The organism is Frigoribacterium sp. CFBP9030, from assembly GCF_034045195.1.
GTDB lineage: Bacteria > Actinomycetota > Actinomycetes > Actinomycetales > Microbacteriaceae > Frigoribacterium.
In genome coordinates this window covers 1-227,289 of record NZ_JAXCWG010000001.1, presented here as the reverse complement: position 1 = coordinate 227,289, position 227,289 = coordinate 1, and the positions used below count along the sequence as shown (strand labels likewise).

Sequence of the window (227,289 nt, the reverse complement as noted above, 5' to 3'; positions counted from 1 at the left end):
TCGAAGTCCTTCTGGTCGTCGACCCCGCGCCACCCGAGCTCGGGGAGTTCGGCCGCGTCGCCGCGGAACTCGTACGGCAGCTCTCCGAAGCCGAGCCAGCCCACGCCCGCACGCGACGTGCCGGGGAACTCGCCCTCGACGAGGCGCGGCACTCCGACGACGTCCCATTCGAGGCCCTTGGAACCGTGCACGGTCAGAAGCTGCACGGTGCCGCGTTCGCCCGCCTCCGTTCGCGGGCCCATGTCGTCGCGGCGCTCTGCCGCCGTCAGCCAGGCGAGGAAGCCACCGAGCGAGGCGCCGTCGTCGGTGGCGACGTAGCCCGAGAGCTCGTCGTCGAACGCCTGCAGCCAGGCACCGCCCGACCCTGCACCCGTGGCCGCGGCCACCTCGACGTCGAGGAGCATCTCCTGCTGCACGACCGTGACGAGGTCGACGAGATCGAGACCCGTCCGACCGCGGAGGAACGCCAGCTGGGCGCCGAGACGGCGCAGCCTGTCGAGACCCGCGGGGCTGAACGCCTCGAGCTGCCGGTGCGCGAGAGGCGCGGTCGCGACGAAGTCGAGGGCGTCGACGATGGAGCCGTGCTCACCGACCGCGACCGACGCACGGAACCCGGCGGTGACCTCGTCGGAGAGCGCCTGCTGGGCGTGGTCGTGCGAGAAGAGCCACGACGACACCCCCCGGAGCGCGGCGATGTCGTGGACGCCCACCCGCCATCGGGCACCCGCCATCAGGCGGATGAGCTCGGACCCCGCCGCAGGGTCGTGCAGAACCCGCAGGCACGCCACGAGGTCGACGACTTCGGGCCGCTGCAGCAGACCGCCGACTCCCAGCACGTGGTACGGCACGCCCCGGGCGGCCAGCGCCTCGACGAAGACCGGCATCGTCTTCTTCGACCGGAACAGCAATGCGGCGGTGCGTCGTGCCGGTCGCCCGTCGACCACGGTCGGGATCGCGAGCCGGCCGGCGAACCACTCGGCGACCCGGGCGGCCTCCTCGGGCAGGGTCTGCTCGTAGGCGACCTCGACCGCACCGCGCGGGGCCGACGGACGGGGCCGCAGCGTCCCCACGAGGTCGTCGCCGGAGGTCGCCAGGTCGGCCACCACCCGGTTGGCCGCGTCGAGGACGGTCGAGGCGTTCCGCCAGCTCGTCGACAGGCTGTAGCGGGTGCCCTCGGCCGCGTCGAAGTCGACGGGGAACCGCCCGAGGTTCGCGGCGCTCGCCCCCCGGAACCCGTAGATCGACTGATGCGGGTCGCCGACCGCCATCACCCCCGTGCCCCGGAAGAGCCTCGAGAGCAGGCGCGTCTGCACGACGCTGGTGTCTTGATACTCGTCGAGCAGCACGACCCGGAACCGGTCGCGCAGCTCCGAGACGACATCGGGTGCCGTCTCGCAGACCTCGAGAGCGAGGGCCACCTGGTCGGAGTACTCGACGAATCCCCGTCGGGCCTTCTCGTCGGCGAAGGCGTCGGCGAGCTCGAGCAGGGGCGGGAGCGCCGACACGGCCCCGACGGCATCGGTGACGGACTTGTAGGCGCTGCCCTTCGTCGAGGGCAGACCGGCGAGGTCGAGGAACCGCTCGGCGAGGGCGGCGACCGGCTCCGCCGACGTGACGTTCTCGCTGAGCGCGTGACTGAGTCGCAGCACGGCCTCCGTGAGGGAGTCGACGCTGCGACCGAGACCCGCCAGCCGGTCGTCTCTGCTCGCGACGACGAGTGATCTGGCGAGCTGCCAGGCCGAGGCGTCGCCGAGCACCTGCGACTCGCTCTCCCGGCCGACGCGGAGGGCGTTGTCGCGGAAGATCCCGTTCGCGAAGGCGTTGTAGGTCGAGACCGTGGGCAGGTCGAACGGATCGAGAGCATCGCCGAGAAGCCCGGCCGCGTCGAGCTGCGAGATCCGCCGCTCGATCCGCTCGCCCAGCTCGCCGGCGGCCTTCCGGGTGAAGGTGAGCCCGAGCACCTCGGACACGCGGACGTGCCCGTTCGCCAGCAGCCAGACGACCCGGTTGGCCATGGTCTCGGTCTTGCCGCTGCCGGCTCCCGCGACGACCAGCGCGGGCGTCAGCGGCGCCTCGATGACGGCCTGCTGCTCGGGCGTCGGCGGGGGCAGTTCGAGCATGTGCGCCAGTTCGAGTGCGGACATCGGCGCCGCAGCCGAGGAGGCGCTGGTCGTCAGGCTCATCCGCTGACCTCTCCGACGATGTGGATGGTGCACGAGCCGCCGTGGCGCCCGGTGCAGTGGTCGTCGAGTCGCGCCAGGAAGACCGGCCCCACCATCTGCTCTGCGGCCGTACGCACCCGATCGCGGAACAGCTGGAGGGTCTCGTCGTCGAAGGGGGCCTGCGACGGCTCGCGATAGAGCTTGCCGCGGACGCCGGACGACACGATGACGAGCTTCGCACCGCCGGGCGGTGTGCCGTCCGGGACCGCCTCGATCGCCCCGTCGGCCAGTGCCACCTGGTAACTGCCCAGCTGCGGGTGCTCGGCCACCGCGGCAGCCGAGGTGGGGGCCGATCGACCGGTCTTGAGGTCGACGATGACCGCGGCCCCGTCGCGGGTCCGCTCGACGCGGTCGATCGCACCCCGGAGTCTCGCCGCCCCGATGTCGAGCTCGAAGGTCGACTCCGCGCCGATCAGCTCGGCGCCGCTCGCCTCGAAGTCGCGGAGGTACGACGCGAGACTCTCGGTCATCGTGCGCGCACGTCTCTTCTCGGCCTCGTCGATCCATGGCGCCTCGAACTGCAGCTCGCTCCAGCGGGCCTCGACCGCCGCCCAGAGCGATTCGACGTCGCTGTCGACGGCGTGCTCCATGACGTCGTGCAGCACCGTGCCGAGACCCATGGCGGAGTTCGGGGCCGACCCTCCGAAGCGGTCGACGAACCAATGCAGAGGGCACTCCTCGAAGGCGCCGAGCTGCGACGGCGATACGGGGACGCGTACCTCGGGGTCGTCGAGATCGGCGAGCGGGGCCGTGGTGGTCGCGGCCGCCAGTCCGTACCACTGGGCCGGGTCGGCACCGGCCACCTCCGCCTCCGCCAGTCGGGCGAGACCGACGGCGGCGGCCTCGGCCCGGGCGCCCCTGGGCGAGTCGACGAGGGCGTGCCGCAGATGCCCGACGAGCCCCCGGAGCGACAGCGGATGCCCGGCGGGTGCCGTGGGGGTGCCGTCGGGCAGCAGCCGATGGAAGACCGATGGCCCCTCGTCGTCGTTCTCGGTGCTCGAGAGCACGACCTGACGGGTCGCCCGGGACACGGTGAGCGCGAACATGCGGAGTTCGTCGGAGAGGACCGCCGCCCGATCGTCGACGGCCGACGTCGGCGCCGACTCGCCGCGCGACGCGTCGACGAGATCGTCGGGCCCGAGCAGTGCCCCGCGGAGTCGGAGGTTGGGCCACACCCCGTCTTGCAGGCGGGCGGCCACGACGACGTCGACCTCGAGACCGACGGCGCCCGACGGAGAGCAGACCAGCACGGACTCGACGGAGGTCTGGGGCGACAGGGTGTCGTCAGGGACCTCCGCGTCGAGCAGCGAGTCGAGGAATCCGATCGCGTCGGCCTCCGGGGTCCGCTCGACGAACCGCTTGGCCGCTGTGAAGAGCGCCACGACGCCGTCGAGATGGCGGTCGGCCTCGGCGGACACGATGCCGCGCCCCGCGGACTGCGCCGACCACTGGGCCGCGAGGCCGCTGCGCTCCCACAGGCCCCAGAACACCTCCTCGATGCTGGCGCCGCCTGCCGCGGCCCGCCGCGCCGCGTCGAGGCTGGCGGCGAAGCGACCGGCGCGCGCGGCGAAGCGAGAGTCGATCGTCACGAAGCGCCCCGGCCCGTCGAGAGCCTCGACGAGCAGCGCATCGGCGGAGCGCGTGCCGCCGGCGGACAGCTCGTCGGCACGGAGCGCCAATCGGAGGCGGCGCACCGCGAGCGCGTCGAGCCCGGCCAACGGCCCGGTCAGGAGGTCGGTGGCGATCTCCGGGGTGAGCCGGTCTCGACCCACGGCGACGGACGCGGCCGCGATGAGGTGGCGGGCGGCGTGCTCGTCGCGGACGGCGCGACCGGCGATGGAGGTGCGGGTCGGCACCTCGGCTGCCTGCAGGCCCCGGGCGACGGAGGCGACCTGGCCACCGCTCCGCACGATCACCATCATCCGCGACCAGGGCACGCCCCTCACCAGGTGGTGCTCGCGCAGCAGACGCGCGACCGACGAGATCTCGTGGGCTGGGCTGTCGGCCCGCACGGTCACGATCGGCGGGACGTCACCGGCGGGGTCGCCGACGCCGGCGGCTCTCTCGGAACCCGCCACTGCGGCGTGCTGGCGCCCCGCACCCGCCGTGCCGATGCGCCCGGTCACCCGGGACACGAGGTCGCGAAGCACGGGGTCGTGCCGGTGGGCCGTCGACAGGAAGATGGTCTCGACGACCTCGACGCCGAGCCGTGGGCCGAGCCGACCCAGGATGTCGGGGCTGCCGCCACGGAAGGCGTTCGTCGACAGGTCGGGGTCGCCGAACGCGATGACGGCGACGCCCCGTCGGACGAGTGCCCGGAGGAGCGAGACGGTCGACTCGGTCGCCTCGTGGGCGTCTTCGACGAGCACCAGCTCGAGCCCCTCGACCACGGGCGCGGTCTCGCCGCGGTCGAGGGCGGCCACCGCGTAGGCGACGAGCTCGGCGGAGTCGAGATGCCGACCGGAGAGACCGTCGACCACCCGGTGGTACTCGTCGAGCAGGTCCGCCACCGACGCCCACTCGGGCCGAGGGCGGCGAGACGCCAGGGTACGGAGGTCGTCGGGCGACAGGCCCTGCTCGGTGGCGCGCATGAACATCTCGCGGAGCTCGGTGCGGAAGCCGCGCAGCCGCCGGACCTGCGGGCCGAGGTGCTCGGGCCACCGCGGGCCGGTGCCGTCGGCCTCGTGCCCTTCGAGCAGCTCGCGGACGATGGAGTCCTGATCGCCGCCGGTGAGCAGGGTGGGCGGCTCGGCGCCGGCGAGGAGCGCCGAGTGGCCGACCACGTCGAATGCCAGCGACGAGATCGTCCGTGCCATCGGCCCCGGTGTCGGGACGCCGAGTCGGGCGGCGATGACGTCGCGGAGGCGCGTGGCCGTCGATCGCGCCGGTGTCAGCACCAGCACCGACCGGGGACCGTGCCCGCGGCCCTCGACCCGATCGACGAGCGTCTCGATCAGCGTGGTGGTCTTGCCCGTGCCGGGGGCCCCGATGACCGCGGCGGACACGCCGTCGGGCAGACCGACCACGCGGGCCTGGGACTCGTCGAGACGCAGCGGCGAGGAGGCGCGGCGCTGCTCGACGGGGAGGCGGAAGCCGGTGGTCACCATGTCGTCGACGCTACTGGCTGCCGCCGACACTCGGGTCGAGCGCTTGCGCCGACAGTGAACGCGCCGCCGACGGTCGACGCCGTCGGATATCGTGACGTCGTGGACATCAGAATCGGCATCACCAACAGCCCCCGTGAGATCAGCTTCGAGACGTCGCAGAGCGCGGCCGAGGTCGAGAAGGTCGTCGCCGACGCTCTCGACGGCGGCAAGTCGTACGTGACGCTCGCCGACGCGAAGGGCAAGACCTACCTCGTCCCGACGGCGTCGCTCGCCTACGTCGAGGTCGGCTCGGAGGAGAGCCGCCGGGTCGGCTTCGTCGGCTGACGATGGAGCTCCTCTTCGTCGTGCTCGGCGGGGTCATCGTCGGCCTCCTCGCGCACTTCGTCCTCCCCGGGCGCGACACGCGCGGCGTCGCACTGGCTCCGGCCATGGGCGCCGCCGTCGCGGCCGTCGTCTGGGAGGGCCTGACCTGGCTCGGCTGGCCCGCCGACGGCGGATGGATCTGGGTCGTGTCGCTCGTGGCCCCCGCCGTGGTCTCGGCGGTCGTCTGCCGGGTCACCACCCGCTCGCGGCGGGCGCACGACGACGCTCTCGTGGCGCGCCTCGTCGGCTGACCCCGCCGACGCACGGCGGCCCGAGGCTGTCAGCGGGTCGGGCCGTCAGCCGAACAGGCTGTCAGGCTGTCAGGCCGTCAGGCCCAGAGCGTCCATCCGGCGCGTGTGAGCTGCGATGAGCTCCGTGAAGACGGGTTCGAGACGCTCGTCGTCCGCCGATTCGTGCGACGCCGAGATCGCGGCCCGAGCCACGAGCAGGGTGTCGCCGACCAGACGACGACCCCAGAGCGCCAGGCGGGATGCCAGTCGCGGGTCGGTCTCGATCGACGCCGACAGGACGTCCGCCACGGTCTCCGCGTCGTCGCCGGCCTCGAGCACGGCGACGATACGATCCCGCTGATCGTTCGAGAGACCCGCCGCGAGACGGACGAAGACGTCGTCGAGCAGACCGGCGCAGACGTAGTGCGCCAGCATGGTCTCGAACCACGTCGACCCGGTCGTGCGACGGCGGAACTCGTCGATGGCCGCGACGTGGGGCTCCATCGAGCCGGCGGGGTCGCTGCCGATGCGCTCGATCTCGGCGACGAGACCGCGGTGTCGGTCGAGCGTCGCCCCGGCGACGCGGGCGGTGACGGCCTGAGCGCCGACCGACGGTGCCGAGCCGGCGGCACGGCCGAGGGCCTCGGAGAGCGCGAGCTGCAGGTAGGCGGCCTGCCCGAGGTAGACCTCGAGATCGGGGGTGAAAGCGCCGAGCTCGACCCGGTTGATGGGGAGCTGCTTCGCAGAGGGTCGGGGCCACTGCAGCGTGGGAACCACGCGCTTCGACCCTCGGCCCATCCATGACACCACGCCGACAGCTTACGGGGTCCGGAGGCCCGCTCGGAGCGACGGGCTAAACTCGCTGCATCCGCCTATATGAGACAGGGCAACAACAGTGACTTTCACAGACCTCTCGATCGACCAGGACATGGTCGACGCACTGGCCGCGAAGGGGATCGTCGAACCGTTCCCCATCCAGACCCAGACGATCCCGCTCGCACTCGCCGGCCAGGACATCATCGGCCAGGCCAAGACCGGCACCGGCAAGACCCTCGGCTTCGGCCTCCCGATCGCCCAGCGCATCGGACTCGACCCCACCCCCGGCGTCAAGGTGCTCGTCGTCGTCCCCACCCGCGAGCTGTGCGTCCAGGTCGCCGAAGACCTCGAGGTCGCCACCTCGAACCGCTCGACGAAGGTCGTCAGCATCTACGGCGGCAAGGCCTACGAGGGCCAGGTCGAGCAGCTGAAGGCCGGGGCGCAGATCGTGGTCGGCACCCCCGGGCGCCTCCTCGACCTGGCCAGCCAGCGCCTCCTCGATCTCAAGGGCGTCCAGGAGGTCGTCCTCGACGAGGCCGACAAGATGCTCGACCTCGGGTTCCTGAGCGACATCGAGAAGATCTTCCAGCAGGTCCCCGAGACGCGGCACACGATGCTGTTCTCGGCCACCATGCCCGGCCCGATCGTGGCGCTGGCCCGCCGGTTCATGAACCGCCCGATCCACATCCGCGCGACGGACCCCGACGAGGGCCTGACGCAGGCGAACATCAAGCACGTCGTCTACCGCGCGCACTCGCTCGACAAGGACGAGGTCATCGCGCGCATCCTGCAGTCCGAGGGCCGCGGCAAGACCGTCGTCTTCACCCGCACCAAGCGTGCGGCCGCCAAGCTCGTCGAAGAGCTCAACGACCGCGGCTTCAACGCCGCCGCCGTGCACGGCGACCTGAACCAGGAGCAGCGCGAGCGGGCCATGGCCGCCTTCAAGGCGGGCAAGAAGGACATCCTCATCGCGACCGACGTCGCGGCCCGCGGCATCGACGTCAACGACGTCACGCATGTGATCAACCACACCGTGCCCGACGACCACGACACCTACCTGCACCGCGCCGGTCGCACCGGCCGCGCCGGCAAGACGGGCATCGCCGTCACGTTCGTCGACTGGGACGACCTGCACAAGTGGGCGCTCATCAACCGCGCACTCGACATGGGGCAGCCCGAGCCCGTCGAGACCTACTCGTCGAGCCCCCACCTGTTCACCGACCTCGACATCCCCGCTGGCACCAAGGGCCGCCTGCGCAGCGCACCCAAGGCCGCCGTCGAGGGCGGGGCCTCCGCCCCCCGCGAACGCAACCCCGGGTCGCGAGGCCGTTCGCGTGGTCGTGACGACGATGCCGGTCGCTCGTCGGGGCGTCAGGGCTCGGGTCGCGGGGCCACCACTCCGCCCACGAGCGCGTCGGTCGGATCCGCCTCGTCCGAGAACTCCGGCGAGGGCGGCGAGCCCCGCCGTCGCAGTCGCCGCCGTCGTCCCAGCGGCGACGCACCCGCCCAGGGCTGAGCCCTACGGCCGACGCCGCACCCGACACGACCCCCTCGCCCACCAGGGCCAGGGGGTCGTCTCACGTGACGCCCCTCGACCCCCACCCACCAGTCCCACCGCTGTGCAAATCGCGACCAGAAGGCCGCGGGCCCTTTCAGCGACCCGGCGAACGGCGTGTCGCGGCCGATCGGTCGGGTTCGGCACGCCCAGCTCCCGCAGCCCGGTCGGGTCCGGCACGCCCAGCTCCCGCAGCCCGCTCGGGTCCGGCACACCGGACTCCCGCAGCCCGGTCGGGTTCGGCACGTCACCAGACCAGACCCGACCCGCGCCTCCTCAGCCGACGATCGGCGTCCAGCCCGTGGCCGCCGCGACGATCCGTTCGAACTGCCGGGGGTCGGTGCTGTTCTCGCCCAGCCGGTTCGGCTTGCCCTCGCCGTGGTAGTCGCTCGAGCCGGTGACGATCAGGTCGTGCTGCGCGGCCAGCTCGCGGAGACGAGCAGCGCCGGCGGGGGTGTTCTCGCGATGGTCGATCTCGACGCCCATCAGGCCCGCGTCGACGAGCGCCGCGAAGCCCTTCTCCGAGACGTTGGGCTCGCGACCGTGCGTCGCCGGGTGCGCGATCACGGGGACGCCGCCCGCATCGCGGATCAACCGCACTCCGACGAGCGGGCTGGGGGCCTCGTGCGGCTCGTAGTAGCCGGAGCGCCAGTGCAGGATGCCGGCGAACGCCGCGCTGCGATCGGGGGCGAAGCCCCGGGCGACGAGGGCGTCGGCGATGTGCGGACGGCCGAGCGTGGCACCGTTCGTCGACTGGTCGAGGACGTCCTGCCAGCTGATGTCGTAGTCGGCCGAGATCCTCTCGACGATCCGCTCGGCCCGGTGCAGGCGGCTGTCGCGCAGTCGAGCGGTCTCGGCGACGAGGGCCGGGTCGGTCGGGTCGAAGAGGTAGCCCAGCATGTGCACGCTGTTCAGCCCGAAGCGCGTGCTGAGCTCCATGCCGGGGACGAGCGTGACGCCCGTGCCCGCGACCGCCCGAGTCGCCTCGGCCCAGCCGGCCGTCGAGTCGTGGTCGGTGAGGGCGATGGTGCCGAGCCCCGCCGCCGATGCAGCCCGCACGAGCTCTGCGGGGGTCTCCGTCCCGTCGGAGACGCTGCTGTGCGTGTGCAGGTCGATCGGTCGTGACGGCATCCCCTCATCGTAGGCGTCGTCGCCTATGCTCGGTCGGGCCATGATCCGTCGTCTCGTCGCCCTCGTCCTCGTGCTCGCCGCCGCTGCAGCGCTGCTGCTCGCCATCTGGCCTCAGGCCCTCGACCTGCAGAGGAGCTGGCCGGCGACGCAGGTCGTGTCGTTCCGCATCGTGGCGGCGGGCGTCGCCCTCGTCGCGGCCGTCGTCCTGCTCGTGGTCGGGCTCTTCGCCCGTCGCATCCGCTCGGTGACCGCCTCCATCGCCGTGCTCGCGCTCGTCGCCGGCGCAGTCTCGACCGGTGTGCTCGCCTCGCGCGGCATCGGTCGCGACGACTTCACCGACGCCCTCGAATCCGACGTGACCGTCCTGTCGTGGAACACCCTCGGCGGTGCGCCCGGCGCCGACGCGATCGCCGCTCTGGCCGTCGAGGTCGGCGCCGACGTCGTCACCCTGCCCGAGACCGACGCCGAGACCGCGAAGGCCGTCGCCGACGCCATGAACGCGGCGGGTCTCCCGATGGCCGGCTTCACCTCCAGCTACGACGACGTGGCGACCGCGAAGCCGACGTCTCTGCTCGTGTCGACCGCCCTGGGCGAGTACACCGTCGCCACGGCCGACGACGGCACGTCGATCACCACGACGCCCGGCATGCCCAGCATCGTCGCGACCCCGGTCGACGAGGCCTCGCCCGTCATCGTCGCGGCCCACCCCGTCGCCCCGCTCCGCGACACGATGGACACGTGGCGCGACGGGCTCGACGTGCTCGCCGACGCGTGCGCCTCGGGCAACGTGATCATGGCCGGCGACTTCAACGCGACCGTCGACCACATGAGCGGGCTGGGCCGTGAAGGAGGCGCGCTCGGCACGTGCCGCGACGCTGCGGTGGGCACGGCGAACGGTGGCGTCGGCACCTGGCCTACCGATCTCAGCCCGCTGCTCGGCACCCCGATCGACCACGTGATGGCCACCCGACACTGGCTCGCCACCGGGTTCCGGGTGGTGACCGACCTCGATGAGGCCGGCAGCGACCACCGCCCGGTCGTCGCGCAGCTCAGCCGCACCGGGGCCTGAGCACCCGGCGGGACGTCGCGCAGGCCGATCCGGATCGCGAGAGAATGGGTGCCATGGCTGAACAGAAGGCACCCCGCGCGACCACGAACCGCTCCACGACCCCCGGCTCCGACACCTTCAAGGACTACATCTCGTCGAACTGGGCCGAGAGGCCGAGCGATCTCCCCGAGCCGCGTGAGCAGGCGCCGTTCGCGGCCGCTCGCCGCGAGGCCCTGTCGGCGAAGCACCCCGGCAAGCGGCTCGTCGTGCCCGCCGGGCGCGCCAAGGTCCGCTCCAACGACTGCGACTACCCGTTCCGTGCGCACTCGGGCTTCTCTCACCTGACCGGGTGGGGTTCCGACACGGTGCCGGGGTCGGTGCTCGTGCTCGAACCCGTCGACGGCGGGCACGATGCGACGCTGTACTTCCGGGCGAGCGCGGGCCGCGACTCCGACGAGTTCTACGCGAACCCCGAGATCGGCGAGTTCTGGATCGGGCCTCGCCCGTCGCTCTCGCAGGTCGGCGCCGACCTCGGACTCGAGACCCGCGACCTGGCCGAGTTCGACGCGGTGCTCAGCGTCGTCGACGGTGACACTCTGCTGCTGCGCGAGGCCGACCCCGAGCTGACGGGACGTGTCGACGAGATCGACGCCGCACGCCGCTCCGACTCCCCCGCCGCCGCCGAGGCCGAGGCCGAGCCCTCGGCAGCCGACGACATCCGCGACCTCGCACGCGACCTCAGCGAGCTGCGACTGGTCAAGGACGCCTACGAGATCGCCCAGATGCGCGAAGCCGTCGACGTCACCGGTCGCGGGTTCACGGACGTCGTGAGCGACTTCGACGAGATCCTCGCGCATCCTCGGGGCGAACGTCTGGTCGAGGGCACCTTCAACCGCAGGGCACGCGCCGACGGCAACACGGTCGGCTACGACACCATCGCGGCCTCGGGCGATCACGCCTGCGTCCTGCACTGGACCCGCAACGACGGGGCCGTCCGCGACGGCGACCTCATCCTCATCGACGCCGGCATCGAGCTCGACAGCCTCTACACGGCCGACATCACACGCACCCTGCCGGTGTCGGGTCGCTTCACCGACGTGCAGCGCCTGGTCTACGAAGCCGTGCTCGAGGCGGCCGACGCCGCCTTCGCGATCGTTCGCCCCGGCATCCGGTTCCGAGAGATCCACGCCGAGGCCATGCGGGTCATCGCCGAGCGCACCGCCGAGTGGGGGTTCCTGCCCGTCAGCGCGGCCGAGTCGCTCGAGCCCGACCACCAGTACCACCGCCGGTACATGGTGCACGGCACCAGCCACCACCTGGGCATCGACGTGCACGACTGCGCGGCCGCGCGCCGCGACCTGTACCTCGAGGGGGTGCTCGAGCCGGGCATGGTGTTCACCATCGAACCCGGTCTCTACTTCCAGCCCGACGACCTGAGCGTGCCCGAGGAGTTCCGCGGCATCGGAGTCCGCATCGAGGACGACATCGTCGTCACGGCCGACGGCGCCGAGAACCTCTCGGTGGGCATCCCCCGCACCGTCGCCGACGTCGAAGCCTGGGTCGCCCGAGGCTGACCCGTCCGACGAGGGGCCCGCGCGATCCGCATCAGCGGTCGCCCGGGCCCTTCGTCGTGTGAGCGGCTCGTCGCGTGAGCGGCTCGTCGCGTGAGCGGCTCGTCGTACGGCCGGCCGGTCGCCCGACCGGGACTACGACCGCGGCGTCGAGCGCCCGTCCGCCGGGCCGTCGGCCTCGCCGTCGCCGTCGGGGCCCTCGTCGCCTCCCTCGTCCGAACCGGATCGACGTCGACTCGTCGCGAGGACGACGACGACCGCGACCAGGGCGAGGACGACGATCCCGACACCGAGTCCGATCGCCAGGCCGAGCCCGTCGCCGTCGTCGGCCACGTCGGACGACTGGTCGGTCGCCTCGGCGGCGGAGCCCGTCTCAGGAGCGACGGTCGCGTCGGCGCCCGCCGCCGGGTCGGTCGTGGCCGCCGCATCCGGTTCGTCGCCGTCGGGCCCGCTGACGGCCGGGTCGTCGGTCGGGTCGCTCGTCGACGGGTCGCAGACGGGCCGCTCGGCGGCGCCCGCGGAGGCTTCGACCCCGGCCGGCGGCTGGTAGCTGAACGACCGCGAGTCCGACACCGTGTGCCCGTCTGCCGAGACCGCCTGGTAGGTCATCGTGTACTCGCCTGCGGCGCCGAGTGCGACGCCGGTGCTGAGGACGGGCCCGGCGGTCGTCGAGCAGCCGTCCTCGAAGTGCCGTCCGGAGGCGTCGGTCACCTCGAGCACGTTGGACGACCCCGTCCCCGAGAGATCGAGCACGACGTCGCTGAAGGTGACCGACGCCTCCCCGAGCTCCGTGGTGACCACGGCCCCCTGCTCCGGGCTGCTCGAGAGCACGTAGTCGTGCGCCGAGGCCCCCGTCGCCGGCACGAGCACGGCCAGTCCGACGAGACCGACGAGGCCGACGAGGCCGCCGGATGCGCCGGCGCCGCCGGCGAGACGGGAGCGCCCTGTGGCGACGACGCTGCGCGAGCGGCCCGTCACGAGGTCGACCCGCCCGAGCTGCGCCCGCCCCGGCCGCCCGCTGCGGGGCGACGAGTCAGCGCGACGACGCTGACGACGAGGGCGACGGCCCCGAACGCGAGCCCGCCGATGCCGAAGGCGACGCCCGCGGTCGACGACGCGTCGGAGTCGCCGGACGCGCTGACGGCCGCGTCGTCGGACGAGGCGTCGGCCCCCTCGCCGACCGCGTGGCTGTCGGAGTGCCCCTCGTCGGGCGGCGTGTCGTTCACATACAGGGTCGGTGCCGGGTGCTCGGGCTCCTCACCGGAGGCGGGCGTGGGCTCGTCCCAGTCGACGACGCTGCCGTCGCTGTACTCCTGGTGCGACGGGAGCAGGATCGAGCCGGTGTCGGGCACGGCCCCGGCGGAGATCACGAACTGCTGGAACTGCCCGGGGGCGATCTGAGCACCCTCGTCGGCCGTCCACGTCACCGTCACCGGAGCCGTCGTGACGGTCGCCCCGTCGATGTCGACCGGCTCGGGCAGAGCACCCGTGGCGACCTCGGTCGACCACCCGGGGACGGGCTCGTACGAGACGGAGGTGAAGGGGGTGTCGGTGGGCAGGTCGACGACGAACCGGACGGTGCCCGCGTCGGCGGACTCGTTCGGCACCTTGAAGGTGAGCGTCGAGTACGAACCGGCTTCGGCCTGTCCGGGCTCGACGTGGACGTGGGCGGAGGCGGCGAGCGGCGCCGCGAGGGAGAGGAGCGCGGCGGCGCCCAGCACGCCGCCGGCCCGGAGGGCGAGAGTGGTCTTCTTCACGAGTGGTGGTCCCTTGTTCTCGGCTGCGCGGAGCACGGCCGGTGTCTGATGATCGGCGTCGGCCGAGGGCACGGCGCCGTCCCGTCGCCGGGTTCGGCGACGGTCGGAGTCAGACGGGACGAGGCGGACCCCGGTGCGGACTCGCGGTGAGGAAGCGCGGGGGCCGGCCCCGTCGGAGAGGCGGGACGACGGCGTTCAGGAGGCGCGCCTCCGGAACGGGGACGACCCCGTCTCCGAGGACCCGCCCGGCGGCGACGGCCCGACGCGAGGCCGCCCGCAGCGCCGTCCGCATCGCCCGGTGACCGCGGACCATGGCCGCCACCGTGACGACGGCGGCCAGCGCATGCGCGAGCCACATCGCCGACGTGCTCATCGCGGCCTCGGGCGCCGCCGTCGCACCCGCTGCCGCGCGGACGGTCAGGATCAGGGGCGAGTGGTGCCCGCCCGACGCGCCGAGCCCCGTGGTCGCGGTCGAGCCGAGGGAGAAGAGGACGTGGAACGCGAACTGGCTGAGCACCACGGATGCGGCGAGGCGGGGCGTGGAGACCCGCCGACCGGCGAGCGCCACGCAGACCGGCAGCGCGAAGGCGAGAGCGAGGCCGACCCCGAGGAGGCCCGGCTCGGCACCGCCGCCGGCCACGTGCGAGAAGGCGGCGACGACGACGGAGAGACCGGCGGTCAGCCAGCCGCGGTGGAACCGCATCCGTCGTGCGTCCATCAGCGCTTCTGGTCGGGGCGTGCGAGGACCTCATGGGCGCGCGACGACACCTCGGGGTCGACGACGATCTGGTAGCTCGTGGCGAGCACCTGGTGGGTCGAGGTGAAGTCGCGGCGACGACGGCTGATGGCGAAGCTCGCGATGCCGTAGAGCATGCCGAAGCCCGCGCCGATCAGGGCGGCGGCGACGACGGTGGTGATCGTCACGGTCGTCGGCGAGAAGACGAGCATCACGAGACCGAAGAAGACCCCCAGCCACAGACCGGTCACCGCGCCGGCCAGGGCCGCCCGGCCGTAGGTCAGCCGGCCGGTGACCCGCTCGACCGTGGTGAGGTCGTTGCCGATGATGGCGAGCTGCTTGATCGGGAAGTCGGCGTGCGACAGGCGCTCGACGACGGCCTGCGCCTCGGGGTAGCTGGCGTACGTGCCGAGGACGTCGCCCCGCGGGACCGTGGGCACCGGACGGGTGCGTCGGCCCAGGGGGCTCTGATTCGTCATGGCCCCATTAAACACGGGGCGCCTGTCTCGACGGACTAAATTGGTCGTGTGAGCGCCAACAGAGTCTTCATCGCCCGTCTCGCCGGGTGCTCCGTCTTCGACCCCGCCGGCGACAAGGTCGGCAAGGTCCGCGACGTCCTGGTCGTCTACCGTCGCGACGAGCCCCCTCGGGTGGTCGGACTGATCGTCGAGGTGCCCGGCAAACGCCGCGTCTTCGTCGGCATCGGCCGGGTCACGAGCATCGGCTCGGGTCAGATCATCACGAACGGACTCATCACCCTGCGCCGCTTCGAGCAGCGCGGCGGCGAGACCCGGGTCATCGCCGAGATGCTCGGTCGCAAGGTGACCCTGCGTCGCGACGGCGGCCGGGCCACCATCGAGGACGTCGCGATGGACGAGGTATCCGAGGGCGACTGGGAGATCGGCCAGCTGTTCCTCCGCAAGCCGAAGTCGACGCCGTCGCCGTTCGGCAAGGGGCCCACGACCTTCGCCTCCTGGCAGGACGTCCGAGAGGAGAACGCCGACGGCGAGGCGCAGAGCGCCGAGCACCTGATCGCCGCGTACTCCGACCTGGTGCCCGCCGACCTCGCGAACACCCTGCTCGAGCTCACCCCCGAGCGCCGGCACGAGGTCGCGGCCGAGCTCTCCGACGACCGCCTCGCCGACGTGCTCGAAGAGCTGCCCGAGACCGAGCAGATCGACATCTTCGGTCAGCTCGACGACCACCGCGCGGCGGGCGTGCTCGACCAGATGCAGCCCGACGACGCGGCCGACCTCATCGCGCAGCTCAGCGAAGAGCGCAAAGAGCAACTGCTGGGCCTCATGGAGCCCGACGAGGCCGACGACGTCCGGATGCTGCTGAGCTACGACGCCGACACGGCGGGCGGTCTGATGACCACCGAGCCGGTGATCGTCTCCGCCGACGCCACCGTCGCCGAGGGGCTCGCCCTGATCCGTCGGCACGAGCTCGCGCCGGCCCTCGGCGCCGCGGTGTGCGTCACGCTGCCGCCCTACGAGCCGCCCACCGGCAGGTTCCTCGGCATGGTGCACTTCCAGCGGATGCTGCGCTACCCGCCGAACGAACGGCTCGGCACGCTGCTCGACCAGCAGCTCGAACCCGTGCGCGTCGATGCCACGGCCCTCGAGGTCACGCGGGTCATGGCGACCTACAACCTCGTCTCGGTGCCGGTCGTCGACGCCGCCCACCGCCTGGTCGGGGTGGTGACCATCGACGACGTCCTCGACCATGTGCTCCCCGACGACTGGCGCAGCCAGGATCCGGGTCAGCCCCTGAACCGCAACCGGCCGCGCCCGCGGCGCGCACCCGTCAACACGCCCGCGAGGAGGACCCCCGGTGGCACGCGATAACCGCAGCACGGTCCGGCTCGACGCGCCGAAGGGGCTCCGCACCCGGGTGCTCCCGGGTCGTCGCGGCCCGGGTCGCGACCGGTTCGGTCGCGCGACCGAGTCCGTCGCGCGCGGGATGGGCACGCCGTACTTCCTGATCGCGCTGACGCTGTTCTGCGTCGCGTGGATGATCTTCAACACCATCGCCCCCGAGGCCTGGCGCTTCGACAGCGCCGCCATCGGCTTCACGGCCCTGACGCTCATCCTCTCGCTGCAGGCCTCGTACGCGGCGCCGCTCATCCTGCTCGCGCAGAACCGTCAGGACGACCGCGACCGGGTGCAGTTCGAACAGGACCGTCAGCGCGCCGAGCGCAACCTCGCCGACACCGAGTACCTGGCCCGCGAGGTCGTCGCGCTCCGCATCGCCATGCGCGACATGGCGAGCAAGGACTTCATCCGCGCCGAGCTCCGTTCGATGCTCGACGAGCTCGACCGACGCGACGCGGACGAGTCCGACACGACCCGCGCCTCCTCGGCCCCGGCTCGTCGCGAGCAGCGGCACGACACGAGACACGACGGGCACCGTGGCTGACGACGACACGACGTCCGGTCCGCTGGTCGAGGGCGTCCGACGCGCGCTGGGTCGCGTGCTCGACCCCGAGATCCGCAAGCCCGTCACCGAGCTCGACATGATCGGAGACGTCTCCGTCGACCGAGGAGGCGCGGCGCGGGTGACCGTGAAGCTCACCATCGTCGGCTGCCCCGCCGCCGACACCATCGAACGCGACGTGCGCGCCGCCACCGCGTCCGTGGCCGGCGTCACGGCGGTCGACGTCGACGTGACGGTCATGACCCGCGACGAGCGGCGCGCCCTGACCGAGAAGCTGCGCGCCGGCCGGGCCGCGAGGGGCATGCAGTTCGGGCCCGAGACGCTCACCCGCGTCTACGCCGTGACCAGCGGCAAGGGCGGGGTCGGCAAGTCGACGGTCACCGCGAACCTCGCGGTGTCGCTGGCCGCCCGGGGGCTCGCCGTCGGCATCGTCGACGCCGACGTCTACGGATTCAGCATCCCCGGCCTCCTGGGTCTCGTCGGCGACGACGGAGCATCGGTCAAGCCGACGCAGGTCGACGACATGATCCTGCCGCCTGTCGCCCATGGGGTGAAGGTGATCTCGATCGGCATGTTCGTCGACGACGCGTCGACCGCCGTGGCGTGGCGCGGGCCCATGCTGCACCGGACGATCCAGCAGTTCCTCACCGACGTCTACTTCGGGGATCTCGACGTGCTGCTGCTCGACCTGCCCCCGGGCACCGGCGACGTCGCGATCTCGGTCGGGCAGCTGCTGCCCCACGCCGAGGTGCTCGTGGTGACGACACCGCAGCCCGCGGCGGCCGACGTGGCCGAGCGCAGCGGTGTGGTCGCGCGCCAGACCGGCCAGCGCCTCCTCGGCGTCGTCGAGAACATGGCCGGTCTCCCCCAGGCCGACGGTTCCGTGCTCGAGCTGTTCGGCTCGGGCGGCGGCGCCGAGACGGCCCGCCGGCTGTCGACCGGGCAGGACGAGCCGGTGACAGTCCTCGCGAGCGTGCCGCTGAGTCTGGCCCTGCGCGAGGGCGGCGACGCGGGCACGCCCGTCGTGCTCGCTGCCCCCTCCGACCCCGCGGCACGGGCCATCGAGGCCCTCGCCGACCGGCTCGCGGTGCGCGAACGCGGACTCGCCGGGCGGAAGCTCGGCCTCAGCGTCGGCTGAGCCGCCCTCGCCCCGGGCGACCCCGGGCATGCGAGAGGGGCGCCTCGCGATGCGAGACGCCCCTCGGCGGTGGCCGTCGCGAGTGGCGACGGCGGCGGACCTAGCTCCAGCGGGTGTAGGTCTTGGTGGGGATCGCGTGGAAGCCGTCGCGAGCGACGGAGACGATCGACCCGGTGATGCCGACGACGGCGGCGATGGCGAGGACGATGATTCCGGTCAACATGGTGTTTCTCTTTCTTGGCGCGATGCGTCGCGCGGTCTGGTGGTGCGGACACGACGCGGTTCGACGTCGTGCGTGATGGGTGGAGCCGCCGTGCATCCGACGGACACCCGAGCCTCGGGACCAGGTCGACCGAGGGGCCGGAGCGCATGGGGTCGCTCCGAGGACTCTTCTATTCTGCGCCTTGCAAAGGCGTAGAACAATCTCACGTTGCTACCGGAACACCGTAGATTGTCTACATGGATGTCAAGAGACTCGAACTGCTCCGGGAGCTGGCAGAGCGGGGCAGCATCGCCGCCGTGGCGCGGGCCACGCACCGCACCCCGTCAGCGGTGTCACAGCAGCTGAAGATCCTCGAGAAGGAGGCCGGCGTGGCGCTCACCGAGCGCATCGGGCGCGGCGTCGTCCTGACCGGCTCGGGGCGCGTGCTGGCCCAGACCGCCACCGACGTCGCCGTCGCGCTCGAGCGGGCCCAGGCGGTCTGGGCCGACTTCATCGCGACCCCCCAAGGAGAGGTCACCCTCGCGACCTTCCCCACGGGAGGCCAGATGCTGCTGCCCGGCCTGCTGCGGACCGTCGCCGAGACGCCGGGTCTCGTCGTCGTGGCCACGGACCACGACCCGTCCATCCGCGAGTTCGCCGACCTGGCGGGCGACCACGACGTCGTCGTCGCACACGCGTCCGAGAGCCGCTCCTGGCGGGGGCGCGGCCTCGTCAACGTCCCCCTGCTCACCGAGCCGCTCGACATCGCCCTCCCCGCCGACCACCGCCTGGCGGGCCGGGCCTCGCTCTCCCCCTCCGATCTGGAGGGCGAGAGCTGGATCGGGGTGCCGAGCGGCTTCCCGTTCGAGTGGGTCTACACCGAGATCGAGCGCGTCACCGGCAGCCCCGTGCGCATCTCGCAGCGCTTCAGCGACACGAAGGTCACCGAGTCGCTGGTGGGTGCGGGTCTCGGCATCGCCGTGCTGCCCCGATTCACCGCGAAGGAGGCGCGGGACGACATGGTCCTGCTGCCTCTGGAGAACATCCGGGCCGTCCGCTACGTCTCGGCGCTGATGCGCCGCGACCGGGCCGAGAGGCCGAGCGTCCGTCGCGTGGTCGACGCGCTCCGCGCCGAGGCGACACGGGTAGCCGGCCTGCACGGGGGTGTCTGAGCGCAGGCGCCGAGACGAGCGGCCTAGGTGGCCTCGGAGTCGTAGGGCGCGACCTCGCCGGCGGCGAGCGGCACGGAGCGCGGCGCCGGGCCGCGGGAGGGCAGACCCGCGGCGACCGCCCCGGCCGTCGCCATGGCTGCGGGGGTCACGGCCGTGGCGCCCCCGCTCGGCGGATCGAGGAGCGCATCGCGGATGATGCGGCGGGGGTCGTACTGCCGAGGGTCGAGCTTCTGCCACTCGACCTCGTCGAATTCGGGGCCCATCTCGCTGCGCATGCGCTCTTTGGCGCCGTTGGCCATGTTCTTGACCGACTTGACGAGCTGAGCGAGCTTCGACGCGTAGACGGGCAGACGATCGGGCCCGAGCAGGAAGACGGCCAGCACACCCACGATGAGCAGCTTGTCGAACGTCAGACCGGAGAGGGACACGCAAGCAGACTAACCGGTGCCGCCGGGGGCCACCCCCTAGAGTTGGCCTTTCGAGGAGTGGGTGTGTCGCAAATAGAGTCAAGCTGGAAATTCGCCGAAGAGCTCGTCACCGAGAGCGGTCCGCTCGCAGAGGCTCGTCAGCACTCGCTCGAGGTCGGGGTCGAACCGGTCTCCCCCGCCGTCGGCGCGCAGCTCGCGGTCGTCGCGGCCGCATCGGGTGCGAAGAACATCATCGAGATCGGAACCGGCGTCGGCGTCAGCGGTCTCTGGCTGCTGCACGGCGCACCCCGGGCGACCCTCACGTCGATCGACCGCGAGGTCGACCACCAGCAGGCCGCCCGCGACGCTTACCTCGGCGCCGGCGTGCCGGTGAACAGGTTCCGTCTCATCACCGGCCGCGCCTCCGAGGTGCTGCCGCGGATGAACGAGAACTCGTACGACATCGTCTTCGTCGACGCCGATCCTGGCTCCGTCATCGAGTACGTCGAGCACGGTCTGCGCCTCGCCCGCCCGGGCGGACTCGTGCTGGTCGCCCACGCGCTCTGGCACGGCTCGGTCGCGAACCCCGCCCGACGGGATGCCACGACGACGCAGTTCCGCACGCTGCTGACCGAGGTCTCGACCTCCCCCGCGGTGATCAGCTCGCTGTCGACGGCCGGCGACGGACTCCTGCAGCTCGTCAAGCTCTGAACGACGGAGCAGCCCCGCCGATCGGTGATCGGCGGGGCTGCTCGCGATGGTGCTGGGAAGGTGGCCGACTAAGCGCCGACGACGCTCGCGAGGGCGTCGTGGAGCTCTCTGGCTTCGTCGTCGTTGACCGACACCACGAGGCGTCCCCCACCCTCGAGCGGAACACGCACGATGATGAGACGACCCTCCTTCACGGCTTCCATAGGTCCGTCGCCGGTCCTCGGCTTCATGGCTGCCATCAGATAGTCCCCTTTCGCAAAGATGCTCGTCCTATTATCCGTGATTTGTACGCCCGCACCTAAACGCCCTTCGGTCGTCGGCCGATCACGGCGGCGTCCAGTCGTAGCCGTCGACCCACCAGCTGTAGTACAGCCAGGCGAACTGCCCGGCGACGAAGACCAGCAGCAGCCCCACGCGCCAGACGCGCGAACGGGGCACCGCGAGGATGCCCAGCAGCGGGAAGAGCGGCATCAGCAGTCGCCAGGTGCTCGACTGCGGGAAGAACACGGCGAGCAGATAGAGCGCGTAGGCGACTCCCCAGAGGCGCAGGTCGACTCCGATCCGGCGCCCCCACGGCCCCAGCAGGAGCACGGCGAGACCCAGCACGGCGAGCACGAACAGCGCCCCGACGGGGAACCCGCCGCTCATCCGCGACCAGAAGGCGGCCCCCTCGAACCAGGCGGAGAAGGGCACCAGCGGCCCGTACCCCACGTAGGGCGCCCGCCATGCCAGCTCGGTGGCCGTGTAGGCGTCCGGCCGCCCCGTGACGACGCCCGCCACGATCAGCCAGCCGACGCCGAGCACCGCGGTGGTCACCGCCGACACCGAGACGGCGATCATCTCGCGGCGCGGGAACGGGTCGCGGGCGCGCGTGGACCATCGGTGGACGGCGTGCAGTCCGATCGCGAGGGCGAGAGCGAGGGCGCCCGGTCGCGTGAACGACAGCGCGGCCACGAGGGGCAGCATCGGCAGGTACTGACGACGCACCAGCAGGAGGAGGCAGGCGCAGAGCAGCAGCAGGAACATCGACTCGGCGTAGGCCACCTGCAGCAGCGGCGAGAGGGGCGAGAAGCAGAACAGCGCGACCGTGAAGAGCGCCGTGCCCTCGGGCAGCACGTGCCGCATCAGTCGGTGCAGCAGCAGGGCCGTGCCGGCGGCGCAGAGGACCGAGACGAACACGGCGAGCGGTGCGAACGGCACCCCGGTCAGCTCGGTCAGGGCACGGACCGTGAACGGGTACACCGGCATGAAGGCCCACGCGCTCTCGCCGACGTTCCCGGTCGAGGTGATCGGCAGGGTCGTCGGGTAGCCGACCGCCGAGATGATGTAGTACCAGTGGCCGTCCCAGATGGTGGCGAAGCTCGCGTAGTCCGGGCTCGGCAGCGTCCACGCGTTGGGCCCCTGCACCCGCGCGAAGCCGAGCAGGAGAGCGGTGCTGACGACGCGGGAGGCGACGAACACGACGAGCACCCGCGCCCACCAGGGGGTGAGACGGTAGCGGACGACCAGCGCGCGACGAGCTCGGCGACGACCCGCGCCTCCTTCGCCCGCCGAGGAGGCGCGGGTCGCGTCTCCGACGGTCAGGCCGTCAGCCACGCCCGCAGTCCGCGTTCGTTGTCGACGATCTGCTCGAGCGGCACCCGCTCGTCGTCGTGGTGGGCGAGGAGCGGGTCGCCGGGGCCGTAGTTCACGGCGGGCACGCCGAGGGCGGAGAAGCGCGCGACGTCCGTCCAGCCGTACTTCGGCTTCGCCTCACCGCCGACCGCGGCCAGGAACTGCGCGGCCAACGGGGCGTCGAGCCCGGGTCGAGCCCCTTCGGCGAGGTCGACGACCACGACGTCGAAGCCGGCGAACAGCTCGCGCACATGGGCGACGGCCTCGTCGCCGGAGCGGCTGGGGGCGAAGCGGTAGTTGACGGTGACGACGCACTCGTCGGGGATGACGTTGCCGGCGACACCGCCCGCGATGCCGACGGCGTTCAGCCCCTCGCGGTAGACGAGGCCGTCGACCTCGACCTCGCGGGCCTCGTAGGCGGCGAGCAGGTCGAGGATGGGGGCGGCGCGGTGGATGGCGTTGTCGCCGATCCACGAGCGGGCGCTGTGCGACCGGCGACCCGTGGTGCGGATCTCCGCCCGGAGGTTGCCGTTGCAGCCGCCCTCGATCTCGCTGCGCGTGGGCTCGCCGAGGATGGCGAAGTCGGCCTGGAGCAGCTCGGGGCGGGTGCGGACGAGGCGGCCCAGGCCGTTGAGGGAGTCGGAGACCTCCTCGTGGTCGTACCAGACCCAGGTCACGTCGACGTTGGGCTCGGTCAGCTCGACGGCCAGCCGCAGGTGCACGGCGCAGCCGGCCTTCATGTCGACGGTGCCGCGGCCCCAGAGGAACTCGACGCCGTCTTCGGTCTCGTAGCGGGTCGGGAGGTTGTCGTTCAGGGGCACGGTGTCGATGTGCCCCGCCACCACGACGCGCTGCGCCCGACCCAGGCTCGTGCGGGCGACGATCGCGTCGCCGTCGCGCACCACCTCGAGATGGTCGTGCCCCGCCAGGGTCTCGGCGATCGTGTCGGCGATGCGACCCTCGTCGCCGGAGACGGACTCGATGTCGCAGAGCTGGCGGGTGACGTCGACGGCGGACACGCTGAGGTCGATCTTCGGCATGGCCCCGAGTGTACGGGGGCCGAGGGAGCGCCTGCTGCGGTCGTCGCACCCCGTGACCGCACGGAGTCGGGCCGATACGGTTGACCTCATGACTTCCGACGACACCGCCGCCACCCACGCCTACGGTGACGGGCTGGCGACCGTCTCCGCCGACGGCACGACGCTCGACACCTGGTTCCCCTCCCCCTCGCTCGGCCGCCTGCCCGCCGACCGCGACCCCGCACTCGTCCCGGCCGAGATCGCCGACGCCGCCGGGCCCGACGCCCGCCGCGCCGTCGATCTCGTGCCGGTGACCGTCGAGATCGAGCTGAGCGCGCCTCCTGCGTCCACCTCCGACGCCTACCTGCGCCTGCACCTGCTCAGCCACCTGCTGGTCAAGCCGAACACGGTCAACCTCGACGGCGTCTTCGGGCACCTGCCGATCGTCACGTGGACGAACGCCGGCCCGGTGCACCCCGACGACTTCGCCCGCCTCCGCCCCGCCCTGCAGCGCGCCGGCATCGCGACCACCGGCATCGACAAGTTCCCCCGCATGCTCGACTACGTCTCGCCCGAGAGGGTCCGCATCGCCGACGCCTCGCGCGTCCGCCTCGGCGCGTACCTCGCCCCCGGCACGACCGTCATGCACGAGGGCTTCGTCAACTTCAACGCCGGCACCCTCGGCACGTCGATGGTCGAGGGCCGCATCTCGCAGGGCGTCGTCGTCGGCGACGGATCCGACATCGGCGGCGGCGCCTCCATCATGGGCACCCTGTCGGGAGGAGGCGCGCAGCGCGTCACGATCGGCGAGCGCGCGCTGCTCGGCGCGAACAGCGGCATCGGCATCTCGATCGGCGACGACACCGTGGTCGAGGCGGGGCTCTACGTCACCGCCGGCACCAAGGTGGTCGTCGTCGGCGGCACGACGTCGTCGGACGGCTCGACCCAGACCGTCAAGGCCGTCGAGCTCTCGGGGCGGCCCGGTCTGCTGTTCCGCCGCAACTCGCTGACGGGCGCCGTCGAGGTGCTGCCGCGCAAGGGCCACGGCATCACGCTGAACTCGCAGCTGCACGCCTAGCGGCTGCTGCTGCTGCGACGGCGATCGCTACCGCTGCGGCTGCGGCTGCTGTCGCTGTCGCTGCTGCGGCTGCTGACAGCACGACGCCCCGGCTTCGACGCGACACCCACGAGATGCGGGTGCGGCGCCGACGCCGGGGCGTCGTGTTCGCGGCGACCGATGCGCGGTCAGCGCTGGGGCCAGTCGCGCTGGGTCTCGCCCAGGTACAGCTGCTGCGGGCGGCCGATCTTGGTCGTGGCGTCGGCGTTCATCTCGCGCCAGTGGGCGATCCAGCCCGGCAGACGCCCGATCGCGAAGAGCACCGTGAACATGCGGGGCGGGAACCCCATGGCCTTGTAGATGACCCCGGTGTAGAAGTCGACGTTCGGGTAGAGCCTGCGCTCGGCGAAGTAGTCGTCGGCGAGGGCGATGCCCTCCAGCTCCATCGCGATGTCGAGCAGGTCGTCTTTGACGCCGAGGGCGGCGAGGACCTCGTTCGCGCTCTCTTTGACGAGCTTCGCGCGCGGGTCGTAGTTCTTGTAGACCCGGTGGCCGAAGCCCATGAGCTTGACGCCCTCTTCTTTGTTCTTCACCCGCTCGACGAAGCGCTCGACGCCCTGGCCGCTGGCCTTGATGTCGGCCAGCATCGACAGCACGGCCTCGTTCGCCCCGCCGTGCAAGGGGCCGTAGAGGGCGCTGATGCCGGCGGAGATCGACGAGAACATGTTCGCCTGCGTCGAGCCGACGAGTCGAACGGTCGACGTCGACGCGTTCTGCTCGTGGTCTTCGTGCAGGATGAGGAGGCGCTCGAGCGCCTTCGAGAGGACGGGGTTCACCTCGTACGGCTCGGCCATCGTGCCGAAGTTCAGCTTGAGGAAGTTGTCGACGAAGCTGAGCGAGTTGTCGGGGTAGAGGAACGCCTGACCGAGGCTCTTCTTGTGCGCGTACGCGGCGATCACCGGCAGCTTCGCCAGCAGACGGATCGTCTGCAGCTCGACCTGCTCGGGGTCGGAGGTGCTCATCGAGCCCTCGTAGAACGTGCCGAGCGCACCGACGGCGCTCGAGAGCACGGACATCGGGTGAGCCGAATGCGGCAGTGCGTCGAAGAACCGACGGAGGTCTTCGTGCAGCAGGGTATGGCGGCGGATGCGGGCGTCGAAGCCCGCCAGCTCGTCGGGGGTGGGCAGTTCGCCGTAGATGAGCAGCCAGGCGGTCTCGAGGTAGGTCGAGTTCGCGGCGATCTGCTCGATCGGATAGCCCCGGTAGCGCAGGATGCCCTGATCACCGTCGATGTAGGTGATCTTGCTGCGGGCGGTCGAGGTGTTCACGAACCCGTTGTCGAGGGTGGTGAAACCGGTCTGCTTGGTGAACGTCGAGATGTCGATCGACGAGGCACCTTCGGTGCTCGGGACGATCGGGAACTCGGCTGTTCCCCCCGGGAACTGCAGCGTGGCCTTCTGGGCGTCGTTGGCAGTGTCAGTCACTCCGCCAGCCTAGCGGTCAGTGCTCGAGGCGCTCCACGGCGGCGGCGATGCGCTCGTCGGTCGTCGTCAGGGCCACGCGGACGTGCCGCCCGCCCTCGGCGCCGTAGAACGATCCGGGCGCCACGAGGATGCCCCGCTCGGCCAGCCAGGCGGCGCTCTGCCAGGCGTCTTCGTCGCGGGTGACCCAGAGGTAGAGACCCGCCTCGCTGTGGTCGATGCGGAAACCGGCGCCCTCGAGGGCCGGCGCCAGGGCTGCGCGTCGCGCGCGGTACAGCGCCTTCTGCTCGGCCACGTGCGCCTCGTCGCCGAGTGCCACGCGCATGGCCTCCTGGACGGGAGCCGGCGGCATGAGACCCGCGTGCTTGCGGACGGCGAGCAGCTGGCCGATGACGGCCGGGTCGCCGGCCACGAAGCCCGCCCGGTACCCCGCCAGGTTCGACTGCTTGCTCAGCGAGTAGACGCTGACGACCCCGTCGAGCCGGTCACCGACCACACGGGGGTCGAGGATGCACGGCGTGGGTCGCGTGGCCCACTCGCCCTCCCAGCCGAGCTCGGCGTAGCATTCGTCGCCGGCGATCACGGCGCCGAGTTCGCGGGCACGGGCCACCGCGGCGGCGAGCCGCTCGACGTCGAGCACGGAGCCGTCGGGGTTGCCGGGGCTGTTGAGCCAGACGAGACAGGTCGACTCGGGCCATGACGCCGGATCGTCGGAGGCGACGGCGTCGGCGCCCACGAGCGCGGCGCCGAGCGCGTAGGTCGGGTAGGCGTTCGCCGGATGCACGATCGTGTCGCCGGGGCCCAGGCCGAGCCAGAGGGCCATGCCGGCGATCAGCTCTTTCGACCCGATCGTCGGGAGCACGGCGTCGGTGTCGAGACCCGTGACTCCGCGTCGCCGGGCGTACCACTCGACGATCGCCTCACGCAGGGCGGGTGTGCCCGCGACCTGCGGATAGGAGTGCGCGTCGGTGGCGGCCGTCAGAGCGTCGCGGACGACGACCGGGGTCGGATCGACCGGCGACCCGACCGAGAGGTCGACGATCGAACCGGGGTGCGCCCGTGCCGTCGTCGCGAGCTCGGAGAGGGAGTCCCATGGGAAGTCGGGGAGATCGAGCGCCACGACGGACTCGCTAGCCCTGGGGCGGGAGGACGGCGATGACGGGGTGGTCTTTCGCGATGACGCCGACCTTGGCCGCGCCGCCGGGCGAGCCGATCTCGTCGAAGAACTCGACGTTGGCCTTGTAGTAGTCGGCCCACTTGTCGGGGAGGTCGTCTTCGTAGTAGATGGCCTCGACGGGGCAGACGGGCTCGCACGCACCGCAGTCGACGCATTCGTCGGGGTGGATGTAGAGCGAACGCTCGCCCTCGTAGATGCAGTCGACGGGGCATTCGTCGATGCAGGCTCGGTCTTTGACATCCACACAGGGAAGTGCGATCACATACGTCACGTCTCGGGTGTTCCCTTCGCGTCGGGCAAGGCGTTCATCTTATCGCGGCCTCGCTGCACGTTGGCTCCCCCGTCGAGGAAGGGCCACGCGAGCACGACCGTGGCGATCAGCACGGGGCCGAACGTCCAGAGGTAGCCGGCGGGATTCGCGGGGACGAGCGCCGAGCCGCCGGCACCGGGCTGGGAGAGCAGCGCGGTGACCCCGAGCAGTCCGAGCGCGACGGCCGCCACGACGGTGCGCGACCGGAAGACCTGGCGGAAGCCGACGAGCAGGGCGAGCGCCATGATCAGCGAGAGCACGAGACCGGTGGGCACCACCGCGCCGCCGATCGACGTCGTGCCCTGATGCGCGACCGTGCCGATAGCGCCGAAGACGGCGCCCGCCGCGACGGACAGCAGATACGTGCCGATCTTGCCTCCGAGACTCATGTCGCTCAGCTCGGAGGTGTTCGCCGGGAGCGGCGCGAGCTCGTCGGGGTCCGCCACGAAGCGGAACGACTCGGTCGACGCCAGGCGGTCGACCCGGCCGTGCGGGTAGCGGATGCCCGCTCCGCCGCCGGGCAGGTCTACGACCTCGAGCTGCGTGCGGTACCCACGGAGCGCGGCCACGACCCGGGGCGCCACGGGTCGGACGTCCATCGTCACGACCGAGGGGTCGTCGCGCAGGGCCTCGGCCTCGACGCCGGTCGCCTCGTCGGCGCCCGCGACGATGGCGAAGTAGGGCACACCCGCCAGGCGGGCGGCTCGGACGGCGGCCCGGTTCGCACGGACGTGGTCGGGGTGGTGGTAGCCGCCGTCGTCGTCGTACGAGACGACGACCGTGGGCCGGACGGCGTCGACGACGGCGGAGAGATCGGACACGATCTCACCGAACTCGGCCGCGCAGAAGGCGGCCGGGTGGAGGTCGTCGGTCGGACCGGCGACGCCGTCGGAGCGCCACACCATGCCGCTGTCGCGGTAGACGCGGGGCTCGAGACCGGGCGTCCGCGCGCCGACGTCGCCGAGGAACCGGTGGTCGCGCACGCCGAGCTCGCGGAGCGCCGCGGCGATCTCGCCCTCTCGGTGGACCGCCAGCGCGGCCTCGTCGTCGCGCAGTCGTGCGAGGTCGTCGGGGATCACCTCTCCGAGCTCTCCGCGCGTGCAGGACACGACGGTGACGCTCGCACCCGCGTCGACCAGGGTCGCGAGGGTGCCCCCCGTCGTGATCGTCTCGTCGTCGGGGTGGGCGTGCACGACGAGCACCCGTTCGACCCGGGGGGCCGCTGAGCCGGTGCCGTCGCCACCAGGCGTGCCGAAGTAAGTCATCACTGGACAGGATAGGCCGCCCGGCACTATGGTCGGTCCTCGTCAGCCGACCCTTAGCAAGGTTAGCCTAACCAAACCACCCCGTGCGGTCGAGTCCCGACCGCCCCAGGCGCCGCCGATGCCGCCCGTACGCCGCCGACCCGAAGGTCCCATCAGTGCTCGCCAACTACCTCATCGGACTCCGAGAGGGCCTCGAGGCCTCGCTCGTCGTCGGCATCCTCGTCGCCTACGTCGTCAAGGTCGATCGCCGGGACGTCCTCCCCCGGCTGTGGCTCGGCGTCACGGCCGCCGTCGTGCTGTCGCTCGGCGTCGGCGCCGTCCTCACCTTCGGCGCCTACGGCCTGACCTTCCAGGCGCAGGAGATCATCGGCGGCGGGCTCTCGCTCGTCGCCGTCGGCTTCGTCACCTGGATGGTCTTCTGGATGGCCCGCACGGCGCGGAGCATGAAGCACGAGCTGCAGTCGGGTCTCGACCGGGCGCTCGAGGGCGGCGCCTGGGCGATCGTCGCACTCGGCTTCCTGTCGGTCGGTCGCGAGGGCATCGAGACGGCCCTCTTCGTCTGGGCCGCGGTGCAGTCGACCGGCGGGGGGCCCGTGCCCCTGCTCGGCGCCCTGCTCGGGATCCTCAGCGCGGTCGCGATCGGCGTCGCCATCCACCGCGGTGTGATGACCATCGACCTCCGGCGGTTCTTCACCGTGACCGGGTACTTCCTGGTGGTGGTCGCGGCCGGGGTGCTCGCCTACGGGATCGGAGACCTGCAAGAGGCCGGCGTGCTGCCGGGCCGCACCTCCACGGCGTTCGACGTCAGTTCGGCCGTGCCGCCGACGAGCCCCCAGGGCGTGCTGCTGCAGGGTCTCGTGAACTTCACCCCGACCCCGAGCTGGCTGCAGCTCGGCGGCTGGCTCGTCTACCTCGCCGTCGTCGTCCCGCTCGTCGCACGCGCCACGAGGAGGCGCGGGCCGACCCGTCCCGCCGCCTCCGGATCCGAGTCCACCACTCTCACCCCCCGCACCGCAGGAGCCCACGAATGACCGCTCGCCCCGCCCGCCTCGTCCACCCCCTCGGCGTCGCTTCCGGCCTCGCCGTGGTCGTGCTGGCCCTCACCGGCTGCGTCGCGAACACGCCGGCCGGCTCGTCCGCGGCCACCGCCGTGACCGTCGACGGGTCCGACGACGGCTGCGTGCTGTCGACGACCTCGGTGCCGAGCGGCCCCGTCACGTTCACGATGACGAACACGGGAAGCGACAACAGCGAGTTCGAGCTGCTCGCCGACGACGGCCTGCGGATCATCAGCGAGAAGGAGAACATCGGGCCGGGGACATCCGGCTCGATGACCGTGTCGGTGCCCGCGGGCGACTACTACACCGCGTGCGTCCCGGGCCTCGTCGGCGAGGGCGTCCGCGCGACGTTCACCGTCACCGACTCGGGCAGCGCCGTCGAGCCGACCGGCTCGGAGAAGGAGCGCATCGACGCGGCGGCCGCCGCCTACGTCGGCTACGTGAAGGACCAGACCGGGCAGCTCGTCGCGGCGACGGACGAGTTCCTGGCCGCGTACACCTCCGGTGACGACGACCGGGCGCGCGCTCTCTACCCGACCGCCCGGGCGCACTACGAGCGCATCGAGCCGGTCGCCGAGTCGTTCGGCGACCTGGACCCGAAGATCGACTTCCGAGAGGCCGACGTCGAGCCCGGCACCGAGTGGACCGGCTGGCACCGCATCGAGAAGGACCTCTGGCAGCCGTCGGCCGACGCGAACGGCGGCGCGGCGTACGTCGCCCTGACACCCGCCGAGCGCCAGCGGTTCGCCGACCTGCTGACCGGCGACACCGCCGACCTCTACGACGAGGTGACGGCCGACGACTTCTCGGTCGGCATCGACACGATCGCGAACGGGGCGGTCGGCCTGATGGACGAGGTCGCCACCGGCAAGATCACCGGCGAGGAGGAGATCTGGTCGCACACCGACCTCTACGACTTCCAGGGCAACCTCGAGGGGGCCCGTGTCGCCTTCGACGGCGTCCGCGACATCGTCGACGAGGAGGACCCGGAGCTCGCGACCTCGATCGACGACGAGATGACCTCGGTCGAGACCCTGCTCGCCGGCTACGGGAGCCTCGACTCGGGCTACCCGGCCTACACCGAGCTGACCGACGCCGACAAGAAGAAGCTGTCGGACGCCGTCAACGCGCTCAGCGAGCCGCTCAGCCGGCTGACCGCGGCCCTGGTCTCCTGACGGTGGCCCGCAGCGTGGGCGGGACTGACGGCGCCCGAGAGACGGGCGGCGCCGCCGAGCGACCGGGGCTGTCGCGACGGGGCCTGCTCGGACTCGTCGGCACGGGCGTCGGCGCCGGCGTGCTCGGTCTCGGCGTCGGGATCGGAGCCGACCGCGCGGTCGTCGCGCACACCGCGGGCGGCTCGGGCGCGGCGGCGACGTACCCGTTCTTCGGACCGCATCAGTCGGGCGTCACCACCGCCGCGCAGGACCGCCTGCACTTCGCGGCGTTCGACGTCTCGGACGGCACCACGCGCGCCGAGCTGGTCGAGCTGCTGAAGGACTGGAGCTACGCCGCGTCGAGACTGACCGCCGGGTTGGACGTGAGTCCGACGGGGGCGACGGGCGGGTCGCTCGCCGCGCCTCCTGACGACACCGGCGAGGCCCTCGGCCTGCCCGCGGCCGGGCTCACCGTGACCATCGGCTTCGGCCCGACGCTCTTCACCACCGCCACGGGCGTCGACCGCTTCGGGCTGGCCTCGCGACGCCCTGCCGCGCTGATCGACCTGCCGCACTTCTCGGGCGATCAGCTGATCGAGGCGGCCAGCGGCGGCGACCTCTGCGTGCAGGCGTGCAGCGACGACCCCCAGGTGGCCGTGCACGCGATCCGCAACCTGTCGCGGATCGCCTTCGGCCGCGCCTCCCTCCGCTGGTCGCAGCTCGGCTTCGGCCGCACCTCGTCGACGACCCGCGGGCAGACCACTCCGCGCAACCTGTTCGGCTTCAAGGACGGCACCGCGAACGTCAAGGCCGAGGACACCGGGGCCGTCGCCGACGGCGTCTGGGCGACCGAGGGCGACGGCGCCGCCTGGATGGCGGGCGGGTCGTACCTCGTCGCCCGGAAGATCCGGATGACGATCGAGACCTGGGACCGCGCCTCCCTCGCCGAGCAGCAGACCGTCGTCGGCCGTGACAAGGGCGAGGGGGCCCCGCTGTCGGGCGGATCGGAGTTCACCGCACCCGACTTCGCCGCCGCGGCCTCGACCGGCGGGCCGGCCATCGCGCCCGACTCGCACGTCGCGCTCGCCCACCCGCAGAACAACGACGGGGCCACCCTGCTGCGGCGCGGCTACAACTTCGTCGACGGCAACGACGAGCTCGGACGCCTCGACGCGGGGCTGTTCTTCATCTGCTTCAACCGCGACAGCCGGAGGCAGTTCGTGCCGATCCAGCAGTCGCTCGCCCGCAGCGATCGCATGAACGAGTACGTCAAGCACGTCGGCTCGGCGATCTTCGCGGTGCCGCCGGGCGCGTCGGAGAACGGCTGGGTCGGCGAGACGCTCTTCGCCTGACGACGCCGGGTCGGGGCGGCCGGCGCGGCGCGGACGCCCGCGAGTGCGGAGGTCAGACGGGGGTGACGACGTAGGTCGCCGTCGAGACCCCGTCGGTGTCGGTCGACACGGTGAGCACGACGCGGTACGCCGGGCCCGTGAATGTGCCGAAGCCGCTGTCCGCGTCGGAGTCCACCCCGCTGGCCGTGTAGCCGGCCTGCTCGAGCTGCTGCTGCGCGACGGTGAAGCGGTCGGCGCCCGAGACGGTGATCTGAGCCACCCAGCCGGACCCCTCGGGCCCGGCGCCGCCCCCACGCACGGTGCCCTCGACGAGCGGGACCTCGGCGGGGAACGACTCGGGGAGCGTGCCGTCCGTCGTGATGCCGGCTCCGCCGAGCGCCTCGCCCGCGGCGTCTTCGACGGCCTGCTGCACGGTGCCGGTGAGGCCCTCGACGCTGCTGTCGATCGCGCCGCCGACGATGTTGTCGATCGGCGAGCCCGAACCGCACGCGGTGAGGCCGGCGCCGAGACCGACGACGAGGGTCAGAGCGGCGACGGGGCGGATGAGGGACTTCGAACGGATCGGCACCCGGAGAGGGTAGCGGCCGTCTCTGGACGTGGGCGTGGAACGTGCGGGGCACGCAGCGAGGGGCGGCGAAGCGCAGCGGGGTGGATACGCGAGAGGCGGCCCGCACTGCTGCGGGCCGCCTCTCGGTCTGGCGGTGATTCGGTGGTGCTACGCGTTCTGCTTCTTGAGACGAGCGGTGCTGCGCTGGCGAGCCGACGCGTCGAGCTCGACCTTGCGGATGCGGATGGCGTCGGGGGTGACCTCGACGCACTCGTCGTCACCGGCGAACTCGAGCGACTCCTCGAGCGAGAGGACGCGCGAGGGCGTCATCGACTCGAAGTTGTCGGCCGTCGACTGACGCATGTTGGTCAGCTTCTTCTCTTTGGTGATGTTGACGTCCATGTCGTCGGCGCGCGAGTTCTCGCCCACGACCATGCCCTCGTAGACCTCTTCGGTCGGCTGCACGAAGAAGGTCATGCGCTCTTGCAGGTTCTGGATCGCGAACGGCGTGACGACACCCGAGCGGTCGGCGATGATCGAGCCGTTGGTACGGGTCGAGATCTCGCCGGCCCAGGGGCCGTAGCCGTGGCTGATGCCGTTGGCGATGCCGGTGCCGCGCGTGTCGGTGAGGAACTGCGTACGGAAGCCGATCAGGCCACGCGACGGGACGATGAACTCCATGCGGACCCAGCCCGAACCGTGGTTCGCCATGTTCTCCATGCGGCCCTTGCGGGCGGCCATCAGCTGGGTGATCGCACCGAGGTACTCGTCGGGCACGTCGACGGTCATGTGCTCGAACGGCTCCTGGAGCTTGCCGTTCTCGTCGCGACGGGTGACCACCTGCGGCTTGCCGACGGTGAGCTCGAAGCCCTCGCGTCGCATCTGCTCGACGAGGATGGCGAGTGCGAGCTCTCCTCGACCCTGGACCTCCCACGCGTCGGGGCGTCCGATGTCGACGACCTTGAGGCTGACGTTACCGATCAGCTCTCGGTCGAGACGGTCTTTGACCATGCGCGCGGTCAGCTTGTGACCCTTGACCTTGCCGATCAGCGGCGACGTGTTCGTGCCGATGGTCATCGAGATCGCGGGGTCGTCGACCGTGATGGTCGGCAGCGGCCGGACGTCGTCGGGGTCGGAGAGGGTCTCGCCGATGGTGATGGTGTCGAAGCCGGCGACGGCGACGATGTCGCCGGGGCCCGCGGACTCGGCGGGGTAGCGCTGCAGGGCCTTGGTGATGAGCAGCTCGGTGATGCGGGCGTTGACCGTGGTGCCGTCTTGCTTGACCCAGGCGACGGTCTGGCCCTTCTTCAGGGTGCCGTGGAACACGCGGAGGAGCGCGAGACGACCGAGGAACGGCGACGCGTCGAGGTTGGTCACGTGCGCCTGCAGGGGGTGCTCGTCGTCGTAGGTCGGCGCCGGCACGTGCGTGAGGATGGCGTCGAACAGCGGCTCGAGGTCGGCGTTGTCGGGCAGCGAGCCGTCGGCCGGCTTGTTGATCGACGCTGCGCCGTTACGACCCGAGGCGTAGACCACGGGCACGTTGAGGATCGCGTCGAGGTCGAGGTCTTCGACCTCTTCGCTCAGGTCGCTGGCGAGACCGAGGAGGAGGTCCTGCGACTCGGCCACGACCTCGTCGATGCGGGCGTCGGGGCGGTCGGTCTTGTTGACCAGCAGGATGACGGGGAGCTTGGCCGCGAGGGCCTTGCGGAGCACGAAGCGGGTCTGGGGCAGGGGCCCCTCGGACGCGTCGACGAGCAGCACGACGCCGTCGACCATCGAGAGGCCGCGCTCGACCTCACCGCCGAAGTCGGCGTGGCCGGGGGTGTCGATCACGTTGATGGTGATCGGGCCGTCGGCCGCGTGAGCACCGTTGTAGAGCACCGCGGTGTTCTTCGCGAGGATCGTGATGCCCTTCTCGCGCTCGAGCTCGTTCGAGTCCATCATTCGGTCTTCGGTGTCGAAGTGGGCGTCGAACGAGTTGGTCTGCTTGAGCATGGCGTCGACGAGAGTCGTCTTGCCGTGGTCGACGTGGGCCACGATCGCCACGTTGCGCAGGTCGCTGCGGATGGCAGTCGCCATGGATGAATTCCTTACGAGAAGCGGAGGGGGAGGTGCACGGGACAGAGCCCGGCGACGACAGTCTACGGCACGTGGTAAAGGGCCCCTCCCCCGCCCCTGTCGGAACGGTGGAGAGGCCCCTGACGAGGAGGCGCGGGTCGACTACCGGCCGAACTCGAAGTTCGCGCCGGGGATCGCCTCGAGCAGCTCGCGGGTGTACTGCTGCGCCGGGTTCGCGAAGATCTCGTCGGTGGTGCCGGCCTCGACGATGCGTCCCTTCTGCATGACGCAGACGTTGTCCGCGATGAGGCGGACCACGGCCAGGTCGTGCGTGATGAAGAGGTAGGTGAGCCCCAGCTCCGTCTGCAGGTCGGTGAGCAGGTCGAGCACCTGGCCCTGCACCAGCACGTCGAGCGCGGAGACGGCCTCGTCGAGCACGATCACGTCGGGCTTGAGCGCGAGCGCCCGGGCGACGGCGATGCGCTGACGCTGACCGCCCGAGAGCTCGCCCGGGTAGCGGTTGACCATCGAGACGGGCAGCGACACCTGGTCGAGCAGCTCGTGCACACGCTGCTGGCGGCTCTTGCGGTCGCCGATGCCGTGGGTGACGAGCGGTTCGGCGATCGTGTTGCCGACGCTGTACATCGGGTCGAGCGAGCCGTAGGGGTCTTGGAAGACGGGCTGCACCCGACGACGGAAGTCGAAGAGCTCCTTGCCCTTCAGAGCCCCGACGCTCTTCCCGTCGATGGCGACGGTGCCCGAGGTGATGGACTCGAGCTGGAGGACCAGCTTGGCCACGGTGGACTTGCCCGAGCCGGACTCGCCCACCAGCGCCATCGTCGTGCCGCGCGGGATCGAGAACGAGACGTCGTCGACGGCCCGCAGCTCGGTCGTCTTGAAGCCGCCCTGACGGATCTTGTACAGCTTGGTGAGGTTCTCGACCTGGATGTACGACGCGTTCCGCTTGCCGAGCTCTTCGCGCTGGTGCGCGCGCTTCATCAGCTCGGCGTCGTCGGCGCCCTCGTCGGAGATCTCGACGTCGTTGGTGTGCGTCGGCGCGATGCTCGACTGGATGCGCTGGCTGGCGAGGCTCGGAGCCGCGGCCACGAGACGCTGCGTGTACGGGTGCTGCGGGTTCGCCAGGATCTCCTTCGACGGCCCCGACTCGACGACCTGGCCCTTGTACATGACGACGAGCTTCTCGGCGCGCTCGGCCGCGAGACCGAGGTCGTGCGTGATGAAGAGCACCGAGGTGCCGTAGTCGCGCGTCAGGGTCTCGAGGTGGTCGAGGATCCGCCGCTGCACGGTGACGTCGAGCGCGGACGTCGGCTCGTCGGCGATCAGCAGCTTCGGGCGCGACGAGAGGCCGATCCCGATCAGCACACGCTGGCGCATGCCGCCCGAGAACTGGTGAGGGAACTGCTTCAGACGCTGGTCGGCGTCGCCGAGCCCCGCCTCCTTCAGCACCTCGATCGCGCGATCGCGCACCGCCTGCTTGCCGGTGGCCACGCCGTTGGCGCGGATGGCCTCCTCGACCTGGAAGCCGATGCTCCAGACCGGGTTGAGGTTCGACATCGGGTCCTGTGGCACGTAGCCGATGTCGCGACCGCGGATGGCCTGCATCTCGGCGGGCGTCGCCTTCGTGAGGTCCTTGCCCTCGAAGAGGATCTGCCCACCGGTGACCTCGCCGGCGCCCGGCAGCAGGTCGATGATCGACGTGGCCGTGGTCGACTTGCCCGAGCCGGACTCGCCGACGATCGCGAGACGTTCGCCCGGCATCATCGTGAAGTCCACGCCGCGGACGGCGTCGACGTAGCCCGACTGGGTCTTGAACCCGATCTTCAGGCCCTTGATCTCAAGCAGAGGGGTCGCCGAGGAGGCGGTGCTCGCCGACTCGGGACGGGTGGAGGTGGAGGTCATCGACGGGCCCTCGCCTTCGGGTCGAGGGCGTCGCGCACGACGTCGCCCATCATGAGGAACGACAGCACGGTCACCGAGAGGGCGGCCGCCGGCCAGATCAGGGGCATCGGGGCGACCCGCAGGGAGGCGCGGGCGGCGTTGATGTCGTTGCCCCACGACATCACGGTGCCGGGCAGGCCGATGCCGAGGAACGACAGGGTGGCCTCGGCGACGATGAACGTGCCGAGCGAGACCGTCGCCACGACGATCACGGGAGTGATCGCGTTGGGGATGACGTGACGCACCAGGATGCGGAAGCGCGAGACGCCGAGCGCGGCCGAGGCCATGACGTAGTCGCTGCTCTTGGCGCCGAGCACCGAGCCGCGCATGATGCGGGCGATCTGCGGCCAGGCGAAGAGCGACAGCACGAGGGCGACCGTCAGCGGGGTGCGCGAGGGCAGGACCGACATGAGCACGATGGCGCCGAGCACGGTGGGGATGGCGAAGAAGATGTCGCCGAGTCGCGAGACGAGCGCGTCGAGCCAGCCGCCGTAGTAGCCGGCGAGCGATCCGATGACGATGCCCACGAGGGTCACGAGGACCGTGGCCAGCAGGCCCACGGTCAACGAGGCCCGGGTCCCGTAGACGACACGGGCGTAGACGTCGAGCCCCTGCAGCGTGAAGCCCATCGGGTGCCCGGACTCGGCCGGTCCGTTGCTGTCGGGGAGGCTGGCGCCGGAGGTCGGCGAGGTGCTCGTGAAGAGCTGCGGGAACAGCGCCACGACGATCACGAACAGGATCAGCACCGCGGAGATCCAGAACAGGGGGCGCGTCTTCATGGCGTCCCACGCGTCGTTCCAGCTGGAGCGGGGCTTCTCGGTCTCGTCGACGGCGTCGACGGCCTTCAGCGGGGTCTCGTCGAGCGGGGCGACGTAGTGGTCGGGCGACAGGCCCGGTGTCGTGTTACTTGGCATAGCGGATCCTCGGGTCGAGAACGGCGTAGAGCAGGTCGACGAGCAGGTTGGCCAGCATGAAGATGATGACCATCACCGCGACGAACGACACGACGGTCGGCCCCTCGCCGAGCTGGATGGCCCGGTAGACGGTGCCACCGACGCCCTGGATGTTGAAGATTCCCTCGGTGACGATCGCACCGACCATCAGCGATCCGATGTCGACGCCGAGGTAGGTGATGACGGGCACGAGCGAGTTGCGGAGGATGTGCACCCCGACGACCCGTCGACGGGTGAGGCCCTTCGCCGTCGCCGTGCGCACGAAGTCTGCGCTCATGTTCTCGGCGACGGAGGCGCGGGTGAGTCGGACGATGTACGCGAACGACACCGAGGCGAGCACGATCGCGGGCAGCACCAGCTCGCTCCACGGAGCCTGCGAGCTGACGGTGGTCCGGAAGAGGGCCAGCTGGATGCCGAAGACGTACTGCAGGACGAAACCGATGACGAACGTCGGCACGGAGATGAGCAGCAGCGAGACCACGAGGGCGCTGTTGTCGAAGATCTTGCCCTTGCGGAGGCCGGCGTAGAGGCCGACGACGATCCCGGCGATCGATTCGAACAGGAGAGCGAGCATGGCGAGACGGAACGTGATCGGGAACGCCCGGACGAGCTCGTCGATGACGGGGCGACCGGAGAACGTCGTGCCCAGGTCACCCGTGAACAGACCGCCGATGTAGAGCAGGTACTGCACGATGAACGGCTTGTCGAGGTTGTACTGCGCCCGGATGGCCTCGATGACGGCGGGACTCGGCTGCTTCTCGCCGAACAGGGCGGCGATCGGGTCGCCCGGGAGGGCGAACACCATGAAGTAGATGAGGAAGGTCGCCCCGAAGAAGACGGGAATCAGCTGGAGGAGGCGCCGGCCGGTGTACCAGAGCATCAGGCCGCCTCGATTTTCTGCGCGTGCATGGATGTCGCAATCATGGAGAGAGAGTGGTGGACGCCCACCGAGGGGCCCGGAGCAGGATAACCCGCCCGGACCCCTCGGCAGTTCTGAACGAGGCCGGAGCCTCTATCGGATGCGTTCCTTACTGCTTGGTGACCTCGTAGAACAGCGGGACGGAGTTCCAGCCGAACTGGACGTTCTCGACCGTGTCGGCCCACACGCCGGTCACGTTCGAGTACCACAGCGGGATGACGGGGAGGTCGGTGAGCAGGACCTCCTGCGCCTCCTGGAACTTCGCGTTGGCGTCGTCGACGGAGGTCGAGGCGGCGCCCTCGCTCAGGAGACCGTCGAACTCGTCGCTCGTGTAACGGCCGTAGTTCGAACCGGCACCGGTCTGGTACAGCGGCGCGAGGAAGTTGAACAGCGACGGGTAGTCGGCCTGCCATCCGGAACGGAAGGCGCCGGTCATGGCGTCGTTGTCCTCCTGGTCGAGGAGCTCGGCGAACGTGGGCTTCGGCTCTCCGGCCGCCTTGATGCCCAGCGTGTCGGCGATGCTGTTCGTCGCGGCGTCGACCCAGTTCTGGTGTCCGCCGTCGGAGTTGTAGGCGATGGTGAAGGTGGTGTCGCCGTAGGGGGCGATCTCTTCGGCCTGAGCCCAGAGCTCCTTGGCGCGGTCGGCGTCGTAGTCGAGCACGTCCGAGCCGTCGAGGTCTTCGGAGTAGCCGTCGATGACGGGCGACGTGAAGTCCTTGGCGGGGGTGCGGGTGCCCTGGAAGATGACGTCGGTGATGTCGCCGCGGTTGATCGCGAGCGAGATCGCCGCACGACGCAGCTTGCCCTCTTCGGTCGTGCCGTCGAAGTGCTCGAGGTACTGCGGGATGGTGATCGACTGGAAGATCGCGGCCGGCTGGTTCGCGAAGCGCTCCGGGAAGTCGCTCTCGTACGAGGCGAACTGGGTGTCCGGCACCTGGTCGAGGATGTCGAGGTTGCCCGAGAGCACGTCGGAGTACGCGGCGTCCTGCGTCGTGTAGAACGTGATGGTGAGGCCGCCGTTGACGGGCGTGCGCGGACCGTCGTAGTCCTCGTTGGTGACGAGCTTGATGTCCTGGTTGTGGGTCCAGGCGTCGGCGCTCTCGAGCTTGTAGGGGCCGTTGCCGACGGGGCTCTCGCCGAAGGCGTCGACGTCGTCGTAGAACGACTCGGGCAGCGGCGAGAACGCCGAGTAGCCGAGACGCAGGGGCCAGTCGGCCTCGGGGGCGTTCAGCATGACCGTGAACTCGGTGTCGCTGACGACCTCGAGCGAGAGGTCGCTGTCGGCCTCGGCGTCGTAGCCCTCGATGTTGTCGAAGAAGTACGAGGCGCTCTGCGCGTTGCTGATCTGCGCGGCCCAGTTCCAGGCCTTCGTGAAGGACTCGGAGGTGACGGGGGTGCCGTCGGTGAAGGTCTGCCCCTCCTTGAGCTTGACGGTCCAGAGCTGGTTGTCGTCGGACTCGATGGACTCGGCGACGTCCATCTCGGTGGCGCCCTCGGCGTCGTACGAGACGAGGCCGGCGAAGATCGAGTCGATGATCTTCCCGCCACCGGTCTCGGTGGTGTTCGACGGGACCAGCGGGTTCTGCGGCTCGCTGCCGTTCGTGGTGATGATGGCGTCGGCGTTGCCCGAGGGAGCGGCGTCGCCCGAGTCACCGCCGTTCGAGCAGCCGGTGAGGACGAGTGCTGCCGCCCCCACGACGGCGACGGACCCGAGGCCCATGCGCGTCTTCTTCAATGTTCCTCCTGATGCAAGAAAGGACGCAGCACGACTCCCCATGAGTCGTGCCACGTTGGATGAAGACGACCCTAGGCACCTCTTTCAGGCTTCTCCAAACCTCAGGGCGAACGGTTACACGACGGAAACCAATTCGATGGATCGTTGCGCCGACGCACAGATCGTTGCGTCAAGCCCCTCATCTGCGCAGGTTTCCGTTGCGAGAAATCAGACACGTGGCAGGTATTATCCGGCCATGCCTCTCGAACCGGCGGTCGACCTGCCCAGCCGCTCGCGCCTCCGGGTCGAGATCGCGATCGTGCTCGGGCTGTCGCTCGGTGCCTCCGCCGTGTACTCGCTCGTGTCGATCGTCAACCGCCTCACCCAGCCCACGACCCTGTCGCAGCAGACCGCGACCCTCAACTCGTCGCTCAGCGATCGCGCCGTGTTCGACCTCGTCTACCAGGTGCTCGCCGTGGTCGTCGACCTCGTGCCCGTCGCGCTGGTCGCCTACCTGCTCTGGCAGGGCCGCCGCCCTCACCTGGCGCGCCTCGGCGTCGACTTCTCGCGCAGCGGACGCGATGTGCTCGGCGGCCTGGGGCTCGCCCTCGCGATCGGGATCCCCGGCATCGGCCTGTACCTGGTCGGCAAGGCTCTCGACCTGACGGTGACGGTCGTGCCCACGGACTTCGGCGAGCACTGGTGGACCGTCCCGGTGCTGGTGCTCTCCGCGCTCCGGGCGGGACTCACGGAGGAGGTCATCGTCGTGGCCTACCTCTTCGCGCGCCTGACCGATCTCCGCTGGCGCCCGTGGACGATCATCGTCGCGGCCGCCCTGCTGCGCGGCACGTACCACCTCTATCAGGGGTTCGGCGCGTTCGTCGGCAACGTGGTGATGGGCCTGGTGTTCGGATGGCTGTACGCCCGGTTCGGGCGCATCCTGCCGCTCGTGGTGGCACACGTCGTGATGGACTCGGCGGTCTTCATCGGCTACCCGTGGGCGGCGGCGACGTTCCCCGCGTTCTTCGGACTTCCCTCCTGACGGCCGACGCCCGGGTCCGAGCGGCGAGCTCGGACCCGGGCGCAGGTCGGTCGGATCAGGCGAAGGCCTCGACCGGCGGGCAGGCGCAGAACAGGTTGCGATCGCCCCACGCCTGGTCGATGCGCCGGACCGGCGGCCAGTACTTCGCGCGCTTGAGCGAGTCGACCGGGTAGACGGCCTCGTCGCGGCCGTAACCGGCCGTCCACTCGCCCGAGATGACGGACTCGGCCGTGTGGGGGGCGGCCCGCAGCGGGCTGTCCTCGACGGCGTGCCGACCCGACGAGATCTCGTCGGCCTCGTGCTTGATCGCGATCATGGCGTCGACGAACCGGTCGATCTCGGCGAGGTCCTCGCTCTCGGTGGGTTCGACCATCAGCGTGCCCGCCACGGGGAACGACATCGTCGGCGAGTGGAACCCGTAGTCGACGAGTCGCTTGGCGACGTCGTCGACGGTCACGCCGGTCGCGTCGCGGAGCGGGCGGAGGTCGAGGATGCACTCGTGCGCGACGAGCCCGCCCTCACCCGAGTACAGCACCGGGTAGTGCTCACGCAGTCGCACGGCGACGTAGTTCGCCGCGAGCACCGCCGCGCCGGTGGCCTGCACGAGCCCCTCGTCGCCCATCATGCGGATGTAGGCCCAGCTGATCGGCAGGATGCTCGGCGAACCGTACGGGGCGCTCGACACCGGGACGCCGGCATGGGCCGGTCGCTCCCCCGGGGCCGCCGCGGCCGCCCCGGTGCGTCGGTCGGCCTGCTGCGCCATCGGGTGGCCGGGCAGGAACGGCGCGAGGTGCGCCTTGGCCGCGACCGGTCCGACACCGGGCCCGCCGCCGCCGTGCGGGATGCAGAACGTCTTGTGCAGGTTCAGGTGCGAGACGTCGCCGCCGAACTCGCCGAACTTGGCGAACCCGAGCAGGGCGTTGAGGTTCGCGCCGTCGACGTAGACCTGGCCGCCCGCCTCGTGGACGGCGTCGGTGATGTCGCGGATGTCGTGCTCGTACACGCCGTGGGTCGACGGGTAGGTGATCATCAGCGCCGCGAGATCGTCGGCGTGGGCCGCGACCTGCTTCCGCAGATCGTCGAGGTCGACGTTGCCCCGGTCGTCGCAGGCGACGACGACGACCCTCATGCCGGCGAGCACCGCACTCGCCGCGTTGGTGCCGTGGGCGCTCTGCGGGATGAGGCACACCGTGCGCGCGGCGTCGCCGTTCGCGAGGTGGTACCCGCGGATCGCCAGCAGACCCGCGAGCTCGCCCTGGCTGCCCGCGTTGGGCTGCAGCGACACCGTGTCGTAACCGGTCAGATCGGCCAGCCAACCCTCGAGCTGACCGACGAGGTCGAGGTAGCCCTCGACGTCCTCCGCCGGCGCGAACGGGTGCACCGAGGCGAACTCGGGCCAGGTCACGGCCGCCATCTCGGTGGCCGCGTTGAGCTTCATGGTGCAGCTGCCGAGCGGGATCATTCCGCGGTCGAGGGCGTAGTCCTTGTCGGCGAGGTGCTTGAGGTACCGCATCATGCTGGTCTCGCTGCGGTGGGTGCGGAAGACCGGGTGGGTGAGGTAGTCGCTCGTCCGCAGCAGCGCCTCCGGGAGTCCGGACGGGCCGTCGCCGCCCTTTCCCGGAGGCATCTCGACGCCCAGCACCTCGGCGACCGCGACGACGTCGTCGCGCGTGGTCGTCTCGTCGAACGACAGCCTGATGCAGTCGGCGTCGACCGAGTGCACGAGGTAGCCGCGCTCGCGGGCCGCGGCCACGAGCTCGGCGGACCGGCCCGGCACGAAGACCTGCAGCGTGTCGAAGAACGTGTCGTTCTCGAGCTCGAGGTCGGAGGCGGCGATGGCCTCGGCGAGGTCGGCCGCGTGAGCGTGCACCCGCGACGCGATGTGCCGCAGCCCCCAGGGGCCGTGGTAGACGGCGTACATCGAGGCCATCACGGCCAGCAGCACCTGGGCGGTGCAGATGTTCGACGTGGCCTTCTCGCGACGGATGTGCTGCTCTCGGGTCTGCAGGCTCAGCCGGTAGGCCGGCCGCCCGTCGACGTCTTGCGACACCCCGACCAGGCGCCCGGGCAGCTGCCTCTCGAGACCGGTGCGGACCGCCATGTAGCCCGCGTGCGGACCACCGAAGCCCATGGGCACGCCGAAGCGCTGACTCGTCCCGACGGCGACGTCGGCCCCGAACTCGCCGGGAGGGGTGAGGAGGGTGAGCGCGAGCAGATCGGCCGCGACGACGACGAGACCGCCGTGGGCGTGACTGGCCTCGCTGATCGCCGCGAGGTCGTGGACGGCGCCGGTCGCCGCGGGGTACTGCACGAACAGCCCGAACGACTCGGGCACCTCGGCCGCATCGGCGCCCGTCAGATCGAGCTCGACCAGCTCGATGCCGACGGCCGCGGCACGACCGGCGAGCAGCGCCTTGGTCTGCGGGAACGCGTCGGCATCGACGACGAACACGTCGCTCTTCGCCTTCGAGGCGCGGCGGGCGAGCAGCATGCCCTCGACCACGGCCGTGCCCTCGTCGAGCATGGAGGCGTTGGCGGTGGTCAGACCGGTGAGCTCGGAGACCATCGTCTGGAAGTTGATCAGCGCCTCGAGCCGCCCCTGCGAGATCTCGGGCTGGTAGGGCGTGTAGGCCGTGTACCAGCTCGGGTTCTCGAGGACGTTGCGCTGGATCACCGCGGGTGTGACGGTGTCGTAGTAACCGAGCCCCAGGAGCGTGCGGGAGGGGCGGTTGCGGTCGGCGAGTCGTCTCAGCTCGGCCAGCGCCTCCGTCTCGCCCACCGGTGCGGGCAGCGTGCCGCCCGCGTCGGCCGACGTGTGGATGCTGTCGGGAACAGCGGCCCGGACGAGCGATTCGACGCTGTCGTGCCCGACGACGGCGAGCATCGCGGCCTGATCGGACGGCGTCGTGCCGATGTGGCGGTCGACGAATCCGCCGGCCGCACGACCGGCCCAGTCTCCGAACACCGACCCGGAGGTCGTCCCGCCGGTCATTCGGCCGTGAGGGCGACGTACTCGTCGCGCGAGAGGAGGCCGACGCGGTCGGTCGACGCCAGGGTGATCTTGATGAGCCAGCCGTCGCCGAACGGGTCGCTGTTGACCAGATCGGGGCTGTCGACGACGGCGTCGTTGATCTCGAGCACCGTGCCGAGCGCGGGGGCGAAGAGCTCGCCCACGGACTTCGTCGACTCGATCTCGCCGACGACGGTGCCGGACTCGACCTCGGTGCCCGCGGACGGCAGGTCGACGTAGACGACGTCGCCGAGCTTCTCGGCCGCGTAGTCGGTGATGCCCACGGTGGCGGTGTCGCCGTCGATGAGCAGCCATTCGTGCTCGGCGGTGTAGTGCAGCGAGGTGAGGTCGGTCATGCCGAGGCCTTTCGAGAGGGGGTGAGGTGCGGGGCGCGCGGGCAGTCGGCCCGCGGGAGGGTCAGGAGCGCTTGTAGAAGGGCAGGGGCACGACGGTCGCCGGGATCGGCGTCCCCCGCACGTCGACGGCGAGGGCCGGGCCGCGGTCGACCACGTCGGGGTCGACGAAGGCCATGGCGACGGGGTGGCCCAGGGTCGGCGAGAGCGCGCCGCTCGTGATCTCGCCCACGACGGTGCCGTCGTCGGTGACCACGGGGTAGCCCGCTCGGGCCGCTCGACGACCCGGCAGGGTCAGACCCACCAGCACACGGGCGCCGGGCGCCGGGTCGACACCGGAGCGGCCGACGAAGTCCTTCGAGGTGTCGACCACGCGGCCGAGACCCGCCTGGGCGGGGCGCACGTCGCGACCGAGCTCGTGGCCGTAGAGCGGCATGCCCGCCTCGAGTCGCAGCGTGTCGCGGCTGGCGAGACCGGCGGGGACGACGCCCCGGGGTGCTCCCGCCTCGGCGAGCGCCGTCCAGAGGTCGGCGGCGGACTCGGGCGCGAGGTACAGCTCGAAGCCGTCTTCGCCGGTGTAGCCGGTGCGGGCGATCAGGACGGGGGCGTCGTCGAAGGTGCCCTGCAGCACCCGGTAGTACCGGAGCGTCGAGAGCGGCGCGTCGGGCTGGAGACGGTCGCCGCTGATGAGCGCGTCGAGGACGCCCTCCGCCTCGGGACCCTGGATCGCGACGAGAGCGGTGTCGTCGCTCTCGTCGTCGACCGTGACGTCGAAGCCGGAGGCGCGGGTCGCGAGAGCGCCGAACGCGGCCTCCCGGTTGCCCGCGTTGGCCACGACGAGGTAGTCGTGCTCATCGAGCCGGTAGACGACGAGATCGTCGACGATCCCGCCGTCGTCGGCGAGGAGCAGCGAGTACTTCGCCCGACCGACGGCGATCGTCGAGAGGGTGCCCGCCAGCGCCTGGTCGAGGAACACGCCGGCGTCGGGTCCGACCACGGCGATCTCGGCCATGTGCGAGAGGTCGAAGAGACCCGCCGCGGTGCGGACGGCGTGGTGCTCGGCGAGATCCGAGCTGTAGCGCACGGGCATCTGCCACCCGGCGAAGTCGGTGAACGAGGCGCCCGCGGCGACGTGGATCTCGTGGAGCGGGCTGAAGCGCTCGTCGTCGACGTCGGCCGGGTCGGCGTCGACGAGGTCGGCGTCCGCCAGCTCGGCATCGACGAGGTCGGCGTCGGTGGGGCCCGGGGCGGCGGGCAGGTTCGAGGCTGCGTCGGACATCTGACTCCTGAGGACGGCCCGGCCTCGAGCTGTCTCGACCGGGAGCATGCCGTGCAGCGCCTGCACGACGGGGGTGGGCCCCGCCCGACCGGAGTCGTGCGGGGCTCCCCCTCTGTCATGGGCCTGAGAGCTTCGCCGACGCGGGTCGACTTTCACCGTGGGCGAGGAGTCGCCGAGAGGCGCTCCTGCTTTTCAGAGTGGCCAGTCCGTCGCGGTACGCGTACCTGAGAGATTGGCGGGGAGCTTGCTCCTTCGGTGCCCGGTCGGCGCATGTGATGCGCACCGGAGCTCTCCCGCGACGTGTTCGTGGCCCGATGTTCGGTTGTGGCGCTCAGCCTACAGCCGGCGTGTGACGAGCAGGTTTCGGGGTCGAGACGCTCAGGCGCCGGCGGGCCGATCGGTCGCCGCGGTCTCGTCGGCCTGGTGCGCGGCCACGAGCTCGCGGACGTCGTCGGCGAGCTGCGCGACGCCCTCGGGCAGCATCTCGAAGCCCTCGGGGTTGCCGGGGTTCACGACCAGTCCCGTCTGCGGCGGGATGGCCTGGACGAGCTCGGCGGCGTGGATCGTCGCGGAGTGCGCCGCCACCTCTCTCACCTGGTCGCCGATCATGTCGGCGTGCGTGAAGGCGGCGAGCATGGGCGTGCCCTCGCGATCGAAGAGCACGGGCTGCAGCTCGTTCAACGACTCCTCCGCCTGGACGGCGGTGGGGACGACGATCTCGGCGTTCACGAACTCGGCGAGCACGGAGTTCATGTCGCCCTCGCCCGCCTGGCCCTTGGCGATGGCCTGCTCGAGTGCGGTCGGTTCACGGTTCTCTGAAGCGGTCATCGGTCCACCTTGCCCGAAAAACCTCCGTAACGACTCCGTGACGGTATCCTGACCCTCGAAGCCTGCCACCGTGGCGGCCCGTCATCCCTCGAGGAGCCCTCGTGCCCCGTATGGCCGCCCCCCTGCTCGTCAGCAGCATCGCTCTCGTCCTCGCCCTCGCCGGGTGCGCCACTCCGACGTCCGAGCCCGGCGCCGCCGAGACCTCCGGGCTCGCCACGACGGGGGCCGACGCGTCGAGCACGCCGATCCCGACGACCACTCCCCCCGCCCCGGCCACGGCGCCGACGCGAGAGGCCCCGCCGGCCTGGGACGCCTGCGTCGACGCCGTCGCGGCCGAGTACCCCGACGTCCCCTTCCTCGACGACGTGTGGAGCTACGAGGACGACGACGTCCGCGACTCGGCCACCGGCGCGGTCGTCGAGGTGCGCTACGGCCACACCGCCGACGGGCGCATCGAGGCCGCCTTCAGCTGCGAGGTGTCGGGCACCCCGGAGTCCCCCGTCGTCGAGGGCGTCTACCCGGTCGACATCTGACCCGCTGACGGCATCGTCCGACCGCCGGCGGCATCCGACTGCGGTCGCACCCCCACGACGACCGTCGTCTCGTGCTCGACGTCGTACTCGCTGTGCGCGTCGAGACCGCCTGCGGTCAGGAGGTCCACGGCGGCGGCGGCCTGAGCCGCGCTCGTCTCGATCAGCAGCGACCCCGCGGGGCGGAGCCAGACCCGCGCCTCCTGGGCGATCCGACGGTGCAGATCGAGACCGTCGTGTCCGCCGTCGAGTGCGGTGACCCGCTCGTGGAGGCGCGCCTCGGGCGGCAGGGTCGGGAGCGCTCCGGTCGGCACGTACGGCGCATTGGCCGTCAGGACGTCGACGGCACCTCGGAGCCGGGCGGGCACGGCGTCGAAGAGATCGCCGACGACCACGTCGCAGCCCGGCGGGAGGTTCGCGCGGGCGCATCCGACGGCCACTGAATCGAGGTCGGACGCGACGAGCGAGAGACCGGGATGGTCGCGCAGGAGGACGGCGGCCACGGCCCCCACCCCGCAGCAGAGGTCGAGCGCGACGGCCGGTCGCCCCCGGGGCACCAGGGCCGACGCCCGGCGGGCCAGCGCGGTCGTCCGCCGGCGGGGCACGAAGACACCGGGCGCGACGGCGAGCCGCAGGCCATCGAACTCGGCCCAGCCGACGACCTGTTCGAGGGGTTCGCCGGCGACGCGTCGGCGCACGAGCCCCTCGAGGGTGCCGGGTTCGACCGGGCGGGCTCGGTCGGCGGGGTCGACGGGGTCGACAGGGTCGGCAGGGTCGGCGGCCGCCTCGGTCAGCAGCGCCGCCTCCTCCTCGGCGAAGACGCAGCCGGCGTCCCGGAGGCGCGCCACCAGCAGGCGCATCGCCTCGGCCTCGGTCATGGCCCCAGGCTACGACCGTGCGACCGCGGGGCCCGTGTCACGGCGGTGTCGGGGGCGCCGCGTAGGGTGGCGGGACCGAGGCACCCAGGCACTGAGGAGACCATGAAGCCGCTGACCGAGTCCGACATCCGCGAGTCGTTCGTCAACGCCCAGCCCGGCGACCTGGACCGCCTGCCGATCCCGGGGCTGCACGAGATGCTGTGGTCCGAACGGGAGTTCCTGGGGTGGCGCGACCCGCAGGCCCATCACCGCGGCTACATCGTCCACTGGATGGCCGACCGCCCCGTCGGGCTCGTCGTCCGTTCGTCGACCTCGTCGCTGCGCCCCGGCATCGCCGCGATGTGCTCGCTCTGCCACTCGCCGCAGCCGGCGACGCAGGTGCGGCTCTTCACCGCACCGAAGGCCGGCGAGGCGGGCCTGAACGGCAGCACGCTCGGCACCTACATCTGCGAGGACCTCGCCTGCTCGCTGCTCATCCGCGTCGCACCGCCGCACCTGAACCCGCCCGAGCAGATCGAGCGTCGCGCCGCCGGGCTGAGCGACCGCGTGCAGGGCTTCACCGCCACCGTGATGAAGACCGCCTGAGGCGGCGCCTCCGGCCGTCCCGCCCTCATCCCCGACCCATCCCCCACGAAAGCGAGCAGTCATGTCCGTCGTCAAGATCAACGCCATCCACGTCCCCGAGGGGTCCGGCTCCGAGCTCGAGTCGCGTTTCGCCGCGCGCAAGCACTCGGTCGACCGCGCCGAGGGCTTCGAGGGCTTCCAGCTGCTGCGCCCGGTCAAGGGCGACGACCGCTACTTCGTCGTGACCACCTGGCGCAGCGAAGACGACTTCCTGGCCTGGGCGGCGAACGGCGCCAAGGCCGCGCACGCTCGCCCCGAGGGGTCGGGCGACGCCCCGCGGGGTCCCGTCGCGACCGGTGCCGACCTGCTCGAGTTCGAGGTCGTCGAGCTGTAAGGGAGTTGGGCGACACCGGTGTCGGCACCGGGCGAGCCGGACGTCGGCACGACCGTCGACGCCCGCCTCGGCCTCGTCCCCGGATGGCCTGTCTCGACGTCGAACCACCGGTGTCGCGTCTGCCAGTCATCTCCAGGGTTCACGCGTAGCCTGCCGCCCAGTCGTCGACCCGCCCGCGGTCCGATGCGAGAGGCCCGATCGTCATGAAGAAGTCAGCACGCTGGATCCCCGCCACCGCGATCCCCGTGGCCGTCATCGCCGCCGGCATCGTCGTCCCTTCGATGGCGGCCAGCGCCGACGTCGATCTGCCCGACAAGACCCCTCAGCAGGTGCTGGCACTCGCGGCGGGCAGCTCGGGCGTGGCCTTCTCGGGCACGGTCGAGCAGACGTCCGACCTCGGGCTGCCCGACATCCCCTCGTCCCTGCAGGGCGGCTCGTCGAGCGGCGAGTCGACCTCCGATGCGCTCGAGATGCTGACCGGCAGCCACACCGCCCAGGTCTTCGTCGACGGTGAGGCGCGACAGCGCGTGCAGGTGGTCGACGACCTCTCCGAGCGCGACGTCATCCGGGATGGCCGCGACCTGTGGTCGTACGACTCGACCTCGAAAGACGCCACGCACACCACGCTGCCCGACACGTCGTCCCGCGACCTGCCCGACACCCTGGCCGACGGCACGGCCGTGCCGCAGACACCGTCCGAGCTCGCCGACGCCGTCCTCGACGCCGTGGGCGACACCACGACGGTCACCAGCTCCGACGACGTGTCCGTCGCCGGTCGCGACGCGTACCGGGTCGTCCTGACCCCCGACGACGCCGACACGCTCGTCGCCCGGGCGACCCTCACCGTCGACGCCGAGACGGGTGTGCCGCTGGCCGTGACCGTCGACGCGCGGGGGCAGGACGACCCGGCCATCTCGGTGGCCCTGACCTCCGTGTCGTTCGAGACCCCCGCCTCCTCGGTCTTCGAGTTCACTCCCCCGGCCGACGCGACCGTGACCGAGGTCGCCGCGCCCGCCGAGGGCCGGGAGGCGCACGGCGGCGAGCACGCCGAGCCCGTGGTGATCGGCTCGGGCTGGTCGACCGTGGTGGGTCTCGACGGCGCGACGTCGGTCGCCGGGTCCGCCCCCGCCGACGGGTCGGCCTCGGGCGGCGACCAGGGCGACCGGTCGGCCCTGCTCGACCAGGTGATGACCCGGGTCGACGGCGGCCGGGTGCTGCAGACCTCCCTCGTCTCGATCTACCTCGGCGATGACGGGCGCGCCTTCGTGGGCGCCGTCGACACCGAGACCCTGCAGGCGGCGGTCGCGTCGGCACCCGCCGAGTGACGCCGCTCGCGTGACCCCCGCACCCCCACCGGCCGCATCGGCGGCGCCGCTGGCCATCGAGACGTCGTCGCTGACGAAGTCGTTCGGTCGGCAGCAGGCCGTCGCCGACGTCGATCTCGCCGTGCCGGCGGGCAGCGTCTACGGTTTCCTGGGGCCGAACGGCTCGGGCAAGACCAGCACGATCCGGATGCTCCTCGGGCTGACGTCGGCGACGAGCGGCGACATCAGGGTGCTCGGCGGTGCGATGCCCGACCGTGCCCGCGACGTGCTGCCCCGGGTGGGCGCCCTGGTCGAGGGACCGGCCTTCTATCCGTTCCTCTCGGGGCGGGCGAACCTGCACCGGCTCGACTCGGCCGACCGCACGGCGCCCGCGGCGACCCGCACCGCCCGGGTCGACGCAGCGCTCGATCGGGTGGGCCTCGGGCACGCCGCGTCGAAGAAGGCGCACGCGTACTCGCTCGGCATGAAGCAGCGCCTCGGCATCGCCAACGCCCTGCTCATGCCCCGTGATCTGCTGGTGCTCGACGAGCCGAGCAACGGGCTCGACCCGCAGGGCACCCGCGAGGTCCGCACCCTGATCCGCTCGCTGGCCGACGAGGGGACGACCGTCTTCGTGTCGAGCCACCTGCTGGCCGAGGTCGAGCAGATGTGCACCCACATCGGGGTCATGAGCGCGGGTCGGCTGCTCACCCAGGGCACCCTCGACGATCTCCGCGCGCTCGGCACGCACCGGGTGAGGCTGCTCACCCCCGATCCCGACGATGCGCGCGTCGTGCTCCGTCGACTCGGACTCGCCCCGGAGGCGCGGGTGCGGCCGACCGATCGGCCCGAGTCGACGGCCGCCGAGCTGATCGAGGCCGACCTCGTCGGCGACGGGCCGTCGCCGGAGGCCGTCGTGGCAGCGCTCGTCGCCGCCGACGTGCGGGTGCGCGGCTTCGAGGTCACGGGCGCCAGCCTGGAGGAGCGCTTCGTCGATCTGACCGGGGAGGGCTTCGATGTCGCCGGCTGAACCCGTGCCCGCCCCGCCGGCGGACGGCCTCCGCCGCCGCGGGACGGGGCTGTCCCTGCTCCGCAGCGAGGTCGTCGTGCTCTTCGGACGGGTGCGGACGATCGCCCTGCTCGGCGCCCTGGCGCTCATCCCCGTCCTCCTGGCGATCGCCGTGCGGGTGACGACCGAGGACGCGTCCGGCGGCTCCTCCGGAGGCCCGGCGTTCCTCGGCGACATCACGCGCAACGGCCTCTTCGTGTCGTTGACCGCCCTGACCGTGGCGATCCCGCTGTTCCTCCCCCTGACCGTCGGCGTCGTCGCGGGCGACACGATCGCGGGCGAGGCGGGTCTCGGCACCCTGCGGTACCTGCTGGTGTCGCCGGTGGGCCGGGTGCGCCTCCTGCTCGTCAAGTTCGCCGGAGCCGCGCTCTTCTGCCTGGCCGGCACCCTCGTGCTCGTGGTGTTCGGGGCCATCGCGGGCGCCGCGCTGTTCCCGGTCGGACCGGTGACCCTGCTCTCGGGCCAGACGATCGGCTACGGCGACTACGCGCTGCGGATGCTGATGATGGCGCTGTACGTCACCCTCTCGCTGCTCGGGCTGAGCGCCGTCGGGCTCTTCATCTCGACGCTCACGAGCGTGCCGGTGGGTGCCATGGCCGCCACCATCGTGCTCTCGACGGTGGCGCAGATCGTCGACGCGCTGCCGCAGCTGGACTTCCTCGACCCGTGGCTGTTCACGCACTACTGGCTGGGCTTCGCGGACCTCCTGCGCTACCCGGTGTCGTGGGCGAACTTCGCCGACAACGCCCTGCTGCAGGGCGGCTACATCCTCGTCTTCGGCGCCCTGGCCTTCGGCAGGTTCACCACGAAGGACATCCTGAGCTGAGCCGACCCGGGGGCGCTGAGGTCAGACGCCGAGGGCTCCGGTCGGCAGCAGCGCGTGGACTCCCCACGTCTGATTCGCGACCTGGGTCACCCGCAGGTCGACGACGGCGCTCGAGAGGGCCAGGGCGGTCGCCCGGTCGACGTCGAGCAGGGTCGCCAGCCACGTGACCATGGCATCGAGGGCATCACCGGTGGCGACGTCGAGATCGGCGTCGAAGCCGAACGTGATGCGCCCCGCGGGGGTCTCGGCGTGGATCGACGGGACGGGGCGGTCATCGACCAGGTCCAGCCGCACCTCCGTCGTCATCGGGCACTCGATCGCCGTGCCCCCGACCTCGCCGTCGCCCTGGGCGGCGTGCCCGTCGCCGAGGTAGACGAGGGCGTCGGCGACCTGCACGGGCAGGTAGAGCGTCGAACCCGCGACGAGCTCACGGCAGTCGATGTTGCCGCCGGCCGCAGCCCGAGGCGGGGTCGTCGAGTGCTCCCCCGGCTCCGCCGGTGCGACGCCGGTCACTCCGAGGAACGGCGCGAGAGGCACCTGCCAGCCCCGGCTCTCGACCGCGACGCCCGCGTCGGCGTCGATCTCCCAGAGCAGCCACGCCGGCGCGACGTCGGAGAGACCGAGACGGGTGGTGACAGGAGTCTCGCGACCGCCGGCGACCGTCCAGCCCCACTCGCCGGGCCGCACGTCGTCGAAGTGCACGGCGAGCGTCTGGCCGGGCCGCGCACCGCGGACGGCGATCGGACCCGTGAGAGCGTGCCCCCGCGCCTCGGCGAAGAGCCGCGGTCGCGCCTCGCCCGGCACGGTCTGCCGTTCGAGGTGCCCCGACGCGTCGAGCGACCCGACCACCACCGTGTCTCCGGCGTCGACGGCGAGGACGGGGCGGTGGTCGCGCGAGTAGACGTCGTTCGTGGTCTCGGACGTCGGGTCGAGCCGATGCCGGGTCACGACGCGCCCCCGTCGGTCGGCGCGAGGCCCGCGCCTGCGACGCCCGCGCCCGCGACGCCCACGCCCGCGGCGGCCGGCGTGTCGACGACGGGCGGGTTCGAGGCCGCGGCCGACGCGACGACCGGCGGCGTGGCCCGCAGCTCGTCCACGACCGACGCCGGCACGGTGCGACTGAGGTACCCGATGCGCGATTCGCGCACGTGCCACCCCATCCGCTCGGCCGCCCGGTCGGGGTCGCCGGCGTCGATGGCCGACAGGATGACGCGGTGGTCGGGCCAGAGCCGTTTGCCCCGCGAGAACGTGTCGAGGGCGTAGAGCCACTCGATCTTGCGCGACAGCTGACGCAGCAGGGTGGCGAGCGTGCTGCTGCCGCTCAGCTCGGCCACGCCGAAGTGGAACCGCTCGTTGAGCCCGACCAGCCGGTCGAGATCGTCGTCGGCGACCGCCTGGTCGCCGTCGGCCAGGATGCGCTCGAGCGACCGGCGGGTGCGCCACCAGTCCTCCGGCGGCGCATCGAGGGTGAACAGCCCCCGCGCCCGCGTGGCGGCCCGGCGGGCGGTGGCGATCTCGAGCGCCTCGCGCACGGCGAAGAGGTCGTCGGCCTCGTCGACGGGGATCTCCGCGACCCGCGATCCGACGTTGGGCGTCGACTCGACGAAGCCCTCGGCCTCGAGACCCCGGAGGGCCTCGCGCACCGGCACCCGCGAGACCCCGTGACGATCGGCCAGCGAGGCCTCGGTGATGCGGGTGCCCGGCTGCAGCGCCCCGGTCACGATCTCGCGTCGCACGGCGTCGAGCAGACTCACCGGCGGCGACGCGGGCTCGACCGTCGGTGACGCGGGCTCGACCGTCGCATCGGGACGCGGAGCCGAGGAGGCGCGGGTCGTCTCGTCAGGACGATCGGGTCGGTCAGACGGCCAGGCTGGCACCGGGTATCGCTCCTAGCAGTTCGTGGGTGTACTCGTCGCGGGGCGAGAGGAACACGTCGTCGACGCTGCCGCGCTCGACGATGCCGCCCCGGCGCATCACGACCACACTATGGGCGATCTGCCGCACGACGGCGAGGTCGTGCGTGATGAACAGGTAGCTGAGCCCCAGCCGGGTCTGCAGATCGGCGAGCAGATCGAGGATCTGCTCCTGCACGAGCACGTCGAGAGCCGAGACGGCCTCGTCGCAGATCAGCAGCTCGGGCTCGAGGGCGAGGGCCCGGGCGATCGCGACCCGCTGACGCTGACCGCCGGACAGCTCGTTGGGTCGGCTCTGGGCGACCGACCTCGGCAGGGCGACCTGGTCGAGCAGCTCGGCCACGCGCCTCCTGCGGGTCGACCGGTCGCCGACCCCGAAGATACGGAGCGGCTCGTCGATCAGCCGCTCGACCGGGTAGGTGGGGTCGAGCGAGCCGTACGGGTCCTGGAAGACGGGCTGCACCCGGCGTCGCAGGGCGCGACGGGCCGCCCCGCGACTGGCGGTGATGCTCTCGCCGTCGACGAGGGCCGTCCCGCTGGTCGCGGGCTCGATGCCGAGCACCATGCGGGCCAGCGTCGTCTTGCCCGACCCCGACTCGCCGACCACGGCGGTGGTCGTGCCTCGCGGCACCGCGAACGAGATGCCGTCGACGGCCCGCACGGTCTCGCCGCGGCGACCGCGCAGGCGGTACTCCTTGACCAGGTCGGTGACGGTGAGGATGTCGTCCGCGGCGGTCGGAGCGTCGTCTCCGATGGGCTCGTCCGCCCTGAGCGCGGCGGCCGCGGCGACCGTCGGGGCGGCCGCGACCAGTCGCTTCGTGTACTCGTGCTGCGGGTCGAGCAGGATCTGCCGCGGCGTCCCGGTCTCGACGACGCGGCCCTCGAGCATCACGACGATGCGGTCGGTGCGATCGGCCGCGACCCCGAGGTCGTGCGTGATGAACAGCAGCGACGTGCCGTGGGCGTCGACGAGCGTCTGCAGATGGTCGAGGATGGTGCGCTGCACCGTGACGTCGAGGGCCGAGGTCGGCTCGTCGGCGATCAGCAGCTCGGGGCGACGGGCGAGCGCGACGGCGATCAGCACGCGCTGCCGCATCCCACCCGAGAACTCGTGCGGGTACTGACCCGACCGGCGGGCCGCGTCGGGGATGCCGGCTTCGGTCATCAGCTCGACGACGCGATCGGCCACGGCCGCCCGCCCCCGGGCCCCGCCCGCCCGCAGCCCGTCGGCGATCTGGGCCCCGACGGTCATCGAGGGGTTCAGGTTGGTCGAGGGATCCTGCGGCACGAGACCGATCCGGGCGCCGCGCACCGACCGCATCCGCGCCTCCCCGGCGGTCGTCAGCTCGTCGTCGCCCAGGCGGATCGTGCCGCCCGTGATCCGCCCTGCACCCGGCAGCAGGCGCAGCACGGCCGCGACGACGGTCGACTTGCCCGAGCCCGACTGCCCGACGATGGCGACGCGCTCGCCGCGGGCCACGTCGAGATCGACGCCGTGCACGACGGGCCGGTCGCCGAACGACACCTGCAGATCGCGGACGCTCAGGAGGGGCGCGCCGGCGGACGCGTCGGTGGTCGTCGTCGAGACGGTGCGGTCAGCGTCCTGCGGCATAGGCCTGTGCTCCTCGGGGGTTGGCGGCGGCGGACAGCACGCCCGTCGCGGGGTCTCGGGTGACGCTCGACAGGCGGCCGAGCGACCAGTCGCCGGCCCGGGTGACGCGGTGTCCGCGCGACTCGAGGTCGGCGATCACGTCGTCGCCGAGGCGGTCCTCGACGACCACGCCGCCCGGTGTCCAGGTGCGCGGCCAGAACGAGCCGGGGAACGACGTGGTGTGCAGCGCGGGGGCGTCGATGGCCTGCTGGGGCGTGTACCCGCCGACGATCGTGCGCAGCAGGTAGAGCAGCTGCCACTGGTCCTGCTGGTCGCCGCCGGGCGAGCCGAGCGCGACGACCGGCCGACCGTCGCGCAGCACGAGGGTCGGGGTGAGGGTGGTGCGCGGTCGGCGACCGGGTTCGAGCGTCGACGCGGTGCCCTCGTCGAGCCAGGCCATCTGCAGACGGCTGCCGAGGCAGAAGCCGAGGGCGGGGATCGTCGGAGACGACTGCAGCCAGCCGCCCGACGGCGTCGCCGAGACGATGTTGCCCCACCGGTCGACGACGTCGATGTGGCAGGTGTCGCCGCGGGTCGCCCCCGTGGCGTCGACGACGGGCTCGGCGGAGGCCGCGGCGACGGGGTCGTCGTCGGCGGGCGTCTCGGCGAACGACCCGACGGTCGGCTCGCCGACGCCGGCGACGGCCCCGGCCGCCTCGTCGTCGGTCCGGAGCGCTGCGAGCGGCCGAGCGCCCGCGACGAGGTCGCCCGGTCGCAGCTCGAGCGACGCCCGCGCGCCGATGAGCGCACGCCGCGCCCCCGCGTACTCCGACGAGAGCAGGGCGTCGAGGGGCACGTCGTGGTCGCCGTAGTAGGCCTCGCGATCGGCCATGGCGAGCTTCTGCGCCTCGACGATCGTGTGCGCGCCGTCGGCGGTCGACGGGTCGAGCAGCTCGTCGGGAAGCGGGTCGAGCAGTGCGAGCACCTGGAGCAGCGCCGGGCCCTGCCCCCAGGCGCCGGTCTTGGCGACGGTGTGCCCGCGGAACTCCACGGTCGCCGCCGGCTCGAACCCGGCGCGGAACCCCGAGAGGTCCGAGGCGCGGATCACCCCGGCGTGATCGGTGCCCGACGAGTGACGGTGCGGGCGGCGGACGAACTCGTCGATCGAGCGGGCGACGAGCCCCTCGGCCCACTCCGTCCGGGCCGCCTCGATGCGGTCCGCGCGATCCCGGCGGGCGTCGTCGGCGACCGGCGCCGCGCCTCCTCGGCTCGTGTCGACCGCCGCGTCGGCGGACCCGCCGGCGGCGATCAGCCCCTCGAGGACGGCGGCGTAGGCCGGGTTCGTGACGAGGTCGCCGGGCTCGGGCGGGCGCCCGTCGACGAGCCAGCGGTCGGCCGAGGTGGGCCAGTGCTCGGTGAAGAGCTCGCCGACCGCGCCGATCGTCTCCGTGACGCGGGCGGTGATCGGGTGACCGTCGCGGGCGTAGCCGATGGCGTAGGCGAGCACGTCGCCGAGCTCCCATGTGCCGTGGTCGCGCAGCAGCAGCAGCCACGCGTCGACCGCACCGGGCACCGCCGCGGCGAGCGCCCCCGCTCCCGGCACGAGGTCGAGGCCCTCGGCGCGGTAGTGCTCGACGGTGGCCGCGGCCGGTGCGGGCCCCTGACCCATCAGCACGGTCGGGGCGCCCGGGGCGTCGGCGGTGGCGAAGACGGCCGTCAGGTCGCCGCCCGGTCCGTTGAGGTGGGGTTCGACGACGTGCAGCACGAAGGCGCCGGCGACGGCGGCGTCGAACGCGTTGCCGCCGCGTTCGAGCACGGCCTGGGCCGAGGCGGTCGCGAGCCAGTGGGTGCTGGCCGTCATGCCGAAGGTGCCGACCAGATCGGGGCGGGTGGTGAACGCCGGAGGCGCGGTGTAGGTCACTGGGGTCAGTTCCGTTCGCTGGAGGTCGGGTCGAGCGCATCGCGCAGCGCGTCGCCGAAGAGGTTGAAGCCGAGGCAGATCGCGGCGATCGCGAGACCGGGCACCACGGCGGCGGTGGGCGCCCGCCCGAGGTACTGCTGCGCGTCGCTGAGCATGATGCCCAGACTGGCCGTCGGCGGCTGGATGCCGAGTCCGAGGAACGACAGCAGCGCCTCGCCGATGACCGCGACCGGCATGATGACCGTGGCCTGCACGATGATCGCCGAGACGCAGTTCGGCAGCACGTGGGTGAAGATCACCCGGAGGCCGGTGGCGTCCATCGTGCGGGCGCCGAGCACGAAGTCGGTCGACGCGATGCGCATCGTCTCGCCGCGCACCACGCGGATCATCGTCGGGATCTGCGCGATGCCGAGGGCGACGATCGCGTTGCCGAGACTCGGTCCGCTGATCGCGGCGAGCGCCACCGCGATGATCAGGAACGGGAACGCGAGCATGACGTCGGTCAGGCGCCCGATGACGCCGTCGAGCCAGCGCCAGTATCCGGCGAGCAGCCCGAGGGGCGTGCCGACGACCACGGCGAGCAGCACGCTGAGGACGCCGACGACGAGCGAGACCCGGATGCCGTAGAGCATGCGCGAGAGGATGTCGCGGCCGAGGTCGTCGGTGCCGAGCAGGTAGCCGACCGTGCCGGGCTGCTGGAACGGCGCGGCGAAGTTGACCTCGGTGGGGCCGTGCGGGGCGATCAGCGGCGCGAGGACGCCGAGGAGGAGCACCACGAGCAGCATGACGCCGCCGGCGACGCCGAGACGGTTGCGTCTCAGCTGGCCCCAGACGCGGCCTCGGGCGGAGCCCAGCTCGGCCTGGATCGGGATGACGGTCATCAGGAGGCTCCTCCGACTCGGATGCGCGGGTTCAGGACGCTGTACAGCACGTCGACGACGAGGTTGATCACGATGTAGCCGAGGGTGATGACGAGCACGACGGCCTGGACGACGGGGTAGTCGCGGGTGAAGACCGAGTCGAGGGTGAGCTTGCCGAAGCCCGGCAGCGCGAAGATGCGCTCGGTGACGACGGCCCCCGAGATGAGACCGCCGAGCTGCAGTCCGACGATGGTGACCACCACGATCATCGAGTTGCGGAGGCCGTAACGCATCAGCACGCGCCCCCGGCCGAGGCCCTTGGCGCGGGCGGTGCGGACGTAGTCGGTCTTCATCGTCTCGATCATCGAGGCCCGGGTCTGCCGCATGATCACCGCGGCGAGCGACGTGCCGAGGATGAGGGCCGGCAGGGTCAGATGGATGAGGGCCTGGAACGGATCGACCGACACGGGCACGTAGCCGGAGGCCGGGAACAGCCCCAGCCCGACCGCGAGCCAGAGGATGGCGAGGATGCCGAGCCAGAAGTTCGGCACGCTGAGACCGACCAGGGCGGCCGCGTTGGCCATCCACTCGGGCCAGCGGCCGCGGTACCGCTCGGCGATCACGCCGAGCGCCACCCCGACGATCACGGCGACGACGATCGCGTAGAGCGAGAGCCAGAGCGTGACCGGCAGGGTCGTGGCGATCAGCTCGGTCACCGGCGTGCCGGTGCGGGTCGACTCGCCGAAGTCGCCGGTGAGGAAGTTGCCGGCGAATCGGAGGTACTGGACCACGAGCGAGTCGTCGAGTCCGAGGTCGGTGCGGATGGCCGCGACGCGCTCGGGCGACGCCTCCTCACCCGCCAGGGCGAGGGCCGGGTCGCCCGGCAGCTGCCGGACGCCGACGAACACGACGATCGAGGCGAGCACCAGGGTCAGCACGGACTGCCACAGGCGGGTGAGGAGGTAGCGGGCCATCGGGTCAGTCCGCCTCGACGAAGGCGGCGTTGCTGAGGCGGACCACGCCGTCGGCGAAGGTGGAGACGCCGGCGATCTCGTTCGACAGCGCGGTCAGGCTGCGGACCCGGTAGAGGTAGATGATCGGGTCGTCCTCCTGCACCTGGGCGACGGCCTGACCGTAGAGGTCGGCGCGCTCGTCGACGTCGTTGGTCGCGGCGGCACGGGTCAGCAGGTCGTCGACCTCCTCCGAGCTGTAGCCGCTGTAGTTGTTGCCGCCGCCCGTCGAGAGGAAGTTGTACGTGTTGCCGTGCGGGTCGACGCGGCCCGACCAGCCGAGCTGCAGCGCCTCGAAGTCGCCTCGGGTCTGCACGTCGAGCAGGGTGGAGTACTCGACCGGCGTGATCGTCAGCTCGAAGCCGCCCTCGGCCACCTGGGCCTGCAGCGCCTGGGCGAACCGCACGGTGTCGGCGTTGTTGCTCACCTGCATGTCGATCGCGTACGGCGTCTCGACGCCGGCGTCCTCCAGCATCTGACGGGCGGCCTCCGGGTCGTACTCGGGGCAGGCGTCGCTGGCGTCGGTGGCGAACGGGCTGTCGGGCGAGATCGGCGAGCAGGCGGGGTCGTACAGACCGCCGAAGATCGACGAGACGAGCGACTCGCGGTCGATCGACATCGACAGGGCCTGCCGCACCGTCGCGTCGGAGGCGAGCGGGGTGTCGATCTGCACGGGGTCGGTGCCGACGCCGTCCTGGTTGCCGATGTTAACCGTCAGGCCCTGGTAGCCCAGCGAGCCGACCTCGAGCACGGTGAGCGCGTCGTCCGCCTTGAGCGACTCGACGTCCTGGGTCGACATCGAGTCGGCGACCTGCACATCGCCCGACTGCAGGTTCGCCGCGCGGATGCTCGCGTCGGTGATGATGCGGTAGGTGATGGAGTCGAAGTGGACGTTCTCGGCGTCGTAGTAGAGCGGGTCGCGCTCGACCGTGATCGAGGTCTGCGGCACCCGGTCGGCGAACTTGAACGGACCGACGCAGACCGGGGCGTCGCCGAAGTCGTCGCCCTGCGCCTCGAGGGCCGTGGGCGACATGATCATGCCGGCGCGGTCGGCCAGCGCGGCCGTCAGGGGCGCGAAGGGCTCCGAGTACTCGATCTCGACCTCGTCGTCGCCAGTGGCCGTGATGCCCGTGATCGGCCCGAGCTCGCTGCGGCGCGACGAGTCCTCCTTGTCGAGGGCGCGCTGCAGCGTCGTCACGACGGCGTCGGCGTCGAGGGGCGTGCCGTCGGCGAAGACGGCGTCGGTGCGGACGGGGAAGCTCACCGTCAGTCCGTCGTCGGAGACCGTGGGCAGCTCGGTGGCGAGCATCGGCACGATCTGACCCTCGGCGTCGATGTCGTAGAGCTTCTGGCACATCGTCTCCATGACGTACCGGGTGTAGAGGGACGACGAGGTCGTCGGGTCGAGCCGGTCGGGCTCGGCCGAGAGGGCCATCACGAGGTCGCCGCCCTCGACGATCGTCTGGTCGCCGATGGCCGCGGTCGAGACGTCGTCGCGGGTCTCGTCGGAGGTGTCGGTGGTCTGGACGGCCTGGCAGCCGGTCACGGCGAGGGCCAGACCGAGGGCGGCCGCGGGCAGCGCGAGCACCCGGCGGCGGGAGTACGGGGAGCGGGACATGCGTGATCCAATGCTCGGGGTCGGGGCGAAGTGGATTGAATACAATCAGCCCCGATGACGCCCCTTCGTATACATCTTGTTACGACCGTGTAAAACGTCGCGGACCCGAGGAGGCGCGGGTCGACACCTCGAGACCCGCCAAACTGGGATCGATAACAGGCCCACAACCCGTCGCATCCGCTTGCATTAAAGGCGCGTGGTCTTCCCCGAACCAGACAGGTCGTGCTAGAACTGGGAGCGCACACAGTCATGTGCGCTCATCGTCAAGGAGGACGACCGATGTCTCGATCCCATCGACCCACCCATCCGCTCCCGATCTCGCGGAGGCGGCTCGGCGTCGCCACCGGGGCGTTCGTGCTGACGGCGGCGCTCTGCGGAGGGCTCGCGCCGGCCGTCCCGGCATCGGCGGCATCGGCGGACGACTCGACCCGCGCCTCCCGGGTCGCGGTCGCGAACCCCGGCTTCGAGTCCGGCCTGTCGGGCTGGGTCTCGAAGGGGAAGGGCACGGCCGCGCTCGAGACCGGCGGCCACGACTCCCCCACGCGCCTGACCCACCACCTGCCCTCGGCCGGTCAGGCGACGACGACCCAGAAGGTCAAGAAGGTCGCCCCCGGCTGGTGGACGTTCTCGGCCTGGGTCAAGAGCGGTGGCACGACCGGGTCGAGCACGCTCTCGCTGACCGGCTGCGGCCAGGGCTCGAGCAAGGACGCCGCGGGCACGACGGTCGTCCCCTCGACCGAATCCGACGACGGCTGGCTGCACCTCTCGGTGTCGGCCGAGGTCACCCACAGCCAGTGCACGCTGACCCTCACGACGGCGGGCGACGCCGGCTCGTGGGCGAGCATCGACGACGTCACGTTCACGCCGGGCCGGGTCACGCGGGAGATCCGCGGAGCCGACCTGTCGGGTCTGCCCCGCAACGAGGACAAGGGCGCGGTCTACCTCGACGTGCAGGGCCGACCGACCGACGCCGTCGAGCAGATCTCGGCGGCCGGGGCCAACATGGCGCGGCTGAAGGTCTGGGTCGACCCGACCGACGGCTACAACGACCAGGACGACGTGGTCGCCATGGCGAAGCGCATCGAGGCCTCGGGCATGGAGCTGCTCGTCGACTTCCACTACTCGGACCGCTGGACGGATCCGGGTGCGCAGACGATGCCGAAGGCCTGGGTCGGGCTGTCCGCACCCGAGGTCGCGACGCGGATCCACGACCACACGCGCAGCGTGCTCGACGCGCTGGCGGTCGAGGGCATCACGGCCGACGCCGTGCAGGTCGGCAACGAGATCAACCCCGGCATGGTGTGGCCGCTCGGCCAGACCTGGGACGTCGACCCGAGCGACGGGGTGAGCGGGGCCCAGTGGGACAACCTCGCGATGTTCCTCTCCGCAGGGTCCGCCGCCGTGCGCGAGGTGTCGCCCGACACCGACGTCGTGCTGCACCTCACGAACATCAACAACGGCATCGACGGGCTGACCTGGTGGTTCGACCAGGCCACCGCGCGCGGCGTCGACTTCGACGTGATCGGCCTGTCGTACTACTCGTACTGGCACGGCAGCCTCAGCGACCTGCAGCAGGCCGTGACGGTGCTGACCGCGCGGTACGACCGCGACGCCCTCGTCGTCGAGACCTCGTACCCCTGGACCCTCGCCGACGACCCCGACCACACCTGGGAGAACGTCGTCGCGCAGGCCTCGATGCTGACGGCCGGCTACCCCGCGACCCCCGCCGGTCAGGCCGCGAACTTCCGTGCCGTGCAGGACGTCGTGGCCTCCGCCCCCGGCGGGCGCGGCACCGGCGTCGTCGCGTGGGAGCCCGCGTGGACGGCCGTCGACGGCGCCGGCTGGGACCCGGACGACCCGACCTCGGGCAACGCCTGGGAGAACCAGGCCATGTGGGACTTCGACGGACGCCCGCTGCCGGCCCTCGACGAGTACGCCGCCGACTGACGTCGGCCGCCGACGGCCCCGAGGAGGCGCGGTGCGCGATCGCGTGCACCGCGCCTCCTCGGCCGCTCCCGGCGGCGACCCTCTCGGGCGGTCGTCGTCCGCTTCGCGAGAGCCCGGGTCGCCCGCCCCGTGGCTGACAGCGTCCCCGGCGTGCGTGGGGCATGATCGAGAGACCCTGAGACTCGATTGGACCAGTTGTGACCACCAGCGACGAAGTCGACCTGATCATCGACGCGTGGGCGCGGGTGCGACCCGACATCGACTTCGCCCCGCTCGACGTGTTCTCGCGACTGCGGCGCATCTCGCGGCGACTCGACCGTCTGCGCGCCGAGGCGTTCCGGCACGCCGACCTCGAGATCTGGGAGTTCGACGTGCTGTCCACGCTGCGACGAGCGGGCGATCCGTTCCAGCTGTCGCCGAAGGACCTCGTCGCGGCGACGATGGTCACGAGCGGCACGATGACGAACCGGCTCGACCGCCTGATGGAGCGAGAGCTCGTCGAGCGGCACTCCGACCCGCGCGACGGCCGCGCCGCGCTGATCCGCATCACACCCGCCGGCGTCGAGCGCGTCGACGCGGCGATGAGCCTGCTGGTCCAGGTCGAGCGGGCCCCGCTGGACTCCCTCTCGGCGCATCAGCAGGCCGAGCTCGCCGAGCTGCTGCGCGTGCTCGGGGCCGAGTTCGCCTGAGGCGCTCAGGCGCGTCTCCCGGGTGCGCGGCGCTACGGCACCGCGTTGCGTGCATCGCACCGCGTCACGCCGAGGTGCGATGCTCACGGCGCGGTGCGGCGTGGCGCCGTGCGGCGAGGTCAGTCGCGGGCGGGCGTGAACGCCGAGCTGGGGAGGTCCTTCTCGCCGTCGACGATGGCACGGACGATGCGCGCGGCGACGTCGTCGGGGTCGAGCGCCGCGCCGAAGGCGGGCGCGGTGCCCTCGACGGCGCGGGTCGCGAGCCCCGTGTCGGTGTGACCGGGTCGCGCATCGAGCACGCGGACGCCCCGGCGGCGGTACTCGCGGGAGGCGGCGGAGACGAACGCCGCCAGCCCCGCCTTCGAGGCGGAGTACGCGGCCATGCCGGCCGTCGGCGACTCGCTGACCACGCCACTGATCGTGACGACGAAGGGCTCGCGCCCGGCGGCGGCCGACTCGGCGAGCGCCTGCGACGCGTCGCGCAGCGCTCGAATCGGGCCGAGCGTGTTCGTCTCCACGAGCTCGGCGAGCGTGTCGTCGGACACCTCGTCGGCCGGCCCGAAGGCGACGACGCCGGCTGCGACGACGACGCCGTCGAGACGACCGTGCGCCTGGAGCGCGGCGGCGACCAGCGACGCGGCGCCCTGCTCGGTGCGGAGATCGGCGAGGTAGGCGTCCGGGCCCGACAGCGAGTCGGGGCGGCGTGCGGCGCGAACCACGCGCGCTCCCTCGTCCTCCAGCATGGCGGCGATCCGCGAGCCGAGCCCGCCGGAGGCGCCGAGGACGAGCACGACGGCGTCGTTCAGATCGGTCATGGCCGGAGCCTACGCCGGGGTGACACCATGGAGGCGCGGGTCGACACCGGCCCGACCGTCGCCGCCGAGAGGAGCCCCGTGACGAACGATCCGACGCGGATGCGCGACCAGCCCGCGCTCCGCACCTCGACCGGCACCGAGTGGCTCGTGATCGGGCTCGTGCTCGCCGGCATCAGCGTCGCCGTCCTGCTCTTCCAGGATCATGCGACGTCCGACGTGGTGGCCGCCGTCGTCGTCGCGCTCTACGTGGCCATGCTGGTCGTCCGCGTCACCGTGAGGCCGCGGCGCCCGCGCGTCACCGCGCTCGCCGTGCTGCTCGCGCTCATCCCTGTCGTCACCATCGCCGAGCTGCTGGCCCTGATCGTGCTCTGATCCGGTCTCTCCCGGTGCTGCGGCGGGTTCCCGTCCTCCGCGGCGGGTCATCGCCGACCCGCCGTCGATGACGGGAACCCGCCGAAGCAGTAGCGGAGGCTCGAGCGTCACGCCGGGCGGGTCCGCCGCAGCAGCAGCGAGGGCCCGAGCGGCACGCCGGGCGGGTACGTAGCATCGAGTGATGACCCCCGCAGCGCATCACGAGAACCAGTTCATCGCCGTCCTGCAGGGCGGCCCCTTCGACGGTCAGGAGCACGAGATCGACGTGGTCGACGGATCGATCCAGGACACCCTCTCGCTGCCGCAGACCGACACCGAGGTGCTGGCGAACTACAGCCGGGAGGACTCCCGGGTCGACGACGACGGTGTGCAGCGCATCGACTTCCGGTTCATCGAGGACACCTACAGCTGAGCCGAGCCCGCCGCGGGTCGCGTGGCCCTCAGACGGCGCTGAGCGCGAGCTCTCCGCGGCTCGCACCTTCGGCGCCGAAGACGAGTCGGCGGTTCGCGACCTTCTCGCTGAAGAACCGGTCGTGACTGACGACGACCACCGCCCCCGGGAAGTGGACGAGCGCGCGCTCCATCACCTGGGTGCTCGCCATGTCGAGGTGGTTGGTCGGCTCGTCGAGCAGCAGCACGGACGCCCCCGACAGCAGGCACTGGGCCATGGCCACGCGGGCCCGCTGGCCGCCCGACAGCGCGCCGATGCGCTGTTGCAGGTCGGCGTCCGAGAACTGGAACATCGCGAGGAACCGACCCACCGACTTCTTGGTGGCTCGCAGGGCCAGGCTGTCGGGCATCGCGTTCACCGAGTGGGTGACCGTGTCGGCGTCGTCGAGGTCGGCGAGCACCTGGTTGTAGGACACGACCTTCGCGCCGCCGGCCCAGTCGATGCGCCCGTGGTCGGCCTTCTCCTCGCCGGTCAGCACGCGCAGCAGCGTGCTCTTCCCGCTGCCGTTCGCGCCCACGACGACGAGGCGATGCCCGCGGCGGATCTCGAGATCGAGATCGTCGAACAGGACCTTGTCTCCGTAGGACTTCCCGAGACCGTCGATGCGGCAGAGGACGTCCTTGACGTGCAGACCGCCGTAGATCTCGGTGATGATCTGGTCGACGGGGCGCGGGGTGCGCTGCTTCTTGATCTTCGCCAGGTCTTTCGTGAGCCCGCCCGCGCCTCCGGACTTGGCGTTCTTCGCCGCCTTCGCGGCCTCGCGGCGGTCGCTGATGCCCTCCGACTCGAACGCGAGCAGCTCGGACTCGTGCGCGAACTGCTGCTCGAGGTTCTTCAAGCGGAACTGCTTCTGCACCACGTACTCGCCGAAGTCGCCGGGGTACTCGTGCAGGTGGAAGTTCTCGACCTCGACGATGCGGGTGACCACCTGGTCGAGGAACCGACGATCGTGCGACACGACGATCGCGGCCCCGCGGAAGTCGCGGAACCACTGCTCGAGCCACTCGACGCCCGCGACGTCGAGGAAGTTCGTGGGCTCGTCGAGCAGCAGCACGTCGGGCTGCTGCAGCAGGATCTTGGCGAGGGCCGCCCGGTTGCGCCAGCCGCCGCTCAACGAGTCGATCGGCGTGGTGCGGTGAGCGGGGTCGAAGCCGAGCACCGTGAGCGCGGTGTCGATGCGCCGGGGGTACTCCCACCCGTCGAGGCGGTCCATCTCGGCGAAGAGCTCGGACTGCCGATCGATCAGCCGGGTCAGCTCGTCACCCTGCGCAGGGTCCATCGCGGCGACGGCGATGGCCGAGTCGATGTCGGCCAGCTCGGTCTCCATCGCGCGGATCTCGTCGAAGAGCCCCTCGAGCACCTCGGTGACCGTCGCGGTGCCGTCGAGCTCGCTGAACTGCGAGAAGTAGCCGAGCCTGGTGCCGTCGTCGACGACGACGGTGCCCTCGTCGGGCTGCACCTGATCGAGCACGAGCTTCAGCAGCGTCGACTTGCCCGACCCGTTGCGCCCGATCAGCCCCACCCGGTCGCCCATCTCGAGACGGAAGAACGCCTCGCGCAGCACGGGTCGGTTCTCGAAGCGGACGGTGACGTCGTTCAGACGGATCAAGCTCATGCCCACCAGTCTCGCAGCCGCCGTCGGAACACCCGCGCCCCGACCGGTGTTGACCCCTCTGGAGTCACGCCCACCTCACCTGTGGAGGGACGGCTCCGAACAGGAGGCATGATGTCGAACGACTACCGGAAAGACCCCGACGCCCTCGCCCGGCTCACCCCGACGCAGCGTCGCGTCACGCAGGACGGCGGCACCGAGCCCGCGTTCCGCAACGAGTTCTGGGACTCCACCGACGCGGGCATCTACGTCGATCTCGTCTCGGGCGAACCCCTCTTCGCCTCGGTCGACAAGTTCGACAGCCGGAGCGGCTGGCCGAGCTTCACCCGCCCGATCGACGCCGAGAACGTCGTCGAGAAGCGCGAGGGGATGTTCTTCCTGCGGCGCACCGAGGTACGGTCGGCAGCGGGCGACAGCCACCTCGGTCACGTCTTCGCCGACGGCCCCACGGCGACCGGCGGCCTCCGTTACTGCATCAACTCGGCCGCTCTCCGCTTCGTCCCATACAGCTCTCTCGAAACCGAAGGATACGGTGCCTACATGACGCTCTTCTCCCCCGAATCCACTCCCGCGCCCAGCGGCACCACCGAGACGGCGATCCTCGCCGGCGGCTGCTTCTGGGGCGCCCAGCAGCTCCTCCGCCGTCGGCCCGGCATCGTGTCGACCCGCGTCGGCTACTCGGGCGGCAGCGTGAAGAACGCGACGTACCGCAACCACGCCGGTCACGCCGAGGCCGTCGAGATCGTCTTCGACCCGGGTCTGACCTCGTACCGCGAGATCCTCGAGTTCTTCTTCCAGATCCACGACCCGTCGACGAAGGACCGTCAGGGCAACGACGTGGGCGACAGCTACCGTTCGGCGATCTTCTTCACGACCGACGAGCAGCGCGCCACGGCCCTCGACACCATCGCCGACGTCGACGCCTCGGGCATCTGGCCCGGCAAGGTCGTCACCGAGGTCGCCCCGGCCGGCGACTTCTGGGAGGCCGAGGAAGAGCACCAGGACTACCTCGAGAAGGACCCGTTCGGCTACACCTGCCACTTCATCCGTCCGGGCTGGGTGCTGCCGAAGCGCGACCAGGCGGTCGCCGCGGGCTGACCCGTGACCTGCAGGAGGCGCGGTGCCGGTCGACCCGGCACCGCGCCTCCTGCCTGTCCGCCCGCTCTCAGCCCCAGATGCGCGTGACGATCGAGCCCATCAGATCGTCGGTCGGCACGTTCGCCTGGACGACCGTGACGACGACGCCGTCGCGGACCAGCACGGTATCGCTCATCTCGACGCCGTACATCTCGTCCTCCGTCGTGTACTGGCAGAACGACCCGCCGTAGCCGTCGGAGCAGTCGTAGGCGACGCCGTCGAGCCAGAACACCGTGCTGGGCTCGCGGAACTCCGCCAACCACGCCGGGTAGGCCTCGGCGGTCGCGGCGTCGACGACCGACACGGTGACGCGCAGACCGGTGATGTCGGCCCGAGGGTCGCGCCATCCGCAGCGGAGCACGCCGGCGGCGTCGACCTTCTCGCGGAGATCGGCATCGGCAGCCGGCGTCGTGGGGGTCACCTGACCCATCGGGCCCTGGTACTGCACCGGGTCGTTCAGGGGCGCGTCGCCCATCGTGGCGGCGTAGGTCTCGGCGTCGACCACGTCGGTGCAGTCGGTCGGGATCGAAGCGGATGCCGGCTCGACCGCATCGGTCGGAGCCGGGCTCGCAGGGGGCGTGGCGGTCGGCGCCGTCGCGACCTCCGTCGCGACCGGCGACGGCGACGACGACGTCGTCGCGTCCATCGACGGGTCGGGGTCGACGGGCGACGAGGTGCAGCCCGCCAGCAGTGCCGCGCCTGCAGTGGCGACCGCCAGGCCCGTCAGGATGCGCTTCATGTTCTACCTCCGTGGTGCCGCAGACCGGCGGTGTCGGGACGACCCCCGGCCGCTGCCCCGAGACTATTGGCGGAGCGGGTCGTCGCTCCTCGCCCGTCAGGATGACACGTGTCGTCCGGAAGGCTCGACGTCGGAGCCCGCTGGCACGGCCCCGTCGTGGCCGCGCCCGGTCTCCACCGCGCAGGATGGTCGCATGCTCCCCGCCTTCGACGCCGTCCTGCTCGCCGGCGGGCGCGCCTCCCGCGTGGGCGGGGTCGACAAGACGGCGTTCACGACCCGGGGCGTGACCCTGTTGTCGGAGGCCGTGGAGGCCGCATCGGGTGCGGCGACCCTGGTGGTCGTCGGCGCCCGCGACGGGGCCGTCCTCCCCGCCGACGCGATATCGACCCGCGAGGATCCACCGTGGTCGGGCCCGGTGGCCGCCCTCGCCGCCGGGCTCGGCGCCGTGGACGATCCGTCGCCGACGACCCTCGTGCTGGCCTGCGATCTGCCCCGCGCCTCCGCCGCCGTCCACGCCCTCCGACAGGGGCGGAGCGTGTCGTACGACACCGGCGACGGCCTGATCGCCCTCGACGGCGACGGACGTCGGCAGCCGCTGCTCGCGCTCTACCGCACGGCCGCCCTGCACGATCGGCTCGACGCGCTCCTCGCCGACGAGCCGCTGGCCGGACTCTCGATGCGACGACTGCTCGACGGACTCGACCTCGACGAGGTCGCGCTCGACGACGCGCTCTGCGCCGACGTCGACACGCCCGCCGACGCCGAACGGCTGGGCGTGCGACCCGCGTCGACCCCGATGTCACCGGCTGCTGGTTGAGTGTGCACATGACCGACACCCCCTCCGAACTCGACGACTGGGCCGCTCGACTGACGACCGCCCTGGGTCTGCCCGCCGACACCGTGATCGACGTCGCGACCGTGCTCGATCTGGCCCGAGACGCCGCGCACAACGTGGCCCGACCGGCCGCACCCCTCACCACGTACCTGGTCGGCTACGCCGCGGGTCTGGCCGGCGGCACCGAAGCCGACGTCGCGCGGGCCGTGGCGATCGCCACCGAGCTCGCGACCGGGGCGACCGCGGGCGACCCGAACCCGGGCGATCCGACCGCGTGACGCTCGTCCGCGCCGACTGGCAGGCCGCTCGCACCGCCGCGCACGAGGCCGGTCTCTCCCTCCGCGGTGACGCCGAGCGGGTCGGTCTCGATCAGGCGGTCGACCGCACCCTCGCCGAAGACCTCCGTGCGCTGGCGTCCGTGCCCGGCTTCGACGCCTCCGCGATGGACGGCTGGGCGGTCCGCGGCGGTGGGCCCTGGCGGCTCGGTCCGCCGATCGTCGCGGGGCCGGTCGATCCCGTCGAGCCTGGTCTCGACACCGGCACCGCCCGGCCGATCACGACGGGCGCCGTCATCCCCGTCGGCACCGACCGCGTGCTGCGCTCGGAGTCCGGGCTGATCGTCGACGGCCTGCTCACGGCCGTCGGCGAACCGGCGGCTCCTCCGCAGCACATCCGCCGCGCCGGCGAAGAGGCCCGACCCGGCGACCTGCTCTTCGTCGGCGGCACCCGTCTCACCCCCCCGCGCGTGGCGGTGGCGGCCGTCTCCGGGCTCGACGACGTCGCCGTCGTCGCGAGACCCCTGGTGGCCGTCGCCGTGCTCGGCGACGAGATCGTGCCGTCGGGTGTGCCGCGACCGGGCAGCGTGCGCGACGTCTTCTCAGTGCCGGTGCCGCGCCTCCTGCAGTCCCTCGGGGCGGGCGAGGTGTCGAGCGAGCGGGTCGCCGACGATCTCGAGGCCACGATCGCAGCCCTCGATCGCCCCGACGCCGCTCTCGTCGTCACGACGGGCGGCACGGCGCACAGCAGCACCGACCACGTCCGGGCGGCGCTCGACCGTCTCGGCGCCGAGCTGGTCGTCGACGGGATGGCGATGCGCCCCGGGCAGCCGCTGCTCGTCGCTCGGCGCGGCAGCACACTCCACCTCTGCCTGCCCGGCAATCCGATGGCCGCGTTCGTCGGGCTCGTCGTGGTCGGGGCGCCTCTGATCGGGGGGCTGCTCGGGCGGCGACCCGCGCCTCCTCGGCAGGTGACCCTCGCCGTCGACGTGCCGCACCCGCGCTCGGGCGTGCTCGTGCAGGCGTACCGCGACACGGTCGACGGTGCGCTGCCGACCGTGCGGCAGTCGTCGGCAATGCTGCGCGGTCTGGCCGACGCCGACGGTCTGCTGATCGTGCCCGAGGGCGGCGCCCGGGCCGGCGAGATCGTGCCGGCGCTGGCGCTCCCATGGTGATCTGCGGCGAACGGGGGTAGACCTGACCCATGGCACGAATAACGTCACGGAAACCCGTGACCCGGCTGACCGTCGACGACGACGGGTCGACCGGAGTCCGGCGCACGATCGACACCCTCGCCGTCGAAGAGCCCCTCGAGATCCGCGTGGGCGGGCGCTCGCTCGCCATCACCATGCGGACGCCTGGCCACGACTTCGATCTCGCGGCCGGCTTCATGGTCTCCGAGGGCGTCATCTCGACCGGTGACGAGTTCGCCGCCGCGAGGTACTGCGCCGGCGCGACGGCCGAGGGGCTCAACACCTACAACGTGCTCGACGTCGCACTCGCCCCCGGGGTGCCCGCCCCCGACCCGAGCCTCGAGCGGGCCTTCTACACGACGAGTTCGTGCGGCCTCTGCGGCAAGGCCTCCATCGACGCGGTGCGCACGAAGTCGCAGCACTCGGTGCTGCACGATCCGCTCGTGCTCGACCCGGCCCTGCTCGCGACGTTCCCCGACCGGCTTCGCGAGGGCCAGGACGTCTTCGACAAGACCGGCGGGCTGCATGCCGCCGCCCTCTTCGACGGCGCGACGGGCGAGCTGCTCGTGCTGCGTGAAGACGTCGGTCGGCACAACGCCGTCGACAAGGTCGTCGGCTGGGCCGTGAAGGAGGGGCGGCTCCCCCTGAGAGGCACCGTCCTGATGGTCTCGGGTCGCGCCTCCTTCGAGCTCACCCAGAAGGCGTCGATGGCCGGCATCCCGATGCTCGCCGCCGTGTCCGCGCCGTCGTCGCTCGCCGTCGACCTGGCGACCGAGCTCGGCGTGACCATCGTGGGGTTCCTCCGCGGGCGCTCGATGGTCGTGTACTCGCGACCCGACCGGCTGGGGGCTCCCGACGAGACGGCGCGCGCCTCCTCCGGCGACGCGACCAGCGCCTCCTCGACCTCCCCCGGCGACGCGACCCGCGCCTCCTCGACCTCCCTTTCGGGCGCGACCCGCGCCTCCTCCCCCGTGCCCCTGACGATCGGATCGAGACCGTGACCGAGAAGCCCCCCGTCGACGACGTGAACGACGACGACATCGAGGTCGGCCCTCCGCGCGAGTGGGCGGCCGGCGTGCCCGGCGTGCTGCACTCGATGGAGCCCGCCATCAAGCAGCTCGGTCTCGCCCGCACCGTGAAGCTGATGACGTCGCTGAACCAGAAGGACGGCTTCGACTGCATGAGCTGCGCCTGGCCCGACCCGAACCACCGCAAGGTCGCGGAGTTCTGCGAGAACGGCGCCAAGGCGGTCACCTGGGAGGCCAACCCGGTGCTCGTGCCCGACTCGTTCTGGGCCGAGCACTCGATCGACGACCTGCTCGAGAAGTCCGAGTACTGGCTCGGCATGCAGGGCCGCCTGACGACGCCGGTGCACAAGCCCATCGGCAGCGACCACTACGAGCCGGTCAGCTGGGAGCGCGCGTTCGAGATCATCGGCGACAGGCTGAATTCGCTCGACAGCCCCGACGAGGCGTCGTTCTACACCTCGGGTCGCACCTCGAACGAGGCGGCGTTCGAGTACCAGCTGTTCGTGCGGGCCTTCGGCACCAACAACCTGCCCGACTGCTCGAACATGTGCCACGAGTCGACGGGTGCGGCCATGGGCGAGACCGTCGGCGTCGGCAAGTCGACGATCGCCTACGACGACTTCGAGCAGGCCGACCTCATCATCGTGCTGGGGCAGAACCCCGGCACCAACCACCCCCGCATGCTCACGGCGCTCGAAGACGCGAAAGGCAACGGCGCGGCGATCGTGGCCGTGAACCCGCTGCCCGAGGCCGGTCTCCGCAGGTACAAGAACCCGCAGCTGCCGCGCGGCATCGTGGGTCGCGGCACGAACATCGCCGACCAGTTCGTGCAGATCAGGCTGGGCGGCGACATGGCCCTGCTGCAGGCGGTCGCGAAGCGCGTGCTCGCCGCAGAGGACGCCGCGCCCGGCACCGTGCTCGACCACGCATTCCTGGCCGAGCACACCGTGGGGCTCGACGCCTTCCGCGAGCACATCGCCAAGGTCGACGACGACGAGGTGCTGCTCGCCACGGGCATCACGAGCGCCGAGATCGACGAGCTCGCCGAGCGCTACATCTCGGCCGAACGCGTGATCATCACCTGGGCGATGGGCATCACGCAGCACCGCAAGGCCGTCGACACCATCAAGGAGATCATCAACCTGCTGCTGCTGCGCGGCAACATCGGCCGACCCGGCGCCGGGGCCTCGCCGATCCGCGGGCACAGCAACGTGCAGGGCGACCGCACGATGGGCATCTGGGAGCAGATGTCCGACCAGTTCCTCGACGCGCTGCAGCGGGAGTTCCGCTTCGACCCGCCGCGGGAGCACGGCGTCGACGCGCTCAAGGGCATCAAGGCCATGCAGGAGGGGCGGATCAAGTTCTGGATGGGCATGGGCGGCAACCTCGTGGCCGCGATCTCGGACACCCAGCTGGCCGAGGCCGCCATGCGCGGCACGGAGATGACCGTCCAGGTCTCGACCAAGCTGAACCGGTCGCACGCAGTCGTGGGTGCCGAGGCGCTCATCCTGCCGACCCTCGGTCGCACCGAGATCGACGTGCAGAAGTCGGGTCCGCAGTTCGTCTCCGTCGAAGACACCGTCTGCTCGGTGCACGGCAGCCACGGCCAGGTGCCGCCGGTCGCGCCCGACCTGCTGTCCGAGGTCGCCATCGTCAGCAGACTCGCCCGAGTGACACTCCGTGATCGAGCCGATCTCGAGATCGACTGGCAGGCGTTCGAAGACGACTACGACACGCTGCGCGACCACATCAGCCGGGTCGTGCCGGGTTTCGAGCGGTACAGCGAGCGGGTGCGCAGTCGTGACGGCTTCGTGCTGCCCAACGGGCCCCGCGACTCGCGGACGTTCGACACAGCGGCGGGCAAGGCGATGATCACGGTCAACGAGCTCGAGCACGTCGAGCGGCCGGCGGGGCGCCTCCTGCTGCAGACCCTGCGGTCGCACGACCAGTACAACACCACGATCTACAGCCTGAACGACCGCTACCGCGGCATCAAGAAGGGGCGCGAGGTCGTCTTCATCAACCCCGACGACCTCGCCGAGCTGGGCCTCGTCGACGGCCAGCGGGTCGACGTGTTCACCGAGTGGACGGACGACGTCGAGCGGGTGCTGCGCGACTACCGGGTCGTGGCGTATCCGACGGCGCGGGGCTGCGCGGCCGCGTACTTCCCCGAGGCGAACGTGCTCGTCCCGCTCGACAGCGCGTCGATCGGCAGCAACACGCCGGTGTCGAAGGCCGTGCTGGTGCGCGTGGTGCCGGCGGCGGTGCCCGCGACGGTCTAGCAGCGGCGGTCTAGCCGCGGCGGGCGGCGGCGCGAACCGCCTCGACGGCGGTGGCGACCCCGCCGCTCCAGGGGGCGCCGTGACCGGGCAGGACCCAGGTCGCACCGGTCTCGACGAGCGCCGAGAGCGAGTCGAGGGCCTGCTCCGGCTCGTCCGTGAACGGCGCCGGTGCAGGCCCGACCGCACCGGTCAGCACGTGCCGCGTCGTCAGGGCGTCGCCCACGAACACAGTGTCGACGCCGGGCACGAACACGGCGATGCTGCCCTCGGAGTGCCCGGGCATCGGGATGATCTGCGGCGAACCCGGCAGATCGAGGGTCTCGCCGCCCTGCAGCTCGACGACCTCGGTGAGCCAGGTCGTCTTCGCGCCGCCCTTGCGCAGCGTGTAGGCGACGAACCCGAGCAGGGCCCCGAGTCGCATCTGCTGCTTGGCGTTCTTCGGCTTGGCGCCGCCCTTCGCTCGGGCGGCGTCGCCGGCGTGGATGAACACGGGCACGCCGTGCTCGCGACGCAGTCGCTCGGCGAAGCCGATGTGATCGCCGTCGCCGTGCGTGAGGATCAGCCCCTTCACGTCCGCGAGCGAGCGGCCGATCAGAGCCAGCTCGGCGACGAGTTCGGTGTGGAGACCGGGCAGCCCGGCGTCGATGACGGTGACACCGGCGGGGGTGACGACGAAGTAGGCGGCGACCACGTCGTTGCCGATGCGGTGGAGGGAGGGGGTGAGTTCCATGATGGCTACTCTAATTAGCCTTCATGGCTACTGTCAATAGCTATACTCGACGGATGCCGTCTCCTGAGCGCACCTCCCTCGAAGCCATCGTCCTCGCCGCCCGCGAGCTGCTCGAGACCGACGGCCCCGCCGGTCTCACGATGGCCGCCGTCGCGGCCCGCGTCGGCGTGCGCGCCCCCTCGCTCTACAAACGCGTGGACAGCAGGGAGGCGCTGGTCCAGCTGGTCGCGGAGGCCACCCTCTCCGATCTGGCCGTCCACCTCGACGGGGCTGCGAGCGCTCGACAGGTGCTCGACGGCTTCCGCTCGTTCGCGCACGAGCGACCGGCCGCGTTCCAGCTCGTCATGACGCCGGGCCCCGGCATGCCGCGAGCGCGAGCGGAGTTCGGGGCCGAGGCCAGCCGGGCGACCCTCCGGGTGGGCGCGGAGCTCGCCGGCGCCGAGAACGCCCTCGCAGCGGCCCGCACGCTCACGGCCTGGGTGGCCGGCTTCGTCGTGATGGAGCTGAACGGCGGGTTCCAGCTCGGCGGCGACGTCGACGACGCGTGGGAGTTCGGGACGGAACGGGTCGTCGCGGCCCTCGCCGCGCCTCCTCGGCCCTGATCTCGTACTGTCCGCCGCCCGCCGCTTGCCGCGGCCCGCGCGCCGCCCGGGTCAGGCGTCGAGAGCCAGGTGCGGGTACTCGGGCGACCGGCCCTGGAAGGTGAGGATCGCGTCGTTCTCGACCCGCCCCTCCTCGATCTCGATGGCACGGCGGATCGTGTCGGACTCGCGCCACGAGGCGGGGCCCTCCATCACGGTGCGGAGGAACGGCATCAGCGCCTCGCTGATCTCCCATGTGGTCGAGTTCCACAGCAGTGACGGGCTGTGGTCGACGGCGTAGTAGTTCGTCGTATCGCCGACGGTGATCATCGGCTCGGCGAAGGTCGTCGCGCGGGCCCACTCGAAGCCCATGCCCTCGTCGACCGAGACGTCGACGATGAGGCTGCCGGGGCGGAACGTCGCGAGGTCGCTCGTCCGCAGGTAGGTCAGGGGCGCGTTGGGGTCTTGGAGGGTGCAGTTCACGACGATGTCGTTCGCGGCCAGGAAGGGCGCGAGGGCGACCGGACCGTCGGGCGTGTTCACCGTGCTGGCGCCGGGGGTCTCGGGGTCGTGCTCGAACTGATGGATGTCGACCGAGGGGATGGGCGAGCCGACGGCCGCGATGTTGCGGTTGGTCAGCACGCGCACGTCGTGGATGCCGTGCGCGTTCAGGGCGGTGACGGCCCCGCGGGCGGTGGCGCCGAAGCCGATCACGACGGCGCTCAGGCGGCGGCCGTAGTCGCCGGTCGAGCCGCAGAGCTGGAGGCCGTGCAGCACCGAGCAGTAGCCGGCGAGCTCGTTGTTCTTGTGGAAGACGTGCAGGGCGTAGCCGCCGTCGGGCTGCCAGTGGTTCATGGCCTCCCACGCGATGAGGGTGAGCTTCTTGTCGATGGCGAGCTGGGTGATCTCGCGGTCCTGCACGCAGTGCGGCCAGCCCCAGAGGGTCTGCCCGTCGCGCAGCCCGGCGAGGTCGTCAGCCTGGGGCTTCGGCAACAGGACGACGTCGCTGTCGGCGATGATCTGCCCACGGTCGGCGAGGGCCACGAGCGGCTCGAGGTCGGAGTCGGGGATGCCGAAGCGCAGGCCGTAGCCGCGCTCGAGGGTCATGCTCGCACGCAGATCGGCGTCGATCCGCTCGAGGTGGGCGGGGTGGATCGGGAGGCGCCGCTCGTCGGGTTTGCGGGAGGTCGCGAGGACGCCGAGGCGCAGCAGTGCGGGGGCGGGCGTGATTCGGCTCATGCCTGACCTTAGACGAGGCAGACTCAGGCCCGGGACCGGTGGCGCCGGCTGACGCGGGTCAGGGCAATCAGCCTCGTAGGACGTCTCCGCTCGACGAGACACTGCCGTACGGCCAATTGACCCACGAGTCCGTCTCGTGGGTCCGGAAGAGTCGGTGACAGGTGGTCATGCACTCCTGGAAATCGCGCCGACCGTCTCGCGTCACGCCCAGGCGCTCTCGCAAGGCTCGGAGTCCCACGACGTGCTCAGGAGCACCACCCACCGGCAGTACATCGAACTCGCGGTGACCCCACCTGAAGACGGACCACCCGCTAGGCCTGGCCGTCATCCTGAAGAACCGGAGGTAGTTGTAGTCACTGGAGTCGGTCACGGTGTGAACAGTTCGCCGGTGCTGACGGTGATGCCCGTCGGGTACTCGACCCACAGGTCGCTACCCTCGCGGAACAGCTGCGCGGCCGTCATGTCGCACTCCTGGAAGTCGCGACGCGAGGTGGGCGACGCGCCCAGCGCCTCCCTCACCTGCGACAACGGCACGCGTCGGATGACACCCGGCGACGACATGACCTCGTACTCCGACTCCCCGCGCTTGAAGACCAGCCGTCGGGCCGGCGAGGCCACCTGGCGGAAGTACGGACGTCGATCGATCACCATGGCTCCATTCCATCGATCTCCTGCACCGCTGTCCGGTCGACGCCTGAGACGGCACTCCCCCATTCTGGGGCGCGCCGAGCCCCCATCGAGCGCCCCGTGATCTCCGAACAACCCTCGGGTCCGACGGATTCGTGACGTTTCCGTCTCGCGGAACGTCTCAATGACGTACCCGGGCGTCCACCACGCGCCTCGGCACCGGACCGCATCGGACCAGGAGGATTAATGACGAGCGCCTACGCACCCCCGCAGGAGGGCGACACCCGCCCGATCGCCGTGCAGGTCGACCCGGCCTTCCGCCGCTCCGAAGAGGGAACCGACGATCTCCTCGACGCCTGCGCGCGCCTCCAGGATCTGTACCGCGGTCGTCACTTCCGCGCCCGCCGCTCCGACGAGCCGTTCGTGTTCCGTTACGCCAGCGCCGGCGACGAGCGCATGAGCCTCCGCACCGCGACCTTCACCGGTCATCTGCAGGGCGACGTCCCCTACTCGAAGGACTACGTCGTGTCGTGGCTGCGCTCGGGTACGGCCACGATCGAGCACCACGGGGGGCAGTTGACGAGTCTCGGCGGGCAGCCGTTCCTCATCCCGTCCGAGACGTCGTTCTCGTTCATGATGACGCCGCACCGCAACAACATGGTGCACGCCGACGCGACGTTCCTCGAAGACCTGGCGACCGAGCGCCACGGCGGCCCCTCGCAGCGCATCGTCTTCGACCACACCGCCGCCCCCTCGCCGGAGGCGCTGGTCGCCTGGCGAGCCGCCATCAGCGCCACCACGCCCGCCATCGTCACCGAGAAGGCGTCGCCCTTGCTCCGCCACGAGGCGCAGGTCACTCTGGTGCGCGCGATGCTCGACCTCTTCCCCTGGCAGGCGGTCGACGTGCCGAGCAGCCTGCGGACCGAGCGGACGGCGCGCCTCCGCGTCGCGGTCGAGTACGTGCACGCGTACGCCGATCAGCCCATCACACCGGCTGACATCGCGCGGGCCGCCGGCATGCACACGCGCACGCTGCAGCAGGCGATGAACGACCACCTCGGTGCGAGCCCGATGAACTACCTGCGGCAGGTGCGTCTCGACAAGGCGCACGACGAGCTCGTCGCGTCGTCGCGCGACGAGGCACTCGTCTCGGAGATCGCCCGCCGCTGGGGCTTCGGCAACCTCGGCCGATTCTCCGCCGCCTACGTCAAGCGCTTCGGCGAGTACCCCCGCGACACCCTGCTGCGCTGACGCTCATAACGATAGACCTAACAATACTTTGGAATAGACATTCACGTTCCTCATGCAAAGAAGGCATCTAATTTCGAGAATATAGCCTAAGTAGTCAATGAGCAAACCGCTATGGCTACAAATGAGCCGAGAGGCAGGCAATTCTAGTGAAGGATGGCTCGATCTCGTATCTAGATCTGCTCTACGAAACCTCGGCTATTGGTTTATGACAATGCATTCCGACAGATATGTCTTTTGCTTGCACGCCAAGTGCTAAGCGCGAACTAAGTGCCAGTATTTGAATTACTTAACTTATGAGAAACATTTCACCATGGCCATAAGAGTGCACGCATTAATGCTGGTTGGCGCCCTGGTGATCAGCCAATCCCGCGTTCTTGGGCTAAATTTCCGAGTCGTGCCCGCGTGTTGATTAGTTCAATCTACTATAGGCAGCCTCGTAATAAGCTAGCATATCTTTCCATCCAAGACCAGCCGAGGGTGACTCTAGTCTTTCTCGCGCATAATCCATACCGCTAAGCAGGAAAACTTCGGTTGGCTTACGGAGTTCCGGGTACTCATTAGCATTCGAAACAATTATCTCAACGGCAGTCCTTTGTTCAGCGACCGCTAGATGACGCCGTCCATCCGCCGGCGTACCGTGCGCAATCGCGACGAGAGTCATCATGAACTCCGAATTCTCACGGACCCTCTGACGCACCAGGTCCTTACTTCGACTGGCAGTTTCACGATCTAGGTGACGAAGATTCATCCTTTGACTGAGAAGCGAAATAACCCCGGCGACCGCAGCCGATAGAACCGTACTTGCAAGAAGGACCGGAAGAGCAGGCAAGATGTCCACACCGCAATTATGACAGCATGAAACCGATTACGTGTGCCGTTTTCGATCAGGAGTTGATAAAGATCGCGCTCGCTGGTTGAACACAGCTCGGCAAGCCGGGCCTCGCAATCCGCGCGTCTTATGTACGCCCGCCATCGGCACCCTGGAGTCCTGGAATAACATCAATCTAAGTTATAGCTGTGACCGTGTCAGACGCTAGATGAAAGTCAGCAATGATTAATGTTCATGAAGGGCTGCGTAGTCCGCCGCACGGTCAGAACGTGATTTCATCGTTGTGTCTCCTTTTACCGCCAGGTCGTCGCGAGCTGCAATGTAGAAGAGATCTCGGGCATGACTAGCCTTAATGTAACGGCGCTCATATTCATTTGCAACCGGCATCGTCTGTGCGAGTAGATAATCCTCGATTTGTTGCTGTGCATACTTCCACAGTCGCGCGCTCTCGGCGACCGACTTGCTTCCGATTAGCAATATATCCTCGAGTTCAGCAGACCGAAGCGGGCTGATTTCGGCGAGGGCTACTCGCCCTTGGTCACGGGTCAGCGGAGCCCTGCTCTTCGCGACTCCAAGCTCGGCGCCCATCTGCCGACAAACTCTAACTTCCTTTTTGACTTCGCGAGCGTAGGCCACATACGTGGATCTGCGTGCGTCGAGAAGGCGTCGCGTCTCGGATCGCCTCCATTCCATATTGGCCAAAGCGAACGATCCCCACACTGTGAGGCAAGCGACCAAGAGGCCGCCGACGAACGCAAACACATAACCGAGCACGTCGAGAGCTGGACTTGAGGTAGAAAACACGAGCATAAGTAGAATCTACGGGTAAACCTCACGTGCACGCTGTCTCGCGTTCGTGCCTATCGCAAACTCAACGACGCAAGTCTGGTGTCATCTACCAATCATGCTCCGGGGACCCACTTGACCATGTCCACCAGAAGCGCGTACCGACACTCAGCTTCCGCTCTAACGGCTTCGACCACCCCGGAGCCTTGTGCCCGATCGAGGATCGCACCCGGCTCCGGAGCCTTCGAACAAGCCGTTTCGCGCGCGCCCGCCACCCCCGCGCCCGCCCCGCCCCGCCCCGCCCCGCCCCGCCCCGCCCTGAGGCTGCTGGAACCGTAGACAACAAAATGGGCAGCGCCGTTCCGCTGTTCACCCCTGGGGTGGGGAGAGGGGGAGGCTAATGGCCTGCGCCTAGCCAGCGACGACATGGCGTGTCTGCTTTACGTCGTTCGCAACTGCTTCAAGTGCCGCCGCGACGCTGAGCCTGTCGAAATTCGCGGCCGTGAGGTCCTCCGGGTAGCGGGCGTTATGACGTCGGGAGAAGTTGAGCGGATCGATGTGCGTGAAGAGGAACAGTGGTTGTCCGTCGAAGACGGATCAATGCCACCCAGACGACTTGATCGCCTACTGATGGAAGAAAACCACGACTAAAGCGGGCATCGAGGGAATCACGCTCTGCGATCTGCGCCACTAGTTCGCGTCTGGGCTGATCGCATCAGGCTGCTCTGTCGCAACGGTGCAGCGAGCCTTGGGCACTCGTCCCCGTCATTACGCTGAACACGTACACCCACCTCTGGCTATGGGCGGAGGATCACACGAGGAACGCAGCTGGTGCCCTGATGCGGGCCACGATTCCTACTCTTGCGGACTCCCTGCAGGCCAGAGGGGCTTAAACCGCACCGGCTGGGGGTGTCAGTTGTTGAAGCGGAACTCCACCACGTCGCCGTCCTGCATGACGTACTCCTTGCCCTCGATGCGGGCCTTGCCGGCCGAGCGCGCCTCCGCGATGGAGCCGGTCTCGACGAGGTCGTCATACGAGATGACCTCGGCCTTGATGAAGCCCTTCTCGAAGTCGGTGTGGATGACACCGGCGGCCTGCGGGGCCTTCCAGCCCTTGCCGATCGTCCAGGCGCGGGTCTCCTTCGGGCCGGCCGTCAGGTAGGTCTGCAGCCCCAGCGTCTCGAACCCGATGCGGGCGAGCTGGTCGAGACCCGACTCGTCTTGCCCGAGCGACTCGAGCAGCTCGGCCGCGTCGTCGTCGTCCAGGCCGATCAGCTCGGACTCGACCTGTGCGTCGAGGAAGATCGCCTCCGCCGGAGACACGAGCGCCTGCAGCTCGGCCTTGCGCGCCTCGTCGGTCAGCACGGCCTCGTCGACGTTGAAGACGTAGATGAAGGGCTTGGCGGTGAGCAGCCCCAGCTCGCGGATCGGCTCGAGGTCGATGCTCGTCGACGACAGCGCCTCGCCGCGCTGCAGGGCGTCACGGGCGGCCACGGCGGTCTCGTGCACGATCGGCTCGACGCGCTTGAGGCGGAGCTCCTTCTCGTAGCGAACGAGCGCCTTCTCGACGGTCTCGAGGTCGGCCAGGATCAACTCGGTGTTGATCGTGCCCATGTCGCTCTCGGGGTCGACCTTGCCGTCGACGTGCACGACGTCGGGGTCGTCGAAGCCGCGCACGACCTCGGCGATGGCGTCGGCCTCGCGGATGTTCGCCAGGAACTTGTTGCCGAGCCCCTCGCCCTCGCTCGCGCCCTTGACGATGCCGGCGATGTCGACGAACGACACGGGCGCGGGAAGGATCTTCTCGCTGCCGAAGACGCCGGCGAGCACCTGGAGGCGCGGGTCGGGCAGGTTGACGATGCCGACGTTCGGCTCGATGGTCGCGAACGGGTAGTTCGCCGCCAGCACCTGGTTCTTGGTCAGGGCGTTGAACAGGGTGGACTTGCCGACATTGGGCAGTCCGACGATCGCGATAGTGAGAGCCACGAGGGTCAAGCGTACCGGGCATGCCGTGCCACCGGGGCGGAGCGGACCCGAGGAGGCGCGGGTCGCCCTCCGACCGGTCCTGTGGAGGGACTGTCGGAGGCGCGTGAGACCATGACCCAATGCCCATCGACTTCACCGCGATCGACTTCGAGACCGCGAACTCGAGCAGCGCCAGCGCCAGCGCCTGCTCCGTCGGCCTCGTCAAGGTCCGCGACGGCGTCGTCGTCGACAAGGCGGGCTGGTTGATCCAGCCGCCTGCGGGGCACGACGAGTTCTCCGAGTGGAACACGCGCATCCACGGCATCGTCGCCTCCGACGTCCTCGGCGCGTTCGGCTGGGCCGAGCAGTTCGACCTGATCGCCGATTTCGCCGGCGACGACGTCTTCGTCGCTCACAACGCCGGCTTCGACATGGGCGTCATCAAGGCCGCCTGCGCCGCAACCGGCCTCACTCCCCCGGCCTGGTCGTATCTCTGCAGCCTCCAGGTCGCCCGCAAGACGTACACGCTCGACTCGTACCGCCTCCCCCTCGCGGCCGCGGCCGCCGGCTTCACCGGCTTCTCGCACCACGACGCCCTGGCCGACGCCGAGGCCTGCGCGGCGATCGTCACGCACGCGTCGGCGTTCCACGGCGCCGCCGACCTCGTCGAGCTCGCGTCGCTCGCCGCGGTCAAGGTGAAGGTGCTGAAGCCGGCAGCTCTGCCCGACCCCGAGGGCGCCGAGCCGACCAGGCGGCGACTCAAGGTCTTCTTCAGCTGACCCTCTGAGCCACTACCCTCCGAGTCACGCTCGTCAGCGAGCGATGTCGGTGGCCGCTGCCACACTGCTCGACATGGTCTCCTCGCTCGTCGCCTTCCTCCTCGCTCTCGTCGCCCTCGTCGTCGGGGCCCTCGTCGGCGCCCTGGCCGGCCGCTCCCGCAGCGCCGCGACCGCCGCGCAGCTGGCCGCCGACGCCGCAGCGGCGCGGGCGACCGCCGAGTCGTACCAAGAGCGGCTCCACGAGCAAGACCAGCAGTACCGTCGGCAGATCGCGGGGCAGGAGGCACGGCTCGCCGAATTCCAAGACCGTCTCCGAGACATCCGCATCACCGAGGCCGAGCGCACCCGCTCCGAGGGGCACGTTCTGACCGCCCTCAGCCCGGTCGCGCAGAGTCTCGCCGCCGTGCAGCAGAAGGTCGCCGAGCTCGAAGAGCAGCGCACCCACCAGTACGGTGCGCTCAGCGAGCAGCTGCGCAGCGCGGCGGAGTCCGAAGAGCGCCTGCGGAGCACCGCCGAGAGTCTCGCGTCGGCGCTCAAGTCGAACAGCACCCGAGGGGTCTGGGGCGAGACCCAGCTGCGCAACGTGGTGCAGGCCGCCGGCCTGGTCGAGCGCGTCGACTTCGACGTCCAGACGAGCATCCACTCCGACGCGGGCACGGGACGCCCCGACATGGTGGTGCACCTGCCGGGGGGCAAGAACATCGCCGTCGACGCCAAGGTGCCGTTCACCTCGTACCTCGAGGCCAGTGCCATCCCCGCGACGGCCGGCGGCGAAGAAGGGGCCCGACGCGAGGCCCTGCTCAACCAGCACGTCAAGGCGCTGCGCTCCCACGTCGACGCCCTCGCCTCGAAGAGCTACTGGTCGGGGCTCGAGTCGTCACCCGAGCTGGTCATCGCCTTCATCCCGAGCGAGTCCCTCGTCGCCTCGGCGCTCGAAGCCGACCCCTCGATCATGGATTACGCGTTCCAGAAGCGGGTGGCGCTGGCGTCCCCCGTCACCCTGTGGTCGGTGCTGAAGACCATCGCCTTCAGCTGGCAGCAGGACGTCGTCACCGCCGAGGCCAAGACGCTCTTCGATCTCAGCAGAGAGCTGTACGGCCGCCTCTCGACGATGGCCGGTCACGTCGACAAGCTCGGCAGATCGCTCCGCGGGTCGGTGTCCGACTACAACCGATTCGTCGGCTCGCTAGAACGCACCGTCCTGCCGTCCGCCCGTCGCCTCAGCATGCTCGACGAGACGAAGGTGCTCGCCGCACCGACGCCCATCGAAGAGACCCCGCGCGACCTGACGGCCGCCGAACTGACGTCCGCCCTCGACGCCGATCGAGAACGACACGGCGCGAGGGCGGACGACGAATAGCCTCAGGGGCTAGGCGGTCTCTCCGTACCACTTCGAGACGAGGTGGTCGGCCTCGACGCGGCGGATCGTGCCCGAGTGCGAGCGCAGCACGATACTCGAGGTGCGGATCATGCCCTGCTTGCGTGTGACACCGGCGACTAGCGCGCCGTCGGTGACACCGGTGGCGACGAAGTAGGCGTTGTCGCCGGTCACGAGGTCGTCCTGGTCGAGCACGCGGTCGAGGTCGTGACCGGCGTCGATGGCCTTCTGGCGCTCGGCGTCGTCCTTCGGGGCGAGACGCGTGAGGATGAGACCGCCGAGGGCCTTCACGGCGCAGGCCGTGATGATGCCCTCGGGGGTGCCGCCGACGCCGACGCACATGTCGATGCGCGAGTCGGGGCGGGCGGCGTTGATGCCGCCGGCGACGTCGCCGTCGAGCAGCAGACGGGTCGATGCGCCGACGGCGCGGATCTGGGCGATCAGGTCGGCGTGACGGGGGCGGTCGAGCACCGCGATCTGCATGTCCTCGACGGCGATGCCCTTGGCCGAGGCGAGCGCCACGATGTTCTCGCCGATCGGACGATCGAGATCGATGATGCCGATGCCCTCGGGCCCGGTGACGATCTTGTCCATGTAGAAGACGGCGCTGGGGTCGAACATGCTGCCGCGGTCGCTGACCGCGATGACCGACAGGGCGTTCATGCGACCGGCGGCGGTGAGGCTCGTGCCGTCGATGGGGTCGACGGCGATGTCGCAGGCGGGGCCGAAGCCGTTGCCGACGTGCTCGCCGTTGAAGAGCATCGGCGCTTCGTCCTTCTCGCCCTCGCCGATGACGACGACCCCGTCGAAGGCGACGGTGCCCAGGAACTTCCGCATCGCGTCGACGGCGGCCTTGTCGGCGGCGTTCTTGTCGCCCTTGCCGATGAAGGGGGCGGAGCGGATCGCGGCCGCTTCGGTCGCCCGGACCAGCTCCATTCCGAGGTTTCGATCGGGGTGCGAGTAGAGGGTTCCGGAGGGTGAGTCAGCCATTCCTGAAGCATAGTCCGGCGTCGTCGACGTTCGACAACGTGCGATATGTTTGCAGATCGCATGCAGAACTCGTGTTCCACCGAAAGGCGCCCATGAAGCTCACCTCCCGCCGACCCGCGAGGGTGCTGACCGCCGCTGTGGCCGCGCTCGTCGTCGTCCTCGGCGACCCGTCCATCGCCTCCGCCGCGACCACGCCGAACTCGAACGACGTCGAGATCGCCGTCCGCGTGACGAGCGACGGTCTCGGCCGATTCACGGCGGACGACCGCCCCGGGGGCGACAGCGGCCCCGCGAACGGCATCGTGCGCACGGGTGACGCGGTGGTCTACGGCGTGACCGTGGGCACGACCGAGGGCACGGCGTCGGGTGGCGAGTTCTCCCTCACCGCGCCTCCCGGGCTCGGCTGGTCGCGCCTGCCCGACGACTGCGCCCGCGAGGGGTCCGCCATCGAGAGCGACGTCCTCCGCTGCCGACTGGGCACGCTCACGAGCGGCGCCCGCACGGTGAGCGTGGCCGCCTCGGTCGCCGTCGCCCTCCCTCACGCGACGTCTCTGACGGTCACCGCAGAGGCCCGCGCCGATGCCAACGATCCCGTCCGCGCCGTCGCCCCCTCGCTCGTCGTATCGGCGGCGCCCCGCTACGACGTATCCATGAACCGCGCCCTGCCCACGCTCGCCGAGGCCGTGGGTCCCGACGGCGTCACTCCCGGCTTCCGCCTCGTCTACCCGCTCCTCGTCCACTGGAACGGTCTCATCGAGGGCGGCGGGCTCCTCGGGGTCGAGCCCCTCGGCGAGCGCATGACCCTCGTCGACGACGTCTCGCGCATGTACGGCGGCGACGCCAGCCCGGCCGTGCTCTCCCCCCTCGACGGCGCTCCGGCCTGCGGCCCGAACACGGGCCAGGTCGAGTCGATGCCGGGCGGCGTCGGCGGCGGGTCGACCAACGTCGTCGACTCGGGCACGATCGTCTGCAGCCAGGCGGCACCGGGCGAACCGGTGTCTATCTCGATCACCGGGGCCGACACCTCGATGTCGTCGCTCCCTACCAAGAACGTGCTCGGCAGCGACATCCTCGGAGGCGCGCTGCCGTACGTCGTGTCGGCCTACGTCTCCCTGTGGGTCCCCGAGCTCACCGAGCAGGGGACGTTCCGGGCGACGAACACCTACCGGGACTTCGTCGCCGACTCCGTGAGCGGTCGAGCCAACTACGACGGGGAGGGCGAGCCCGTCGCGAACAACTCCGTGGCCCGCGACGTCAGCAAGGGCTCAGGCGCCGGCGGCTCGCTGCGCTATCTCGGCATCGACGTCGAGACGGGGGCTTCGTTCAACCTCTCCGGCAAGAACAACCTCCCCTACGTCACGCCGGCACAGCCGGTCATGAGCATGCTCGGAGTCCGCAACTCCGGCACGGCTCCGTGGCAGGAGGCCGTCTCGTGCATCGTCTTCGACAACTCGGTGCAGACGCTCCGCGAACAGCGCGCCGGCGTCTGGGCGACGTCGACGCTCCCCGCGGTGACGGGCCGACCCGAGTTCGCGGCCTTCGACGGCTCGGAGCCCACCACGGCCCGCGACGCGACCTGCGGCGACGACGATCTGGAGTGGCACGCCGATCCGCGATCCGTGCCGGGCGGCGCCGAGTCCGTCGGTGCGGTGCGGTGGACGTACGACCACCCGGGCACCACCTCCATCAGCTTCGGCGCTCATCTCCGCATCGAGCCGCGCCTCGACGACGAGACGCGCCCGCGCACCTTCGCCGCCATCCGCACATCCCCGACCGCCGGGTGGACGAACGACCGGAGCGACGCCGAGGCCGCCAACGGAGGGTGGGCCGACTTCCTCACGGTGACGAGCAACATGGCCCGCATCCGGAGCGCCGTCGTCGACCCCGGTCACGACGCCGACAGCACACCTGACGAGACGACCTACGTCACCGCCGGCGGGACGACGACCTACGCCCTGTACCCGAGCCTGACGAACGCCTCCCGCGACCGGGTCGACGAGGCCGTCACGGTCGAGGCCCATCTGCCGGCCGGCACGTCGTTCGTGCCAGGGAGCGCCTCCCCGACCCCCGAGGTCGATCGGATCGAGATCGACGGGGTCGTCCGCCAGCGGCTCACCTGGTCGATCGCCCCGGTCGCGGTCAACGACACGATCGACCCGCTGACCTTCGACGTCCGCTTCGACAGCGTCCCCGTGGGCGGCGAGGCCCGGCTGGAGGCGGTGGTGGCGTCGACCCGTGACGTCTCGGCGCTCTGGGCCCGAGTCGCCCACCGCACGGTGACCGTCCTCGAGGGCGGCGGCTTCGACGCGGAGGAGACCGTCGACCGGCCCGTCCGCGTGGTCGGCGACGATGCGACCTTCACCCTGTCGTATCGCAACACGGGCACGACCATCCTGCCGAACAGCTCGTTGATCACGATCCTCCCCCACGACGCCGACGGGCGAGGCACCACCGGCGAGCGGGCCGAGCTGGGCGGGCCGCTCTCCTCCGCCGCTCCGACGGATGTGATCCGGTACACGACGAGCCCCTCCGACGAGCTCTCGCACGACCCCGTCCACCCGTCCAACCTCGACGGCGGTGAGACGACCTGGTGCCTGGCGGATGACTTCGGGATCGACGACTGCCCGGCCTCGTTCGCCGCGGTCACGGGCGTCCGGGTCGAGAGGAGCGAGCCCATAGCCGCCGGCGCGGAGGTGCATCACGACCTGGTCGTCGACGGCGCATCCGCCGGTCGCGAGACCTGGGCCTCGACCTTCGGACTCAGGGTCGGCGGCATCGACTGGACCTCGACGTCGACGGTGGCCTCGACACGCGCCGTGGCCGGATCGATCGGCAGCAGGGTCTGGATCGACTCGGATGCCGACGGGGTCCGCGCCGATGACGAATCCGCGGTCGCCGGGCACGCGGTGTCCCTGCGCGGGACGGACGACCGGGGCGACGACGTGACGGCCGAGACCGAGACCGACGCCGAGGGCCGCTACGAGTTCACCGCTCTGCGCCCGGGCGACTACGTCGTCGACTTCGGGGCCGCGCCCCATGGCTGGACGCTCCAGCACGTTGGCGACGACGAGTTCGACTCGGACGTCGACGAGCGGGGAGCGGCCGAGACCCGACTCGACGAGATCGTCGTCGTCGACGGCAGTCTGACCGGAGTGACCCGACACGATCGGGTCGATGCGGGGATGCTCCCGGCGCCGGTGAACGGCGGCGACGGGACTCCCCTGCCGCCCGACCGGGGTTCCGCTTCCGGCACCGGTCCCGGCCCCGGCCCCGGCCCCGGTGACTACACGGCGTCACGGACGCCCGGCGACACGGACGCCCCGAGGCTGGCCTTCACGGGTGCGGACGCCGCGGGCCCGGCCCTCGTCGGCGCGGCTCTGGCCCTCGCGGGGCTCGTTCTGCTCGCCCTCCGTCACCGACGCCCGTCGAGGCACGACCCCCGGTGAGGCCTCCGGGCGTCACCCGATCGTCGCTGACTAGGGTGGTGGCTGCAGCCACCACCCGCAATCGAAGGAGATGCAATGCCCGTCGCAACCCCTGAGCAGTACGCCGAGATGCTCGACAAGGCCAAGACCAAGGGCTTCGCCTACCCGGCCGTGAACGTCTCGTCGTCGCAGACGATCAACTCCGTTCTGCAGGGTCTCACCGAGGCGGGCAGCGACGGCATCATCCAGGTCACGACCGGCGGTGCCGACTACTTCGCCGGGCACACCGTCAAGAACCGCGCGGCCGGGGCGATCGCCTTCGCGAAGTTCGCGACCGAGGTCGCGAAGAACTACCCGATCACCGTGGCCCTCCACACCGACCACTGCCCGAAGGACGCCCTCGACGGCTTCGTGCTCCCGCTCATCGCAGCCAGCGAGGAGGAGGTGCGAGCGGGTCGCAACCCGCTCTTCCAGTCGCACATGTGGGACGGCTCCGCGGTGCCCCTCGACGAGAACATCTCCATCGCCGAAGACATGCTGAAGCGCACCCGGGCGATCAACGCAATCCTCGAGGTCGAGATCGGCGTCGTCGGCGGCGAAGAGGACGGCGTCGAGCACGAGGGCACGAACGACGCCCTCTACACGACGGTCGGCGACGTCACCCGGGTCGTCGAGGCCCTGGGCCTCGGCGAGAACGGCCGGTACATCGCCGCCCTGACCTTCGGCAACGTGCACGGGGTCTACAAGCCGGGCAACGTGAAGCTGCGTCCCGAGCTGCTCGGCGAGATCCAGCAGGGCATCCGCGAGCGCTTCGACACGGCCGAGAAGCCCCTCGAGCTCGTGTTCCACGGCGGATCCGGCTCGTCCGACGCCGAGATCCGCGAGGCCGTCTCGAACGGCGTCGTCAAGATGAACCTCGACACCGACACGCAGTACGCCTTCAGCCGCTCGATCGCCGACACGGTGCTGAAGAACTACGACGGCTTCATCAAGGCCGACGGCGAGGTCGGCAACAAGAAGCAGTACGACCCCCGCGCCTGGGGCAAGGTCGCCGAGTCCGCCATGGCGGCCCGAGTCGTCGAGGCGACCAGGCAGCTCGGCTCGTTCGGTCAGTCGGGGAGCTGACCCGCGCCTCCTCGGCTCTCATCGCCGTAGACGACGAACGGGCCCGCAGCATGCGCTGCGGGCCCGTTCTCGTCGTATCAGAGCGTCAGAGCGAGGGGCCCGAACCGTCGAGGATCGACTGGACGAAGGCCGCGTCGCCGAACAGGACGCCGAGCACGAGGACCATCTGCACGATCGACATCAGCACCCCGGCCGACAACGGCACCCAGAAGGTGACCTTGCGGGCGGCGAGTCGACGGATGCTCCACATGAGGGTGATCGCGAAGACCGCCACGGTCAGCACGGCGATGATCACGCCGGAGCGCTGCAGGGCCTCCTGGCCGGTGAAGGCGTCGGTCGAGTAGCCCGCGCCGCTGAGGGCGGAGAGCAGCGTCGACGAGAACGTCGAGGCCATCACCACGTTCGAGATGACGCTGTACAGACCGATGCCCAGCAGGACGAACGTGGCGACGCGGTCGAATCGCCGTGCTCCCGAGAGATCACCGGCACCGGGACGAGGAGGCGCGCCCCACGCACCGGGGGTCGTCGCGTCTCGAGGGCCCGCCTGCGGAGTGGGCGCAGTGCCGTCGCTCCTGCCCGGGGGCGGGGTCTGCGTCTCGACGGGGGCGACGGGGTTGACCCACCCCTCCGGTGCGTACTCGCCGTAGCGCGGGCGGGGACGCTCGTCGCGCTGCGCCATGGGCGGCTGCTGACGATCGTCGGTCATCGGGTCCGACCGCCGAGGCCGCGCGCGTCGACCTGACCGCTCGCGTCCTTGCGGAGCTCCTTCGGCAGCGAGAACATGAGGTCCTCCTCGGCCGTGACGACCTCCGCGACGTCGAGGTAGCCGGCGTCGGCGAGATCGTCGAGCACCTCCTTGACGAGGATCTCGGGAACCGAGGCGCCCGAGGTGACGCCGACGGTCTCGACACCGTCGAGCCACTCCTGGCGGATCTCGGACGAGAAGTCGACGCGGTAGGCGGCCTTGGCCCCGTGCTCGAGGGCGACCTCGACCAGACGGACGCTGTTCGAGCTGTTGGCCGACCCGACCACGATCACGAGATCGGCCTCGGGCGCGACCTTCTTGATCGCGACCTGGCGGTTCTGCGTGGCGTAGCAGATGTCGTCGCTCGGAGGGTTCTGGATGGTCGGGAACCGCTCGCGCAGGCGGCGCACGGTCTCCATGGTCTCGTCGACGCTCAGCGTGGTCTGCGAGAGCCACACGAGGTTCTCGGGGTCGTCGATGACGAGGTCGTCGACCTCCTCCGGGTTCTGCACGAGGGTGGTGCGATCGAGCGCATGACCCATCGTGCCCTCGACCTCTTCGTGCCCGGCGTGACCGATGAGGATGATGTGCCGACCCTGGCTGCCGAAGCGCACGGCCTCGCGGTGCACCTTCGTGACGAGCGGGCAGGTGGCGTCGATGGCCTGCAGCTGGCGGTCGGCGGCGCCCTGCACGACGGCCGGCGAGACACCGTGCGCACTGAAGACGATGTGCGACCCCTCGGGGACCTCGTCGACCTCGTCGACGAAGATCGCGCCCTGGCTCTCGAGCGTCGACACGACGTGGACGTTGTGCACGATCTGCTTGCGCACGTAGACGGGCGAACCGTAGTGCTCCAGCGCCTTCTCGACGGCGATCACCGCTCGGTCCACGCCCGCGCAGTAGCCGCGTGGGGCCGCGAGCAGCACACGCTTGTGTCCAGTGACAGGGGTATCCCTTAGCCTGTTACGCACCGCAGGAACACGCGGTGTCGGCAGGTCGATGGCAAGGGCGCCGTTGGTGATATGGCTCACCAGTCGATTGTAGGTGCGACGACTGGTCGCGTACTGAGAGCGGCGGGTCGAGTCGTGTCGATGCGGCCGATGCCGACCCTGCCCACCCTCACCGAGCATCCTCGACATCGGTCGACGACAGGAGACGAATGACGATCGTGCCCCCGCCGCCCACGGCGGACGCCCCCTGGCCCGTCGGCCTGCTCGCGACCAAGCTGCGCGACTGGATCGACCGACTGGGCACGGCCTGGGTCGAGGGCGAGATCACGCAGTGGAACGTGTCGGGGGGCAACGTCTACGGCAAGCTCCGAGACCTCGAACAAGACGCCACGGTGTCGTTCTCGATCTGGTCGAGCGTCAAGTCGCGGGTGCCCGCCGATCTCAAGCAGGGCGACCGGGTCGTCGCCGCCGTCAAGCCGAACTACTGGGTCAAGGGCGGCTCGCTGACCATGCAGGTGTTCGACATGCGGCACGTCGGGCTCGGCGACCTCCTCGAGCGACTCGAGCGACTCCGGGTCAAGCTCACGGGCGAAGGGCTGTTCGCGCCCGAGCGCAAGAGACGTCTGCCGTTCCTGCCCCAGTGCATCGGGCTCGTCACCGGCAGAGACAGCGACGCCGAGAAGGACGTGCTCCGCAACGCGCAGCTGCGGTGGCCGTCCGTCGAGTTCCGGGTGGTGCATGCCGCGGTGCAGGGCGACCGGATGGTCTCCGAGGTGACCGCGGCCGTGCAGCGGCTCGACGCCGATCCCGAGGTCGACGTCATCATCGTGGCCCGAGGCGGGGGCGACTTCCAGAACCTCCTGGGCTTCAGCGACGAGACGCTCATCAGGGCGGTCGCCGCCTGCACGACCCCCGTCGTCAGCGCCATCGGTCACGAGGCCGACCGTCCGCTGCTCGACGAGGTGGCCGATCTGCGCGCCTCGACGCCCACCGACGCCGCCAAACGTGTCGTGCCCGACGTCACCGAAGAGCTCTCTCGGGTGCAGCAGGCCCGCGCGCGCATCGGGCAGCGGCTGACGGCGCTCGTCGCCACCGAGGTCGACCGGCTCGAGCAGATCCGCAGCCGTCCGGTGCTCGCGTCGCCGCAGACCCTCGTCGACGTCCGAGCCGACGAGATCGTCCGGGCCGTCGCGCGGGGCCGAGAGCTCGTCGTCCGGGGCGTCGAGCGGGGCGAGACCCGGGTCGCCGAGCTGACCGCGGGTCTCCGGGCGCTGTCCCCGCAGGGCACGCTCCGCCGCGGGTACGCGATCGTGCAGGTGCCGGGCGGGGCCGTCCTGCACGACCCCTCCGATGCGCCTCGCGACACCGAGCTGCTGCTCACGCTCTCCGGCGGCGGTCTGACGGCGGTCTCGACCGGCGAGTCGAGCGGACCGATCGACGATCATCCCTCCCCAGGAGGCACGGAGCAGTCACGCACATCGGGCGCCGGTCGCTCTCACCCCGCCTCGCAAACCCCTCGTTAGGATCGACATCGTGGACAACGCCCCCTCCGACGCCTCGAACGCGAACAGCTCGTCGCCCGACGTCTCGTCGGCCGACGTCTCGTCGGCCGACGGCACCGCGGTCGCTCTCCCGGCCGACATCGCCTCCCTGAGCTACGAGCAGGCGCGCGACGAGCTCGTCTCGGTCGTGTCCGAGCTCGAGCAGGGTGCGTCCACGCTCGAGCGGTCCCTCGCCCTCTGGGAGCGCGGCGAGGCGCTGGCCCGCCGCTGCGAAGAATGGCTGATGGGTGCTCGCGAGCGCCTCGAGGCCGCCAGACGACAGGCACCCGCGTCGTGAGCACCCCGAGACGTGGCCGCGGTCGACGCGATCAGGGCCCGCGGATCGTCGCCGAGCTGGGCCGACCCGAGACACCGGCCGAGACGGCCGCGCGCAAGGCCGAGAACACCCGCAAGCACTACGCGAACCAGACGGCGATCAATCTGACGCTGTCGATCGTCGCGTCGCTCGGCATCGTCCTGTTCCTCATCCTGGTCGTCGTGCGCCCCGACGGGACCGTCAACCGACAGGACATCGACTACGCCACCGTGGCCTCCCAGGCTCAGGCCAGTGTCGACGTGCCGCTCGCCGCCCCCGTCCTGCCCGACTCCTGGAGTTCGAACCGCGCCGACATCGACACCTCCACACCCGACGACGTCGATGTCTGGTACATCGGCTTCATCACCCCGGGCGAGCAGTTCATCGCTCTCGAGCAGGGCATCGACGCCAACGACACCTGGCTCGCAGCAGCCGTCGACAATCGCGCCGCGACCTCCGCCCGCGAGATCGACGGGGTCGACTGGACGGTCTACGACCGACGCGACGACGACGACGCCGGCAACTACGCTTATTCGTTGACGACGACCGTCGGCCGCAGCTCGTACGTGCTGCACGGAACGGCCGACGACGCCGACTTCGAGGCCCTGGCGACGGCGCTGGCCGCCGACACCGCCGACGAGACGGACGACTGAACATGACATCGCAGCCCATCACCCAGACTCCCCCGCAGACCCCCGGCGACTCGTGGCGTCGCATGACCGACGGCAACGAGCGCTTCGTGGCCGGGACCCCCGACCACCCGCACCAGGACAGCGACCACAGGTCGAGCCTGGCCGGTGGCCAGAAGCCCGTCGCCGCCCTCTTCGGCTGCGCCGACTCGCGGCTGGCCGCCGAGATCATCTTCGACGTCGGTCTCGGCGACCTGTTCGTCGTCCGCAACGCGGGGCAGGTCGTCGGCGACACCGTCATCGCGTCGCTCGAGTACGCCGTCTCCGTGCTGAACGTCCCCCTGATCGTCGTCCTCGGGCACGACAGCTGCGGCGCCGTGGCCACTGCCATCGACTCGCTGACGTCGGAGGCGCCTCCCGGGTCGCGGTTCCTCGGCGGGCTCATCGACATGATCGTCCCCTCCGTCCGGCGGGCCACGATCGATCTCGAGCCCGGGGCCGCCCTCGATCCCCGCAGCGTGGGCAAGCTGCACATCGAGGCGTCCGTCCAGTCGCTCGTCGGCTCGTCCGCCCTCATCGCCACCGCCATCGCCGAGGGCCGACTCGCCGTCGTCGGGGCCAACTACGCACTCGCCAACGGCCGCGTCGACCCGTCGGTCGTCGTGGGCCGTCTCTGAGAACCATCCCGGGGCGGCCGCCCCGGGTCGCCAGCGCCCCCTGAGGGCCGAAGAAGGGACCACGACGACGTGACCACATCCGAGTACCGCATCGAGCACGACACGATGGGCGAGGTGCGGGTGCCCGCATCGGCCCTCTACCGGGCTCAGACCCAGCGTGCGGTCGAGAACTTCCCGATCTCGGGCACCGGTCTCGAGCCGGCGCAGATCGTCGCTCTCGCCCGCATCAAGAGAGCCGCCGCGCTGGTCAACGGCGAGATGGGCATCGTCGCCCCCGCCGTCTCGGCCGCGATCGTCTCCGCCGCCGACGAGGTCATCGGCGGTCGGCACCACGACCAGTTCCCCGTCGACGTCTACCAGACCGGCAGCGGGACCTCGTCGAACATGAACATGAACGAGGTGCTCGCGACGCTCGCGGGCACGGTCGACGGCACCGCGGTCCACCCCAACGACCACGTGAACGCGTCGCAGTCGTCGAACGACGTGTTCCCGACTTCTGTGCACGTGGCCGTCACCGGTGCGCTGCTGCACGACCTCGTCCCGGCGCTGACCCACCTCGCCGAGGCGCTCGAGCGCAAGGCCTCCGCCTGGTCCGACGTCGTCAAGGCGGGGCGTACCCACCTGATGGACGCCACGCCCGTCACCCTCGGGCAGGAGTTCGGCGGGTACGCACGACAGATCCGCCTCGCGATCGAGCGGGTCGAGGCCACGCTGCCCCGCGTGGCGGAGGTCCCGCTCGGCGGCACCGCCACGGGCACGGGCATCAACACGCCGATCGGGTTCCCCCAGCGCGTGATCGCGGCCCTCGCGGCAGACAGCGGGCTCCCCGTCACCGAGGCGCTCGACCACTTCGAGGCCCAGGGTGCGCGCGACGCCCTCGTCGAGGCCTCGGGAGCCCTGCGGGTGCTCGCCGTCAGCCTGACGAAGATCAACAACGACATCCGCTGGATGGGCTCCGGCCCCAACGCCGGGCTGGGCGAGCTGCACATCCCCGACCTGCAGCCCGGGTCGTCGATCATGCCGGGCAAGGTGAACCCCGTCATCCCCGAGGCCGTGCTCATGGTCTCCGCCCGAGTGATCGGCAACGACGCCACCATCGCCTGGGCCGGTGCGTCGGGTGCGTTCGAACTCAACGTCGCCATCCCGGTCATGGGAACAGCGCTGCTCGAGTCCATCCGTCTGCTCTCGAACGCCGGTCGAGCTCTCGCCGACAAGACGATCGACGGGCTCGAGGCCAACGTCGAGCACGCGCGGGCCCTCGCCGAATCGTCGCCCTCGATCGTCACGCCGCTCAACCGCGTCATCGGCTACGAGGCCGCGGCCAAGGTAGCCAAGCACGCCGTCGCCCAGAAGATGACCGTGCGCGAGGCCGTCGTCGACCTCGGTTTCGTCGAGCGCGGCGAGGTCACCGAAGACCAGCTCGACAAGGCTCTCGACGTCTTGAGCATGACCCACCCGGGCTGATCCGATCGCCCCTGCAGGAGGCGCGGTGCCGGTCTGACCGGCGCCGCGCCTCCTCGGCTGGTCCGGCCACGGGCCTGGCCCCGCCTCCGCGTCGCGGCCTCCCGTCCGTCGCAGTCGGGTTCCTGTCGTGCAGCCGTTCACAGCAGCGGACCGCCGAACACCGACAGGGCCCAGAACGAAGCCAGCAGGCACGGACCGAACGGGACTCCACGGCTCCGGCTCCCCCTGGCACGCAGCGCGGTCGCGGCGACGACGATCAGGCCGATTACTCCTGCGCCGGCGACGAGCGCCCCCACGGCGATGCCTCCCCACGGAGCGACGATGCCGACGAGCGCCGCACCGAGCTTGACGTCGCCCATGCCGAACGCGCCACCCACGGCGAGCGCGAACGCGACGGCGAACCAGAGTGCGGCCCAGCCGAAGGGGATCGACGCCGAGAGCAGACCGGAGTCGACCCCTCGCAGGGTGCTGCCGACGACGAAGGCGGTTGCGAGCAACCCCACCAGAGGATTCGGTAGACGCCGGACGGCCAGATCGTGACGCACCAGGGCGGGGGTCACCGCCGCCACCGCCAGGAAAGAGATCTGCGCACCGACGTCGGGGGCCGCTGTGACGGCGAGTCCGCCCAGCAGCACGACGGCCCCGAGTTCGAGCACGCGATCGGCGGGCGGCATCGGCGTCGGCGTCGGCGTCGGCGTCGGCGTCGGCGTCGTCTCGAGGATCGACATCACGACCGAGTCGCCCGAGACGACCGGGGCGGGGAGTCTGCCCGTGCGACGCCAGCGGTTGAGGCCGACCGTGGCCGGTGAGGTCGAGGAGCCCTCGACGCGCCGACACGCCAGGGCTCGGCACCGAGGCAGGCCTGATGGTGCGAGTCGCGGCATCTCCTCGACGCCGTGCTCATGGCACGCGAACGTCGGATGATCGCGTGGACCGCCTCGACGAGCAGGCCCCGCTCGTCTCGGACCATGCCGTACCCGCAGCGGAGCGCGACCCTCCCCGCGATCGTCACGGTGATGTCCTTGTGCCGGTCGGCGTCGAACGTGTCGGCGTGGAAGGCCCGGCCGTCGAGTTCGAGAGCCACCACCTCGTCGACGACGATGTCGATGCGTCGGGCGTCGCGCGGACCCACGGGGACCTGCACGCGGACGTCATGCCCGAGTGAGACGAAGGTGGCTCTGATCAGGCTCTCGATGAAGCTCTCGCTCCGCCGGTCCGCCCAGCCGACGATCGAGGCGCGATTCTCCGGCAGGTGGGCGAACGCCTCCACCAACTCGACCCGCGTGAACCGCCGGCTGGCGAGCGCCCAGTCGAGCAGGGCGACCGCCTCGTCGAGCGGGAGGCCGAGGACGGCCGTGACCAGCGCCTCCTCGAGGGGCACCGCCCACGGTGGCGTCGACTGATCGCGAACCGGGCCGGACGGGAGCACGCGCGGACGCCAGAGGACCCTCGCCCCGTGACGCGCTCGGAGCCGAGAGGCATTCGCCGAGACGGCCACCGTGACGGGCGGCGTCGTCCACAACCACGCACCGTGCAGGGCCAGGAGAGAGGCGCCCGTAAGACGGCCGCCGATGCGCACCGCCTCGTGCCGGGGGTCGCCGGGAGGGAAGACCGTGTACCAGCCGCGCCGGGCCCGATGCAGCGACCCGAACCGGACACTGGCCGTGAGCAGACGATCGGTGGCGCCGTGCGCCACGAGCTGCCGTTTGTGCGCGACACCACCCAGGTCGGTGACGAGTGCTGCGAGTTGCTCCATGCCGGAAGACTGCTCGATGGCCGGGCCCGGCACCTGGCCAAGGAGAGGCCCCTGGGGACGGATCGGGCCGACGAGCATCTGGGGTGGGATCACGCGCAGCGCCTCGGGTCGACCCCGCGCCGCCCCGCGCCGCGCTGTCGCGCCCGCACCCGGTCGGCAACTCAGGCGCACCCGCCCGTTCCAGTGCCGATCAGACACGATCGTGCGGCACAACCTGAGTTGCCGACCGCGCAGCAGGCAGGATCTGGCCGGCGCGACGGTGCTCGAATCCCGGCCACTCCGCAAGGCGGCCCCCTGACCTGACCGACCTCGCATCCTCTTCGGTCGGCAACTCAGGCGCACCCGCCCGTTCCCGTGCCGATCAGACACGATCGTGCGGCACAACCTGAGTTGCCGACCGCGCAGCAGTGCCGGAGGCGGCAGGGCCGGAGGCGGCGGGGCCTAGGCCAGGTCGGTGGACTCGAGCATCCGGGTGACCAGCGCGGCGATGGCCGACCGCTCCGACCGCATCAGTGTGACGTGGCCGAACAGCGGGTGCCCCTTGAGCGTCTCGATGACCGAGGCCACGCCGTCGTGCCGCCCCACGCGGAGGTTGTCGCGCTGCGCCACGTCGTGGGTGAGGACGACGCGCGAGTTCTGGCCGATGCGCGACAGCACGGTGAGCAGCACGTTCCGCTCGAGCGACTGAGCCTCGTCGACGATGACGAACGCGTCGTGCAGCGACCGCCCGCGGATGTGGGTCAGGGGAAGCACCTCGAGCAGCCCCCGCTCGACGACCTCGTCGAGCACGTTCTGCGAGACGAGGGCGCCCAGGGTGTCGAAGACCGCCTGCCCCCAGGGGTTCATCTTCTCGCCGGCATCGCCCGGCAGGTAGCCGAGGTCCTGGCCGCCGACCGCGTACAGCGGCCGGAACACCATGATCTTGCGGTGCTGCTGCTTCTCGAGCACGGCTTCGAGCCCGGCGCAGAGCGCGAGGGCCGACTTGCCCGTGCCCGCGCTGCCCCCGAGCGACACGATGCCGACCTCGGGGTCGAGCAGCAGATCGATGGCGAGACGCTGCTCGGCCGAGCGCCCGTTCAGCCCGAACACGTCGCGGTCGCCGCGGACGAGCCGCGCCTCGCCCTGCGACACCACGCGCGCCAGGGCCGAGCCCCGGTCGGAGTGCACGACCACGCCCGTGTTCACGGGGACGTCGGCCAGCGCCCGCGAGCTCAGCCTCTCGGTCTCGTAGAACGCGGCCATCTGCTCGCTCGAGACGTCGATGTCGGTCTGCCCGGTGTAGCCGCTGTCGACGACCTGCTCGGCGCGGTACTCCTCCGCCGCGAGGCCGATCGAGGCCGCCTTGACGCGCAGCGGGAGGTCCTTCGAGACCACGGTCACGGCGAGTCCGTCGTTGGCGAGGTTCGACGCGACGGCGAGGATGCGCGAGTCGTTGTCGTTCAGCTGCAGGCCCGACGGCAGCACCGACATGTTCGAGTGGTTGAGCTCGACGCGGAACGACCCCCCGTCACCGACCTCGACGGGGAAGTCGAGTCGCTCGTGCTTCAGCCGCAGGTCGTCGAGCAGCCGCAGCGCCTGGCGCGCGAAGTAGCCCAGCTCGGGGTCGTGACGCTTGCCCTCGAGCTCGCTGATCACGACGACGGGCAGCACCACGTCGTGTTCGGCGAAGCGGAGGAGAGCCTGGGGATCCGACAGGAGCACCGACGTGTCGAGCACGTAGGTGCGTTGCGCGACCGAGCCGGATCGCGCCTCCCCGGTGCTCGTCGAGGGGCGGGGCTGTTCGGTCTGGGGGTTGTTGAGCGCGGTCACGACCACTCCATCTCCGAGCGCTGATGCGCTCGGTACCTTCGGCGGAGACGGCCGCGGAGCAGTTGCGAGGCGAACTTTCGTGGCCGACTCGATCGGACCCTGTGCCCGATGGGTCGAACCTACGTCGTCGCCCGGCGACCGGCCGAACACGACCCGCCGTGTCGTGTGACGAACACGTGAACAGCTCGCGAGCGCGCGGAGTCGTCGCAGGGCGGGAGGCGCGGGTCGACCGAGGAGGCGCGGCTCAGTAGTAGACGGTCGTCCCGAACGAGGTCAACGCGCCCCGCAGCAGGTCGAACGAGTCGTCGTCGGTCGACAGGTGCACGCTGAGCCGCACGGTGGTGTCGCGCACGGTGGCCGTGACCCCGTGGTTCAGCAGCGCCGCCGTGAGCGTGGTCATCTGCTCGGGAGAGGGTTCGAGCACGACGATGCCGGCGCGCTCGGCCTCGTCTCGGGGCGAGACGACGGGCAGCGCGAACTCGTCGGCGATGTCGATCAGCCGCGAGGCCCGGTCGGCGATCTCTCGCGAGATCGCGGCGACGCCGACCGAGGCGATGCCCTCGAGGGCGGTGGAGAACCGCGCCTGCGCGATCGGGTCGGAGTTCGTGATCTGGAACGCCGCCGCACCCGGCAGGGTCGGCAGCGTCTCGTGGTACGAGCCGCCGAGGCGCAGCTCGGTGCCCGCCACCCCGCTGAAGACCGGGGTCAGCGTGGCGGACGCCCGCTCGCTGAGCGCCAGGAACCCCGTGCCCCAGCCGGCGCGCACCCACTTCTGGCCACCCGAGGCGATCACGTCGGCCACGCCGTACGGAGCGTCGACGACGCCGAACCCCTGGATGGCGTCGACGATCAGCAGCCGGTCGCCGATCACCTGGCGGATGCCCTCGAGGTCGACGAGGTAGCCGGTGCGGTAGTCGACGAGGCTGACGGCGACCGCCGTCACGCGGTCGGTGAGGTGGCGCTGCACGACGGCAGGGGTCACGACGTCGTGGTCGAGGTCCATCCACACGGGCTCGAGCACGCGCATCGCCGCGGCGGCCCGCGTGGCGGCGACCGGCCCGCTCGGATAGTCGCGCGGGGACATCAGGACCTGCCCCGTCAGGCCGAAGAGGGTGTGGACGAGACCCGAGCTCGTATCCGGCTGGAAGACCACCTGGTCGGCCGGGAACCCGACGACGGCCGAGACGGCCCGCCGGACCCGCCCGGCCTGCTCGGTCAGCGCCACCTCCGAGCCGAATCGGGCACGAGCCTGGACGTCGACGAGAGCGCGCTCCTCTTCGACGACGGGCCGTGAGATCGGGCCCCACTTGGCGAAGTCGAAGTACCCGGGTTCGTCGGTGTACCCCGAGATCAGTTCATCGATGGTGGTCACGCTGGTCTCCTCGGGCGGTGTCGCTGGCTGTCAACCGTATCGCCGACCGCCGATGTCGGGTGGCGGCGGTCGATCGAGGTGCGGGGTCAGCTGCCGTAGCGACGGTGCCGCACGGCGAAGTCGCGCACGGCCCGGAGGAAGTCGACCTCGCGGAGGTCGGGGTAGAAGGCCTCGACGAAGTAGAACTCGCTGTGCGCGCTCTGCCAGAGCATGAAGTCGCTCAGTCGCTGCTCGCCCGACGTGCGGATGACGAGGTCGGGGTCGGGCTGACCGCCCGTGTAGAGGTGCTCGGCGATCAGCTCGGGTGTCAGCACCTCGGCGAGCGCGTCGAGGGTGCCCCCCATTGCGTCGTGCTGGCGGACGATGCTGCGCATCGCGTCGGCGATCTCTCGCCGCCCGCCGTACCCGACCGCGAGGTTGACGTGCAGCCCCTTCTTGCCGGCCGTGCGCTCGGCGGCGCCGGTCAGCGAGTCGCGGAGCCCCTGCGGCAGGTCGTCGCTGGCGCCCACGTGCTGCACGCGCCAGTCGCGCTGCTGCGAGAGCTCGTCGGCGACGTCGCCGATGATGCCGAACAGCTCGGTGAGCTCGTCGGAGGCGCGGTTGCCGAGGTTGTCGGCCGAGAGCAGGTACAGGGTGACGACGCGGATGCCCAGATCGTCGCACCAGGTGAGGAACTCGCTGATCTTGGCGGCGCCGGCGCGGTGGCCGTGGGCGGCGGTCTCGAGCATGCGCTGCTTGGCCCAGCGCCGGTTGCCGTCGACGATCATGGCGACGTGGTGGGGCAGATCGGCGCCGTCGAGCTCGCGTCGCAGCCGGCTCTGGTAGAGCTCGTAGAGCACACCGCGGGCCAGCGGCGACCTCCGACGACTCTTCACACCGCTACGGTAGCCCACCGGTGGGCCCCCGCTCGCCGAGTCGATTCCCAGGCCCGCGCCTCCTGCCCTCCCCTACGCTCGGATCATGACCCGACCCGTGAGCGACGGCGTCGGCGGTGCCGACATCCCGAACCTGCCTCTGCTCGACGACAGCCTCGAATACGCCTCGATCGAACGCAAGCCGTCGTGGCGCGGCTGGATCCACGCCGCGACCTTCCCGATCGCCATCGCGACGGGCGTCATCCTCGTGGTGGTCTCCGACGGGACGTCCGCGACCTGGGCCTCCGCGGTCTTCATGACGACGTCGCTCCTGCTGTTCGGCATCTCCGCGACGTATCACCGGTTCCCGTGGAGCCCGGGGGCCAAGAGGTTCTTGAAGCGACTCGACCACGCGAACATCTTCCTGCTGATCGCGGGCACGTACACCCCGATCGCGGTCATCGCGCTGCCTCCCGCGACGTCGACCCTGCTGCTCACCCTCGTCTGGACGGGTGCGGGTCTCGGGATCCTCTTCCGGATCTTCTTCCTGGGGGCGCCCCGCTGGCTGTACGTGCCGCTGTACATCCTGCTGGGGGTCGGCGCCCTCGGCTTCACCGGCGACCTGCTGGCGGCGAGCGTCCCGATGACCGTGCTCGTCTTGACCGGCGGCCTGATGTACATCGTCGGCGCCGTGTTCTACGCCCTCAAGCGGCCCAACCCCGCACCGGGGCGCTTCGGGTTCCACGAGCTGTTCCACGCGCTGACGGTGCTCGCCTACCTCTGCCACTGGACGGGCATCCTGGTGCTCGCTCTGAACCCGCCGACCTTCTAGGCCGACCATCGAGCACCGGTCGCGCCACCGGCCTCTCTCGAGCCGAGGAGGCGCGCGCAGGTCGGTCGCGGAGGGTCGGCCCCGCAGACGGATCGGCTCGGGGCCGCTCCGGTCAGTCGCGGACGGAGGGCCCCGCGGACGCGTCGCCGTCGGATGCGTCGTCGACGGCGCGGGTGGTGCCGTCGCCGGAGGCCGCGCCGTCGCCCGACGTGACGCCGTCGCCGGAGGCAGCGGTCTCGCCGGAGGCGACCCCGTCGCGCTCCGCCTGGATGCGCTCGCGGACCTCACCGCGGTAGCGCGTGCGACGGACCCGGCGGGTCATGTCGACGATGATCAGCACCGTCGCGACCGCGACGAATGCGATCGCCACGAAGCCCCAGACGCCCGGGGTCACGTCGACGTCGGGCACGGTCGACGCCGGCAGCGTCGCATCGGGCGTCGACGGCTGGGCGAGGAGGCGCACCGAGGCCGAGAGGGTCGCGTCGCCGAGGGCGCTCATCGGATCGCCCCGATCAGGCCGGTGTCGTCGTCGGTCACACCGGCGAACAGGTCGTTCTCGGGCATGGTCGTCTCGACTCTCGATTCGATGAGCTGGAAGTCCTCCGTCGGCCACGCCGCGACCTGAAGCTCGTGAGGCCAGAAGAAGAACGCGCTGTCGAGGGGCACCTGGCTGGCGTGCGCGCGGAGCGCCTCGTCGCGGACCGGGAAGAAGTCGGACGCCGGAACGTGCGTGGTCGCCAGGTCGGGTCGGGCGCCCATCCACTCGAGCATCTCGGTGAGGCGCTCGATGAGGGGCGACTCGGCGTCGGCCTGCTGCAGGTGGGTCAGCATCGACTTCAGGCGGGCGGTGTTCATGATGCGGTCGTAGTAGACCTTGTCGATCTGCCAGGGTTCGCCCGCGGTCGGGTAGCGGTCGGCGTCGGAGGCGGCCCGATACGCGGCCATCGAGATCTCGTGGCTGCGGATGTGGTCGGGGTGCGGGTACCCGCCGTTCTCGTCGTACGTGACGAGCACCTGCGGCCGGAACCGGCGGATGACGGCGACGAGCGGCTCGGTGCTGATCTCGAGCGGGATCGTCGCGAAGCTGTTGACCGCGACGGGCTCACCCTCGGGCGGGAGCCCCGAGTCGGCGTAGCCGAGCCACAGGTGGTCGACGCCGAGGGCCTGCTGCGCCCGCTGCATCTCGAGCACCCGGAGACCGGCGATGTCGCGTTCGGCGTGGTGCCGCGCCTCGATCTGCTCGTTCAGGATCGAGCCCTGCTCTCCGCCGGTGCAGCTGACGACGAGCACCTCGACTCCGAGACTGCGGTAGAGGGCGTACGTCGCCGAGCCCTTGCTCGACTCGTCGTCCGGGTGGGCGTGTACCGCCAGGAGGCGCAGGGTCACATGTTCCTCGCAATTCGTGCAGAGCAGACGTTGCTACCCTCCCCCTAAGGATAATCGGACGGAGATCAGAGTGGCGTCCACGCCCCCCGCACCCCCGTCGACCGAGGCCGATCCGGCCCAGCCCGTCGACGGTCATCTCGACGCGCGCTACGGGCGCACTCCCGCCGCCACGCGTCGACGCCGACTGATCGCGATCGTGGTCGCCGCGGCCTTCGTCGTGGTCTTCGGCGCGTGGGTCGTCTTCGCCGCATTCGACGGCAACGGCTCGAAGCTCGAGACCCGCGACCTCGGCTACACGGTCGGCGGCGACGACAGCATCGACGTGCAGTACACCATCAGCGTCGAGGCCGGCACCCGGGTCAGCTGCGCGGTGCAGGCGCAGAGCGACAAGTTCGCGATCGTCGGCTGGAAGGTCGTCGACCTGCCCCCCGCGCCGCAGTTCACGTCGACCTACACGACCACGCTCGCGACCTCCGAACGGGCCGTCACGGGCTTGATCTACCAGTGCTGGCTTCCCTAGACTGCTCTGAATGACGAGACCGGCCAGTCGGCCGGTCTCCTTTTTTCGGTGGGCGCGCCTCCCGGTCGCCGTGCCGAACGGTCCGATCCTCAGCGCATCGGAAGATCCGCCGTACGAACGGAGAACACCATGACGAACGACAACGCCACCACGTGGCTCACCCCCGACGCCCGTGACCGCCTCGAGGCCGAGCTGGCGACGCTCAGCAACGAAGGCCGCCACGAGATCACCAGCCGCATCGAGGCCGCCCGCGAAGAGGGCGACCTGAAGGAGAACGGCGGCTACCACGCCGCCAAAGACGAGCAGGGCAAGATGGAGGCGCGCATCCGCACGCTGACCAACCTGCTGAAGAACGCCACGGTGGGCGAGTCGACGGCCGCCGCCGGCATCGTCGGGCCGGGCACCGTCGTCACCGCGACGATCGCCGGCGACCCGAGCACGTTCCTCCTCGGCAACCGCGAGATCATCGCCGCCGGCAGCGACCTCTCGGTCTACAGCGAGACCAGCCCGCTCGGCCAGGCCATCAACGGCCTCGCCGTCGGCACGACCACGAGCTACACCGCGCCGAACGGCAAGGAGATCACCGTCGAGATCACCGCCGTCGACACCTACACGCCGTAGCCGACGGCCCGACGTCGCCCTCGATCAGAAGTCGACGTCGGGCGTGTAGCCCGCGTCGCGGAGACGCCGGATGACCTCTTCGACGTGGTCGGGCCCGCGTGTCTCGATGCTCAGCTCGAGTTCGACCTCGCTGATCTGGAGCCCGCGGCCGTGTCGGGTGTGCAGCACCTCGACGACGTTCGCGTTCGCGTCGGCCAGGATCTCGGACACCCGCGCCAGCTGCCCGGGGCGATCGGGCAGGCCGATCCGCATCTTCAAGTACCGTTCGGCGGCGGCGAGGCCTCGTCCGATCACGCGCTCCATCATGAGCGGATCGATGTTGCCGCCGCTCAGCACGATGACCGTCGTGCCGAGATCGCGCACCTGCTCGGTCATGACGGCCGCGACGCCCACCGCGCCGGCCGCCTCGACCACGAGCTTGGCGCGCTCGAGCATGACCAGGATCGCCCGGGCGGTGTCGTCGTCGCCGACGGTGACGACCTCGTCGACCGTCTCGCGGACGATCTCGAAGTTCAGGACCCCCGGTCGCGCCACGGCGATCCCGTCGGCGATGGTGGGCTGCGTCTCGATGTCGGTGCGGACGCCGCGCTTCATCGAGACCGCGTAGGGGGCGGCGTTGACCGCCTGCACCCCGATGATGCGGATCTTCTTACCGGTCTCGGCGCTGGTCTGGGCGAGTGCGCTCGCGATCCCCGAGATGAGCCCGCCGCCGCCGATCGGGACGATGACGGTGTCGACGTCGGGCACCTGCTCGAGGATCTCGAGCCCCACCGTGCCCTGCCCGGCGATCACGTCGGGGTGATCGAAGGGCGGGATGAAGACGGCGCCCGTCGAGTCCGAGAACTCCTGCGCCGCCCTCAGCGCCTGCTCGACGGAGTGCCCGCTCAGCACGACGTCGGCTCCGTAGTCTTTCGTGGCCTGCAGCTTGGGCAGCGCCACGCCCACCGGCATGAAGATGGTCGCGCGGACACCCATCTCACGTGCCGCGAAGGCGACGCCCTGGGCGTGGTTGCCGGCCGACGCCGCGACCACTCCCCGCGCGCGCTCCGCGTCGGTCAGCTGCGTCAGCCGGTTGTACGCGCCGCGGATCTTGTACGAGCCGGTGCGCTGCAGGTTCTCGCACTTGAGGTACACCGGCGAGCCGAGCACCTCGGCGAGGAACCTCGAGCTCTCCATCGGAGTGACGCGGGCGACCTGCGAGACCCGGACCCGCGCCTCCTTCATCTCGGCCAGGGTGGGGCCCGCGAGGGTGAGGTCAGACATCGGCTGCACGGCTTTCTGTGACGACGTCGAGGGAGGCCTGCGGCGACTCGCGCCACGCCCCCCTGGCGACGTAGGTGATCATGACGTTGAGGACGGCGACGACCGGCACGGCGAACAGGGCTCCCGGGATGCCCGCGAGGAGGGTGCCCGCGGCGACCGCGAAGACCACCGCGAGCGGGTGCACCTTGACGGCGCTGCCCATCACGAAGGGCTGCAGGAGGTGCCCCTCGATCTGCTGCACGAGGATGACGACGGCGAGCATCAGCAGCGCCACCACCCAGCCGTTGTAGACGAGCGCGATCACGACGGCGACGGCTCCCGTGGCCACCGCGCCCACCACGGGGACGAACGACCCGAGGAAGACCGCGATCGCGATCGGGACGACGAGGGGCAGACCGAGGAAGAAGGCGCCCAGCCCGATGCCGACGGCGTCGACGAAGGCGACGAAGATCTGCACCTTGACGAAGTTCGTCAGCGTCAGCCACCCGGCACGCCCGGCGCCGTCGATGGCGCGACGGGACTTCGACGGGAAGATGCGGACCAGCCAGCGCCAGATGTCGGACCCGCCCACCAGGATGAAGATCGTCGCGAAGAGCATCAGGACGAGCCCGGCCGCGATGTGACCCGCCGTCGAACCGACCGAGAGCGCCCCCTGCAGGAGCGGCTGGGAGTCCTGCTGCAGCGCGGCGAGGGCGTCGCTCAGGTACCCGTTGATCTGCCCCTCGGTGAGATGGAGCGGGGAGGTCAGCAGGAAGTCGCGGAACTGGCCGTAGGAGGCGATGGACCGGTCGCGCAGTTCTGGCGCGCCGTCGATGATCTGGACGACGACGGCGTAGAACAGACCGGCCACGACGACGATCAGACCCACGAGGCTGACGACGACGGCGACCCACTTGGGCCAGCGGTGGCGCTGCAGCCAGCTCGAGAAGGGCACGAGCAGCGCCGAGACGAGGAGGGCGACCATGAAGGGGATGACGATGATGCGCAGCTGGATGACGAGCCAGACGAAGACGGCGATGACGCCGACCACGACGAGGATCCGCCACGACCAGGCACCGGCGATGACCATGCTCCGCGACACGGACGGGTCGGCACCCGGAGCGACCGGGGCGGCGCCAGGGGGAGGGGACTCGACCGCGCTGCGCGGGGGCCTGCTTCGCCGCATCATGCGCTCAGTGTAAGACCCTCGCCCTGGTGCCGAGCCACCCGTGATATTCCGCGGTCGGCATACGTGCCGGGCCCTGGATGGGGAGGGACGGTGTCGGAGGCCGACGCTACAGTCGTCGGCGTGCCCCCCGATCAGCTCTCACCCGCCCTCGCGCGTCGAGTGGCGCTCGCCGCCCAGGGTCTCGGCTCGGGTTCGACGGCTCCGGCGGGCACCCGTCGCCTGAACGCGACGATCGACCGACTCGGGCTGCTGCAGATCGACTCGGTAAATGTCTTCGAGCGCAGCCACTACCTCCCGCTCTTCGCCCGACTCGGGGCTTACGACCGGGCGAACCTCGATCGCCTCACGCTCGACGGCCCCGGTCGCTACGTCGAGTACTGGGCGCACGAGGCGGCCCTCGTCCCCGTGGCGACCTGGCCCCTCTTCCGGTGGCGGATGGCCGACTACCGGCGCCGCTGGCTGGCCGACGACGACTCGTGGCTGTCGGCCAACCCCCGCCTCGCCCGCTGGCTGCTCGATCTGGTGCGGGAGGGCGGCCCCGTGCCCGCCAGCCTCGTCGAGCACGAGTCGAACGTCCGCACGGGCCCCTGGTGGGGTTGGGGCTCGGTCAAGCAGGGTCTCGAGTCGCTCTTCCGGGTCGGCGAGCTGGTGAGCGCGGGGCGGAGACGCTTCGAACGCGTCTACGCCCTCCCCGAGCAGGTGATCCCACACGAGCTGCTCGACACGGACATCTCCCGGCACGAGGCGCACAGGCGCCTCCTCGCGCATGCGGCCTCCGCACAGGGCGTCGGAACGACGGCGGATCTCGCCGACTACTTCCGGCTCAAGACGGCCGACGTCGTGCCGGCCCTCCGCGAACTCCACGACGAGGGCGTCCTCTCGGCCGTCGAGGTGCCGGGCTGGGGCCGACCCGCCTGGCTGCACCGAGACGCCCGACTCCCCCGCCGCCTCGAGGCCGACGCGCTCCTGTCGCCCTTCGATCCCGTCGTCTGGACGCGCCCTCGCGCCGAACGCGTCTTCGGATTCCACTACCGCATCGAGATCTACACGCCGCTCGAGAAGCGGGTCCACGGGTACTACGTCCTGCCGGTCCTCCAAGACGACCGCCTCGTCGCCCGGGTCGATCTGAAGAGCGACCGGCAGGCGGGCGTCCTGCGGGTGCAGGCCGCCTGGCGCGAGCGGGATCTCGACGTCGACTGCGATCGCCTGGCGTCGCTCCTCCGGCGCGCGGCGCACTGGCAGGGTCTCGAGTCGGTCGAGGTCATGCCACGCGGCGACCTCGCAGCGGAGCTGGGCCGCCGGTTCGGCTGAGTCGATGCGCGGGCGTCGGCGACCGCGCCTCAGAAGGTGCCGGCGCTCTCGCGGAGACGCGCGACGCGGTCGGCCAGGGGCGGGTGGGTGCTGAAGAGGCGGTCCATCGCGCCCGGCTTCATCGGGTCGCTGATCCACAGATGCGACATCGACGTGTTCTGCGTCGCCATCGGGCGGCCGTACGCGCCGAGCTTCTCGAGGGCTCGAGCGAGACCCTCGGGGTACCGGGTGGTGAGCGCCCCCGTGGCGTCGGCGAGGTACTCCCGCTGACGAGAGACCGCCGCCTGCACACCGGCCGCCGCGATCGGAGCGATGATCATGGCGACCAGTCCGAGCACCAGGAAGACGGGGTTGCCGCCGCCCCCTCCGCCGTTGCCGTTGTTCGAATAGCGGTTGCCGCCGGTCAACGCACCGAAGAACGACATTCGCAGCAGGATGTCGGCCAGGAATCCGACGGCGACGACGAGGCCGAAGACCATCATCGACACACGGATGTCGTAGTTCTTGACGTGTCCGAGCTCGTGGGCCATCACGCCCTCCAGCTCGGTGTCGTCCATGATCTCGAGCAGCCCGGTGGTCGCGGCGACGACGGCGTGCTCGGGGTCGCGGCCGGTCGCGAAGGCGTTCGGGGCGGGGTCGACGACGACGTAGACCTGGGGCATCGGCATGCCCATGGTGATGCTGAGGTTCTCGACCGTACGGTACAGCCGCGGGGCCGTCGTACCGTCGACCCGCTGCGCGTGACTGAGGGACAGCGCCTGACCGCTGGCGGCGAAGTACTGGATCAGAGCGTAGATCGACGCCGCGGCGAGGACGACGAACCCGATCGAGTAGTTGCCGTACAGGGCACCCGCCCCGAAGCCGAGCGCGCCGATGATGACCAGGAAGATCAGGACGATCAGGACGGTGTTGCGTTTGTTGCGCGAGACGGCTGAGTACATGGGCCGATGTCCGTTCGGGGCGCGGCGTCGAGGTGGGGCGGGCTCAGAACTGGACGCGAGGGGGTTCGGCGATCGCCGACGGCTCGGCGACCTCGAAGAAGTCCCGCTCGGTGAAGCCGAGGCGCTTCGCGAAGACCGTGTTCGGGAACACCCGCGTCTTCGTGTTGAATTCGCGGACACCGCCGTTGAAGAACCGCCTCGCGGCCTGGATCTTGTCTTCGGTGTCGACGAGCTCGGACTGCAGCTGCAGGAAGTTCTGACTCGCCTGGAGCTGCGGGTAGGCCTCGGACACGGCGAAGATGCTCTTCAGGGCCGTCTGCATGTGACCTTCGGCCGCCGACGCCTCGGCGGGCGTCTGAGCCCCCAGGGTCTCGGCCCTGGCCTCGGTCACGTTCTGGAACACTTTCGACTCGTGGGTCGCGTAGCCCTTGACCGCCTCGATGATGTTCGGGATCAGATCAGCCCGCCGCTTGAGCTGGACCGTGATGTCGCTCCAGGCCTCGTCGACGCGGACCTTGAGGGTCACGAGGGAGTTGTAGGTCGCCCAGAGGTAGATGCCGGCGATGATCGCGAGCAGGACGATGATGCCGACGGCTACCAGGATGCCGATCGTGGCCGGTTGCATGACGTGTCACTCCTTGGGGTACGACGCGAAAGACGCGAGAGATGTCGGTCGTCTCGGACGGTATTCGGGCCGTCGCAGTCAGATCTTCACTATAAATGCGCCGGATGCCGCCTCGACGTCGTCTGAGCGTCTTCGGAGCGAACTCACGACGAGCGCACCCGACCTCCCCCTCTCAGCGGATTGACTTGCCGCCCGCGAACGTGCTGAATGGTGGGCAGTGCCCGTTTCTCCGACCCCGATCCCGTCGCGTCCCTCGGCTGCCAGCGCCGGACGCCCTCTTCTGCGTGCCGTCGGAGCCCTCCTCATCGCCCTCCCGCTGCTCGCGGGCACCGCCCTGGCCGTCGTGCCCGCCCCGTCGGCGCAGGCGGCGGGTGCGCCGACGTCGGCACCCGCGGCGCCCGAGCCCGATCGGCAGTCGGGCGCCCCCTCGCCCGGCCTCGGCGCCCCCACGGAGCCGGCCCCCGGCCCGACCGCGCCGGCCGATCCCCCCGCACCGACCATCGACGACGTCGGCGGACGCACGGTGAACACCTTCGCGATCGGGGGCACGGCCGCCTCGGGTTCGTCGGTGAGGGTCCTCGACCCCGAGGTCCCCTCCCGCTCGCTCTGCGAGACAACCGTGCCTTCCTCCGCCGCCGCCCCGTCGGGTCGGTGGTCGTGCACCGTGACCGTCGCGAACGGTGCCGACATCGTCCTGACGGCTCGGGACACGACCCATGCCGATCTGCCCGACGTGAGCAGCGCCTCCTTCGCGGTCCTCGGGGCTCCCACCGTTCGCGGCGGCCTGCTGCTCGGTGCCAAGGTGACCGGTTCCGCCGAACCGGGCGCGGTGGTCACGGTGACGACGGCCGCAGGGGCGAGCGCATCCGGCACGGCCGACACCGCGGGCGAGTGGAGCGCCGTGCTCGACGCCGGGTCCTTCCCGTCCGGTCGATACTCGCTGACCGCGACGCAGCGGAGCGACGCCATCCCGATCCCCCGATCCGGTGCGTCGGCCGCGGTCGTCGCCACGATCGACCGCGAGGCGCCCGGAGCCCCGGTCATCACCTCTCCGGGCTCGGGAAGCCGTGTCGACGCCCAGCCCGTGATCATCCGGGGCTCGGGCGAGAGCGGTGCGACGGTGACGGTCTACGTCGACGGCTCGCCCGTGTGCCAGGCGACGATCGCCGGGGCATCGTGGAGCTGCGACTCGACGGGCTCCGCCCTCCCCGACGGCTCGCGGACCATCACGGCGGCTCAGGTCGATGCGGCGGGCAACTACGGGCCCGTGTCGCGGGGCGTGACCGTCGTCGTCGGCGCGAGCGGCCCGACGGACGTGCCCAGCGCCTCCCCCGGGGCTCCCGGCGTCACCCCCACCCCCTCGCGCAGCCCCGACGGCACCACGGCGACGCCGGCACCCGTCCCGACCGACGACGACCCCTCCGCGACGCCGGTGCCCGGGTCCGTCACGCCAGGAGACGGCGGCGGGGGCGGGGCGGCGGTGCCTCCAGGAGGCGCGGCGGGCGGTCCCGGGCCGGTCCAGAACCCGACGACGGGCACCTGGGCGACCGCGACCTCGTTCGGTCGCGATCTGCCGGGCCTCACCCAGACCCTGGGCGGCCCCGTGTGGCCGTCGGCGCTCGCTCTTGGTCTGCTGTTCCTGGTCGTGGTCGCCGGGCCGATCCGAGTGGTCGCGCGGACCCTCGGCGCACGCCTGCGTCGCCCCGCTCCTCGACTGACGGGCCGCAACAGGGCCGCCGAGCTGCCGACCTCGTTCAGCGGAGGGAGCATCGACCCTCGGGTCAGCGTCGGGGTCGCCCTCGCCGTCGGAAGCGTCGCCATCGCCGTCGCGGCCGGGGTGGACGGCCAGGTGCAGTACGCGCGTCTCCTGCTCGGTGTCGTCGTCGGCGTCCTGGCTCTGAACGCTCTCGCCGTGGTCCTCCCCGCGGTGCTCGTCGGTCGACGGGCCGGCCTCGGCGTGAGCATCCGCATGTCGCCGGCCCTCCTCACGGCGGCCCTCGTCGCCTGCGCCGTCACCCGCGTGCTGTCGCTCGACCCGCCCCTCCTCCTCGGGGTGCTCGTGACGGGCGCTCTCGTCGCACGGACGGCCGCGTCGACGGCCGAACACCCCGCGCCCGCACGGGAGCCGTCGACGGCGGCGCGGGGCATGGTCGCCGCGGCTCAGATCGGCGCCCTGCTCGTCGTCTCGTTCGCCGCCTGGGCGGCCCATGGCTGGGGAGGCTTCGGCGACAGATTCTTCTCGCAACTGCTGCTGGAGATCGCGACGACGATGTGCCTCGCCGGGATCGGATCGCTCGTGCTGTCGATCCTCCCGTTGGGCACGCTGCCCGGGCAGGCGCTGTGGGCGTGGTCGAAGGTCGCCTACAGCGGCGTCGCGATGATCGGGGCGACGACTGCCGCACTCGTCCTCGTCGGCACCCCCGTCGCACCCGGCGTCTGGACGACGGTCGCCGTCGCCGCCCTCGCGGCATTCGCGCTCGCCTCGGTGATCATGCTCCGGCGCCGCCGCCGACCCCTCCGAGTGCCCCCACAGGGACTCGAACCCTGACTGAGGCGATTTTAAGTCGCCTGCCTCTGCCGATTGGGCTATGGGGGCCCGGTTCTCAGACTACAAAGCCCTGACGGACGACGACGCCCGCCTCGCGGGGATCCGCGGGCGGGCGCCGTCTGAGTCGTCGGGCTGGGCTCACTACTTGGCGCTGGTCTCGACCGTCTCGGTCTCGGCGGCGGCGCCCTTCTCGGCGGCGCCCTTCTCGTCGGCGGGGTTCGCGTAGGCCGGACCGGGCTCGCCCGCGGGCGTCCCGACCTCGGGCGCCGGCGCGGCGGCAGGGGCCGATTCGGCTGCCGGCTTGGGGCGCGAGGCGAACTCCTCGAAGGCGGCGCGCGGACGCTCGCGGTTGTCGAGCGAGACGATGTCGCGACCAAGCCAGAGGTTGTTCCACCAACCGCCCACGACGCGGAACTTGCGCTCGAACGAGGGCATCGCCATGCCGTGGTAGCCGCGGTGGGCGATCCAGGCCGGGAACCCCTTGACGGCGATCTTGCCGCTCTGGAACACGCCGACGTTGAGCCCGAGACCTGCGACGGCGCCGAGGTTGTCGTGCCGGTAGTCGGTGACGGACTCGCCGCGCAGCGAGGCGACGAGGTTCTTGGCGAGCTGCTTGCCCATCCGGACGGCGTGCTGGGCGTTCGGGACGCAGAAGCCGCCGACGCCCTTGCCGGTCAGGTCGGGGGTCGCCGCGACGTCGCCGCACGCCCAGGCGTCGGGGACGATCGTCTCGCCGTCGACGATGCGCAGGTCGGGCTTGACGGTGATGCGGCCACGCTGCTCGAGCGGGAAGTCGGTGTTGCGGACCATCGGGTTCGCCATGACCCCGGCGGTCCAGACGATGAGGTCGGATTCGAACGACTCGCCCGTCGACAGCTCGAGCTTGCCGCCCACCGCGGACTGCAGCTGCGTGTCGAGGTGGACCGTGGCCTGCCGCTCGGCGAGGTTCTTGAGCACCCAGTGGCTGGTCTCGAGCGACACCTCGGGCATGATGCGCCCCATGGCCTCGATGAGGTGGAAGTGCGTGTCGTCGACGGTGAGACCGGGGTAGCTCTTGATCAGGTCGCTCGCGAAGCTGCGGAGCTCGGCGAACACCTCGATGCCCGCGAAGCCGCCGCCCACCACGACGACCGTCAGCAGGCGGTCGCGCTCGGGCCCGGCCGGGAGGTTCGCAGCCTTCGCGAAGTTGGTGAGGAGCTTGTCGCGGATCGCCGCGGCCTCCTCGATGGTCTTGAGACCGATGGCCTCGTCGGCCACGCCCGGGATCGGGAACGTGCGGGAGACGGCGCCGGCCGTCATGACGACCTGGTCGTACTCCATCGTCCACTCGTCGCCCACCTCGGGCGTGATCGTGGCGGTCTTCGTCGCGTGGTCGACGCGGGTGACCTTCGCCGTGACGACGTTCGTCTTCTTCAGGTGACGTCGCAGGGCGACGACGGCGTGACGCGGCTCGATCGAGCCGGCCGCCACCTCGGGCAGGAACGGCTGGTAGGTCATGTAGGGCAGCGGGTCGACGATCGTGACCTCGGCCTCACCCTTGCGCAGCCACTTCTCGAGCTTCCAGGCGGTGTAGAAACCGGCGTAGCCGCCGCCGACGATCAGGATTTTGGGCACGGGGGATGATCTCCTTGAGGTGGGGTTGTCCGTAAAGACCTTACTCCTGGTGGCGTCGCCTCCTGTACTGGCGGAGAGCGCCGAGCGCGACGCCGAGCAGGGCCGCCCCGAACAGCCCGAAGACGATCAGCGGGATGCCCGTCGAGCGCATCGACTCGACCGTCGGGATGAGCGCCTGGAGGCGGTCGTCGCGGTCGACGCTCGGGGTGGGGACGGGAGCCGGTGCCGCCTCGGCCGTCGACGACGGGGTGGCGACGGGGACCTCGGCCCGCCGGTGCAGTCGGATCCACTCGGCGAGATCGCCCATGGGATTCGCCTCGACCGAGGCCACCTGATCGCCGACGGCGGCCGAGGCGTCGACGAGTCCGTAGCCGTAGAGCGGATCGGGGGTGGTCGTGCCGCGCGAGTCGGCCGTGGAGATCACCCGGTTGATGACGTCGTCGGCATCGAGCTCGGGGTGCGCACCCCGCACGAGCGCGACGACGCCCGCGACGATGGGGGTCGCGCCGCTCGTGCCGCTCCAGCTGTAGTGGACGTCGCCCGGTCCGACCCCGACGAGCTTCTCGCTCGGCGCCGCGACGCCGATGGTGATGCCCTGACTCGAGGCGTCGAAGCTCGCCTGACCCGACCGGTCGACGCCGGCGACGGTGAGCACCCCCGGCATGGTGGCCGGCGCCCCGACCTCGGTCGTGCCGCTGCCCCTGTTGCCCGCCGCGGCCACGACGACGACGTCGTGCTGCATCGCGTAGAGGAACGCGTCGTCCCAGCTCGTCGGCCAGTCGAGGGTGTTGCGCGTGAGGGACATGTTGATCACGTCGGCCCCGTTGTCGACCGCCCATCGGACGGCCTCGGCGATCTGCGTGTCGGAGTCGACGGCATCCGACCCGAAGCCGACCGAGACGGACAGCAGATCGGCCTCGGGAGCGACGCCGATGACGCCGTCACCGGACGCCGTCCCCCGACCCGCGAGGATCGAGCCGACGAGGGTTCCGTGCGTCGGGTCGTCCGTGCCGACGGGCGTCTGGCCGTCCGCCGAGCCCTGACCCGAGACGTCGGTGCCTCCGACGACCGCGCCCTCGAGCTCGGCGACCGACGAGTCGACGCCGGTGTCGATCACGGCGACGGTCACACCCGCGCCGCGACTCGACTGCCAGGCCTGCTCGATGCCGTAGTCGGCGAGCCAGTACTGGTCGTCGCGGATGGCGTCGGCTCGCGCCGCGCCCCCCGGGGCGACCACGACGACGGCCGCCAGGGCCAGCGCCGCGATCGTCGCCGAGGTCGTCCGCAGCGTCAGCTCGGGCACGGGTCAGACATCCCCGCCGGAGGCGCGCTCGGCCGAGTCGCCGTCGGCCAGGTAGTCGGGGCACCGGCACACGTCGGGGCTCCACGTCGCTCGGTCGAGCGCGAGATCGCCGAGCGGGTTGACCCCGGGGCCGGCGGCGAGGGAGTGACCCACCACGGCGTGCAGGCACTTGATGCGCTCGGGCATGCCGCCCGCGGTGACGTGAGCGATCTCGCCGACGTGCTCGATGCTCTCGCGGTCGGCGAGGTAGGCCTCGTGGGCCGACCGGTAGCGTGCGGCGAGATCGGCGTCTGCGGCCAGCAGGTCGGTGAACTCTGCCATCACGCCGTTCGCCTCGAGGGTCGAGACGGCCGCCGTCGCGCCCGGGTGGCACAGGTAGTAGAGGGTCGGGAAGGGCGTGCCGTCGCCGAGTCGCGGCTTCGTCGCGACGACGGTGGGGTTGCCGCAGGCGCACCGGGCGGCGATGCCGATGACGTCGCGCGCCGGGCGCCCGAGCTGCGCGGTGACGATCCGCACGTCGAGTTCGGTCACGGGGTCGAACGGAGGGGTGGTCACGGGGTGCCGCCTGTCGGGGTCGAGGTGGGGAGCTCGCTGCCGTCGATGTCGGGGGCGATCAGCTCGGTTGCCGGCTCGTCGCTGAGACCGGCGTCGATCACCGACGAGGTCATGGCGGCGATCCAGTCGACCTGGGGGGTCTGCAGCTCGTCGCTGATGGGTGCCTGCGGCCGTTCGGCGTCGGTCGTCGCATCGCCCATCACCAGGTAGCTGTACTCGCCCGGGTACACGTAGAGCAGGCGGTCGCGCGCCTGAGCCTCGATGTACGCGGGATCGCTCCACCGCGCGACATCGCCCTGGAGATCCGTCACGTCGGCCTTCTGCCGCTCGACCTCGTCTTGGATGGCCGCGATCTGCTGCTGCTGCTGGACGAGGGTGCGGAGGGACGGCGCGAGGATCACGACGAACAGGACCAGGATGACGAGCATCAGGAGACTGAAGCCCGAGAAGCGGATGTTGCGGAGCCAGCCGCTCGTGGCCGACTCCGTCTCGGGCAGGATGACGGGCAGACGCCTGCTCTTCGACTCTCGGGACATGACTCCGAGGGTAGACGACCGCCCTGTCGAGTCGGTCACGGAACGCCGAGAGGCCCGCCCCGCCGAAGCGGGACGGGCCTCTCGGAGCCGTGCCTAGCCGCGGAAGCGGGGGAAGGCCGAGCGACCGGCGTAGACCGCCGCGTCGCCGAGCTCCTCTTCGATGCGGAGCAGCTGGTTGTACTTCGCGACGCGCTCGGAGCGGGCCGGGGCCCCCGTCTTGATCTGACCGGCGTCGGTGGCGACCGCGAGGTCGGCGATCGTGGTGTCTTCGGTCTCACCCGAGCGGTGCGACAGCACGGTCGTGTAGCCGCTGCGCTGTGCGAGCGCGACGGCGTCCAGGGACTCCGTCAGCGTGCCGATCTGGTTGACCTTGACGAGGATCGAGTTGCCGGCGCCGGCCTCGATGCCCTTCGCGAGGCGCTCGGGGTTCGTGACGAACAGGTCGTCGCCGACGATCTGCGTCTTCGAGCCGATCTCGCTCGTGAGGTGCGCCCAGCCCTCCCAGTCGTCTTCGTCGAGGGGGTCCTCGATGGTGACGAGCGGGTACGAGGCGACCAGGTCGGCGTAGTAGCCGGAGAGGAACGCGGAGTCGCGCTTCTCGCCCTCGAAGGTGTACGAGCCGTCGGCGTAGAACTCGCTCGAGGCGACGTCGAGACCGAGCGCGATGTCCTCACCGGGCGTGAAGCCGGCCTTGGTGATCGCGTCGACGAGCAGGTCGAGCGCGGCCCGGTTGCTGTCGAGGTTCGGCGCGAAGCCGCCCTCGTCGCCGAGACCGGTCGAGAGGCCCTTGGCCTTGAGCTCGCTCTTGAGGGCGTGGTACGTCTCGGCGCCCCATCGGAGCGCCTCGGCGAAGGTCGAAGCGCCGATCGGCAGGATCATGAACTCCTGGATGTCGACGTTGCTGTCGGCGTGCGAACCGCCGTTGATGACGTTGAGCATCGGCACGGGGAGCGTGTGCGCGTTCGGCCCGCCGAGGTAGCGGAAGAGCGGCAGATCGGCCGAGTCGGCGGCCGCACGGGCCACTGCCAGCGAGACGCCGAGGATGGCGTTCGCGCCGAGGCGCTTCTTGTTGTCGGTGCCGTCGAGCTCGATCATCGCCGCGTCGATCAGGCGCTGGTCGGTGGCGTCGAAGCCCTCGACGGCCGGGCCGATCTCGTCGATGACCGCCGAGACGGCCTTGAGCACGCCCTTGCCGAGGTAACGGCTCGCGTCGCCGTCGCGCAGTTCGTAGGCCTCGAAGGCCCCGGTCGATGCGCCCGAGGGGACGGCGGCCCGAGAGACCGTCCCGTCGTCGAGCAGGACCTCGACCTCGACGGTCGGGTTGCCCCGCGAGTCGAGGATTTCGCGGGCGCCTACGGCGTCGATTGCTGCCACGGAGAACTCCTTAGTAGTCGTTGTGTTCGCAGGACCGAGGTCCGCGCCAATCCTAGCGAGGCACCGCGCCGCAGCGGACGGCCCGCTGTCAGCCGAGCGTCTTGATCTGCAGGTCGTCGACGCCTTCTCCGCCCCGCACGACGGCGAAGCGCGTGTAGCCGGACTCGGCGAGGGTGTCGAGCTGGCGCGTGACGTTCTTGACGCGCCGATCGAGGCGGACCCGCGCCTCCCCCCGTTCGAGCAGCGCCGCCCGCAGGGCCGTGAGCTCGGCCGCGGGCACGCCCGCGTCGTGCACGAGGGCGAGACCGTCGTGATCGGGGTCGCCCTGGTCGACGAGGTCGACGATGCGCTCGAACCCCAACGAGAAGCCGGCGGCGGGGACGTCCGCGCCGAGGAACCGCCCGATCATGCCGTCGTAGCGGCCGCCGCCACCGAGCGAGTAGCCGAACTCGGGGTGCGCGACCTCGAAGATGGTGCCCGTGTAATAGCCCATGCCGCGCACGAGCGTCGGGTCGAAGACGAGACGCGCGCCGGGGAGGGCCTCGCGGAGCGCCACCAGATCGGCGGCCGCGGCGACGTCGAGCCAGGCAGGAGGCTCGGTGCCGGTGATCGTCGACCAGTCGGCCGTCGAGAGCTCGCGCAGCGCATCCTCCAGCCCGCCGTGCTCGACCCCGATCTCGTGGAGACGCGCGACGACGCCCTCGACGCCGATCTTGTCGAGCTTGTCGAGCTCGATCAGCGCCTGCTCCGTCAGGTGGGCGGGCGCACCCCAGTGCGAGAGGACCCCGAGCAGCACCCGGCGGTCGTTGATGCGGATCGACGTGCCCTCGAGGCCGAGCGCCGAGAGGACGGCCGTGGTCGCCGAGATGAGCTCGATCTCGGCGAGCGGGCCGGCCTCGCCGAGGATGTCGATGTCGCACTGGACGAACTGCCGGTAGCGACCCTTCTGCGGACGCTCGGCCCGCCAGACGGGCGCCACCTGCACGGATCGGAAGACCGCCGGCAGCTCGGCGCGGTGCGAGGCGTAGAACCGGGCCAGCGGCACGGTGAGGTCGAATCGGAGCCCCAGGTCGGCGAGCGCCAGCGCGGAGTCGGCCGACTTGAGATCGTCGACGTCGAGACCGCGCTTCAGCACGGCGAAGACCTGCTTCTCGTTGTCGCCGCCGAGACCCGAGTAGAGGAAGTCGGTCGACTCGACCACGGGCGTCTCGATCTCGTCGAAGCCGTACGAGCGGTAGACGTCGCGGATGGTGCTGAGCACGCGCTCTCGGCGACGTTTCTCGGCGGGGAGGAAGTCTCTCATCCCGCGGGGCGGGCTCACGTGTGACGGCATGGGGACATCTTCTCAGAGCCGAGGGCGCGACGAGCCCGCTCCGACCCGACTTGCGCTCCATGTGAGATTCCACGTACAGTATGAGCACCAAGCGGCGTGAATCGGGTTGCATGCCGCCGGGTCACGGCGCCCTACCTTCCCTGCGGTGAGGGCGCCCGAACGGGCCAGGTGCTGAGCACCTGGCCCGTTCTTCGTCTGACGGCGTCGCGACACCTGCTCGGAGACGACCCGCCGAGCGGCGGGTCAGCCGCGGGACGCCGCCCCGGCACTCTCGACGAGCGCGTCGACCCGGTGCACGAACACCGCACCGGGCTCGTCGGCGCCACCGGCGACGACGGCGTCGTAGAGCAGCCCCTCGACCTCGGCGACGAAGGCCCGCGCCTGCACGGTGGCGTCCTCCGACGAGGTGCCCTGGGCGACGAGCCACGTCGACACGGCCTCGCGCCAGCGGGCGCCCGCCTGCCGAGCGACACCCGGCTCGTCGCCGGCGACGACCTCGAGCAGCGCCGACTCCATCTCGAGACGCTGGAGGTCGAGACCCCGTTCGCTCGACGCCTCGTCCCAGTACGAGACGAGATGCCCTCTGAACGCGGCCGCGTCGAGCGACGCGGCGTCGGCGGGGAGGAGGTGGTCGTGGCGGCCGACGACCGCCCGGACGATCTCGGCGATCAGCTCGGCACGGTTGCCGAAGTGATAGACGAAGACGTAGGTGCTGACACCGAGAGCCTCGGCGAGCGTGCGGAACGAGACGGTCGCGATGCTCCGCGACCGGAGGTGGTCGATGATCTGGCCGAGCAACTCGGGCTTGCGTGTCGGATCGGGCTTGCGAGGCATGAATGCCACTCCTTCGTGCGGACGGGTCGGGACGCCCTGCGCGGCCCCGACCGTCGTCTGGCGACCATAACAGACGTGTGTCGACGCCGCACAGGAACCAACCGGTCGGTCGATGGCAGGACATCGAGCGGACAGCATGGTCTGCGTTCGTGTGTTTCGTCGGATGACCCTTGACATTTTACTGCACGATGCTCTACATTATCTCTATCGCTGCAAGGCCCATGGAGTCTGATCCCTCTCTGGCGTGCCGGCAGCGACGACGTGACACACCAGCCAGACGACTTCCTTCTTCGCGATCGGGGTCGCTCGTGGGGGGTTCACGTGAGGGCGCCCCGCCTATTCGGGTTGGTGGGGCGCCCTACCCTCGGTCTCGACCGCTCGCAGCCGTGCCTCACGCTCTCGTACGGCACGTCGGAGTGCGCGTTCTGCGTCGATGCCCCGACTCGTCGCGACGTCGACCATCCGCGCCAGTTCACGACCGAGCAGGAGCTCGTCGTCCACCGCAACGCCCTCGGTCGGGTCGTCGACCGGGGGCCTGCCGGTCGAGCCTCCGTCCGACCTGGACCCGGCGGCCTCCTCCCCCGGTTCGCACGCCCTCGGCGGCTCGTCGGCGGGCAGACCCGCAGCCCGACGTCGGCCGTCGATCTTCTGAGCCCGGGCCAAGGCCGGCAGACCGCCGGGCACGCCGTCGAAGGCACTCGTCCGCTCGGACTTCTCGCGCGCCTTCGCGGCGGACCAGAGCCGGACGATGTCGTCGACGTCGCGGGCCTCGTCGTCTCCGAAGACGTGCGGATGACGACGCACGGTCTTCGCCGTGACGTCGCGCACGACGTCGGCCAGGTCGAACGCCCCCTGACGCTCAGCCAGAGCGGAGTGCAGGACGACCTGGTACAGCACGTCGCCGAGCTCCTCCCGGCGATCAGCCGTCGTCCCCTCCTCGATCGCCTCGACGAGCTCGGCGGTCTCCTCGACCAGGTAGGTCACGAGACTCCCGTGCGTCTGCCCGCGGTTCCAGTCGCAGCCGCCGTCGTCGGACAGCAGGGCGGCGACCACGCGGACCAGCTCGGCGATCTCGGTCCCGGTGGTGCCGTCGTTCGTCACCCGCGCCTCCTCGGCCTGCTCCGTCGCGTCGTCAGCCGGCGGCCGCCGCGGTGTCGGTGGCGGGACGCGGCGTCTCCGCACCGAAGATCGCCGTCATCAGCTGCTCGACCCAGGTGATCAGCTCACCGTCGGGCAGGGCCTCGCCGTGAGGACGGGGCAGCGGCACGCTGACCGACTTCGTCTGACCGAACCAGCGCGAGCCCGGGTACATCCGCTGCAACCGCACCTGCATGCTGTCGGGCAGATCGAGACCGGCGACACGGAGGTTGGCGCCCATGACGACGACCTCGCTGAGACCGATCTTCTGCGCGGCACGGCGCAGCCTCGACACCTCGATGAGTGCGAGGACCGACGCCGGCGGCGTGCCGTACCGGTCGGTGAGCTCGTCGAGGACCGAGTCGATCTGATCGTCGGTCGAGGTCGGCGAGCTGGCCGTCGACAGCTTCTGGTAGGCCTCGAGACGGAGTCGCTCGCTCTCGACGTACTCGTCGGGGATGTGCGCGTCGACGGGGAGCTCGAGTCGCAGCTCGGTCTGCCCCTCGGCCACGTCGCCGCGGAACGCCCCCACGGCCTCGCCGATCATGCGGAGGTACAGGTCGAAGCCGACCCCGGCGATGTGCCCGGACTGCTCACCGCCGAGGAGGTTGCCCGCGCCGCGGATCTCGAGGTCTTTCAACGCGACCTGCATGCCCGCGCCCAGCTCGTTGTTCGCCGCGATCGTCTCGAGGCGGTCTTGAGCGGTCTCGCTGAGCGGTCGCTCGGCGTCGTACAGGAAGTACGCGTACCCGCGCTCACGGCCTCGGCCGACGCGCCCGCGCAGCTGATGCAGCTGACTGAGCCCGTACTTGTCGGCGCGATCGATGATCAGCGTGTTCGCGTTCGCGATGTCGAGACCGGTCTCGATGATGGTGGTCGAGACGAGCACGTCGAACTTGCGCTCCCAGAAGTCGACCATGACCTGCTCGAGCGACGACTCGGCCATCTGTCCGTGCGCGACCGCCACCCGCGCCTCCGGAACCAGCTCGGCGATCTGCGCCGCGACGCGGTTGATGCTCGACACCCGGTTGTGCACGAAGAACACCTGCCCCTCGCGCAGCAGCTCGCGCCGGATGGCCGCCGCCTTCTGCCGATCGCTCTCGGGACCGACGAAGGTCAGGATGGGGTGGCGGTCTTCGGGAGGCGTCGTCAGGGTGGACATCTCGCGGATGCCCGTGACCGCCATCTCGAGCGAGCGCGGGATGGGCGTGGCCGACATCGCCAGGATGTCGACGTTGGTCTTGAGCTTCTTCAAGGCGTCTTTGTGCTCGACGCCGAAACGCTGCTCTTCGTCGATGATCACGAGACCGACGTCTTTGTACGCGATGCCCTCGCTCAGGAGGCGATGCGTGCCGATCACCATGTCGACCGTGCCGTCGCCGAGGCCCTTGATCGTCTCGCGGGACTCCTTCGCGGTCTGGAACCTGGAGAGACTGCGGAGGTGCACGGGGAACCCGGCGAAGCGGTCCGAGAACGTGTCGAAGTGCTGCTTGACGAGCAGAGTGGTCGGCACGAGCATGACGACCTGCTTGCCGTCCTGGATCGCCTTGAACGCGGCGCGCACGGCGACCTCGGTCTTGCCGTAGCCGACGTCGCCCGAGAGGAGGCGGTCCATCGGGATCGGGCGCTCCATGTCGGCCTTGATCTCGTCGATGGTCGTCAGCTGGTCGGCGGTCTCCGCGAACGGGAAGGCCTCCTCGAGCTCGCGCTGCCACGGGGTGTCGGGCGGGAACGAGTGGCCCTTGCTGGCCATCCGCGCCGAGTACAGCTTGACCAGCTCGACGGCGATGTCACGGACGGCGCGACGCGCCTTGCTCTTGGCCGAGGCCCAGTCGCTGCCGCCCATCTTGCTGAGCGACGGCGCCTCGCCGCCGACGTAGCGGCTGAGCAGATCGAGCTGGTCGGTGGGCACGTAGAGCTTGTCGCCGGGGTACCCGCGCTTCGAGGGCGCGTACTCGAGCACGAGGTACTCGCGGCTGTTCTTGACGGCGTTCTTGCCGCCGGTGCTGACGACACGGCTGGTGAGCTCGATGAACTTGCCGATGCCGTGCGTCTGGTGCACGACGACGTCGCCGGGCTTGAGCTGCAGCGGATCGACCACGTTCTTGCGTCGACTGGCGAGCTTCGTCACCTGTCGCGAGTCGTAGTTCGCCGATCGACCGTAGAAGTCGCTCTCGCCCAGCACGGCGAGCTTCGCGTCGGGGATCTCGAAGCCGGCCTCGACGCCGCCGGCGACGAGGTGCGCGACCCCCGCCTCGAGCGACTCGGGCAGCGACTCATGCAGCCGCGCGGCGACCCCTCGCTCGGCGAGCACGTCGCGCGCCCGCTCGACGAGGCCCACGCCGCGCGAGGTCACGACGATGCTCCAGCCGTCGGCGAGGCGCGACACGACATGGTCGAGGGCGCCCTCGGCATGACCGCTGAAGCTCGGCACCGCGTCGGCCGCGAGACGGACGTAGTCGCCCGCCGACGCGATCGCCTCCTCGTCGGTGAGGACCTCGCCGCTGTCGAAGGTGCTCAGGGAGAACCATGTGCGGTCGCCCGCGGAGTCGCGGAGATCGCGCAGGGAGATGAAGTCGCCCGCGTCGAGGTCGATCGGTGCCTCGGCGCCGGCGGTCGCGGCGCTCCATGCTGCCGAGAGGAACTCGCGGTTCGTCTCGGCCAGGCTGCGGGCCCTCGACACGACGCGCTCGGGAGACAGCACGGCGATGGCGGCCCCCTCCGGGAGGTAGTGGGTCAGCGGCACGAGACCGTGCACGAGGGCCGGAGCGAGGGACTCCATGCCCTCGACGGGGATGCCCTCGCCGATCTTCGCCAGCATCTGCGCGAGACTCGGGAACTCGTGCTGCATCTCGCGGGCACGCTGACGCACCTGCTCGGTGAGGAGCATCTCGCGGCTCGGCGGGAGGTCGACCGTCGTGACCTCGCCGTCGAGGCTCCGCTGGTCGGCGACGGAGAAGCGCCGCACCTGGTCGACCTCGTCGCCGAAGAAGTCGACACGGACGGGGTGCTCGGCCGTCGGCGGGAACACGTCGAGGATGCCGCCGCGCACCGCGAACTCGCCCCGCCGGGTGACCATGTCGACCCGCGCGTAGGCGAGGTCGACGAGTCGCAGGGCGATGGCCGACAGGTCGTGCCCGCGATCGCCGACGGTGAGCACCACCGGCTCGATCGACGCGAGATTGTCGGCCAGGGGCTGCAGGGCCGCCCGCACACCGGCCACGACGACGATCGGCTTCGTCGCCTCAGGCTGGGAAGCCGCCTGCTCGGACCACGCGGCGAGTCGCCGCAGAGCGTGGATGCGCTTCCCGACCGTCTCGGCGCTCGGGCTGAGCCGCTCATGCGGAAGGGTCTCCCACGCGGGGAACTCGATGATCTCGGCCTCGGGCAGGAAGCTCGTCAGCGACCCCCGGACGGCCTCGGATTCACGCCCCGTCGCCGTGACGACGAGCAGAGCCTGAGGGCCCTCGCGCCGCGAGAGCAGACCCGCCAGCAGAGGGACGCGCAACCCGTCGACGACGGAGAAGTCCGTGCTCTTGCCGTGCCGGTCGAGGGCAGCCGAAAAGGTGGAGGCGCGCGAAAGCGCCGGAATCAAGCCCGCGAGTATCACGCGATAGATGGTACCCGTGCCGACCTGGAGCGGGACGCGAGCGTCAGTCTCTGGCGGTGTGGAACTTGAGCTGCGCCGCGATGAGCCCGTCGGCGGCGATCATCTCGACCGCGTCGGCGGCGTCGGCGAGGAGGATCGGGAGGTTCTGACGCTCGGAGGCACCGAAGTCTTTCAGGACGAAGTCGGCGGCGGGTTGCCGCCCGGGCGGGCGGCCGATGCCGACCCGCACCCGGGTGAACTCGTTCGAACCGGTCGCCGCGATGATGTCGCGCAGACCGTTGTGCCCGCCGTGACCACCGCCGTGCTTCAGCTTGAGGGTGTCGAAGTCGATGTCGAGCTCGTCATGGACGACGATCAACCGCGACACGTCGAGGTCGTAGAACCGGAGCAGCGCCTGCACGGGGCCGCCCGAGACGTTCATGAACGTGTCGGGCTTGGCGAGCACGAAGCGCGGGCCGCCCGGCACGAGGCGAACCTCGGCGACGGTCGCGTTGGTGCGGTGGCGCTTGAAGCCGACGGATAGACGGTGGGCCAGCTCGGCCAGCACCATCTGCCCGACGTTGTGCCTGTTGCCGGCGTAGCCGGGCCCGGGGTTCCCGAGCCCGACCACGAGCCACTGATCGTCTGATGCCATCGTCCGTCGATCGTCTCTTCAGTGGTTCTGCGCCGGCAGGGGGTGTTACTCGGAGCGCTCTTCGTCTTCGATCGAGTCGACGTCGCCCTCGGCGGGGGCGGCCTCGCCGTCCTCGTCGGAGACCGCGTCGGTCGTGAGGTCGAGCTGGGGCACCGAGATGGCGAGCACGAGGGTCTCGGGCTCGCTGACCAGGTTCGCGCCCGAGGGCAGCTTCAGGTCGGCCGCGGTGATCTGCGCACCCTCTTCGAGGCCCTCGATCGACACGACGACGTTCTGCGGGATGTGCGTGGCCTCGACCTCGAGCTCGACGGCGTTGAGCTCAAGCACGTGGATGGTGCCGGGGTACGACTCGCCCTCGACGTGCACGGGCACCTCTACGGTGACCTTCTCGCCGCGACGCACGACGATGAGGTCGATGTGCTCGATGGTCTGCTTGACCGGGTCGCGCTGGATGTCCTTGACGAGGGCGAGCTGCTCGGTACCCTCGATGTCGAGCGTGATGACGGCGTTCGCACGACGCGTGATCAGCATGGTCTCGTGACCGGGGAGGGTGACGTGCTGGGGGTCGGTGCCGTGACCGTAGATGACCGCGGGGATCTGGTCGTTCGCACGGATCTTGCGAGCCGCGCCCTTGCCGAAGCTGGTGCGGACGAGAGCGGACAGGTTGTTGGCGTCAGCCATGTGTGTCTCCTTCTGAGGCCGCCGCGGGGGCGGACCGGATGTGTGGTCGGTTTCAACTCGAACGCGTATCGCGTGAGGAAAGACCCCGCAGCCGTGAGGTGACGGGCCCCGAAGGACCCGCTCGTCCGAGACTGAGCGCCTGCCTACCGCGTCGATAACGGATGCATGCGCATCCCTCGCCGAAGTTCAGCTTCCGAGGTTACACGGGGCCCGCGCGTGTCGCCAACCCGCGCCTCCTCGGCTCGTGGCCCCCTGGCGGTGCCGCGGCGACGCTCGGAAACCTCTCGGGAACCGGTCGGCGGGCCGGGAGGCGACTGCCGGGACGGGTACGGACGGTACCCGTCACACGCTCGGGACGGGGGCATAGTCTGCGGCTACCCACCCCATCGAGAGGAAGTCACCGTGACCGAACAGGGAACAGAAACGTCGACCACCCCGCAGGCGAACATCGGAGTCGTCGGGCTCGCCGTGATGGGCTCGAACCTCGCCCGCAACCTCGCGAGCCGCGAGGGCAACACCGTCGCCGTGTACAACCGCTCCCCCGAACGCACCGACACGCTGATGAGCGAGCACGGCGACGCCGGGTTCATCGCGTCGAAGACCATCGAGGACTTCGCCGCCTCGCTGCAGAAGCCGCGCACCGCGATCATCATGGTCCAGGCCGGACGCGGCACCGACGCCGTCATCGACCAGCTCGCCGACTTGTTCGAGGAGGGCGACATCATCGTCGACGGCGGCAACGCGAACTTCCTCGACACCCGCCGCCGGGAGTCCGCACTGCGCGGCCGCGGCCTGAACTTCGTCGGCGCCGGGATCTCGGGCGGCGAGGAAGGCGCGCTCAAGGGGCCGTCGATCATGCCCGGCGGATCGAAGGAGGCGTACGCGACCCTCGGCCCGATCCTCTCGTCGATCGCCGCCGTCGCCGAGGGCGAGCCGTGCGTCACGCACGTCGGGTCGGACGGCGCCGGACACTTCGTCAAGATGATCCACAACGGCATCGAGTACGCCGACATGCAGCTCATCGCCGAGTCGTACGACCTGCTGCGCCGCGTGGGCGGACACGAGCCCGCCGCCATCGCCGCCGTCTTCGACGAGTGGAACAAGGGGGAGCTCGAGTCGTACCTGATCGAGATCACCGCCGAGGTGCTGCGCCAGGTCGACGCCAAGACGGGCGGGCCGCTCGTCGACCAGATCGTCGACGCCGCCGGGTCGAAGGGCACCGGCGTCTGGACGGTGCAGAACAGCGTCGGACTCGGCGTGCCCGTCGGCGGCATCGCCGAAGCCGTCTTCGCGCGCGCCGTGTCGTCGAAGCCCGACCAGCGCGCCGCCGTGCAGGCGACCCTGCAGGGCCGGCCCGAGGTGCAGGAAGCCGGCGACGGCTTCGAGGACGACGTGCAGAAGGCGCTCTACGCGTCGAAGATCGTGGCCTACGCCCAGGGGTTCGACGCGATCATCGCCGGCGCCCTCGAATACGGCTGGGACATCGACAAGGGCGCCATCGCCAAGATCTGGCGCGGCGGCTGCATCATCCGCGCGCAGTTCCTGAACCGCATCGTCGACGCCTACGAGAAGGACGCCACCATCGCGACCCTCCTCGAGGACGACTACTTCGCCGCCGCCGTCCGCGACGGGGAGGACGCCTGGCGCCGCATCGTCGCGAAGGCCGCCCTCTCGGGCATCCCCGTGCCCGGGTTCGCCTCGGCGCTGTCGTACTACGACTCGCTCGCGTCCACCCGACTGCCGGCGTCGCTCATCCAGGGGCAGCGCGACTTCTTCGGCGCCCACACCTACAAGCGGGTCGACGAGGAGGGCGTGTTCCACACGCTGTGGTCGGGCGACCGGTCGGAGATCGAGACGGAGCCGTCGACCCACTGACCTCTCCGGTGGTCATGGCGTGATCCGGGTGCTCGGGGATCGGGCCTGACGGGCGTGTTCGTCGCGACCGGACTGCTTCGGCGGGCCGGTCGGACGGACACGCCCGTTCGCGTCGCTGGGGCGGACGGATCCAGTAGCGGGGGCCGGCTCAACCTCCGCCGGGTCTGTGCGTCGGCGGGGCCGCCGGCCCGTCGGCAACTCAGGCGCAGCGGGGCTGCTCTGGGCGTTCTGCACGGAGACACCGCGCTGCGCCTGAGTTGCCGACGCGAGAGCGGGCCTGGCGATCAGTGGAAGCTGGTTCTGACGCACGCGGGCAGCCACCAGGATTCTCTGCCGCGCACCGGTTGGCAACTCAGGCGCAGCGGGGCTGCTCTGGGCGTTCTGCACGGGAACACTGCTCTGCGCCTGAGTTGCCGACGCGAGAGCGGGCCTGGCGATCAGTGGAAGCTCGTTCTGACGCACGCGGGCAGCCACCAGGATTCTCTGCCGCGCACCGGTTGGCAACTCAGGCGCAGCGGGGCTGCTCTGGGCGTTCTGCACGGAGACACCGCGCTGCGCCTGAGTTGCCGACGCGAGCCGGCATGGGGGGGGGAGCAGGCGCGACCGCAGGTCAGGGGCGTGCGAGGACGGCTGCTGCGAGGACCAGCGGGTCTGCGCAGCCGCGGGCGAACCCCTCGATGCGTCGATCGATGTCCCGCTGCAGGATGACGGCGCCGACGCGCTCGGCCAGCGGCGCGAGCCACTTCGGCCGGCAGGTGAAGTTGTAGCGCCAGATCGCGAGCGTGCTGCCGGGGTCGCCCTCGACCGCGCTGAACCGCCACCCGCCGCCCATGCGCTCGAAGAACCACGAGCCCTTCGTCATCTTCATCCCGACGTTGGTGGGCGGCGCGTACGAGACGTACTCGCTCTCCATCCGGAACCCGAACCGCTGCACCGTGAGGGTGCGGACGCCCTTGGCGGGCCCGGTCGCGCCGCCGAGGAGGTGCTGGTGGCGGATGAACGGATCCCAGCGCTTCCGTGCCTCACCCTGCGTCTGCGACACCGCGAAGGCGACCTCGGGGCTCACCGGGACGACCACACGGGATTCGACGACAGGCATGGCCACATCCTGTCACGATGCCTGGCTGACTCGAGAGGGACGCAGAAGGGGGCGCCCTCCACCGGATCCGGTGGTCGGGCGCCCCCTCAGGCGGACGGTCGGAGCCTAAGCCGCGCCGTCGAACATGCTGGTCACGGAGCCGTTGTCGAAGACCTCGTGGATCGCCCGGGCGATCAAGGGCGCGATCGGGAGGATCTCGAGCTTGTCGAACTTCTGGTGCTCGGTGAGCGGCAGGGTGTCGGTGACGACGACGGAGTCGATGAACTCGCTGTTGAGGATCTCGGGTGCCGGGTCGCTGAACACGGCGTGGGTAGCCGCGACGACGACGCCGATGGCGCCGGCGGCCTTGAGAGCCTCGGCGGCCTTCACGATCGTGCGACCCGTGTCGATCAGGTCGTCGACGAGCAGGCAGACGCGGCCGGCCACCTCGCCGACGATCTCGTGCACGGTGACCTGGTTCGGCACGAGCGGGTCGCGGCGCTTGTGGATGATGGCCAGCGGGGCGTCGAGCTTCTCGCTCCAGATGTCGGCGACGCGCACGCGACCCATGTCGGGCGAGACGACGGTCAGCGTCGTGTTGTCGAGCTTGGCGCGGAAGTGCTCGAGCAGCACCGGCATGGCGAAGAGGTGGTCGACGGGGCCGTCGAAGAAGCCCTGGATCTGCGGGGCGTGCAGGTCGACGCTCATGATGCGGTGCGCACCGGCGGCCTTGAAGAGGTCGGCGACGAGGCGGGCCGAGATCGGCTCGCGCCCGCGGCCCTTCTTGTCTTGGCGCGCGTACGGGTAGAACGGCGCCACCACGGTGATGCGCTTGGCCGAGGCGCGCTTGAGGGCGTCGACCATGATCAGCTGTTCCATCAGCCACTCGTTGATCGGCGCCGAGTGCGACTGGATCACGAACGCGTCGGAGCCGCGCACGCTCTCGTCGAACCGCGCGTACAGCTCGCCGTTGGCGAAGGTGCGGGCGTCGGTCGGGATCAACTCGGAGCCCAGCTCGGACGCGATCTGATCGGCGAGTGCGGGGTGCGCACGCCCCGAGATCAGAACGAGTCGATTCTCGCCGGTGATCTTGATTCCGGACACGTCACTCGCTCTCCGGCCCCGAGGGGCCAACCCGACCGGGGTTCAGTCGGTCGTTCGTTCGGCGCGAGCGGCGGCCTCGGCAGCCGCCGAGCCGGGGCGGTTCGCCTCGACCCATCCGCTCGCATTGCGCTGTGGAGCGATGCTCAGCGCCAGGGCACCTGCCGGTACGTCTTTGCGGACGACCGTTCCCGCACCTGAGTACGCTCCGTCGCCAATCCTAACGGGGGCGACGAACACGTTGTGCGACCCGGTCCGCACATGGGACCCCACCTGGGTGCGGTGCTTGTTCACGCCGTCGTAGTTGGCCGTGATCGTGCCGGCCCCGATGTTCGAGTCGCGGCCGACCTCGGTGTCGCCGATGTAGCTGAGGTGCGGCACCTTCGAGCCCTCGCCGATCTCGACGTTCTTGGTCTCGACGAAGGTGCCGATCTTGCCACCGGCTCCGAGCACGCTGCCAGGTCGCAGATACGCGAACGGACCGACGGAGGCGCGGGCGCCGATCACGGCGAGGGTCGCGTCGGTGCGCTTCACGATCGCACCCTCGCCCACCTCGGTGTCGACGAGCGTGGTGTCGGGGCCCACGACGGCGCCGGCCGCGATGTACGTCGCGCCACGCAGCTGGGTGCCGGGCAGCAGCTCGACGTCGGGGCTCAGCGAGACGTCGCGGTCGATCCAGGTGGTCTGCGGGTCGACGATCGAGACGCCTTCACGCTGCCAGTGCTCGACGATGCGGTCGTTCAGGCGACGGGCCGCGGCGGCGAGCTGCACGCGGTCGTTGATGCCCTCGAGACGCCAGGTCTCGTCGACTGCGCGAGCGGCGACGATCTCGCCGGCGGCCGTCAGCAGACCGACCATGTCGGTCACGTACTTCTCGTTCTGGGCGTTCGCCGATCCGATGCGGGGCAGGTGGGTGCGCAGCGCCGAGACGGTGAAGACGTAGGTGCCCGAGTTGATCTCGCGCACGTCCCGCTCGTCGGCCGTGGCGTCTTTGTGCTCGACGATGCGATCGACGTCGCCGGAGGCGCGGCGGACGACGCGCCCGTAGCCCGTGGCGTCGGGCAGCACGGCCGACAGCAGCGTCGCCGACGCGGACGCCTCGCGGTGCTGGTCGAGCAGCGCCTCGAGGGTCGCGTGGTCGAGGAACGGCACATCGGCGCTGACCACCACGACGTCGCCGTCGAACTCGGCCGGCAGGGCCTCGACCGCCTGCTCGACCGCCCGCCCGGTGCCGGGGACGTCGTCTTGATCGACGATGAGGGCCGCGGGCGAGGTGTCGAGCACGCTCGCGACGACGACGTCGCGCTCGTGCCGCACGACCGCGACGAGGTGCTCGGGGTTCAACGCGCCGGCCGACTCGAGCACGTGCTGGATGAGCGGCATGCCCGCCAGGCGGTGGAGCACCTTGGGCGTCGACGACTTCATGCGCGTGCCCTGCCCTGCTGCGAGGACGACGACGGCGAGACTGCGTTCAGACATGGTGCTCCTTGGTGAGGTGGTGCGTGATCTGCGGCGATCCTCCCACGGGTGACCGAGGAGGCGCGAAAGGGCAGGCGGGATCGGTGCGGCGAAGCGGATGATCGGCCCTGGGGAGGACTCAGCGGGAGCGCACCACGGAGAAGGCGCTGGAGACCGTCACGGCGTCTTCGGCGAGCGCGACGACCAGGTCGGGCAGTCCCGTCCGATCGACGACGCTCTTGCGGGCGAGGTAGAACAGCCAGCTCCCTGCGAGCGCCCCGACGGCGCCGACGACCGCGCCCGCGAGGCGAGGCCCGCCGTGACCGGGATCGGCGACGGCGAGTCCGACCACCGCCCCGGCGACGGCCCGCCCGAAGAGCGGCCCCGGCGCGACGCGGCTCGGTGTGGCGGGGAGCTTGTCGCCGACCAGCTCGCCGGCGCCCGCCGCGATGAGCGCCGCGCGACCCGGCCACGATCGGAACAGGCGCCAGCTCTGCCAGGCGCCCCGTGCCTCCTCGGCTCCCTGGTTCAGGGCGAGCACGGCGAGCGGGGTCGCCGAACGGGAGCCGCTGAGGAGGCCGAGCAGGGCGGCACGGGCGAGGGGCGGGAGGGTGCTGGTGGTCGACATCGCGGGGTCCTCGTCGTCGGGGGCGGTGCCGGCACGACCGGCGGGTGAGATCGCAGGCTATCGACGGGAGACCGTCGGTGCCCGGTGCGCGCGGCTACTCGCCGTCGTTCTGCATCTGCACGGCGTCGCCCTCGGCGCAGGCCGACAACCCGCTGAGGCTGTACATGCGGACGTCGGCGAGGAAGTCGAGCGAGTCGGCTGCAGACCCGACACCGCGTACCCCGAGGATGGGGTCGCTCCCACCGCTCTCGTAGCGCTCCGTCGTCAGGCCCCGATCTCTCCAGAGGCGCTCCACGGCGACCACATCGGCCTCGGGATCCGAACCGCCGGGCCGGAGCGTCGTGATGTACGAGTATGCGGCGCCGTCGCGACCGTCAGATATCGTGCAGCCCTCGACGGCGGGGCCGCTGTAGACGTCCCACTCGCCGCCGATCGCCGCGGTGGTGTCGTCGACGACGGTGACGACGGCGCGCTTCGCATCGCCTGTCGCGAACGTCGCCTCACCAGGGGCGGAGCAACCGGTCAGAACACCAGCCCCGATCAGGATGACCGTGGTCGCGGTGCCGGCGGGACGGACACGCATCAGCCGAGGCTGGACACGTCGTCGACGGCCGAGCAGCTCATTCACCGTCGCGCTGCATCTCGTCGGCGTCCCCATCGACGCAGCTCGAGAGGCTGTCGATGCTGTACCGCCGCGGATCGGCCAGGAAGTCGACGGTCGCGACCGACCCACCTGAGCCGCGGATGCCCGGGACGGGGTCCGATCCCCCGCTCTGATACCGCTCCGTCGTCAGACCTCTCTCGGTCCACAGCCTCTCGAGGGAGGCGATGTCCTGCTCGGGGTCGCCGCCGGGCTGGTCGATGGCGACCAGGTACCCGTACGCCGCGCCCGCGCCGCCGCCGTCCCGGTCGCAGCTCTCGACGGCGGGGCCGCTCGAGACACGCCACTCGCCGCCGAGCGCCGAACTCGACTCGTCGACGAACGCGACGACCGCTCCCCTTGCGTCGTCCACGTCCTGCGGCACCATGTTCCTCCCGTCGTCAGCGCTGCAGCCGGCGAGCGAGAGCGTCGCCGTCATGATCAGGGCTGCAGGGATCGACGACCACGGGTGTCGTCGACTCGGATGACGCTGGTGCATGATCTCGTCTCGGATGGACCCGGTGCGCGCGGCTACTCGCCCTGCTCCTTGAGCTCGACCGGGTCGCCGTCCGCGCAGGGGGACAGGGCGTCGACGCTGTAGCCGCGCTCGTCGGCGAGGAAGTCGATGGACGTCGTCGGACCGCCGGAACCCCGGATACCGAGGATGGGATCGTCGCCGCCGCTCTGATAGCGCTCGGTCGTGATGCCCTGGTCGTTCCAGAGCTTCTCGACGGCGTCGATGTGAGCGGTCGGATCACCCGGAGCGGCGGCCTGCGTCGTGATGTACGAGTACGCGGCGCCGTCTCCCCCGGACTCCTGCGTGCACGCCCGCACGGCGGGGCCGCTGTAGACCTCCCACTCGCCGCCGATCGCCGCGGTCGTGTCGTCGACGACGGTGACCACCTCATCCTTCGCCTGGTCCGTATCCATGATCGTTCCTCCTGTATCTGCGGCTGCGCATCCTGAGACCAGGAGCATCGTCGTGAGGACGATCGACGAGCCCAAGGCCCGACGGCTTCTTCGTGCGGGGTCCGGCATGACGCGGTGCCCTCTCTTCTCGGTGGCCGTCGGCGTCTGGGCCGACGTCACGGTTCTCGGTTCGCGAGCGCGGGTCACCCGGTGACCCTGTCGCCTTGACCCGTGGTGGCGTAGGCCACGTTTCGGAGGGATTCCGTCCCCTTGTCGAGATAGCCCGTGTCGCCGTCCGTGTGGACAGCGTGATTGTCGACGGCGACGAGAGGGCCCGAACCGTCGGCGCTGAACGTCGTCGCACCGAAACCCGCGGCCGTCGGATCCTGGTGGTGATCGTAGCTGTGGTCACGACCGAACTGCGCCCACTGGTCGCCGGCACCGCCGATGAAGGGTGTGGCGTTCTCCGCCTGGCCGGCGAAGACCTCGCCGGCGTTGATCTTCTCGGCGGTGTCGACGGCATCGGGCAGTCCCGCCGAGGCGATCGTGGTGAAGGTGTCGACTTCGACGCCCTGCTTCGTCAGCGCGAAGGCGGCGGTCGTCGTGCCGTACGAGTGCGCCAGCACGTTCGTGGTCGGTCCGTCGTCCCCTCGAGCCGCGTCCATGCCCTCGATGGACGCGGCCAGCCTGTCGCCCCCGTCTCGGGCCGCACCCGTACCGAGGACGCCGATGTCCCAGTCGAACACACCGGGCTGCGGAGGCGAGTCGTAGCCCATCCAGGCGATCACGGCGCGGTCCTCGTCGCCGTGGACGCGGCCCTGCTCGTCGTAGACGCTCTGTGAGGCATCGGTCCAGTCGGTCATCTTTCGAGTGCTCGACCCCATGCCGGGAACCGCCCACGTGACGTTCGTGGCGGTGTCGAGATCTCCGATGGCGACGGCGGCGAGAGGAGGCTCGTCGGAGGTGAGCGAGATGAGGGTCCGTGCCCCGAGCTCCTCACCCTGCACCAGAGACGCCTTGATGTTCTCGAGGGCGATGATGTTGCGGGCGTTCTGAGCTCGGTCGGGGGCGTTCTGGTAGGCGGGCAGACCCATGTTGTCGAAGAAGTCGTTCGCCTCGGCGATGCGCTGGTCGAGGACCGCGACGTTGGCGGTGCTCCGAACCCAGTAGGGGATGCCCTCGAGGTTGCCGAGCTCGCTGAGGGCCGAGGTCGGCAGGGCGGCCAGCTCTCGCCGGTCGGCGGCCGTGTAGCCCATCGTGGCCCACAGCTCCGCGACCTCGGACGGCGTCAGCGAGTCGTCGAACAGCTTGGTGAACGGTGCCGGCACGGCGTCCGCCACCGCGAGGTCGAGCGTCGCGTCCGAGAGCTCGCCCGTTCCGCCGGCCCGCTCGAACGCGTCGGCGATGCTGTCGAGCCAGGCGGCATCGGCCGCGTTCTCTTCGAGCAGCCGGCGGATCCCGTCGAAGACGGTGACCGTTCCGATCTCGGCCCACGCGCAGGCGCTGACGAAGGCCACCCACGCGTTCTCGACGCCCGTGACGGAGTCGGACGCGCCGGTGTCGAGGCCGCGGGTCGTCGTGGCGAAGCCATGGAGGGCCGCTGGATCGGCCGAGCTGCGACCGTCGCCCGTGCCGAGACCGGTCCGCGGACGCCCCTGCGCCGAGAAGGTCGCGTCGATCGGCACGGGCTTGATGGCCACCTCGGACGGTTTCGGATCGAACAACGCCGGGGCTCCGGACCCCGGCGTCAGCAGCCAGGGCACGACCAGCTCGTCGGACTCGGCGGCGGCCTTCGCCTCGGCGATCCGGGTGTCTTCCCGCTGCTGCCACGCGTCGAGATCGGCCAGTCGCTTCTTCTCGGCGGCCGCCTGCTCCGCCACGGCGCGGACCTGCGATGCGAGATCCTCGAGCGCCGTCGCCGCCTTGGGCCGGTCCGCCGCCTCGGCGATGGCCGACTCCGTGAATCGTGCCGCGTACGCGCCCTTGAAGTCTTCGGCGGCCTCGTCCGCAGCCGTACGTCGAGAGCCTGCCTGCCCCCGCAGCGTGTCGGCTGCTCCGTCGGCGGCCTTCGCCAAGCGCTCAGCCGCACCGGCGTCGAATTCGATGGTCGTCATGTCATCCCCCCGATGAGCGCGCGACTGCGCACGGAAAGAGACTAGTCAGTCTTGGTTCGCGGGAACACCCCTGGCTCCGCCACCAGGATTCGAACCTGGACCTAACAGCTCCAAAGGCTGTCGTGCTGCCGTTACACCATGGCGGACCGCGCTCATGCGCCCGCTCATTCTGCCAGACGGCGCGCACGGCACCGGTCGACATAATGGTCGGATGCCCGAGCATGACGAGGTCGACCGGATCGTCGAGGCGTGGCGCCACGAGCGACCCGACCTCGACTTCGCGCCGCTCCACGTGCTCTCGCGCGTCGCCCGCCTCTCGAAGCACCTCGACCGCGCCCGCCGCGAGGCCTTCCAGGCCAGCGACCTCGAGTCGTGGGAGTTCGACGTGCTCTCGGCCCTCCGCCGCGCCGGGGCCCCGTACCAGCTGAGCCCGAAGACGCTCCTCCAGCAGACGCTCGTCTCGAGCGGTGCGATGACCAACCGCATCCACCGCCTGGTCGACCGCGGTCTCGTCGAACGCCGCACCGACCCGAACGACGGCCGAGGCATCCTCGTCACGATGACCACAGCCGGCCGCAGCGCCGTCGACGCCGCGATCGAGCGCCTCCTCGCCGAGGAGGACGCCCTGCTGAGCGACCTCGACGCCGACGACCGCAGCCGCCTCACCGACCTGCTGCGCACCCTCAGCCTGACCCTGGGCGGGTAGCCGCCCGTCGAGGGGTCACAACACGCCGTCAGGAGCCGAGGAGGCGCGGCGTGTCATGACTCATCGACCGGGCTTCCCGAGGGCCGGGCCCCAGGCCCGGGCCCGAGGGCCCCAGCTCTCAGGCCAGCAGCTCGCTCAGCTCGAGCCAGCGCACCTCGAGCTCGGCCGTCTTGTGGTCGAGCGCCGTGAGCTTGGCCTGCAGCGCCGCCAGGCCGTCGAAGTCGGACTGGTCGAACGTCGAGAACTGCGCGAGCAGCGACTCGCGCTCGGTCGCGGCCTTCGCCATCTTGCGGTCGATCGACCCGAGCTCCTTCTCGGCGTTGCGCTTCTCGGCGCCCGAGAGACCCGAGGCGGCGGCGGAGGCTGCGACGGATGCCGAGGCCCCCTGGACGGCCGTCGGTCGGTCGGTCGCGCCTCCTTGGCTGTCCGTCGCCTGCTTGCGCAGCTGCAGGTACTGGTCGACACCGCCCGGCAGGTGCCGGAAGCGCCCGTCGAGCACCGCGTACTGCTGATCGGTGACCCGCTCGAGCAGGTACCGGTCGTGCGATACGACCAGCAGGGTGCCCGGCCAGCCGTCGAGGAGGTCCTCCATCGCGGCGAGCATGTCGGTGTCGAGGTCGTTTGTGGGCTCGTCGAGGATGAGCACGTTCGGCTCGTTCAGCAGGATGAGCAGGAACTGCAGGCGGCGCTTCTGACCGCCCGACAGGTCTTTGATCGGGGTCTGCAGCTGAGCGCTCGTGAAGCCGAGGCGCTCGAGCAGCTGACCCGGCGTCATCTCCTTGCCGGCGGTGACGTACGAGGTGCGCTGCCGGCCGATGACGTCGTTCACGCGCTCGTGGGCGACCTCGTGCAGATCGGCGAGCTGCTGGTCGAGGATCGCGAACTTGACGGTCTTGCCCTGCTTGACCCGACCCTCGGTGGGGGCGATGACGCCGGTGACGACCTTGAGCAGCGTCGACTTGCCGGCGCCGTTGACCCCGAGCACGCCGGTGCGCTCGCCGGGGGCGATGCGCCACTCGACGCCCTGCAGCACCCGCTTGTCGCCGAACGAGACGCCGACCTCGACGAGGTCGACGACGTCTTTGCCGAGCCGCGCGGTCGCCATCTGCGACAGCTGCACGGCGTCGCGCACGGGCGGCTCGTCGGCGATCAGCTCGTTGGCGGCGTCGATGCGGAACTTCGGCTTGGTCGACCGGGCGGGGGCGCCGCGGCGCAGCCAGGCGAGCTCTTTGCGCATCAGGTTCTGGCGCTTCGACTCGGACGCCGAGGCCATGCGGTCGCGCTCGACGCGCTGCAGCACGTAGGCCGCGTAGCCGCCCTCGAAGGGCTCGACGATGCCGTCGTGCACCTCCCAGGTGTCGGTCGAGACCTCGTCGAGGAACCACCGGTCGTGGGTCACGACGACGAGCGCGCCCGAGTTGGCCGACCAGCGGCGCTTGAGGTGCTGCGCCAGCCAGGCGACGCCCTCGACGTCGAGGTGGTTGGTGGGCTCGTCGAGGAAGAGGACGTCCCAGTCGCCGACCAGCAGGGTCGCCAGGGCCACGCGGCGGCGCTGGCCACCGGAGAGGTCTTCGACCGCGGCCTCCCACGGGATGTCGGTGGCGAGACCCGAGATGACGTCGCGGATGCGCGCGTCGCCGGCCCATTCGTGCTCGTCGCGGTCGCCCACGATGAGACTGCCGACCGTGGCGCCCGTGGGCAGCACGTCGCGCTGGTCGAGCATGCCGATGGTGAGACCGCGACGCGTCGTCACGCGACCGTCGTCGGGCTGCAGGCGACCGGCCAGCACCGACATGAGGGTCGACTTGCCGTCGCCGTTGCGGCCGACGACGCCGATGCGGGAGCCCTCGTCGATGCCGAGGGTCACCCCGTCGAGGACGACCTTGGTCGGGAATTCGAGACGGAGGTTTTCTGCGCCGAGTAGATGTGCCACCCGAGAAGCGTAGTCGGCCCAGCCGGACGCTCCGACGGGCACGGGCGGGCGGCGGTCAGCCGAGCGACGCGGTCCACTCGTCGGAGCCGTCGGCGAACTCCTGCCGCTTCCAGATCGGGGTGCGCGCCTTGACCTCGTCGACGAGGGCCGCGCAGGCTGCGAACGCCTCGGCTCGATGGGCCGACGAGACCGCGCAGGCCAGCGCCACGTCGCCGATCGAGAGGTCGCCGTAGCGGTGCTCGACGGCCACCCGCACCTCGGGGTGCGCGGTCGCGATCGAGAGGGCGACCTCGCGGATCACCTCGGTCGCGTTCGGATGCGCCTCGTAGTGCAACGCGGTCACCCCGCGCCCGTCGTCGTGATCGCGGACGACGCCCTCGAAGGTCACGACGGCCCCGGAGGCACGGCTCGCCACGAGCGCGGAGCAGCCGGCGACCGAGAGGGCCTCGTCGACGACGCGGGCGAACAGCACGCGATCGTCGGCCGATGCGGGGGCGGGGCCGGCGGCGTCGGCCGCCGCGGCGTCAGTCATGCGACCCTCCATCCAGCTGGTCGACCACGTGGTCGACGATGTCGCCGAGCATCTCGAGCCCGTCGCGGACTCCCCCGCGCGACCCCGGCAGGTTGACGACGAACGTGCGACCGGCGACACCCGCGACGCCCCGCGAGAGCACGGCGGTGGGGGTCGCCGCGACGCCGCGACGACGCAGCTCCTCGGCGACGCCCGGCAGCTCTCTGTCGAGCAGCGGCCGGGTCTGCTCGGGGGTGGCGTCGGTCGGCGAGACGCCGGTGCCGCCGGTCGTGACGATCACGTCCGGCGAGGTCGCGAGCGCCTCGGCGAGCGCGCGACCCACGGCCTCGCCGTCGGCGACGACGACCGGGGCGGGCACGTCGTAGCGACGCGCCTCGAACCACTCGCGGATGACGGGGCCGGTGAGGTCGTCGGCGCGGCCCGCCGCGGCACGGGTCGAGGCGACGATGACGACGGCCCGGCGGACGGGGAGGGTGGTCATCGCGCCCAGTCCCCCGATTTGCCGCCCTGCTTCGCCAGCACCTTGACGTCGTGGATCTCGGCGAGCGGGTCGACGGCCTTGATCATGTCGTAGAGGGTCAGGGCGGCGATGGAGGCGGCGGTCAGCGCCTCCATCTCCACACCCGTCTTGCCGTGGGTCTTGACCCGTGCGAGCACCACGACGTCGGTGTCGCTGGGTTCGAAGTCGACGGTCACCGACCCGATGGGCAGCGGGTGGCAGAGCGGGATGAGAGACGAGGTCCGCTTGGCCGCCATGATGCCGGCGATGCGGGCCGTGCCGAGCGCCTCGCCCTTCGGCAGGGTGCCCTCGACGAGGCGGGCGACGACGTCGCCGCGGGTGGTCAGCCGCGCCTGGGCGGTCGCCACGCGGGACGTCTCGCTCTTGCCGGTGACATCGACCATGTGCGCCGTCCCGTCGTCACGGACGTGGGTGAGCCCGGGAGGCGCGGTGTCGGCGGGCGGTTCGCGATCAGTCATCGAGCGCCCACACTACGACCTCGTCGCCCTCCTCGACCCGGTCGACGCCGACGGGCACGTGCGCCAGCACGGTGGCCGCCGCGTGGTTCGACAGGAGGTGCGAGCCGGGGCCGCCGACGAGGGCCACGCGACCGTCGACGTCGAGGCGGCCGCGGCGGAGCTGGTGCTTGCCGACGGGAGAGTCGGCGGACTCGGCCATGGGCGCGGCCCGCTGCGCACGCGGCCTCCCGACACCGGTCGCGGTCTGCAGCAGAGGGCGGAGGAACACCTCGAACGAGACGAGGGCGCTGACCGGGTTGCCCGGGAAGCAGACGATCGGCAGGGCCCGGTGGCCGACGGTGAGCGTGCCGTGACCCTGCGGGCCGCCGGGCTGCATGGCCACGGAGCCGAAGACGACGCCCGAGGCCTCGAAGGCGTCGCGCACCACCTCGTAGGCACCGGCGCTGACGCCGCCGGTCGTGAGCACGAGATCGACGTCGGCGCCGTGCCGGGCGACGACCGCCAGCAGGGTGGCCGCGTCGTCGGTCACGCGCTCGGTCACGACGTCGACGCCGACCTCGGCCAGGGCCGCGGCGAGCGCCGTGCCGTTCGCGTCGTGGATCGCACCGGGGCCGAGGTCGGCGCCGGGTGCCGCGAGCTCTTCGCCCGTCGAGACCAGCAGGAGGCGCGGGCGGCGTCGGACGACGACCTCGCGCACGCCCGCCGCGGCCAGCACCCCCCAGCGGGCCGGGGTGAGGATCGTGCCGGCGCCGAGCAGCACGCTGCCGGCCCGCACGTCGGAGCCCGCGTCGCGGACGAACGTGCCGGAGGCGACGGGCCCCGTGATCGAGACGCGACTGTCGGCGCCCTCGGCGGGGAACAGCGGTGGATCGACCTGCTCGACGGGCACCACCGCGTCGGCGCCGTCGGGCACCGCCGCACCGGTCATGATCGGCGCCGCCGTGCCGGGTCGGAGCGCCGGACCGACGCGACCCGCGGGGATGCGGTCGACGACGACGAGCGACGTCGCCCGGTCGTCGGTCAGATCGGGTGACGAGACGGCGAAGCCGTCCATCTGGGAGTTGGCGAACGGAGGCAGGTCGATCGGTGCGACGACGTCGACGGCGACCTCGCGCCTCCGGTACCGCTCGGGCTGGGCCGCGAGGAGCGCCGGATCGACCCGCAGACCCTCGTGCGGCCGTGCCGCCAGGGCGGCCCCGACCAGCTCGGCCACGTCGTTCTGGTGCTGTTCGATCGTGCGCACGCGGATCCTCTCGGCTGTCGCCAGTAGCGTAGCGGGGGTGACCGACACCACCCCCGCCTCCTCGTCCCCGCCCCGCGTCGACGTCGCCGTCATCGGCGGCTCCGGCCTCTACTCGCTCTTCGCGCCGGGCACGGCGACCAGCCATGTCGTCGCGACGCCGTACGGCCCGACCTCGAGCGAGGTCTCGATCGGCGAGCTCGGCGGCAAGCGCGTCGCGTTCCTGACCCGTCACGGCAAGGGGCACTCCGTGCCGCCGCACCGCATCGACTTCCGGGCGAACGTCTGGGCGCTCGCGTCGCTGGGCGCCAAGGCCGTCGTGTCGTCGTCGGCCGTCGGCGGGGTCAGCCCGGAGTACCCGCCGGGCACGATGGTCGTGACCGACCAGTTCATCGACCGCACCTGGGGCCGCCCCGACACGTTCTACGACGTCGAGGGCTCGGTGCAGCACCTGATGGCCGCCGACCCGTTCGACCCGGTGCTGCGGGCGGCCGCCGTGTCGGCGCTCGAGCAGCAGGGCGAGCCGTTCGCCGCGACGGGCACCTGCGTCGTCATCCAGGGCCCGCGGTTCTCGACCCGGGCCGAGTCGCTCTGGTTCCGAGCCGCCGGCGCGCACACGATCAACATGACGATGTACCCCGAGGTGCCGTTGACCCTCGAGCTCGGCATGGGCGCCGTCAACATCTCGTTCGTCACCGACAGCGACGCCGGCATCTCGCCGGAGGAGGGTGACGACGACGACGCCGTCAGCCACCAGCTCGTCATGGAGCGCCTCGCCGCCGCCCAGCCGCGCATCGTCGCCGCCATCGAGTCGATCGTCGCCGGGCTGCCGAGCGACTACGAGCCGCGCGAGCTGATTCCCGCCGAGGCGGTCGCCGCCGTGCTCGCCCGCCCCGTGCAGTCGCGCCGGGCCGCGCTGTGACCGACGCCCGCGGCGCCTCGACCGACCCGGGCCCCCTCGGGCGGCTGCTCGTGACGGGCGGCGCCGGGTTCATCGGCTCGGCCGTCGTCGCCCAGGCCCTCGATCGCGGCTGGACGGTGCGCGTGCTCGACTCGCTGCGCTCGGACGTGCACGGCGGCGAGCCCGAGTTCGACCCGCGGGTCGAGTTCGTGCTCGGCGACGTGCGCGACGCCGACGTGGTCGACCGGGCGCTCGAGGGCGTCGACGCGGTCTGCCACCAGGCGGCCAAGGTCGGGCTCGGCGTCGACTTCCAGGACGCCCCCGACTACGTCTCGTCGAACGAGCTCGGCACCGCCGTCGTCCTGGCCGCCCTCGATCGTGCGGGGATCGACCGACTCGTCGTCGCCTCGTCGATGGTCGTCTACGGCGAGGGCAGCTACCGCACCTCGGCCGGCGCCACCGAGCGCCCGGCGCCTCGTCGCATCGCCGACCTCGACGCCGGCGTCTTCGACCCGCGCGACGAGGCCGGCGACCTGCTCGAGCCGCAGCTCATCGCGGAGGACGCCCCGCTCGACCCGCGCAACGTCTACGCCATCACGAAGCTGACGCAGGAGCACCTGGCGACCTCGTGGGCGCGGAGCACCGGGGGCCGCGCGGCGGCCCTGCGCTACCACAACGTCTACGGGCCGGGGATGCCGCAGAACACCCCCTATGCCGGAGTCGCGTCGCTGTTCCGCTCGGCGCTGCAGCGCGGCGAGGCCCCCCGCGTGTTCGAGGACGGCGCCCAGCGCCGCGACTTCGTGCACGTCCGCGACATCGCGTCGGCCAACCTCGCGGCTCTCGACTGGACGGCCGAGCAGGAGCCCGAGACGTTCAGGGCGTTCAACGTCGGCAGCGGCGTCGTGCACACCATCGGCGAGATGGCCTCGGCGCTCGCCCGCGAGGCCGGCGGGCCCGAGCCCGTCGTCACCGGCGAGTACCGCGCCGGCGACGTGCGGCACGTGACGGCGTCGTCGGCCCGGCTGCGCGACGAACTGCGCTGGGAGCCCGCCGTCAGCTTCGACGAGGGCATGCGGGAGTTTGCCACCGCACCCCTGCGCGCCGCGGTCACGAACTAGACCGGAGGGCAGGAGGCGCGGGTCGGGTCGTCGGCGACGGCCCGCCCCCGCGCTCGGTCGCCTCGACCTGCTCGCCCCTGCATCACGCCGACCAGGGGTCGATGACCTCGAGCCCGACCCCCTCGAAGTCGCGGACGTTGCGGGTCGCGAGGCTCGCACCGGTCGCGAGCGCCGTCGCCGCGATCATGGCGTCCGCCGTCGCGACCGGGCGACCGAGACGCGTCCGGAGACACACGACCCCCGCGTATTCGAGGGCGGTCGCTGCGCCGAAGGCGAGGACGCGACCCGCGAACTGCGTCTCGAGAGCATCGACGACCCCTCTCTCGACGACATCACGCCGAGCGCCAGGCGTCATGCAGAGGACACCGGCGAGCATCTCGGATGCGGAGACCACGCTCAGGAAGAGGTCGCCTGCTCGCTGCTCGGCGTACCAGGACAGGACTTCGGGAGCCGGTCGGACTCGTGAGAGCTCAGAGACGACGTTGGTGTCGACGACGATCACTCGAAGTCGACGATCTTCGCTGGAATCTGCTCACGACGGTTGCGTTCGAGGATCTCGATGAAGTCGTCGTCGAGGAGCGCATCGTTCTCAGCGCGCCGGCGGCGGAGAGCGACGACCCAGTTCTCCGCAACCCCGGGAGCGCCAGGGGTGCCAGGGGTGCCGTCGAACTCGAGCACGACCTCGGCCGTCGGGAACTCGGCGTCGGCGACGTACCGCCCCAGCACCCAGCGCACCTCGGCCTCCATCGACCGCCCGTGTCTCGCGCTCAGCGCCTTGAGCCCCGAGACCACATCGGGATCGAGCCCGCGAACAGTCACCGTCGACATGGTGATCACCTCCTGGCGGGGAAGCTAGCAGAATGACAGCGGATCGGCCGATGTACAGGATGCGGCCCTCTCATCACCTTCATGGCATGTCAGCCGTACAGTCGGGATGATGAGCACCTCACCCGTCGACGTCCCGCTGGTCGACGTCGTGCTGCCCTGTCTCGACGAGGAGGGCGCGCTGCCCTGGGTCCTGGGGCGCATCCCCGACCGCTGGCACGCGATCGTCGTCGACAACGGCTCCACCGACGGGTCGGCGCGCGTCGCCGCCGAGCACGGGGCCACGGTCGTGCAGGAGGCGCGGCGCGGCTTCGGCAGCGCCGTCCACGCCGGTCTCGTCGCGGCCACCGCCCCCTACGTCGCCTTCTGCGACGCCGACGCCTCGATGGACCCCGCCGACCTCGTCGCGCTCGCCGAGCCGGTGATGTCGGGCGACGCCGACCTCGTGCTCGGTCGGCGTCGCCCGACCACCCGCGGGGCGTGGCCGGTGCACGCCCGCATCGCCAATCTCGCCCTGGCGCGGCTGATGCGGCGTGCCAGCGGCGTCGCCCTGCACGACCTCGGCCCCATGCGGGTCGCCCGACGCGACGAGCTCCTCGCCCTCGACCTGAAGGACCGACGGAGCGGCTACCCGCTCGAGATGGTGCTCCGCGCCTCCGAGTCCGGCTGGCGGATCCGCGAACAGGACACCCCCTACTCGCCCCGGGTCGGGCGGAGCAAGGTGACGGGCACCATCAGGGGCACGAGCGTCGCCGTCAGAGACATGTCCCGACTGCTGCGGGAGGCGGGTCGATGACCACCATCGTCGTGATCGCCAAGGAGACGATCCCCGGTCGCGTCAAGACGCGCCTCCACCCGCCCCTGAGCCTCGAGCAGGCCGCCGACGTCGCCGCGGCCGCCATCCAGGACACCCTCGCGGTCGCCTCGGCGCTGCCCGCCACCCGACGGGTGCTGCTCTTCGACGGCAACCGAACGCCGCCCGGCTCCGAACAGTTCGATGTGATCCCGCAGATCGGTGGCGACCTCGACGCACGGCTCGGAGCCCTCTTCGACGAGGTCGACGGCCCGACCGTGCTGATCGGCATGGACACGCCGCAGGTGACCGTCGAGACGCTGACCCCCGTCTTCGCCGACTGGACGGACGACGTCGACGCCTGGTTCGGCCCGGCCAACGACGGCGGCTTCTGGGCCCTCGGTCTCGCCCGACCCACCGGCGACCTGCTGCGCGGCGTCCCGATGTCGCGCGACGACACCGGCGCCCACCAGCTGCGGCGACTCGCCGAGGCGGGGCTGCGCGTGCGGACCCTCCCCGAGCTCGTCGACGTCGACACGATCGACGACGCCCGCCTCGTCGCCGCCACCGCGCCGCGCAGCCGCTTCGCCGCGGCCCTCCGCCTCGCCGACCCGGGTGGTGCCCCGACGGGCCCGACCCGCGCCTCCTCGACTTCGACCTCCCCCTCATCCACCGCCGCTGCCCAGACCCCGTCGCCGGCCCGCTCGACTCCCGAGGAGCCCCTCTCGTGACACTCACCGCAGACACGAACACCCACCCCGTCGCGACCTTCGGCTCGGGCGGGGCCGAGCCCTACGCCCGCGCTCTGCGCCGCGAGGGGCGCCTGCAGCTCGTCCGGGCCGACGCACCCGTCGCATCCGGTTCACCCGCCCCGTCGACGGGCGCCGATGACGTCGACGGACCGTTCGACGTCGCCCGCTGGAGCTCCGCCGCCGACGCCGCCGATCTCTCGACGCTCGCCGGTGCGCGCTCGGTGCTCGACATCGGCTGCGGGCCGGCCCGCATGGTCCGCGCGGCCGTCGGCCTCGGCATCGAGGCCCTCGGCATCGACGTGTCCGAGACGGCCGTCGCCATGGCGGTCGACGCCGGGCTGCCCGTCGCGGCCGGCTCCGTCTTCGACCCGCTCGACGGCGAGGGCGGCTGGCACGTCGCTCTGCTGCTCGACGGCAACATCGGCATCGGCGGCGACCCGACGGCCCTCCTGACCCGCTGCTCGGAGGTCATCGCCTCGAACGGATCGGTCGTGGTCGAGACGGCGCACGACGACTCCGCCGACGAGTTCTACGACGCCCACGTCGTCGACGACCGCGGTCTCACGAGTGCGACGTTCCCCTGGGCCGAGGTGGGTCGTGCGGCCCTGCCCGGTCACGCCCGCCGGGCCGGCCTCGAGGTCGCTCAGACCTGGTCGGTCGACTCGCGGACCTTCTGCCGCCTGGTCCGCACCAGGTAGATCGCCACGGCGAGGGCCGTCACGACCGCGATGACGACCCACATGGCACCCAGGCGCGAGGCGTAGTCGAACGGGAGCACGGTGTCGTTCTTCGGCCCCTTCGCCTTCGCGACGATCTCGGGGACGACGATCATCGACAGGACGACTCCGACCACGACGGCGCTCTGCACCAGGGCGATCACCAGGGCCGGCACGCGGCGACCCGTCCGCCGCACGGCGAGACCGACGGCGACGACGACGGGCGCGATGATCGCGTCGTGCACGATCACCGAGCCGATCAGCCAGACCAGCAGCCCCGAGTAGCGCGTCGGGCTGACGGTCTCGGTCAGCACGTAGCCGCCGAGTCCGATCAGGGCGATCCCGACGACGATCAGCACGCCCCTGGTGACGCGGACGCCGCGGCCCGCGATGGGGGCGGCGACCCGGCCCGTCCTGGTGGTCTTCACGGTGGTCATCACAGCACCTCGATCGTGGTCAGCCATTTGGTCTGCAGCACACCCGGTCTGCCGGGGGCGATCACCCGGGCGGGGTACCCGTGGTCGATGCTCAGCCGCTCGCCGTTGAGCTCGAGCGCGATCAGCGTCGCGGGGTCGGTGGCGTACTCGGAGCCCATCAGCATCACGCGGTAGCCGCCGCGCTCTTCGAGACTCGTGAAGCGGAGACGCCGGTCGGCGGGCGCACCCACCGTCGCCATGAGGTCGACGAGGCGGACCCCGCGCCACCGGCCGGTCTGACTCCAGCCCTCGACGCACGAGATGGGCAGGTCGCCCTCGTCCTGCGTCATGGCCGTCAGGTCGTCGGCGCTGAACGAGCGCGACCGGTCGCCGTTCGAGACCGTCAGGGCCCAGTCGGGCGCCATCGCGCTCTCGAGCACCCGCGCCGCCGCGGCCGTCCGGTTGATCGGCAGGTCGTTCGGGCCGATGCCGCGCTGCCGGGGGGCGAACGCGTTGAAGGGCTCGAAGGCGGTGAACGACTGACCGGCGGTGAGCACCACCGCTCCGCCCGTCGCGACGCCGACGGCGCCGAAGAAGCCGCGTCGCGACACCCGCGCGCGGTGCGGATCGCGGTCGCCCTCGTGCGCGGTGTCGATCCAGTGCACGATCCGACCGACGAACCCGCGGGGCCGAGGAGGCGCGGTGCCGGTCGACGAGGCGACCCGCGCCTCCTCGGCCTCCCGCCGTCGCGTCAGCTCGCGCGTCGCCGTGAACTCGGCCCGAGCCGGGTCGAGGGAGCCAGCGGGCTCGACGAAGGCGCCGTCGGCGTCGTAGCTGTCGCGGGCCCGCCAGTAGCGCGTGATGAGCGGCAGCTTGACCGCGATGTGGATCGCCAGCGACCCGATGATCACGAACGACAGGGCGAAGTGCACCTGCCTGAAGGGGAACGGCCACGGGTAGTACTGGAACGTGTTCAGCAGACCGGTGACCAGCTGCAGCACCGACGTCGCGATGAACAGGGCGATGGAGGCGCGCTCGAGCACCTGCACCGGGTGCCGCACCGGCGGGTACTGGAACAGCTGGGGGAACACCGCGTGCAGCTTGCCGAGCAGCAGCGGGATGCAGGCGATGCCCGCCGTGATGTGCACGCCCTGGCTGACCTGGTAGAGCCAGACCGGGCGGGTCGGGAAGCGCATCCACTCCGCGGGCTCCTGCAGGAAGTGGCTGTAGAGACCGGTCAGCAGGCAGACCAGGAAGGCGATGCCGAGCAGTCGCCCGAGCACCGTCGCCGTCCGGGCGTTCCGCGTCGGCGACGTCGCCGCGAGGCGGAGGGTGAAGAGAAGACTTCTCATGGGTGCGCCTCGGGGTCTGGCCCGACACATCGGACACCCGGGCGGGCGTCCGACAGACTGGGTCTCGTGCGTACTCTATTCGCGGCGGTGGCCGTCGGCGGTTTGGCCGTCGCCGTGGGTTGGGGGCTGCTGACCCTCGGATTCGTCGCGAAGGAGACGCGAGACGACTTCGTCTACTGGACGACGATCTGCTGGCTGCTCTTCGCCGTCGCCCTCGTGCTGCTGCGTCGCGTGCCCGCGCGGGCCGTCACCGCGCTCGTGCTGATCGGCGCGGCGGTCGTCGGCGGCGCGTCGCTGCTGAGCCCGCCCAACACGAGCACCGACCCCGCGCGCTACGCCTGGGACGGCATCGTGCAGGCGGACGGGGTATCGCCGTACGAGTACACGCCCGAGGCCGGCGAGCTGCGCGACCTCCGCCCCGAGTGGATCTTCCCGCCCGCCGCCGAGTTCACCCGCGACGACGGCACGATCGGGCTCCGCTGCGGACAGGAGACCCGGCAGATCCACCGCGGCTACGACACGGAGACGGGCGACGTCGTCTGCACGGCCATCAACCGACCCGACGTGCCCACGATCTACCCGCCCACCGCCGAGCTGTACTTCTGGGCCGTGCGGGCGGTCGTGGGGCCCGACGCCGAGTTCGCGCCGCTGCAGGTGCTCGGCCTGGTCATGGTGCTGGCCACCACCGCAGCCCTGCTCGTGGCGCTCCGTCGCCGTGGGCTCGACCCCCGGTGGGCCGCCCTCTGGGGCTGGTGTCCGCTCGTGTACAGCGAGGGGGTCACGAACTCGCACGTCGATCTGCTCGGCGGGGTGCTCGTGCTCGCCGCGTCGCTGCTCGTCTCGACGCGGCGTCGATGGCGGGGCGGGATCGCCCTCGGGGCGGCCATCGCCACCAAGCTCATCCCCGTGATCGCGGCGCCGGCGCTGCTCCGCCGCCAGCCGCACAAGGTGATCGTGGGCGCCGTCCTCACCTTCGCGGTGCTCTACGTGCCCTACGTCGTGTCGACCGGCCTTGCCGTTCTCGGCTATCTGCCCGGCTACCTCACGGAGGAGGGCTACGAGGACGGCAGCCGGTTCGCCCTCGTGTCCGCCTGGGTGCCCGACGCCTGGGCCACACCGGTCGTCGCGCTCGTCGTCGGCGTCACCGGTCTGCTCGTCTGGCTCAAGACCGACCCCGACGACCCCTGGCTCGGGCAGCTCGTCATGATCGGGGTCACCCTCGTCGCCGTCAGCCCGCGGTACCCCTGGTACGCCCTGCTGCTCGTGCCGTTCGTGGCCATGACCGGCCGGTGGGAGTGGCTGGCGATCCCCGTGGCGCTGCTCGTGCGGCAGTTCGAACCGGGGCTGGCGCTGCAGCGGTCGTCGCTCGCCACGGCGGTGCTGGTCATCCTGCTCGTGTCGCTCTGGCGCGCACGACCGGGGTTCGCCGATCGGCTGCTGGACGGTCTCGCGGACGACGCCCGTCGGGTGCGGAGGCTGCTCCCTGGGCGCGGATCCCGGCGACGGGGCTTAACCTCGACAGATGACCGTCTCACTCGGACTGCCCACGATGCCCGGTCGGGCTCGTGACACCCTCCCCCCGGTGCCCCGGCCGTCCGCCGAGACGGCGCCCTGGCTGCTCGACCGGTTCGGACGCAGCGCCACCGACCTCCGCGTCTCGCTGACCGACAAGTGCAATCTGCGGTGCACGTACTGCATGCCCGCCGACGGCCTGCCGAACCTGCCCCGCGAACAGGCGCTCGATGCCGACGAGATCGTGCGGCTGGTCGACATCGGGGTGCGCCTCCTCGGGATCCGCCAGGTGCGGTTCACCGGCGGCGAGCCGCTGCTGCGCGCCGACCTGATCGACATCGTGCGTCGCGTGGCCGCCCTCGAACCCCGACCCGAGGTGTCGCTGACCACCAACGCCATCGGCCTCGCCCACCGCGCGCAGGCCCTCGCCGACGCCGGTCTCGACCGCGTCAACGTCTCGCTCGACTCGCTGCACGCCGAGACGTTCATGAAGGTCTCGCGCAGGCCGTTCCTCGACAAGGTGCTGGCCGGTGTCGACGCCGCGGCCGCGGCCGGGCTCACCCCGGTCAAGATCAACGCCGTGCTGCTGCCCGGGGTCAACGACCACGAGGCGCCCGAGCTGCTCGCCTGGTCTCTGCGCGGCGGCCACGAGCTGCGCTTCATCGAGCAGATGCCCCTCGACGCCGACCGCAGCTGGGACCGCGCCTCCTTCGTGACCTCGCGCGACATCCACTCGCTCCTCGCGACCCGGTTCGACCTGCGCCCCGCCGACGTCGAGCGCGACGGCGCCCCGGCCGAGCTGTTCGACGCGGTCGGGCGCGACGCCGACGCCGGACTGCACGGCCGGGTGGGCATCATCGCCTCGGTCAGCGAGCCGTTCTGCGCCGACTGCCGCCGCACCCGCATGACGGCCGAGGGCGGGATCCGCAGCTGCCTGTTCAGCGAGGGCGAGACCGGACTTCGCGATCTGCTGCGCGCCGGCGGCTCGGACGACGACCTGGCCGACGCCTGGCGGGCCGCAATGTGGGCCAAGCCCAAGGGTCACGGCATCGACGACCCCGACTTCGTGCAACCCGCCCGCACCATGAGCGCCATCGGAGGCTGACATGACGACACTGACCGACGACACGGGACGCGCGGGCGACTCGGTTCAGGCTGACGGGTCGACGACCGCGACGCTGCGGTTCTTCGCTGCGGCGCGCGCCGCCGTCGGGCGTGACGAGCAGCGCATCGCGGTGCCGACCGGCGAGCGCCCCACCATCGGTCGATTGCTGACCGAGGTGCGCCCCGTCGAGGGGATGTCGGCGGCGGACTTCCGCGACGTCATGCTGCGCTGCTCGTTCCTGGTCGACGGGATCACCACGCGCGACCGCGAGCAGCTCGTCGTCGACGGCGCCGTGATCGACGTCATGCCGCCCTTCGCCGGAGGCTGACGCCCCTCGGGTCGGCGCGGCTCCGCGCCTCTCGACCCCGACGTCTCAGCCGGCGGCGGCGCCCTGCTGCGCCAGCTGCCAACCCAGCATGCCGCCGTGCAGCACGGTGACGTCGAACCCGTCGCGCGCAAGCAGCTCGGCGGCGGAGCGTGCCCGGGGGCCGCGCGCGCAGTAGACGACCACCGGCAACGAGCGGTCCAGCTCGGGTCGCTGACGGGTGCGCGTGCCGTACCCGGGGGCCTGCACGTCGCCGTCGATGTGGGCGAAGGCGTGCTCGTCGACCTCGCGCACGTCGAGCAGCGTGAAGTCGGCGCCGCCCGCCTCCCTCGCCTGCAGCATCGTCGACAACTCAGGTGCGGCGACCTCTGAGCGGGCGGATCTCCGCTCAGCGGCCTCTGCGCCTGAGTTGCCGACGGCGACAGCGGCGGAGTCGGGAGCGGTGCTCGCCTCCGAAGCGGAGTCGGGAACGGACGCGGGGGCCAGGGAGGCGCGGCGCAGCCCGTTCGCCGTGGCCCGCGTCTCGGCCCGATGCGGCGCCCGTGCCAGCCTGCTCTCGCGCCAGGTCGCGTCGAGCGCGTCGACGGTCACCACGCGCCCGAGCAGGGGCTCACCCACGCCCGTGAGCAGCTTGACCGCCTCGGTGGCCATGGCCGTGCCGACGGTGCCGCAGAGCGGACCGAGGACCCCGACGTCGGCGCACGACTCGTCCCAGCCTGCGGCGGGAGGGGCCGGATGCAGGTCGCGGTAGTCGACCGCGCGACCGTCGGGCGCATCGTCCCAGAAGACGCTGAGCTGCCCGTCGAACCGGTTGACGCTGCCCCACACGACGGGGAGCCCGCGCGCGGCGGCCTCGTCGGCGACGACGTAGCAGGTGTCGAACGAGTCGCTGCCGTCGACGACGAGGTCGTAGTCGTCGAGCAGCGCGGCGCTGTCGGCGCCGAGGCGCACGGGGTGCACGACGACGCGCACGTCGGGGGCTGACGCGCGCACCCACTCGGCCGCCGCACGGGCCTTCGGCACCCCCACCTGGTCGGGGCGGAACAGCACCTGACGTTGTAGGTTCGACAGGTCGACGACGTCGTCGTCGACGATTCCCAGCGTTCCGACACCGGAGGCTGCGAGATACTCGATGACCGGTGCGCCGAGTCCCCCGGCTCCCAGCACGAGCACCCGCGCTGCCAGCAGTCGGCTCTGCGCATCGAGGCCGAACCCCGGCAGTCGGACGCTCCGCGAGTAGCGGTCCGACACCTCGAGCGAATCGGACGCAGCCGCTCCGGTCGACGAACCGGGCACCGAGACGAGAGGGGGCAGAGACGACATGGCAGACCTCCAGACACGACGTGCGGACCACGCGTCGTCCACTGTAACCTCGGCGCGGCCGGCCGCCCCTCGGGGCCTCCTCCACCGCCGCCACACCGACGCGGTGCTGATCGGGCTGCTCGGCGTGATCGTCTCGGGGGCGTTCCTCTGGGTGCCGTCGGTCTGGTACGACGAGGCCGCGACGGTCGTCTCGGCGACCCGCACGTGGGGTCAGCTCTGGGCGATGATCCAGACGGTCGACCTGGTGCACGCCGCCTACTACGCCGCCATGCATCTCTGGTTCGACGTGTTCCCGTACTCCCCCGTCGCGCTGAGGGTGCCGAGCGCGATCGTGACGGGCGTCGCCGCGGGGCTCACCGTGGCCCTCACGCGCATCCTCGTCGACCGGCGCACCTCGATCGTCGCCGGCCTGCTGTTCTGCCTTCTGCCCCGAGTCACCTGGATGGGCGGCGAGGGCCGCTCGTACGCCCTGTCGGCGATGCTCGCGGTCGCGCTGACCCTCGTGCTCGTCGTGGCGGCCCGCCGCACCGCCGAGTCGGGAGCCGCCCGCACGCACCGCTCCGTCGTCGGCTGGTGGGTGGCCTACGCCGCCCTCGCCGTCGTCTCGGCCGCGTTCTTCCTGTACCTGGCGCTGCTCGTGGTCGGGCACGCGGTGACCATGCTGGTGAGGGTGCTCCGCGACCGGCACGACCAGCGCCTCCGGCGGGACCGGGTCGACGAGTGGGCCCGCACCGGGGCGGTCGCCGTCGTGCACGACCCCGCAGGAGGCGCGCGACCGACCGTGCGCTCGTCGCGTCGCGCCCTGCTCGGCTGGTTCGTCGGCGCGGCCGTCGCGGGGCTCGCCAGCCTGCCGCTGGCCTGGTTCATCGCCTCGCAGAACGACCAGATCAGCTGGATCGAGCGGCCCACGTTCGGCACGCTCCGATCGGTGCTCGTGACGCAGTGGTTCTACCAGAACGAGAGCTTCGCGATCTTCGGCCTGCTCTGCGCGGGCGCGAGCATCGTCGTGCTGTCGCTGCGGCTGGTGCCCGCCGCCCGCGGCTTCGCGGAGGTCGTGCTGCCGTGGATGATCGTGCCGACGGCCGGTCTGGTCGTCGTCTCGCTCGTCGGCAGCCCCCTCTACTCGCCCCGGTACCTGACATTCGGCACACCCGCCATCGCGATGACGATGGCCGTCGCGGTCGCCGCGATCCCCTGGAGGCGCGTGATCGCCCTTGTGCTGCTCGTCGCCGTCGGGTTGACCGCGCCCACCTATGTCGAGCAGCGGCAGCCCGAGGCGAAGGACCGCTCCGCCTGGAACCAGGTCGCCGCCCTCGTCGCGAGAGAGCGAGCCGACGAGCCGGCCGGCACCGAGGAGGGGCTCGTCTTCGGACCCGTGCGGCGCCATCCGAAGGCGACCTCGCGCATCATCCAGGACACCTACCCGGACGCGTTCGTCGGCATGTCCGACTTCACCCTCGAGACGCCGGGCGCCGAGACCGACGGCCTGTGGGAGGTCCAGCACCCCCTCGGCGACGTGCTGGACCGCACCGACGACCTCGACGTCGTCTGGCTGATCACGAGCGACCGCCAGGACTGGCGGCCCCGCGTCACCGAGCAGCTGGCGTCGAAGGGGTTCCGACTCGACCAGGAGTGGAACCTGACGCGCACGAACGTGCTGCGCTACGAGCGCTGACGCGGGCGGCGTCTAGTCGGAGACCACCCGGGCGCCGTGCACCGGCCCCGTCGCGCGGACGACCGAGAGTCGCGCCGAGGTGAGGGCGAGCTGCAGTTCGAGGGCGCCGTCGAGGTCGGGGGCGAGGAACGCCACGGTCGGGCCCGAGCCCGACACGAGACCCGCCAGCGCCCCGTTGCCCTCGCCGAGCTCGAGCACCTCGGCCAGACCGGGCTCGAGGTGCAGGGCCGGGGCCTGCAGATCGTTGTGCATCGACTCGGCGAGCATGCCGGCGTCGCCCGCCCGGAGCGCCTGCAGCACCCCGGCGTCGACGACCGGGCGGCGGACGGGCGAGATGTCGCCCGAGTGCCGCTTGCGGTGCTCGTCGAGCTCGCGGTAGACCGTCGGCGTCGAGAGCCCGAAGTCGGCGAGGGCGAGCACCCACTGGAAGGTGCCCTTGGCCAGGGCCGGGCTGAGCTCGTCGCCGCGACCGGTGCCGATGGCCGTGCCGCCGGCGAACGCGAAGGGCACGTCGGCGCCGAGCTCGGCAGCGAGGTGCAGCAGGTCGTCTCGGCCGACGCCGGTGCCCCAGAGCGTGTCGCAGGCGAGGAGCGTCGCGGCCGCGTCGGCCGACCCGCCGCCCATGCCGCCGGCGACGGGGACGTTCTTGTCGATGCGCAGATCGACGCCGCCGCGGTAGCCGGTGGTGGCGGCGAGGAGTCGCGCGGCGCGGATCGCGAGGTTGCTGCCGTCGGTCGGCACCCCCGTCACGTCGACCGCGGGGCCGCCCGTGACGGTCACCGAGAAGGTGTCGGCGCGACGCGCCCGGACGTCTTCGTAGAGCGACACGGCCTGGTAGGCGGTGGCGAGTTCGTGGTACCCGTCGTCTTGCAGATCGCCGACGGCGAGGAACACGTTGATCTTGCCGGGGGCCCGCGTGTGGACCACGGTCGGAGCGGCCTCGGTCGTCATGACACCAACCTAGTCAGTTCTGGCGATCGACCATGACGCCGAGCGCCCGGGCCAGACCCTCGCGGACGGGCTGCACGCGTTCAGGCAGCCGCAGACGGGCCTGCGTGACGGCCACCGAGCACTTGCCGCCGGTCGACGGCGACACCGCCACGGTGAGCACGTCGCCGTTCGACAGCGTCCACTCGGCGCTCGGCCGGGTCGCGGAGCGCACGACCGTCGCCTGCACGCCCTCGACGTAGCCGGCGAGCCGATCGACCAGCAGCTCGAGCAGCTCGAGGGGCTCGCCGCGGAGGCTCCGCCCGATCGCGACCGCGTACGAGCCGTCGGGCTGCAGCCCGGGCGACGGCAGCCCGCGCCCCTGCTCGTAGCGGACCGTGATCACCTGCGCCCACCACGGCGCGACCTCGTGGTCGTCGATCAGGAGGCGCGCGATGCGCTCGTGCGACAGTCGCGCCGCATCGGCCCGGTCGAGCAGGGCGAACCAGTCGGCCGCACTGCGCCCCGTGCCCGAGCCGAGTCGCGCGTCGCTGATCTCGGCGGACCGGTCGGCCCCTGCAGGAGGCGCGGGTCGGCCGGATCGCGCCGGTCGCCCTGGTCGTGCGGACCGCCCCGACGGCGCCGACCGCCCGGGTCGTGCCGGCGGGTCGGTGCGACGCGTCATGGGATCAGTCGGCGGCGGCGACCCGCGACGTGGCCAGCAGGTCGACGTCGCTCGCCCGGGCGATGGCCAGGAAGTCGTCGACGGTGAGCTGCTCGCCGCGGATGGTCGGCGCGATGCCGGCCCGCTCGAGGGTCTCGGTCGCCGCGGCCGACGACCCGTAGAGGGACGACAGCGACTGCCGCATCATCTTGCGGCGCTGCTGGAAGGCCGCGTCGACGAGCGCGAACACCGCGAGGCGCTCGGTCTCGGAGCCACGGGCGGCGCGCCGGTCGAACGCGACCAGGATGCTGTCGACGTTGGGCACGGGCCAGAACACCTGCCGGCTCACCTGCCCCGCTGCCCGGAACTCGCCGTACCAGGCGGCCTTGATGCTCGGCGAGCCGTAGATCTTCGAGCCGGGCTCGGCGGCCAGGCGCAGACCGACCTCGGACTGCACCATGACGAGACCGTGCTGCAGGCTGTCGAAGTGCTCGAGGAAGTGCAGCAGCACCGGCACGCTGATGTTGTAGGGCAGGTTCGCGACGAGGTGGGTCGGTGCGACCGGCAGGGTCGTGACCCGCATGGCGTCGTCGACGATGACGGTGAGGTCGGCGGCCGGTTGCAGCATGCCGACGGTCTGCGGCAGCTGGGCGGCGAGACGCTTGTCGATCTCGACCGCGACGACCGAGCTGCCCGCCTCGAGCAGACCGAGGGTGAGCGAGCCGAGACCGGGGCCGATCTCGACGACCGACGTGCCGGCCGAGACGCCCGACGCGGTGACGATGCGCCGGACGGTGTTGGCGTCGTGGACGAAGTTCTGACCGAGCTTCTTGGTCGGCTGGATGCCGAGCATCTCAGCGAGATCGCGGATCTCGGCAGGGCCCAGGAGGGTCGCCCGTGCCATCAGGCGTCGACCGTGATCGGTTCGCTGTCCCAGGTGCCGTAGACCAGCTCGGTGTTCGACGAGATCTGCGCGGCGAGCATCGACACGTCGGTGCCGATGGTCTCGGCCATCGAGCGGAGGGTGAACGGCACCAGGTACGGCGCGTTCGGACGACCCCGATAGGGCACCGGGGTGAGATAGGGCGCGTCGGTCTCGACCAGCAGCAGGTGACGCGGCAGCTGGACGAGCGCGTCGCGGAGCGGCTGCGCGTTCGAGAAGGTCACGGTGCCGGAGAACGACGCGTACCAGCCGTTCTCGGTGAGGATGCTCGCGAGCTCGGTTCCGCCGCTGAAGCAGTGGAAGACCGTGCGCTCGGGGGCGCCCACCTCGAGCAGCAGGTCGACGACGTCGTCGTGCGCGTCGCGGTCGTGGATCTGCAGGGCGAGACCGTGCCGCTTGGCGATCTCGATGTGCGCTCGGAACGAGTCGAGCTGCGCGGCCCGGCCCTCGGGCCCGGTGCGGAAGAAGTCGAGCCCGGTCTCGCCGATGGCACGGACCCGGGGTCGCGCGGCGAGCTCGTCGATGACGGCCAGCGCCTCGTCGAGGGCCCCCTCGGCGGCGAGGCGCGGGGCCTCGTTCGGGTGCAGGGCGACCGCGGCGAGCACGCGCGGCTCTCGGGCCGCGATCTCGGCCGACCATCGTGAGGTCTCGACGTCGGTGCCGACCTGCACGACACCGCGGATGCCGACCGCCGACGCACGGTCGAGGTGCTCCCGGTAGTCGAGGGGGCCGCCGCCGGCCCCGGGCTCGCCCTGGCCGTCGGCGATCTCGAGATGCGTGTGGTTGTCGTACACCGGCACGACGAGTGGATTGGGAGGCGCCGGGTAGCTGAGGTCGCGCTTCTTGCCGCCGGACTCGGTGGAGGCGCGGTGCCGGACGTGCATCGGCGTCGCCTCGCCCGCGGGGTCCGCGTCGCCCGCGGGGTCGGTGCCCTGGCCGCTCACTTCGCGGGCTCCGGCTGCTCGATGCGCGGGAACAGCCCGGCGGCGAGCGGCTGCACCTCGGGTGCGCTCGACCACTCGGGGGCGCGGTCGACGGGCTGGCTGGTCAGCTCGCCCTGGCCGATGCTCTGCCACAGCGTGGTCGTGGCGGTGGGGATGAACGGCGAGAGCAGCACGGTGAGGGTGCCGAGACCGCGCAGCGAGGTGGCCAGCACCGTGGCGAGCCGCTCGCGCTTCGACTCGTCTTTGGCCAGCGCCCAGGGCTCCTGCTCGGTGATGTAGCCGTTGAGGGTGTCGACGAGCTCCCAGATGGACGAGAGGGCCTCGTTGATGGCGAAGCGGTCGATGGCCGCGTCGGCGGCGGCGGTCACCCGCACCTCGGTCTCGCGGACGGCCAGATCGGCGTCGGTCAGCTCGCCGGCGACGGGCACGGTGCCGTCGAAGTAGCGCGTGATCATGGCCACGACCCGGGAGGCGAGGTTGCCGAAGCCGTTCGCCAGCTCGGCCTGGTACCGGGCCGAGATGTCCTCCCAGCTGAAGTTGCCGTCTTGACCGAAGGTGATGGCCCGCATGAAGTAGTAGCGGAACGCGTCGGAGCCGAAGACGTCCGTGATCTGCTGCGGGGCGATGCCCGTCAGCTTCGACTTCGACATCTTCTCGCCGCCGACCAGCAGCCAGCCGTGACCGAAGACGTTCTTCGGCACGGGCAGACCCGCCGCCATGAGCATCGCGGGCCAGATGACGGCGTGGAACCGCGCGATGTCCTTGCCGACCAGCTGGACGGCCGGCCAGCGGCGATCGAACTCGTCGTCGTCGACGCCGTAGCCGATCGCGGTGATGTAGTTGAGCAGCGCGTCGAACCAGACGTAGACGACGTGCTTCTCGTCCCACGGGACCTTGACGCCCCAGTCGAAGCTCTGCCGCGAGATCGAGAGGTCGCGGAGACCCTGCTTGACGAACTGCACGATCTCGTTGCGGACCGTGTCCGGCTGCACGAAGTCGGGCTGCTGCTCGTAGAGGTCGAGCAGACGCTGCTCGAAGTCGCTCATGCGGAAGAAGTAGTTGCTCTCTTGGAGCAGCTCGACCGGCTTCGAGTGGATCGCGCAGACCTGCTGACCCTCGAACGGACCGGTGCCGTCGACGAGGTCGCCGGGCTGCTTGTACTCTTCGCAGCCGACGCAGTAGAAGCCCTCGAACTCGCCCTGGTAGATGAAGCCGTCGTCGTAGAGCTTCTGCAGGAAGGTCTGGACGCCCTTCTCGTGCCGCGCGTCGGTGGTGCGGATGAAGTCGTCGTTGCGGATGTCGACGGTCTGGAGGAGGGGCTTCCAGGATTCGGTGACGAGCTTGTCGGCCCACTCCTGCGGGGTCACGCCGTTGCTGGTGGCCGTGCGGAGGATCTTCTGGCCGTGCTCGTCCGTGCCCGTCAGCAGCCAGGCGTCGTCACCCCGCTGCCGGTGCCACCGGGCGAGCACGTCGGCTGCGACCTCGGTGTACGCGTGACCGATGTGCGGCACGTCGTTGACGTAGAAGATGGGCGTTGCGATGAAGAAGGAGTCGCCGGCGGGCATGGGGACCATCTTAGGTGCGGGCACCGACGGCGCGACGCGACCCGCGCCTCCTCGGCTCCGGTCGTCGAAGCCGGGGATGCGCGCGTCGGCCGATCGATCAGGTCGCCTGGTCGGACCCCTCGTCCGTCCCGGCCCGCTCGCCCTCGCGCTCGCCCGGGTACTCGACGACGTCCATGCCGAGCACGTACTTGCCCCGGGCGTGGCCGTCCTCCAGGTCGCGATAGGCGCTCCTCACCTCGTCGATCGGGAAGACGCCGTCGATGGGCACCGTGATCTTCGCCTCGGAGATCAGCCCCAGCAGCTCGGTCAGCACCGCCTGCGTCGTGGCCTGGGCGCTGCCCTCGGCCTTCACCCCGTGCCGCTCGACCGCGTCGAAGTCGGCGATCGTGTCGATCCGCTGGGGCGCGACCCCGAGCTCGAGCGCGTACTCGACGTTCCCGTGCCCGTAGCAGTCGATGAACGCGTCGACGCCGTCCGGCGCGGCCGCGCGGATCCGCTCGACGACGCCCTCGCCGTACTCGACGGGGATGACGCCGAGACTGCGGAGGAAGTCGTGGTTCTGCTCGCTCGCGGTGCCGATCACGGTGAGACCGCCGAGCACGGCCAGCTGCGAGACGAGCACGCCGACGCCGCCGGCTGCGGCCGAGACGGCGATCGTGTCGCCCTCGGTGGCCTGCACGGCTCGCAGCGCGGCGAACGCCGTGGGGCCCGTGACGCTGATGCTGCCGGCCGTCTCCCACCCGATGCCGTCCGGCTTCCGCACCAGCTGATCGCTCGGCACGACGACGAACTCGGCGTGCGACGACCTGGTCGCCCAGCCGGCGACCTCGTCGCCCGGCGACCACTCGTCGACACCCTCGCCGACCTCGTCGACGATGCCGGCGAAGTCGGTCCCCTGCCCCGACGGGAACGCCGCCGGGAACACGTCGTGCAGCAGACCCGCCCGGATCGCCGCCTCACCGGGGTTCAGCCCGGCGGCCTTCACGGCGACGACGACCTGCCCGGGGCCGGCCTGCGGCTTCGCGATCTCGACGACCCTCAGCTCGTCGATGTCGCCGTAGTTCTCGAACCGGACCGCCTTCATGCCGTACTCCTCGCTCTGCCGCGCACGCCCCGTGCAGACGCGCCGTGCTTCGAGCTTGCACCCCCGCGCGTGAAAGGGGTCGGGCCGCCTACGGGCGATCGGGCCCGGGGACGGCACCGGGCGCGGGGCGCGGCGGGCGGGCGGCGAGCGCGGCCTGGTACAGGTCGCGGCGCGAGAGACCCGTGGCCGCCGCGACGTCGGTGGTGGCCTCTTTCAGGCGGACGCCGTCGGCGACGAGCGCCTGCACCTGCGCCAGCCCGGCCGCGAGGTCCACGACGCGCTCGGGCGCCCCCTCGACGACGATGCAGATCTCGCCGCGCACACCGTCGGCGGCCCAGGAGGCGAGTTCGGCGGCGGTGCCGCGCCGCACCTCCTCGTGCATCTTCGTCAGCTCGCGGCAGACCACGGCGCGACGGTCGGCGCCCATCGCGGTGGCGAGATCGGCGAGCGAGTCGGTGAGACGGTGGGGCGATTCGAAGAAGACCATCGTGCGGCGCTCGTCGGCGAGCGCACCGAGCACCCGCAGGCGGTCGCCCTGCTTGCGGGGCAGGAACCCCTCGAAGCTGAACCGGTCGGTGGGCAGGCCCGAGACGGCGAGCGCGGTGAGCACGGCCGACGGGCCGGGGATCGCCGTGACGGTCACGCCCGCGGCGGCAGCGGCCTCGACGAGGGGGAACCCGGGGTCGCTGATCGCGGGCATGCCGGCGTCGGTCAGCACGACCACGTCGGCGGTGCGGGCCAGCTCGACGACCTCGCCCGCCTTCTCGCGCTCGTTGTGCTCGTGCAGGGCGATCAGCCGCGGGCGGTTCTCGACGCCGAGGGCGCGCATCAGGTGGATCGCCGTGCGGGTGTCCTCTGCAGCGACCACCTCGGCGTTCGACAGCGTCTCGATGAGGCGTCGCGAGGCGTCGCCGAGGTTTCCGATGGGGGTGGCGGCGAGCACGATCACCCGACCATTGTCCCCCGGGAGCCCCGTCGCTCATTACGATGGCCCGATGACGACCCCGCCCGAGCGCGCCTCCGACGCGCTCGTCGAGGCACGGGTCGAGGCGCGGGTCGAGGCGCGGGTCGACGGTCGGGACGCCGAGGAGGCGCGGGTCGACTCCCCGACGCCCGCTCACGCCGCCTCGTCGACGCACCAGGGCCCGCCCGCGATGACCCGTCTCGACGCCTGGTGGGGTCGCCTGCTCTCGACCCCCGCGCGTCGTCGGGCCTGGGCGTGGGGCGGCCCGATCGCCGTCACCCTGCTCGCGGCGGTGCTGCGGCTCTGGCACCTCGGCCGGCCCGGCTCGCTGGTCTTCGACGAGACCTATTACGTCAAAGACGCGTGGACGCTGCACAACCTCGGCTACGAGGCCGCCTGGCCCGCCGACTACGACGCGACGTTCGCCGCGGGCGGCGCCGACGGCTTCACGACCGACCCGTCGTTCGTGGCGCATCCGCCGCTCGGCAAATGGCTGATCAGCCTGGGCATGGCGGCGCTCGGCCCGGACGACCCGGCGGGCTGGCGGCTCAGCACGGCCGTCGTCGGGATCCTCGCCGTCGCGCTCGTCGCCGTGATCGGCTCGCTCCTGCTGCGCTCGACCCTGGTCGGCACCCTCGCCGGGTTCCTGCTCGCCATCGACGGGCATGCGATCGTCATGTCGCGGGTGTCGCTGCTCGACAACTTCGTGATGTTCTTCGGCCTGCTGGCGTTCGGAGCGGTGCTGCTCGACCGGCGGTGGACGTCGCGCCGACTCGACGACTGGGTGACGAGGAGGCGCGGCGCCGGTCGCGATCTCGCCTGGGGCCCGGCGATCTGGTCGCGTCCGTGGCTGCTGGCCGCCGGGCTGCTCTGCGGTCTCGCGACCGGGGTCAAGTGGAACGGCCTGTACTTCCTGGCCGTCTTCGCCGTCTACACCGTGGTCGTCGACGTGCTGGCCCGCCGACGTGCGGGGGTCGAGTTCTGGCTGACGGGCACCCTGTGGAAGCAGGCCCCCGTGAGCTTCCTCCTCACGGTGCCGATCGCCCTCGTCGCGTACGTCGCCACGTGGACGGGCTGGTTCGTCACCGGCGGCGGCTACTACCGCAGCTGGGTCGAGGAGGGCGGGCAGCGCTGGACGGGCGCGCTCGCGTGGGTCCCCGACGTGGTGCAGAACTTCTGGCACTACGAGGCCGGCGTCTACGCCTTCAACGTCGGGCTCGCCACCCCGCACTCGTACCAGGCGAACCCGTTCACCTGGCTGCTGATGCTGCGGCCGACGAGCATGTACTACCAGGGGTTCGACCAGGGTCAGGGCGGCTGCGAGGTCGCGCGCTGCGGCGAGGCGATCACCTCGGTGGCGAACCCGGTCATCTGGTACGCGGCCGTGGCGGCCTGTCTCTACCTGGTCTACCGGGTCGTCCGCCATCGCGAGTGGCGCTACGGGGCCATCCTCGTCGGCGTCGCGGCCGGCTACCTGCCCTGGCTGGCCTTCTCCGACCGCACGGTCTTCCAGTTCTACACGATCGCGTTCGAGCCCTACCTCGTGCTCGGGCTCGCCGCCGTGCTCGGCATCATCCTCGGGCGGCGCACCGATCACATCGACCGCCGGCGCAGCGGCATCGCCGTGACGGCCATCGTGCTCGTGGCCGCCGTGGCGGCGACCGTCTTCTTCTACCCGCTGTGGACGGCGCAGCTGGCCGACTGGGAGTTCATCCGCATCCACTACTGGATCCCCAGCTGGAAGTGACACCGCGCCTCCTCGGCTCAGGAGGCGCGGGTCGGCCTGCATCCGTCGCCCGGCGACCCGGACGCTACAGCCGCAGGGCCAGCGCGTTCGCCGTCAACCCGGCGGCGGTGCCGCAGAGCACCACGGTGTCGCCCGGTCCGACCCGACCGTCGTCGAGGCAGCGCGCCAACGTGTACGGCACCGAGGCGGAGACCATGTTCCCGTACTCGGCGACCGCGTCGACGAATGAGCCGACGGGCATCCCGAGACGTCGCATCGCGATGCCGAGGGCCCCGCTGGCCTGGTGCGGCACGACGAGGTCGACGTCGTCGATCGTGAGCCCGGAGCGCTCCCAGAAGCGCTCGAAGAACCCCGGCAGCACGGTCAGCATGCCGCGGAGCGCCCGCCGGCCGTCCATGTCGAAGAGGTAGTCGGCCGGATCCCCGCCGGCGTAGGCGCTCGAGGGGTGCCGCGAGAGACCGCCGCGCAGCTCGGTGTCGTGGGCGTGCGCGGGCCAGGTCTGCTGCAGGGTCGCGAGGACCCCCTGCCCCGGGTGGTCGCCCCGGGTCAGCACGACCGCGGCGGCCGCGTCGGAGAACAGCTCGTGACTCTCGCGCTGGGCCGGGTCGAGGAACCGGCTGCCGACGTCGCCCGAGACGACCAGCACGTGCTCGTGGTCGCCGTCGGCGAGGTACCGCGAGGCGACGTCGAGCGCGGTGATGAAGCTCGTGCACGTCGAGTTGACGTCGAACGCCGCCGCCCGGGCGCCCGGCGCGACCCGCTCCATCACGAGCGCCGCCGTGCACGGGATCGGCTGCACCCCGGCTGCACAGGCCGCGATCACGCAGTCGAGGTCGTCGGGCGCGAGACCGGCGCTCGCCAGCGCGCGCTCGGCCGCCGTCTGCAGCATGTCGAGCTGCGAGACGTCGTCGTCGATCCGGTAGCGGGTCTGGGTGCCGAAGCGGACGACGCGGTCGGGCAGCCACGTGCCCCAGCCGGCGATCCTGAGGGTCTTCACGGGCATCACTCGGCACCTCGTCGGTCGTACGGAGCGTGCGGGTCGGGCGACTCGCTCGGGTCTCGCGGCTCATGCGGGGCGAGCAGGTCGACCCCGAGCGGATGCCGGTCGTGGCTGAACAGGAGGCGCACCCCGGCCCGTTCGGCGGCGAGCAGCCGGGCGGCGGTCGCGGCCTGGGCGTCGAGATCGTGCGCGACCAGCCGGGGCAGGCGGCGCATCCGGGGCTCCTGTCCGAGCAGGTCGCGTCCCCAGGCGGCGTCCCCGGCGAGCAGCACCCGCTGCTCGACCAGGGCGCCGAGGTGCCCGTCGGCATGACCCGGGAGGTCGACGAGCTCGTACGACCCGTCGCCGAACAGATCGTGCGTCCGCAGCCCGTGCGGCCCGGTCTCGAAGTCCGAGACGACCAGCAGCCGGGCGTCGGGCCACCACGACGGCAGCAGGCGCCGCAGCACGCCGTCGCGCAGTCGAGGCGCCGCGAGCGTCCGTCGCAGACCCTCGCCGAGCACCACGGTCGCACCGGGGAAGGCGCCGAGACCCCCGAGGTGGTCGGGGTGCAGGTGCGAGAGCACCACGTGGGTCACCTCGGCGGGGTCGATCTGCTCGGCGATCGTCGCCCCCGGGGGCACCCGGGGCGGAAGCAGACGGCGGTAGGCCCACGCGGCGGCGCCGGCGCGCCAGGGCAGGGCGGCGTAGCCCGTGTCGAAGAGCACCCGCCGGTCGCCCGACGTCCAGAGGAAGGCGCCCGACGGGAACACCCGGCGCTCGCGGCGGTGACCGCGCACCAGCTGGCCGAGGTCGTGCGAGGTGTCGCCGCAGGCGTAGCACTCGAGGCGCGACGAGGCCGCCCGGTCAGACACGTGCGCCGCGATCGCCCGCGTAGCCCGCGAGACTCTCGTCGAGCGACACCACGGGTTCGTAGCCCAGCAGCTCTCGGGCCTTCGAGATGTCGAGCGTCTGCGAGTGCGCGATGGTGGTGATCGTGTAGCGCGTCATCGGGGGCTCCGGCCGCCCGGGCAGGGCGCCGCAGACGACCTCGAGCAGACCGGCGAGCGCGTAGGCGGCACGCGCCGGGACCCGCCGGGGCCGGAGCGGCAGCCCGAGCCCGGTCAGCAGCTGCTCGAGCAGCTCGCCGAACGGACGCGGGTCGCCGTTGGTGATGTTGAAGACCTCGCCGGCCGCGCGGGGCTCGGTCGCCGCGAGCCGCACGGCGAGCGCCACGTTCTCGACCGACGTGAGATCGACGAGCCCGCGACCGCCTCTCAGCAGGGGCACCCCGACCCGGGAGTGGACCCGCAGGAGGCGCGGCACGAGACTCGGATCGCCGGGCCCGACGATGCCACGGGGGCGGAGCACGACGACCTCGGGTGCGTCCGACCCGGCCACCGCCTCCTGCAGGAGGGCCTCGGCCTGCAGCTTCGAGCGGATGTAGTGGTTCATGGGGCGACGCGGGTCGACCTCGTGCTCGCGGATGCCGACCCGGTCCCGCGGTGCGGCGTAGATGCCCGGCGACGACACGTGGACGATGCGGCGAGCACCGACGCGACGCGCGTAGTCGAGCACCCGGGCGGTGCCCTCGACGTTGGCGTGCTCGAACTCGGACCAGCGACCCCACGGTGAGGACAGCGCCGCGCAGTGCACGACCACGTCGGCGGGCACGTCGGCCCGCCCGAGGTCGTCGAGGTCGCCCACGAAGACGGGGCCGCCCGGGGGCAGCGCGTCGGCGCGGCGACCCGCTGCGACGACCCGCCACCCGTGCGCGCGGAGGTCTCGCACGACGTGCCCGCCGAGGAACCCGCTCGCACCCGTCACCAACGCCGTCTCCCCCATGACGCGATCCTAGGGCCAGGTGGACGGACGGGTCTCCCCCCGCGCTCCCTATGATCGACGCGTGCACATCGCCCTCGTCACGGACTACTACGCCCCGACGCTCGGCGGCGTCCAGACCGCCGTGCGGGCCCTCGCCGAGTCGCTCCGTGCCGCCGGTCACGAGGCGACCGTCTTCTGCCCGCTCGCCGGCCCGTCGCCCGACGAGGGGGTGGTGGCCCTGCCCGTCTCGGGGTCGTTCCGCCCCGACGGCTATCCGTTCGCCTGGTCGCCCCGTCGCGTGACGGCCGCGCTGCGCGACGAGTTCGCCCGTCGCGGCGTCGACGTGGTGCACACCCACTCCGAGATGTTCGCGGCGCTCGGCGGCATCCGCGCGGCCGGCGACCTGGGCCTCCCCGTCGTGCACACGATGCACGGCCGCGTCGACGTCTACACGGCGTCGACCCTGCCCCTGCCCGGTGTCACGACCGCCCTGCTCGCCCGCCTGCACGCGCGGCAGGTCAGCCACGCCGGTCTCCGCGTCGAGGGAGGCACTCCTTACACGGCGACCGCCACCGCCCGACGGATGTGGCGGCTCATGCTGGCGCAGTCGCGGGCCAGCGATCACGTCGTCGTCCCGTCGTCCCACTTCGCCCGCAAGCTCGCCGACCAGGGCGTCCGGACGCCGATGACGGTGGTGTCCAACGGCCTCGAGGAGGCGGTGGCCGCGACCGCTGGCACCACGCCGCCTCGGCGACTGGCCGACGGGGAGACCCTGCGCGTCGTCTGGGTCGGCAGGCTCTCGCCCGAGAAGCGCCCCGAGGTGCTGCTCGCGGCCGCGCGGGAGTTCGGGCCGCGGGTGTCGGTCGACGTCTACGGCGACGGCGGTGCGCGCCGGTCGCTCGAGCGGGCGGGCGCCCCGGTGACGTTCCACGGCGCGGTGACGCACGTGAGCGTGCTCGAGGCGATGCGGTCGGGTCATGTGCTCGTCTCGAGCTCGTACGACTTCGACAACCAGCCGATGGTCGCGCTCGAGGCGACCGCGACCGGCCTCCCCGTGGTCTACTGCGACCCCGATCTCGCCGAGGTCGTGCCCGACGGCGGAGGGTTCCTCACGCCGACGCCCGACGCCGCGGGGCTCGTCGCGACCATCGCGCGCCTCCTCGGCGACCCGGGGCTGCTGACGAGCGCCAGCGAGGCCCAGCTGCGCGCCGGTCCGGTGGTGGCGCAGAGCGCCGAGCCGATGCTCGAGGTGTACCGGTCGGTGCTCGGGTCGCGCTGACGGGCCGCGGCGCCCGGCGCCTCGACCCCTCCCCAGGGCAGGAGGCGCGGGTCGGCATGTGTAGTTCTGTTACCTCCCCGGTCGCCCCGTGACGACCAGCGGCTAGCGTTGGCGCATGGCAGATCGTGAGTACGGCTTCCGCACGCGGGCGATCCACGCGGGCAACATCCCCGATGCGGTGACGGGCTCGCGGGCCCTCCCCATCTACCAGTCGAGCGCGTTCGTGTTCGACGACACGGAGGACGCCGCGGCGCGGTTCGCCCTGCAGAAGTACGGCAACATCTACAGCCGTCTCGCGAACCCGACCACGGCCTCGTTCGAAGAGCGCATCGCCAGCCTCGAGGGCGGCCTGGGCGCCGTCGCGACGTCGAGCGGACTCAGCGCGCAGTTCATCACCTTCGCCTCGCTCGCCGGGGCCGGCGACCACATCGTCGCGAGCGCGAACCTCTACGGGGGCTCGATCACCCAGCTCGACGTGACCCTCCGCCGGTTCGGCGTCGAGACGACGTTCGTCCAGTCGAGCGACCCGGCCGACTACGCCGCCGCGATCCGTCCCGAGACGAAGCTCGTGTTCGTCGAGACGGTCGCGAACCCGTCGGGCGAGATCGCCGACCTCGAGGGTCTCGCCGAGGTCGCGCACGCGGCCGGCGTGCCGCTGATCGTCGACTCGACCATCTCGACCCCGTACCTGATCCGCCCCATCGAGTGGGGCGCCGACGTCGTCATCCACTCGGCGACGAAGTTCCTCGGCGGGCACGGCACCACGCTCGGCGGCGTCGTCGTCGAGTCGGGGCGCTTCGCGTGGGACACCGAGCGGTTCCCGTTGTTCGACCAGCCCGTGCCGAGCTACGGCGGGCTGAACTGGTCGGGCAACTTCGGCGAGTACGCGTTCCTGACCCGCCTCCGCGCCGAGCAGCTGCGCGACATCGGCCCCGCCCTCGCACCGCACTCGGCCTGGCTGCTCGCCCAGGGCGTCGAGACCCTGCCGTTCCGGATGCGCGCCCACGTCGAGAACGCCCGTCACGTCGCCGAGTGGCTCGACGCCGACCCGCGCATCGAGCGGGTGCGCTGGGCCGGTCTGCCCGATCACCCGCACCACGACCGGGCGGCGAAGTACCTGCCGGAGGGGCCCGGCTCGGTGTTCACCTTCGAGCTCAAGGGCGGGCGCGCCGCCGGGCGGACCTTCATCGAGTCGGTCGAGCTGGCCAGCCACCTCGCCAACATCGGCGACGCGAAGACCCTCGTCATCCACCCGGGCTCGACCACGCACGCCCAGCTGAGCGAGCAGCAGCTCGTCGACGCGGGGGTGCTGCCGGGGTCGGTGCGCATCAGCGTCGGCATCGAAGACCCGGACGACATCGTCCACGACCTCGACCAGGCGCTCAGCGCCGCGACGAAGGGCGAGTGACCCGCCATGACCTCAGCACCCACCGCCGAGACCGTCACCACGCAGCTGACCAACGGCCTGACCTGCGAGCTGCCGGCGTCGTCGCCTCTGGCGAAGCTCCTGAAGTCGCAGCGGACCTGGGTCGGGCCGGGGGCGCGTGAGCGTCAGGCGATCCTCCGCGGGGCGTCGAGCGTCGCCATCGTCGGGGCGTCGCCGAACCCCGCGCGCTCGAGCTACTTCGTCGGCACCTACCTGCAGCAGTCGAGCGACCTGCGGGTGTACTTCGTCAACCCGAACGCCGACACGATCCTCGGGCAGAAGGCCTACCCCGACCTCGCGTCGCTGCCCGAGGTGCCCGACATCGTCGACGTGTTCCGCAAGGCGAGCGACATCCCCTCGGTCGTCGACGACGTGCTCGCGAGCGGTGCGAAGACGATCTGGGTGCAGCTCGGCATCTACAACGAGGAGGCCGCGCGGTACGCCGAAGAGCAGGGGCTGACGGTCGTCATGGACCGCTGCATCAAGGTCGAGCACGCGCGGTTCCACGGCGGGCTCAACCTCATGGGCTTCGACACCGGCGTCATCTCGGCCAAGAAGACCGGCCGCTGACGCGCCGGGCGGGCGGGCGGCGCGTGACGCCGTGTTGCCCGCCTCCTGCCGGATGTCGGTCGTGGTGGCTACCGTGGGGGCCATGCCTCCCGTGCTGACCTCGCCTCTCGTCTCGACCCAGTGGCTCGCCGACCACCTGGGCGCCGACGACATGGTCGTGGTCGACACCACCGTCCGACCCGTGGCGGGTGTCGACGGCACCCCGACGGGCCGCTACATCACGGGTCGCGAGGGTCACCGGGCCGGGCACGTGCCCGGTGCCGTGTTCGCCGACCTCATCCGCGACTTCAGCGACGCCGACGCGCATCTGCCGTTCACCCGCCCCGGCCGGTCGCGCTTCGAAGACGCCGCGGGCGCGCTCGGCATCTCGAACGAGACGACCGTGGTCGTCTACGACGACGCGCACAGCGAGTGGGCCTGCCGTCTCTGGTGGCTCTTCCGGGCGTACGGGTACGACGACGTGGCGGTGCTCGACGGCGGCGCCTCCGTCTGGCGCGACGAGCGGCGGCCCGTCGAGCGCGGGCACGTCGAGCCCGAGCCCGCGCTGTTCGAGGCGAGCGAGCGACCCGATCTCTGGGTCGACAAGGCGTTCGTCGAGCGCGTGGTGGCCGGCGACGAGAAGGCGGCGCTCGTCTGCGCGTCACCGGCGGCCGAGTTCGCCGGTGCCGAGGGGCGGCGCCCGCGACTCGGGCACATCCCCACGAGCGTCTCCGTGCCGGTCGACCGCGTCGTCGACGCCGACCGCCAGTTCCGCCCCGAGCGCGTCATCGAATCCGTGTTCGCCCCGGTGGCGAGCGCCGACCGTGTCGTCGTCTACTGCGGGGCCGGCATCGACGCGAGCGCCGACGCCTTCGCTCTGACGCTGATCGGCGAGCGCAACGTCGCCCTGTACGACGGTTCGCTGAACGAGTGGTCGGCCGACGCCGACACCCCGCTCGAGTCGCTCGCCGCCTGACGCGGCCCGCGCCCCGGTGCTCGACGGATCGGGCGCACATGTCGCGCGCACCTCCACGGCGTACGGTGCCGCGCATGCACGATGACGAGCACGACACCCAGCCCAACGGCACCCAGCCCGGCGCCGACCAGCCCAGCGACACGCAGGCCGGCGACTCGAGCAGCGACTCGACCGGCAGCACGTCGCCGGCCGCCGACGGCACGACGGAGAATGACGACCCGACGGCGGACTTCCCGCGCAGCGAGAAGACGACGGCCGAGATGCAGCGGTCGGCCACGGCCGACTCCCCCGCCGTCGACGACGACACCGACCTCGACGCGATCAAGAGCCTCCCCGGCGAGGGCGGACCGGACGACGTCGGCGACATCGAGGTCGACCCGGCCGATCTGAATCTCTCGGGCGACTCGATCCCCGGTCACCCCAAGCCCGGCCCGCCGAGACCGCGCCCGTAGGGAACCCTCCTCAGCGACAGCCGCAGCGGCAACAGCGGCCGCGGCCGCACCGGCACGGCCTCTGATCGCGACGTGCCCGAGACACCGCCGAACACGACGGGTCCCGGGCACGTCGCGTCATGTCAGGCCTGTGCGAGTTCGCGGTCGAGCGATGCGACGTCGGTCACGGGCAGTCGGCAGACGAAGTCACGGCAGACGTAGGCCGTCGCGAGCGACGTCTCGGACGTGGGCCCGGGCGTCGAGCGGCGCCCGGCGAAGAGCTCGAACCCGGCCTCGGCGAAGGCCCGCGCCGAGGAGTCGTCGACGACGGCCACCACGAGCCCGGGTGCGACCTCGCTCCTGACCCGCGCCGCGAGTGCGCGTACCTTCGTGCCGGCAGCCGCGTCGGGCACCACGACCACGACCTGCGTCGCCCCCGCGGCGAGGTCGGCCAGCAGGCCGAACGTCGTGCCGTACGCCGACGGCGAGTCGACGGCAGCGGCGGCGGCGGGGGCCAGCGCGAGCTCCGCGGCGGTCCGGTAGCGCGCCTCCCCGGTGAGGCGATGCAGGGTCGCCGCCGCCGTCGCGAGCGACGCGACACCCGAGGGGTACGCGCCCTCCGACGGGTCGGTCACGAGCGCCGTCCCCTGCGCCTGCAGCACGGGGTCGCCCCCGCCGGGAGCCGCGAACACCGGGCCGTCGGCACCCGCCGCACCCGCGCCTCCTCCGCCGCCCCGCCCCGCGTCGAGGCACAGGTCGACGAGCCGTCGCGCCTCGACGGCGTAGCGCGGCTCCCCGGTCGCGAGGGCGAGCTGCAGCAGACCCTCGGCGAGCATCCCGTAGTCCTCGAGGGCGGCCGACGCGCGCGACACCCCGGACGACGTGGAGGCGCGCAGCAGTCGCCCCTCCGCCGTGACGTGCTCGGCGAGCAGCAGGTCGGCCGCTCCGCGTGCGGCGGCGATCCACTCGGGGTGGTCGAGTCGCCACCCCGCCTCCGCCAGTGCGGCGACGGCGAGGCCGTTCCAGCCGGTGAGGACCTTGTCGTCGACGGGCGGCGCCTCGTGCCGGGCCCGCCCGGCCGCGTCGAGCAGGTAGTAGCCGCCCTCGACGCGGCGGCCGTCGATCGTGCTCTCGCTGTCCTGCGCCGACCCGAAGCCGCCGCGCGCGGTGCGCAGCCATTCGAGCAGGAACGCCGCGACGCCCTCGGCCGCCTCGCGCGAACCGATGCCCGCCGCGGCACCGGCAGCACCCGCCTCGCGCGACCCCGCGCCACGGTCGAGCACCGCCGCCCGCGAGTACGCCGTCAGCAGCAGCGCGTTGTCGTAGAGCATCCGCTCGTAGTGCGGGTCGGCCCAGTCGTGTCGCGTCGAGTACCGGAAGAACCCGCCCTCGACGGCGTCGCGCAGGGGCGACGCCGCCATGGCCCGCAGCGTGCGCGACGCGAGCCCCGCGGCCGCCGGGTCTCCCCCGGCCCCGAGCGTCAGCAGCGCGAGTTGCAGCGGCGCGGTGGGGAATTTCGGCGCCCCGCCCAGCCCGCCGTGCTCGGTGTCCTCGAACGGGACGAGCCGACCGGCCGCCGACCGCAGGGCCTCCGTCGTGGGGAGCGCGATCGACGCCGGCCCCGCGGTCGGCGAGACGACCCCGTCGACGACCGCAGGAGGCGCGGCTCGGCCGACCAGCGCCTCCTGGACCGCCCGGCCGGTCGCCTCCACCTCGTCGCGCCGCTCGCGCCACGCCTCGGTGACCGCGTCGAGCACCTGGCCGAACGCCGGATGCTCGCCGACCGGGGTCGGCGGGTAGTACGTGCCCGCGTAGAAGACGCGCCCCTCGGGGGTCGCGAAGGCGGTGAGCGGCCAGCCGAGACTCGGCGTGAAGGCCGACGCGGCGGCGAGGTAGCTCGAGTCGACGTCGGGGTGCTCTTCGCGATCGACCTTGATCGCGACGAACCGGTCGTTCAGCGCCGCGGCCAGCACGGGGTCGGAGAAGCTCTCGCGCGCCATCACATGGCACCAGTGGCAGGTCGAGTAGCCGATCGAGACGAGCACGGGCACGTCGCGACGGGCGGCCTCGGCGAAGGCCTCGGGCCCCCACGGACGCCAGTCGACGGGGTTCTCGGCGTGCGAGCGGAGGTACGGGCTGACGGCGTCGGCGAGGCGGTTGGTCATGCCGCCCACGGTAGGCGGCGGCGACGTCCCGTGGTTCAGCCGCGGGGCGGCACGTCGCGCAGCTCGACCCCGTCGTAGTGGCTCAGCGGCCTGATCAGCGAGTTCGCCTCGCGCTGCTCGATCACGTGGGCGCTCCAGCCGAGCACCCGTGCGGCGACGAACAGCGGCGTGAACACCGACGTGTCGAAGCCCATCAGGTGGTAGGCCAGCCCCGACGGGTAGTCGACGTTCGGCTTCAGGTTCTTCCGTTCGAGCACTCCGGCGGCGAGCGCCTCGTAGGTCGCCGCGAGGTGGCCGACGCGGTCGTCTCCGGAGGCGCGGGCCCGGTCGACGAGGCCGGCCAGCGCCTCCTCCATGGTCGGCACCCGGCTGTCGCCGTTCTTGTACACCCGGTGACCGAAGCCCATGATCTTCTCGTGCCGGGCGAACGCCCCGTCGAGCCAGGCGCCCGCGCCCGCGGCGCCCCCGTCGTCGGTCACCCGGGCCAGCAGCTCGAGGGCCGCCTCGTTCGCACCGCCGTGCAGCGGCCCCTTCAGGGCGCCGATGGCGCCGACCACAGACGAGTGCAGATCGGAGAGCGTCGAGGCGATCACCCGCGCCGTGAACGTCGAGGCGTTGAACGAGTGCTCGGCGTAGAGCACCATCGACGTGTCGAAGGCGTCGACGTCGAGCGGGTCGGCCTCGCGTCCGAACACCTGGTGGAGGAAGTCGGCGCTGTAGCCGAGGTCGTCGCGCGGGGCGATCGGGGGCAGATCGTGGCGGCGGCGCTGGTCGTAGGCGATGACGGCGGGCAGCACGGCGAACAGGCGGGTGGCGAGTCGTCGCGTCGCGGCGGCGTCGTACTCGCCCGGCGCGGTGCTCGGCTCGGGCTGGGCCGCGCCGATGGCGCTGACGGCCGTCCGCACGACGTCCATCGGGTGGGCCGACGTCGGGATGAGATCGATGACGTGCAGGAGGCCCGGTGCCAGCGGGCGGGCGGCCCGCAGCTCGGCGTCGAAGGCGGCCCGGTCGGCGGCGGTCGGCAGTTCGCCGTGCAGCAGCAGGTAGGCGACGTCCTCGATGTCGCGCTCGGCGGCGAGCTGCTGCACGGGGTACCCCCGGTAGAGCAGTGAGTTGCTCGCCGCGTCGACCTTCGAGACCGCGGTGCGATCGACGACGACGCCGGCGAGCCCCTTGTGCAGCTCGACGGGCGGGTCGGTCGTGATGGTGTCGGTCATGGTCACTCCTTCGTGATCGGGTGTGCGTGCGAGGCGCGGTCAGCGCTCCACGGTGAAGTCGAAGACGCCCGAGTCGAACGCCGAGTAGCCCCGGTAGTCGATCAGGTCGTAGAGATCGGTGCGGTGCTGCATGGAATCGAGCAGCGCCTCCTGGGTCCCCGCCGAGTCGATCTCGTCGAGCCCGCGGGCCGCCGCGCCCATGGCGAGCCGCAGCAGCGTCACGGGGTAGATGACGATCCGCACGCCGGCGTCGCGCAGCTCGTCGGCCGTGTGCAGGCGTCCCTTGCCGAACTCCGTCATGTTGGCCAGCACGGGAACGTCGACGGCCCGGGCGATCGCCTCGAACTCGTCGAGACCGGTCATCGCCTCGGGGAACACCGCGTCGGCGCCCGCGTCGACCAGCGCCTTCGCCCGGTCGACGGCCGCCGCCAGCCCGTCGATCGCCCGCACGTCGGTGCGCGCCATGATCAGCAGATCGGGGTCCCGTCGCCCGTCGGCCGCGGCACGGATCCGCTTCAGCGCGGTGTCGAGGTCGACCACCGCCTTGCCGTCGAGATGACCGCAGCGCTTGGGGTTGACCTGGTCCTCGATGTGCAGACCGGCGACCCCGGCGTCCTCCATCGTCTGCACGGTGCGGGCGACGTTCATCGGCTCGCCGAAACCCGTGTCGGCGTCGACGAGGGTCGGCAGATCGGTCATCCGGGCGATCTGGTGCGCCCGCTGGGCCACCTCGGTCAGGGTCGTGAGGCCGATGTCGGGCAGCCCGAGATCGGCGCTGACGACGGCCCCCGAGACGTAGACGCCCTCGAAGCCCTTCTGCTCGATCAGGCGGGCGCTCAGCGGGTTGAAGGCGCCGGGGAGGCGCAGCAGCTCGTCGGTGTCGTCGAGTCGGGCCCGGAGGCGGCGGCGCTTCTCGGCCGGGGTCAGCGTCGAGTACAGCATCAGAACAGCCCGTCGGGCAGGGCCTCGTCGGCCGATCGGAGCGACCCGGGAGGCGCGGCGAGGGTGAGGGCCTGCAGCTCGCCGGCCCGCAGCTCGGGGAGGCGCTGCGCCACGTCGAGGAACCTCTCGATCTCGGCCGGGTCGAGCACCCCGTCGGCGAGGGTGCGGAACTTCCGCACGTAGTCGTCGCGACCGAAGGGCCGGGCGCCGAGCGGGTGGGCGTCCGCGACGGCGATCTCGTCGACGAGACGGCGGCCGTCGACGAACGTGACCTCGAGGCGGCCGCCGAAGGCCTTCTCGGCGGGATCGATCGAGTGGTACCGGCGGGTCCACTCGGCGTCCTCCGCGGTGGTGATGCGACGCCAGAGGGCGACCGTGTCGGGGCGTGCGGCCCGCTCGGGCGCGTAGCTGCGCTCGTGGTGCCACTCGCCGTCCTGGAGGGCGACGGCGACGATGTACGGGATCGAGTGGTCGAGCGTCTCGCGGCTGGCGGTCGGGTCGTACTTCTGCGGATCCCCCGCGCCCGAGCCGATCACGACGTGCGTGTGGTGACTGGTGTGCAGCACGATCGACTCGACGGCGGCGGGGTCGCGCAGCTCGGGGTGCTCGCGACCGAGTCGGCGGGCGAGGTCGATCCAGGCCTGCGCCTGGTACTCGGCGCTGTGCTCCTTCGTGTAGCTGTCGAGGATGGCGCGCTTCGACTCGCCGGGGCCGGGCAGCGGCACCCGGTAGTACGCGTCGGGGCCGTCGAGCAGCCAGGCGATGACGCCGTCCTCGCCCTCGTAGATCGGGCTGGGGCTCGTCTGCCCGCGCAGCGCCCGGTCGACGGCCTCGACGGCCTGCTTGCCGGCGAATGCCGGGGCGTAGGCCTTCCAGGTCGAGATGAGGCCCTTGCGCGACTGACGCGTCGCCGTGGTGGTGTGCAGGGCCTGCGCGATCGCCTGAGCCGTCGTCTCGGCGTCCAGTCCGAGCAGCGCGCCGATGCCGCCCGCGGCGCTCGGGCCGAGGTGCGCGACGTGGTCGATCTTGTGGGCGTGCAGGCTGATCGCCTTGACGAGGTCGATCTGCAGCTCGTAGCCGGCGGCCAGACCGCGCACCAGCTGCTCGCCCGTCGCGCCGACGTGCTGGGCCACGGCGAGCACCGGCGGGATGTTGTCGCCCGGGTGCGAGTACTCGGCGGCGAGGAACGTGTCGTGGAAGTCGAGCTCGCGCACGGCCACGCCGTTCGCCCACGCCGCCCACTCGGGCTGCACGCGGGTCGCCGGGTCGAGGCCGACGACGGTGGCGCCCTCGCGACCGCGACCGGCGGTGCCCGGTCGAACCGCGCCTCCTCGGCCATCGGCGGGGGTCTGCAGACGCGCCGCGGCCTGCGCTCGGGCGGCCGCCACGGGGGCCCGGCCGAGACCGGCAGCCGAGACGGCGGCGTTGTCGATGACCCGGTTGACGACCATGTCGACGACGTCGGCGTCGACGGCCACGGGGTCGAGGGCGACTGCGGCCAGCTTCGCGGCCAGCTCGTCGGCCCGGGCGAGCGGGTCGTCGGAACGGTGGACGTGCACGTCGTTGAGCATCACGCCCTCGACTCTAGGCGCGACGGGCCGCATCGCGCGACGGCGGCCGCCCTCAGGAGGCGCGGGTCGGCTCACGAGGCGCCGGTCGGCCAGGAGGCGCCGGTCGCCCTCAGGAGGCGCGGGTCGGCTCCGCCACGCCGAACCGCTCGACGAGCGCCCGCTTGAGGATCTTGCCGCTCGGGCCGAGCGGCAGGGAGTCGACGACGTGCACCACGCGCGGGAACTTGTACGCCGCGATCGCGTCGGACACGAAGGTGACGAGCTCGGCGGGCTCGACCGTGGCGCCCTCGCGCAGCACGACGGCCGCCTCGATCTCCTGACCGTGCATCTCGTGCGGCACGCCGAAGACCGCCGCCATGGTCACGTCGGGGTGCTTGGCCAGCACCTCCTCGACCTGGCGGGGGTACACGTTGTACCCGTTGCGGATGATCATGTCCTTCGTGCGGTCGACGATGGTGAGGTAGCCGTCGTCGTCCTTGGTGCCGAGGTCGCCGGTGCGGAACCAGCCGTCGACGATCGCCTCGGCGGTGTCCTCGGGCCGGTTCAGGTAGCCGTTCATCAGGTTGTGGCCGCGGATCACCAGCTCGCCGATCTCGCCGTGCGGCAGCAGGGCGATCGAGTCGGTGACGGCGGGGTCGGCGATCTCGACGTCGACACCCCAGATCGGCGTGCCGATGGTGCCGGGCCGCGGGGTGCGGCCGACGTGGTTGAAGGTCGCGACCGGCGACGTCTCGGTCAGCCCGTACCCCTCGTGCAGCGGGGCTCCGAAGACCTGCTCGAACCGCTCGAGGACGGCCAGGGGCAGCGAGGCGCCGCCCGAGACGGCGTAGCGGAGGCGGGGTCTGCCCTCCGCGCGCGTGGCCGCGTCGAGCAGGGCCATGTACATCGTGGGGACGCCCATGAAGATCGCGCAGTCGTGCTCGACCATGGCGGCGAGGGCAGCGTCGCCGTCGAAGCGCGGCAGCATGACGATCGTCGCGCCGGCGCGCAGCCCGGTGTTCATGGTGCAGGTCTGACCGAAGGTGTGGAACAGCGGGAGCGCCCCGAGCAGCACGTCGCCGCGCCGCATGTCGAAGGTGCTCATCAGGTTCGTGTTGACCTGCTCGATCAGGGCGAAGTGCGACCCCTCGGCGCCCTTCGGCTGACCGGTCGTGCCGCTCGTGTAGAGGATCGTCGCGGTGTCGAACGGGTCGCGGGGCACGTACGTGTCGAGCGGCTCGGCGGCCTCGGCGAGCGCCTCGAGCCGGTCGTGCCCGGTGCCGTGCGGGTCGACGGAGGTGCCCGGGGCGAGCACCGTGACGACGTCGACGCCGGCCAGGGAGGCGCCGGCGGCGCCCTCGGCGAGCAGCGGGGCCGCGCAGACCAGGATCGTCGCGCCGCTGTCGCGCAGCACGTACTCGATCTCGTGCCGTTTGAGCAGCGCGTGGACGGGGACCGCGACGGCGCCGAGGGCGAGCGTCGCGTAGTAGACGCGGGGGAAGTCGGCGACGTTGGGCACGAGCATGGCGACGCGGTCGCCCTCGTGCACGCCCTTGGCGCGGAGTGCGCCCGCGTAGGCGAGGGTCTGCTGCCAGAGCTGGGCGTAGGAGGTGCGCTCGGCTCCCACGATGACGGCGATGTCGTCGGCGAATCGGGTGGCCGATTCGGCCAGGATCGCGGCGACCGACGCGGTCGCGCGAGAGGGGGTGCTCATGTTCGGGTGTTCTCCGTCTCCGTTGACGAGTAATGCTCGCAGGATAGTACGCCGCCTCGCCAGACCCCCACCCGGGGTCCATCGACCCGCGCCTCCTCGGCGGGGGCGCCCCTGTGGAGGACGACCGGCCCCCGGCACCAGGGGAGGGCCCGTGAGCGCTTAAGCTGGAACGCCCATGATCCCCACCATCACGTACCCGCCCGAGCTGCCGGTCAGCCAGAGGCGCGACGACATCGCCGCCGCGATCCGCGACAACCAGGTCGTCATCGTCGCCGGCGCCACCGGCTCGGGCAAGACGACGCAGCTGCCGAAGATCTGCCTCGAGCTCGGCCGCACGAAGATCGGCCACACGCAGCCCCGCCGCATCGCCGCCCGCACGATCAGCGAGCGCATCGCCGAAGAGCTCGGCGACGAGGTCGGCGGTGTCGTCGGCTACCAGGTCCGCTTCACCGACAAGGTCGGCGCCGACACGCAGATCAAGCTGATGACCGACGGCATCCTGCTGAACGAGATCCACTTCGACCGCGACCTCACCCGGTACGACACGATCATCATCGACGAGGCCCACGAGCGCAGCCTCACCATCGACTTCCTCCTCGGGTACCTCAAGCAGCTCCTCCCCCGCCGCCCCGACCTCAAGCTCATCATCACGAGCGCGACCATCGACCCGCAGTCGTTCTCGAAGCACTTCGGCGACGCCCCCATCGTCGAGGTCTCGGGCCGCACCTACCCGGTCGAGGTCCGCTACCGGCCACTCGTCGCCGACGACACCACGGGCGACGACGACGGCGACACCGACCCCGACGACGACCGGCAGGAGGCACGGGCCGGCGACCGCAGACAGCGCGCCGACGACAAGGACTACCTGCAGGGCATCAACGAGGGCCTCGACGAGCTCGCCCGCGAGAGCACCGGCGACGTGCTGGTGTTCCTCAGCGGCGAGAACGAGATCCGCGACGCCGAAGAGAGCATCCGCGGCCGCAACCTGCCGCACACCGAGGTGCTGCCGCTCTACGGCCGCCTCAGCGCCGCCGATCAGCACCGCGTCTTCCAGCCCAGCGCCACCGCCGGCACCCGCCGCCGCATCGTCCTCGCCACGAACGTCGCCGAGACCAGCCTCACCGTGCCCGGCATCAAGTACGTGATCGACGCCGGCACCGCCCGCATCAGCCGCTACTCGACCCGCGCCAAGGTGCAGCGCCTCCCGATCGAGGCCATCTCGCAGGCCAGCGCCAACCAGCGCTCCGGTCGCTCGGGCCGCACGAGCAGCGGCATCGCGATCCGCCTCTACAGCGAGACGGACTTCGAGAAGCGCCCCGAGTACACCGAGCCCGAGATCCTCCGCACGAACCTCGCCGCGGTCATCCTGCAGATGATCTCGCTCGACCTCGGCGACATCGCGGCCTTCCCCTTCCTGCAGCCGCCCGACTCCCGCGGCATCAAAGACGGTCTCGACCTCCTCCGCGAGCTCGGCGCCGTCACCCAGGGCGGCAACATCACCCGCATCGGCAAGCAGCTGACCCGGCTGCCGATCGACCCGCGCCTCGCCCGCATGGTCGTCGAGTCGAAGACGCACGGCACGACCCGCGAGGTGCTCGCCATCGTCGCGGCCCTCAGCATCCAGGACCCTCGCGAGCGCCCGCTCGAGAGACGCGCCCAGGCCGACGAGAAGCACGCCCGGTTCCGCGACCCGGCCGGCGACTTCATGACCCTGCTGAACCTCTGGAACCACCTCGAAGACAAGCAGAAGGAGCTCAGCGGCAACGCCTTCAAGCGCCTCTGCCGCGACGAGTTCCTCAACTACCTGCGGATCCGCGAATGGCAAGACGTGTACCGCCAGCTGTCGCGCGCCTCCCGCCCCCTCGGTCTGCACATCGGCGAGCGCAGCACGAACCCCGACGGGGTGCACCGCAGCCTGCTCGCCGGTCTGCTCAGCCAGATCGGCCTGTTCGACCCGCAGAAGAAGGACTACGTCGGGGCGCGTCAGTCGCGTTTCGTGGTGTTCCCGGGCAGCGCGCTCGCGAAGAAGCAGCCCGCGGCGATCATGAGCGCCGAGCTGGTCGAGACGAGCCGCCTGTTCGCGCGCGTCAACGGCGCCATCGACCCCGCGTGGGCCGAGCCGCTCGCCCTCGATCTCGTGAAGCGCAGCTACGGCGAGCCCCACTGGGAGAAGAAGCAGGGCGCCGTCGTCGCCTACGAGCGGGTCACGCTCTACGGCGTGCCGATCGTGCCGAGGAGGCGCGTGCAGTTCTCGCGCATCGACCCGGCCTACGCGCGTGAGCTGTTCATCCGGCACGCCCTCGTCGAGGGCGACTGGGAGTCTCAGCAGGCCTTCGAGCGCCAGAACCAGCAGCTGATCCGCGAGCTGACCGAGGTGGAGGAGCGCACCCGCCGCCGCGACATCCTCGTCGACGGCGACGCGGCGTTCGAGTTCTTCCAGCGGCGGATCCCGGCCGACGTGTTCAGCACCCGCGACTTCGAGGGCTGGTGGCGCAAGGCCCAGAAGGACACCCCCGATCTGCTGACCATGACGGCGGCCGATCTGCTCGGCGACGACGAGCCCGACGTCGACGAGCAGGGGTTCCCCAGCACCTGGCAGCAGGGCGACCAGACGCTGACGCTGCGCTACCGGTTCGAGCCCGGCGCCGACGACGACGGCGTGACGGTGGTCGTGCCCCTGCCGCTGCTGCCGCGCCTCCGTCCGGTCGGGTTCGACTGGCAGGTGCCGGGTCTCCGCGACGAGCTGGTGACCTCGCTGATCAAGTCGCTGCCGAAGCAGATCCGCAAGAACGTCGTGCCCGCGGCCGACTGGGCGAAGAAGATCACCGACGAGCTGCCCGACGCTCCCCCGGCCGACACCGCCGAGCCGTTCACGGCGACCCTCGCGGCGGTCATCAAGAGGCTCACCTACACGCCCGTCGCGGTCGACGACTTCGACCTCGACCGCGTGCCCGCGCACCTCCGGGTGTCGTACGCCGTGGTCGACGACCGCGGTCGCGAGGTCGGCAGCGACGAAGACCTGGGCGCCCTGCAGCACCGACTGCGCGACGCCACCCGTGACAGCGTCGCGCGCGTCACGCAGGGCGGCGGTCGCGACGCCCGCGGTCGCGGAGGCCGAGGAGGCGCGGGTCGGGTCGCCGACGCCGGTCAGCGCCCCGCGAACTCCCTCGAGCGCACCGGCATCACCTCGTGGGACTTCGACGAGCTGCCCGCCGTGGTCGACACCCGGCACGGCGACACGGTGATCCGCGCGTACCCGGCGCTGGTCGACCACGGCGACTCGGTCTCGATCACGCTGATGGCGACGCCGGTCGACCAGGCGCAGGCGACGCCGAAGGGCGTGCGGCGTCTGCTGATGCTCGCGACCCCGTCGCCGATCGCCTACGTGCAGCAGCACCTGACGAGCCCCGAGAAGCTGATCCTCGCGACGAGTCCGTACCAGAACACGGCGGCGCTCTTCGCGGACTGCCTCGTCGCGGTCGTCGACGACGTCCTGTTCCGGGTGAAGCCCGACGGCATGGTGATGACGAAGAAGGAGTTCCTCTCGGCCCGCGACCGCGTCTCGAGCGCCGTGATGGACCAGATGTTCCAGACCGTCTCGCTGGTGGCGCGCACCCTGACGGCCGTCCGCGACGCCGACAAGGCCCTCAAGGGCGCGACGTCGATGAACCTGCTCGCGGCGCTGACCGACATGCGCCAGCAGCGCGATCGGCTCGTCCACCCCGGCTTCGTCTCGGCGACCGGGCTGCAGCAGCTGCAGCGCGTGCCGGTGTACCTCGTCGGCATCACCCGGCGCACGACGAAGCTGCTCGAGAACCCGCAGCGCGACCGCGTCTGGCTGAGCGAGGTGCAGCAGGCGACCGAGCGGTACGAGACCGCGGGCGGGACGTTCCCTCTGCCCGACACCGCGCCTCCTGCACTCGCCCGCGCGCGGTGGATGCTCGAGGAGTTCCGCCTCAGCCTGTTCGCTCAAGACCTGCGGCCGAGCGAGAGCGTCTCGCTGCAGCGCATCGTGAAGGTGCTCGCCTCCGCCTGAGCAGCTCCGACGCCGAGACCCCGCTCATCCGCAGAGACCCCGCCGCGCGCGCCGGGGTCTCAGCGCGTTCCCGGGGTCTCGTGGCCGCGACTAGCCTTGGCGCATGCGCGCGACGGTGAAGGACGTGGCGGCACTCGCCGGGGTGTCGCCGAAGACCGTCTCGAACGTCATCAACGGCGTCGTGTTCGTGCGACCCGAGACCCGCGAGCGCGTCGAACAGGCGCTGGCCGAGCTCGACTACGTGCCGAACCTCAGCGCCCGGGGGCTCCGCAATGGACGCACAGGGTCGATCGCCCTGGCGTTCCCCGACCTGACCACGCCGTACAGCGCCGAGATGTCGCACTGGTTCGTCGAGGTCGCGCACGAGCGCGGCTGGGCGGTGCAGCTCGAGCAGACCGGCACGCGCCCCGAACGCGAGGGCGAGCTGCTGCTGCGCGGCAAGGAGCACCTCGTCGACGGTCTCGTGCTCAACCCGACCAGCCTCGACGAGAGCGCCATCGTCGGCGCCGAGAGCCTGCCCCCGCTCGTCGTGATCGGCGAGGTCGAGCAGACCCTCGTCGACCAGGTGCGCGTCGACAGCGTCGCCGCGGCCCGCGACATGACCGAGCACCTGATCGGGCTCGGCCATCGCCGCATCGCCGTGCTCGGCAGCTCGGGTCGCGACTTCGACACGGCGACGGCGCGCGCCCGCACCCAGGGCTGGTCCGAGGCCATGGCCGCCGCCGGCCTCGCGGTCGACGAGGGCCTGCGCTGGTCGTGCGACGCGTGGTCGCCCGCTGCCGCCTCCGCCGCCGTGACCGAGGCCCTCGCCCGGCACGACGCGCCCGACGCGCTCTTCTGCTTCACCGACTCGCTGGCCATCGGCGCCGTGCACGCGCTCTGGTCGGCGGGCCTCCGCGTGCCGGGCGACGTGTCGGTCGCCGGGTTCGACGACATCGCCGACGGCCGCTTCGTGCTGCCGCCGCTCACCACCGTGGCCCTCGACAAGCGGCTGTTCGCCGAACGCACCCTCGAGCTGCTGGCCGCCCGCATCGCCGAGCGCGACCGGCCGACCGAGCTCGTGATCATCCCGCACACGATCGTCGCGAGGGCGAGCACGGCTGCACGCCGCTGACCGGCGGGTCGACCGCCCGGGCCGCCCGCGCCTCCTGCCGTTCCGTTCGTCGTCGGGATAGACGACGGCCGTTCTCCAGCGGCCCCCTCACGAGGAGGCGCGGCGAGGCCTACCGTCGGACCTCCCCTGCCGAGATCGAGAGGCTCCACCATGTCTGCAGACCAGTACGCATTCGAAGACCCCACCAAGAAGTTCGCCGACATCACCCCGAAGGCCCAGTACCTCGAGGGCGCCGGCACCGACGAGGAGCTCAGCTCGCCCGCCGACCACGGCGAGGAGACCTACCGCGGCTCGGGCCGACTCGAGGGCCGCAAGGCTCTCGTCACCGGCGGCGACTCGGGCATCGGCGCGGCCGTCGCCATCGCCTACGCCCGCGAAGGCGCCGACGTCGCCATCAGCTACCTCGCCGAAGAGGAGGAGGACGCCCAGCGGATCGTCGCCCTCATCGAGGCCGCCGGTCGCAAGGCCGTCGCCCTGCCCGGCGACATCAAGAGCCGCGAGGTCTGCCTCGACATCGTGCAGAAGACCGTCGACGCGCTCGGCGGCCTCGACATCCTCGTGAACAACGCCGGCAAGCAGCAGCACGTCGAGGACTTCGCCGACCTCGACGACGAGAACTTCGACGACACCTACAAGACCAACGTGTACGCCATGTTCTGGATCACCAAGGCCGCGCTGCCGCACCTCGCCCCCGGCTCGACGATCATCAACACGACGTCGATCCAGGCGTACCAGCCGGCCCCGATGCTCGTCGACTACGCCTCGACGAAGGCCGCGATCAACACCTTCTCGAAGGGTCTCGCCATGCAGCTCGCGCCGAAGGGCATCCGCGTCAACGCGGTCGCGCCCGGCCCGATCTGGACCCCGCTGCAGCCCGCGGGCGGCCAGCCGTCCGACGCGCTGCCCGACGTCGGCAGCCAGACGGCCCTCGGCCGCTGGGGCCAGCCGGCCGAGCTCGCCCCCGCCTACGTGTTCCTCGCGTCGGGCGAGTCGAGCTACGTCGTCGGCGAGACGCTGCACGTCGACGGCGGCATGCCCACGCCGTAGGCGTCACGTCCGCCGAGGAGGCGTGGGTCGGGTCGCACCCGGCCCGCGACTCCTCGCGTCCCGCCCCACGGGCCACTCCGCGACGACGCCGGAGAAAGCTCTTGCGTTTGCATTACAACGATGTAATGCTGTCGGCAGTCGACGACTCACAAAGGAGTGAACCCGATGACCCCACGTTCCACGACGCCCGGCACACCGAGCGAGGCATCCGCGCCCCGCAGCCTCAGCCGCCGCAATCTGCTGGTCGGCGGTGCGGCCCTGCTGGGCGGCGCCTTCGCCGTCGGCGGTCTCGCCGGCTGCTCGACCGGGGTCACGGCCGGCTCCGGCGGTGTCGCGAGCCTCAGCTTCTGGCATCTGCTGAGCGGGGGCGACGGCATCAAGATGTCCGCCCTCGTCGACGAGGCCAACGCCCAGAACCCCGAGTTCGAGGCCACCCAGACGGTGCTCGCCTGGGGCACGCCGTACTACACGAAGCTCGCCATGGCCTCGGCCGGCGGCCGCGCCCCCGACGTCGCGATCATGCACGCATCCCGCGTGCCCGGCTACGCCCCCGGCGGACTGCTCGACCCGTGGGACGTCGAGAAGCTCGCCTCGTACGGCGTGCGCGAGCAGGACTTCGCCCCCGCCGTCTGGAAGGCCGGCTTCAGCGGCGACGAGCTCTTCTCGGTCGCCCTCGACTCGCACCCGTTCATCCTCCTGTACAACACCGAGATCGCCGAGAAGGCCGGGGCCCTCGGCAGCGACGGGCGCCTGGTCGAGATCACGAGCCCCGAGCAGTTCCTCGAGGTCGCCAACGCCATGCAGGCGGTCACCGGCAAGCACGGCGCCTCGTGGGGCTACCTCAATGACGGCGCCCAGCTGTGGCGCATGTTCTACACGTTCTACAAGCAGCAGGGCGCCGACATGGTGCTCACCGAGGGCGGAACGGTCGAGTACGACGAGGCGGCCGCCGTCACCGCTCTCGAGTTCATGCAGAAGATGACCGACGGCACGGCGATGGCCACCGCGAGCGACATCCAGTCGGGCATCGCCGAGTTCGTCAGCGGCGACAGCGGCATGCTCTTCACCGGTGTGTGGGAGGTGCCCAGCGCCCAGAAGGCCGGCATCCCGTTCGACGCGAGCATCATCCCGACCCTGTTCGGCACGCCCGCCGTCTACGCCGACTCGCACTCGTTCGTGCTGCCCCGACAGGGCGAGGTCGACGAGGTGAAGCGAGAAGACGTCTACAAGATGGTCTCGACCATCCTGAAGGACTCCATCTCGTGGGCCGAGGCCGGTCACATCCCGGCGTACGGACCGGTCGTCGACAGCGCGGCCTACGCCGAGCTGCAGCCGCAGGCCAACTACGCCGAGGCGGCCGAGTACCTCAACTACGACCCGCCCGCCTGGTTCAGCGGCTCGGGGTCCGACTTCCAGACGTACTTCCTCGACACGGTGCAGTCCGTGATCCTGTCGAAGAACGACGCCGCCGCGGGCATGCGCGCGTTCGTCGCCCGCGTGAACACGCAGCTCTCGCGACCGGCACCGGTGTGACCGGGCCCACCCGCTCCTCCTCGGCCCAGGCCCTCCAGGAGGCGCGGCTCCAGTGGTCGTCGCACCCGGCACCGCAGCACCCCACGACGCACGACGACGAAGGAGTCGACCTGTGACCAGCACGACGGTCAAGGCCCCCGCGGCCGCGCCGGACACGACGCGATCGGCGGCACCCGCACGGGTGCGGACCGGCTCGCGCCTGAAGCCCGGGGCCCACAAAGACAACCGGATCGGCTGGGGGTTCGCGGCGCCGTTCGCGATCCTCTTCGGGCTGTTCCTGGTCTGGCCCGTCATCCACGGGCTGTACCTCAGCTTCACCGGGCAGAGCCTCACGGGCTCGGGCGGCGAGCTGATCGGCGTCGCCAACTACGCCGAGGCCTTCGCCGACGGCGACATGTGGCGCTCGATGGCGAACACTCTGTGGTTCACCGTGCTGAGCACGATCCCGCTCGTCGTCGTCGCCCTGCTGCTGGCGCTGCTCGTCAACACGGGCCTGCCCGGTCAGTGGCTCTGGCGGCTGAGCTTCTTCCTGCCGTATCTGCTGGCGTCGACCGTCGTCTCGCTTTTCTGGATCCAGCTCTACAGCCCCACGCTGGGGCCGATCAACAACGTGCTCGCGACGCTCGGGCTGCCGCAGCCTGCCTGGCTGCAAGACCCCAGCACGGCCATGATCGCGGTCGTCGCGACCACCGTGTGGTGGACGGTCGGCTTCAACTTCCTGCTGTATCTGGCCGCGCTGCAGAACATCCCCGACCAGCAGTACGAGGCCGCATCGCTCGACGGCGCCGGTCGGTGGCGCTCGCTGCTGTCGATCACCATCCCCCAGCTCGGCCCGACCACCGGTCTGATCGTCATCCTGCAGATCCTCGCCTCGCTGAAGGTCTTCGACCAGATCTACCAGATGACCACCGGCGGCCCGGCGGGCAGCACCCGCTCGGCCGTGCAGTACATCTTCGACACCGGGTTCACCGGCTACCGGTTCGGCTACTCGTCGGCCATCTCGTACATCTTCTTCGCCCTGATCATCGTCATCTCGGTCGCGCAGTTCGCCATCGCCGCGCAGCGCCGGAAAGGAGCCCAGCGATGACCGCCCCCGCCGTCGCCCCGGGCAGCGGACTCCGCGCCCCCACCGCCGACCGGGCCCCGCGTCCGCACAAGCCGGGTCAGCGCCGGTTCGGCCCGCTCGCCGTCGCCAGCGTGATCGTCCTGATCGTGCTCGCCGTGCTCTGGCTGCTGCCGTTCCTCTGGTCGCTGTCGACCTCGTTCAAGAGCGAGGCCGACGCCGCGGCGACACCGCAGACCTGGCTGCCGGCCGGGGGCTTCACCCTCGACGCCTACCGCGCGGTGCTGACCGAGGGCAACATCCCCGTCTGGCTCTTCAACAGCCTGCTGACGTCGATCGTCATCACCGTGATCGTCGTCGCGACCTCGGCGCTCGTGGCCTACGCGTTCTCGCGTCTCGACTTCGCCGGCAAGAAGTGGCTCTACGTCGCGACCATCGCGTCGATCATCATCCCGCCGCAGGTGCTGATCGTGCCGCTGTTCTACCAGATGCTCGCCTTCAACATGGTCGACACGTACTGGGGCGTGATCCTGCCGCAGGCCATCGCGCCGGCCATGGTCTTCGTGCTCAAGAAGTTCTTCGACCAGGTGCCCATCGAGCTCGAAGACGCGGCCCGCGTCGACGGCGCCGGCCGGATCCGGGTGTTCTTCACCATCCTCCTGCCGCTGTCGCGGCCCATCCTCGGCGCCGTGTCGATCTTCGTGTTCATCGGCGCGTGGAACAACTTCCTCTGGCCGTTCATCGTCACGAACGACTCCGCCCTGCTCACGCTGCCGGTCGGGCTGCAGACCATCGAGAGCGCCTACGGCATCCAGTACGCCCAGAACATGGCGTCGGCGATCCTGGCCGCGCTGCCGCTGATCCTGGTGTTCCTGTTCTTCCAGCGGCAGATCATCAAGGGCATCTCGACCACCGGCTTCGGGGGGCAGTGACCACCCGACCCGCGCCTCCCCCATCCCCCTCCGACCACGACACCGCACACACGTCATCGCACGCCACGACCTCCTGAGGAGTCCCATGTCCACCGCCCGCATCACCGTCGACCGCGAGTTCACGATCGGCGAGGTCCCCCGCCGCATCTTCGGCTCGTTCGTCGAGCACATGGGCCGCTGCGTCTACACCGGCATCTACGAGCCCGGTCACGCCACCGCCGACGAGAGCGGCTTCCGCCACGACGTCCTCGAGCTGACCAAGGAGCTCGGCGCCACCGTGATCCGCTACCCCGGGGGCAACTTCGTCTCCGGCTACAACTGGGAGGACGGCGTCGGCCCGGTCGACCAGCGCCCCCGCCGACTCGACGGCGCGTGGCACACCGTCGAGACGAACGCCTTCGGCCTGCACGAGTTCGTCGAGTGGTCGAAGCTGGCCGGCACCGAGGTCATGGAGGCCGTGAACCTCGGCACCCGCGGCGTCGACGCCGCCCGCGAGCTCGTCGAGTACGCGAACCACCCCGGCGGCACCGCCCTCAGCGACCGCCGCATCGCCAACGGGGCGAAGGATCCGTTCGACATCAAGCTCTGGTGCCTCGGCAACGAGCTGGACGGCCCGTGGCAGATCGGCCACAAGACGGCCACCGAGTACGGCCGCCTGGCGCAGGAGGCCGCCAAGGCGATGAAGTTCGTCGACCCGACCATCGAGCTCGTCGCCGTCGGCAGCTCGGGTCGCGGCATGCCCACCTTCGGCGCCTGGGAGCACGAGGTGCTGACCCACGCCTACGACGAGGTCGAGTACGTCTCGATGCACGCCTACTACCAGGAGCACGACGGCGACGCGAAGAGCTTCCTCGCGACCGCGGTCGACATGGACGCCTTCATCGAGGAGGTCGTCTCGACCATCGACGGCGTCAAGGCGGCCGGCAAGCACAGCAAGCAGGTCGACATCTCGTTCGACGAGTGGAACGTCTGGTACCAGACCGGCCTCGACACCGACGACCAGCCGCACAACGTCTCGAAGGGCTGGGTCGAGCACCCTCGCCTGATCGAAGACCAGTACAACGTCACCGACGCCGTCGTGGTCGGCACGTTCCTCAACTCGCTGCTGCGCCACGGCGACCGGGTGAAGATCGCGAACCAGGCGCAGCTGGTGAACGTCATCGCGCCGATCCGCAGCGAGCAGGGCGGGCCGGCCTGGCGTCAGACGATCTTCTGGCCGTTCGCCCGCATGGCGGCGCTCGCGTCGGGTCAGATCCTCCGCACGCTCGTCACGAGCGACAAGGTCGACACGGCGAAGTACGGCGACGCCGACCTGGTCGACGTCAGCTCGACCTACGACGAGGAGACCGGGCGCGTCGCGTTCTTCCTCGCGAACCGCGGTCTGGACGAGGCGGCGGACGTCGAGCTCGCCCTGCGCGGGTTCTCGGGCGCACGCGTCACGCGCGCCGAGCTGCTCACGGTACCCGAGGGCGGCGACCGCTTCACGTCGAACACCGAGCAGGCGCAGGACGCCGTCGGCCTGGTGCCGCTCGAGGGCGTCACCGTCGACGGGGGCTCGGCGCGGCTGACCCTGCCCGCCCTGTCGTGGGCCGTCGTCGAGTTCGAGGTCGGCAAGGCGTAGTCCCCGCGGTCGTCACCGAGGAGGCGCGGCGCCGGTCCGAACGGCACCGCGCCTCCTGCGCTCCACGAGACCCCACGGAATCGACGAGACCCCCGTGCGCGCACGGGGGTCTCTGCGTTCTCGTGGGGTCTCGGCGATTCAGCCGCGGGGGCGGAACAGCCGCGAGATGCTGTCGCGCACCGACTCCTCGATGGTGTCGGTGAAGCCGTTCGCCATGCCGAGCGCGTCGGCGGGGGCGGAGGCCGCCGTCATCGACGCCACGAGACGCTCACCGTGGTACGCCCGCGCCGCCTTGACCGACGCGAAGCCCAGCCCCAGCGTCGCGGCCGCCTCGGCGAGCAGCTCGGTGCGCTGTTCGTCGGTGCGGGTCAGCGCGTCGGCGAGGGCCGACACCGACGGGTCGTCGAGGCCGTCGGCCACCCACTGCTGCGCGCGGAGGGGCAGCCCCCCGGGGGCCAGCATGCCGAGCAGACGCCTCGCCTCGTCGTCTCGGAGCTCGGCGCGGGCGACCCCCGCGTCACGGGGCGTGGGCGAATCGGTCATGCTGCGACGATACCGGTCGGCCGGGCGCCGCCCGCGTCTCAGCTGTACAGCCGGGTCGGCGTCGCCGCGGCTCCCTCGAGCTCGGGCGCGACGTCGTCGTCCCGCTCGCCGAGCAGCTCGCGTTCGATGCGCTGCTTCTCGGCGATGCTCGACCGGATCAGGGGCAGCCCGCGCGCGATGGCGTTGCGGATCCGCTCCTGCAGCAGAGGGGCGGTGACGCGCCGGTCGGTGAAGTCGCTCGCGTGGGCGTAGACGCCGAGCGGCAGGGTCAGCGCCTGGAAGAAGCCGAACAGCGGTCGCAGCGAGTGCTCGAGGATCAGCGCGTGCCGCTCGCTGCCGCCGGTCGCGGCCAGCAGCACGGGCACGTCGACGAGGGCGTACTGCTCGACGAAGTCGAAGAGGTGCTTGAACAGACCGGTGAAGGAGGCGCGGTAGACGGGCGAGGCGGCGATCAGCAGGTCGGCGGACTCGATGGCGCGGAGCTCGCGCTCGACGCGTTCGTCGAGCTGGTCGCGGGTGAGGGCGCCGGCGAAGAGCGGCCCGAGCTCGCTCACCCGGATGACGTGGCGCTCGATCGGCAGCACCTCGGCGAGCTCGTCGAGGATGGCGTCGACCAGGGCGTCGGTCTTGGACGGCGTGCTGAGGGTGCCCGACACGGCGACCACGCGGAGCGGCTGCGGACGGGCCGGCGAAGGGGCCAGGGGAGGCGTCGGTGGAGGCGTCATCCGATACATGCTCCCCTCCATGCGGCGTAACAGTCGCACTGTGACGCAATGAGTCGTGCGACAGTGAGCCGGTGACGCATCAACCACTCGAGCACGGGTTCGACCCGGCCAATCCCGATTCCGATCTCGCCGCGTCGTTCGGCCTCGCCGCCGACGTGTACGAGCGCGGCCGACCGTCGTACCCGACGGAGGCCGTCGAGTGGCTCCTCCCGAGCGGCGCCTGTCACGTCGTCGACCTCGGTGCGGGCACCGGCAAGCTGACCCGCGTGCTGCTCGGCCGGGTGCCGGCGGTCACCGCCGTCGAGCCGTCGGAGGGCATGCGGCAGCAGCTCGAACGGGTCGTGCCGGCGGCGACGTCGGTCGCCGGGTCGGCCGAGTCGATGCCGCTCGACGACGACTCGGTCGACGCCGTGTTCGTGGCGCAGGCCTGGCACTGGGTCGACCCGGCACGGGCCGTGCCCGAGGTCGCCCGGGTGCTCCGCCCCGGCGGAACGCTCGCGCTGATCTGGAACATCCGCGACGAGAGCGTGCCCTGGGTGGCCGAGCTCAGCCGCGTGATGCGGCAGCCGCGCGAGCGCGACATGCAGTCGGACGCCCCACCCGTGGGCGCGCCGTTCGGCCCGATCGAACGGCACGACGTCGCGTGGGTGCACGAGATGGAGCGCGCCGACTTCCTCGACATGATCGCCTCGCGCAGCTACGTCATCACGCTGTCGCCCGGCGAACGCGCCGAGCTGCTCGCCCGGGTCGAGCATCTGCTCGACACCCACCCCGACACCCGGGGGCTCGCCCTCGTGCGGGTGCCGTACGTCGCCCGCTGCAGCCGCGCGGTGCTGCCCGGCTGACCGGCCGGCACCGCGCCTCCTCGGCTCCCAACCCGCCCGCCACCGGTCGGCGGGCACGACGACGCGAGCGGGACACCGCTGCCTGCGGTGCCTCGCTCGCGTCGCGATGCCGTTGGTGATCAGCCGGTGACCACCGCGATCTCGTTCGGGACCTCGGGCAGCTCGGTCGTGGCGAGCACCTCACCGGTGGCGACGTCGACCGCGTGGATCGACGACGCGGCCGTGTCGGTCACGTAGGCGGTGCCGCCCTGCACGATGAGGGCCGGGTGGGCGTCCTGCCACTCGGCCGGGCCCTCCCACGGGTCGATCACCGGGTACGAGGCGGTCTCGGCCCCCGTGGTCTCGTCGAGCACGTGCAGTGCGCCGTCGGTGCCGAGCACGACGATCTCGTCGTCGGGGCCGCGGGCGACGTCGCGCCAGGTGTACGCGACGCCGTCGGGCAGGTCGACGACCGTCGCGGTCTTCGCCTCGGTGTCGGTCAGCACGAGCCGGTGCAGCTCGTAGCCCTCGGCGTCGGGGTCGTCGTTGTAGTCGCCGACCGCGATGGGCGACGTGTCGGTGACGTACGCGTTGCCGGTGCGGCCGTAGGCGTCGGGGGCGTCGATCTTGGTGAACGCCCCGTCGTCGTAGACCAGCACGCCGTCGGTGCAGCCGAAGACGACGCGCTCGTCGGCCGCGGTGCCCTCGCCGTGGACGGACGGGCAGTCCTCGCTGCGGGCGATCTCGGTGCGGTCGGCGTCGAGCGCCCGCACGCCGGTGCGCTCGTCGGGGGTGCCGATCGTGGTCAGCAGGGTGCCGTCGGCGAGCTCGATCGAGACGCCGTGGTGAGCCTCCGGCGAGGAGATCGTCTCGGTCTCGGGCAGACCGCCGCTCGTGTCGAGCAGATCGGCCGAGTCGAAGACCGTGGTGTCGCCCGTGCCGTCGGCGAAGAGGATCGTCCGGCCCTCGTGCCGCACGACGTGCCCGGGGGTGTCGCCCTCGAAGACGAGGTCGGTCAGCTCGGGGTCGGCGACGCGGTGCGCGCCGTCGGCGGTGGTCCAGGCGCCGGTGTCGAGCACCTGCCAACCGCCCGCGGTCGAGACCAGCACGTGGCGACCGTCGCCGGCCGGGTTCAGCCGGTTGAAGCCCGCGAGGTCGATGTCGGCCTCGGTCTCGAGGGTCGCGCCGTCGAGCACGTAGAGGCCGCCGTCGTAGGTGAGGGCGATGCGCGGCTGGGCCGAGTCGACCTCGGCGCCCGCGGTCGTCGACGGGTCGTCCGCCGCCGGGCCGGAGCCGGTCGAGCAGGCGGTGAGCAGCAGCGCCGACGAGGCGACGGCGGCGAGGGCGAAGGAGGCGCGGCGCACGCGGCGCGGTCCCCTGCGGTCGAGGAGGTGGTTCATGTGTTCCTTTCGGTGGGGGCCGGTCGCCCGGACGCCAGGCGTCACGGCGACAGGCCGGTGGCGATGCGCTCCGTGTTCGTGCGCATCATCTGGAGGTAGGTCTCGGCGCCCTCGCCGGGTTCGCTGAGCGACTCGGTGAAGAGGTCGACGACGGCGACGTCGACCCCCGCCTCGTCGGCCAGCACCCGGGCGAGGCGATCGGGCTGCGACGAGTCGGCGAAGATCGCGCGCACACCGGTGCGGTCGATCGCCGTCACGAGGTCGTCGAGGTCGGAGGCGCTCGGCGCGGCGAGGGTCGTCCCGCTCGGCACGACCGCTCCGATCACGTCGAAGTCGTAGCGCTCGGCGAGGTAGCCGAAGACGTGGTGATTCGTCACGAGGGCGCGCTGCCCCTCGGGGATGCCCGCGAACGCGGTGGTCATCTCGGCGTCGAGGCTCTCGAGCTCGGCCGTGTAGCGGTCGGCCGCGGCCTCGAGAGCGGTGACGTCGACGTCGTCGCCGAGCTCGGCCTCGAGGGCCTCGGTCACCCCCGCGACGACGTCGACCATGCGGGTCGGATCCGTCCAGAAGTGCGGGTCGTCGAGCCCCTCGGCGTCGCCGTCGGCGTACACCAGCGGATCGATCAGGTCGCCGGCCTCGACGGTCGGCACGCCGTCGGCGGCAGCCGCGTCGACGTGCTGCTGCAGACCCTCCTCGAGCCCCAGCCCGTTGCTGACGACGAGGTCGGCCGTGCGGATGCGGGCGGCCTCCTGCGCCGAGATCTCGAACGAGTGCGGGTCGGCGTTCGGACGCATCAACGTCATCACCTCGACCTGGTCGCCGACGAGCTCGCCCACGACGTCGCCGAGGATGTTGGTGGTCACCACCACGAGCGGGCGATCGGCGGCCGGCGTCGCGCAGCCGGCGAGCAGGCCGATCGCGAGCATCGTCGCGGTGGCTGCGGCGGTCGTGCGGGCGACCCTCCTGGCGGTGGCGGTCGCGGCGGTGGCGCGCGCGGTCGTCCGAGCCGCCCTCATCGGCCGGTCTCCGCGGCGAAGGACGGCGCGTCGACGTGGTCGAAGGTGCGCGACACCCGGCCGCCGTCGGCGTAGTCGATCTCGAAGACGGCGCCCTCGAGCGGGCCGTTCAGGTAGGCGCGGCTGGCGTCGACCGAGAGCGAGACGCCGGCCAGGGCGGTGTCGTCTGCGACGGTGGAGGGCAGCAGGGGGTCCGTGGTCGCGACGACCCCGTCGTCGCCCGTGAGCACGACGACGCGCCCCGAGGCGTCGAGCCCGACGACGTGGCCGTCGGAGTCGTCGACGGCCGACACCCGCACGAGCGGCGCGGGGGTCTCGACGAGCGACCAGCTGCGCTCGCGGGTGTCGAGCAGCCAGGCGCCCCGGTCGCCCGCGACCGCCGCGACGGTCGGTCGGCCGCGACGTCCGTCGAAGGCGACGGCGCGCTCGTCGGCCGCGACGGCCTCGGGGTACGGGATGCGCTCGAATACGACCGGAGCGGAGGCCGCGGCGTCCGCGGCGTCGGACCCGGTCGCGCCCTCGCCGGCAGCACTCTCGTCGGCAGCCCCCTCGCCGTCGCCGGCATCGGCTGCGGCCTCGTCCGTCGTGGCGAGCAGGGCCCCGTCGGCGCAGCCGATCACGACGCCCACGCGGGTCTCGATGCTGCCGCGGGGGTCGACGCACTCGGCCTCGGCCCCCTCGACGAGTCGCCCCTCGCGGTCGAGCACCGCGATGACGTCCGGCCCGAGGTCGGCCACGGTGCTCGACAGCAGCGAGTCACCGAACGGCACGAGCACGCCCTCGCCGCCGAGGGCACCGGTGCCGGCCCCGTCGAAGCGGGCCACCTCGTCGATCTCGCCGGCGCCCAGCGCCTCGGTGTCGAGCACGATCTGCTCGCCCGAGGCCGGGAACCGCACGGTGGTGAGGTCCGCGCCCGGCACGACCCGCGCCTCCTCGGCTGCCCCTGCCGTCGCCTCGATCGAGCCGACCTGCCGGGCCTCGGCGCGGTAGTAGTGCGAGTGGTCGCCGTGGTCGACGGTCCACACCCCGGTGTCCACGACGTCGACGGTTCCGGAGGCGCGGGTCGCGAACACGAACCGCCCGTCGGTCGAGAGACCGTCGGCCGGCTCCAGCTCGGCCACGGTCTCGTCGTCGCCGGTGAGCAGGTCGAGCAGGTCGACACGGCCCTCGGGGTCGATCGTGGCGAGTCGGAGCTGCGGTTCGCTGCCCTCGCTCGCTCCCTCGACGTAGCCGTGCGGGGTCGAGGCGTCGGTCGGCGCGGCGTCGTCGGAGTCGGTGTCGGAGCCGGACGACGAGCCGGGGGCGCTGCACGCCGTGAGGACGACGAGCGTCGCGGCGGTCGCGGCGACGAGCGCGAGCGGACGGGTTCGGCGAAGGGGGCGCCGGGTCGGGTCAGACGAGGGGTCGTTCGGGTGCACGGAGGCCTTTCGGACGGGTCGGCGTGCCGACGGGGGCTGAGGTAGGCGTGCCGACGGGGGCGGAGGGTGCCTCGCCGGGAGGAGGGGTCGCTCCCGGGCGGACCGCGACGGCGGAGACGAGGCGGCGGACGACGGCCGAGAGCGGCACGAGTGCGACGGCCACGCCGGCGATCGAGGCCCCGGCTGCCGTCCCGGCGTGCCAGGAGACGAGCAGCCCGACGAGGGCCGCGAGCGATCCGAACGCGGTCGCGAGCAGCATGGTCGAGGGCACCCGGCGCACCCAGTGCCCGGCGGCGACGGCCGGGGCGAGCAGCAGGGCGACGACGAGCAGCGACCCGACGGCCCCGTACGACGCCACGACGGCGATCGTCACGAGCCCGACCAGCGCCACCCGGGCGAGGCGGGGTCGGAGACCGAGGGTCGAGGCGAGGCGCTCGTCGAACGCGAGGGCCACGAAGGGGCGGTGCAGCACGGCGGCCACCAGCACGACGAGCACCAGGGCGCCGGTCATCAGCAGCAGGTCGCTCGTCGAGATGGCGAGCACGTCGCCGAAGAGGATGGAGGTGACGTCGGTGGCGAAGGTCCGCGAGCGCGACACGATGACGACGCCGAGCGAGAGCATGCCCACGAAGAGCAGCCCGATCGCGGTGTCGGCCCCGATCTTCGCCCGCCGCTCGACGACGCCCACGCCGACGCTCATCACGAGGGCGCTGACGGCCGCGCCGACGACGACGGGCAGGCCGAGCAGCGCGGCGAGCGCGACGCCCGGCAGCATGCCGTGGGCCATCGCCTCGCCGAGGAACGCCATGCCGCGCAGCACAACCCACGTGCCGACGACGCCGCAGATGGCGGCGACGAGCACGCCGCCGAGCAGGGCTCGGAGCACGAAGGAGGCGCTGAGGGGATCGGTCAACCAGGTCACGATCGACGACTTTACATGAAAACGATTATCACTATGGATAGGCTGGGGATCATGAGCACGCCGCCCTCCGCCCCTCCGCCGTCGCCCCTGGCCGTCCGCGGGCTGACCGCCGCTCACGACGATCGGCGCGTCGCACTGCACGCGGTCGACCTCGAGCTGCCGCGCGCCGCCGTCACCGCGCTCGTGGGGCACAACGGCTCGGGCAAGTCGACCCTGCTGGCCGTGCTGGCGGGCACGCACCTCCCGACGAGCGGCTCGGTGGACCTGCCGGGTGTGTCGTCGATCGCCTGGGTGGTGCAGCGCAGCGCGGCGCCCGACCGGCTGCCGGTCACGGTGCGCGACGTCGTCGGCATGGGCCGATGGCGCTCGCTCGGGGCCTGGCGCCGCCCGACCCGCACCGACCGCGCGCTCGTCGACGGAGCCCTCGAGCGGCTCGGCCTCGGCCCGCTCGCCGCGCGCCCCTTCGGCGAGCTCTCGGGCGGGCAGCGGCAGCGCACCCTGCTGGCGCAGGCGCTCGCGCAGCAGGCCGACCTCGTGCTGCTCGACGAGCCGGAGGCGGGGCTCGACGCCGACGCACAGGGCATCGTCGCCGAGGTGGTCGCCGCCGAGGTCGCCCGCGGGGCCACCGTCGTGCACGCGACCCACCACGAGTCGTCGGCGGGTCGGGCCGACCGGGTCGTGCACCTCCGCGACGGACGGGTGATGCGCGTCGCCGATCGCTGAGGAGCGGAGCGGGGCCGGTCTGCGGTGCCGACACCGCGCCTCCTCGGCTCCCCGCACCCGACTAGCGGACGGAGCGGGCGGAACGGGCGATTCCGGCCGAGGCGGGCCGCCGGCCACGACCGCTTCGGTCGGACACGCCCGCTTCGCCGGGCGGCAGCATAAAGTCGACCCATGACCCAGGAGGCGCGGTTCGTCACGGTCGATCACGCCTGGTCGGGTGCGTGGTCGGGTCGCTCGGTGGTGCGCGTCTCGGGCGACATCGACCTGCTCGGTCCGCCCCGCGCCGTGCACGACGGCCTGCCGCATCTGCCCGGCACGCTGCTCGCGCCGTTCACCGACTCGCACGTGCACCTCGGGCTGATCGATCCGCTCGCCCTCGCCTCCGGCGGCATCGCCCGGGTCGACGACCTCGGCTGGGATCCGGACACCGCGTCGCTCTGGCCCGAGCACGGGCGCCTCGACCCCCGCTGGCCCGAGGTGCGCGTCGCCGGCGGCCTGCTCTGCCCGCCCGCCGGCTACCCGAGCCGCGCCGGGTGGGCGCCCGACACCGCGGCCGTGGTCGTGACCGACGCCGCGAGCGCGAGACGCGAGGTCGAGCGGATGCGCGACCTCGGGGCGGCGTTCGTCAAGATCAGCCTCAACTCCGACGTCGGGCCGGTGTTCGACGACGTCACGCTGCGGGCGATCGTCGACGCCGCCAACGAGCATCTGCTCGTGCCGGTCGCGCACGTGCAGGGGGTCGGGCAGGCCATTCGCGCTCTCGCGGCCGGAGTGGCCCGCTTCGCGCACACCCCCTTCAGCGAGCGTCTCGACGACGAGCTCGTCGAACGCCTCGCCGCGCGCACCAGCTGGATCAGCACCCTCGACATCCACGGACACGGCCGAGGAGGCGCGGCGCACGACATCGCCGTCGCGAACCTCGCGAGGTTCCGGGCCGCCGGCGGTCACGTGCTCTACGGCACCGACCTCGGCAACGGCGATCTGCCCGTCGGGGTCAACGCGCGCGAGCTGCGGGCCCTGCAGCGGGCCGGGCTCGACCTCGGTCTGCTGCTGCACGCGCTGACGGCGGGCGCTCAGCTCGGCGGAGCGGGCGAGAGCGGTCGCGGCACCTCGCGAGCCACCTGGATCCCGACGCCGCCGCCCCGACCCGACGACCCCGGCGCCGCCGCCGACTGGCTGGCCACCGCCACCGTGATCACCCCCGACACCCTGCTGGAGAAGACCTCGTGACCCGCGCCTCCTCGACCCCCGGCCCTGCCGACTCCGCCGATGACTCCGGCACCGGCGACTCTGTCGTCGCCGCCGCCTCTGACGCCGACGCTGACGCTGCCGCCGCCGCTCCCCCGACGCCCGAGCTGCCCTCCGAGCAGCTCGACGCCGCCGACCCGCTCGCGCGGTTCATCGACCGGTTCGCGCCGGCCGGCGACGTCGTCTCGTACCTCGACGGCAACTCGCTCGGGCGGCCGCTGCGGGTCACGCCCGAGAGGATCGCGTCGTTCGTGCGGCACGACTGGGGCAGCCGACTGATCCGCTCGTGGGACGAGCAGTGGATGGCACGACCCACCGAGCTCGGCGACCGCATCGGGGCGGCGGCGCTCGGAGCCGCCGCCGGGCAGACGGTGGTGGGCGACTCGACGACGGTGCTGCTCTACAAGGCGATCCGGGCGATGCTGGCGGCGAGGCCCGACCGGCACGAGATCGTGATCGACGACGACCAGTTCCCGACCGACCGCTTCGTCGTCGAGGGCATCGCCCGCGAGCGGGGGGCCACCGTGCGGTGGGTGCACGTCGACCCGGCTCTCGGCGTCACGGTCGACTTGCTGGCCGACGTGGTCGGGCCCGACACCGCGGTCGTGCTCGTCAACCACGTCTCGTACCGTTCGGGCTACCTGGTCGACATGCCCGCCATCACACGACTCGTGCACGACGCGGGCGCGCTGGTGCTGTTCGACCTGTGCCATTCAGTCGGCGTGGTGCCGATGCGGCTCGACGAATGGGGCGTCGACGTGGCCGTCGGCTGCACGTACAAGTACCTGAACGGCGGGCCCGGAGCGCCGGCGTTCCTCTACGCGCGGAGCGATCTGCTGCCGTCGCTCGAGCAGCCGATCCAGGGGTGGATGGGAGCGGCCGACGTGTTCGCGATGGCCGACGGCTACACGCCGGCGTCGGGCATCCGGCGGTTCATCAGCGGCACCCCGCCGATCGTCGGCATGCTGCCGCTGGGCGACATGCTCGAGCTGGTCGAGGAGGCGGGCATCGACGCGATCCGCGCCAAGTCGCTCGCGCTGACGGACTACGCGTTCGAGCTGGTCGACGCGTGGCTGGTGCCGCTCGGGGTCGAGGTCGCGACGCCGCGCTCAGCCGAGTCGCGGGGCAGTCACGTGACGGTGCGGCACCCGGCGTTCCGTGCCGTCGTGGCTGCGCTCTGGGAGGAGGGAGTCGTGCCCGACTTCCGCAACCCGGACGGGCTGCGCATCGGACTCTCCCCGCTCTCGACGACGTTCGCCGAGGTGCGGCTCGGCGTCGCGGCGATCCGCACCGCGCTGCTCGCCGGCGCCTGACGCCTGACGCCTGACGCCGCGCCGCGCTCTTCGTCACCTGACGCCGCGCCGTGCTCTTCGTCACCTGAGGCCGCGCCGTGCTCTTCGTCACCTGACGCCGCGCTGCCCGCCGCTACGCACCTCGCCGAAGAACCGCGTTCGCGAAGATGAACCGCCGTATATCGCGGTTCATCTTCGCGAACGCGGTTCACGGCGTCGCAGACGGTGCTGCGGTGCGGCCGCACCGCGGTTCATCTTCGCGAACGCGGTTCATGGCGTAGCGGACGGGGCGGAGGTGCGGCCGGTGCGGCCGGTGCGGCCGGTGCGGCCGCGCAACCACGCCAGCACCGGGCGACGCGCGACCAGGCCGGCAGCCGCCAGCACGGCGGCGAGCACGACCGGACTCCAACCCGCCGTCGAGACGAGCGCCGAGGTGAACACCTGCCCGGCCATGTCGACCATCTCGAACGGGTAGCTCGCGTACACGCGGGTGCCCGCGGCGCTCGAGACCGCGGTGATCGCCGCCGGTCCGATCCAGAGCGCGAGCAGTGAGACCGCAGCTCCGACCGCCCGGCCGCGCGTGGACGCCCCCGCCCAGACGACGGCGGCCGCCACGAGCACGGCGGGCGACCAGCGGAGGACCGCCTCCGCGGCGGGCACGGCTTCGGTGATGAGCGAGAACGGCGGGTAGACGAGGGCGTGACCCCATTCGACGACGGCCACGGCGCCGACGCTGAGACCGACGATCGCCGCCCCGCGCGGGGCCCGCGCGATGAGGAGCAGCACGACGACTCCGATGGCGATCCCGATGGCGGCGGCGGCTATGACCGCGGCGAGGTAGACGACGGACGCAAGGCTGTCGGGCAGCCCCGCTCTGACGGTCGTCGTGCTCTGGATGAGCGCGACGAGCTGCGCGCCGACCGTGCCGACGAGGAGCGCGATCACGGTGCCCCGTCGATGACGGACCCCGGTCGCGCGGACCACGAGACCGGCCACGGCGGACCCGGTCACGAGCAGCGCCGCCTGGAGCGTGAGGGCGTACTGACTGAAGGGCAGCAACGACACGGGCATGGCATCGGGTGCGGCCGTCACGCCGTCGGGGGCGACGACGGGAGTCGTCCAGAGGTTCTGCAGAGGGAGGCGCGCCCCGGTCAGCAGCCAGGGCAGCAGCCCGAAGGCGACCGCTGCCACCCCGAGGCCGGCGCAGATCATGATGAGGCGCAGATCGATCGGTGCTCGTTCCCCCGTGGTCATGCTCAGACCCTATCGGGGACGTCTCCCGGCACCGAGACGACGACGGCGGGCGACCACGGAAGATCCGTGATCGCCCGCCGTACGAGCGGGGCGGGGCTCGGAGCGAGCCGCGCCTCCTGCGGGGGTTAGAAGTCCCAGTCCTCGTCTTCGGTGGTGACGGCCTTGCCGATCACGTACGACGAGCCCGACCCCGAGAAGAAGTCGTGGTTCTCGTCGGCGTTCGGCGACAGCGCCGACAGGATCGCCGGGTTCACGTCGGTCGTCTCTTTCGGGAACATGGCCTCGTAGCCGAGGTTCATCAGCGCCTTGTTGGCGTTGTAGTGCAGGAACTTCTTGACGTCCTCGGTCAGGCCGACCGAGTCGTAGAGGTCTTGCGTGTACTGGATCTCGTTCTCGTAGAGCTCGAAGAGCAGGTTGAACGTGTAGTCCTTGATCTCCTGCTTGCGCTCTTCGGAGGCGCCTTCGAGCCCCTTCTGGAACTTGTAGCCGATGTAGTACCCGTGCACGGCCTCGTCACGGATGATGAGGCGGATCAGGTCGGCCGTGTTGGTGAGCTTCGCCCGCGACGACCAGTACATCGGCAGGTAGAAGCCGCTGTAGAACAGGAACGACTCGAGCAGCGTCGAGGCGACCTTGCGCTTCAGCGGGTCGTCGCCCGTGTAGTAGTCGAGGACGATCTGAGCCTTCTTCTGCAGGTTCGGGTTCTCGACCGACCAGCGGAAGGCGTCGTCGATCTCGGGCGTCGACGCGAGGGTCGAGAAGATCGACGAGTAGCTCTTGGCGTGCACCGACTCCATGAACGCGATGTTCGTGTAGACGGCCTCTTCGTGCGGGGTGATCGCGTCGGGGATGAGGCTGATCGCGCCGACGGTGCCCTGGATGGTGTCGAGCAGGGTCAGACCCGTGAACACGCGCATGGTGAGCTGCTGCTCTTCGGGCGTGAGGGTGTTCCACGACTGGACGTCGTTCGACAGCGGGATCTTCTCGGGCAGCCAGAAGTTGTTGACCAGGCGGTTCCAGACGTCGACGTCTTTCTCGTCGTGGATGCGGTTCCAGTTGATCGCGCTGACGGACTTGATCAGAGGGATCGACTTGCCGGTCGCGTGGACCGGGTCGGTGATGGTCATGACATGCCTTTCGAAGACAGGATCGGGAGTTCAGGAGGCGCGGGTCGGGTTTCGTTCCCGACCCGCGCCGTCGACCGGAGGCTGTGCGCCGCCGTGGGGCGACGCGGCGACCGGCACTAGAGCATGCAGCTGACGCAGCCGTCGACCTCGGTGCCCTCGAGCGCGAGCTGACGGAGGCGGATGTAGTAGATCGTCTTGATGCCCTTGCGCCATGCGTAGATCTGCGCCTTGTTGATGTCGCGCGTCGACGCGGTGTCCTTGAAGAACAGCGTGAGCGAGAGACCCTGGTCGACGTGCTGCGTGGCCGCGGCGTACGTGTCGATGATCTTCTCGGGGCCGATCTCGTACGCGTCGGTGTAGTACTCGAGGTTCTCGTTCGTCATGAACGGCGCCGGGTAGTACACGCGACCGAGCTTGCCCTCCTTGCGGATCTCGATCTTCGACGCGATCGGGTGGATCGACGACGTCGAGTGGTTGATGTACGAGATCGAGCCGGTCGGGGGCACCGCCTGCAGGTTCTGGTTGTACAGACCGTGCGCCATGACGCTGGCCTTCAGCTCACGCCAGTCGTCTTGCGTGGGGATGGCGACCTGGGCGTCGGCGAACAGCGACGCACCGCGAGCGGTCGAGGGGGCCCAGACCTGCTCGGTGTACTTGTCGAAGAACTCGCCCGACGCGTAGGTGCTGTCGGCGAAGCCGCCGAAGGTGACACCGCGTTCGATCGCGATGGTGTTCGAGGCCCGCAGGGCGTGGAACAGCACCGTGTAGAAGTAGATGTTCGTGAAGTCGATCGCTTCTTCGCTGCCGTAGTGCACGTGCTCACGGGCGAGGTAGCCGTGCAGGTTCATCTGACCGAGGCCGATGGCGTGCGACTGGTCGTTACCGACCTCGATCGAGCGGACCGAGGCGATGTGGCTCATGTCGCTGACCGCGCTGAGACCGCGGATGGCCGTCTCGACGGTCTTGCCGAGGTCGGGGGCGTCCATCGACAGCGCGATGTTCATCGAGCCGAGGTTGCACGAGATGTCTTTTCCGATCTCGTTGTAGCTCAGGTCCTCGTTGAACGTCGTGGGCGTGTTGACCTGCAGGATCTCCGAACACAGGTTCGACATGTTGATGCGGCCCTTGATCGGGTTCGCCTTGTTGACCGTGTCTTCGAACACGATGTACGGGTAGCCCGACTCGAACTGGATCTCGGCGATCGTCTGGAAGAAGTCGCGCGCCTTGATCTTCGTCTTCTTGATGCGCGAGTCGGCGACCATCTCGCGGTACTTCTCGCTGATCGCGACGTCGCCGAAGGGGACCCCGTAGACCTTCTCGACGTCGTACGGCGAGAAGAGGTACATGTCTTCGTTGTTCTTCGCGAGCTCGAACGTGATGTCGGGCACGACGACGCCGAGCGACAGCGTCTTGATGCGGATCTTCTCGTCGGCGTTCTCGCGCTTCGTGTCGAGGAACCGCATGATGTCGGGGTGGTGGGCGCTCAGGTAGACCGCACCGGCACCCTGACGGGCGCCGAGCTGGTTGGCGTAGCTGAAGCTGTCTTCGAGCAGCTTCATGACGGGGATGATGCCCGACGACTGGTTCTCGATCTGCTTGATCGGCGCGCCGGCCTCGCGGATGTTCGAGAGCGAGAGGGCGACACCGCCACCGCGCTTCGACAGCTGCAGCGACGAGTTGATGCCGCGCGAGATCGACTCCATGTTGTCTTCGATGCGCAGCAGGAAGCAGCTGACGAGCTCGCCGCGCTGGGCCTTGGCCGTGTTGAGGAACGTCGGCGTCGCGGGCTGGAATCGACCCGCGATGATCTCCTCGACGAGGTCGACGGCGAGCTTCTCGTCGCCCTGGGCGAGACCGAGGGCGGTCATGACCACGCGGTCTTCGAAGCGCTCGAGGTAGCGCTTCCCGTCGAACGTCTTCAGCGTGTACGACGTGTAGTACTTGAACGCGCCGAGGAACGTCTGGAACCGGAACTTCTTCGAGTACGCGAGGTCGTTGAGCTTCTCGACGAACGAGAAGTCGTACTGCTCGATGGTCGCGGCCTCGTAGTACTCGTTCTCGACCAGGTAGTCGAGACGCTCGCGCAGGTTGTGGAAGAAGACCGTGTTCTGGTTGACGTGCTGCAGGAAGTACTGCTTCGCCGCCTCGCGGTCTTTGTCGAACTGGATCTCGCCCGACGGACCGTAGAGGTTGAGCATCGCGTTGAGGGCGTGGTAGTCCATCCCGGTGGTGCCCGCCAGGCCCTGCCCGGGCGCGGCGATCAGTTCGAGATCATCGACTGCTGAATCCAAAATTCTTCCAATCCTGTGTGTACGGCGTTGACGTCGTCTGGTGTTCCGAAGACCTCGAAACGGTAGAGAAGGGGAACCTCGCACTTGGCGGCGACGATGTCGCCGGCAAGGCAGTAGCCCTCTCCGAAGTTGGTGTTGCCCGCCGCGATCACGCCTCGGATGAGGCGCCGGTTGCCCTCGTCGTTGAGGAACCGGATGACCTGCTTCGGGACGGCGCCCCGCCCTTCGCCGCCACCGTAGGTGGGCAGCACGAGGACGTAGGGGTCGGTGGCGTGGAGTGCCGGCTCGGACGGGAAGAGCGGGATCCGCTCCGCCGGCGCACCCAGCTTCTCGACGAACCGCCGGGTGTTGCCCGAGACGCTGGAGAAGTAGACGAGGTTCGTCATGGCCGAGGCCCTCCTGCGTGGTCGGTGGGTGGGCGCGGGCTCCGTCATGACGACGTCGACCCGGCGCACCCGGGTGGGTCAGGAGATGCGGGCGGCGAGGCCGGCGATCTTGTCGGGGCGGAATCCGCTCCAGTGGTCGTCGTCGGCGATGACCACGGGGGCCTGCAGGTAGCCGAGGGCCTTGACGGTCTCGAGCGCGGCGTCGTCGGCCGTGACGTCGAGGATGTCGTACTCGATGCCCTTGTTGTCGAGGGCGCGGTACGTGGCCGTGCACTGGACGCAGGACGGCTTGGTGTAGACGGTGATGGCCATGGGATCCCCTGTGTTCTGGCCGGCTTTCGAGGCCGGGTCTGGTGGTTCGCGGGCCACGGTGCGTAGTGCCCGTGGCGACTCTTCGATACTACATCTAGTGGCCGACACTGGCACGCGCAACTAGATGCGGTGTTACACGGGTGTAACTCTCATACGGCTGACTTTCCACAGGGTCTCCCACAAGTTGCCAACAGTTCTGCGGGTGTTGTCCCCGTTTCCGGTGAGTTCTCCACATCCTTCTCCCCACCTCCGACATTCGAAACGGACTGTCCCCACTTCGGGCCGACGGCGTGTCGCGACGACCCCGTCCGCTCGTAGACTTGTCCCCTCGTGAGCACCTATTCGACCCTGCTGAAGACGCCCGGCGTCTCGCGCATCATCGCGGCCCAGCTGACCGCGCGCTTCCCGTTCGGCATGCTGTCGCTCGCGTTCCTGCTGCACGTCGAGCACGTGCACCACTCGTATGCCGCCGCCGGCCTCGTCCTGGCCGCGACGAGCATCGGCCAGGCCATCTCGGGCCCGCTCACGAGTCGCTGGATGGGCCGCTGGGCCATGCGCCCCGTGCTGACCCTCACGCTGATCGTCTGCTTCGCGTCGATGATCACCTTCACCCTGGTCGACTTCTCCGTGCCGGCGTTCATGGCGCTCGGGTTCGTGACCGGCCTCAGCGTGCCGCCGGTGCAGCCGGCCGTCCGCACCATCTACCCCAAGATGGTCACCTCGAATCAGCTCACCCCGCTCTTCTCGCTCGACGCCTCGGCGCAGGAGATCATCTGGGTGGCGGGTCCGGTCATCACGACCTTCGTCGGCACCCAGGTCGGCACGCAAGAGGCCATCTGGCTCGCCGCCGCGTTCCTCGTCGGCGGGGGCATCTGGTTCATCGCCTCGCCCGAGGTCGGCCGGGTCCGCATCCCCCGCAGCAAGCGGGCCTTCGGCAAGGTGCTGGCCCGCCCCACCGTGCTGCTCGCCACCGTCGCCGGGTTCCTGCTCATCGGGGCCTGCGCCGCCGTCGAGGCCGGTGTCGTCGCCCTCTTCGGCGAAGGCAGCGCCGACTCGGGCATCGCACTGGCGATCTTCGCCGCCGGCTCGCTGGTCGGCGGGCTCGCGCTCGGGCACGTGCCGGTCGGCCCCTGGGCCCTGGCCCGTCGACTCGGCATCGTCTTCGTCGGCATGACCCTCGCCGTCTTCATGACCGGACTGTGGCCGCTCAGCGTCACCCTGCTGATCGCCGGCGTGGGCATCGCGCCCGCCCTGGCCGTCATGTTCGCCATCGTCTCGTCGAGCGTCAAGTTCAGCGACACCGCCGAGGCCTACGGCTGGGCCGGCACCGGCCAGCTGATCGGCTCGGCGCTAGGCTCGGCCATCGCCGGTTTCTACATCGACCGCATCGGCGGGCAGGGCGGCCTGATCGTCGCCGCCGTCTTCGCCCTGGTCGGCATGCTCGTCGGCATCGCGTTCCACAGGTCGCTCCCCGATCTGCGCGGTCGCGACGCCAGCCCGCTGCCCGACACCGAGCCGGTGGCGATCCAGCCCAGCTGACCCGCGCCTCCTCGGGCTGGCAGGATCGATGCATGCCCGACATCCAGATCCCCCGCGTCGCACTGAACGACGGCACGACCATCCCCCAGCTCGGACTCGGCGTCTACAAGGTCGCCGACGACGAGGCCGAGAGGGTCGTCCGCATCGCCCTCGACGAGGGCTACCGGCACATCGACACCGCGACCCTCTACGGCAACGAGGCGGGCGTCGGGCGAGCGATGCGCGCCTCCGGCCTCGATCGCGACGACGTCTATCTGACGACCAAGGTCTGGAACACCGAGCACGGCTACGACGAGACCCTGCGCGCGTTCGACGAGAGCCTCCGCCTGCTCGACACCGACCACGTCGATCTGTACCTCATCCACTGGCCCGCGGCGAGCCGCGACCGGTACGTCGAGACCTATCGGGCCCTCGAGACCATCCGCTCCGAGGGGCGGGCGCGGTCGATCGGCGTCAGCAACTTCCAGGTGCCGCACCTCGAGCGGCTGCTCGGCGAGACCGACGTCGTGCCGGTCGTCAACCAGGTCGAGGCGCACCCGTGGCTGCCCCAGCGCGAGCTACGGGCCTTCGGCGACGCGCACGGCATCGTCACCGAGGCGTGGTCACCGCTCGCCCGCGGGCGGATCCTCGACGACGAGGTGCTGCTCGGCATCGCCGATCGGCTGGGCGTGAGCGTCGCGCAGGTCGTCATCCGCTGGCACCTGCAGCACGGTCTCGTGGTGATCCCCAAGTCGGCCACCGCGTCGCGCATCCGCTCGAACCTCGACGTGTTCGGCTTCGAGCTCGACGACGCCGACCTCGACGCGATCGCCGCCCTCGAGTCGGGGCAGCGCACCGGGTCGCACCCCGACGACGTCGACTGACCCGCGCCTCCCCCGCGTTCTCGCGTGGGCGCCGGGGTTCGGCGGGTTCCCGTCATCGATGGCGGGTCAGCGCTGACCCGCCGCCGATGACGGGAACCCGCCGCAGTGCCCCGGAGGCGCGGGCCGGGCCCCGAGGAGGCGCGGCGCAGGAGGCGCGGGCCGGGTCCGTTAGCGTGGTCGAGCACGCCGTCGACGCAAGGAGCACCCCGCATGACCATCACCGCCGCAGCAGACGGTTCCGCCCTCGGCAACCCCGGACCGGCCGGTTGGGCCTGGTACGTGGACGACGAGCGCTGGGCCGCAGGCGGCTGGCCGCGCGCGACGAACAACCAGGGCGAGCTGACCGCCGTGCTCGAGCTGCTGCGGGCGACCGCCGGCACCGACGACGATCTGCACATCCTCTGCGACAGCCAGTACACGATCAAGGCCTGCACCGAGTGGATGCCGGGCTGGAAGCGCAAGGGCTGGCGCAAGGCCGACGGCAAGCCGGTGCTGAACGTCGAGATCCTGAAGGAGCTGGACGAGGCCCTGGCCGGGCGGAGGGTCCGGTTCGAGTGGGTGCGGGGTCACATGGGCCACGAGATGAACGAGGCCGCGGACGTGCGCGCCCGCGGTGCGGCGACGGCGTTCCAGAACCGCACGGCCGTTCCGAGCGGCCCGGGTTGGCCGGGTGCCCCGGTGTCGACGACCGACCCGATCGCGGCCCCGGCGACCCCGCCCGCACCTCCCGCGACCCTGTTCTGAGGCCGTCCCGCCGGCGGGCTACATCGAGGGGTGCGTGCTCGACAGGCCGCCGTCGACGACGAACTGCCCGCCGGTCGAGAAGGCCGAGTCGTCTGACGCGAGGTGCAGAGCGAGCCCGGCGACCTCTTCGGGCCGCGCGAGGCGCCCGCGGGGGCTCATCGTCTTGAAGGCGTCGAGCAGGCCGGGCTGCGCCTCGACCTGCCGACGGAACATCGCGGTGTCCGTCGGGCCGGGGTGCAGCGAGTTGATGCGGATGTCCCAGCCCTCCTGAGCGGCGTGGGCCGCGCTCGAGCGGGTCAGGCCGACGAGAGCGTGCTTGCTCGCGGTGTAGGCGGCATCGTCGCCGAACCCGAGGAACGACGTCGCGGGCGCGAGGTTGATGATCGATCCGCCCTCGCCGTCGGGGTTCGACCGCATCTGCTCGATGGCGAATCGCGTGCCGAGCATGACGCCGGTGACGTTGACAGCGAAGACCCGGTTCCAGCTCTCGAGCTGGGTCACGTCGATCGACTGACCGGACACGATGCCGGCGTTGTTGACGAGCACGTCGAGGCGGCCGTGCCGCTCGGCGACGTGGTCCATGACGCGCTTCCAGTCGCCGCCGTTCGCGACGTCGTGCCGGAGGAACTCCGCGCCGGCCTCGGCTGCCACGGCCGACCCGTCGACGATGTCGGTGGCGACGACGTGAGCACCCTCATCGGCGAATCGACGCACGATGGCCTCGCCGATTCCGGATGCGGCCCCCGTGACGATCGCGACTTTTCCGGACAGGCGAGACATGGGTCCTCCTCGTGGAGCGGAGCACGGTGGTGCTGCGGTCATCGGCGGCCCCCGGGTCGGGGAGCACGGTGACGACGTTACTCCTCGACGACCATGCCTCTGGTGCGTTCGGAGGCCGGCCCGACCGCGGTCACGGTGACGACGGCCTCGCCGCGTTCGTCGCTCGAGGCCAGGTCGACGACGGCGGAGATGCCGAAGTCGTGGTCGCCCTCGGGGTCGGCGAAGATCTGGCGCACCCGCCACACCGTCGGCAGCTGCTCGACGACCAGCATGTGCGGCCCCCGGGCGGCCGCATCGGTGCCCATCGAGTCGTATTCGTCGTAGTAGCGGTCGAGCGCCTCGCCCCACCGGTCGACGTCCCAGCCCGATGCGGCGTCGATCCGACCGAGCGCCTCGGCGTCGTCGCGCGCGGCGAGCTGGACGCGTCGGAACATCTCGTTGCGGACCGCGATGCGGAAGGCCCGTTCGTTCGCGCTGAACCGGCGGAGGACCGGGGGCACGATGTCGTCGTGGGCGTCGACCTCGCGCGGGTTCAGCATCTCCTCCCATTCGTCGAGGAGGCTCGAGTCGACCTGGCGCACCAGCTCGCCCAGCCACTCGATCAGGTCGGCGAGCTCGTCGGTCTTCGCCTCGTCGGGCACCGTCTGCCTCAGCGCCCGGAAGGCGTCGGACAGGTAGCGCAGCACCAGCCCCTCCGACCGGGCCAGTCCGTAGAAGTTGACGAAGTCGCCGAAGGTCATCGCGCGCTCGTAGAGGTCGCGGACCACCGACTTCGGGCTGAGCTCGAAGTCGCCGATCCACGGCTGCGACGCCTTGTAGGTCTCGAACAGGGCGGTCAGCAGCTCGTCGAGCGGCTTGGGATGGGTGACCTGCTCGAGCAGCTCCATCCGCTGGTCGTACTCGATGCCCTCGGACTTCATGGCGGCGACGGCCTCGCCCCGCGCCTTGAACTGCTGCTGCGAGAGGATCGGCCTCGGGTCGTCGAGCGTCGACTCGACGACCGACACGACGTCGAGCGCGTAGCTGGGCGATTCGCGGTCGAGCACGTCGAAGGTGGCGAGTGCGAACGGCGACAGGGGCTGGTTCAGCGCGAAGTTGGCCTGCAGATCGACGGTGAGTCGGATGACGGGGTCGCCGCCGTCGATCGACGGCTCTTGCACGACGACCTCGGCCGTCCGCAGCGTGCGGTAGATCGAGATCGCCTGACGGGCCATCGAGTACTGCCGCGAGCGCGGTTCGTGGTTGTCGAAGACGAGCGACCGCACGTTCTCGAACACGTCGCCGCCGCGGCCGATGACGTTCAGCAGCATGGCGTGGGTGATCTGCATGTGCGAGGTCAGGGCCTCGGGCTCGGCGGCGATGAGCTTCTGGAAGCTCGGCTCGCCCCACGACACGAAGCCGTCCGGTGCTTTCTTGCGGACGATCTTGCGCTTCTTCTTGGGGTCGTCGCCCGCCTTCTCGATGGCCTTGAGGTTGTCGATCTCGTGCTCGGGCGCCTGCAGCACCACCGAGCCCGACGTGTCGTAGCCCGCACGACCGGCACGCCCGGCGATCTGGTGGAACTCCCTGGCCGACAGCTGCCGCATGCGCGTGCCGTCGAATTTGGTGAGGGCGGTCAGCAGCACGGTGCGGATGGGCACGTTGATGCCGACGCCGAGGGTGTCGGTGCCGCAGATGACGCGCAGCAGGCCGCGCTGGGCGAGCTGCTCGACGAGACGGCGGTACTTGGGCAGCATGCCCGCGTGGTGCACGCCGATGCCCGAGCGGACGAGGCGCCCGAGCGTCTTGCCGAAGCCCGTGCTGAACCGGAACCCGCCGATCAGCTCCGCGATCTCGTCGCGCTGCTCTCGGGTGGCGACCTTGATGCTCGAGAGGGCCTGCGCACGCTCGAGGGCCGCCGCCTGCGAGAAGTGCACGACGTACACCGGCGCCTCGCCCGTGGCGAGCAGGTCTTCGACCGTCTCTTGAACGGGTGTCTGCGCGTACGTGTAGTGCAGGGGCACCGGCCGCTCGACCCCGGTGACCCGGGCGACGGGGCGACCGGTGCGCCTCGAGAGGTCGTCGGTGATGCGGGTGACGTCGCCCAGCGTGGCCGACATGAGCAGGAACTGCACGCGGGGAAGCAGCAGCAGGGGCACCTGCCAGGCCCAGCCCCGCGACTGGTCGCCGTAGAAGTGGAACTCGTCCATCACGACCTGGTCGACCTCGGAGTCGGCGCCGTGGCGCAGCACGAGGTTCGCCAGGATCTCGGCCGTGCAGCAGATGATGGGCGCATCGGAGTTGACCGACGAGTCGCCGGTGACCATGCCGACGTTCTCGGGCCCGAACAGCTCGACGAGAGCGAAGAACTTCTCGCTGACCAGGGCCTTGATCGGTGCCGTGTAGTAGCTGCGCTGCCCCTTGCTGAGCGCCACGAAGTGGGCCCCGGCGGCCACGAGCGACTTGCCGGTGCCGGTCGGTGTGCTGAGGATGACCGACGCCCCCGAGACGAGCTCCATCATGGCCTCGTCCTGTGCGGGGTAGAGAGGCAGCCCCCGACCCTCGGCCCACCCCGCGAAGTCGGCGTACGCGGCGTCCGCATCGTAGGAGGCGGTGCCCGGGTGGGCGGGGAGGAGGGCGGCCAGAGGAGCGGCGGGAGCGGACGACATGATGTGTCGATCTTGCCTCATCGGGCCCGGTCGCCGCGGAGCCCGAGGAGCCCCTCCACCGGTGGGACGCGGCAGCACCACCGGTGGAGGAGCGGGCACGGACGCCGGGGCGCCCCTGTGCACTCCGCCCCATCTCACCCCTGATCCGCTCGTGAGATGAGGATCACTCGATACTGCCACGGGAACGGGCCGGAGACAAGGCACGCCCCCGTCGACGAGTCGAGACTCGGACGGGGGCGTGCGGGCCGCACCCCGAACGAGGACCGGACGTGATCGGATCAGGAGATCACGATCGGCCGCGTCGGACGTGTGACGGGTGCGAGCGTCTCGGTAACCAGCCGAGGACGCACTACAAGATAACCGGTCAGAGCGGTCGCGCGGCTGCGAGACCGGGTGATTGTCAGCGGGTCATCCCTCCCCACCCGTCGGCACCCTGCACATCGACCACCGAGCGAACCCGGTGTCGGTGGCGGCTGATAGAACGGAATCCCAACCACAGGCAGGAAGATCCGACGATGACGTCCACTCCCCCCAGCAACTCCGCCGGCAGCAGCTCCGACCAGGGCGGGTCGCGCCCCGGCAGCCGACAGCGCGTCGCCGTCACCGGCGGGAGCGGCAAGCTCGGCCGCGCCGTCGTCCGCGATCTCGCGGAGAACGGCTACGAGGTCGTGCTGCTCGACCGCGTGCCGAGCCCCGATCCCGTCGAGGGCGTCGTCTACGTCAAGGTCGATCTGACCGACTACGGCCAGGTCGCCCAGGCTCTCACCAGCATCGACGACCGCTACGACCAGATCGACGCCGTCGTGCACCTCGGCGCCATCCCGGCACCCGGCCTCGTGCCGAATGCGGCGCTGTTCACCAACAACGTCACCTCGAGCTACAACGTCTTCGCCGCCGCCCGGGCCGCGAAGATCCGCAACGTCGTCTGGGCCTCGAGCGAGACGCTGCTCGGCATCCCCTTCGACATCGACCCGCCCTACCTCCCCGTCGACGAGGAGTACCCGGTGCGCCCCGAGTCGTCGTACTCGCTCGGAAAGGCCGTCGAAGAGGAGATGGCCCGGCACTTCACCCGCTGGGACCGCCAGCTCAAGCTGATCGGTCTGCGCTTCTCGAACGTGATGGACGACGGCGACTACGAGGCGTTCCCGTTCGACGAGTCCCCCGAAGAGCGCACGTTCAACCTCTTCTCGTACATCGACGCCCGTGACGGCGCCCAGGCCGTCCGCAAGGCCCTGCAGTCCGATCTGGTCGGATTCGAGGCCTTCATCATCGCGAACGCCGACACCGTGATGAACACTCCTACGGCCGTGCTCGCCGACCGGTTCTACCCCCAGGTCGAGCGCCGCTCGGCGATCGAGGGCACCGAGCCCCTGCTCAGCTCCGACAAGGCGCGCGATCTGCTCGGGTTCGTTCCCGAGTACTCATGGCGCACCTGGGGCGACCGGGTCGGCAAGTAGCCGGCAGCCGCTCACCCGACGGGCGACTCAGAGTCGCAGCATGCCCACGGTGACCAGCTCGCGGAGGCGCGGCGCCAGCTCCTGACGGAGCCGCGCCTCCTCGACATCGAGCAGCTGGGCCAGGGCACCGGCGATCGCCGCTGCGGACAACTCGCCGTCCGAGGCGCCGACCAGCGCCGAGAGCGCTGTTCCCGATTCGATGCTGCGGGCGAAGCCGCCGCCCTGCCTGAGGGTGATGACGGTGGGGTCGTCGTTGCCGGGCCAGTAGTGGCGCTCTTCGGTGACGTCGCCGGCGACCCGCGGGTGCGTCGCCAGCAGTGCGTCGTCATCCAGACCCCGCAGGGCGTCGAGCGAGTCGAGCGTCGCCAGGAGGTGCGCTCCGAGTCCGACCTCGTTCGCCCCCATGGCCCCGAGGAGGCGCTCGATGCGGACCACGGGCGCGGTCGCCTCGTCGACCGGTCGCCGCAGCGTCACGTAGCCGAACCCGACCTGCTCGATGCGCCGCGTCTCGAAATCGCCGAGCCAGGCCTCGTACAGCCGCTCGAAGTCGTCGGTGCCGGGGCGGGTGCCACCGTCTCGGATCCAGGTCTCGGCGTAGGCGGCAGGGTCCTGCAGCTCGCGTTCGACCACCCAGACATCGAGGGGCACGAGACCGCGCGCCGCCCAGTCGGAGACGGAATACGCACCCTTCTTCGCCGGCGAGCCGCCTGCGCCGGCGGACTCCCAGTTGCCGAGCAGCTGAGCGATGCCGCCCGGAGTCAGATGCCGCCCGACCTCGGCGATGACGGACGCCACGAGATCGTCGCCCTCCATGCCGCCGTCCCGGTACTCGTACTCGGGCACCCCCTCGAGGCGCGGCGTGATGACGAAGGGCGGGTTCGAGACCACGTGGTCGAAGGTCTCGCCGGCGACGGGCTCGAAGAGGCTGCCCAGTCGGAACTCGATGCCGTCGATCAGGTTCAGCGCGGCGTTGAACGCCGCGAAGTCGAGGGCACGGCGCGAGATGTCGGTGGCGACCACGTGCCGCGCGTGCCGAGCGACGTGCATCGCCTGGATGCCGCAGCCCGTGCCGAGGTCGAGCGCGCGATCGACGTCGCGCGGAACGATCAGCCCGGCCAGCGTGGCCGAGGCGCCGCCCACACCGAGCACGTGGTCTTCGCGCAGGGCGCCGCCGAGGGCGAGCTCACCGAGGTCGGAGGCGATCCACCACGCGGCCTCGCCGACCCCGTCGACGAACGAGTAGGGGCGGAGGTCGACCCGCGCCCGGACGGTCGGGGCGGTCGTCTGCGAGGTCGGCGCCGACGCGGTGGTCGGCGCCGTGGTCGGCGCCGATGCCGTGTCGAGCTCGATCAGCCCGAGGGTCTCGGCACCCTCGACGCCGAGGGTCGGCAGAGCGCGCTCGACATCGGCCCGGGGCTGCGGATAGCCGAGGATGAACAGCAGGGCGAGGGTCGCCGCCGTGCGGATCCCCTCGTTGGACTCGACGCTGCGGCGGAGTGCGCGCCGGGCCGCGACCCGCTCACCCCGGAACAGCGCGGCACCGGCCGTCGGCCCCCACGCGTCGGGGCCGCTGAGGCGATCGACGGTGAACCCGGACGACGACAGGTCGGAGCGGAGACGGGCGAGCAGAGCGGGATCGGTCGAGACGAGAGGCACGCCCCCATCTTTCCGCACCTGTCATGGTGCCGTCCGCGGCGGTCGCGGCCCGCGCCTCCTCGGCTCCCCCCGGGCCCCGGTGCCGAACCCGACCGTGCCGCTCTCGATGCCGTCCATAACGTGGCGCTATGCGGGGCTCAGCCCCGGTGTGGTCGCGATTTGCACGCCCGTCGGGGTGGGGCTGGGCGGGGCCGGGCCGGGCCGGAATGGGGCGGGGCGGGGTGGACCGGGGCGGACGACGCCCGGACGTGCGAGAGGCCCCCGTCGCCGGGGGCCTCTGGGCGACTCGTGGAGCCGCGTGCATTCCGTGGAGCTAAGGGGATTCGAACCCCTGACCTTCTCATTGCGAACGAGACGCGCTACCAACTGCGCCATAGCCCCGGAAACTGCTCTGCAACGATAGCACCCCCGCAGCGGCGCTTCGACCCCGACCGCTCAGACGGCGCGGCGACGCGCGAGAGCCTCGTCGAGCCGGAAGCTGGGCTCGCCGAGGTCGCCGACGATGCCCATCCGGGCGAAGCGGCTGTCGACCGCAGGAGGCGCGGGCTCGGCAGCAGGGGCGGCCTGCGCCGCCGGGGCGGTCGCCTCCTCCGTCGCCGCCGGACGCTCGCGCTCCGCGCGCTTCGCGGGGGCGTTCAGGGCCGCCTCGGCTCGGGCCGCCTGACGGAGCGCGTCGAGCTGCGCCTCGCGGAGGGCCTGCACCGAACGGGCTGCCTCGGCCTGGAGATCGGGCTCGATGTCGGTGCGGGCCGAGGCGGCCGCGCGCGGCGACATGCCCGTGCCCGCGACGGCGCGCTGACGCCCGCGACGGAGGTAGAGCGGCGTCGGGACGGGGACGGGGGTCCACTGTCGCGAGGCCGTCTGCCGACCCTCGCGCGCCTCCTCGGTGACCGTCGCCTCGTCGGCGGTGTCGGCGAAGTCGCGGAACGGCTGCGACACCCGCGGCTCGGCGACGACCTGACGGCGCGACCGTGCCCGCGAGACGGCGGCGAGCTGCGACAGCATCGTGACCGCGACGGCCCCGAAGACGAGACCTGCGACCCCGAGAAGCCACGCCGCCTGCAGATTCAGCACGGCGACCGCGATGGCCACGACGCTGAGCACGAGCGTGGCGGTCGAGACCAGTCGCGACCGACGCAGACGGCGTGCCGCGAGGGCGGGGTCGCGGTCGGCGGCGGACAGCTTCGGACCGGCGGCGGCCAGCTCGCGGGTGATCGCACGCTGCCTCGCGGCCTCGTGCGCCCGGCGCAGGGCCTCGCGCCGCGCCTCCTCGTCTCGGAGGATCCGCTGCGCGTCGGCGACGGACTTCGCGTTCGCCTCGACGCGGACCTCCTCGGGCAGCTCGGCGGTCTGCGCGAGGATGCGGAGGGTCTGCTGCAGGCGGATGGCGTTGCGTTCGGTGGCCAGGTACTCCTGACGTTTGTGCCAGGTGGGCACGAGATACGCGACCCAGAGCACGGCGACCAGCGCCAGCACGGCGCCGCCACCCCAGGACTCGATGTTCATGGTGATAAAGGTATGAGTGCCGAGGGGGCCACGACGCGCAGTCGACAGGTGTGTCTGCCCGATCGGGCGACGGATCCGCTGCGAGAGGGAGCACGGAGCCACCGTGCCGGCCGGATCGGCGGCTCAGATCGGGAGGGCGCGCTCCGCCTCGACGAGGGCCTCGGCCGGGATGCTGCCCTGGCCCGCGGGCACCTCGCCCGCCATCCACCGCGCGAGGACTCCCCCGGGCACCTCCTCGGCGACCAGCGCGAAGCAGAAGTGGTCGCGCCACATGCCGTTGATGTGGATGTACCGCCGACGCAGGCCCTCGTAACGGAAGCCGAGCTTCTCGACGACACGCAGCGACGGGGCGTTCTCGGGCCGGATGCAGACCTCCATCCGGTGGAGTCCGAGCACACGGAAGCAGTAGTCGGTGGCGAGGGCCACGGCCGTCGGCGTCGCGTCGTGCCCCGCGGCGGCCCGGGTCACCCAGTAGCCGATGGTGGCCGAGCCGAGCGAGCCGTAGGTGATGCCGCTGACGTTGAGCTGACCGACGAAGCGACCGTCGAGCTCGATGGCGAACGGCAGACCCAGACCGGCGCGGGCGTTCGTCTGCAGCGAGCGGATGCTGCCGCGGACGTCGTGGCTCGTGAAGCCGGACGGGTTCGTGGCCTCCCATTGGCGGAGCCACGCCCGGTTCTCGGTCAGCGCCGCATCGAGGTCACGGGTGTCGCGGAGGCGGAGGGGCCGGATGCCGATCCGCCCCTCCGCCAACGTGGGGATGTTCGCCACGGTCGTGTCCGCCTACTCCAGCCCGGCGGCGAACTCTTTGATCCACGGGCGCAGCTCGGCGCCGAGATCGTCGCGATCGCTGGCGAGCTGCACGATGGCCTTGATGTAGTCGAGCTTGTCGCCGGTGTCGTAGCGACGCCCGCGGAAGACGACGCCGTACACGCCGCCCGTCCACTCCTCTGCGCTGGCCATCTTCATCAGCGCGTCGGTCAGCTGGATCTCGCCGCCCTTGCCCGGCTCCTGCTTCTCGAGCACGTCGAAGACCTCGGGCCGGATGACGTAGCGGCCGATGATCGCGAGGTTGGAGGGGGCCTCGCCCTGCGCGGGCTTCTCGACGAGGCCGGTGATCTTGACGACGTCGTCGACGTCGGTCGGCTCGACGGTGGCGATGCCGTAGAGGTGGGTCATCGAGGGGTCGACCTCGAGCAGCGCGACGACGGTCGCGTTCTTCTCGCCCTGCACCTCGATCATGCGGGTGAGCAGCGGGTCGCGGGCGTCGATGATGTCGTCGCCGAGCAGCACGGCGAACGGCTCGCGACCGACGTGCATCTTGGCGCGGAGGACCGCGTGACCGAGACCGAGCGGGTCGCCCTGACGCACATAGTGCATGTCGGCGAGGTCGGTCGACTGGTTGACCTTGGCGAGCTTGTCGTGGTCGCCCTTCTTCCGCAGCGTCTCTTCGAGCTCGCTCACGTGGTCGAAGTGGTTCTCGAGGGCGTTCTTGTTGCGCCCGGTGATCATCAGCACGTCGGTGAGGCCCGCGGTGACGGCCTCCTCGACGACGTACTGGATGGCCGGCTTGTCGACGACCGGCAGCATCTCCTTCGGCATGGCTTTGGTCGCGGGGAGGAACCGAGTCCCGAGGCCCGCTGCGGGAATGACTGCTTTGGTTATAGAGAAGCCCATGCAGGTCAGCGTACCGATCCGAGGCCATCTGCGGGCGTGTCGGTCGTTCCCCCTACGATTGGGCGCATGACGGACGAGGTCGGCAACGAGAAACGCGCCCTACGAGCCGAGCTGCGCCAGCGGCGACGCAACCGCAGCGAGCTCGACCGGGCCGAGGCGAGCGAGGGCATCACCCGGCGACTGATCGACCTCGCCACGCGACTCGAGGTCCGCTCGATCTCGGCCTACCTGTCGACGACCGACGAGCCCGACACCCGTCCCTTCGTCAACTGGGCCTACGCCAACGGCATCCGCGTGCTGTTCCCGATCTCGCGCGAAGACGGCCTGCTCGACTGGGCGGTGGGCGACGGCGAGAGCGAGAGGCGCGGCCTCTTCGACCTGCCCGAACCGGTCGGCGAGGTGCTCAGCCCGATGGCCATCAACGACGTCGATCTGATCGTCGTGCCCGCGGCGCTCATCGACCACGGCGGCATGCGGATGGGCTGGGGTCGTGGCTACTTCGACAAGACCCTCGGCTCGATGGAGAAACGCCCGCCGGTCTATGCTGTGGTGTTCGATCCCGAGTACGTCGACAGCGTGCCGCGCGAACGCCACGACCAGCCCGTCGACGGGGTCGTGACACCCTCCGGTGTCCACGAGTTCTGACCCGGCCCGCTCCCCCTCTCGAGGACCACAGTGCCCACGTATTCCTACCGCTGCACCGAGTGCGACAACGCCTTCGACATCGTCCAGTCGTTCACCGACGACACGCTGACCGTCTGCCCCGTCTGCGAGGGCCGGCTCCGCAAGGTGTTCAGCCCCGTCGGCGTCACCTTCAACGGCTCGGGCTTCTACCGCACCGACTCCCGCGGGTCGAAGGGGTCGGGCTCGGGGTCGAGCGACAAGGGGTCGGGTTCGGGGTCGGGGTCGGGGTCCGGCTCGGGGTCGGGCTCGTCGAGCGGCGGATCGTCCGACAAGAAGAGCTCAGGAGGCGCGGCGACGTCCTCGACGTCGTCCTCCGGCGGCAGCGGCTCGGGTTCGTCGGGCAGCGGCTCGGGTTCGTCGAGCAGCAGCGGCGGCAAGTCCTCGCCCTGATCGGTCGTCGGCACGGTCGGCGTGGTTGAGTGCTCCCTGAGAGCACGTACCCCGACCCACCGATCCGAAGGAGCACGCCCGTGAAGGGTTTCAAAGAGTTCATCCTGCGCGGCAACGTGATCGACCTGGCCGTCGCCGTGGTCATCGGCGCCGCGTTCACCGCCATCGTCACGTCGCTGGTGACCAACATCTTCAACCCGTTGATCGGTGCGGCGTTCAACGCGCAGTCGCTGGACGACAGCCTGATCCTCACGATCCCGACGGTCGGCGGCGAGGAGGCGCGGCTGCTGTTCGGTGCCGTCCTCGGCTCGGCGATTCAGTTCGTGATCATCGCGGCCGTCGTCTACTTCTGCCTCGTGCTGCCGGTGAACCACCTCCTGAAGCGCACCTTCGCCCGGCAGGCCGCCGAAGAGACCCCCGCCGACGTGCCGCCCACCGACGTCGAGCTGCTCAGCGAGATCCGCGATCTGCTGCGGGCGCAGAACGCCGCAGCCGTCTCCGGTTCGGGATCGCACGCCGCGCCTCCTGCGGAGGGTGTCGACCGCTCGGGCACGAACGGCCCGCTCGGCAGCCGCTGAGCTGCAGCGCATGTCGCCGACCACGGCCCGCCACGATCACGTGGCGGGCCGTGGTCGTTCTGCGCTGAACGGAGTGACCCGGAACGGCCTCTCCGCCACGCCCTAGGCCCGGTTTGAGGCACTTCGTTGGGCGGCGCGGCAGCGCAGAGCAAGCGCGCCGAACGACGTGACCCGAAGGGACCCCTCCGCCACGCCCAAGGCCCGGTTTGAGGCACTTCGATGGGCGGCGCGGCAGCGGAGCTCAGCCGCGCCGAACGAAGTGACCCGAAAGGGCCCCTCCGCCGCGCTGAACCCTCGGTTTGAGGCACTTCGTTCGGCGGCTCGGCGGCGGCGCGCAGCGCAGCCGCGGAGCGGGGCCAGCCAGCTGAACTAAGTGACCCGAAGGGGCCCCTCCGCCACGCGAGAGGCCCGGTTTGAGGCACTTCGTTGGGCGGCGCGGCAGCGCAGAGCAAGCGCGCCGAACGATGTGACCGGAAGGGGCCCCTCCGCCACGGTTAAGGCACGGTTTGGGGCACCTCGTTCAGCGGCGCGGCAGCGCAGCGGTGAGGCAGCGCCGCGGGCTCAGCCCCAGTGGGGCGGGACGTCGGCGCGCAGCTGCGCGTCGTTCTCGGCCGACGCATGCCGAGGAGGCTCGGGTGCCGGAGTCGGATCGCTGCCGGGAACCGGGTCGGTCGAGACCCGACGCCCTCCGCGACGCCGCACCACGAGGGGGGTCGGGGCGACCGCCTCGACGACCGGAGGTGTGTCGTCGTCGGGCGCCGCGGCTCCTCGGGTCACCCTCGGTTGACGTGCTGACTGGCCGGCACGCTCGGGATCTCGGTCGTGCGCGAACCCTCGATGCCGAGCACCTCGGCCACGCGCGACGCCACCGCGTCGGGGTCGGTGAAGAGCTGGAACGCGTGCACCCGCACGTAGTGCCAGCCGAGGCGGCGCAGCGTCTCGGGGCGCGCCCGCAGCGACTCGCGGAGACTCGTGCGCGAGAGGGTCGTGTCGGTCTCGATGGTGACGCAGACCCCGTCGTGCGCCGCCACGAGCCCGAGCTTGCCCCGGTGACCCAGCGCGACGGGGATGCCCTTCGCCTCGAGCCTGCGGGCCAGATCGACCAGCATCGGGTCGCTGTCGTCGGGGACGTGCTCCGCCGTCGTGCGCACCTGCACCTCGGTGAGGATCTCGGAGAGCGCGACGGTTCCGTGGCCCATGCGCCCGCCGTCGATGTCGCGCGGCTGGAAGCACGTCACGATCACCATCGAGCGGCGCGCACGGGTCATCGCGACCGCGAGCAGACGCTCGCCGCCGGGCTGCCCGAGCGGACCGAAGTCGCTCAGCACCCGGCCGTGCGGGGTGCGTCCGTAGCCGATCGAGAAGATCACGTGGTCACGGCTCTGCGCGACGCTCTGCTCGAGGGTCGCGACCATGAACGGCTCGGCGCGGTCGCCGACGACGAACTCGGTCAGGTCTTTATGACCCGAGACCGCGGTGAGCACGGCCTGCTGCACCCGCACGGCGTGCTTGGCGCTGGCGGTGATCACCATCAGCGACTCGCGGGGACGGGTGCGGGCGTGCTCGACGACGAGCGACACGACGCGGTCGACCTCGGCGTCGACGCTCTCGACGGCTCCGGACTCGGGGTCGGGCACGGCCGTGCCACCCGAGACGTAGTCGAGCGCGATGCTGCCGTGCCCGAGGAAGCTCCCCGCCCAGGGCAGCGACTCGATCCGCCCGCCGTAGAAGCGGCGGTTGACGAGCTCGGCGAGGTCTTCGCCACCGGCGCGGTAGCTGCGGGTCAGCGACAGCGTGGGCAGCAGCGCCGACAGGCGGGCGAGCGCGCTGTCGGAGTGGAGGGCCTCGAGGGTGGCGTCGTCGTGCGACGGCGGGCGCTTGCCCGGCGTGACGGCGATGTCGAACTCGGACGGCGTCTGCGTGACGGGGTCGCCGAACGCGACCGTCTGCTTGCCGCGACGGATGGCGCCGACGTTCTCGGCGATCGTGGTCGCCCCCGCGTCGACGAGGATCACGGTGTCGAACGGGACGGTGTCGGCGATGGTGTGCACCTCGTACGGCGACGCCAGCCAGACCGGTGCGATCGATCGCGACAGATGCGGGGCGGCGTCGTGCAGGAGGCGCGCGGTCACGTGCTCCTGACGCAGGAGGCGCTTGAGCGCGGCCGCCTCGTCGGGCCAGTCGACGAGACCGATCGTCCAGTTCTCGGCCAGCAGCCACCCGAGGAGCTGCGCGCTGCCGGCGGCGTGCGCCTCGTCGACGAGCCGGAAGTCGGCCTCGAGCCGATCGAGCATCGCCGTGTTGGCACCGAGCAGCGCCCGGTCCGCCTCGAGCAGCGACTCGAGCGCCGAACGCCACCAGGCGAGCTCGAGCTCGGCGGCGACCTGCTGCTCGGGCACGTGCCGGTTCGCGAGGTCGGTGAGCAGCGGGGTCAGCTCGAGGTCGCGGAGCGTCGTCATCAGCTCGGTGCGCTCCTGGAGGTTCTGCAGCACGTCGCTCTCAGCGGCGAGGGCCTCGAGGCGCTGCTGCAGCTCGACGACGCCGATCTCGGTGAGCCGTTCGTCGCCGGTCAGCCCCAGCGGACGATCGAGACGGTCCAGGTCTTGAGAGACCTGCTGGTGCAGCACGTGGGTGTCGGCGATGCCGGTCGGCACCTCGGGCGGGATGCCCGCGGCGACGTAGCGCTGCCATTCGTAGCGCTGCTGCTGGATGCGCTGCAGGGCGCCGTGCAGGTCGGCGATGTGGACGCCCGGGCGGACGTACTCTCGCGCGAGCTTCTTCAGACGGCGGCGGTTCGCGCTCGACATGTCGGGCGCCTCGCGCTTGGGCGCGGTCGCTGCGACGAGCTCGGCGACGGACCGGTCGAACACCACGGGCAGGAACTTGTCGAGGGTGTCGCGGATGTCGGTCAGGAGGCGCAGGTAGACACCCAGCTCGGCGATCGACTCGAACGGTCGCATGCGGGTGCTGCCGATGACGTCGCCGGCACGCTCGAGGAGGCGCGGCAGGTCTCTGTGGTTCAGGTTCTTGGCCAGCTGATGGGCGTCGCCCGCGCCGAACGACTCGGAGAACTGCGAGCCGTACCAGGGCGAGTCGCCCGGGCCGTAGCGGAACTCGCCGAGGTTGGCGGCGTTGACCATCGTCTCGGCGACCCGCGAGCGGCCGTCGACCATGGCCTCGATGCTGCGCCTGCTGAGTCGCGCGGTCGTGGCGGGCGGCGCGGGCAGGAGCGCGAGGCGAGAGAGCTCGGTGAGGCAGTCGAGCACGGAGACCTCGAGGCGGGGATCGCGCTTGCTGAGGGCGCCGCGGTAGTCGACGAGCACCTTGCGGAGGCGCACCAGCGCGTCGTCCACCTCGCCCATCTGCGGCCGGGCGGCCTTCTCGTTGCGACCGATGGCGCGCACGACGTCGCGGCGCAGGGTCTTGGGAGCCACGGCGACCCCGGGCAGACCCACCTCGGTGAGGCGGTCGCCGATGCCGTTCAGGGTCGCGCGTCGGGCGCTGACGACCAGCACCCGCTTGTTCTGCGACACCAGCCGACCCAGGGCGTTGACGATGGTCTGCGTGCCGCCCGTGCCGGGCAGCGTCTTCACGACGACGGAGTTGCCGGCCGCGATCTGGGCGACGACGTTCTCTTGTTCGGGGTCGGCGTCGAGCAGCAGGGTGTCCGTCTCGGGGCTGCGCTCGTCTTGCGGGGTCGCTGACGCCGACCGGTGGCCCTCGGCGACCTGGCGGAGGGCCATCGCGTTGCCGGTGAGCGCGTCGAGCACGGGGTGGCCGAGCTCACGGGTGTCGAGCGCCATCTCGGTGCCGACCTCGGCGAAGGTCGAGACGATGAGACGGGGCTGCACGGTGAACCACTCGAGGTGCGCCGTCAGACCGCGCAGCCGGTCGATGACGGGGTTCGGCGTGAACGAGCCCTCGCGGCTCGCGAGGGCGACGAACGACTCGGCGTCGAGCGCGATGTCGAACTGCTCGTGCAGGGCGTCGACCAGTGCCGGGTTCAGGAACGGCTTGCCGAGCAGCTTGACCTCGAAGTCGCGCCCGTGCCGGCGGATGGCGAGCGGGCGGAGCAGCACGGGTGCCCGGTAGTCGTGGCCGGCGTGCGACCAGGCGGCGACGCCGATGGCCAGATGCACGGCGTCGATGCCACGGACCGTCGCGAGCTCGAGACCCTTCGCGGCGATCTCGCCGGCGGCGAGGCGTGCGGTGCGGAGAGCCAGATCGTCGCGGATCAGGCTCGACAGCAGAGTGGTCTTGCCGGTGATGAACTGCGCGAGACCGCCGGGGTGGGTCGTGCTCAGCTCGATGCGTGCACGCTGCTCGTCGCCGAAGTGCAGCAGGGTCGACCGGCCGCCGACCTCGCCCAGCTGCTGACGCCAGACCGCCCAGACGGGTTCGGCCGCGTTGCCGACCGTCAGACCCGGATCACCGAAGCTCACGGTGTGCGGTGAGCCTGCGCCACCGGGCGCGCTCGTCGGGACGCCCACGGAACTCGTTCCGTCGTCGTCGTTGTCATGCTGTCTGTCGGCGCGCCACACACCTCATACCTTAAGGCGTCGATGCCGGGATCTTCGGGAGGACGGGCTGTTCCCGCCGACCTGCACCATCGTTTCTCTACGTTCTATGTGACATGACGGCGCCTGTCATGTCACTGCGCGTGGTTGGGTTATGGTCATCACAGTCGATTGTGAATGAGCCAGTCGACCCGGAGCGAACCACGGGAGACCACCTTGCCCTTCGAGAAGAAGTACAGCACGGCCATTCGCGAGCAGTCGCTCGCTCACGTCCTGGAACGACGCCTGGCAGAGCCCGGCAACCGGGCGGTGATCCGCGAGACCGCCGCGCAGTTCGGCATCGGCGAGCAGTCGCTGCGCGGCTGGATCCGGGCGCACGAGCGGGCCAACGCCCCTGCGACGGCGGGTGCCGACGCGAGAGCGGCCGGAGACGACGCCGAGACGGGCGGGGCGCGAGCGGGCAGGGCGCCGGCCGGCGCAGCACCGGCCGACCAGACGCAGGCGGGCGGGGCGCAGGTGGGCGACGGGCCGGCCGGGTCGAGCTCGGGCGACGCCGCGTTCGACGACACCCCCGCCGGGCGCATCGCCGCACTCGAGGCCGAGGTCGCACGACTCCGCCGCGACCGGGAGGCCCTGAAGACGGCCATGGCCGTCGTGCTCGTCGACTGATCGCCGGGCGGAGACCGACGACACGGCCACCGGGTCTCGACGGGGGGATCGAGAGCGGGCGGCCGTGTCGCGGCGCACCCAGTATGCGATCTGAAATGTCATACGTCAAGCTCGCCGATGTCATCTGGTCCCGTCCGGCGTCGTGGTCGTAGTGTGTCCTTCACCGACAGCGCGTCGCACGTTCCGATTTGGGGGCCACCATGGCTGGAAGATTCATCGTCACCCGTGACGCGGAGGGTCAGTTCCGGTTCGCTCTGACCACGGCGACCGGCGAGGTCGTCGCCACGTCCGACGCGTACCGCCAGAAGGGCTCCGCGATGAACGCCATCGACTCGATGCGCCTCCTCGCCGCCGACGCCATCGTCGACGACCGCACCGAGTCGGCCGAGCCGACCCGGGCCGACTAGGCGTCGCGTGACCCAGCACGTCGTCCTCGCCGGCGCCTCCGGGTTCATCGGAAAGCACCTGGCCGACGCCTTCCGCGCCGAGGGCGCCCGCGTCAGCCTCATCGGCCGCCGCGGGCCGGACGCCCGGTGGGGCGACACCGCCGCGATCACCGAACTGCTCGACGGCGCCGACCTGCTGGTCAACCTCGCCGGCAAGAGCGTCAACTGCCGCTACTCGCCGGCGAACCGAGCGGAGATCCTCCGCTCCCGGGTCGCGACCACCCGCGAACTGGGCGAAGCGATCGCCGCCTGCGCCGCGCCTCCTCGGCTCTGGCTCAACTCGTCGACCTCGACGATCTACCGCCACGCCGACGACCGCCCCATGTCCGAAGCCGAGGGCGAGATCGGCTCCGGCTTCTCGGTCGACGTCGCGACCGCGTGGGAGGACGCCCTGTTCGCCCCCGACCTGCCGAACACCCGCCGCGTGGCACTGCGCATCTCGATCGTGCTGGGCGACGGCGGCGCCCTGACCCCTCTCGTCAACCTCGCCCGAGCGGGGCTCGGCGGCCCCCAGCTCGACGGGCGCTGGCCGGCGACTCGCTCACGACTCTGGGCCGGCACGTACCACCGGCGCGCGACGCCTCGCGGCCGGCAGAAGTTCAGCTGGATCCACATCGACGACATGATCGGGTCGCTCCGCTGGCTGCGCGACCACGACGAGATCGAGGGCGTCGTCAACATCGCGTCGCCGAACCCGGTCGACAACCGCACCATGATGGACGTCGTCCGCCGCGCCGTCGGCATGCCGATCGGGCTGCCCGCCTTCCGCTGGATGCTCGAGATCGGCATGGCGGTGTTCCGCACCGAGAGCGAGCTCGTGCTCAAGAGCCGCTGGATCGAGCCGCGGCGTCTGGTCGACGGCGGGTACGTCTTCGAGCATCCGCACATCGAGGAGGCGGTCGGCACGATCGTCGCGGAGCGTCGCCGGCGCCGGTAGTCGCGCCTCGGACGCTGGCGCCGTCGTCGGAGGCATCGTCGCAGGCGTCGTCGTCGCAGGCGTCGTCGTCGCAGGCGTCGTCGCAGGCGTCGTCGTCGCAGGCGTCGTCGTCGCAGGCGTCGTCGTCGCAGGCGTCGTCGTCGCAGGCGTCGTCGTCGCAGGCGTCGTCGTCGCAGGCGTCGTCGTCGTCGTCCTATGAACCTCGTTCGCGAAGATGAACCGCGTTAT

At 71.3% G+C, this 227,289-nt stretch carries 205 protein-coding genes, 3 tRNA genes and 1 riboswitch (1 of these 209 only partly in view); of the genes, 85 read left to right on the top strand and 123 right to left on the bottom strand.

Annotation, left to right across the window (positions count from 1 at the left end; translation table 11 throughout):
* Positions 1–2,183, bottom strand: the 5' portion of a protein-coding gene (locus SOM13_RS01040) for an ATP-dependent DNA helicase (protein ID WP_192059791.1). It extends 1,159 nt beyond the left edge of the window; 2,183 of the gene's 3,342 nt are visible here — the first part of the coding sequence; it begins with the start codon at positions 2,181–2,183; the stop codon falls past the left edge of the window.
* Positions 2,180–5,329 carry an ATP-dependent DNA helicase gene (locus SOM13_RS01035; protein ID WP_320478659.1) on the bottom strand — a complete coding sequence of 1,050 codons (3,150 nt, stop codon included), beginning with the start codon at positions 5,327–5,329 and terminating at the stop codon, positions 2,180–2,182. The genes SOM13_RS01040 and SOM13_RS01035 overlap by 4 nt, the downstream gene beginning before the upstream one ends.
* A 99-nt stretch (positions 5,330–5,428) precedes the next feature.
* On the opposite strand from SOM13_RS01035, the gene SOM13_RS01030 reads away from it, so the two are divergent.
* Positions 5,429–5,653 (top strand): DUF3107 domain-containing protein, encoded by a 225-nt coding sequence (locus SOM13_RS01030; RefSeq protein ID WP_192059787.1) that lies wholly within the window; start codon positions 5,429–5,431, stop codon positions 5,651–5,653.
* A gap of 2 nt (positions 5,654–5,655) precedes the next feature.
* Positions 5,656–5,943 (top strand): hypothetical protein, encoded by a 288-nt coding sequence (locus SOM13_RS01025; protein ID WP_320478658.1) that lies wholly within the window; start codon positions 5,656–5,658, stop codon positions 5,941–5,943.
* Between the two features lie 69 nt (positions 5,944–6,012).
* Here SOM13_RS01025 and SOM13_RS01020 read toward each other — a convergent pair whose 3' ends face one another.
* Positions 6,013–6,699, bottom strand: coding sequence for a ferritin-like fold-containing protein (locus tag SOM13_RS01020; RefSeq protein WP_320478657.1), 687 nt, complete (start codon positions 6,697–6,699; stop codon positions 6,013–6,015).
* A 118-nt stretch (positions 6,700–6,817) separates the two neighbouring features.
* On the opposite strand from SOM13_RS01020, the gene SOM13_RS01015 reads away from it, so the two are divergent.
* Positions 6,818–8,254, top strand: coding sequence for a DEAD/DEAH box helicase (locus tag SOM13_RS01015; RefSeq protein ID WP_320478656.1), 1,437 nt, complete (start codon positions 6,818–6,820; stop codon positions 8,252–8,254).
* Positions 8,255–8,569: 315 nt separating this feature from the next.
* On the opposite strand, the gene SOM13_RS01010 is transcribed toward SOM13_RS01015, so the two are convergent.
* Positions 8,570–9,424: a PHP domain-containing protein gene (locus tag SOM13_RS01010; protein WP_192059781.1), complete on the bottom strand. Its 855-nt coding sequence runs from the start codon at positions 9,422–9,424 to the stop codon at positions 8,570–8,572.
* A gap of 40 nt (positions 9,425–9,464) precedes the next feature.
* Here SOM13_RS01010 and SOM13_RS01005 point away from each other — a divergent pair, with 40 nt between their 5' ends.
* A complete protein-coding gene (locus SOM13_RS01005) occupies positions 9,465–10,493 on the top strand; it encodes an endonuclease/exonuclease/phosphatase family protein (protein WP_243214466.1) in 1,029 nt (342 codons plus the stop codon).
* A 53-nt stretch (positions 10,494–10,546) separates the two neighbouring features.
* Positions 10,547–12,046, top strand: coding sequence for an aminopeptidase P family protein (locus SOM13_RS01000; protein WP_243214462.1), 1,500 nt, complete (start codon positions 10,547–10,549; stop codon positions 12,044–12,046).
* A 132-nt stretch (positions 12,047–12,178) separates the two neighbouring features.
* On the opposite strand, the gene SOM13_RS00995 is transcribed toward SOM13_RS01000, so the two are convergent.
* From SOM13_RS00995 to SOM13_RS00980, 4 genes are all read right to left on the bottom strand, one after another.
* Positions 12,179–13,021, bottom strand: a complete 843-nt coding sequence (locus SOM13_RS00995) for a copper resistance protein CopC (RefSeq protein ID WP_320478655.1) — start codon at positions 13,019–13,021, stop codon at positions 12,179–12,181.
* Entirely contained in the window at positions 13,018–13,800 is a 783-nt protein-coding gene (locus SOM13_RS00990; protein ID WP_320478654.1) for a YcnI family protein, read from the bottom strand. The genes SOM13_RS00995 and SOM13_RS00990 overlap by 4 nt, the downstream gene beginning before the upstream one ends.
* Before the next feature lie 109 nt (positions 13,801–13,909).
* Positions 13,910–14,518 carry a hypothetical protein gene (locus SOM13_RS00985; RefSeq protein WP_320478653.1) on the bottom strand — a complete coding sequence of 203 codons (609 nt, stop codon included), beginning with the start codon at positions 14,516–14,518 and terminating at the stop codon, positions 13,910–13,912.
* The gene (locus tag SOM13_RS00980) at positions 14,518–15,015 is read right to left on the bottom strand and encodes a general stress protein (protein ID WP_192059768.1); all 498 of its coding nucleotides are present in this window, start codon (positions 15,013–15,015) and stop codon (positions 14,518–14,520) included. Before SOM13_RS00980 ends, SOM13_RS00985 begins: the two co-directional genes overlap by 1 nt.
* A gap of 48 nt (positions 15,016–15,063) precedes the next feature.
* Here SOM13_RS00980 and SOM13_RS00975 point away from each other — a divergent pair, with 48 nt between their 5' ends.
* From SOM13_RS00975 to SOM13_RS00965, 3 genes are read left to right on the top strand one after another with little or no spacing between them, the layout of a single operon-like run.
* Entirely contained in the window at positions 15,064–16,383 is a 1,320-nt protein-coding gene (locus SOM13_RS00975; protein WP_192059766.1) for a magnesium transporter MgtE N-terminal domain-containing protein, read from the top strand.
* Positions 16,370–16,954: a DUF1003 domain-containing protein gene (locus tag SOM13_RS00970; RefSeq protein WP_192059763.1), complete on the top strand. Its 585-nt coding sequence runs from the start codon at positions 16,370–16,372 to the stop codon at positions 16,952–16,954. Before SOM13_RS00975 ends, SOM13_RS00970 begins: the two co-directional genes overlap by 14 nt.
* The gene (locus tag SOM13_RS00965; RefSeq protein WP_320478652.1) at positions 16,947–18,110 is read left to right on the top strand and encodes an Mrp/NBP35 family ATP-binding protein; all 1,164 of its coding nucleotides are present in this window, start codon (positions 16,947–16,949) and stop codon (positions 18,108–18,110) included. Before SOM13_RS00970 ends, SOM13_RS00965 begins: the two co-directional genes overlap by 8 nt.
* A gap of 100 nt (positions 18,111–18,210) precedes the next feature.
* Here SOM13_RS00965 and SOM13_RS00960 read toward each other — a convergent pair whose 3' ends face one another.
* Positions 18,211–18,333, bottom strand: a complete 123-nt coding sequence (locus SOM13_RS00960; protein WP_255354969.1) for a hypothetical protein — start codon at positions 18,331–18,333, stop codon at positions 18,211–18,213.
* A 236-nt stretch (positions 18,334–18,569) separates the two neighbouring features.
* On the opposite strand from SOM13_RS00960, the gene SOM13_RS00955 reads away from it, so the two are divergent.
* Positions 18,570–19,484 (top strand): LysR family transcriptional regulator, encoded by a 915-nt coding sequence (locus tag SOM13_RS00955; protein ID WP_192059759.1) that lies wholly within the window; start codon positions 18,570–18,572, stop codon positions 19,482–19,484.
* A gap of 23 nt (positions 19,485–19,507) precedes the next feature.
* Here the strand turns inward: SOM13_RS00955 and SOM13_RS00950 are convergent, their stop codons facing one another.
* Positions 19,508–19,912 (bottom strand): Sec-independent protein translocase TatB, encoded by a 405-nt coding sequence (locus SOM13_RS00950; RefSeq protein WP_320478651.1) that lies wholly within the window; start codon positions 19,910–19,912, stop codon positions 19,508–19,510.
* Between the two features lie 63 nt (positions 19,913–19,975).
* Here SOM13_RS00950 and SOM13_RS00945 point away from each other — a divergent pair, with 63 nt between their 5' ends.
* Positions 19,976–20,602: an O-methyltransferase gene (locus SOM13_RS00945; protein ID WP_320478650.1), complete on the top strand. Its 627-nt coding sequence runs from the start codon at positions 19,976–19,978 to the stop codon at positions 20,600–20,602.
* Between the two features lie 68 nt (positions 20,603–20,670).
* Here SOM13_RS00945 and SOM13_RS00940 read toward each other — a convergent pair whose 3' ends face one another.
* From SOM13_RS00940 to dapE, 3 genes are all read right to left on the bottom strand, one after another.
* Positions 20,671–20,841, bottom strand: a complete 171-nt coding sequence (locus SOM13_RS00940; protein ID WP_082474961.1) for a DUF3117 domain-containing protein — start codon at positions 20,839–20,841, stop codon at positions 20,671–20,673.
* Positions 20,842–20,926: 85 nt separating this feature from the next.
* A complete protein-coding gene (locus SOM13_RS00935; RefSeq protein ID WP_320478649.1) occupies positions 20,927–22,198 on the bottom strand; it encodes a hypothetical protein in 1,272 nt (423 codons plus the stop codon).
* On the bottom strand, positions 22,183–23,256 hold the full coding sequence (gene dapE, locus SOM13_RS00930; RefSeq protein ID WP_320478648.1) for a succinyl-diaminopimelate desuccinylase: 1,074 nt from the start codon (positions 23,254–23,256) through the stop codon (positions 22,183–22,185). The genes SOM13_RS00935 and dapE overlap by 16 nt, the downstream gene beginning before the upstream one ends.
* Before the next feature lie 88 nt (positions 23,257–23,344).
* Here dapE and dapD point away from each other — a divergent pair, with 88 nt between their 5' ends.
* The gene (gene dapD / locus SOM13_RS00925) at positions 23,345–24,313 is read left to right on the top strand and encodes a 2,3,4,5-tetrahydropyridine-2,6-dicarboxylate N-succinyltransferase (protein WP_192059748.1); all 969 of its coding nucleotides are present in this window, start codon (positions 23,345–23,347) and stop codon (positions 24,311–24,313) included.
* Between the two features lie 167 nt (positions 24,314–24,480).
* Here dapD and SOM13_RS00920 read toward each other — a convergent pair whose 3' ends face one another.
* From SOM13_RS00920 to SOM13_RS00905, 4 genes are read right to left on the bottom strand one after another with little or no spacing between them, the layout of a single operon-like run.
* Complete coding sequence (locus SOM13_RS00920; protein WP_192059746.1) at positions 24,481–25,776, bottom strand: citrate synthase; 1,296 nt, start codon at positions 25,774–25,776, stop codon at positions 24,481–24,483.
* Positions 25,777–25,792: 16 nt separating this feature from the next.
* On the bottom strand, positions 25,793–26,893 hold the full coding sequence (dapC, locus tag SOM13_RS00915) for a succinyldiaminopimelate transaminase (protein ID WP_320478647.1): 1,101 nt from the start codon (positions 26,891–26,893) through the stop codon (positions 25,793–25,795).
* 10 nt (positions 26,894–26,903) lie between these two features.
* Positions 26,904–27,221 carry a ferredoxin gene (fdxA, locus tag SOM13_RS00910; RefSeq protein WP_192059742.1) on the bottom strand — a complete coding sequence of 106 codons (318 nt, stop codon included), beginning with the start codon at positions 27,219–27,221 and terminating at the stop codon, positions 26,904–26,906.
* The gene (locus SOM13_RS00905; protein ID WP_192059740.1) at positions 27,218–28,525 is read right to left on the bottom strand and encodes a PIG-L family deacetylase; all 1,308 of its coding nucleotides are present in this window, start codon (positions 28,523–28,525) and stop codon (positions 27,218–27,220) included. Before SOM13_RS00905 ends, fdxA begins: the two co-directional genes overlap by 4 nt.
* A gap of 155 nt (positions 28,526–28,680) precedes the next feature.
* Here SOM13_RS00905 and efeU point away from each other — a divergent pair, with 155 nt between their 5' ends.
* Genes efeU through efeB form a run of 3 tightly spaced genes read left to right on the top strand, consistent with a single transcriptional unit; the run spans position 28,681 to position 32,089 of the window.
* Complete coding sequence (gene efeU / locus SOM13_RS00900) at positions 28,681–29,556, top strand: iron uptake transporter permease EfeU (protein WP_192059737.1); 876 nt, start codon at positions 28,681–28,683, stop codon at positions 29,554–29,556.
* Positions 29,553–30,758 carry an iron uptake system protein EfeO gene (efeO, locus tag SOM13_RS00895; protein WP_320478646.1) on the top strand — a complete coding sequence of 402 codons (1,206 nt, stop codon included), beginning with the start codon at positions 29,553–29,555 and terminating at the stop codon, positions 30,756–30,758. The genes efeU and efeO overlap by 4 nt, the downstream gene beginning before the upstream one ends.
* 14 nt (positions 30,759–30,772) lie before the next feature.
* Positions 30,773–32,089, top strand: coding sequence for an iron uptake transporter deferrochelatase/peroxidase subunit (gene efeB, locus SOM13_RS00890; RefSeq protein ID WP_320476999.1), 1,317 nt, complete (start codon positions 30,773–30,775; stop codon positions 32,087–32,089).
* A gap of 52 nt (positions 32,090–32,141) precedes the next feature.
* On the opposite strand, the gene SOM13_RS00885 is transcribed toward efeB, so the two are convergent.
* The 6 genes from SOM13_RS00885 to SOM13_RS00860 form a co-directional block, all read right to left on the bottom strand.
* Entirely contained in the window at positions 32,142–32,657 is a 516-nt protein-coding gene (locus tag SOM13_RS00885; protein WP_320478645.1) for a hypothetical protein, read from the bottom strand.
* Positions 32,658–32,804: 147 nt separating this feature from the next.
* Positions 32,805–34,715, bottom strand: coding sequence for a translational GTPase TypA (gene typA, locus SOM13_RS00880; RefSeq protein WP_192059729.1), 1,911 nt, complete (start codon positions 34,713–34,715; stop codon positions 32,805–32,807).
* 141 nt (positions 34,716–34,856) lie between these two features.
* Positions 34,857–36,614 carry a dipeptide ABC transporter ATP-binding protein gene (locus SOM13_RS00875; protein WP_192059727.1) on the bottom strand — a complete coding sequence of 586 codons (1,758 nt, stop codon included), beginning with the start codon at positions 36,612–36,614 and terminating at the stop codon, positions 34,857–34,859.
* The gene (locus tag SOM13_RS00870; RefSeq protein WP_192059725.1) at positions 36,611–37,567 is read right to left on the bottom strand and encodes an ABC transporter permease; all 957 of its coding nucleotides are present in this window, start codon (positions 37,565–37,567) and stop codon (positions 36,611–36,613) included. Before SOM13_RS00870 ends, SOM13_RS00875 begins: the two co-directional genes overlap by 4 nt.
* Entirely contained in the window at positions 37,557–38,486 is a 930-nt protein-coding gene (locus SOM13_RS00865; protein WP_055794476.1) for an ABC transporter permease, read from the bottom strand. The genes SOM13_RS00870 and SOM13_RS00865 overlap by 11 nt, the downstream gene beginning before the upstream one ends.
* Before the next feature lie 148 nt (positions 38,487–38,634).
* Entirely contained in the window at positions 38,635–40,260 is a 1,626-nt protein-coding gene (locus SOM13_RS00860) for a peptide ABC transporter substrate-binding protein (RefSeq protein ID WP_192059723.1), read from the bottom strand.
* Between the two features lie 235 nt (positions 40,261–40,495).
* On the opposite strand from SOM13_RS00860, the gene SOM13_RS00855 reads away from it, so the two are divergent.
* Entirely contained in the window at positions 40,496–41,281 is a 786-nt protein-coding gene (locus SOM13_RS00855) for a CPBP family intramembrane glutamic endopeptidase (RefSeq protein WP_320478644.1), read from the top strand.
* A 55-nt stretch (positions 41,282–41,336) separates the two neighbouring features.
* Here the strand turns inward: SOM13_RS00855 and gcvP are convergent, their stop codons facing one another.
* The 4 genes from gcvP to SOM13_RS00835 form a co-directional block, all read right to left on the bottom strand.
* The gene (gcvP, locus tag SOM13_RS00850) at positions 41,337–44,165 is read right to left on the bottom strand and encodes an aminomethyl-transferring glycine dehydrogenase (protein WP_414655504.1); all 2,829 of its coding nucleotides are present in this window, start codon (positions 44,163–44,165) and stop codon (positions 41,337–41,339) included.
* A 104-nt stretch (positions 44,166–44,269) separates the two neighbouring features.
* Positions 44,270–44,647, bottom strand: coding sequence for a glycine cleavage system protein GcvH (gcvH, locus tag SOM13_RS00845; protein WP_192059716.1), 378 nt, complete (start codon positions 44,645–44,647; stop codon positions 44,270–44,272).
* 61 nt (positions 44,648–44,708) lie between these two features.
* Positions 44,709–45,923 (bottom strand): glycine cleavage system aminomethyltransferase GcvT, encoded by a 1,215-nt coding sequence (gene gcvT / locus SOM13_RS00840; RefSeq protein WP_320478642.1) that lies wholly within the window; start codon positions 45,921–45,923, stop codon positions 44,709–44,711.
* A gap of 202 nt (positions 45,924–46,125) precedes the next feature.
* Positions 46,126–46,229, bottom strand: a riboswitch (glycine riboswitch).
* Positions 46,230–46,301: 72 nt separating this feature from the next.
* Positions 46,302–46,751, bottom strand: coding sequence for an SseB family protein (locus tag SOM13_RS00835; protein WP_192059712.1), 450 nt, complete (start codon positions 46,749–46,751; stop codon positions 46,302–46,304).
* Between the two features lie 110 nt (positions 46,752–46,861).
* Between SOM13_RS00835 and SOM13_RS00830 the strand changes: the two genes are divergently transcribed.
* A complete protein-coding gene (locus SOM13_RS00830) occupies positions 46,862–47,284 on the top strand; it encodes a hypothetical protein (RefSeq protein WP_206758085.1) in 423 nt (140 codons plus the stop codon).
* On the opposite strand, the gene SOM13_RS00825 is transcribed toward SOM13_RS00830, so the two are convergent.
* On the bottom strand, positions 47,266–48,159 hold the full coding sequence (locus tag SOM13_RS00825) for a putative protein N(5)-glutamine methyltransferase (RefSeq protein ID WP_320478641.1): 894 nt from the start codon (positions 48,157–48,159) through the stop codon (positions 47,266–47,268). The genes SOM13_RS00830 and SOM13_RS00825 overlap by 19 nt on opposite strands.
* A 102-nt stretch (positions 48,160–48,261) precedes the next feature.
* On the opposite strand from SOM13_RS00825, the gene SOM13_RS00820 reads away from it, so the two are divergent.
* From SOM13_RS00820 to SOM13_RS00800, 5 genes are all read left to right on the top strand, one after another.
* Positions 48,262–48,744: an FBP domain-containing protein gene (locus tag SOM13_RS00820; RefSeq protein WP_320477006.1), complete on the top strand. Its 483-nt coding sequence runs from the start codon at positions 48,262–48,264 to the stop codon at positions 48,742–48,744.
* 61 nt (positions 48,745–48,805) lie between these two features.
* Positions 48,806–49,117: an antibiotic biosynthesis monooxygenase gene (locus tag SOM13_RS00815; protein WP_320478640.1), complete on the top strand. Its 312-nt coding sequence runs from the start codon at positions 48,806–48,808 to the stop codon at positions 49,115–49,117.
* Positions 49,118–49,320: 203 nt separating this feature from the next.
* The gene (locus SOM13_RS00810; RefSeq protein ID WP_320478639.1) at positions 49,321–50,442 is read left to right on the top strand and encodes a DUF2092 domain-containing protein; all 1,122 of its coding nucleotides are present in this window, start codon (positions 49,321–49,323) and stop codon (positions 50,440–50,442) included.
* A 10-nt stretch (positions 50,443–50,452) separates the two neighbouring features.
* The gene (locus SOM13_RS00805; RefSeq protein WP_320478638.1) at positions 50,453–51,451 is read left to right on the top strand and encodes an ABC transporter ATP-binding protein; all 999 of its coding nucleotides are present in this window, start codon (positions 50,453–50,455) and stop codon (positions 51,449–51,451) included.
* Positions 51,438–52,316, top strand: coding sequence for an ABC transporter permease (locus SOM13_RS00800; protein WP_320478637.1), 879 nt, complete (start codon positions 51,438–51,440; stop codon positions 52,314–52,316). Before SOM13_RS00805 ends, SOM13_RS00800 begins: the two co-directional genes overlap by 14 nt.
* A 21-nt stretch (positions 52,317–52,337) precedes the next feature.
* On the opposite strand, the gene SOM13_RS00795 is transcribed toward SOM13_RS00800, so the two are convergent.
* From SOM13_RS00795 to SOM13_RS00765, 7 genes are read right to left on the bottom strand one after another with little or no spacing between them, the layout of a single operon-like run.
* Positions 52,338–53,264 carry an acetamidase/formamidase family protein gene (locus tag SOM13_RS00795; protein WP_320478636.1) on the bottom strand — a complete coding sequence of 309 codons (927 nt, stop codon included), beginning with the start codon at positions 53,262–53,264 and terminating at the stop codon, positions 52,338–52,340.
* Positions 53,261–54,193, bottom strand: a complete 933-nt coding sequence (locus SOM13_RS00790; RefSeq protein WP_320478635.1) for a GntR family transcriptional regulator — start codon at positions 54,191–54,193, stop codon at positions 53,261–53,263. Before SOM13_RS00790 ends, SOM13_RS00795 begins: the two co-directional genes overlap by 4 nt.
* Complete coding sequence (locus SOM13_RS00785) at positions 54,174–55,841, bottom strand: dipeptide ABC transporter ATP-binding protein (RefSeq protein ID WP_243215765.1); 1,668 nt, start codon at positions 55,839–55,841, stop codon at positions 54,174–54,176. The genes SOM13_RS00790 and SOM13_RS00785 overlap by 20 nt, the downstream gene beginning before the upstream one ends.
* On the bottom strand, positions 55,825–57,741 hold the full coding sequence (locus SOM13_RS00780) for a gamma-glutamyltransferase family protein (RefSeq protein WP_414655501.1): 1,917 nt from the start codon (positions 57,739–57,741) through the stop codon (positions 55,825–55,827). The genes SOM13_RS00785 and SOM13_RS00780 overlap by 17 nt, the downstream gene beginning before the upstream one ends.
* A gap of 5 nt (positions 57,742–57,746) precedes the next feature.
* A complete protein-coding gene (locus tag SOM13_RS00775; RefSeq protein WP_320478634.1) occupies positions 57,747–58,622 on the bottom strand; it encodes an ABC transporter permease in 876 nt (291 codons plus the stop codon).
* Positions 58,622–59,575 (bottom strand): ABC transporter permease, encoded by a 954-nt coding sequence (locus tag SOM13_RS00770; protein WP_320478633.1) that lies wholly within the window; start codon positions 59,573–59,575, stop codon positions 58,622–58,624. Before SOM13_RS00770 ends, SOM13_RS00775 begins: the two co-directional genes overlap by 1 nt.
* Positions 59,576–59,579: 4 nt before the next feature.
* Positions 59,580–61,229, bottom strand: a complete 1,650-nt coding sequence (locus tag SOM13_RS00765; protein ID WP_243215767.1) for an ABC transporter substrate-binding protein — start codon at positions 61,227–61,229, stop codon at positions 59,580–59,582.
* Positions 61,230–61,508: 279 nt separating this feature from the next.
* Here SOM13_RS00765 and SOM13_RS00760 point away from each other — a divergent pair, with 279 nt between their 5' ends.
* Entirely contained in the window at positions 61,509–63,176 is a 1,668-nt protein-coding gene (locus SOM13_RS00760) for a glycoside hydrolase family 53 protein (protein ID WP_320478632.1), read from the top strand.
* A 197-nt stretch (positions 63,177–63,373) separates the two neighbouring features.
* Positions 63,374–63,865 carry a MarR family winged helix-turn-helix transcriptional regulator gene (locus SOM13_RS00755; RefSeq protein WP_192059682.1) on the top strand — a complete coding sequence of 164 codons (492 nt, stop codon included), beginning with the start codon at positions 63,374–63,376 and terminating at the stop codon, positions 63,863–63,865.
* 119 nt (positions 63,866–63,984) lie between these two features.
* Here the strand turns inward: SOM13_RS00755 and SOM13_RS00750 are convergent, their stop codons facing one another.
* Positions 63,985–64,680: an SDR family oxidoreductase gene (locus SOM13_RS00750; protein WP_320478631.1), complete on the bottom strand. Its 696-nt coding sequence runs from the start codon at positions 64,678–64,680 to the stop codon at positions 63,985–63,987.
* Between the two features lie 78 nt (positions 64,681–64,758).
* On the opposite strand from SOM13_RS00750, the gene SOM13_RS00745 reads away from it, so the two are divergent.
* Both SOM13_RS00745 and SOM13_RS00740 read left to right on the top strand, forming a co-directional pair.
* Positions 64,759–65,052 carry a hypothetical protein gene (locus SOM13_RS00745; protein ID WP_192059678.1) on the top strand — a complete coding sequence of 98 codons (294 nt, stop codon included), beginning with the start codon at positions 64,759–64,761 and terminating at the stop codon, positions 65,050–65,052.
* A 181-nt stretch (positions 65,053–65,233) separates the two neighbouring features.
* On the top strand, positions 65,234–65,464 hold the full coding sequence (locus tag SOM13_RS00740) for a hypothetical protein (protein ID WP_320477015.1): 231 nt from the start codon (positions 65,234–65,236) through the stop codon (positions 65,462–65,464).
* A gap of 28 nt (positions 65,465–65,492) precedes the next feature.
* Here SOM13_RS00740 and SOM13_RS00735 read toward each other — a convergent pair whose 3' ends face one another.
* A complete protein-coding gene (locus SOM13_RS00735; RefSeq protein WP_320478630.1) occupies positions 65,493–67,118 on the bottom strand; it encodes an ABC-F family ATP-binding cassette domain-containing protein in 1,626 nt (541 codons plus the stop codon).
* Between the two features lie 108 nt (positions 67,119–67,226).
* Here SOM13_RS00735 and SOM13_RS00730 point away from each other — a divergent pair, with 108 nt between their 5' ends.
* Positions 67,227–68,213, top strand: coding sequence for a bifunctional methionine sulfoxide reductase B/A protein (locus SOM13_RS00730; RefSeq protein ID WP_320478629.1), 987 nt, complete (start codon positions 67,227–67,229; stop codon positions 68,211–68,213).
* Between the two features lie 67 nt (positions 68,214–68,280).
* Here the strand turns inward: SOM13_RS00730 and SOM13_RS00725 are convergent, their stop codons facing one another.
* Positions 68,281–68,991: a hypothetical protein gene (locus tag SOM13_RS00725; protein ID WP_192059670.1), complete on the bottom strand. Its 711-nt coding sequence runs from the start codon at positions 68,989–68,991 to the stop codon at positions 68,281–68,283.
* Positions 68,992–69,184: 193 nt separating this feature from the next.
* On the opposite strand from SOM13_RS00725, the gene mobA reads away from it, so the two are divergent.
* Genes mobA through SOM13_RS00700 form a run of 5 tightly spaced genes read left to right on the top strand, consistent with a single transcriptional unit; the run spans position 69,185 to position 74,604 of the window.
* Positions 69,185–69,808: a molybdenum cofactor guanylyltransferase gene (gene mobA / locus SOM13_RS00720; RefSeq protein WP_320478628.1), complete on the top strand. Its 624-nt coding sequence runs from the start codon at positions 69,185–69,187 to the stop codon at positions 69,806–69,808.
* Between the two features lie 8 nt (positions 69,809–69,816).
* Positions 69,817–70,104, top strand: a complete 288-nt coding sequence (locus tag SOM13_RS00715; protein ID WP_197981789.1) for a DUF6457 domain-containing protein — start codon at positions 69,817–69,819, stop codon at positions 70,102–70,104.
* Complete coding sequence (locus SOM13_RS00710; RefSeq protein WP_320478627.1) at positions 70,101–71,276, top strand: molybdopterin molybdotransferase MoeA; 1,176 nt, start codon at positions 70,101–70,103, stop codon at positions 71,274–71,276. Before SOM13_RS00715 ends, SOM13_RS00710 begins: the two co-directional genes overlap by 4 nt.
* 29 nt (positions 71,277–71,305) lie before the next feature.
* Complete coding sequence (fdhD, locus tag SOM13_RS00705; RefSeq protein ID WP_320478626.1) at positions 71,306–72,295, top strand: formate dehydrogenase accessory sulfurtransferase FdhD; 990 nt, start codon at positions 71,306–71,308, stop codon at positions 72,293–72,295.
* The gene (locus SOM13_RS00700; protein WP_320478625.1) at positions 72,292–74,604 is read left to right on the top strand and encodes an FdhF/YdeP family oxidoreductase; all 2,313 of its coding nucleotides are present in this window, start codon (positions 72,292–72,294) and stop codon (positions 74,602–74,604) included. The genes fdhD and SOM13_RS00700 overlap by 4 nt, the downstream gene beginning before the upstream one ends.
* A gap of 10 nt (positions 74,605–74,614) precedes the next feature.
* Here the strand turns inward: SOM13_RS00700 and SOM13_RS00695 are convergent, their stop codons facing one another.
* A complete protein-coding gene (locus SOM13_RS00695) occupies positions 74,615–75,334 on the bottom strand; it encodes an MBL fold metallo-hydrolase (protein ID WP_320478624.1) in 720 nt (239 codons plus the stop codon).
* 53 nt (positions 75,335–75,387) lie between these two features.
* Between SOM13_RS00695 and SOM13_RS00690 the strand changes: the two genes are divergently transcribed.
* Complete coding sequence (locus SOM13_RS00690) at positions 75,388–75,936, top strand: TetR/AcrR family transcriptional regulator (RefSeq protein ID WP_243213826.1); 549 nt, start codon at positions 75,388–75,390, stop codon at positions 75,934–75,936.
* A gap of 51 nt (positions 75,937–75,987) precedes the next feature.
* Here the strand turns inward: SOM13_RS00690 and SOM13_RS00685 are convergent, their stop codons facing one another.
* Positions 75,988–77,154: a N(5)-(carboxyethyl)ornithine synthase gene (locus SOM13_RS00685; RefSeq protein ID WP_320478623.1), complete on the bottom strand. Its 1,167-nt coding sequence runs from the start codon at positions 77,152–77,154 to the stop codon at positions 75,988–75,990.
* A 366-nt stretch (positions 77,155–77,520) separates the two neighbouring features.
* Positions 77,521–77,805: a hypothetical protein gene (locus SOM13_RS00680; RefSeq protein WP_320478622.1), complete on the bottom strand. Its 285-nt coding sequence runs from the start codon at positions 77,803–77,805 to the stop codon at positions 77,521–77,523.
* A 222-nt stretch (positions 77,806–78,027) separates the two neighbouring features.
* Between SOM13_RS00680 and SOM13_RS00675 the strand changes: the two genes are divergently transcribed.
* Positions 78,028–79,032 (top strand): helix-turn-helix transcriptional regulator, encoded by a 1,005-nt coding sequence (locus SOM13_RS00675; RefSeq protein ID WP_320478621.1) that lies wholly within the window; start codon positions 78,028–78,030, stop codon positions 79,030–79,032.
* A 1,054-nt stretch (positions 79,033–80,086) separates the two neighbouring features.
* Here the strand turns inward: SOM13_RS00675 and SOM13_RS00670 are convergent.
* Together SOM13_RS00670 and ychF are read right to left on the bottom strand one after the other, a co-directional pair.
* Complete coding sequence (locus SOM13_RS00670) at positions 80,087–80,449, bottom strand: hypothetical protein (protein WP_192059651.1); 363 nt, start codon at positions 80,447–80,449, stop codon at positions 80,087–80,089.
* A 1,110-nt stretch (positions 80,450–81,559) separates the two neighbouring features.
* Positions 81,560–82,633 (bottom strand): redox-regulated ATPase YchF, encoded by a 1,074-nt coding sequence (gene ychF / locus SOM13_RS00665; RefSeq protein ID WP_320478620.1) that lies wholly within the window; start codon positions 82,631–82,633, stop codon positions 81,560–81,562.
* 119 nt (positions 82,634–82,752) lie between these two features.
* Between ychF and SOM13_RS00660 the strand changes: the two genes are divergently transcribed.
* On the top strand, positions 82,753–83,391 hold the full coding sequence (locus SOM13_RS00660) for an exonuclease domain-containing protein (RefSeq protein WP_320478619.1): 639 nt from the start codon (positions 82,753–82,755) through the stop codon (positions 83,389–83,391).
* Between the two features lie 73 nt (positions 83,392–83,464).
* Positions 83,465–84,751: a DNA recombination protein RmuC gene (locus SOM13_RS00655; RefSeq protein WP_320478618.1), complete on the top strand. Its 1,287-nt coding sequence runs from the start codon at positions 83,465–83,467 to the stop codon at positions 84,749–84,751.
* A gap of 9 nt (positions 84,752–84,760) precedes the next feature.
* On the opposite strand, the gene glpX is transcribed toward SOM13_RS00655, so the two are convergent.
* The gene (gene glpX / locus SOM13_RS00650; protein WP_320478617.1) at positions 84,761–85,759 is read right to left on the bottom strand and encodes a class II fructose-bisphosphatase; all 999 of its coding nucleotides are present in this window, start codon (positions 85,757–85,759) and stop codon (positions 84,761–84,763) included.
* A 92-nt stretch (positions 85,760–85,851) separates the two neighbouring features.
* On the opposite strand from glpX, the gene SOM13_RS00645 reads away from it, so the two are divergent.
* Together SOM13_RS00645 and fbaA are read left to right on the top strand one after the other, a co-directional pair.
* Complete coding sequence (locus SOM13_RS00645; RefSeq protein WP_320478616.1) at positions 85,852–89,205, top strand: SdrD B-like domain-containing protein; 3,354 nt, start codon at positions 85,852–85,854, stop codon at positions 89,203–89,205.
* A gap of 75 nt (positions 89,206–89,280) precedes the next feature.
* Positions 89,281–90,309 (top strand): class II fructose-bisphosphate aldolase, encoded by a 1,029-nt coding sequence (gene fbaA, locus SOM13_RS00640; protein WP_192059636.1) that lies wholly within the window; start codon positions 89,281–89,283, stop codon positions 90,307–90,309.
* An 85-nt stretch (positions 90,310–90,394) separates the two neighbouring features.
* Here fbaA and SOM13_RS00635 read toward each other — a convergent pair whose 3' ends face one another.
* Together SOM13_RS00635 and SOM13_RS00630 are read right to left on the bottom strand one after the other, a co-directional pair.
* Complete coding sequence (locus SOM13_RS00635; protein WP_320478615.1) at positions 90,395–91,015, bottom strand: DUF6264 family protein; 621 nt, start codon at positions 91,013–91,015, stop codon at positions 90,395–90,397.
* Positions 91,012–92,025 carry a 4-hydroxy-3-methylbut-2-enyl diphosphate reductase gene (locus SOM13_RS00630; protein WP_243213878.1) on the bottom strand — a complete coding sequence of 338 codons (1,014 nt, stop codon included), beginning with the start codon at positions 92,023–92,025 and terminating at the stop codon, positions 91,012–91,014. The genes SOM13_RS00635 and SOM13_RS00630 overlap by 4 nt, the downstream gene beginning before the upstream one ends.
* Before the next feature lie 188 nt (positions 92,026–92,213).
* On the opposite strand from SOM13_RS00630, the gene xseA reads away from it, so the two are divergent.
* From xseA to SOM13_RS00605, 5 genes are all read left to right on the top strand, one after another.
* Positions 92,214–93,527, top strand: coding sequence for an exodeoxyribonuclease VII large subunit (gene xseA, locus SOM13_RS00625; RefSeq protein WP_243213844.1), 1,314 nt, complete (start codon positions 92,214–92,216; stop codon positions 93,525–93,527).
* A 118-nt stretch (positions 93,528–93,645) separates the two neighbouring features.
* Entirely contained in the window at positions 93,646–93,843 is a 198-nt protein-coding gene (locus SOM13_RS00620) for an exodeoxyribonuclease VII small subunit (protein ID WP_243213879.1), read from the top strand.
* Positions 93,840–94,514, top strand: coding sequence for a DUF4245 domain-containing protein (locus SOM13_RS00615; RefSeq protein WP_320478614.1), 675 nt, complete (start codon positions 93,840–93,842; stop codon positions 94,512–94,514). The genes SOM13_RS00620 and SOM13_RS00615 overlap by 4 nt, the downstream gene beginning before the upstream one ends.
* 2 nt (positions 94,515–94,516) lie before the next feature.
* A complete protein-coding gene (locus tag SOM13_RS00610; protein ID WP_197981787.1) occupies positions 94,517–95,167 on the top strand; it encodes a carbonic anhydrase in 651 nt (216 codons plus the stop codon).
* A 69-nt stretch (positions 95,168–95,236) separates the two neighbouring features.
* Complete coding sequence (locus tag SOM13_RS00605; RefSeq protein WP_192059627.1) at positions 95,237–96,631, top strand: class II fumarate hydratase; 1,395 nt, start codon at positions 95,237–95,239, stop codon at positions 96,629–96,631.
* 137 nt (positions 96,632–96,768) lie between these two features.
* Here SOM13_RS00605 and SOM13_RS00600 read toward each other — a convergent pair whose 3' ends face one another.
* The 5 genes from SOM13_RS00600 to SOM13_RS00580 form a co-directional block, all read right to left on the bottom strand.
* Positions 96,769–97,359, bottom strand: coding sequence for a prepilin peptidase (locus SOM13_RS00600; protein WP_320478613.1), 591 nt, complete (start codon positions 97,357–97,359; stop codon positions 96,769–96,771).
* A complete protein-coding gene (locus tag SOM13_RS00595) occupies positions 97,359–98,387 on the bottom strand; it encodes a hypothetical protein (RefSeq protein ID WP_320478612.1) in 1,029 nt (342 codons plus the stop codon). The genes SOM13_RS00600 and SOM13_RS00595 overlap by 1 nt, the downstream gene beginning before the upstream one ends.
* Before the next feature lie 441 nt (positions 98,388–98,828).
* Complete coding sequence (locus SOM13_RS00590; RefSeq protein ID WP_243213852.1) at positions 98,829–100,196, bottom strand: PhoH family protein; 1,368 nt, start codon at positions 100,194–100,196, stop codon at positions 98,829–98,831.
* Between the two features lie 244 nt (positions 100,197–100,440).
* On the bottom strand, positions 100,441–101,568 hold the full coding sequence (locus SOM13_RS00585; RefSeq protein ID WP_320478611.1) for an aminotransferase class V-fold PLP-dependent enzyme: 1,128 nt from the start codon (positions 101,566–101,568) through the stop codon (positions 100,441–100,443).
* Between the two features lie 86 nt (positions 101,569–101,654).
* Positions 101,655–102,443, bottom strand: coding sequence for an isoprenyl transferase (locus tag SOM13_RS00580; RefSeq protein WP_320477038.1), 789 nt, complete (start codon positions 102,441–102,443; stop codon positions 101,655–101,657).
* Between the two features lie 85 nt (positions 102,444–102,528).
* Between SOM13_RS00580 and trhA the strand changes: the two genes are divergently transcribed.
* Positions 102,529–103,254, top strand: coding sequence for a PAQR family membrane homeostasis protein TrhA (gene trhA, locus SOM13_RS00575; protein ID WP_192059619.1), 726 nt, complete (start codon positions 102,529–102,531; stop codon positions 103,252–103,254).
* A gap of 112 nt (positions 103,255–103,366) precedes the next feature.
* On the opposite strand, the gene SOM13_RS00570 is transcribed toward trhA, so the two are convergent.
* Both SOM13_RS00570 and mca read right to left on the bottom strand, forming a co-directional pair.
* Positions 103,367–103,753: a hypothetical protein gene (locus tag SOM13_RS00570; protein WP_320477039.1), complete on the bottom strand. Its 387-nt coding sequence runs from the start codon at positions 103,751–103,753 to the stop codon at positions 103,367–103,369.
* Positions 103,750–104,640, bottom strand: coding sequence for a mycothiol conjugate amidase Mca (mca, locus tag SOM13_RS00565; RefSeq protein WP_192059615.1), 891 nt, complete (start codon positions 104,638–104,640; stop codon positions 103,750–103,752). The genes SOM13_RS00570 and mca overlap by 4 nt, the downstream gene beginning before the upstream one ends.
* Positions 104,641–104,710: 70 nt before the next feature.
* On the opposite strand from mca, the gene SOM13_RS00560 reads away from it, so the two are divergent.
* Together SOM13_RS00560 and greA are read left to right on the top strand one after the other, a co-directional pair.
* Complete coding sequence (locus SOM13_RS00560; protein ID WP_192059613.1) at positions 104,711–105,160, top strand: DUF4307 domain-containing protein; 450 nt, start codon at positions 104,711–104,713, stop codon at positions 105,158–105,160.
* A 129-nt stretch (positions 105,161–105,289) separates the two neighbouring features.
* Positions 105,290–105,781, top strand: coding sequence for a transcription elongation factor GreA (gene greA, locus SOM13_RS00555; protein WP_192059611.1), 492 nt, complete (start codon positions 105,290–105,292; stop codon positions 105,779–105,781).
* Between the two features lie 24 nt (positions 105,782–105,805).
* On the opposite strand, the gene ilvA is transcribed toward greA, so the two are convergent.
* A complete protein-coding gene (ilvA, locus tag SOM13_RS00550; protein ID WP_192059609.1) occupies positions 105,806–107,044 on the bottom strand; it encodes a threonine ammonia-lyase in 1,239 nt (412 codons plus the stop codon).
* Positions 107,037–108,212 (bottom strand): AI-2E family transporter, encoded by a 1,176-nt coding sequence (locus SOM13_RS00545; RefSeq protein ID WP_243213862.1) that lies wholly within the window; start codon positions 108,210–108,212, stop codon positions 107,037–107,039. The genes ilvA and SOM13_RS00545 overlap by 8 nt, the downstream gene beginning before the upstream one ends.
* A gap of 120 nt (positions 108,213–108,332) precedes the next feature.
* Between SOM13_RS00545 and SOM13_RS00540 the strand changes: the two genes are divergently transcribed.
* Positions 108,333–109,523, top strand: a complete 1,191-nt coding sequence (locus tag SOM13_RS00540) for a winged helix-turn-helix domain-containing protein (RefSeq protein WP_320478610.1) — start codon at positions 108,333–108,335, stop codon at positions 109,521–109,523.
* Positions 109,524–109,552: 29 nt separating this feature from the next.
* Here the strand turns inward: SOM13_RS00540 and SOM13_RS00535 are convergent, their stop codons facing one another.
* Positions 109,553–110,464 (bottom strand): M48 family metalloprotease, encoded by a 912-nt coding sequence (locus SOM13_RS00535; RefSeq protein WP_320478609.1) that lies wholly within the window; start codon positions 110,462–110,464, stop codon positions 109,553–109,555.
* A 43-nt stretch (positions 110,465–110,507) separates the two neighbouring features.
* Positions 110,508–111,089, bottom strand: coding sequence for a LemA family protein (locus SOM13_RS00530; RefSeq protein WP_197981786.1), 582 nt, complete (start codon positions 111,087–111,089; stop codon positions 110,508–110,510).
* A gap of 217 nt (positions 111,090–111,306) precedes the next feature.
* Here SOM13_RS00530 and SOM13_RS00525 point away from each other — a divergent pair, with 217 nt between their 5' ends.
* Positions 111,307–113,637, top strand: coding sequence for an Ig-like domain-containing protein (locus tag SOM13_RS00525; protein WP_320478608.1), 2,331 nt, complete (start codon positions 111,307–111,309; stop codon positions 113,635–113,637).
* Here SOM13_RS00525 and SOM13_RS00520 read toward each other — a convergent pair.
* From SOM13_RS00520 to SOM13_RS00465, 12 genes are all read right to left on the bottom strand, one after another.
* Positions 113,612–113,685 (bottom strand) — tRNA-Leu (locus SOM13_RS00520). The genes SOM13_RS00525 and SOM13_RS00520 overlap by 26 nt on opposite strands.
* Before the next feature lie 93 nt (positions 113,686–113,778).
* A complete protein-coding gene (locus SOM13_RS00515) occupies positions 113,779–115,251 on the bottom strand; it encodes an NAD(P)/FAD-dependent oxidoreductase (RefSeq protein WP_243213869.1) in 1,473 nt (490 codons plus the stop codon).
* Positions 115,252–115,291: 40 nt separating this feature from the next.
* Positions 115,292–116,554: a S8 family serine peptidase gene (locus tag SOM13_RS00510; RefSeq protein WP_374231379.1), complete on the bottom strand. Its 1,263-nt coding sequence runs from the start codon at positions 116,552–116,554 to the stop codon at positions 115,292–115,294.
* Between the two features lie 3 nt (positions 116,555–116,557).
* The gene (locus SOM13_RS00505) at positions 116,558–117,109 is read right to left on the bottom strand and encodes a DUF501 domain-containing protein (protein WP_192059597.1); all 552 of its coding nucleotides are present in this window, start codon (positions 117,107–117,109) and stop codon (positions 116,558–116,560) included.
* Complete coding sequence (locus SOM13_RS00500) at positions 117,106–117,645, bottom strand: FtsB family cell division protein (RefSeq protein ID WP_192059595.1); 540 nt, start codon at positions 117,643–117,645, stop codon at positions 117,106–117,108. Before SOM13_RS00500 ends, SOM13_RS00505 begins: the two co-directional genes overlap by 4 nt.
* A gap of 93 nt (positions 117,646–117,738) precedes the next feature.
* Entirely contained in the window at positions 117,739–119,019 is a 1,281-nt protein-coding gene (gene eno / locus SOM13_RS00495) for a phosphopyruvate hydratase (RefSeq protein ID WP_320477043.1), read from the bottom strand.
* A gap of 88 nt (positions 119,020–119,107) precedes the next feature.
* On the bottom strand, positions 119,108–120,352 hold the full coding sequence (gene hisS / locus SOM13_RS00490) for a histidine--tRNA ligase (RefSeq protein ID WP_320478607.1): 1,245 nt from the start codon (positions 120,350–120,352) through the stop codon (positions 119,108–119,110).
* Between the two features lie 243 nt (positions 120,353–120,595).
* On the bottom strand, positions 120,596–121,186 hold the full coding sequence (locus SOM13_RS00485; protein ID WP_192059589.1) for a TetR family transcriptional regulator: 591 nt from the start codon (positions 121,184–121,186) through the stop codon (positions 120,596–120,598).
* A gap of 336 nt (positions 121,187–121,522) precedes the next feature.
* Positions 121,523–122,287, bottom strand: a complete 765-nt coding sequence (locus SOM13_RS00480) for a MazG nucleotide pyrophosphohydrolase domain-containing protein (protein ID WP_320478606.1) — start codon at positions 122,285–122,287, stop codon at positions 121,523–121,525.
* 31 nt (positions 122,288–122,318) lie between these two features.
* On the bottom strand, positions 122,319–125,933 hold the full coding sequence (mfd, locus tag SOM13_RS00475; protein WP_320478605.1) for a transcription-repair coupling factor: 3,615 nt from the start codon (positions 125,931–125,933) through the stop codon (positions 122,319–122,321).
* A 43-nt stretch (positions 125,934–125,976) separates the two neighbouring features.
* Positions 125,977–126,567 (bottom strand): aminoacyl-tRNA hydrolase, encoded by a 591-nt coding sequence (gene pth / locus SOM13_RS00470; RefSeq protein ID WP_320478604.1) that lies wholly within the window; start codon positions 126,565–126,567, stop codon positions 125,977–125,979.
* A 45-nt stretch (positions 126,568–126,612) separates the two neighbouring features.
* Complete coding sequence (locus tag SOM13_RS00465) at positions 126,613–127,248, bottom strand: 50S ribosomal protein L25/general stress protein Ctc (RefSeq protein WP_192059581.1); 636 nt, start codon at positions 127,246–127,248, stop codon at positions 126,613–126,615.
* Positions 127,249–127,650: 402 nt separating this feature from the next.
* On the opposite strand from SOM13_RS00465, the gene gndA reads away from it, so the two are divergent.
* A complete protein-coding gene (gndA, locus tag SOM13_RS00460; RefSeq protein ID WP_320478603.1) occupies positions 127,651–129,123 on the top strand; it encodes an NADP-dependent phosphogluconate dehydrogenase in 1,473 nt (490 codons plus the stop codon).
* Between the two features lie 610 nt (positions 129,124–129,733).
* Here the strand turns inward: gndA and SOM13_RS00455 are convergent.
* From SOM13_RS00455 to SOM13_RS00415, 9 genes are all read right to left on the bottom strand, one after another.
* Complete coding sequence (locus SOM13_RS00455; RefSeq protein WP_320478602.1) at positions 129,734–130,222, bottom strand: SRPBCC family protein; 489 nt, start codon at positions 130,220–130,222, stop codon at positions 129,734–129,736.
* A gap of 105 nt (positions 130,223–130,327) precedes the next feature.
* Positions 130,328–131,305, bottom strand: a complete 978-nt coding sequence (locus SOM13_RS00450) for a ribose-phosphate diphosphokinase (protein ID WP_192059577.1) — start codon at positions 131,303–131,305, stop codon at positions 130,328–130,330.
* A 42-nt stretch (positions 131,306–131,347) separates the two neighbouring features.
* Entirely contained in the window at positions 131,348–132,781 is a 1,434-nt protein-coding gene (glmU, locus tag SOM13_RS00445; protein ID WP_192059575.1) for a bifunctional UDP-N-acetylglucosamine diphosphorylase/glucosamine-1-phosphate N-acetyltransferase GlmU, read from the bottom strand.
* A gap of 118 nt (positions 132,782–132,899) precedes the next feature.
* Positions 132,900–133,388: a DUF4126 family protein gene (locus tag SOM13_RS00440; RefSeq protein ID WP_320478601.1), complete on the bottom strand. Its 489-nt coding sequence runs from the start codon at positions 133,386–133,388 to the stop codon at positions 132,900–132,902.
* A 94-nt stretch (positions 133,389–133,482) separates the two neighbouring features.
* A complete protein-coding gene (locus tag SOM13_RS00435) occupies positions 133,483–133,971 on the bottom strand; it encodes a hypothetical protein (RefSeq protein ID WP_320478600.1) in 489 nt (162 codons plus the stop codon).
* 37 nt (positions 133,972–134,008) lie between these two features.
* A complete protein-coding gene (locus SOM13_RS00430) occupies positions 134,009–134,527 on the bottom strand; it encodes a hypothetical protein (RefSeq protein ID WP_320478599.1) in 519 nt (172 codons plus the stop codon).
* 32 nt (positions 134,528–134,559) lie between these two features.
* Positions 134,560–134,958 (bottom strand): hypothetical protein, encoded by a 399-nt coding sequence (locus tag SOM13_RS00425; protein WP_320478598.1) that lies wholly within the window; start codon positions 134,956–134,958, stop codon positions 134,560–134,562.
* Positions 134,959–135,140: 182 nt separating this feature from the next.
* Complete coding sequence (locus tag SOM13_RS00420) at positions 135,141–137,051, bottom strand: alpha/beta hydrolase (protein ID WP_320478597.1); 1,911 nt, start codon at positions 137,049–137,051, stop codon at positions 135,141–135,143.
* Between the two features lie 71 nt (positions 137,052–137,122).
* Positions 137,123–137,197, bottom strand: a tRNA-Gln gene (locus tag SOM13_RS00415).
* Positions 137,198–137,262: 65 nt separating this feature from the next.
* On the opposite strand from SOM13_RS00415, the gene SOM13_RS00410 reads away from it, so the two are divergent.
* Entirely contained in the window at positions 137,263–137,757 is a 495-nt protein-coding gene (locus SOM13_RS00410) for a MarR family winged helix-turn-helix transcriptional regulator (RefSeq protein WP_192059563.1), read from the top strand.
* Positions 137,758–137,875: 118 nt separating this feature from the next.
* Here SOM13_RS00410 and SOM13_RS00405 read toward each other — a convergent pair whose 3' ends face one another.
* From SOM13_RS00405 to glp, 5 genes are read right to left on the bottom strand one after another with little or no spacing between them, the layout of a single operon-like run.
* On the bottom strand, positions 137,876–139,690 hold the full coding sequence (locus SOM13_RS00405; protein WP_192059561.1) for an ABC-F family ATP-binding cassette domain-containing protein: 1,815 nt from the start codon (positions 139,688–139,690) through the stop codon (positions 137,876–137,878).
* 55 nt (positions 139,691–139,745) lie between these two features.
* A complete protein-coding gene (locus tag SOM13_RS00400; protein ID WP_320478596.1) occupies positions 139,746–140,222 on the bottom strand; it encodes a molybdenum cofactor biosynthesis protein MoaE in 477 nt (158 codons plus the stop codon).
* A complete protein-coding gene (locus SOM13_RS00395; RefSeq protein WP_192059556.1) occupies positions 140,215–140,703 on the bottom strand; it encodes a MogA/MoaB family molybdenum cofactor biosynthesis protein in 489 nt (162 codons plus the stop codon). The genes SOM13_RS00400 and SOM13_RS00395 overlap by 8 nt, the downstream gene beginning before the upstream one ends.
* Positions 140,700–141,200, bottom strand: coding sequence for a cyclic pyranopterin monophosphate synthase MoaC (gene moaC / locus SOM13_RS00390; RefSeq protein WP_320478595.1), 501 nt, complete (start codon positions 141,198–141,200; stop codon positions 140,700–140,702). The genes SOM13_RS00395 and moaC overlap by 4 nt, the downstream gene beginning before the upstream one ends.
* A complete protein-coding gene (gene glp / locus SOM13_RS00385) occupies positions 141,193–142,443 on the bottom strand; it encodes a gephyrin-like molybdotransferase Glp (protein ID WP_320478594.1) in 1,251 nt (416 codons plus the stop codon). The genes moaC and glp overlap by 8 nt, the downstream gene beginning before the upstream one ends.
* Positions 142,444–142,480: 37 nt before the next feature.
* Here glp and SOM13_RS00380 point away from each other — a divergent pair, with 37 nt between their 5' ends.
* Both SOM13_RS00380 and SOM13_RS00375 read left to right on the top strand, forming a co-directional pair.
* On the top strand, positions 142,481–143,362 hold the full coding sequence (locus SOM13_RS00380) for an MTAP family purine nucleoside phosphorylase (RefSeq protein WP_192059550.1): 882 nt from the start codon (positions 142,481–142,483) through the stop codon (positions 143,360–143,362).
* Positions 143,359–144,459 carry an NAD-dependent epimerase/dehydratase family protein gene (locus tag SOM13_RS00375; RefSeq protein ID WP_320477056.1) on the top strand — a complete coding sequence of 367 codons (1,101 nt, stop codon included), beginning with the start codon at positions 143,359–143,361 and terminating at the stop codon, positions 144,457–144,459. The genes SOM13_RS00380 and SOM13_RS00375 overlap by 4 nt, the downstream gene beginning before the upstream one ends.
* 82 nt (positions 144,460–144,541) lie before the next feature.
* On the opposite strand, the gene SOM13_RS00370 is transcribed toward SOM13_RS00375, so the two are convergent.
* The gene (locus SOM13_RS00370) at positions 144,542–144,961 is read right to left on the bottom strand and encodes a type II toxin-antitoxin system VapC family toxin (protein ID WP_320478593.1); all 420 of its coding nucleotides are present in this window, start codon (positions 144,959–144,961) and stop codon (positions 144,542–144,544) included.
* Positions 144,958–145,287, bottom strand: coding sequence for a FitA-like ribbon-helix-helix domain-containing protein (locus SOM13_RS00365; protein ID WP_320478592.1), 330 nt, complete (start codon positions 145,285–145,287; stop codon positions 144,958–144,960). The genes SOM13_RS00370 and SOM13_RS00365 overlap by 4 nt, the downstream gene beginning before the upstream one ends.
* Before the next feature lie 109 nt (positions 145,288–145,396).
* Between SOM13_RS00365 and SOM13_RS00360 the strand changes: the two genes are divergently transcribed.
* The 3 genes from SOM13_RS00360 to SOM13_RS00350 are packed head-to-tail and all read left to right on the top strand — an operon-like array spanning position 145,397 to position 147,527.
* Positions 145,397–146,080 carry a glycosyltransferase family 2 protein gene (locus SOM13_RS00360; protein ID WP_320478591.1) on the top strand — a complete coding sequence of 228 codons (684 nt, stop codon included), beginning with the start codon at positions 145,397–145,399 and terminating at the stop codon, positions 146,078–146,080.
* Positions 146,077–146,808, top strand: a complete 732-nt coding sequence (locus SOM13_RS00355; RefSeq protein ID WP_320478590.1) for a TIGR04282 family arsenosugar biosynthesis glycosyltransferase — start codon at positions 146,077–146,079, stop codon at positions 146,806–146,808. The genes SOM13_RS00360 and SOM13_RS00355 overlap by 4 nt, the downstream gene beginning before the upstream one ends.
* Complete coding sequence (locus tag SOM13_RS00350) at positions 146,805–147,527, top strand: class I SAM-dependent methyltransferase (RefSeq protein WP_320478589.1); 723 nt, start codon at positions 146,805–146,807, stop codon at positions 147,525–147,527. The genes SOM13_RS00355 and SOM13_RS00350 overlap by 4 nt, the downstream gene beginning before the upstream one ends.
* On the opposite strand, the gene SOM13_RS00345 is transcribed toward SOM13_RS00350, so the two are convergent.
* Entirely contained in the window at positions 147,473–147,982 is a 510-nt protein-coding gene (locus SOM13_RS00345; RefSeq protein ID WP_320478588.1) for a hypothetical protein, read from the bottom strand. The genes SOM13_RS00350 and SOM13_RS00345 overlap by 55 nt on opposite strands.
* Positions 147,982–149,313, bottom strand: coding sequence for a molybdopterin-dependent oxidoreductase (locus tag SOM13_RS00340; protein ID WP_320478587.1), 1,332 nt, complete (start codon positions 149,311–149,313; stop codon positions 147,982–147,984). The genes SOM13_RS00345 and SOM13_RS00340 overlap by 1 nt, the downstream gene beginning before the upstream one ends.
* Positions 149,314–149,379: 66 nt before the next feature.
* Between SOM13_RS00340 and SOM13_RS00335 the strand changes: the two genes are divergently transcribed.
* The 3 genes from SOM13_RS00335 to SOM13_RS00325 are packed head-to-tail and all read left to right on the top strand — an operon-like array spanning position 149,380 to position 152,258.
* Entirely contained in the window at positions 149,380–150,882 is a 1,503-nt protein-coding gene (locus SOM13_RS00335; RefSeq protein WP_243214424.1) for a glycosyltransferase 87 family protein, read from the top strand.
* The gene (gene moaA, locus SOM13_RS00330) at positions 150,836–151,930 is read left to right on the top strand and encodes a GTP 3',8-cyclase MoaA (protein WP_192059532.1); all 1,095 of its coding nucleotides are present in this window, start codon (positions 150,836–150,838) and stop codon (positions 151,928–151,930) included. Before SOM13_RS00335 ends, moaA begins: the two co-directional genes overlap by 47 nt.
* 1 nt (position 151,931) lies before the next feature.
* On the top strand, positions 151,932–152,258 hold the full coding sequence (locus tag SOM13_RS00325) for a MoaD/ThiS family protein (RefSeq protein ID WP_320478586.1): 327 nt from the start codon (positions 151,932–151,934) through the stop codon (positions 152,256–152,258).
* A 45-nt stretch (positions 152,259–152,303) separates the two neighbouring features.
* Here SOM13_RS00325 and SOM13_RS00320 read toward each other — a convergent pair whose 3' ends face one another.
* Positions 152,304–153,578: a ThiF family adenylyltransferase gene (locus tag SOM13_RS00320; protein WP_320478585.1), complete on the bottom strand. Its 1,275-nt coding sequence runs from the start codon at positions 153,576–153,578 to the stop codon at positions 152,304–152,306.
* Here SOM13_RS00320 and SOM13_RS00315 point away from each other — a divergent pair.
* Positions 153,577–155,253, top strand: a complete 1,677-nt coding sequence (locus SOM13_RS00315) for a hypothetical protein (RefSeq protein ID WP_320478584.1) — start codon at positions 153,577–153,579, stop codon at positions 155,251–155,253. The genes SOM13_RS00320 and SOM13_RS00315 overlap by 2 nt on opposite strands.
* Positions 155,254–155,265: 12 nt before the next feature.
* Here the strand turns inward: SOM13_RS00315 and SOM13_RS00310 are convergent, their stop codons facing one another.
* The 7 genes from SOM13_RS00310 to rsmI all read right to left on the bottom strand — a co-directional run bounded on the left by SOM13_RS00310 (position 155,266) and on the right by rsmI (position 162,329).
* Positions 155,266–156,204, bottom strand: a complete 939-nt coding sequence (locus SOM13_RS00310; RefSeq protein WP_192059526.1) for a 4-(cytidine 5'-diphospho)-2-C-methyl-D-erythritol kinase — start codon at positions 156,202–156,204, stop codon at positions 155,266–155,268.
* A 13-nt stretch (positions 156,205–156,217) separates the two neighbouring features.
* On the bottom strand, positions 156,218–156,865 hold the full coding sequence (locus SOM13_RS00305) for a hypothetical protein (RefSeq protein ID WP_320478583.1): 648 nt from the start codon (positions 156,863–156,865) through the stop codon (positions 156,218–156,220).
* Between the two features lie 4 nt (positions 156,866–156,869).
* Positions 156,870–157,748, bottom strand: a complete 879-nt coding sequence (gene rsmA, locus SOM13_RS00300; RefSeq protein WP_320478582.1) for a 16S rRNA (adenine(1518)-N(6)/adenine(1519)-N(6))-dimethyltransferase RsmA — start codon at positions 157,746–157,748, stop codon at positions 156,870–156,872.
* On the bottom strand, positions 157,748–158,671 hold the full coding sequence (locus SOM13_RS00295) for a TatD family hydrolase (protein ID WP_320478787.1): 924 nt from the start codon (positions 158,669–158,671) through the stop codon (positions 157,748–157,750). Before SOM13_RS00295 ends, rsmA begins: the two co-directional genes overlap by 1 nt.
* A 56-nt stretch (positions 158,672–158,727) precedes the next feature.
* Positions 158,728–160,296 carry a methionine--tRNA ligase gene (gene metG, locus SOM13_RS00290; protein ID WP_320478581.1) on the bottom strand — a complete coding sequence of 523 codons (1,569 nt, stop codon included), beginning with the start codon at positions 160,294–160,296 and terminating at the stop codon, positions 158,728–158,730.
* Between the two features lie 97 nt (positions 160,297–160,393).
* Entirely contained in the window at positions 160,394–161,380 is a 987-nt protein-coding gene (locus SOM13_RS00285; RefSeq protein ID WP_192059518.1) for an NADP-dependent oxidoreductase, read from the bottom strand.
* Between the two features lie 88 nt (positions 161,381–161,468).
* Positions 161,469–162,329, bottom strand: a complete 861-nt coding sequence (gene rsmI, locus SOM13_RS00280) for a 16S rRNA (cytidine(1402)-2'-O)-methyltransferase (protein ID WP_320478580.1) — start codon at positions 162,327–162,329, stop codon at positions 161,469–161,471.
* Between the two features lie 46 nt (positions 162,330–162,375).
* On the opposite strand from rsmI, the gene SOM13_RS00275 reads away from it, so the two are divergent.
* Complete coding sequence (locus SOM13_RS00275) at positions 162,376–164,091, top strand: dolichyl-phosphate-mannose--protein mannosyltransferase (RefSeq protein WP_320478579.1); 1,716 nt, start codon at positions 162,376–162,378, stop codon at positions 164,089–164,091.
* Between the two features lie 64 nt (positions 164,092–164,155).
* Here the strand turns inward: SOM13_RS00275 and SOM13_RS00270 are convergent, their stop codons facing one another.
* The 3 genes from SOM13_RS00270 to SOM13_RS00260 are packed head-to-tail and all read right to left on the bottom strand — an operon-like array spanning position 164,156 to position 166,915.
* The gene (locus tag SOM13_RS00270; RefSeq protein ID WP_320478578.1) at positions 164,156–165,094 is read right to left on the bottom strand and encodes a 3-oxoacyl-ACP synthase III family protein; all 939 of its coding nucleotides are present in this window, start codon (positions 165,092–165,094) and stop codon (positions 164,156–164,158) included.
* Positions 165,094–165,945: an MBL fold metallo-hydrolase gene (locus SOM13_RS00265; RefSeq protein ID WP_320478577.1), complete on the bottom strand. Its 852-nt coding sequence runs from the start codon at positions 165,943–165,945 to the stop codon at positions 165,094–165,096. Before SOM13_RS00265 ends, SOM13_RS00270 begins: the two co-directional genes overlap by 1 nt.
* Positions 165,938–166,915: an NAD-dependent epimerase/dehydratase family protein gene (locus tag SOM13_RS00260; protein WP_320478576.1), complete on the bottom strand. Its 978-nt coding sequence runs from the start codon at positions 166,913–166,915 to the stop codon at positions 165,938–165,940. The genes SOM13_RS00265 and SOM13_RS00260 overlap by 8 nt, the downstream gene beginning before the upstream one ends.
* Before the next feature lie 61 nt (positions 166,916–166,976).
* Between SOM13_RS00260 and SOM13_RS00255 the strand changes: the two genes are divergently transcribed.
* The 5 genes from SOM13_RS00255 to SOM13_RS00235 all read left to right on the top strand — a co-directional run bounded on the left by SOM13_RS00255 (position 166,977) and on the right by SOM13_RS00235 (position 171,576).
* The gene (locus tag SOM13_RS00255) at positions 166,977–168,173 is read left to right on the top strand and encodes a glycosyltransferase (protein ID WP_320478575.1); all 1,197 of its coding nucleotides are present in this window, start codon (positions 166,977–166,979) and stop codon (positions 168,171–168,173) included.
* A 115-nt stretch (positions 168,174–168,288) separates the two neighbouring features.
* Complete coding sequence (locus SOM13_RS00250; RefSeq protein ID WP_320478574.1) at positions 168,289–169,581, top strand: O-acetylhomoserine aminocarboxypropyltransferase/cysteine synthase family protein; 1,293 nt, start codon at positions 168,289–168,291, stop codon at positions 169,579–169,581.
* Between the two features lie 6 nt (positions 169,582–169,587).
* Positions 169,588–170,169 (top strand): CoA-binding protein, encoded by a 582-nt coding sequence (locus SOM13_RS00245; RefSeq protein ID WP_192059506.1) that lies wholly within the window; start codon positions 169,588–169,590, stop codon positions 170,167–170,169.
* A gap of 82 nt (positions 170,170–170,251) precedes the next feature.
* Entirely contained in the window at positions 170,252–171,124 is an 873-nt protein-coding gene (locus SOM13_RS00240) for a sulfurtransferase (protein WP_243216376.1), read from the top strand.
* Between the two features lie 74 nt (positions 171,125–171,198).
* A complete protein-coding gene (locus SOM13_RS00235; protein ID WP_320478573.1) occupies positions 171,199–171,576 on the top strand; it encodes a hypothetical protein in 378 nt (125 codons plus the stop codon).
* 122 nt (positions 171,577–171,698) lie between these two features.
* Here SOM13_RS00235 and SOM13_RS00230 read toward each other — a convergent pair whose 3' ends face one another.
* The 5 genes from SOM13_RS00230 to SOM13_RS00210 form a co-directional block, all read right to left on the bottom strand.
* Positions 171,699–173,720 (bottom strand): thioredoxin domain-containing protein, encoded by a 2,022-nt coding sequence (locus tag SOM13_RS00230; protein ID WP_320478572.1) that lies wholly within the window; start codon positions 173,718–173,720, stop codon positions 171,699–171,701.
* 35 nt (positions 173,721–173,755) lie between these two features.
* Positions 173,756–174,937, bottom strand: coding sequence for a bifunctional 2-methylcitrate synthase/citrate synthase (locus SOM13_RS00225; RefSeq protein WP_320478571.1), 1,182 nt, complete (start codon positions 174,935–174,937; stop codon positions 173,756–173,758).
* Between the two features lie 39 nt (positions 174,938–174,976).
* The gene (gene prpB, locus SOM13_RS00220; protein WP_192059497.1) at positions 174,977–175,879 is read right to left on the bottom strand and encodes a methylisocitrate lyase; all 903 of its coding nucleotides are present in this window, start codon (positions 175,877–175,879) and stop codon (positions 174,977–174,979) included.
* The gene (locus SOM13_RS00215; protein WP_320478786.1) at positions 175,879–177,450 is read right to left on the bottom strand and encodes an MmgE/PrpD family protein; all 1,572 of its coding nucleotides are present in this window, start codon (positions 177,448–177,450) and stop codon (positions 175,879–175,881) included. The genes prpB and SOM13_RS00215 overlap by 1 nt, the downstream gene beginning before the upstream one ends.
* A 109-nt stretch (positions 177,451–177,559) precedes the next feature.
* Complete coding sequence (locus SOM13_RS00210; protein ID WP_320478570.1) at positions 177,560–179,143, bottom strand: long-chain fatty acid--CoA ligase; 1,584 nt, start codon at positions 179,141–179,143, stop codon at positions 177,560–177,562.
* 175 nt (positions 179,144–179,318) lie between these two features.
* Here SOM13_RS00210 and hrpA point away from each other — a divergent pair, with 175 nt between their 5' ends.
* The 7 genes from hrpA to SOM13_RS00175 all read left to right on the top strand — a co-directional run bounded on the left by hrpA (position 179,319) and on the right by SOM13_RS00175 (position 190,489).
* Entirely contained in the window at positions 179,319–183,179 is a 3,861-nt protein-coding gene (hrpA, locus tag SOM13_RS00205; RefSeq protein WP_320478569.1) for an ATP-dependent RNA helicase HrpA, read from the top strand.
* Positions 183,180–183,282: 103 nt separating this feature from the next.
* Complete coding sequence (locus tag SOM13_RS00200; protein WP_243215209.1) at positions 183,283–184,293, top strand: LacI family DNA-binding transcriptional regulator; 1,011 nt, start codon at positions 183,283–183,285, stop codon at positions 184,291–184,293.
* Between the two features lie 150 nt (positions 184,294–184,443).
* Complete coding sequence (locus SOM13_RS00195) at positions 184,444–185,340, top strand: glucose 1-dehydrogenase (RefSeq protein WP_243215210.1); 897 nt, start codon at positions 184,444–184,446, stop codon at positions 185,338–185,340.
* A gap of 165 nt (positions 185,341–185,505) precedes the next feature.
* Positions 185,506–186,873: an extracellular solute-binding protein gene (locus SOM13_RS00190; RefSeq protein ID WP_320478568.1), complete on the top strand. Its 1,368-nt coding sequence runs from the start codon at positions 185,506–185,508 to the stop codon at positions 186,871–186,873.
* A gap of 112 nt (positions 186,874–186,985) precedes the next feature.
* Entirely contained in the window at positions 186,986–187,960 is a 975-nt protein-coding gene (locus SOM13_RS00185) for a carbohydrate ABC transporter permease (RefSeq protein ID WP_374231412.1), read from the top strand.
* Positions 187,957–188,868 carry a carbohydrate ABC transporter permease gene (locus SOM13_RS00180; RefSeq protein ID WP_192059484.1) on the top strand — a complete coding sequence of 304 codons (912 nt, stop codon included), beginning with the start codon at positions 187,957–187,959 and terminating at the stop codon, positions 188,866–188,868. Before SOM13_RS00185 ends, SOM13_RS00180 begins: the two co-directional genes overlap by 4 nt.
* An 85-nt stretch (positions 188,869–188,953) precedes the next feature.
* Entirely contained in the window at positions 188,954–190,489 is a 1,536-nt protein-coding gene (locus SOM13_RS00175; RefSeq protein WP_192059482.1) for an alpha-N-arabinofuranosidase, read from the top strand.
* Between the two features lie 138 nt (positions 190,490–190,627).
* On the opposite strand, the gene SOM13_RS00170 is transcribed toward SOM13_RS00175, so the two are convergent.
* Both SOM13_RS00170 and msuE read right to left on the bottom strand, forming a co-directional pair.
* Positions 190,628–191,032 carry a hypothetical protein gene (locus tag SOM13_RS00170; RefSeq protein ID WP_320478567.1) on the bottom strand — a complete coding sequence of 135 codons (405 nt, stop codon included), beginning with the start codon at positions 191,030–191,032 and terminating at the stop codon, positions 190,628–190,630.
* A 38-nt stretch (positions 191,033–191,070) separates the two neighbouring features.
* Positions 191,071–191,757: an FMN reductase gene (gene msuE, locus SOM13_RS00165; protein ID WP_320477080.1), complete on the bottom strand. Its 687-nt coding sequence runs from the start codon at positions 191,755–191,757 to the stop codon at positions 191,071–191,073.
* A gap of 71 nt (positions 191,758–191,828) precedes the next feature.
* Between msuE and SOM13_RS00160 the strand changes: the two genes are divergently transcribed.
* Positions 191,829–192,602, top strand: a complete 774-nt coding sequence (locus SOM13_RS00160; RefSeq protein WP_192059476.1) for a class I SAM-dependent methyltransferase — start codon at positions 191,829–191,831, stop codon at positions 192,600–192,602.
* A gap of 119 nt (positions 192,603–192,721) precedes the next feature.
* Here SOM13_RS00160 and aztD read toward each other — a convergent pair whose 3' ends face one another.
* From aztD to aztB, 4 genes are read right to left on the bottom strand one after another with little or no spacing between them, the layout of a single operon-like run.
* Positions 192,722–193,981 carry a zinc metallochaperone AztD gene (gene aztD, locus SOM13_RS00155; protein WP_320478566.1) on the bottom strand — a complete coding sequence of 420 codons (1,260 nt, stop codon included), beginning with the start codon at positions 193,979–193,981 and terminating at the stop codon, positions 192,722–192,724.
* A gap of 41 nt (positions 193,982–194,022) precedes the next feature.
* Positions 194,023–194,997 (bottom strand): zinc ABC transporter substrate-binding protein AztC, encoded by a 975-nt coding sequence (gene aztC / locus SOM13_RS00150; RefSeq protein WP_414655500.1) that lies wholly within the window; start codon positions 194,995–194,997, stop codon positions 194,023–194,025.
* Positions 194,994–196,415 carry an ABC transporter gene (locus tag SOM13_RS00145; RefSeq protein WP_320478565.1) on the bottom strand — a complete coding sequence of 474 codons (1,422 nt, stop codon included), beginning with the start codon at positions 196,413–196,415 and terminating at the stop codon, positions 194,994–194,996. Before SOM13_RS00145 ends, aztC begins: the two co-directional genes overlap by 4 nt.
* On the bottom strand, positions 196,390–197,337 hold the full coding sequence (aztB, locus tag SOM13_RS00140; protein WP_320477083.1) for a zinc ABC transporter permease AztB: 948 nt from the start codon (positions 197,335–197,337) through the stop codon (positions 196,390–196,392). Before aztB ends, SOM13_RS00145 begins: the two co-directional genes overlap by 26 nt.
* A 51-nt stretch (positions 197,338–197,388) precedes the next feature.
* Here aztB and aztA point away from each other — a divergent pair, with 51 nt between their 5' ends.
* From aztA to kynU, 3 genes are all read left to right on the top strand, one after another.
* On the top strand, positions 197,389–198,060 hold the full coding sequence (aztA, locus tag SOM13_RS00135; RefSeq protein ID WP_320477084.1) for a zinc ABC transporter ATP-binding protein AztA: 672 nt from the start codon (positions 197,389–197,391) through the stop codon (positions 198,058–198,060).
* A gap of 171 nt (positions 198,061–198,231) precedes the next feature.
* Entirely contained in the window at positions 198,232–199,290 is a 1,059-nt protein-coding gene (locus SOM13_RS00130; protein WP_320478564.1) for an amidohydrolase, read from the top strand.
* Positions 199,291–199,415: 125 nt separating this feature from the next.
* Entirely contained in the window at positions 199,416–200,621 is a 1,206-nt protein-coding gene (kynU, locus tag SOM13_RS00125) for a kynureninase (protein ID WP_320478784.1), read from the top strand.
* A 249-nt stretch (positions 200,622–200,870) separates the two neighbouring features.
* On the opposite strand, the gene SOM13_RS00120 is transcribed toward kynU, so the two are convergent.
* The 5 genes from SOM13_RS00120 to nrdH form a co-directional block, all read right to left on the bottom strand.
* Entirely contained in the window at positions 200,871–201,854 is a 984-nt protein-coding gene (locus tag SOM13_RS00120; RefSeq protein ID WP_320478563.1) for a hypothetical protein, read from the bottom strand.
* Positions 201,855–201,979: 125 nt separating this feature from the next.
* Positions 201,980–202,981 carry a class 1b ribonucleoside-diphosphate reductase subunit beta gene (nrdF, locus tag SOM13_RS00115; RefSeq protein WP_055794231.1) on the bottom strand — a complete coding sequence of 334 codons (1,002 nt, stop codon included), beginning with the start codon at positions 202,979–202,981 and terminating at the stop codon, positions 201,980–201,982.
* Between the two features lie 116 nt (positions 202,982–203,097).
* On the bottom strand, positions 203,098–205,203 hold the full coding sequence (gene nrdE / locus SOM13_RS00110) for a class 1b ribonucleoside-diphosphate reductase subunit alpha (RefSeq protein WP_192060169.1): 2,106 nt from the start codon (positions 205,201–205,203) through the stop codon (positions 203,098–203,100).
* Between the two features lie 38 nt (positions 205,204–205,241).
* Positions 205,242–205,658, bottom strand: coding sequence for a class Ib ribonucleoside-diphosphate reductase assembly flavoprotein NrdI (nrdI, locus tag SOM13_RS00105; RefSeq protein WP_243214827.1), 417 nt, complete (start codon positions 205,656–205,658; stop codon positions 205,242–205,244).
* Positions 205,659–205,736: 78 nt separating this feature from the next.
* Entirely contained in the window at positions 205,737–205,970 is a 234-nt protein-coding gene (gene nrdH, locus SOM13_RS00100; RefSeq protein ID WP_055794227.1) for a glutaredoxin-like protein NrdH, read from the bottom strand.
* Positions 205,971–206,300: 330 nt separating this feature from the next.
* Between nrdH and SOM13_RS00095 the strand changes: the two genes are divergently transcribed.
* The 3 genes from SOM13_RS00095 (at position 206,301) to SOM13_RS00085 (ending at position 209,116) form a co-directional block, all read left to right on the top strand.
* Positions 206,301–207,509 carry an MFS transporter gene (locus SOM13_RS00095; protein ID WP_192059460.1) on the top strand — a complete coding sequence of 403 codons (1,209 nt, stop codon included), beginning with the start codon at positions 206,301–206,303 and terminating at the stop codon, positions 207,507–207,509.
* Positions 207,510–207,541: 32 nt separating this feature from the next.
* On the top strand, positions 207,542–208,372 hold the full coding sequence (locus SOM13_RS00090) for an aldo/keto reductase (RefSeq protein WP_320478562.1): 831 nt from the start codon (positions 207,542–207,544) through the stop codon (positions 208,370–208,372).
* A gap of 210 nt (positions 208,373–208,582) precedes the next feature.
* Positions 208,583–209,116 carry a ribonuclease H gene (locus SOM13_RS00085; RefSeq protein WP_320478561.1) on the top strand — a complete coding sequence of 178 codons (534 nt, stop codon included), beginning with the start codon at positions 208,583–208,585 and terminating at the stop codon, positions 209,114–209,116.
* An 18-nt stretch (positions 209,117–209,134) separates the two neighbouring features.
* Here the strand turns inward: SOM13_RS00085 and SOM13_RS00080 are convergent, their stop codons facing one another.
* Positions 209,135–209,896, bottom strand: a complete 762-nt coding sequence (locus SOM13_RS00080) for an SDR family NAD(P)-dependent oxidoreductase (RefSeq protein ID WP_192059454.1) — start codon at positions 209,894–209,896, stop codon at positions 209,135–209,137.
* Positions 209,897–209,973: 77 nt separating this feature from the next.
* Positions 209,974–212,544: a DEAD/DEAH box helicase gene (locus SOM13_RS00075; RefSeq protein WP_320478560.1), complete on the bottom strand. Its 2,571-nt coding sequence runs from the start codon at positions 212,542–212,544 to the stop codon at positions 209,974–209,976.
* A 515-nt stretch (positions 212,545–213,059) separates the two neighbouring features.
* On the opposite strand from SOM13_RS00075, the gene SOM13_RS00070 reads away from it, so the two are divergent.
* Complete coding sequence (locus SOM13_RS00070) at positions 213,060–214,001, top strand: NAD(P)-dependent oxidoreductase (RefSeq protein ID WP_320478559.1); 942 nt, start codon at positions 213,060–213,062, stop codon at positions 213,999–214,001.
* Between the two features lie 27 nt (positions 214,002–214,028).
* Here SOM13_RS00070 and SOM13_RS00065 read toward each other — a convergent pair whose 3' ends face one another.
* The 5 genes from SOM13_RS00065 to galU all read right to left on the bottom strand — a co-directional run bounded on the left by SOM13_RS00065 (position 214,029) and on the right by galU (position 218,840).
* Positions 214,029–215,657, bottom strand: a complete 1,629-nt coding sequence (locus SOM13_RS00065; protein ID WP_320478558.1) for a DUF7059 domain-containing protein — start codon at positions 215,655–215,657, stop codon at positions 214,029–214,031.
* Positions 215,658–215,965: 308 nt separating this feature from the next.
* A tRNA-Ala gene (locus tag SOM13_RS00060) sits at positions 215,966–216,038 on the bottom strand.
* Between the two features lie 54 nt (positions 216,039–216,092).
* Positions 216,093–217,163, bottom strand: a complete 1,071-nt coding sequence (locus SOM13_RS00055) for a hypothetical protein (RefSeq protein ID WP_320478557.1) — start codon at positions 217,161–217,163, stop codon at positions 216,093–216,095.
* 123 nt (positions 217,164–217,286) lie between these two features.
* Positions 217,287–217,934 carry a GNAT family N-acetyltransferase gene (locus SOM13_RS00050; RefSeq protein WP_192059445.1) on the bottom strand — a complete coding sequence of 216 codons (648 nt, stop codon included), beginning with the start codon at positions 217,932–217,934 and terminating at the stop codon, positions 217,287–217,289.
* Between the two features lie 12 nt (positions 217,935–217,946).
* The gene (gene galU, locus SOM13_RS00045) at positions 217,947–218,840 is read right to left on the bottom strand and encodes a UTP--glucose-1-phosphate uridylyltransferase GalU (RefSeq protein WP_243214842.1); all 894 of its coding nucleotides are present in this window, start codon (positions 218,838–218,840) and stop codon (positions 217,947–217,949) included.
* A gap of 66 nt (positions 218,841–218,906) precedes the next feature.
* Here galU and SOM13_RS00040 point away from each other — a divergent pair, with 66 nt between their 5' ends.
* The 3 genes from SOM13_RS00040 to mscL all read left to right on the top strand — a co-directional run bounded on the left by SOM13_RS00040 (position 218,907) and on the right by mscL (position 220,492).
* On the top strand, positions 218,907–219,485 hold the full coding sequence (locus tag SOM13_RS00040; RefSeq protein WP_192059441.1) for a 5-formyltetrahydrofolate cyclo-ligase: 579 nt from the start codon (positions 218,907–218,909) through the stop codon (positions 219,483–219,485).
* Between the two features lie 30 nt (positions 219,486–219,515).
* The gene (locus SOM13_RS00035) at positions 219,516–219,914 is read left to right on the top strand and encodes an FmdB family zinc ribbon protein (protein ID WP_320478556.1); all 399 of its coding nucleotides are present in this window, start codon (positions 219,516–219,518) and stop codon (positions 219,912–219,914) included.
* Between the two features lie 80 nt (positions 219,915–219,994).
* Positions 219,995–220,492 carry a large conductance mechanosensitive channel protein MscL gene (gene mscL / locus SOM13_RS00030; RefSeq protein ID WP_320478555.1) on the top strand — a complete coding sequence of 166 codons (498 nt, stop codon included), beginning with the start codon at positions 219,995–219,997 and terminating at the stop codon, positions 220,490–220,492.
* Between the two features lie 561 nt (positions 220,493–221,053).
* Here the strand turns inward: mscL and SOM13_RS00025 are convergent.
* Positions 221,054–221,269: a hypothetical protein gene (locus SOM13_RS00025; RefSeq protein WP_320478554.1), complete on the bottom strand. Its 216-nt coding sequence runs from the start codon at positions 221,267–221,269 to the stop codon at positions 221,054–221,056.
* Complete coding sequence (locus tag SOM13_RS00020; RefSeq protein WP_192059436.1) at positions 221,266–225,033, bottom strand: AAA family ATPase; 3,768 nt, start codon at positions 225,031–225,033, stop codon at positions 221,266–221,268. The genes SOM13_RS00025 and SOM13_RS00020 overlap by 4 nt, the downstream gene beginning before the upstream one ends.
* 153 nt (positions 225,034–225,186) lie before the next feature.
* Here SOM13_RS00020 and SOM13_RS00015 point away from each other — a divergent pair, with 153 nt between their 5' ends.
* The 3 genes from SOM13_RS00015 to SOM13_RS00005 all read left to right on the top strand — a co-directional run bounded on the left by SOM13_RS00015 (position 225,187) and on the right by SOM13_RS00005 (position 227,061).
* Positions 225,187–225,678 carry a hypothetical protein gene (locus SOM13_RS00015; RefSeq protein WP_243214848.1) on the top strand — a complete coding sequence of 164 codons (492 nt, stop codon included), beginning with the start codon at positions 225,187–225,189 and terminating at the stop codon, positions 225,676–225,678.
* Between the two features lie 200 nt (positions 225,679–225,878).
* The gene (locus SOM13_RS00010) at positions 225,879–226,085 is read left to right on the top strand and encodes a YegP family protein (RefSeq protein ID WP_192059433.1); all 207 of its coding nucleotides are present in this window, start codon (positions 225,879–225,881) and stop codon (positions 226,083–226,085) included.
* 7 nt (positions 226,086–226,092) lie between these two features.
* Positions 226,093–227,061 carry an epimerase gene (locus tag SOM13_RS00005; protein WP_320478553.1) on the top strand — a complete coding sequence of 323 codons (969 nt, stop codon included), beginning with the start codon at positions 226,093–226,095 and terminating at the stop codon, positions 227,059–227,061.
* The last annotated feature ends 228 nt before the right edge of the window (positions 227,062–227,289 follow it).

What these genes read in the sequence shown, in the direction of transcription:
- SOM13_RS01035 (WP_320478659.1), bottom strand. Translation starts at nt 5,329, where the DNA reads ATGGTGACCACCGGCTTCCGCCTCCCCGTCGAGCAGCGCCGCGCCTCC.
- SOM13_RS01025 (WP_320478658.1), top strand. Translation starts at nt 5,656, where the DNA reads ATGGAGCTCCTCTTCGTCGTGCTCGGCGGGGTCATCGTCGGCCTCCTC.
- SOM13_RS01010 (WP_192059781.1), bottom strand. Translation starts at nt 9,424, where the DNA reads ATGCCGTCACGACCGATCGACCTGCACACGCACAGCAGCGTCTCCGAC.
- SOM13_RS01005 (WP_243214466.1), top strand. Translation starts at nt 9,465, where the DNA reads ATGATCCGTCGTCTCGTCGCCCTCGTCCTCGTGCTCGCCGCCGCTGCA.
- SOM13_RS01000 (WP_243214462.1), top strand. Translation starts at nt 10,547, where the DNA reads ATGGCTGAACAGAAGGCACCCCGCGCGACCACGAACCGCTCCACGACC.
- SOM13_RS00985 (WP_320478653.1), bottom strand. Translation starts at nt 14,518, where the DNA reads ATGGACGCACGACGGATGCGGTTCCACCGCGGCTGGCTGACCGCCGGT.
- SOM13_RS00980 (WP_192059768.1), bottom strand. Translation starts at nt 15,015, where the DNA reads ATGACGAATCAGAGCCCCCTGGGCCGACGCACCCGTCCGGTGCCCACG.
- SOM13_RS00960 (WP_255354969.1), bottom strand. Translation starts at nt 18,333, where the DNA reads ATGTTGACCGGAATCATCGTCCTCGCCATCGCCGCCGTCGTCGGCATC.
- SOM13_RS00955 (WP_192059759.1), top strand. Translation starts at nt 18,570, where the DNA reads ATGGATGTCAAGAGACTCGAACTGCTCCGGGAGCTGGCAGAGCGGGGC.
- SOM13_RS00940 (WP_082474961.1), bottom strand. Translation starts at nt 20,841, where the DNA reads ATGGCAGCCATGAAGCCGAGGACCGGCGACGGACCTATGGAAGCCGTG.
- dapE (WP_320478648.1), bottom strand. Translation starts at nt 23,256, where the DNA reads ATGCCGAAGATCGACCTCAGCGTGTCCGCCGTCGACGTCACCCGCCAG.
- dapD (WP_192059748.1), top strand. Translation starts at nt 23,345, where the DNA reads ATGACTTCCGACGACACCGCCGCCACCCACGCCTACGGTGACGGGCTG.
- SOM13_RS00905 (WP_192059740.1), bottom strand. Translation starts at nt 28,525, where the DNA reads ATGACTTACTTCGGCACGCCTGGTGGCGACGGCACCGGCTCAGCGGCC.
- efeO (WP_320478646.1), top strand. Translation starts at nt 29,553, where the DNA reads ATGACCGCTCGCCCCGCCCGCCTCGTCCACCCCCTCGGCGTCGCTTCC.
- typA (WP_192059729.1), bottom strand. Translation starts at nt 34,715, where the DNA reads ATGGCGACTGCCATCCGCAGCGACCTGCGCAACGTGGCGATCGTGGCC.
- SOM13_RS00875 (WP_192059727.1), bottom strand. Translation starts at nt 36,614, where the DNA reads ATGACCTCCACCTCCACCCGTCCCGAGTCGGCGAGCACCGCCTCCTCG.
- SOM13_RS00870 (WP_192059725.1), bottom strand. Translation starts at nt 37,567, where the DNA reads ATGCCAAGTAACACGACACCGGGCCTGTCGCCCGACCACTACGTCGCC.
- SOM13_RS00865 (WP_055794476.1), bottom strand. Translation starts at nt 38,486, where the DNA reads ATGCTCTGGTACACCGGCCGGCGCCTCCTCCAGCTGATTCCCGTCTTC.
- SOM13_RS00855 (WP_320478644.1), top strand. Translation starts at nt 40,496, where the DNA reads ATGCCTCTCGAACCGGCGGTCGACCTGCCCAGCCGCTCGCGCCTCCGG.
- gcvP (WP_414655504.1), bottom strand. Translation starts at nt 44,165, where the DNA reads ATGCTCGCCGTCGTCGGGCACGACAGCGTCGAATCGCTCGTCCGGGCC.
- gcvH (WP_192059716.1), bottom strand. Translation starts at nt 44,647, where the DNA reads ATGACCGACCTCACCTCGCTGCACTACACCGCCGAGCACGAATGGCTG.
- gcvT (WP_320478642.1), bottom strand. Translation starts at nt 45,923, where the DNA reads ATGTCCGACGCAGCCTCGAACCTGCCCGCCGCCCCGGGCCCCACCGAC.
- SOM13_RS00835 (WP_192059712.1), bottom strand. Translation starts at nt 46,751, where the DNA reads ATGACCGCTTCAGAGAACCGTGAACCGACCGCACTCGAGCAGGCCATC.
- SOM13_RS00830 (WP_206758085.1), top strand. Translation starts at nt 46,862, where the DNA reads ATGGCCGCCCCCCTGCTCGTCAGCAGCATCGCTCTCGTCCTCGCCCTC.
- SOM13_RS00825 (WP_320478641.1), bottom strand. Translation starts at nt 48,159, where the DNA reads ATGACCGAGGCCGAGGCGATGCGCCTGCTGGTGGCGCGCCTCCGGGAC.
- SOM13_RS00820 (WP_320477006.1), top strand. Translation starts at nt 48,262, where the DNA reads ATGAAGCCGCTGACCGAGTCCGACATCCGCGAGTCGTTCGTCAACGCC.
- SOM13_RS00815 (WP_320478640.1), top strand. Translation starts at nt 48,806, where the DNA reads ATGTCCGTCGTCAAGATCAACGCCATCCACGTCCCCGAGGGGTCCGGC.
- SOM13_RS00810 (WP_320478639.1), top strand. Translation starts at nt 49,321, where the DNA reads ATGAAGAAGTCAGCACGCTGGATCCCCGCCACCGCGATCCCCGTGGCC.
- SOM13_RS00800 (WP_320478637.1), top strand. Translation starts at nt 51,438, where the DNA reads ATGTCGCCGGCTGAACCCGTGCCCGCCCCGCCGGCGGACGGCCTCCGC.
- SOM13_RS00785 (WP_243215765.1), bottom strand. Translation starts at nt 55,841, where the DNA reads ATGCCGCAGGACGCTGACCGCACCGTCTCGACGACGACCACCGACGCG.
- SOM13_RS00775 (WP_320478634.1), bottom strand. Translation starts at nt 58,622, where the DNA reads ATGACCGTCATCCCGATCCAGGCCGAGCTGGGCTCCGCCCGAGGCCGC.
- SOM13_RS00770 (WP_320478633.1), bottom strand. Translation starts at nt 59,575, where the DNA reads ATGGCCCGCTACCTCCTCACCCGCCTGTGGCAGTCCGTGCTGACCCTG.
- SOM13_RS00765 (WP_243215767.1), bottom strand. Translation starts at nt 61,229, where the DNA reads ATGTCCCGCTCCCCGTACTCCCGCCGCCGGGTGCTCGCGCTGCCCGCG.
- SOM13_RS00760 (WP_320478632.1), top strand. Translation starts at nt 61,509, where the DNA reads ATGTCTCGATCCCATCGACCCACCCATCCGCTCCCGATCTCGCGGAGG.
- SOM13_RS00750 (WP_320478631.1), bottom strand. Translation starts at nt 64,680, where the DNA reads ATGACCGATCTGAACGACGCCGTCGTGCTCGTCCTCGGCGCCTCCGGC.
- SOM13_RS00740 (WP_320477015.1), top strand. Translation starts at nt 65,234, where the DNA reads ATGACCCCCGCAGCGCATCACGAGAACCAGTTCATCGCCGTCCTGCAG.
- SOM13_RS00735 (WP_320478630.1), bottom strand. Translation starts at nt 67,118, where the DNA reads ATGAGCTTGATCCGTCTGAACGACGTCACCGTCCGCTTCGAGAACCGA.
- SOM13_RS00730 (WP_320478629.1), top strand. Translation starts at nt 67,227, where the DNA reads ATGATGTCGAACGACTACCGGAAAGACCCCGACGCCCTCGCCCGGCTC.
- SOM13_RS00725 (WP_192059670.1), bottom strand. Translation starts at nt 68,991, where the DNA reads ATGAAGCGCATCCTGACGGGCCTGGCGGTCGCCACTGCAGGCGCGGCA.
- mobA (WP_320478628.1), top strand. Translation starts at nt 69,185, where the DNA reads ATGCTCCCCGCCTTCGACGCCGTCCTGCTCGCCGGCGGGCGCGCCTCC.
- SOM13_RS00715 (WP_197981789.1), top strand. Translation starts at nt 69,817, where the DNA reads ATGACCGACACCCCCTCCGAACTCGACGACTGGGCCGCTCGACTGACG.
- fdhD (WP_320478626.1), top strand. Translation starts at nt 71,306, where the DNA reads ATGGCACGAATAACGTCACGGAAACCCGTGACCCGGCTGACCGTCGAC.
- SOM13_RS00695 (WP_320478624.1), bottom strand. Translation starts at nt 75,334, where the DNA reads ATGGAACTCACCCCCTCCCTCCACCGCATCGGCAACGACGTGGTCGCC.
- SOM13_RS00690 (WP_243213826.1), top strand. Translation starts at nt 75,388, where the DNA reads ATGCCGTCTCCTGAGCGCACCTCCCTCGAAGCCATCGTCCTCGCCGCC.
- SOM13_RS00685 (WP_320478623.1), bottom strand. Translation starts at nt 77,154, where the DNA reads ATGAGCCGAATCACGCCCGCCCCCGCACTGCTGCGCCTCGGCGTCCTC.
- SOM13_RS00680 (WP_320478622.1), bottom strand. Translation starts at nt 77,805, where the DNA reads ATGGTGATCGATCGACGTCCGTACTTCCGCCAGGTGGCCTCGCCGGCC.
- SOM13_RS00675 (WP_320478621.1), top strand. Translation starts at nt 78,028, where the DNA reads ATGACGAGCGCCTACGCACCCCCGCAGGAGGGCGACACCCGCCCGATC.
- SOM13_RS00670 (WP_192059651.1), bottom strand. Translation starts at nt 80,449, where the DNA reads ATGGGCGCCGAGCTTGGAGTCGCGAAGAGCAGGGCTCCGCTGACCCGT.
- SOM13_RS00660 (WP_320478619.1), top strand. Translation starts at nt 82,753, where the DNA reads ATGCCCATCGACTTCACCGCGATCGACTTCGAGACCGCGAACTCGAGC.
- SOM13_RS00655 (WP_320478618.1), top strand. Translation starts at nt 83,465, where the DNA reads ATGGTCTCCTCGCTCGTCGCCTTCCTCCTCGCTCTCGTCGCCCTCGTC.
- glpX (WP_320478617.1), bottom strand. Translation starts at nt 85,759, where the DNA reads ATGGCTGACTCACCCTCCGGAACCCTCTACTCGCACCCCGATCGAAAC.
- SOM13_RS00645 (WP_320478616.1), top strand. Translation starts at nt 85,852, where the DNA reads ATGAAGCTCACCTCCCGCCGACCCGCGAGGGTGCTGACCGCCGCTGTG.
- fbaA (WP_192059636.1), top strand. Translation starts at nt 89,281, where the DNA reads ATGCCCGTCGCAACCCCTGAGCAGTACGCCGAGATGCTCGACAAGGCC.
- SOM13_RS00635 (WP_320478615.1), bottom strand. Translation starts at nt 91,015, where the DNA reads ATGACCGACGATCGTCAGCAGCCGCCCATGGCGCAGCGCGACGAGCGT.
- xseA (WP_243213844.1), top strand. Translation starts at nt 92,214, where the DNA reads ATGACGATCGTGCCCCCGCCGCCCACGGCGGACGCCCCCTGGCCCGTC.
- SOM13_RS00610 (WP_197981787.1), top strand. Translation starts at nt 94,517, where the DNA reads ATGACATCGCAGCCCATCACCCAGACTCCCCCGCAGACCCCCGGCGAC.
- SOM13_RS00600 (WP_320478613.1), bottom strand. Translation starts at nt 97,359, where the DNA reads ATGTCGATCCTCGAGACGACGCCGACGCCGACGCCGACGCCGACGCCG.
- SOM13_RS00595 (WP_320478612.1), bottom strand. Translation starts at nt 98,387, where the DNA reads ATGGAGCAACTCGCAGCACTCGTCACCGACCTGGGTGGTGTCGCGCAC.
- trhA (WP_192059619.1), top strand. Translation starts at nt 102,529, where the DNA reads ATGACCCGACCCGTGAGCGACGGCGTCGGCGGTGCCGACATCCCGAAC.
- SOM13_RS00570 (WP_320477039.1), bottom strand. Translation starts at nt 103,753, where the DNA reads ATGAGCGCCCTCGGCGACGCGACCCTCTCGGCCTCGGTGCGCCTCCTC.
- greA (WP_192059611.1), top strand. Translation starts at nt 105,290, where the DNA reads ATGACGAACGACAACGCCACCACGTGGCTCACCCCCGACGCCCGTGAC.
- ilvA (WP_192059609.1), bottom strand. Translation starts at nt 107,044, where the DNA reads ATGTCTGACCTCACCCTCGCGGGCCCCACCCTGGCCGAGATGAAGGAG.
- SOM13_RS00545 (WP_243213862.1), bottom strand. Translation starts at nt 108,212, where the DNA reads ATGATGCGGCGAAGCAGGCCCCCGCGCAGCGCGGTCGAGTCCCCTCCC.
- SOM13_RS00535 (WP_320478609.1), bottom strand. Translation starts at nt 110,464, where the DNA reads ATGTACTCAGCCGTCTCGCGCAACAAACGCAACACCGTCCTGATCGTC.
- SOM13_RS00530 (WP_197981786.1), bottom strand. Translation starts at nt 111,089, where the DNA reads ATGCAACCGGCCACGATCGGCATCCTGGTAGCCGTCGGCATCATCGTC.
- SOM13_RS00500 (WP_192059595.1), bottom strand. Translation starts at nt 117,645, where the DNA reads ATGTCCCGAGAGTCGAAGAGCAGGCGTCTGCCCGTCATCCTGCCCGAG.
- hisS (WP_320478607.1), bottom strand. Translation starts at nt 120,352, where the DNA reads ATGCCGTCACACGTGAGCCCGCCCCGCGGGATGAGAGACTTCCTCCCC.
- SOM13_RS00485 (WP_192059589.1), bottom strand. Translation starts at nt 121,186, where the DNA reads ATGCCTCGCAAGCCCGATCCGACACGCAAGCCCGAGTTGCTCGGCCAG.
- pth (WP_320478604.1), bottom strand. Translation starts at nt 126,567, where the DNA reads ATGGCATCAGACGATCAGTGGCTCGTGGTCGGGCTCGGGAACCCCGGG.
- SOM13_RS00465 (WP_192059581.1), bottom strand. Translation starts at nt 127,248, where the DNA reads ATGGCTGACGCCAACAACCTGTCCGCTCTCGTCCGCACCAGCTTCGGC.
- SOM13_RS00455 (WP_320478602.1), bottom strand. Translation starts at nt 130,222, where the DNA reads ATGCCTGTCGTCGAATCCCGTGTGGTCGTCCCGGTGAGCCCCGAGGTC.
- glmU (WP_192059575.1), bottom strand. Translation starts at nt 132,781, where the DNA reads ATGTCTGAACGCAGTCTCGCCGTCGTCGTCCTCGCAGCAGGGCAGGGC.
- SOM13_RS00440 (WP_320478601.1), bottom strand. Translation starts at nt 133,388, where the DNA reads ATGTCGACCACCAGCACCCTCCCGCCCCTCGCCCGTGCCGCCCTGCTC.
- SOM13_RS00435 (WP_320478600.1), bottom strand. Translation starts at nt 133,971, where the DNA reads ATGCGTGTCCGTCCCGCCGGCACCGCGACCACGGTCATCCTGATCGGG.
- SOM13_RS00430 (WP_320478599.1), bottom strand. Translation starts at nt 134,527, where the DNA reads ATGCACCAGCGTCATCCGAGTCGACGACACCCGTGGTCGTCGATCCCT.
- SOM13_RS00425 (WP_320478598.1), bottom strand. Translation starts at nt 134,958, where the DNA reads ATGGATACGGACCAGGCGAAGGATGAGGTGGTCACCGTCGTCGACGAC.
- SOM13_RS00420 (WP_320478597.1), bottom strand. Translation starts at nt 137,051, where the DNA reads ATGACGACCATCGAATTCGACGCCGGTGCGGCTGAGCGCTTGGCGAAG.
- SOM13_RS00410 (WP_192059563.1), top strand. Translation starts at nt 137,263, where the DNA reads ATGCCCGAGCATGACGAGGTCGACCGGATCGTCGAGGCGTGGCGCCAC.
- SOM13_RS00400 (WP_320478596.1), bottom strand. Translation starts at nt 140,222, where the DNA reads ATGACTGACGCCGCGGCGGCCGACGCCGCCGGCCCCGCCCCCGCATCG.
- SOM13_RS00395 (WP_192059556.1), bottom strand. Translation starts at nt 140,703, where the DNA reads ATGACCACCCTCCCCGTCCGCCGGGCCGTCGTCATCGTCGCCTCGACC.
- moaC (WP_320478595.1), bottom strand. Translation starts at nt 141,200, where the DNA reads ATGACTGATCGCGAACCGCCCGCCGACACCGCGCCTCCCGGGCTCACC.
- SOM13_RS00365 (WP_320478592.1), bottom strand. Translation starts at nt 145,287, where the DNA reads ATGTCGACGGTGACTGTTCGCGGGCTCGATCCCGATGTGGTCTCGGGG.
- SOM13_RS00360 (WP_320478591.1), top strand. Translation starts at nt 145,397, where the DNA reads ATGAGCACCTCACCCGTCGACGTCCCGCTGGTCGACGTCGTGCTGCCC.
- SOM13_RS00355 (WP_320478590.1), top strand. Translation starts at nt 146,077, where the DNA reads ATGACCACCATCGTCGTGATCGCCAAGGAGACGATCCCCGGTCGCGTC.
- SOM13_RS00345 (WP_320478588.1), bottom strand. Translation starts at nt 147,982, where the DNA reads ATGACCACCGTGAAGACCACCAGGACGGGCCGGGTCGCCGCCCCCATC.
- SOM13_RS00340 (WP_320478587.1), bottom strand. Translation starts at nt 149,313, where the DNA reads ATGAGAAGTCTTCTCTTCACCCTCCGCCTCGCGGCGACGTCGCCGACG.
- moaA (WP_192059532.1), top strand. Translation starts at nt 150,836, where the DNA reads ATGACCGTCTCACTCGGACTGCCCACGATGCCCGGTCGGGCTCGTGAC.
- SOM13_RS00325 (WP_320478586.1), top strand. Translation starts at nt 151,932, where the DNA reads ATGACGACACTGACCGACGACACGGGACGCGCGGGCGACTCGGTTCAG.
- SOM13_RS00315 (WP_320478584.1), top strand. Translation starts at nt 153,577, where the DNA reads ATGGCAGACCTCCAGACACGACGTGCGGACCACGCGTCGTCCACTGTA.
- SOM13_RS00320 (WP_320478585.1), bottom strand. Translation starts at nt 153,578, where the DNA reads ATGTCGTCTCTGCCCCCTCTCGTCTCGGTGCCCGGTTCGTCGACCGGA.
- SOM13_RS00310 (WP_192059526.1), bottom strand. Translation starts at nt 156,204, where the DNA reads ATGACGACCGAGGCCGCTCCGACCGTGGTCCACACGCGGGCCCCCGGC.
- SOM13_RS00305 (WP_320478583.1), bottom strand. Translation starts at nt 156,865, where the DNA reads ATGACGCGTCGCACCGACCCGCCGGCACGACCCGGGCGGTCGGCGCCG.
- rsmA (WP_320478582.1), bottom strand. Translation starts at nt 157,748, where the DNA reads ATGGCACGGGCGACCCTCCTGGGCCCTGCCGAGATCCGCGATCTCGCT.
- SOM13_RS00295 (WP_320478787.1), bottom strand. Translation starts at nt 158,671, where the DNA reads ATGCACGTCCGGCACCGCGCCTCCACCGAGTCCGGCGGCAAGAAGCGC.
- metG (WP_320478581.1), bottom strand. Translation starts at nt 160,296, where the DNA reads ATGCCCGCCGGCGACTCCTTCTTCATCGCAACGCCCATCTTCTACGTC.
- SOM13_RS00285 (WP_192059518.1), bottom strand. Translation starts at nt 161,380, where the DNA reads ATGAAGGCGGTCCGGTTCGAGAACTACGGCGACATCGACGAGCTGAGG.
- SOM13_RS00275 (WP_320478579.1), top strand. Translation starts at nt 162,376, where the DNA reads ATGACGACCCCGCCCGAGCGCGCCTCCGACGCGCTCGTCGAGGCACGG.
- SOM13_RS00270 (WP_320478578.1), bottom strand. Translation starts at nt 165,094, where the DNA reads ATGCCCGTGAAGACCCTCAGGATCGCCGGCTGGGGCACGTGGCTGCCC.
- SOM13_RS00260 (WP_320478576.1), bottom strand. Translation starts at nt 166,915, where the DNA reads ATGGGGGAGACGGCGTTGGTGACGGGTGCGAGCGGGTTCCTCGGCGGG.
- SOM13_RS00250 (WP_320478574.1), top strand. Translation starts at nt 168,289, where the DNA reads ATGGCAGATCGTGAGTACGGCTTCCGCACGCGGGCGATCCACGCGGGC.
- SOM13_RS00245 (WP_192059506.1), top strand. Translation starts at nt 169,588, where the DNA reads ATGACCTCAGCACCCACCGCCGAGACCGTCACCACGCAGCTGACCAAC.
- SOM13_RS00240 (WP_243216376.1), top strand. Translation starts at nt 170,252, where the DNA reads ATGCCTCCCGTGCTGACCTCGCCTCTCGTCTCGACCCAGTGGCTCGCC.
- SOM13_RS00235 (WP_320478573.1), top strand. Translation starts at nt 171,199, where the DNA reads ATGCACGATGACGAGCACGACACCCAGCCCAACGGCACCCAGCCCGGC.
- SOM13_RS00230 (WP_320478572.1), bottom strand. Translation starts at nt 173,720, where the DNA reads ATGACCAACCGCCTCGCCGACGCCGTCAGCCCGTACCTCCGCTCGCAC.
- SOM13_RS00225 (WP_320478571.1), bottom strand. Translation starts at nt 174,937, where the DNA reads ATGACCGACACCATCACGACCGACCCGCCCGTCGAGCTGCACAAGGGG.
- prpB (WP_192059497.1), bottom strand. Translation starts at nt 175,879, where the DNA reads ATGCTGTACTCGACGCTGACCCCGGCCGAGAAGCGCCGCCGCCTCCGG.
- SOM13_RS00215 (WP_320478786.1), bottom strand. Translation starts at nt 177,450, where the DNA reads ATGCTCAACGACGTGCACGTCCACCGTTCCGACGACCCGCTCGCCCGG.
- SOM13_RS00210 (WP_320478570.1), bottom strand. Translation starts at nt 179,143, where the DNA reads ATGAGCACCCCCTCTCGCGCGACCGCGTCGGTCGCCGCGATCCTGGCC.
- hrpA (WP_320478569.1), top strand. Translation starts at nt 179,319, where the DNA reads ATGATCCCCACCATCACGTACCCGCCCGAGCTGCCGGTCAGCCAGAGG.
- SOM13_RS00200 (WP_243215209.1), top strand. Translation starts at nt 183,283, where the DNA reads ATGCGCGCGACGGTGAAGGACGTGGCGGCACTCGCCGGGGTGTCGCCG.
- SOM13_RS00195 (WP_243215210.1), top strand. Translation starts at nt 184,444, where the DNA reads ATGTCTGCAGACCAGTACGCATTCGAAGACCCCACCAAGAAGTTCGCC.
- SOM13_RS00190 (WP_320478568.1), top strand. Translation starts at nt 185,506, where the DNA reads ATGACCCCACGTTCCACGACGCCCGGCACACCGAGCGAGGCATCCGCG.
- SOM13_RS00180 (WP_192059484.1), top strand. Translation starts at nt 187,957, where the DNA reads ATGACCGCCCCCGCCGTCGCCCCGGGCAGCGGACTCCGCGCCCCCACC.
- SOM13_RS00175 (WP_192059482.1), top strand. Translation starts at nt 188,954, where the DNA reads ATGTCCACCGCCCGCATCACCGTCGACCGCGAGTTCACGATCGGCGAG.
- SOM13_RS00170 (WP_320478567.1), bottom strand. Translation starts at nt 191,032, where the DNA reads ATGACCGATTCGCCCACGCCCCGTGACGCGGGGGTCGCCCGCGCCGAG.
- msuE (WP_320477080.1), bottom strand. Translation starts at nt 191,757, where the DNA reads ATGACGCCTCCACCGACGCCTCCCCTGGCCCCTTCGCCGGCCCGTCCG.
- aztD (WP_320478566.1), bottom strand. Translation starts at nt 193,981, where the DNA reads ATGAACCACCTCCTCGACCGCAGGGGACCGCGCCGCGTGCGCCGCGCC.
- aztC (WP_414655500.1), bottom strand. Translation starts at nt 194,997, where the DNA reads ATGAGGGCGGCTCGGACGACCGCGCGCGCCACCGCCGCGACCGCCACC.
- aztA (WP_320477084.1), top strand. Translation starts at nt 197,389, where the DNA reads ATGAGCACGCCGCCCTCCGCCCCTCCGCCGTCGCCCCTGGCCGTCCGC.
- SOM13_RS00130 (WP_320478564.1), top strand. Translation starts at nt 198,232, where the DNA reads ATGACCCAGGAGGCGCGGTTCGTCACGGTCGATCACGCCTGGTCGGGT.
- SOM13_RS00120 (WP_320478563.1), bottom strand. Translation starts at nt 201,854, where the DNA reads ATGACCACGGGGGAACGAGCACCGATCGATCTGCGCCTCATCATGATC.
- nrdF (WP_055794231.1), bottom strand. Translation starts at nt 202,981, where the DNA reads ATGACCATCACCGACCCGGTCCACGCGACCGGCAAGTCGATCCCTCTG.
- nrdE (WP_192060169.1), bottom strand. Translation starts at nt 205,203, where the DNA reads ATGGACTACCACGCCCTCAACGCGATGCTCAACCTCTACGGTCCGTCG.
- nrdI (WP_243214827.1), bottom strand. Translation starts at nt 205,658, where the DNA reads ATGACGAACCTCGTCTACTTCTCCAGCGTCTCGGGCAACACCCGGCGG.
- nrdH (WP_055794227.1), bottom strand. Translation starts at nt 205,970, where the DNA reads ATGGCCATCACCGTCTACACCAAGCCGTCCTGCGTCCAGTGCACGGCC.
- SOM13_RS00090 (WP_320478562.1), top strand. Translation starts at nt 207,542, where the DNA reads ATGCCCGACATCCAGATCCCCCGCGTCGCACTGAACGACGGCACGACC.
- SOM13_RS00085 (WP_320478561.1), top strand. Translation starts at nt 208,583, where the DNA reads ATGACCATCACCGCCGCAGCAGACGGTTCCGCCCTCGGCAACCCCGGA.
- SOM13_RS00080 (WP_192059454.1), bottom strand. Translation starts at nt 209,896, where the DNA reads ATGTCTCGCCTGTCCGGAAAAGTCGCGATCGTCACGGGGGCCGCATCC.
- SOM13_RS00075 (WP_320478560.1), bottom strand. Translation starts at nt 212,544, where the DNA reads ATGTCGTCCGCTCCCGCCGCTCCTCTGGCCGCCCTCCTCCCCGCCCAC.
- SOM13_RS00070 (WP_320478559.1), top strand. Translation starts at nt 213,060, where the DNA reads ATGACGTCCACTCCCCCCAGCAACTCCGCCGGCAGCAGCTCCGACCAG.
- SOM13_RS00055 (WP_320478557.1), bottom strand. Translation starts at nt 217,163, where the DNA reads ATGAACATCGAGTCCTGGGGTGGCGGCGCCGTGCTGGCGCTGGTCGCC.
- galU (WP_243214842.1), bottom strand. Translation starts at nt 218,840, where the DNA reads ATGGGCTTCTCTATAACCAAAGCAGTCATTCCCGCAGCGGGCCTCGGG.
- SOM13_RS00040 (WP_192059441.1), top strand. Translation starts at nt 218,907, where the DNA reads ATGACGGACGAGGTCGGCAACGAGAAACGCGCCCTACGAGCCGAGCTG.
- SOM13_RS00015 (WP_243214848.1), top strand. Translation starts at nt 225,187, where the DNA reads ATGAGCCAGTCGACCCGGAGCGAACCACGGGAGACCACCTTGCCCTTC.
- SOM13_RS00010 (WP_192059433.1), top strand. Translation starts at nt 225,879, where the DNA reads ATGGCTGGAAGATTCATCGTCACCCGTGACGCGGAGGGTCAGTTCCGG.